The 213642-nt window shown below is 56.5% G+C and carries 173 protein-coding genes, 4 tRNA genes, 1 pseudogene and 1 riboswitch (1 of these 179 running past the window's edge); of the genes and pseudogenes, 106 read left to right on the forward strand and 72 right to left on the reverse strand.

The window, feature by feature from the left end:
- The 4 genes in view from phoU to pstC are tightly spaced (at most 28 nt apart) and all read right to left on the reverse strand, a layout consistent with a single transcriptional unit that may run on beyond the window.
- Positions 1-701: the 5' portion of a phosphate signaling complex protein PhoU gene (phoU, locus tag VO84_RS00920; protein WP_058185401.1), read on the reverse strand. Its footprint begins 25 nt before the window's first position; 701 of the gene's 726 nt are visible here — the first part of the coding sequence; its start codon is at positions 699-701; its stop codon lies off the left edge, out of view.
- On the reverse strand, positions 698-1456 hold the full coding sequence (gene pstB / locus VO84_RS00925; protein WP_058185402.1) for a phosphate ABC transporter ATP-binding protein PstB: 759 nt from the start codon (positions 1454-1456) through the stop codon (positions 698-700). The genes phoU and pstB overlap by 4 nt, the downstream gene beginning before the upstream one ends.
- A gap of 4 nt (positions 1457-1460) precedes the next feature.
- Positions 1461-2351: a phosphate ABC transporter permease PstA gene (gene pstA / locus VO84_RS00930; protein ID WP_058185403.1), complete on the reverse strand. Its 891-nt coding sequence runs from the start codon at positions 2349-2351 to the stop codon at positions 1461-1463.
- 28 nt (positions 2352-2379) lie between these two features.
- Positions 2380-3489, reverse strand: coding sequence for a phosphate ABC transporter permease subunit PstC (gene pstC, locus VO84_RS00935; RefSeq protein WP_331458377.1), 1110 nt, complete (start codon positions 3487-3489; stop codon positions 2380-2382).
- Between the two features lie 164 nt (positions 3490-3653).
- Between pstC and VO84_RS00940 the strand changes: the two genes are divergently transcribed.
- From VO84_RS00940 to VO84_RS00990, 10 genes are all read left to right on the forward strand, one after another.
- Positions 3654-6134, forward strand: a complete 2481-nt coding sequence (locus VO84_RS00940) for an alpha-L-rhamnosidase-related protein (protein WP_058185404.1) — start codon at positions 3654-3656, stop codon at positions 6132-6134.
- 124 nt (positions 6135-6258) lie between these two features.
- Complete coding sequence (locus VO84_RS00945) at positions 6259-7209, forward strand: phytanoyl-CoA dioxygenase family protein (RefSeq protein ID WP_058185405.1); 951 nt, start codon at positions 6259-6261, stop codon at positions 7207-7209.
- A 560-nt stretch (positions 7210-7769) separates the two neighbouring features.
- Positions 7770-10184 (forward strand): lytic transglycosylase domain-containing protein, encoded by a 2415-nt coding sequence (locus VO84_RS00950; RefSeq protein ID WP_082661581.1) that lies wholly within the window; start codon positions 7770-7772, stop codon positions 10182-10184.
- Positions 10185-10416: 232 nt separating this feature from the next.
- Positions 10417-10686, forward strand: a complete 270-nt coding sequence (locus tag VO84_RS00955; RefSeq protein WP_231737728.1) for a hypothetical protein — start codon at positions 10417-10419, stop codon at positions 10684-10686.
- Between the two features lie 90 nt (positions 10687-10776).
- Complete coding sequence (locus VO84_RS00960) at positions 10777-11367, forward strand: DNA polymerase ligase N-terminal domain-containing protein (RefSeq protein ID WP_157439646.1); 591 nt, start codon at positions 10777-10779, stop codon at positions 11365-11367.
- Between the two features lie 951 nt (positions 11368-12318).
- Positions 12319-13569 carry a hypothetical protein gene (locus tag VO84_RS00965; RefSeq protein ID WP_058185408.1) on the forward strand — a complete coding sequence of 417 codons (1251 nt, stop codon included), beginning with the start codon at positions 12319-12321 and terminating at the stop codon, positions 13567-13569.
- A 214-nt stretch (positions 13570-13783) separates the two neighbouring features.
- Entirely contained in the window at positions 13784-14134 is a 351-nt protein-coding gene (locus VO84_RS00970; RefSeq protein WP_058185409.1) for a hypothetical protein, read from the forward strand.
- Positions 14135-14151: 17 nt separating this feature from the next.
- The gene (locus tag VO84_RS00975; RefSeq protein WP_058185410.1) at positions 14152-16374 is read left to right on the forward strand and encodes a glycoside hydrolase family 3 C-terminal domain-containing protein; all 2223 of its coding nucleotides are present in this window, start codon (positions 14152-14154) and stop codon (positions 16372-16374) included.
- A gap of 444 nt (positions 16375-16818) precedes the next feature.
- Positions 16819-20112, forward strand: coding sequence for a TonB-dependent receptor (locus VO84_RS00985; protein ID WP_231737729.1), 3294 nt, complete (start codon positions 16819-16821; stop codon positions 20110-20112).
- A 533-nt stretch (positions 20113-20645) separates the two neighbouring features.
- Positions 20646-23897: a TonB-dependent receptor domain-containing protein gene (locus VO84_RS00990; RefSeq protein ID WP_197413843.1), complete on the forward strand. Its 3252-nt coding sequence runs from the start codon at positions 20646-20648 to the stop codon at positions 23895-23897.
- Positions 23898-24495: 598 nt separating this feature from the next.
- Here the strand turns inward: VO84_RS00990 and kdpC are convergent.
- The 5 genes from kdpC to VO84_RS01010 form a co-directional block, all read right to left on the reverse strand.
- Positions 24496-25131 (reverse strand): potassium-transporting ATPase subunit KdpC, encoded by a 636-nt coding sequence (gene kdpC / locus VO84_RS00995; protein ID WP_331458378.1) that lies wholly within the window; start codon positions 25129-25131, stop codon positions 24496-24498.
- Between the two features lie 15 nt (positions 25132-25146).
- Positions 25147-27180, reverse strand: coding sequence for a potassium-transporting ATPase subunit KdpB (kdpB, locus tag VO84_RS01000; RefSeq protein WP_197413844.1), 2034 nt, complete (start codon positions 27178-27180; stop codon positions 25147-25149).
- Positions 27181-27196: 16 nt separating this feature from the next.
- Positions 27197-28945 (reverse strand): potassium-transporting ATPase subunit KdpA, encoded by a 1749-nt coding sequence (gene kdpA / locus VO84_RS01005; protein WP_058185414.1) that lies wholly within the window; start codon positions 28943-28945, stop codon positions 27197-27199.
- A gap of 1 nt (position 28946) precedes the next feature.
- Positions 28947-29036, reverse strand: a complete 90-nt coding sequence (gene kdpF / locus VO84_RS23240) for a K(+)-transporting ATPase subunit F (protein ID WP_082661585.1) — start codon at positions 29034-29036, stop codon at positions 28947-28949.
- A 214-nt stretch (positions 29037-29250) separates the two neighbouring features.
- Positions 29251-29955, reverse strand: a complete 705-nt coding sequence (locus VO84_RS01010; protein WP_058185415.1) for a response regulator transcription factor — start codon at positions 29953-29955, stop codon at positions 29251-29253.
- A gap of 117 nt (positions 29956-30072) precedes the next feature.
- Between VO84_RS01010 and VO84_RS01015 the strand changes: the two genes are divergently transcribed.
- Positions 30073-31497, forward strand: a complete 1425-nt coding sequence (locus VO84_RS01015) for a sensor histidine kinase (RefSeq protein WP_058185416.1) — start codon at positions 30073-30075, stop codon at positions 31495-31497.
- A gap of 20 nt (positions 31498-31517) precedes the next feature.
- Positions 31518-32453: an ABC transporter permease gene (locus VO84_RS01020; RefSeq protein WP_058185569.1), complete on the forward strand. Its 936-nt coding sequence runs from the start codon at positions 31518-31520 to the stop codon at positions 32451-32453.
- Here VO84_RS01020 and VO84_RS01025 read toward each other — a convergent pair.
- Together VO84_RS01025 and VO84_RS01030 are read right to left on the reverse strand one after the other, a co-directional pair.
- The gene (locus tag VO84_RS01025; RefSeq protein WP_058185417.1) at positions 32450-32908 is read right to left on the reverse strand and encodes a metallophosphoesterase family protein; all 459 of its coding nucleotides are present in this window, start codon (positions 32906-32908) and stop codon (positions 32450-32452) included. The two genes, VO84_RS01020 and VO84_RS01025, sit on opposite strands and share 4 nt — an antisense overlap.
- Before the next feature lie 5 nt (positions 32909-32913).
- Positions 32914-33768 carry an ABC transporter permease gene (locus VO84_RS01030; RefSeq protein ID WP_058185418.1) on the reverse strand — a complete coding sequence of 285 codons (855 nt, stop codon included), beginning with the start codon at positions 33766-33768 and terminating at the stop codon, positions 32914-32916.
- Between the two features lie 58 nt (positions 33769-33826).
- On the opposite strand from VO84_RS01030, the gene VO84_RS01035 reads away from it, so the two are divergent.
- On the forward strand, positions 33827-34612 hold the full coding sequence (locus tag VO84_RS01035; RefSeq protein ID WP_058185419.1) for a CAP domain-containing protein: 786 nt from the start codon (positions 33827-33829) through the stop codon (positions 34610-34612).
- A gap of 405 nt (positions 34613-35017) precedes the next feature.
- Here the strand turns inward: VO84_RS01035 and VO84_RS01040 are convergent, their stop codons facing one another.
- From VO84_RS01040 to VO84_RS23115, 3 genes are all read right to left on the reverse strand, one after another.
- The gene (locus VO84_RS01040) at positions 35018-36541 is read right to left on the reverse strand and encodes a glycosyltransferase family 39 protein (RefSeq protein ID WP_082661587.1); all 1524 of its coding nucleotides are present in this window, start codon (positions 36539-36541) and stop codon (positions 35018-35020) included.
- Between the two features lie 151 nt (positions 36542-36692).
- Entirely contained in the window at positions 36693-39071 is a 2379-nt protein-coding gene (locus VO84_RS01045) for an APC family permease (RefSeq protein ID WP_082661588.1), read from the reverse strand.
- A 166-nt stretch (positions 39072-39237) separates the two neighbouring features.
- Complete coding sequence (locus VO84_RS23115; protein ID WP_269431398.1) at positions 39238-39363, reverse strand: hypothetical protein; 126 nt, start codon at positions 39361-39363, stop codon at positions 39238-39240.
- A gap of 59 nt (positions 39364-39422) precedes the next feature.
- On the opposite strand from VO84_RS23115, the gene lnt reads away from it, so the two are divergent.
- Together lnt and prfB are read left to right on the forward strand one after the other, a co-directional pair.
- The gene (gene lnt, locus VO84_RS01050) at positions 39423-41051 is read left to right on the forward strand and encodes an apolipoprotein N-acyltransferase (RefSeq protein ID WP_058185421.1); all 1629 of its coding nucleotides are present in this window, start codon (positions 39423-39425) and stop codon (positions 41049-41051) included.
- A 30-nt stretch (positions 41052-41081) separates the two neighbouring features.
- Positions 41082-42216 (forward strand): peptide chain release factor 2 gene (prfB, locus tag VO84_RS01055; RefSeq protein ID WP_197413845.1). Its coding sequence is split into 2 segments (ribosomal slippage): positions 41082-41153 and positions 41155-42216, totalling 1134 coding nucleotides; the frame shifts between segments, so codons are not numbered across the junction.
- A gap of 39 nt (positions 42217-42255) precedes the next feature.
- Here prfB and VO84_RS01060 read toward each other — a convergent pair.
- The 6 genes from VO84_RS01060 to hppD all read right to left on the reverse strand — a co-directional run bounded on the left by VO84_RS01060 (position 42256) and on the right by hppD (position 48961).
- A complete protein-coding gene (locus VO84_RS01060; RefSeq protein WP_058185422.1) occupies positions 42256-43491 on the reverse strand; it encodes an MFS transporter in 1236 nt (411 codons plus the stop codon).
- Positions 43492-43556: 65 nt separating this feature from the next.
- A complete protein-coding gene (gene fahA, locus VO84_RS01065; protein ID WP_058185423.1) occupies positions 43557-44849 on the reverse strand; it encodes a fumarylacetoacetase in 1293 nt (430 codons plus the stop codon).
- Entirely contained in the window at positions 44840-45706 is an 867-nt protein-coding gene (locus VO84_RS01070; RefSeq protein ID WP_157439650.1) for a hypothetical protein, read from the reverse strand. The genes fahA and VO84_RS01070 overlap by 10 nt, the downstream gene beginning before the upstream one ends.
- 4 nt (positions 45707-45710) lie before the next feature.
- On the reverse strand, positions 45711-47006 hold the full coding sequence (gene hmgA / locus VO84_RS01075) for a homogentisate 1,2-dioxygenase (protein ID WP_058185425.1): 1296 nt from the start codon (positions 47004-47006) through the stop codon (positions 45711-45713).
- 23 nt (positions 47007-47029) lie between these two features.
- The gene (locus VO84_RS01080; protein WP_058185426.1) at positions 47030-47782 is read right to left on the reverse strand and encodes a phenylalanine 4-monooxygenase; all 753 of its coding nucleotides are present in this window, start codon (positions 47780-47782) and stop codon (positions 47030-47032) included.
- Between the two features lie 18 nt (positions 47783-47800).
- Positions 47801-48961 (reverse strand): 4-hydroxyphenylpyruvate dioxygenase, encoded by a 1161-nt coding sequence (hppD, locus tag VO84_RS01085; RefSeq protein WP_082661590.1) that lies wholly within the window; start codon positions 48959-48961, stop codon positions 47801-47803.
- 167 nt (positions 48962-49128) lie between these two features.
- Between hppD and VO84_RS01090 the strand changes: the two genes are divergently transcribed.
- The 4 genes from VO84_RS01090 (at position 49129) to queD (ending at position 51422) form a co-directional block, all read left to right on the forward strand.
- On the forward strand, positions 49129-49629 hold the full coding sequence (locus VO84_RS01090) for an Lrp/AsnC family transcriptional regulator (RefSeq protein ID WP_058185427.1): 501 nt from the start codon (positions 49129-49131) through the stop codon (positions 49627-49629).
- Positions 49630-49692: 63 nt separating this feature from the next.
- Complete coding sequence (gene queC / locus VO84_RS01095; protein ID WP_058185428.1) at positions 49693-50421, forward strand: 7-cyano-7-deazaguanine synthase QueC; 729 nt, start codon at positions 49693-49695, stop codon at positions 50419-50421.
- Positions 50418-51056, forward strand: coding sequence for a 7-carboxy-7-deazaguanine synthase (queE, locus tag VO84_RS01100; protein ID WP_058185429.1), 639 nt, complete (start codon positions 50418-50420; stop codon positions 51054-51056). The genes queC and queE overlap by 4 nt, the downstream gene beginning before the upstream one ends.
- Before the next feature lie 9 nt (positions 51057-51065).
- Entirely contained in the window at positions 51066-51422 is a 357-nt protein-coding gene (gene queD, locus VO84_RS01105) for a 6-carboxytetrahydropterin synthase QueD (RefSeq protein ID WP_058185430.1), read from the forward strand.
- A 9-nt stretch (positions 51423-51431) separates the two neighbouring features.
- Here the strand turns inward: queD and VO84_RS01110 are convergent, their stop codons facing one another.
- The gene (locus VO84_RS01110) at positions 51432-52028 is read right to left on the reverse strand and encodes an HAD family hydrolase (RefSeq protein WP_058185431.1); all 597 of its coding nucleotides are present in this window, start codon (positions 52026-52028) and stop codon (positions 51432-51434) included.
- Between the two features lie 168 nt (positions 52029-52196).
- On the opposite strand from VO84_RS01110, the gene VO84_RS01115 reads away from it, so the two are divergent.
- Positions 52197-52271, forward strand: a tRNA-Asn gene (locus VO84_RS01115).
- Between the two features lie 304 nt (positions 52272-52575).
- Here VO84_RS01115 and VO84_RS01120 read toward each other — a convergent pair.
- On the reverse strand, positions 52576-54015 hold the full coding sequence (locus VO84_RS01120) for a hypothetical protein (RefSeq protein ID WP_058185432.1): 1440 nt from the start codon (positions 54013-54015) through the stop codon (positions 52576-52578).
- A gap of 391 nt (positions 54016-54406) precedes the next feature.
- On the opposite strand from VO84_RS01120, the gene VO84_RS01125 reads away from it, so the two are divergent.
- From VO84_RS01125 to VO84_RS01160, 10 genes are all read left to right on the forward strand, one after another.
- Positions 54407-56221 carry a hypothetical protein gene (locus VO84_RS01125; RefSeq protein ID WP_157439651.1) on the forward strand — a complete coding sequence of 605 codons (1815 nt, stop codon included), beginning with the start codon at positions 54407-54409 and terminating at the stop codon, positions 56219-56221.
- Entirely contained in the window at positions 56199-57731 is a 1533-nt protein-coding gene (locus tag VO84_RS01130; protein WP_082661591.1) for an amylo-alpha-1,6-glucosidase, read from the forward strand. Before VO84_RS01125 ends, VO84_RS01130 begins: the two co-directional genes overlap by 23 nt.
- A gap of 80 nt (positions 57732-57811) precedes the next feature.
- Positions 57812-60013, forward strand: coding sequence for an alpha-galactosidase (locus VO84_RS01135; protein ID WP_058185572.1), 2202 nt, complete (start codon positions 57812-57814; stop codon positions 60011-60013).
- Between the two features lie 128 nt (positions 60014-60141).
- Positions 60142-61260 carry a family 43 glycosylhydrolase gene (locus tag VO84_RS01140; protein WP_197413846.1) on the forward strand — a complete coding sequence of 373 codons (1119 nt, stop codon included), beginning with the start codon at positions 60142-60144 and terminating at the stop codon, positions 61258-61260.
- 92 nt (positions 61261-61352) lie between these two features.
- On the forward strand, positions 61353-62936 hold the full coding sequence (locus tag VO84_RS01145) for a family 43 glycosylhydrolase (RefSeq protein WP_082661593.1): 1584 nt from the start codon (positions 61353-61355) through the stop codon (positions 62934-62936).
- Between the two features lie 297 nt (positions 62937-63233).
- Positions 63234-64820, forward strand: a complete 1587-nt coding sequence (locus VO84_RS01150; RefSeq protein WP_197413848.1) for a GH39 family glycosyl hydrolase — start codon at positions 63234-63236, stop codon at positions 64818-64820.
- 579 nt (positions 64821-65399) lie between these two features.
- Positions 65400-65546: a CGNR zinc finger domain-containing protein gene (locus VO84_RS23245; RefSeq protein ID WP_082661594.1), complete on the forward strand. Its 147-nt coding sequence runs from the start codon at positions 65400-65402 to the stop codon at positions 65544-65546.
- A gap of 364 nt (positions 65547-65910) precedes the next feature.
- Positions 65911-66004, forward strand: a tRNA-Asn gene (locus VO84_RS22350).
- 484 nt (positions 66005-66488) lie between these two features.
- Entirely contained in the window at positions 66489-67481 is a 993-nt protein-coding gene (locus VO84_RS01155; RefSeq protein ID WP_058185437.1) for an NAD-dependent epimerase/dehydratase family protein, read from the forward strand.
- A 107-nt stretch (positions 67482-67588) separates the two neighbouring features.
- Entirely contained in the window at positions 67589-68296 is a 708-nt protein-coding gene (locus VO84_RS01160; RefSeq protein WP_231737730.1) for a WecB/TagA/CpsF family glycosyltransferase, read from the forward strand.
- A gap of 588 nt (positions 68297-68884) precedes the next feature.
- Here the strand turns inward: VO84_RS01160 and VO84_RS22975 are convergent.
- Entirely contained in the window at positions 68885-69136 is a 252-nt protein-coding gene (locus VO84_RS22975) for a hypothetical protein (RefSeq protein ID WP_058185438.1), read from the reverse strand.
- On the opposite strand from VO84_RS22975, the gene VO84_RS01170 reads away from it, so the two are divergent.
- The 6 genes from VO84_RS01170 to VO84_RS01195 all read left to right on the forward strand — a co-directional run bounded on the left by VO84_RS01170 (position 69042) and on the right by VO84_RS01195 (position 77141).
- Positions 69042-69872 (forward strand): polysaccharide biosynthesis/export family protein, encoded by an 831-nt coding sequence (locus tag VO84_RS01170; RefSeq protein WP_082661595.1) that lies wholly within the window; start codon positions 69042-69044, stop codon positions 69870-69872. The genes VO84_RS22975 and VO84_RS01170 overlap by 95 nt on opposite strands.
- Before the next feature lie 134 nt (positions 69873-70006).
- Positions 70007-70771, forward strand: a complete 765-nt coding sequence (locus VO84_RS01175; RefSeq protein WP_058185440.1) for a glycosyltransferase family 2 protein — start codon at positions 70007-70009, stop codon at positions 70769-70771.
- Positions 70772-70943: 172 nt separating this feature from the next.
- Positions 70944-71933 (forward strand): glycosyltransferase family 4 protein, encoded by a 990-nt coding sequence (locus tag VO84_RS01180; RefSeq protein WP_197413850.1) that lies wholly within the window; start codon positions 70944-70946, stop codon positions 71931-71933.
- 67 nt (positions 71934-72000) lie between these two features.
- Positions 72001-74229 (forward strand): GumC family protein, encoded by a 2229-nt coding sequence (locus VO84_RS01185; protein ID WP_157439654.1) that lies wholly within the window; start codon positions 72001-72003, stop codon positions 74227-74229.
- Positions 74230-74385: 156 nt separating this feature from the next.
- Entirely contained in the window at positions 74386-75771 is a 1386-nt protein-coding gene (locus tag VO84_RS01190; protein ID WP_058185443.1) for a hypothetical protein, read from the forward strand.
- 140 nt (positions 75772-75911) lie between these two features.
- Positions 75912-77141, forward strand: a complete 1230-nt coding sequence (locus VO84_RS01195) for a glycosyltransferase family 4 protein (protein WP_058185444.1) — start codon at positions 75912-75914, stop codon at positions 77139-77141.
- On the opposite strand, the gene VO84_RS21965 is transcribed toward VO84_RS01195, so the two are convergent.
- Positions 77138-77734, reverse strand: a complete 597-nt coding sequence (locus VO84_RS21965; RefSeq protein ID WP_082661596.1) for an LbetaH domain-containing protein — start codon at positions 77732-77734, stop codon at positions 77138-77140. The two genes, VO84_RS01195 and VO84_RS21965, sit on opposite strands and share 4 nt — an antisense overlap.
- A gap of 390 nt (positions 77735-78124) precedes the next feature.
- On the opposite strand from VO84_RS21965, the gene VO84_RS01200 reads away from it, so the two are divergent.
- The 6 genes from VO84_RS01200 (at position 78125) to VO84_RS01225 (ending at position 85528) form a co-directional block, all read left to right on the forward strand.
- Positions 78125-78361: an acyl carrier protein gene (locus VO84_RS01200; RefSeq protein ID WP_058185445.1), complete on the forward strand. Its 237-nt coding sequence runs from the start codon at positions 78125-78127 to the stop codon at positions 78359-78361.
- Positions 78362-78544: 183 nt separating this feature from the next.
- Positions 78545-80476 (forward strand): HAD-IIIC family phosphatase, encoded by a 1932-nt coding sequence (locus VO84_RS01205; RefSeq protein ID WP_058185446.1) that lies wholly within the window; start codon positions 78545-78547, stop codon positions 80474-80476.
- Positions 80473-81681 (forward strand): SGNH/GDSL hydrolase family protein, encoded by a 1209-nt coding sequence (locus VO84_RS01210; RefSeq protein ID WP_058185447.1) that lies wholly within the window; start codon positions 80473-80475, stop codon positions 81679-81681. Before VO84_RS01205 ends, VO84_RS01210 begins: the two co-directional genes overlap by 4 nt.
- Positions 81682-81884: 203 nt before the next feature.
- Positions 81885-83129 (forward strand): MBOAT family O-acyltransferase, encoded by a 1245-nt coding sequence (locus tag VO84_RS01215; protein WP_197413851.1) that lies wholly within the window; start codon positions 81885-81887, stop codon positions 83127-83129.
- Positions 83130-83209: 80 nt separating this feature from the next.
- Positions 83210-84643 (forward strand): SDR family NAD(P)-dependent oxidoreductase, encoded by a 1434-nt coding sequence (locus tag VO84_RS01220; RefSeq protein WP_058185449.1) that lies wholly within the window; start codon positions 83210-83212, stop codon positions 84641-84643.
- 138 nt (positions 84644-84781) lie between these two features.
- Positions 84782-85528, forward strand: coding sequence for a hypothetical protein (locus VO84_RS01225; RefSeq protein ID WP_058185450.1), 747 nt, complete (start codon positions 84782-84784; stop codon positions 85526-85528).
- Between the two features lie 32 nt (positions 85529-85560).
- Here VO84_RS01225 and VO84_RS01230 read toward each other — a convergent pair whose 3' ends face one another.
- Together VO84_RS01230 and VO84_RS01235 are read right to left on the reverse strand one after the other, a co-directional pair.
- Positions 85561-86445: a sugar phosphate isomerase/epimerase family protein gene (locus VO84_RS01230; protein ID WP_058185451.1), complete on the reverse strand. Its 885-nt coding sequence runs from the start codon at positions 86443-86445 to the stop codon at positions 85561-85563.
- Positions 86446-86512: 67 nt separating this feature from the next.
- Positions 86513-87835, reverse strand: coding sequence for a Gfo/Idh/MocA family protein (locus VO84_RS01235; RefSeq protein WP_058185452.1), 1323 nt, complete (start codon positions 87833-87835; stop codon positions 86513-86515).
- 230 nt (positions 87836-88065) lie between these two features.
- Here VO84_RS01235 and VO84_RS01240 point away from each other — a divergent pair, with 230 nt between their 5' ends.
- Complete coding sequence (locus VO84_RS01240) at positions 88066-88854, forward strand: tyrosine-protein phosphatase (protein ID WP_058185453.1); 789 nt, start codon at positions 88066-88068, stop codon at positions 88852-88854.
- 50 nt (positions 88855-88904) lie between these two features.
- Here VO84_RS01240 and tpiA read toward each other — a convergent pair whose 3' ends face one another.
- Entirely contained in the window at positions 88905-89657 is a 753-nt protein-coding gene (gene tpiA / locus VO84_RS01245; protein ID WP_058185454.1) for a triose-phosphate isomerase, read from the reverse strand.
- 137 nt (positions 89658-89794) lie between these two features.
- Here tpiA and VO84_RS01250 point away from each other — a divergent pair, with 137 nt between their 5' ends.
- The gene (locus tag VO84_RS01250) at positions 89795-90025 is read left to right on the forward strand and encodes a type II toxin-antitoxin system Phd/YefM family antitoxin (protein WP_058185455.1); all 231 of its coding nucleotides are present in this window, start codon (positions 89795-89797) and stop codon (positions 90023-90025) included.
- Positions 90007-90465, forward strand: a complete 459-nt coding sequence (locus VO84_RS01255; RefSeq protein ID WP_197413852.1) for a type II toxin-antitoxin system VapC family toxin — start codon at positions 90007-90009, stop codon at positions 90463-90465. Before VO84_RS01250 ends, VO84_RS01255 begins: the two co-directional genes overlap by 19 nt.
- 7 nt (positions 90466-90472) lie before the next feature.
- Here VO84_RS01255 and VO84_RS01260 read toward each other — a convergent pair whose 3' ends face one another.
- From VO84_RS01260 to gap, 6 genes are all read right to left on the reverse strand, one after another.
- The gene (locus VO84_RS01260; RefSeq protein ID WP_058185456.1) at positions 90473-91099 is read right to left on the reverse strand and encodes a hypothetical protein; all 627 of its coding nucleotides are present in this window, start codon (positions 91097-91099) and stop codon (positions 90473-90475) included.
- Between the two features lie 92 nt (positions 91100-91191).
- Entirely contained in the window at positions 91192-91626 is a 435-nt protein-coding gene (locus VO84_RS01265) for a putative toxin-antitoxin system toxin component, PIN family (RefSeq protein ID WP_157439655.1), read from the reverse strand.
- Positions 91623-91847 carry a hypothetical protein gene (locus VO84_RS01270; RefSeq protein WP_058185457.1) on the reverse strand — a complete coding sequence of 75 codons (225 nt, stop codon included), beginning with the start codon at positions 91845-91847 and terminating at the stop codon, positions 91623-91625. Before VO84_RS01270 ends, VO84_RS01265 begins: the two co-directional genes overlap by 4 nt.
- A 220-nt stretch (positions 91848-92067) precedes the next feature.
- On the reverse strand, positions 92068-93282 hold the full coding sequence (locus VO84_RS01275) for a phosphoglycerate kinase (protein WP_058185458.1): 1215 nt from the start codon (positions 93280-93282) through the stop codon (positions 92068-92070).
- A 22-nt stretch (positions 93283-93304) separates the two neighbouring features.
- Entirely contained in the window at positions 93305-93679 is a 375-nt protein-coding gene (locus VO84_RS01280) for a RidA family protein (protein WP_058185459.1), read from the reverse strand.
- Between the two features lie 101 nt (positions 93680-93780).
- A complete protein-coding gene (gene gap, locus VO84_RS01285) occupies positions 93781-94785 on the reverse strand; it encodes a type I glyceraldehyde-3-phosphate dehydrogenase (RefSeq protein WP_058185460.1) in 1005 nt (334 codons plus the stop codon).
- Between the two features lie 475 nt (positions 94786-95260).
- Here gap and VO84_RS01290 point away from each other — a divergent pair, with 475 nt between their 5' ends.
- The 5 genes from VO84_RS01290 (at position 95261) to VO84_RS01310 (ending at position 97980) form a co-directional block, all read left to right on the forward strand.
- Complete coding sequence (locus tag VO84_RS01290) at positions 95261-95992, forward strand: ATP-binding protein (protein WP_082661597.1); 732 nt, start codon at positions 95261-95263, stop codon at positions 95990-95992.
- A gap of 78 nt (positions 95993-96070) precedes the next feature.
- Positions 96071-96370, forward strand: coding sequence for a type II toxin-antitoxin system Phd/YefM family antitoxin (locus tag VO84_RS01295; protein ID WP_058185461.1), 300 nt, complete (start codon positions 96071-96073; stop codon positions 96368-96370).
- Complete coding sequence (locus VO84_RS01300; protein ID WP_058185462.1) at positions 96348-96803, forward strand: putative toxin-antitoxin system toxin component, PIN family; 456 nt, start codon at positions 96348-96350, stop codon at positions 96801-96803. Before VO84_RS01295 ends, VO84_RS01300 begins: the two co-directional genes overlap by 23 nt.
- Positions 96800-97327: a DinB family protein gene (locus VO84_RS01305; protein WP_058185463.1), complete on the forward strand. Its 528-nt coding sequence runs from the start codon at positions 96800-96802 to the stop codon at positions 97325-97327. The genes VO84_RS01300 and VO84_RS01305 overlap by 4 nt, the downstream gene beginning before the upstream one ends.
- 119 nt (positions 97328-97446) lie before the next feature.
- On the forward strand, positions 97447-97980 hold the full coding sequence (locus VO84_RS01310; RefSeq protein ID WP_058185464.1) for a hypothetical protein: 534 nt from the start codon (positions 97447-97449) through the stop codon (positions 97978-97980).
- An 18-nt stretch (positions 97981-97998) separates the two neighbouring features.
- Here the strand turns inward: VO84_RS01310 and ribA are convergent, their stop codons facing one another.
- Positions 97999-98643, reverse strand: a complete 645-nt coding sequence (gene ribA / locus VO84_RS01315) for a GTP cyclohydrolase II (RefSeq protein WP_058185465.1) — start codon at positions 98641-98643, stop codon at positions 97999-98001.
- Positions 98644-98729: 86 nt separating this feature from the next.
- Between ribA and VO84_RS01320 the strand changes: the two genes are divergently transcribed.
- Positions 98730-100025 carry a sensor histidine kinase gene (locus VO84_RS01320; RefSeq protein ID WP_058185466.1) on the forward strand — a complete coding sequence of 432 codons (1296 nt, stop codon included), beginning with the start codon at positions 98730-98732 and terminating at the stop codon, positions 100023-100025.
- A 201-nt stretch (positions 100026-100226) separates the two neighbouring features.
- On the opposite strand, the gene VO84_RS01325 is transcribed toward VO84_RS01320, so the two are convergent.
- The 3 genes from VO84_RS01325 to VO84_RS01335 form a co-directional block, all read right to left on the reverse strand.
- Entirely contained in the window at positions 100227-101369 is a 1143-nt protein-coding gene (locus VO84_RS01325; protein ID WP_157439656.1) for a hypothetical protein, read from the reverse strand.
- Positions 101370-101578: 209 nt separating this feature from the next.
- Complete coding sequence (locus tag VO84_RS01330; RefSeq protein WP_231737736.1) at positions 101579-102025, reverse strand: nuclear transport factor 2 family protein; 447 nt, start codon at positions 102023-102025, stop codon at positions 101579-101581.
- A 605-nt stretch (positions 102026-102630) separates the two neighbouring features.
- A complete protein-coding gene (locus VO84_RS01335; RefSeq protein ID WP_058185469.1) occupies positions 102631-102984 on the reverse strand; it encodes a nuclear transport factor 2 family protein in 354 nt (117 codons plus the stop codon).
- A gap of 273 nt (positions 102985-103257) precedes the next feature.
- Here VO84_RS01335 and VO84_RS01340 point away from each other — a divergent pair, with 273 nt between their 5' ends.
- The 3 genes from VO84_RS01340 to VO84_RS01350 all read left to right on the forward strand — a co-directional run bounded on the left by VO84_RS01340 (position 103258) and on the right by VO84_RS01350 (position 106168).
- Positions 103258-103842, forward strand: a complete 585-nt coding sequence (locus VO84_RS01340) for a hypothetical protein (RefSeq protein ID WP_197413853.1) — start codon at positions 103258-103260, stop codon at positions 103840-103842.
- A 150-nt stretch (positions 103843-103992) separates the two neighbouring features.
- On the forward strand, positions 103993-104928 hold the full coding sequence (locus VO84_RS01345; protein ID WP_058185471.1) for an MBL fold metallo-hydrolase: 936 nt from the start codon (positions 103993-103995) through the stop codon (positions 104926-104928).
- A gap of 778 nt (positions 104929-105706) precedes the next feature.
- Positions 105707-106168 (forward strand): hypothetical protein, encoded by a 462-nt coding sequence (locus tag VO84_RS01350; RefSeq protein WP_058185472.1) that lies wholly within the window; start codon positions 105707-105709, stop codon positions 106166-106168.
- 62 nt (positions 106169-106230) lie between these two features.
- On the opposite strand, the gene VO84_RS01355 is transcribed toward VO84_RS01350, so the two are convergent.
- Positions 106231-107259, reverse strand: a complete 1029-nt coding sequence (locus VO84_RS01355; protein ID WP_058185473.1) for a cyanophycinase — start codon at positions 107257-107259, stop codon at positions 106231-106233.
- A gap of 171 nt (positions 107260-107430) precedes the next feature.
- Here VO84_RS01355 and VO84_RS01360 point away from each other — a divergent pair, with 171 nt between their 5' ends.
- The 5 genes from VO84_RS01360 to VO84_RS01380 all read left to right on the forward strand — a co-directional run bounded on the left by VO84_RS01360 (position 107431) and on the right by VO84_RS01380 (position 114352).
- Positions 107431-108618 (forward strand): cell division protein FtsQ/DivIB, encoded by a 1188-nt coding sequence (locus VO84_RS01360; protein WP_058185474.1) that lies wholly within the window; start codon positions 107431-107433, stop codon positions 108616-108618.
- A gap of 7 nt (positions 108619-108625) precedes the next feature.
- The gene (gene ftsA, locus VO84_RS01365; protein WP_058185475.1) at positions 108626-109834 is read left to right on the forward strand and encodes a cell division protein FtsA; all 1209 of its coding nucleotides are present in this window, start codon (positions 108626-108628) and stop codon (positions 109832-109834) included.
- 35 nt (positions 109835-109869) lie between these two features.
- Positions 109870-111393, forward strand: coding sequence for a cell division protein FtsZ (gene ftsZ / locus VO84_RS01370; protein ID WP_058185476.1), 1524 nt, complete (start codon positions 109870-109872; stop codon positions 111391-111393).
- 496 nt (positions 111394-111889) lie between these two features.
- Complete coding sequence (locus tag VO84_RS01375) at positions 111890-113167, forward strand: penicillin-binding transpeptidase domain-containing protein (RefSeq protein ID WP_082661599.1); 1278 nt, start codon at positions 111890-111892, stop codon at positions 113165-113167.
- 186 nt (positions 113168-113353) lie between these two features.
- The gene (locus tag VO84_RS01380) at positions 113354-114352 is read left to right on the forward strand and encodes a VTT domain-containing protein (RefSeq protein WP_058185478.1); all 999 of its coding nucleotides are present in this window, start codon (positions 113354-113356) and stop codon (positions 114350-114352) included.
- 12 nt (positions 114353-114364) lie between these two features.
- On the opposite strand, the gene VO84_RS01385 is transcribed toward VO84_RS01380, so the two are convergent.
- The 5 genes from VO84_RS01385 to VO84_RS01405 form a co-directional block, all read right to left on the reverse strand.
- A complete protein-coding gene (locus VO84_RS01385) occupies positions 114365-115018 on the reverse strand; it encodes a hypothetical protein (protein ID WP_058185479.1) in 654 nt (217 codons plus the stop codon).
- The gene (gene ruvC, locus VO84_RS01390) at positions 115015-115518 is read right to left on the reverse strand and encodes a crossover junction endodeoxyribonuclease RuvC (protein WP_058185577.1); all 504 of its coding nucleotides are present in this window, start codon (positions 115516-115518) and stop codon (positions 115015-115017) included. The genes VO84_RS01385 and ruvC overlap by 4 nt, the downstream gene beginning before the upstream one ends.
- A 43-nt stretch (positions 115519-115561) precedes the next feature.
- On the reverse strand, positions 115562-115912 hold the full coding sequence (locus VO84_RS01395) for an ArsR/SmtB family transcription factor (RefSeq protein ID WP_058185480.1): 351 nt from the start codon (positions 115910-115912) through the stop codon (positions 115562-115564).
- A 2-nt stretch (positions 115913-115914) separates the two neighbouring features.
- A complete protein-coding gene (locus VO84_RS01400; RefSeq protein WP_058185481.1) occupies positions 115915-116397 on the reverse strand; it encodes an SRPBCC domain-containing protein in 483 nt (160 codons plus the stop codon).
- A 207-nt stretch (positions 116398-116604) separates the two neighbouring features.
- On the reverse strand, positions 116605-117669 hold the full coding sequence (locus tag VO84_RS01405; protein WP_058185482.1) for a G1 family glutamic endopeptidase: 1065 nt from the start codon (positions 117667-117669) through the stop codon (positions 116605-116607).
- A 460-nt stretch (positions 117670-118129) separates the two neighbouring features.
- On the opposite strand from VO84_RS01405, the gene rplM reads away from it, so the two are divergent.
- From rplM to VO84_RS01455, 10 genes are all read left to right on the forward strand, one after another.
- Positions 118130-118561 (forward strand): 50S ribosomal protein L13, encoded by a 432-nt coding sequence (rplM, locus tag VO84_RS01410; RefSeq protein WP_058185483.1) that lies wholly within the window; start codon positions 118130-118132, stop codon positions 118559-118561.
- A gap of 55 nt (positions 118562-118616) precedes the next feature.
- A complete protein-coding gene (gene rpsI / locus VO84_RS01415; RefSeq protein ID WP_058185484.1) occupies positions 118617-119012 on the forward strand; it encodes a 30S ribosomal protein S9 in 396 nt (131 codons plus the stop codon).
- A gap of 164 nt (positions 119013-119176) precedes the next feature.
- The gene (rpsB, locus tag VO84_RS01420) at positions 119177-120040 is read left to right on the forward strand and encodes a 30S ribosomal protein S2 (RefSeq protein WP_058185485.1); all 864 of its coding nucleotides are present in this window, start codon (positions 119177-119179) and stop codon (positions 120038-120040) included.
- Positions 120041-120173: 133 nt separating this feature from the next.
- On the forward strand, positions 120174-120830 hold the full coding sequence (locus VO84_RS01425) for a translation elongation factor Ts (RefSeq protein WP_058185486.1): 657 nt from the start codon (positions 120174-120176) through the stop codon (positions 120828-120830).
- Between the two features lie 154 nt (positions 120831-120984).
- The gene (locus tag VO84_RS01430) at positions 120985-121467 is read left to right on the forward strand and encodes a hypothetical protein (RefSeq protein WP_058185487.1); all 483 of its coding nucleotides are present in this window, start codon (positions 120985-120987) and stop codon (positions 121465-121467) included.
- Positions 121468-121548: 81 nt separating this feature from the next.
- Positions 121549-122253, forward strand: coding sequence for a UMP kinase (gene pyrH / locus VO84_RS01435; protein ID WP_058185488.1), 705 nt, complete (start codon positions 121549-121551; stop codon positions 122251-122253).
- 113 nt (positions 122254-122366) lie between these two features.
- Entirely contained in the window at positions 122367-123521 is a 1155-nt protein-coding gene (locus VO84_RS01440; protein WP_231737737.1) for an acyltransferase family protein, read from the forward strand.
- A 42-nt stretch (positions 123522-123563) separates the two neighbouring features.
- Positions 123564-125882 carry a GH92 family glycosyl hydrolase gene (locus tag VO84_RS01445; protein ID WP_058185490.1) on the forward strand — a complete coding sequence of 773 codons (2319 nt, stop codon included), beginning with the start codon at positions 123564-123566 and terminating at the stop codon, positions 125880-125882.
- 8 nt (positions 125883-125890) lie between these two features.
- A complete protein-coding gene (locus tag VO84_RS01450) occupies positions 125891-127345 on the forward strand; it encodes a glycoside hydrolase family 125 protein (RefSeq protein WP_058185491.1) in 1455 nt (484 codons plus the stop codon).
- 53 nt (positions 127346-127398) lie between these two features.
- A complete protein-coding gene (locus VO84_RS01455; RefSeq protein ID WP_058185492.1) occupies positions 127399-128118 on the forward strand; it encodes a DUF899 family protein in 720 nt (239 codons plus the stop codon).
- A gap of 144 nt (positions 128119-128262) precedes the next feature.
- On the opposite strand, the gene VO84_RS01460 is transcribed toward VO84_RS01455, so the two are convergent.
- The 4 genes from VO84_RS01460 to VO84_RS01480 form a co-directional block, all read right to left on the reverse strand.
- Positions 128263-128451, reverse strand: a complete 189-nt coding sequence (locus VO84_RS01460; protein ID WP_157439657.1) for a hypothetical protein — start codon at positions 128449-128451, stop codon at positions 128263-128265.
- A gap of 69 nt (positions 128452-128520) precedes the next feature.
- Complete coding sequence (locus VO84_RS01465; protein WP_058185494.1) at positions 128521-129411, reverse strand: hypothetical protein; 891 nt, start codon at positions 129409-129411, stop codon at positions 128521-128523.
- Positions 129412-130514: 1103 nt separating this feature from the next.
- Entirely contained in the window at positions 130515-130829 is a 315-nt protein-coding gene (locus tag VO84_RS23250; RefSeq protein ID WP_408033301.1) for an SOS response-associated peptidase family protein, read from the reverse strand.
- Positions 130830-131187: 358 nt separating this feature from the next.
- Positions 131188-131277, reverse strand: a tRNA-Ser gene (locus tag VO84_RS01480).
- A 186-nt stretch (positions 131278-131463) separates the two neighbouring features.
- Here VO84_RS01480 and galA point away from each other — a divergent pair.
- On the forward strand, positions 131464-133998 hold the full coding sequence (gene galA, locus VO84_RS01485; RefSeq protein WP_058185497.1) for a beta-galactosidase GalA: 2535 nt from the start codon (positions 131464-131466) through the stop codon (positions 133996-133998).
- Positions 133999-134153: 155 nt separating this feature from the next.
- Complete coding sequence (locus tag VO84_RS01490; RefSeq protein WP_157439658.1) at positions 134154-135425, forward strand: hypothetical protein; 1272 nt, start codon at positions 134154-134156, stop codon at positions 135423-135425.
- Here VO84_RS01490 and VO84_RS01495 read toward each other — a convergent pair.
- Positions 135422-137053, reverse strand: a complete 1632-nt coding sequence (locus tag VO84_RS01495) for an ankyrin repeat domain-containing protein (RefSeq protein ID WP_197413854.1) — start codon at positions 137051-137053, stop codon at positions 135422-135424. The two genes, VO84_RS01490 and VO84_RS01495, sit on opposite strands and share 4 nt — an antisense overlap.
- Positions 137054-137238: 185 nt before the next feature.
- Between VO84_RS01495 and VO84_RS01500 the strand changes: the two genes are divergently transcribed.
- The 4 genes and pseudogenes from VO84_RS01500 (at position 137239) to VO84_RS01515 (ending at position 143086) form a co-directional block, all read left to right on the forward strand.
- The gene (locus tag VO84_RS01500; protein WP_058185499.1) at positions 137239-138609 is read left to right on the forward strand and encodes an MATE family efflux transporter; all 1371 of its coding nucleotides are present in this window, start codon (positions 137239-137241) and stop codon (positions 138607-138609) included.
- Between the two features lie 185 nt (positions 138610-138794).
- Entirely contained in the window at positions 138795-140636 is a 1842-nt protein-coding gene (locus VO84_RS01505; protein ID WP_058185500.1) for a 2-oxoacid:acceptor oxidoreductase subunit alpha, read from the forward strand.
- A 106-nt stretch (positions 140637-140742) separates the two neighbouring features.
- The gene (locus VO84_RS01510; protein ID WP_058185501.1) at positions 140743-141780 is read left to right on the forward strand and encodes a 2-oxoacid:ferredoxin oxidoreductase subunit beta; all 1038 of its coding nucleotides are present in this window, start codon (positions 140743-140745) and stop codon (positions 141778-141780) included.
- A gap of 333 nt (positions 141781-142113) precedes the next feature.
- Positions 142114-143086 (forward strand): annotated as a pseudogene (locus VO84_RS01515) (IS110 family RNA-guided transposase).
- Between the two features lie 395 nt (positions 143087-143481).
- Here the strand turns inward: VO84_RS01515 and VO84_RS01520 are convergent.
- The 8 genes from VO84_RS01520 to VO84_RS01555 all read right to left on the reverse strand — a co-directional run bounded on the left by VO84_RS01520 (position 143482) and on the right by VO84_RS01555 (position 150774).
- Positions 143482-144273: a hypothetical protein gene (locus VO84_RS01520; RefSeq protein WP_058185502.1), complete on the reverse strand. Its 792-nt coding sequence runs from the start codon at positions 144271-144273 to the stop codon at positions 143482-143484.
- 310 nt (positions 144274-144583) lie between these two features.
- On the reverse strand, positions 144584-145015 hold the full coding sequence (locus VO84_RS01525) for a GlcG/HbpS family heme-binding protein (RefSeq protein ID WP_058185503.1): 432 nt from the start codon (positions 145013-145015) through the stop codon (positions 144584-144586).
- Between the two features lie 436 nt (positions 145016-145451).
- Positions 145452-146405: a tetratricopeptide repeat protein gene (locus VO84_RS01530; RefSeq protein WP_157439659.1), complete on the reverse strand. Its 954-nt coding sequence runs from the start codon at positions 146403-146405 to the stop codon at positions 145452-145454.
- 92 nt (positions 146406-146497) lie between these two features.
- Entirely contained in the window at positions 146498-147127 is a 630-nt protein-coding gene (gene pal / locus VO84_RS01535) for a peptidoglycan-associated lipoprotein Pal (RefSeq protein WP_082661610.1), read from the reverse strand.
- Positions 147128-147389: 262 nt separating this feature from the next.
- Complete coding sequence (gene tolB / locus VO84_RS01540) at positions 147390-148736, reverse strand: Tol-Pal system beta propeller repeat protein TolB (RefSeq protein WP_058185506.1); 1347 nt, start codon at positions 148734-148736, stop codon at positions 147390-147392.
- An 85-nt stretch (positions 148737-148821) separates the two neighbouring features.
- Positions 148822-149619: a cell envelope integrity protein TolA gene (locus tag VO84_RS01545; RefSeq protein ID WP_058185507.1), complete on the reverse strand. Its 798-nt coding sequence runs from the start codon at positions 149617-149619 to the stop codon at positions 148822-148824.
- Between the two features lie 4 nt (positions 149620-149623).
- Positions 149624-150049 carry an ExbD/TolR family protein gene (locus tag VO84_RS01550; RefSeq protein ID WP_058185508.1) on the reverse strand — a complete coding sequence of 142 codons (426 nt, stop codon included), beginning with the start codon at positions 150047-150049 and terminating at the stop codon, positions 149624-149626.
- Between the two features lie 5 nt (positions 150050-150054).
- A complete protein-coding gene (locus tag VO84_RS01555) occupies positions 150055-150774 on the reverse strand; it encodes a MotA/TolQ/ExbB proton channel family protein (RefSeq protein WP_082661600.1) in 720 nt (239 codons plus the stop codon).
- A gap of 245 nt (positions 150775-151019) precedes the next feature.
- Here VO84_RS01555 and recN point away from each other — a divergent pair, with 245 nt between their 5' ends.
- On the forward strand, positions 151020-152702 hold the full coding sequence (recN, locus tag VO84_RS01560; RefSeq protein ID WP_058185509.1) for a DNA repair protein RecN: 1683 nt from the start codon (positions 151020-151022) through the stop codon (positions 152700-152702).
- A gap of 5 nt (positions 152703-152707) precedes the next feature.
- On the opposite strand, the gene VO84_RS01565 is transcribed toward recN, so the two are convergent.
- The gene (locus VO84_RS01565; protein WP_058185579.1) at positions 152708-153073 is read right to left on the reverse strand and encodes a VOC family protein; all 366 of its coding nucleotides are present in this window, start codon (positions 153071-153073) and stop codon (positions 152708-152710) included.
- Positions 153074-153174: 101 nt separating this feature from the next.
- Here VO84_RS01565 and VO84_RS01570 point away from each other — a divergent pair, with 101 nt between their 5' ends.
- The 12 genes from VO84_RS01570 (at position 153175) to hpnE (ending at position 165665) form a co-directional block, all read left to right on the forward strand.
- Positions 153175-153471 carry a hypothetical protein gene (locus tag VO84_RS01570; RefSeq protein WP_058185510.1) on the forward strand — a complete coding sequence of 99 codons (297 nt, stop codon included), beginning with the start codon at positions 153175-153177 and terminating at the stop codon, positions 153469-153471.
- Between the two features lie 66 nt (positions 153472-153537).
- Positions 153538-154566 carry a 4-hydroxy-3-methylbut-2-enyl diphosphate reductase gene (locus tag VO84_RS01575; protein WP_058185511.1) on the forward strand — a complete coding sequence of 343 codons (1029 nt, stop codon included), beginning with the start codon at positions 153538-153540 and terminating at the stop codon, positions 154564-154566.
- 164 nt (positions 154567-154730) lie between these two features.
- Positions 154731-156734 (forward strand): squalene--hopene cyclase, encoded by a 2004-nt coding sequence (shc, locus tag VO84_RS01580; RefSeq protein ID WP_058185512.1) that lies wholly within the window; start codon positions 154731-154733, stop codon positions 156732-156734.
- Positions 156735-156833: 99 nt separating this feature from the next.
- Complete coding sequence (gene hpnH / locus VO84_RS01585; RefSeq protein WP_058185513.1) at positions 156834-157949, forward strand: adenosyl-hopene transferase HpnH; 1116 nt, start codon at positions 156834-156836, stop codon at positions 157947-157949.
- Positions 157946-158374 (forward strand): hypothetical protein, encoded by a 429-nt coding sequence (locus VO84_RS01590; protein ID WP_058185514.1) that lies wholly within the window; start codon positions 157946-157948, stop codon positions 158372-158374. Before hpnH ends, VO84_RS01590 begins: the two co-directional genes overlap by 4 nt.
- 9 nt (positions 158375-158383) lie before the next feature.
- On the forward strand, positions 158384-159400 hold the full coding sequence (hpnA, locus tag VO84_RS01595; RefSeq protein ID WP_058185515.1) for a hopanoid-associated sugar epimerase: 1017 nt from the start codon (positions 158384-158386) through the stop codon (positions 159398-159400).
- Positions 159397-160095, forward strand: a complete 699-nt coding sequence (locus VO84_RS01600) for a phosphorylase family protein (RefSeq protein WP_058185516.1) — start codon at positions 159397-159399, stop codon at positions 160093-160095. Before hpnA ends, VO84_RS01600 begins: the two co-directional genes overlap by 4 nt.
- The gene (locus tag VO84_RS01605) at positions 160095-161225 is read left to right on the forward strand and encodes a zinc-dependent dehydrogenase (RefSeq protein ID WP_058185517.1); all 1131 of its coding nucleotides are present in this window, start codon (positions 160095-160097) and stop codon (positions 161223-161225) included. Before VO84_RS01600 ends, VO84_RS01605 begins: the two co-directional genes overlap by 1 nt.
- A gap of 7 nt (positions 161226-161232) precedes the next feature.
- Positions 161233-162276: a zinc-dependent alcohol dehydrogenase gene (locus VO84_RS01610; protein WP_058185518.1), complete on the forward strand. Its 1044-nt coding sequence runs from the start codon at positions 161233-161235 to the stop codon at positions 162274-162276.
- A gap of 8 nt (positions 162277-162284) precedes the next feature.
- On the forward strand, positions 162285-163295 hold the full coding sequence (hpnC, locus tag VO84_RS01615; RefSeq protein WP_082661601.1) for a squalene synthase HpnC: 1011 nt from the start codon (positions 162285-162287) through the stop codon (positions 163293-163295).
- The gene (locus tag VO84_RS01620) at positions 163292-164218 is read left to right on the forward strand and encodes a phytoene/squalene synthase family protein (RefSeq protein ID WP_058185519.1); all 927 of its coding nucleotides are present in this window, start codon (positions 163292-163294) and stop codon (positions 164216-164218) included. Before hpnC ends, VO84_RS01620 begins: the two co-directional genes overlap by 4 nt.
- A 13-nt stretch (positions 164219-164231) precedes the next feature.
- The gene (gene hpnE / locus VO84_RS01625) at positions 164232-165665 is read left to right on the forward strand and encodes a hydroxysqualene dehydroxylase HpnE (protein ID WP_058185520.1); all 1434 of its coding nucleotides are present in this window, start codon (positions 164232-164234) and stop codon (positions 165663-165665) included.
- Positions 165666-165683: 18 nt separating this feature from the next.
- Here the strand turns inward: hpnE and VO84_RS01630 are convergent, their stop codons facing one another.
- The 6 genes from VO84_RS01630 to VO84_RS01655 all read right to left on the reverse strand — a co-directional run bounded on the left by VO84_RS01630 (position 165684) and on the right by VO84_RS01655 (position 171695).
- Positions 165684-166082 (reverse strand): EamA family transporter, encoded by a 399-nt coding sequence (locus tag VO84_RS01630; RefSeq protein ID WP_231737731.1) that lies wholly within the window; start codon positions 166080-166082, stop codon positions 165684-165686.
- Positions 166079-166519, reverse strand: a complete 441-nt coding sequence (locus VO84_RS01635) for a DMT family transporter (protein WP_058185521.1) — start codon at positions 166517-166519, stop codon at positions 166079-166081. The genes VO84_RS01630 and VO84_RS01635 overlap by 4 nt, the downstream gene beginning before the upstream one ends.
- 116 nt (positions 166520-166635) lie before the next feature.
- A complete protein-coding gene (hpnJ, locus tag VO84_RS01640) occupies positions 166636-168108 on the reverse strand; it encodes a hopanoid biosynthesis associated radical SAM protein HpnJ (RefSeq protein WP_058185522.1) in 1473 nt (490 codons plus the stop codon).
- A 73-nt stretch (positions 168109-168181) separates the two neighbouring features.
- Entirely contained in the window at positions 168182-169501 is a 1320-nt protein-coding gene (locus VO84_RS01645) for a TolC family protein (protein WP_058185523.1), read from the reverse strand.
- Between the two features lie 14 nt (positions 169502-169515).
- The gene (locus VO84_RS01650; RefSeq protein WP_157439660.1) at positions 169516-170481 is read right to left on the reverse strand and encodes a tetratricopeptide repeat protein; all 966 of its coding nucleotides are present in this window, start codon (positions 170479-170481) and stop codon (positions 169516-169518) included.
- Positions 170478-171695 carry an efflux RND transporter periplasmic adaptor subunit gene (locus tag VO84_RS01655; RefSeq protein ID WP_197413855.1) on the reverse strand — a complete coding sequence of 406 codons (1218 nt, stop codon included), beginning with the start codon at positions 171693-171695 and terminating at the stop codon, positions 170478-170480. The genes VO84_RS01650 and VO84_RS01655 overlap by 4 nt, the downstream gene beginning before the upstream one ends.
- Positions 171696-171962: 267 nt before the next feature.
- On the opposite strand from VO84_RS01655, the gene queF reads away from it, so the two are divergent.
- Complete coding sequence (gene queF, locus VO84_RS01660; protein ID WP_058185526.1) at positions 171963-172355, forward strand: preQ(1) synthase; 393 nt, start codon at positions 171963-171965, stop codon at positions 172353-172355.
- Between the two features lie 37 nt (positions 172356-172392).
- Here the strand turns inward: queF and VO84_RS01665 are convergent, their stop codons facing one another.
- Positions 172393-173109, reverse strand: coding sequence for a hypothetical protein (locus VO84_RS01665; protein WP_058185527.1), 717 nt, complete (start codon positions 173107-173109; stop codon positions 172393-172395).
- A gap of 191 nt (positions 173110-173300) precedes the next feature.
- On the opposite strand from VO84_RS01665, the gene VO84_RS01670 reads away from it, so the two are divergent.
- A complete protein-coding gene (locus tag VO84_RS01670) occupies positions 173301-174560 on the forward strand; it encodes a spinster family MFS transporter (RefSeq protein ID WP_231737732.1) in 1260 nt (419 codons plus the stop codon).
- 3 nt (positions 174561-174563) lie between these two features.
- On the opposite strand, the gene VO84_RS01675 is transcribed toward VO84_RS01670, so the two are convergent.
- Positions 174564-175106, reverse strand: a complete 543-nt coding sequence (locus VO84_RS01675) for a hypothetical protein (protein ID WP_058185528.1) — start codon at positions 175104-175106, stop codon at positions 174564-174566.
- Positions 175107-175181: 75 nt separating this feature from the next.
- On the reverse strand, positions 175182-176429 hold the full coding sequence (gene ispG, locus VO84_RS01680; protein WP_058185529.1) for a flavodoxin-dependent (E)-4-hydroxy-3-methylbut-2-enyl-diphosphate synthase: 1248 nt from the start codon (positions 176427-176429) through the stop codon (positions 175182-175184).
- Positions 176430-176490: 61 nt separating this feature from the next.
- Here ispG and VO84_RS01685 point away from each other — a divergent pair, with 61 nt between their 5' ends.
- The 6 genes from VO84_RS01685 to VO84_RS01710 all read left to right on the forward strand — a co-directional run bounded on the left by VO84_RS01685 (position 176491) and on the right by VO84_RS01710 (position 181991).
- A complete protein-coding gene (locus VO84_RS01685; RefSeq protein ID WP_058185530.1) occupies positions 176491-176766 on the forward strand; it encodes a MoaD/ThiS family protein in 276 nt (91 codons plus the stop codon).
- Positions 176767-176797: 31 nt separating this feature from the next.
- A tRNA-Arg gene (locus VO84_RS01690) sits at positions 176798-176874 on the forward strand.
- Positions 176875-177358: 484 nt separating this feature from the next.
- Positions 177359-179635 (forward strand): FAD-binding and (Fe-S)-binding domain-containing protein, encoded by a 2277-nt coding sequence (locus VO84_RS01695; protein WP_058185531.1) that lies wholly within the window; start codon positions 177359-177361, stop codon positions 179633-179635.
- A gap of 59 nt (positions 179636-179694) precedes the next feature.
- The gene (locus VO84_RS01700; RefSeq protein ID WP_058185532.1) at positions 179695-180237 is read left to right on the forward strand and encodes a (Fe-S)-binding protein; all 543 of its coding nucleotides are present in this window, start codon (positions 179695-179697) and stop codon (positions 180235-180237) included.
- An 11-nt stretch (positions 180238-180248) separates the two neighbouring features.
- A complete protein-coding gene (locus tag VO84_RS01705) occupies positions 180249-181100 on the forward strand; it encodes a fumarylacetoacetate hydrolase family protein (RefSeq protein WP_058185533.1) in 852 nt (283 codons plus the stop codon).
- A gap of 66 nt (positions 181101-181166) precedes the next feature.
- Complete coding sequence (locus tag VO84_RS01710; RefSeq protein WP_058185534.1) at positions 181167-181991, forward strand: enoyl-CoA hydratase/isomerase family protein; 825 nt, start codon at positions 181167-181169, stop codon at positions 181989-181991.
- A gap of 18 nt (positions 181992-182009) precedes the next feature.
- Here VO84_RS01710 and VO84_RS01715 read toward each other — a convergent pair whose 3' ends face one another.
- On the reverse strand, positions 182010-185435 hold the full coding sequence (locus tag VO84_RS01715) for a two-component regulator propeller domain-containing protein (protein ID WP_058185535.1): 3426 nt from the start codon (positions 185433-185435) through the stop codon (positions 182010-182012).
- A gap of 674 nt (positions 185436-186109) precedes the next feature.
- Positions 186110-190081, reverse strand: a complete 3972-nt coding sequence (locus VO84_RS01725) for an Ig-like domain-containing protein (protein ID WP_157439662.1) — start codon at positions 190079-190081, stop codon at positions 186110-186112.
- Positions 190082-190348: 267 nt separating this feature from the next.
- Positions 190349-190584, forward strand: a riboswitch (cobalamin riboswitch).
- A 32-nt stretch (positions 190585-190616) separates the two neighbouring features.
- Between VO84_RS01725 and VO84_RS01730 the strand changes: the two genes are divergently transcribed.
- The 4 genes from VO84_RS01730 (at position 190617) to VO84_RS01745 (ending at position 199235) form a co-directional block, all read left to right on the forward strand.
- Complete coding sequence (locus VO84_RS01730) at positions 190617-193112, forward strand: TonB-dependent receptor (RefSeq protein ID WP_058185537.1); 2496 nt, start codon at positions 190617-190619, stop codon at positions 193110-193112.
- 329 nt (positions 193113-193441) lie between these two features.
- Positions 193442-197635, forward strand: coding sequence for a TonB-dependent receptor (locus VO84_RS01735; protein WP_058185538.1), 4194 nt, complete (start codon positions 193442-193444; stop codon positions 197633-197635).
- 250 nt (positions 197636-197885) lie between these two features.
- Positions 197886-198164: a hypothetical protein gene (locus tag VO84_RS01740; RefSeq protein ID WP_157439663.1), complete on the forward strand. Its 279-nt coding sequence runs from the start codon at positions 197886-197888 to the stop codon at positions 198162-198164.
- A gap of 213 nt (positions 198165-198377) precedes the next feature.
- Positions 198378-199235: a hypothetical protein gene (locus tag VO84_RS01745; protein ID WP_157439664.1), complete on the forward strand. Its 858-nt coding sequence runs from the start codon at positions 198378-198380 to the stop codon at positions 199233-199235.
- Positions 199236-199366: 131 nt separating this feature from the next.
- Here the strand turns inward: VO84_RS01745 and groL are convergent, their stop codons facing one another.
- Complete coding sequence (groL, locus tag VO84_RS01750; RefSeq protein ID WP_058185541.1) at positions 199367-201040, reverse strand: chaperonin GroEL; 1674 nt, start codon at positions 201038-201040, stop codon at positions 199367-199369.
- 149 nt (positions 201041-201189) lie between these two features.
- Positions 201190-201501, reverse strand: a complete 312-nt coding sequence (locus tag VO84_RS01755) for a co-chaperone GroES (RefSeq protein WP_058185542.1) — start codon at positions 201499-201501, stop codon at positions 201190-201192.
- 492 nt (positions 201502-201993) lie between these two features.
- On the opposite strand from VO84_RS01755, the gene VO84_RS01760 reads away from it, so the two are divergent.
- The 5 genes from VO84_RS01760 (at position 201994) to VO84_RS22355 (ending at position 211089) form a co-directional block, all read left to right on the forward strand.
- Positions 201994-205014, forward strand: a complete 3021-nt coding sequence (locus VO84_RS01760) for an FG-GAP-like repeat-containing protein (protein WP_082661602.1) — start codon at positions 201994-201996, stop codon at positions 205012-205014.
- A 162-nt stretch (positions 205015-205176) separates the two neighbouring features.
- Positions 205177-209094: a beta strand repeat-containing protein gene (locus tag VO84_RS01765; protein WP_058185544.1), complete on the forward strand. Its 3918-nt coding sequence runs from the start codon at positions 205177-205179 to the stop codon at positions 209092-209094.
- 514 nt (positions 209095-209608) lie between these two features.
- Entirely contained in the window at positions 209609-210061 is a 453-nt protein-coding gene (locus VO84_RS01770; protein ID WP_058185545.1) for a carboxypeptidase-like regulatory domain-containing protein, read from the forward strand.
- Positions 210062-210171: 110 nt separating this feature from the next.
- Entirely contained in the window at positions 210172-210900 is a 729-nt protein-coding gene (locus tag VO84_RS01775) for an SDR family NAD(P)-dependent oxidoreductase (RefSeq protein WP_058185546.1), read from the forward strand.
- Positions 210901-210915: 15 nt separating this feature from the next.
- The gene (locus tag VO84_RS22355) at positions 210916-211089 is read left to right on the forward strand and encodes a hypothetical protein (RefSeq protein ID WP_157439666.1); all 174 of its coding nucleotides are present in this window, start codon (positions 210916-210918) and stop codon (positions 211087-211089) included.
- 299 nt (positions 211090-211388) lie between these two features.
- Here VO84_RS22355 and purQ read toward each other — a convergent pair whose 3' ends face one another.
- Positions 211389-212084, reverse strand: a complete 696-nt coding sequence (purQ, locus tag VO84_RS01780; RefSeq protein ID WP_058185547.1) for a phosphoribosylformylglycinamidine synthase subunit PurQ — start codon at positions 212082-212084, stop codon at positions 211389-211391.
- Positions 212085-212088: 4 nt separating this feature from the next.
- A complete protein-coding gene (locus VO84_RS22700) occupies positions 212089-212724 on the reverse strand; it encodes a DUF1990 domain-containing protein (protein ID WP_058185548.1) in 636 nt (211 codons plus the stop codon).
- 56 nt (positions 212725-212780) lie between these two features.
- Here VO84_RS22700 and VO84_RS01790 point away from each other — a divergent pair.
- Positions 212781-213642, forward strand: an 862-nt coding sequence (locus VO84_RS01790) for an amidohydrolase family protein (RefSeq protein WP_157439667.1), incomplete at its 3' end; no start/stop codon positions are given.

Consider the following 213642-nt stretch of genomic DNA (forward strand, 5'->3'; position numbering starts at 1 on the left):
GCGCTTGCTTCCTTGGCAGCCTGCTGTTTCAACATCTGCTGCACGCTCTTGTGGTGGCGCACGTCATCGCCCTGCACCCAGAAGATCACGTCTTCGGCAATATTCGTCGCGTGATCCGCCACGCGCTCCAGGCTTCGCGAAATCATCAGCGCATTCAAGGCCTGCGGGGCAATCGAGCCGTTGTCTTCCATGACCTGCGTCAGCGTCTTGTAGGCTGAGCGGTTCATCGCGTCCACCGCATCATCCATCGTCAGCACAGAGCGGGCCATCTCCGCATCGGCCTCAATAAACGACTGCAGGCTCTTGCGAACCATATCCGAGGACAGCGTTGCCATCCTTGGAATATCAACCGGCAGGTCCACAAACGGCATCTGGTCCATATTGCAGACGCGGTCGATGATCGACTTTGCGGCATCGCCCACGCGCTCCAGATCGGCATTGATCTTGATCACGGCGAGAATAAAGCGCAGATCCTTCGCCATCGGCTGTTCCATCGCCAGCAGGTCAAGCGCGGCCTGGTCAATGTCGCGTTCCATCCGGTTAATCGCCAGCTCGCTGCGCTTCACCAGGTCGCAGATGGAAAGGTCGCGCGCACGGTAGGCCTCAATCGCGCGCTGAATCGCCTGCTCCGCGAGGCCCGCCATCACCAGCAGGTTCTCTTTCAGATCTTCGAGGCTTTGTTGGAACCGTATCCGTGTCATCCGAACCTGCCTGTAATGTAATCCTCGGTGCGCTTATCGCTTGGGTTGGTAAAGATCTTATGTGTCGAGTCGAACTCCACCAGCCGCCCATTCAAAAAGAAGCCCGTCTTCTCTGCCACGCGCGCGGCCTGCTGCATATTGTGCGTCACAATCACAATCGTGTACTGCGACTTGAGCTCAAAGATCAGATCCTCAATCTTCGATGTCGAAACCGGGTCCAGCGCGGATGCCGGCTCATCCATCAGAAGCACTTCCGGGTCCACCGCCAGCGCCCGCGCAATGCACAATCTCTGCTGCTGGCCACCGGAAAGGCTCGCTCCCGACTTCTTCCGCAAGTCGTCTTTTACCTCGTCCCACAGGGCCGAGTTCCGCAGTGATTTCTCAACAATCTCATCCAGCACCCGCCGGTTCCTGTATCCGTTCAACTTCAATCCGCTGGCCACATTGTCATATATCGACATGGTAGGAAAAGGATTAGGCCGCTGAAACACCATTCCGATCCGCCGCCGGATTTCCACTGGCTTTGCATCGGCATAGATGTCCACATCGCCCACCTTCACCCCGCCCGTCACGCGCGCAATCGGATTGGTCTCATGCATCCGGTTCAAACAGCGCACAAAGGTACTCTTGCCGCAGCCGGATGGCCCAATGAGCGCAGTCGCGTGATTTGCCGGGATGTGCAGGTTAATGTCCTGCAGCGTATGGTTCGTCCCGTACCACGCATTCAGATTCGTAACTTCGATTCCAACGCCCATCGCCTTAACTTGCTCCTTTAAGCACACCGCGGCTGGTGACATACCGTACCAGTGAAACCGACAGCACAATCAGTACAATCAGCACCAGCGCTCCGGCCCATGCCAGCCTGTGCCACTCGTCATAAGGCGAAAGCGCGTATTTATAAATCTGCAGCGGCAGCGCAGCAATGGGTTGGTTTAAATCCAGGCTCCAGTACTCGTTGCCCAGCGCCGTAAAAATCAGCGGAGCCGTCTCGCCCGCCACACGCGCAAAGGCCAGCATGCAGCCAGTAATAATCCCCGGTGAAGCTGTCTTTACTGTAATCGACAGCACGCTGCGCCAATTCGGCACGCCCAGTCCCAACGCCGCTTCGCGCACTGCATGGGGAACCATCAGCAGCATCTCTTCCGTCGTCCGGCATACCGTGGGAATCATCATGATTCCCAGCGCCACTCCGCCCGCAAACGCCGAGAAGTGGCCTAGAAACGGCAGCCACGACACCTGCGGCCCTACCAGCAGCGCATACGCCGCCATGCCCATCACAATCGAAGGCACGCCATTCAGCACATCCGCCGTGAACCGAACCGCATTCGCCAGCTTCGTCCCGCGGCCAAACTCCGCCAGGTAAATTCCGCCGCCAATCCCCACCGGCACGCCAATAATCGTTCCCAGCGCCAGCAGCACGGCGGAGCCCACAATGGCGTTCGCCATGCCGCCGCCTTCTTCACCCACCGGCTTCGGAATCTTCGTAAAGAAATCCAGGTTCACGCTCGACGCGCCCTTGTAAATCAGGTAGCCAAAGATCGCCAGCAGCGGCGCAATCACCAGCAGCGTTGCCAGAATCGCCAGGCCCGTCACCGCGTTATCCGTCGCTGCGCGAATCTTCGATCGAATTGGATTGCCGCTTAGTGGCACGTTCCGGTCTCGTCCTTTCTGGAAATACCTAGTGGGCCTGCGCCGGTGCACCGCGTGTAACGGCCCACACCAGCAGGCGGGCCAGGGCATTCACAAGAATCGTCACAATAAACAGCGCCAGTCCCAATTCCGTCAGCGCGCTGCGATGCAGGTCGCTGGTAGCCTCGGCATATTCATTCGCAATTACGGAAGCCATCGAAGCGCCATTGGCCAGCAGGTTCCTGTGAATCTCAGCGGTGTTGCCAATCACCATTGCTACGGCCATCGTCTCGCCCAGCGCCCTGCCCAACCCCAGCATCACGCCGCCCACAATGCCGATCCGCGCATTCCTCAGCACGCCCATGCGGATCATCTCCCACCGCGTCGCGCCCAGCGCCAGCACCGCCTCGCGCTGCGAGTGCGGCACCGCTATCATTACCTCGCGCGTCAGTGAAGAGATAATCGGCAGAATCATGATGGCCAGAATAATTCCGGCAGAAACAAAGCCCAGTCCCGTTGGATTGTCATCCGTAAACAGTCCCGTCCATCCCAGTCCCTTTGACAGCAACGGGTTCACATGCTCCCGCAGCAGCGGCACCAGGATAAACACGGCCCACAACCCGTAGATCACCGAGGGAATTGCCGCCAGCAACTCCGTCAAAAATGCCAGCGGAGCACGCAGCATCTTGGGGCACATCTCCGTTAAAAAGATCGCTACGCCAATCGCCAGCGGAACCGCCAGCAGGAGCGCCAGGAACGACGAAACCAGCGTGCCGTAGAGAAACGGCACCGCGCTGAAATGCCCATTCACCGGATCCCAGTAAAGTGGCTGTCCAGTCGCCGGATCCTTATCGTACGTATAAAAGAACCGGAGCCCGAAGTTGTGCCACACCAGCCCGGAGCGGTATATCAGCACAATCGCAATCAGCGCCACAATCCCAAAGATCGAAAATCCGCATAGAACCATCAGGGCGCGGAATCCGCCGTCGGCGAGAGCCGAATTGCCCCGCGCGCGCAGGAATGCGCGGATCGCAGAATCAGACTGGTCACCCATCTGTCCGCCCGGCCCTGGCGCTCCACCCGGCTGTGGCGCATACGCCTGACCCTCAGAGGGCTTCTGCTGTTGAAACTGGGGTTGAAAAGTGCGTATTTCTGACACTGGAACGGTCACCTCACTCAGGCTACCCACGAAATGTGAATGTAAGGTTACAACCCGGCGAAATCAAACGCATAGAACCAGTTATTCATGCACTACGTCTGCAGCGATTGCGTTCCTGGGCAGGTTCTCCGTTAATCTTGATGACGAATTAAGCGGGGGTAAAGATGCGGGCTCCATGGTTGGTCGTGATCGTAACACTCTTGTCGGCAACGGCGGCAAACGGGCCGGCAAACGCGCAAGGTCCTGCTCAGCCTGACCCTCCAACCCGGCCTTGGCACGCGGCTTGGGTCACCCATCCCACCGCTCCGCTCCGCGAGCCGCTCGTCCTCCATTTCCGCCGCATGGTCGCCTTCACCGCCGTTCCTTCCAGCTACATCGTCCGCGTCAGCGCCGATAACCGCTTCATCCTTTATGTCAACGGCAAGCGGGTCGGCGACGGCCCTGCCCGCGGCGACCTGACCCACTGGCGTTATGAGACCTTCGACCTGGCTCCCTATCTAAAGACGGGCGACAACGCCATCACTGCCACCGTCTGGAACTATGGCGTCTATGCCCCCATTGCGCAATTTTCCGACCGGACAGCATTCCTGCTCGAAAGCGAAGCCACCGGAGAGCAGGGAATTAGTACCCCTGAGAATTGGCAAGTCGAAATCGAACCCGGCCACATTGCTCTCGATCGCTCTTCAGTTTCATTCAAGGAGTACATGGCCTCTGGCCCCGGCGAAGAGATCGACGCCTCTAAATATGATTGGACCTGGAATGGAGAGCATGTCTCCCGCGGCAGATGGGTAGATGTAGCCGATCCCATGCGCGACAGCATCTATCCCGGCACCGGCCACGCCCACTCCGCTGAAACTACGGGCGACAATACCTGGGGCCTCGTGCCGGATGGGCTGCCGCATATGGTCTACGAGGAAATCAGCGCGGGGAGCATTGCGCGTCTCGATGACATTGGAGCAGAGCAGCCTGGACTGAGTTCTTTTCCTTCTAGTGCTGCGGCTCTTCCTGCGAAGGTTCATGTTCACATCCTGCTGGACCGCAAAACCCTCACCACCGCCTACCCCGAACTCATCGTCTCCGGCGGCAAAGGCACAACAATCAAGCTGACGTATACCGAAGCTCTATACGGCAAAGACCAAAAAGGCGACCGCGACTCGCTGACCTACCGTGACGCAGATGGCAAAGAGCATCCCCGCGCAGCTCTCGGCCTGGTCGACATCTTTCTCCCTGACGGCGGCCAGCACCGCACCTTCGAGCCGCTCTGGTGGCGCACCTGGCGTTATCTCGATCTCGACATCACCACCGGCGACGAACCCCTCCAGCTCGAATCCCTCAAAGCCTTCTTCACCGCCTACCCCTTCGAAGAAAAAGCAAAGCTCATCGCTCCTGACCCCGACCTCGCCAAAATATGGGAGATAAGCTGGCGCACCGCCCGCCTTGACGCTCATGAAACCTACATGGACACGCCCTACTGGGAGCAGCTACAGTATGTCGGCGACACCCGCATCCAGGCCCTCATCTCCTACACGGTCGCCAATGACGACCGCCTCGGCCGGCAGGCGCTAGAAGCCTTCGACCACTCACGGCTCCCGGAAGGCATCACCCGCAGCCGCTATCCCAGCTCGCTCCCGCAGAACATTCCCACTTTTTCGCTCCTATATATAGGAATGCTCCACGACTTCTGGATCTACCGCGACGATCCTCACTTCGTTCGCAACCTGCTCCCCGGCACGCGCAGCGTTCTCGGCTGGTTCCAGCAGCACGAAACAAAGGACGGCCTCCTCAAGAAGCTACCTTGGTGGAGCTTCATCGACTGGGTTTCATCCGGCGAAATCCCTACGTACAGCGCAAGCAATGAATCCTGCGCCACCACGCTTGAATACCTAGGCGCATTGAAGGATGCAGCAGACCTCGAAGAGGCTTTGGGCGACCCAGTCTTCGCAAAGCGTGACAAAGACCAGGCCGAAAGCGTGCGGCGCAACATCTACTCGCAATGCTGGAGTTCCGATCATGGCCTCCTCGCCGACAACCCAGACAAAAAAGTCTTCTCCCAGCAGTCCAACATCCTCGCCGTCCTCTATGACGTCATCCCCAAAGCCGATCAGCAGACAGTGCTGAAGAAGCTCCTCGCCATCGAACCGGGCACCACGCCCAACGGCGTATTGAGCGCGTCCTACTACTTCCGCTTCTATCTCGCCCGCGCTCTGGATCACGCCGGCATGGCCGACGAATACCTGCAATCGCTGGACCCCTGGCGCAAGCTGCTGCCCCTCCACTTCAGCACCTGGCCTGAAGTCCCGGGCATCACCCGCTCGGACTCCCACGCCTGGACCTCGCATCCCATCTACGATCTCCTCACCCTCGTTGCCGGCATCGAACCCACAAGCCCCGGCTTCAAAACCGTCCGCATCGCCCCGCATCTTGGAGAATTGCACTCACTCCAAGCCACCTTTCCGCACCCGCAGGGCGAAATCACCGTCGACTACAACTGGACGCCCGCGAATCTCGATCCAAATAGGAAGGGCGGTAGGACCTTCCACGCTGACATCACCCTTCCCGGCAGCCTCAGCGGTACGTTCGTCTTCGGCAGCGAGCAAAAAACGCTCCACCCCGGCCTCAACCACCTCAGTGTCCCTATGCGCTAATGGATTGCCAAGCGAGGCTAATCGCCAACACGATTGAGACAATCTGGTGACATGGAAATGACGGATATTGAGCCCCTGGGAGGGTAAGCTAAGCGGCATCGAAACAGTTGTTCTCTGGAGATAGATGAAATCATTTCGCGCGATCTTGGCCGGAGATCTGGATTCCGTATCTCTCAAGAGTGAGATGGAAACTTACGGATACGTCTTCATCCGAGATCTGATGCCGAAAGAGGTCCTCGAACAGCTCCTCAACGATATGATCGGCATTGCCTCAGACGAGGGCTGGATGATCGAGGGGTCCGCACCATCGGACCGCCTCGCGAATTCCGCAATGGCGTGCTTCGATCCGGATCCGAAATACAAGCAGGCCGCAAATCGCGCGTTCTGTCTGGAGCGGCTCCACGCGTTGAAGCATCATCCCGTATTGACCGATGTGATGAAGCGACTTGTGGGGCCGCGCCTTTTGGTTCATCCCAAGCCCATTGCACGGATCATTTTTCCCAACTGCGAAGCGGCCCTTTTACATGCGCATCAGGACAACTCGGGAATTGCGGGAAGCTCCGAAAGCTATACAGCGTGGATGCCGATGCACGATTGCCTGCTGGGACAGGGGACGCTCGAGATCAAGGAAGCGTCGCATCTTTCTGGGCTTCAATGCACCGACGGATACATCAAGCCGGAAGCTGCCCCGGGAGGCGATTGGGTAGGCGGCCGGATCAATGCAGGCGATGTGGCAATCTTTCACAGCTTGACGGTGCATAGATCCACGCTGAGTACCTCCAATCAGCTCCGTTGTTCGGTGGATTGCCGGTTTCAAAGCTATGACGAAGCCGTCTCACCGCTCGAGATCGTGTTTCCCAACCGGGCTAAAGGCGGACGAACCTGGGAAACCACCTATGCGGACTGGAAGCATGACGATCTGAAGTACTATTGGCGCGATTTGCCTTTGCGTATAAAGCCCTCGTTGGCCGAGCTAGCCGAGAAGGCCGAGAACGCTGACAGCCCCGAAAAGCGGCTTCGTTATACGACGACCATGGAACTGATTGAGCGAGAGATTCCTATGCTGGTGCACTGAGTGCCTGCCTTGAGTTCGATCAAAGCAGGAGGTTCTCCGGCGCAGCACGCATCGCTCAGGATATGTCCGCCGGTAAGAGACAGACGCACCTGTAACCTGACGCATTACCAAAGTCCATTGTCCTTTCGTACCGTCTCAGCTCTTCAGATAGTTTGCATAGAATTAGGCCCGTTTGTGAAACACTCATAATCAGCAGAGAAAAAAGACGGCCCGAATCCATACGGATTCGGGCCGTCGTCATTAAGGGTGGGGGAGGGGACCCCTCCCCCACCCTTTTTCACTGGCACAGTGAAATTCTGGAAGTCTGGATTGCACAGTCTCGGAATGAAAATCGCATAAAGATTTCTGCAGAAGCTGTGCAATCGTCCGCAACAGGCACAAATCAAATCACTTCGGAAACTGTGCTGCACAGGATAACTCGCGAAATTCCGATCGAAATCAAAATTCAACCGCAGCAAATCAGCGCGCCAGTTTGAAACATTGGTTCCAAATCCACACTTTCTACTACTCCGCAGCCTCAAATCCGCAATCACCGCTTCCAATCCGCTTAGAGTGGATATATGAGAGTGCAGAACCCCCCAACCTCTCTTCCTATTCTGAGCCGTTTTGCCGGTGCGCTGATTCTGGCCGCGGCTCTGGTCGCCTCTGTGTCATCGGAGTTGTATGCGGCATCCAGCCAAAGCACGACCGACAGCAAAAGCAGCAGCTCAAGCAAGAATTCAACAGCCGCCAAAAAGAAGAAGAAGACATCCTCTACCGCAACACATAAATCCGGAAGCGCTACAACGCGGTCCAGCACAGGCCGCAAATCCACACGTAAGACCACCAGAACCGCCCGCTCCACCGCGCAGACGGCCCGCATCCATCAGGCATTTGTCGCTTCAAGCGAACTGCGGCCCATGGCGCAGCAGCTCATCACACTGCGCACGCCTTCTGCCTACTCCGGCGTTGCAAATTACGCCCACAGCCACACCGGCGACGCCGCCGGAGCCGCGTATCTCTCGCTCGGCTTTGCGTATCAGCAGGACAAACGTTACTCGGACGCTGCCGCCGCCCTGCGCCAGGCAAAGCAGGCCAGCGATGTATTGGCCGACTACTCGGATTACCTTGGCGCCATGAACGAGCACGTCTCCGGCAACGATTCTGCTGCTGAATCGCTCATTAAGGGCTTCGCCGGCCGTTATCCGGATTCGATCTTTGTCGCCGCATCGGCTGATCTTGAAGCTAACATTCTTCTCAATCTGGGTGACACCGCCGGTGCTCAGCTCGCGCTGCAGAATGCGGGAGATGCCGCCCACGAAAAGTCTTCTTTCGAGCTGACGCAGGCCAAAATCGACTCCGCACTGGGCAGGGAAGCAGACGCCATTGCCGTCTACAAGCACCTCCTGTTGCATCATCCGCTCAGCCAGGAAGCCGAAGCGGCGCGCGCCAAGCTCACCGCAGCAGGCGCAGAAACCAGCCTTACCACCGCTGAACTTCGCAGCCTTGGCGATGCATATTACAACGCAGGCAAGTACGCACTGGCAGGCGATCAGTACCGCGCGCTGGCTCGCAACGCCACGCTCGATGCCAACACGCGCAACGGCTTCTTGGTGGCAGCAGCGGGCTGCGATTGGAAGCTGAAGCGGCTGACCGACGCGCAGGCCCGCGCACTGCCCGACACCAATGATGACAATGGTGCGCGCAGGCTTTACCTCCTGATGGAGTTGGCCCGTGATCACCAGAATGAAACCGGCCAACAGCAGCTTGTCGAGGAATTGAAACAACGCTTTCCGCAGAGCCAATGGCTGGCTGAAGCTCTCTTTTCGAGCGGCAACATGTACCTGCTCAAAAAGGATTATGCGAGCGCCGCGAGCTACTACGGCTATCTTGCCGCACACTTCCCGGCCAGCAAAAACGCCTCTGCTGCCCACTGGCGAGCTGGATGGCTCAACTATCGTCAGGGTCTTTACGCTGATGCAGCAAAGATCTTCGACGATCAGATTCGACTCTTCCCCAGCTCACCCGATACCTCCGCGGCGCTTTATTGGCGCGGGCGCTTGTATGAGATGGAGGACCACAAGCCGGCTGTTGCTGTCGCCAATTACAAGGCTGTCGTTCGCACGTATCAGCACTTCTTTTACGCGCAGATGGCCCGGCAGCGTCTCGTCGCGCTCGGGCAGGTGCAGGCTGTTTCGCTTCCGCAGCTGGATGCCTTCCAGACACCTGTAATTCCGCACCTCGATGAGGCCGCTCCCCCTGACAGCCCGCATATCGCCAAGGCGCGCCTGTTGGCCAACGCCGGCCTGAATGAATTCGTCGGGCAGGAGATTGCTGCTGACCCTGATTCATCCGGCTGGAGCGCGCTGGCCGAAGCGCAGATCTACGCCTCCTTTGGTGAAACGTACCGCGCCATGCGTGCGTTGAAGCGTGCGATTCCTTACGCGGCTTCAGCACCCATCAAATCCATTCCGCTGGCCTACTGGAGGATTCTCTTTCCGGAAGCGTGGTGGGAGACTGTCAAAACCGAGTCGGCCAAAAACGGCCTCGACCCGTATCTTGTCGCGTCACTCATCCGCCAGGAATCGGAGTTCAATCCTTCCGTTGTCTCATACGCCAACGCCTGGGGACTGATGCAGATCGAGCCATACGAGGGCAAGAATCTTGCTCATCAGGAAGGAGTCTCCGGTTTCCAGACCTTCCAGCTTTTGAATCCAGAAATGAATATCCGTCTTGGATGCCGCTATCTCAAGCAGCTTCTCGATCGCTTTGGCGGCGTAGAGGAATATGCGCTGGCTGCCTACAATGCGGGAGAGTCGCGCGTGGTGGATTGGCAGGCTGCAGGCCCTTATCACGGTATGGATGAATTCGTGGAATCCATTCCTTTCACGCAGACCCGCGAGTATGTGCAGGCCATCGAGCGCAACAAGGAAATCTATCGTTCCATCGACACTGCTGCCACGGCAGGTACGCGAGGCGAGGCCGCAGCGCAATAGCCACTAAAGTGTTATTACCAGATTGGCACTCCGGTACCCCGCTAGCCAATGAATATGCGCGATTCTAATTGACTCGGTGTGCGTCCAACAGCAAGACTGTTTTCGGCTCAGAGCGTCTCAATCACTTTGAGCTGTAGCCTTCGTAACTGCTTCTGCAAGACAACAGAGCCATGTGCATAATTGCCCGGGCTCAGTTGCATCTCAACGCCGAATGGCAATATGGGAGGGCAGGATGTCAGTGTCAGCCGATTTGCAGTTTCTGGAGGAGTGGATTCCTGAGCGGATGGACCCCGGCACAGTATTCGTGCTGGAGAACCAGACCAAGCTCGGCAACGCACAGAATCCCTATGTAGCTGTTATGTCATGCCCCCGTTGTGGAACCATGGGCCTAATCACGCGTCGTCAGCTTTGCGGATTTGAGCCGATGATCTGTGGAGGCGATTTTTGCTCCGCTGAGTATCAGCTCGAGGGCGAGAATATCTGCTATCGAAGCCCGCAATAGTCCGAACACGGAACCCTATCCTGTCCCATTACCTGCGTCTGCCGGACGCGATGATGTTTTTATGGAAAATATGTGGAGGAGGAGATTCGGGTGCCCGATACTGCCACTCACTTCCAGCAATATGGCATGAAGAAACATGATGCCAGGCGTCTGCATTACGACTTGCGACTCGGATGGAATGGTGTGCTTAAGAGCTGGGCCATTCCGCTCGGTCCAAGCGAGCGCACCGGAGAGCGTCGCGAGGCCATTCAGGTCGAAGATCATCGTAGAGAGTATTTGAGCTTTGAAGGAGTGATTGCGAAAGGGAAGTACGGCGCAGGCACGATCATGTTCTGGGACATCGGTATGTGGAGGCCGCTATCTGAATGTGCCGATGTAGATGCAAGCCTACGAAATGGTTATCTTCGATTCACCTTACGCGGAGAAAAGCTTAAGGGTATCTGGATACTGAAGAGGCGGCCTGACAAACTTCAAAACGAGGAAAAAACCATCTGGGATCTGGTCAAGGAACCCGATTCATTCGCACGAAATGGACATCCCGGAGACATTCTCGAAGAAGCTCCCAATAGCGTCAGCTCTGGACGGTCCCTTGAGGAAATATACCGTCATTGGGACAAGCCTCCTCGCAAACCCAAATCAGATGGAACGCTCTTTGATATGCAAATCTCAGTGGCACGGTAAAATTGCCTCAGGTGCTCGGTCGTTGATTTCTGCTCGCGCATAAGTTGTTCCACATGATGCACGCCTCAGAGCCCGAATGGCAAAATTGGCAGACGCAGCGGACTTAAAACGGGGTGAGTGAGCAAGCTTGTTCTATGATCGGATTGTGTGGCCACTTTCTGCGGGCGTGGCGAAATGGCAGACGCAGCGGACTTAAGCAACGTTGAGTGCCCGTCGGGAAACCGACGGCGTAGAACTGCTCAAAGTCGGGGAAACCTGAAATGGCAATCCCGAGCCAAGCCCGGAAGCATATCCGGGACGGTGTAGAGACTAGACGGGCAGCACCTAAACCTCGTGTGAGGAATGGTGAAGGTATAGTCCAGACCACGAACCCGCACTTACGGGGCGGTGAAAGCCGAAGTGGTATGAAAATCCGCAGGCCGCAAGGCCGTGAGGGTTCAATTCCCTCCGCCCGCACCAAAGCCGTTTACAAGTGGGCCAGGATGGAACCATCCGGGCATGTTCTCTAAGCGCCGAACCAGGGCTGCTTCGGCCGCGCTCAAGGTGGCACAGTAAGGCGCTTCTGCAAACTGACTTATGTGATGCGCGGTGTGCCTTCTTTCCCCAGATGTCTCCAGTTAGAACAATGTGAATCGAGGATTGGTCTGGCCGAACTTGCGCTTCAGCCGTCCCAATGCCTGGTGGTGGAAGGCTTTCTGACCGGAGTCCTTTCTGTCAGGCATGCAGGATGCTGCATCTCGGCCCCGACTCGAACCTTTGCCGCCCATGAATTGCTTGGTATGCGGCGAATTTCATTTTCGAAGATTTTCAATTGCTAAAAAGATCTGCGGAGATCGAGAAGTGCTGCCGTTAGAATAGGAAGCTTGCGAGTTTAGTCTTATTGCTGCATACACTCAAAGTAAGCTCTATGCGCTCAACGCAAGCTCAATTTGAACCCGAGGAACACTCTGAATGCCCGGCCACAACGAGGTTACATCCAATGCCGCTCTGGTTCGCGAACAACTGAACCGCCTCCTCGGGCACCCCTTGTTCACAAATAGCAAGCGATACCCAGTCTTGCTGGCGTATACGGTAGAACAAGCCTTGCTGGGCAACTCCGGCGAATTAAAAGAGAGAACAATTGGCGTCGAGGCCTTCGGACGTGAACCAAACTACGATGTGAATCTCGACCCTGTAGTTCGCACGACCGCAGCTGAGGTTCGAAAGAGGCTTATTCAGTACTATTACAGCCCCGATCATGCGGGAGAGTTGATCATCGAGTTGCTGGCCGGCTCATATGTTCCGCTATTTCGTGAGCCTTCGCCCCATCCGGCCATTCGAACCGATACTCAGTTGGTCTACGAGTCACCTGAGGCAATCCCTCAAGGTCGGGTAGAGCCGGAAGCTCGCCTGGCAGTTTCCCGTAAAGGATCTGCAGGTCGTACTGTACATGCTTGGATACCAGTTGCGGTTGCTCTAGTTGTTGCGGGGCTCTTGGGGTTCGGTATAGGCCGTGTAAGATTCCCGGGACAGGCCGCACGCCCCAGCGGTCTTTCAAATATGGACCGCTTTTGGGAGCCACTCACCGCCACGTCCAGCCGCGTTACGTACTGCCTGGGCGTGCCTACTGACTCTGTCGATCTCCAAAGCAGAACGATCCCCGCGGTCCCCGCTGGAGAGAGTGGCAGTTTGAATGTTTACGATGTCATCACGCTTGCGCGTTCGATCGCACCCCTTGTACCGAAAAACGGCGAATTTCGTGTATTAGCAGCTTCGGAGACGGGCTTCGCTCAATTGCGTGAAGGCCCGTCCGTCATGATTGGCGCTTTTGACAATCCCTGGACGATGCGCATAACCCAGGATTTGCCGATTGGCTTCGAATATGACAATCACGTTCGCAAAGTGGTAGATCGCAAGAGTGTACCCAAGAGAATCTGGACGCTTCAATGGCAGGTTCCAATGAAAAGCCTTGCACGGGACTACGCCGTTGTCGCTCGAATTCATGACCAGGTATCCGGACAGCCGGTGATCATCCTGGCAGGTATTCTGGGCGAAGGAACTGAGGCGGCAAGCGAGGTAGTGTCGAATCCTGCGTATCTGGCCGCAATGTTACAGAAGGCTCCGAAGAACTGGGACCAGCTGAATCTGGAGGCAGTCATAGAAGCGAATGTGATTGAAGGCCACCCCGGACCGCCAACAGTTGTTGCTGTGGAGACGTGGTAAGACGTTTCTGTACCGCAATGGCTGTATCATACATCCCTCAAAACCGCGCTCCGTCCCTTCCGTATTGCATTGCAAATACGACACTTAAACGCGCTCCCGCACCGTCTGATGCACGATGCAGCTTATAAAAACAATCATCTCTCTTTAATCTGAGTGTGCTCTAGAGTTCTCTGAGGATCCGATAGGATCCCTCGACGAATTGGAGGGACTTTGAATGAGATGCATTCCAGGATTCGCCCTCTTGTCGATTCTGTTTTCGGCCACTCTGATGGCTGCCCAAAACTCTCAGACGTTCTATCTTGCCACCGCCGCCCGAGCAGGGAGCATTCAGCTTCCTCGGGGAATATACGAGGTCACCTGGAGCGCAACCTCGAAATCGCGAGTGACGTTGACCATCAAGACGGAAGACGAAAAGACATTCAAGATTCTATCGCGCGTGATTGAGGGAAAACAGGACCGAACCGGCGTGGTCACATCCGTCGTGGACGGAGTTTCGTACCTACAGGAGCTTCACACCAGCAATGCCAAATTCATACTTCAAAACGGAATAGAAGGGCACAAATGAGTCCCGTCGGGAGACAAATGCAGAATCGCAGGTTTGGTTTTTACCTCCTTTGCACCGTCATTGCAACCTCGATAGCCGCCGCTCAGGTCCCAGACGGGCCGTGGATGAATCCTAAACTCTCCCCGGAAAAACGTGCCGATATGGTTCTCAAGCAGCTCACTCTCGACGAGAAGCTGGCTTTACTGCACGGAAACGGGATGGCTCACGCGGCCCAGTGGCAGATGCCTCTGTCACACCTTACCGACGGAGGTGCGGGATACGTTGAGGGCGTCAAGCGCCTGGGAATTCCTCCCCTGGTAATTTCCGATGCTGGCTATGGCGTGAGAGACAGCGGGGCGAACGGAAGGTATTCAACAGCTATGCCTTCGAGCTTAGGCGCTTCGGCAAGTTGGGATCAAGACTCCGCTTGCGACTTCGGCACTCTAATTGGCCAGGAACTCCGAGCGCAAGGGTTCAACATGACGTTGGGAGGCGGGGTAGATTTAGTCCGCGAGCCACGAAACGGACGCAGCTTCGAGTATGCGGGTGAAGATCCACTCCTGGCGGGTACCGTCGTTGGCAAGCTCATGAGGTGCGAACAAGCACAGCATGTGGTCGGCGACATCAAGCACTACGTGATGAATGATCAGGAGACGGGGCGTTTCTTTGTGAACGCCGTCATCTCGAAGCGGGCGATGCAGGAATCTGATCTGCTCGCATTTCATATCGCCATTTCCATCGCGAATCCCGGTGCAGTGATGTGTTCCTACAACCGGATCAATGGCGACTTCGGTTGTGAAAACTCCTACACGTTGCGCGATGTGCTCGAGAATGAGTGGGGCTTCAAGGGATTTGTCATTTCCGACTGGGGTGGAACACACAGTACCGAAAAGGCATCCGCAGCGGGTCTTGATCAGGAACAGCCGATGGCCGACTTCTTTGGTCCAAAGCTGAAAGAAGCAGTTGAAGCCGGCAAAGTTCCGCTGTCTGAAATTGACGAACATGCGCGCAGGATCCTGTACGCAGAGTTTCTATCCGGGATTGTCGACGATCCGCCACAGAAGGGCGTGGTAGACGTTGAAAAAGGACTTGAAGTCTCAAAAGAGATTGAGGAGAAAAGCATTGTTCTCCTGAAGAACAGTCCAACGGTGCTTCCGATTAATGTCTCCAAGGTTCAGACCATTGCGATCATTGGCGGGCATGCTGACGTCGGGATGATCTCCGGTGGAGGATCTGCGCAAGTCGATCCTCCCGGCGGCAATGCCATCATGCCACCTGGTAAAGGCGCGACGATCTGGCAGAAGCCCGTTTGGTTCCCAACCTCTCCCTTAAAGGCGCTTCAGACGAAGCTGCCGAATGCAAAGATTGGTTTCGATCCGGGAACAGATCCGAAGTCGGCTGCGAATCTCGCCAAGTCTGCTGATCTTGCGATTGTTTTTGCATATCAGTGGCTGGCAGAAGACATGGATGTGCCGAGCCTTTCGCTTCCGAATAACCAGGATGCATTGATCGAACAGGTGGCTGCGGCGAATCCTCATACCATCGTCGTGCTCGAAACTGGCACCGTCGTCACGATGCCCTGGATCGACAAAGTAGCGGGCGTAGTCGAGGCTTGGTACGCCGGAAGTTCAGGACACAAAGCGCTGGCAAACGTGCTCGTTGGAGACGTCAATCCGGCGGGCAAGCTCCCGCTGTCTTTCCCGAAAAGCGAAGCGGATCTTCCGCATCCTGATGCGCCTAAGATTCCATCCGAGAGCCAGGTCCACGCTGGAGATGTTGCCGACAACGGTGCGCCTACAGCGAATGCTTCGGCTCGCGCCGGTTACGCTGTTCACTACGATGAGGGGCCTGAGGTTGGCTACAAGTGGTATGAAGCACAGAATAAGAAGCCACTGTTTTCCTTCGGCTTCGGTTTGTCTTACACCACCTACGCATATTCCGGCCTGTCTGTCGATTCAACTGCCAGGACTGCGCGCTTCACTGTTAAGAACACCGGCAAGCTAACCGGCACCGAGATTACTGAGGTCTATGGGCGGCTTCCGAAAGGCTCAGACGAATCCTTCAAGCGGCTTGTCGGGTGGAAGCGAATCACGCTTGCTCCTGGCGAATCTCAGACCGTTACGGTTACGATCGATGACCGGGTGTTGAAGACCTTTGATGAAGAGAAGAACGCTTGGAACCTGTCCCCGGGCGAATATCAAGTGCTGGCCGGGAGTTCCTCGGACGACACGCCTTTGACCGCAAGTCTTGTGATTCGCTGAAACATCCGTCGCTCAAAAACGCGCATAGAGAGATGCGCGAGCCCGAATTGTGGAGAATTGTCCGATGAATGTTGCCATTACTGTCGACCGTACGGGTAGTGATAAAGAACACTTGCTGGATGGACGAGGCATCCGAGCATGGACGTGAAGCTGATATGGATTTCTTGCATATTCCATTTGTGATCTTTGTGGCTTGGATTACTCTGAAGTACTTCGACGATCCCGTTTGCGCTTGGCTGACCCGTCGTTATGGCATCAAGCGGAGCCCCAGTATCAAGCCAGTAATAACTTAATCACAGGGCAGAGAGGCAATTGGAAGACACGATGGGTGGGACTTCTAAAAGAACTCGATGCTCTGCCGGGCGGATGCTGATGCTTGTATTGGCGTTAACAGTACCACTTTTCGCGCAGGAACAGAGCACCTCCGCGATATGGCGTGGTCTTGTGAAGAACAGTGTCGGAACTCCGATTGTCGGGGCCAAAGTGCGGCTGAAAGGAGCTTCCACCGCTGAATCAACCACGCCCGCCGATGGGAGCTTTTCTCTTGCTGCTTTGCCGGCCGGAAAGTACAAGCTCACGATCGTTGCGGATGGAACGGCCCTCACTTACGCGCAGACTATTACTTTGACCTCGGACTCGCCTGCCGTAGTGATCACAGTGTCGAATAGCAGTGAAATCACAGTGGCTACGCCGCAGCAGACGGATCAGAAGGGCGGCGAGAAACTCTCAAGTCAAAAGGTAAACGAGTTGCCGTTGAATGGACGCGACTTCAGCACGCTGCTCCTGCTGGCGGCAGGCACCATGACGGACGCGAATGGGGCTACGAACTTTACGCAGCAGTTTGCGATCAATGGACAGCGTGGTGTCGAAGCAGTGTTCGCGATGGATGGAGCGGATATCAGCGATCCGGAGATGGGCGGGAGCACATTCACGAATTTCAATGTGGATGCGATTCAGGATCTGCAATCAAGTTCGGGCTGGATGCCGGCCGAGATCGGACGGGGTGCGGCCGGTTTCACAAACATCGTGACACGGTCGGGTCAGAGTGGGTTTCACGGATCATTCTTCGAGTTCATAAGAAACTCCGCTCTTGATGCACGGAATTATTTCGATCACCCGTCAATTGCGGAACCGGGCCGCATCCCGCCATTCCGAAGGAATGAATTCGGATTCACCAACGGTGGATCAGTCGTGCTGCCCCACGTCTACGACGGGCGCGGCCGTACGTTTTATTTTGGGCAGTATCAAGGGTTCCGGCAGGTCCTTGGAACCACACAGGTGCTCGCCGTGCCGACAGCAGATGAGCGGGAAGGCCAGGACACGGTGACCTATCCGGACGGTAGCACGGACACTCTGCATGTGAATGTTAATCCTGAGATTGCAGCTGTACTGGCCCGTTACCCGCTTCCGAACAACCCGACCGGTGCATATGGGACTCGAACATACGCGGCACCGTCGAAGGTCGACACAGATGCAGATCAGTTCTCAATTCGCATCGATCAAAAGTTGGGAGAGAAGGGGCAGTTTCTTGGTCGATTCAACTACGATAACCTGACGGGACCTACGACCAATCCCGACCAGACATTGCTCGATCCGACCTTCGGTGTGCAGTATGTAGATAGACAACGAAACGTAGTATTCACCTATACGCGCACAGTATCGCCGCGATTACTCTGGTCGTCATCACTGAGCATTACGCGAACGACTCCATCATTTCCGACACAGAACTACACCGACCCGGCACTGAAGTTCACGGATGGCCTCTACGAGGCATTTAATTCAGCGGCGGGATCGGTAATGTCCGCATTCGGCAACCTGTTCCACGGACAGCTGAATTTCGTTTGGACGACACATCAGCATGCGGTGAAGTGGGGTATAGAGGCACGCCTCAATCGAGACACGACCTATTTCGGTATCAGTCCGAACGGGGAATACGACTTCGGCGGTGGAACGGTCTATTCGCCGGTGTTTATTCCTTCTGGGTCCGGAGAGCACAACGTGCAGGTGGGCGATCCCTTGCCGGATACGCTGAGCAGTTTGCTGATCGGGTACCCGTATGGATACACAATCGCGGTCGCTCCGCCCTATTTGTCGAACGGAGCACACATTGGGCCGGCGGCAATCAACAGGAACGACGTGAATGTCTATGTGCAGGACACTTGGAAAATCAACCAGCAATGGGCGCTCGATTACGGGCTGCGGTATGAGTTATACACACCGATAACTGAACGAGCAAAGCGGACAGCGGGTTTTCTAGACGCGTCTCCTCCGACCGGAGTTGGACAGGAGTATCTGATCAACCCTCAACCTGGCTATCAGACGGGTTGGAATGGCTGGGGGCCCCGTGTGCAGGTGAATTGGAATGCGCCACGAGCGGTGCATGTGCATGTAGGTGGAGCGATCACTGTGATTCCACCGAACATCTGGCAGGACAACTTTCTCACAGGATCAACACCGTTCGTGATCTATCCGCGCGTCAATGCGACGAAGAACGGCGAAATTGCGTACGGATTCCAGATCACACCCAACGAACTACCGCAGGTCTATACGCCGGATGGCGGGAACGTGTTAGCCAGTGGCGATACGAAGAAAGTTCCAGCGAACACGGTGATGGACGTGAATCGATACCAGGAAGATCTCGCGGCACTGTCACCGAGCAATCAGCTGTCTCTGCTGAATCTGAGTGGGATTGATCGCCGCTTCAATAATGCGTATCTCCGGACCTGGACGCTGGGACTGGAGCGGGCATTCGGCGGGTTGACAGCCGATGCAGCATATGTCGGAACATCGGCGTTTCGCCTTCCCCGGGTTTCATACCCAAACGCATATCAAGGAGCGGGTCCGGGATTCGCGAAGTTTACGAACTTCGACAGTGGTGGCGTCGCAATCGGAGGCTTTGGGTTCGAGTCCGTGGTTACCAATACGGCGCACTCGTCCTATAACGCATTGCAAACTTCATTGGCAGGGCAGGTCGGACACGGCGGTCCGGGATTGCAGGCGGGATACACCTGGGGCAAATCGTTAGATGACGTTAGCGGCCTGCAAGGAGGAACAGGTTCGACGGGCGCAGTATCTCTGTTCAGTCCGCAGAACCCATTCGACACACATACAGAGAAAGGTCCGTCAAACTTCGACGTGACGCACGCCTTCACTTTGAGCGCGGCGCAGGATCTGCATTTGCAGGGCCTGGGGGATCAGCCCGCTGGGATCCGAGTGTTAACTCAGGGTTGGCAGATGCTGAGCATCTCGACGATCACCAGTGGAGCGCCGTTCACCATTTACTCAGGGATTCAGCAGACGGGCGCAGGGACAATTGGGGCGGACCGGCCAGACCAAATTGGCATACCGAGCCTCTCGACGGCTCACAGCTCAACTCGACGACGGGAAGACTATTTTGGGCTCGGCGCAGCCAACGCAACATTCTTTTCGATTCCCATCGGGATACAGGATGGAACCGGACCTAACTCGGGGCGATTCGGAATGCTCGGTCGAAATAGCTTCCGCGGACCGGCTTATTACGACTTCGATTTTGCGGTCATCAAGACAACGCCAATTGCCCATCGAAGCAGTGGCCTGGAGCGTGCGGATCTTCAGTTCCGCGGGGAGTTCTTCAACGTGTTCAACGTAGTGAACATGGGCCTGCCGGCGAACACGATCAAAGGCTCGGGGTTTGGGGTGATCAGCAAAACGGCTGGGACCTCTCGGCAAATTCAGTTTTCTCTGAAACTCATCTATTAAGTAAGAGATGGTGATAACGAAGGGCAAAGCGGGGACCAGATATCTTTTCTTTATAGGTATAAGTTTTTCTCATATAAAGGCGCGAGTTTCGTCTGGCAAGCCCAGCAATATGTTTCCTTTGATATCCGTGCAGGTTATCTGAGTTGAACGTATTGATTTGCGGAAAGCTTGTGCTACTATCTTTAACAACTCATGAATATAGAGACCATCAGTCCGCGCATACGTTGTTGTTTCTGTAGATCGCTGCGCGCATGAGCGTAAGTCGCCAGATTCTTTGGTCGTCTTTTTAGATTTCCCGCAAGTTTTAACGCGCGAACGCGCAATTCGAATGCAATCGGTAGCGAAGTTGTACCTGCAACTGCTACGGGACGCAGCCGGCGGGTCCATTTAGCTACATAGAACAACCACCGATGGTCCTGCTGCAGCTCGATCGACATCACGGGCCTAACCACCTGTATCACTTGACGGAGGTTCTTATGCAAAGAAACTGGAGATGGCTTCAGGTATTTCCTATCCTGATTGCTCTGTTGTTGGTGTCATCTGTGTCATCACTGGCGCAGACCTTCCGCGGAAGTATTAACGGCACGATCACTGATCCCTCGGGCGCGGTCATTACCGGCGCAAAAGTGACAGCTACCGAAGTGGCCACTGCTGTCGTACGACAGACGGTCGCTTCCGGCGCCGGCGAGTTCTCGTTCAATGACCTTCCGGCCAACACTTATACAGTCAAGGTTGACGCTCCCGGCTTCCAGAGCACTGAGATCACGGGCGTGCAGGTGCTTGCAGGCAAGATTTATACGCTACCTGTCAAGCTGACTCTCGCGCAGGCGGCCACAACGGTTGAGGTTTCAGCCGATAGCCTTTCGCTCGATACCACCACCGTCACGCAGACCACGACCCTCTCGGGCCAGGCGTTGCAAAGTGTGCCGCTCAACGGCCGCGACTTCACGCAACTTCTTGGCACCTCGCCGTCCTTCGCTGGCTATAACAACCAGGGCTCAGTCAACGGCACGCGCAGCAACCAGATTAACTACACCATCAACGGCACAGACAACAATGATCTGTACCTGAACGTGGATGCTGTAAACCAAGGCGGCATCAGCGGCATCGCTGGCGTCGTCTATCCCATTGACGCGCTCGACGAATACTCGCTGCAGACGACGGGCAACAGCGAATCCGGCCGCAGCCCTGGTGGCAACCTGAACGTCACGACCAAGTCCGGTACCAATCAGTTCCACGGCAATGCTTATTACTACAACCGCAACGAGGCGCTGGCCGTAGCCTCGCCCTTTACGGCTCCCGGATCACCTTCACTGCCGCTGCGCAACGAGAACTACGGCGGTTCGGTCGGTGGCCCCCTCTGGCGTGACCATACATTCCTGTTCCTTCTCTTTGAGGAACAGAAGTTCGTCATCGGAGAGGCCAGTTCTACCACCGAGCCCTCGCCAGCCTACCAGGCGCTGGCGCTCGCGGAGCTGAGCAAATACAACGTCCAGCCCAGCCCGGTCTCGCAGGCCATCCTCAGCACGCTGTGGGATCCAAGCGTCATCGCCAATCTGCCCGGCACTCCGCTCAACTACTCCAGCAGCGCACCGCAAAGCGGCTATAGCCACAATGTTGTGGCCCATCTCGACCACAACTTCAGCGACCGCAGCCACCTTTCAGCCATCTGGTACTTCGGCCAGGGCTACGCTGCGGCTCCGGACTGCGTGTTCGTCTGCGGAGCTCTGCCCGAGTACTTCCAGGAAGTTCCTTCGCACATCCAGAACTTCAACACAGTGTGGAACTACAGCATCCGGCCCAACCTGACCAACCAGCTGGCCGCAGGCGCCAACTTCTTCACGCAGGCATTCTCCGATGCGAACCACAGCCAGGATACTCTGACATTGGCAGGCCTCAATTCAGGCGCTGCTCTCACTGGCGCTCCGCAGCTCACTATCGCCGGTTTTGACTCAATCGGGATCACGCCGACCTCTGGCCGCAACGACATATCCGGCCAGATTGCGGACACACTTTCCTGGACAGTCGGCAAGCACCAGGTTCGCTTCGGTCTTGAGTATCGCCGCGCCTACATCGACCTCTATTACAACTGGGGCGGCCGTGGCGCCTTCAACTTCGGCACAGGTCCCGCTCCGCTGGGGCCCTGGGCTAACGATACCTCTGTCACCGACCCCAACGTCCTGAATCTGGCCGACTACCTTGCCGGCTACGCGTACACGTCCAACATTACTCTCGGCACCCAGGAACGTTTCATCTACACCCACACCGGCAGCGCCTTTGCGCAGGACTCCTGGCAGGCCACGCCGAAGCTGAATATCAACATTGGTCTGCGGTATGACTATCAGCAGCCCTTCTTCACCAACGATCCGAACCTCTCTGTCTTCGACCCCAGCAACGGCGGACTCGTCGTGGCCGGTGGTGGCAGCAAAACACCGGATTACATCTACAACAGCAACAAACTCAACCTCTCACCGCGCCTTGGAATCTCTTACCAGGCGACTGAGCGCACGGTCATCCGCGCCAACTATGGCCTTTACTTTGACCAGCCCGCTGGTCAGGCCTTCTTTGGCAATATCGGCATTCCGAACGGCGGCGCAGGCGGCGCAAATAACAACCCGGCCGGCAGTGAGCCAAACTATTCGATCGTCGACGGTGCCAGCGTCAACAGCGAGGGCGCACCGATTCCGGTGTGGACCTACAACCAGCCAACGCCGATCTTTACGCCTGCGGATGGTGAGCCTACGGGCAGCAATGTGGTCTCCATCTATTCGGTCAGCCGCAACTTCAAAACTCCCTACGCCCAGCTCTTCGGTCTCAACGTTGAGCAGAGCCTGAACAAGGCGTGGATATTGAATGTCGGCTATGTGGGTACCGTCAGCCGTCACAATCTCGTCTTGCAGGACATTAACCAGAATGCGCTGGGAGGCGATCAGAACCCCGCTACAGTTGTCGGCCCGAACGGCGCGACGTTCAGCTACCAGCAGTCCACGCGTCCCTACTTCAACCAGTACCCCAACTTTGGCATCATCAACCAGATCAACTCCGCCGCCACGTCCAGCTACAACGCACTCCAGGTTACGCTGAAAAACAACGCGTGGCACGGTCTTACCAGCCAGTTCTCCTATGCCTGGAGCCACAATCTGGACGACTCCAGCGTCTTTAACACCATTCCGCAGAACTCGCTCAATCTATCGGGTGACTATGGCAATGCGAACAATGACATCCGAAATCACTTCTCCGCATATCTCAACTACGCAATTCCCACCTTCGCGTCCGGACCGAAGATTTTGACACGCGGCTGGGAGGTCAACGGCATCCTCAAGTTCCAGAACGGCCAACCGGTCAACGTCCTCACCGGCTCAGATAACAGCGGTACGGCTGAGGGTGAAGATCGTGCCAATATCACGGGTCCGGCTCTCAACAGCGATCGCTCGGTGCAGAACCACTCTTTTGCGCAGTACCTCAACCAGAGCAGCTTTGCTGTGCCAGCGAATGCCACCTACGGCAATCTGGGGCGCAACCAGGTCATTGGACCCGGTTTCGGCGACGTGGATCTGTCGCTGATTAAGAACACGCCCATCTACAAGGAGCGGGTAACGGCGCAGTTCCGCGTAGAGATGTTCAATGTCTTAAACCGCGTCAACCTGGCGCAGCCTCTGAACAACCTTGGCTACGGCCCCGCGTTCGGCACAAGCACCACGACCATCGGCGTCTCCTATGGCGCGCCTGGCATCGGCTCTGGCGAACCGTACAACACTCAGCTTGCTTTGAAGATTATTTTCTAAGCACGTTTCAGGCATGCTCTGCGCCGGCTCGCAACTGCCGGCGCAGAATTTGACAAAATCCAATTCAACTGCACAATCACTTTATTGCGGCGCGGTCCCAACGCTGCGCCGCGATACAAACAGAACCGGACAGATACAGTGGCCATTAAAGATTGCTCGAATTCGGCCCTACCCATGCAGGCTCTCTGCCGCATGTTCCGCTTCTGTTGTTGCTCCCGCTAAATTCCTGTCGCTCGTGCTGAGCGGCATGCACAATCAGCGCGCATAGCCATCGGCAATTTCTTTCATTTGATTCATTCGCGTATTCATCCCGTGTCTTCTTTTGATTCGGTGCATGGGTCGTCAATCTGCCGCGAGCCAAGGGTTACGAAATGCAATCTTAACGGAGGAAAATGCCGTTCATGCATACAAGATGGACAATTGCAGGAGTTGTTTTCGCCGCTCTCGCAACGAGAGCGACTTGGAGAACAGCTTCCGAGTATGGCGCTGTAAGCCGCAGAGACATAGACTTCTCTTAGGAGGGGACGTACAGAGAATCTATTGGCCGCGGCCACACAGGGAAATATGTTACGCGTATAAAATCGCAACGGAGAAATTTCTATTTGCCCGATATGCGGTCGAGGTCGAGATTCAGCAAAAGCACATTCACGCGCGGTTCGCCCAACAGGCCAAACTGCCGCCCCGTGATATGCTGCCCAATCAGCGTACGAATCTGCTCTGCATTCACCCCGCGCGCCTTCGCCACGCGCGCTGCCTGAAAATACGCGGCATCTGGCGTAATGTCTGGATCGAGGCCCGATCCGGACGTCGTTACCAGATCAATCGGCACCGGCTTGCCACCAGATTCCTTACTCAGCTTGTCAATATCGCCTTGAATCCGCTGTATCAGCTTTGTATTTGACTGCGCCAGGTTCGATCCACCCGAAGAAGTCGCGTCGTAGCCATTGCCCGCCGCCGAAGGCCGCGGATGAAAGTATTTGTCTGAAGTGAAGCTCTGAGCCAGCAACTCCGATCCCACAACCTGCCCGTTCTTCAGAATCAGGCTTCCTTCCGCCTGGTGCTGAAACAATACATGCGCGGCAAGCGTAATCGCCAGTGGATAGCCCAGCCCGAACAGCACCGTCACAATCAATGTGAACCGGACCGCCGTTCCCCACACAGAATGTTTGTGCACCGGCGCACTGGTCGTGGCCACAGCTGAAGTCGTTTGAGGCAATGTGGAAGCAGTATGCACAATTATTCTCCTTGCTTAGGCCAGGTGCAGAAACGCAAGCGCCATGTCAATCGCCTTGATCCCGATGAACGGCACAACCATGCCGCCCACACCATAAATCAACAGATTCCGTCGTAGCAGCACATCCGCCGGCTTCGGCTCATACTTCACGCCCTTCAGCGCCAGCGGAATCAGCGCAATGATGATAATCGCGTTGAATATCACCGCTGAGAGAATCGCCGACTGCGGAGAACGCAAATACATAATGTTCAGCGCATTCAGCACTGGAAACACGCCCGCAAACATCGCCGGAATAATTGCAAAGTACTTCGCCACATCGTTCGCAATCGAGAACGTCGTCAGCGCGCCTCGCGTCATCAGTAACTGTTTGCCGATCTCCACAATTTCGATCAGCTTTGTTGGGTTCGAATCGAGATCCACCATATTGCCGGCTTCTTTCGCCGCCTGTGTGCCGGAGTTCATCGCCACGCCCACGTCCGCTTGCGCCAACGCAGGCGCGTCGTTTGTACCGTCGCCTGTCATCGCCACCAGCTTGCCGCGTCCCTGCTCGCGCTTGATCAGGTCCATTTTGTCCTTCGGCTTGGCCTCGGCAAGAAAGTCGTCCACGCCGGCTTCGCGCGCAATCACAGCGGCCGTCAGCGGATTGTCGCCCGTAATCATGATCGTGCGAATCCCCATTGCGCGCAGCCGTGCCAGCCGCTCTTTCAAACCACCCTTCACAATGTCTTTCAGATAAATCACGCCCAGCGCCGTAGCATTCTCCGCTACCACCAGCGGAGTTCCGCCCGCGCGCGCAATCTCTTCCACGCTCTCCCGCACCTTCTGCGGAAGGGAAGATCCCTGCTCTTCCAGAAAACGTGTAATTGCATCCACGCTTCCTTTACGAATCCGCGTCCCCGGAATATTCACGCCGCTCATCCGTGTCTGTGCCGTAAATGGTACAAACTCCGCATGAATGCTGCCCAGGTCGCGCCCGCGCAGGTTGTACTGCGTCTTCGCCAGCACCACAATCGACCGGCCCTCCGGAGTCTCATCGGAAAGGGAAGCGAGCTGCGCCGCATCTGCCATTCGCTCCGCGCTTATGCTTGGTGCGGGCATAAACTCCACCGCCTGCCGATTGCCCAGCGTAATGGTGCCCGTCTTATCCAGCAGCAGAGTGTTCACGTCGCCTGCCGCTTCCACCGCGCGACCGCTCATGGCCAGCACGTTGTACTGCACCAGCCGGTCCATGCCCGCAATGCCAATTGCCGAAAGCAGTCCGCCGATCGTCGTCGGAATCAGGCACACCAGGAGTGACACCAGAACAAACACCGTCTGCGGAGCCTTCGAGTAAATCGCAAACGGCTGAAGCGTCACCACTGCAAGCAGAAACACAATCGTCAACCCGCTCAGCAGAATGCTCAGCGCAATCTCATTTGGCGTCTTCTGCCGCGACGCGCCTTCCACCAGCGCAATCATGCGATCCAGAAATGTTTCGCCCGGATTCGATGTGATCTTCACCTTGATCCAGTCGGAAAGCACTTTCGTGCCTCCTGTCACTGCGGAGCGGTCACCGCCTGCTTCGCGGATCACCGGTGCGGACTCGCCCGTAATCGCCGACTCATCCACACTCGCCACGCCTTCAATTACTTCGCCGTCGCCGGCGATGTACTGCCCAGCTGGGATGTAGATCACGTTTCCGGCGCGCAGCGCGCTGCTCGCTACCTCTTCCAGTTCGCCGCTCGCTGCATAACGCTGCGCAATCGTTTCTCCGCGCGCCTTCCGCAGGGTGTCGGCCTGCGCTTTGCCGCGTCCTTCCGCCATCGCCTCGGCAAAATTCGCAAACACCACCGTGAACCATAGCCATAGCGTGATCTGCAGATTGAAGCCGAACCCCGCTCTGTGATGGACCGTGTTGTCAATCAACAGCAATGTTGTCAGCACGCTGCCCACTTCAACAACAAACATCACCGGGTTCTTTATCATCTTGCGCGGGTCCAGCTTTTTTACCGAATCCAGTAAAGCCGCGGCAGCAATCTTCGAATTCCAGAGATTCTTCTTTTCAATCATCGCAATATCTCTTCCGTTAGAACGTCTGCCCGGCATGGAGCAGAAGGTGTTCCAGAATTGGTCCCAGGCTCAGTGCAGGGAAGAACGTCAGCGCTCCCAAAATCAACACCACGCCTACAAGCAACACCGTAAATAGCCATCCATTGACAGGAAACGTTCCCGGCGAAGGAGGTACGCTCTTCTTTTGCGCCATGTTTCCCGCCAGCGCCAGCACCGGAATCAACATCAGGAACCGTCCCGCCAGCATCGCCCAACCCAGCGCTACGTTGTACCACCAAGTGTTTGCGCTCAGCCCCGCAAACGCCGAACCATTGTTGCCTGTTGCTGATGTGAAGGCATACAGAATTTCGCTCAGTCCATGCGGCCCGTTATTCGTCAGTGCGGGGAGCCCAATCGTCGGCGAAAGCACAAATACTGCCGTCAACGTCAAAATGATCAGCGGAAAGATCAACACATACAGCATCGACATCTTCACGTCGTATGCATCAATCTTCTTGCCCAGATACTCTGGCGTGCGTCCCACCATGAGCCCGGCAATAAACACCGCCAGCACCACAAAGATCAGCATTCCGTACAGTCCTGATCCCACGCCGCCAAAGATCACCTCGCCCAGTAGAATGTTGGTCAGCACCACCATTCCGCCGAGTGGCGTATAGCTGTCATGAACGCTGTTCACCGCGCCGCAGCTTGCCGCCGTCGTAATCTCCGCAAACAAGGATGACTGCGAGATGCCGAACCGCACTTCCTTGCCTTCGTAGTTGCCGGTTTCGCCGCTCGCCACCGTGGTTTGTGACGCTCCGTGCAACAGCGGATGCGGCTGCGACTCCGCCCAGTACAGCGTCGTGAACCCTGCGGCAAACAATACAAACATTGCCGCAAACACAGCCCATCCATGTCCCTGCGATCCCGTCATCCGTCCCAGTGCATACGTCAGCCCCGCCGGAATGATGAAGATCGAAAGCATCTGGAGAAAGTTTGTAAACGGTGTTGGGTTCTCATACGGATGAGCGCTGTTTGCATTAAAGAATCCGCCGCCGTTCGTGCCAAGCATCTTGATCGCTTCCTGGCTTGCAACGGGTCCCTGTGCAATGGTCTGCGTCTGGTTTGCTTGAGCCTGACTCGATTGCTCCAGCGTATGCGCTGCCGTATATTTCGCCAGGTTTTGCGGTACGCCCTGTGTCACCAGTAGCAGCGCGTAAATCACACATGCCGGAAGCAGCACATACAGTAGCGCCCGCGTGGTATCCACCCAGAAATTGCCAATTGTCTTTGAAGACGTGCGCTGGATTCCGCGAACCAAGGCCACAGCTACCACAATGCCAACTGCGCCGGAGAAGAAGTTATGTGTCGCCAGAGCGGCCATCTGAGTCAGATAGCTCATCGTCGTCTCCGGCGTATAGCTTTGCCAGTTCGTATTCGTCGTAAAGCTTGCTGCCGTGTTCCACGCCAGGTCCGGTCCCACCGCGCTCAGCTTCTGCGGATTCCATACTGGCAGGGCGGCCTGCAGGCGCTCAATCGCATACGTTATGACCATGCTCACGGCGGAGAAGCCCAGCACCGCATACGCATACTGCCGCCAGTGCATCTCATGCTCTGCGTTCACGCCCGACAGCTTATAGATCAGCCGCTCTACAGGGCCCAGCACGGGATCAAGCCACGTCCGCTTACCTTCCAGCACGCGAGCCAGATACAATCCCACCGGCTTTACGGTAAGCAGCAGAACAATCGAATAGACAAAAAACTGTAGCCAGCCATTTGCCGACATTTCAGAATTTCTCCGGGTAAAGAAGGGAAAAGACGAGATACCCCAGCAGAAGAATGCAGACAACCAGGGCCGCGGCGGTTATGAGGTCCATTTGCACGTATCTACCTCAACTTCTCGCACGCTTTGACATACAGAAAGGCAACGGCAAAGAAGATTGCCGTAAAGAGCACCATTAAGGCATCGTCCAGCATGGCATCCTCACTGCGAACAGTGCGTTGCGCGCCTGTCCGCTGCTAATTAGAATCACAGTTTTAGTCTATAAAGCGCCAAAGTGAATTCTAAGGAATGCATAAAGGCTGGCACCTTCACTGTGTTCCCGATTCCTCTTCGTTCCAGCCTTCAGGGACAAAGCGATATCCAATCCAAGGCTCGGTGTGAATGTATTGCCGGCCCGTTTCGCCTTCCAGCTTCTTCCTTAGCTGTCCCACAAACACCCGTAGATACTCCGGCTGGTGCGCCGCCTGACCGCCCCACACCGCTGTTAGCAGCGCGCGGTGCGTCAGCACCTTTCCGGGATGCCGCGCCAAATGCGCGAGAAGGTCAAATTCCTTCGGCGTCAGGTGAACCTCTTTGCCTTGCACGGTCACGCTATGTGCGGTCACGTCCACGACAAAATCGCCCGTCGCAATCGCGGTTTCCGTCCGCTCCGGAGCACGCCGCAGATGCGCCCGCACCCGCGCCAGCAGCTCCTGAATGCTGAAAGGCTTGGTTACATAATCGTCCGCGCCCGCATCCAGCGCCTCCACCTTGGATCGCTCATGATCGCGCACGGAAAGCACGATGATCGGGGTGGTTGCAGTGCGTCGAATAGCCTGGCATACCTCCACGCCACTCATCCCAGGCATCATCAGGTCCGTAATCACCAGGTCCGGCGGCCACTCCTGAAAGACCTGCAGACCCTCTTCCGGATCGTTTGACGTGCGAATATCAAAGCCCTGCGCCGTCAGCGCCGCACGCAGCGCCCGCGTAATCTGCGATTCATCATCAATAACCAGGATTCTTCCGGACATACAGTCTCTTCCTTGCAAACGATAACACTTCCGTTTCAGACGGTATCATGCTCTGAGGGAAAGGCGGTCGCTCGAGTGGTACTGTCACTACGAATCAAAGCGTTGAGCCGTGTAGTTTTGCATGTCATTATAGCCACGCTTTGTGTGGCTGCCGCCACTGCGTTCTTTGATCTGGAGAGGATTGACGACTCTATTGTCGGGCTCATCTTCCTTACTGCGGTAGTCGTAGCAGCCTCCGTGGTCGGGGTGCGGCTTTCGCTGTATGTCGGAGTGATCTGCGCCCTCAGCTTCTGGTATTACTTCGTGCCGCCCCTCTACTCCTTTCAGCTGACTAGCGTCCAGGAATGGATGGAGCTGTTGTCATTCATTGCCAGCGCCCTGATCGTGAGCCGCATTGCCGATCGTGCTCGCAGGCAAGCCCAGCAGGCGGATATTCGGCGCGCCGATGTGGAGCGCCTTTACACGCTGAGCCAGGAGATGATGCTCCATGATGACGCCGGCCTGCTTATGCGCGATCTTCCGCTGATGATTGGCAAGACCTTCGGAGTTAGCGATGTTGTGCTCTATGTGCGGGAACAGGACCACTTTTACGGTCCTGCCGCGGAACTGCCTCCTGGCATAGATGAAGAGATGCGCGGGCGCGTCTCATGGTCTGGTGCGGCCACGCCCGATGAGTTTTCATTTATTGCGCTGATGCTGGGAATGAAGAACCTGGGCACAATGGCATGGAGGCCGGATACGCTTTCGCGCGAAGCAGCCACGGCAATCGCCGCGCAGGTCTCCGTCGCCCTTACACGTGCTGCGGCCATTGAAATCTACACCCGCATTGAGGCCTCCCGCGAAGGTGAGCGCCTCCGCACCGCGCTTATCGACTCACTCACTCACGAACTCCGCACCCCCCTCACCGGCATCCGCGCCGCAGCGACTACGCTGGTGCAGGATGAGGGCATCGATGAGGCCACGCACCGCGATCTCATCGCGCTGGTGGACGAGGAATCCGCTCGGCTGGACAAGCTCATTGGAGAAGCCATCGAAATGGCTGAGGTCGATGCACGCGTTCTCACCGTCCACGCCATTCCGCAATATGCACGCTCCATCTTCGAGCATGCCGTCGAGGAGTCTCACTCCGCTCTCACTGGCCATCCCGTCACCATCGATATCGACGAATCCGATACTCCCGTCTGGTTCGATCCACATCTCATCAGCCGAGTACTACGCCACCTTATTGAAAACGCCGCGCGCTACTCTTCTCACGGCAGCCCCATCGTTCTCCGCAGCCGCAACGCCGACTCCCGCCTTCACTTCTCCGTTGAAGACCATGGTCCCGGCATTGACGCCACCGACCTGCCGCTCATCTTTGAAAAGTTTTATCGCGGCCGCCAGGGCCAGGCTGCGGGCAAGGGAACCGGCATGGGCCTTGCCATCGTTCGCGCTATCCTTGAGGCCCACGGCGGCGGCATCGAGGTCGAAACCGTCCCCGGGAAGGGAACAAAATTCCGCTTCTGGGTTCCTCTCGTCGAAAAACAACCTGAAACGGCCTGATGTATGGTGAAAACACAGGCATGAAGCAGATCCTCATTCGTCTCCTTCTCACCATTCCCGTCCTCTGGCTGGTCGTATCCCTCGTCTTTCTGCTCATTCATCTCGTGCCTGGTGACCCGATCCAAACCATGCTGGGAGACGGCGCGACTGCGGCCGACATCACCTCTCTGCGTCATCAGTACCACCTCGATCTCCCACTTCATCTGCAATATTTCGAGTATTGGAAGGGTGTTCTTCGCGGAGACCTCGGTGAATCTATCCGTCTGCATGATTCCGTCGCGCACCTCATCGTTCAGCGCTACCCATACACCCTCGTGCTTACCCTTTGCGCCCTTGCCGTCGGCCTGCTTCTCGCGCTCCCCGCAGGTATCGCTGCAGCCGTCCGCCGTGGCCACCTCACAGATCAGGCGCTCTCCGTCGTCAGCCTCTTCGGCCTCTCCGTTCCCGGCCTCGCGCTCGGCCCGGTTCTCATCCTTGTCTTTTCCATCCTGCTCGGCTGGCTCCCCGTCTCCGGCGCAAATAACGGCGGCAGCAAGGCGATTGACTGGCACTACCTAATCCTGCCCGCCATTGCGATGGGCGCTTCGCTTGCAGCGATCCTTACCCGCATGGTCCGGACCGCTATGTTGGAAGAGCTGGGGCAGGACTACATCCGCACCGCCCGCGCCAAAGGCCTTACTGAATCTGCTGTCGTCTGGCGTCACGCCCTACCTAACGCCCTCGTGCCCATCGTCACGGTCGTCGGCCTGCAATTCGGCGCGCTTCTCGCCGGCGCAATCGTCACCGAGAAGATCTTCTCCTGGCCCGGCCTGGGCCGCCTGGTGGTCGACGCCATCTCCAACCGCGACTATGCGCTGGTTCAGGGCTGCCTGTTGTCCATTGGATTGACCTATATCCTCGTGAACCTGCTTACCGACGTCGTCTACCGTTGGATCAATCCCCGGATGAGAGCCTAGCCAAGCTCAAGGATCTCGGGTTCCAAAGTTCCGTCGGTCCACAGGTTCAGAAATCCCATCGTCACCGGAAGTTGAAACCGCCTGGGTCCGCATGAGCCTGGATTGAAATAGAGCACGTCTTTATGGCGTCGAATTCCCGCCTTGTGGGAGTGCCCGAACAGCACCGCGGAAAATCCCGCAGCCTTTGGATCAAGATCAAGTTTTTCAATGACATGTAGTAAATAGATAGAAATTTCTTGAACTTCCAGAATCTCTGTTTCCGGAAGTTGAGCGCACTCACCATCGAGGTCGATATTTCCCCGCACGGCCGTGACCGGAGCGATCTTTTTGAGCTCCTGAAGAATCCATGGGTCGCCTACATCGCCCAGATGCAGAATCCGTTCCACGCCGATCAGCGCCGCCGTCACCTCTGGCCGCAGCAGCCCATGCGTATCGCTCACAACCCCAATCTTCATCCGGATTACAGCCCCATCTCGAGTCTTGTCCGCGGGTCCAGCCGGTCCCGCAGCGCATCGCCCAGAAAGTTAAAACCCAGCACCGCGCCCGCTACCGCCGCCGCTGGAAACAGCACCAGGTGCGGGGAATCGAACAGATGCGACCTCGCGTCATTCAACATCGCGCCCCAGCTTGGCGTCGGCGCCGGAAGTCCCAGGCCCAGAAATGACAGCGTCGCCTCCGCCAGAATCACCCCGGCCATGCCAATCGCCGCCTGAACGAGAATCGGCTGCAGAATATTGGGCAGAATGTGCCGGAAAAAGATCCGCATCCCGCTCGCGCCCAGCGCCCGCGCCGCATCCACATACTCGCGGTCGCGGACCGCCATCACCTGCGCCCGCACCAGCCTTGCGTAGCCGGCCCATCCGCCCACCGCCAGCGCCAGCACCAGGTTCAGGAAGCCCGGCCCAAGAAACGCTGCAAAGGCAATTGCCAGCAGAATTCCCGGCAGCGCCAAGAAGGTATTCATCGCAAAGGTCGTCAGTGCTGTATCTACCCATCCGCCCCGGTACCCGGCCAGCCCACCAATCGCAATTCCCAACGCGAGCGATGCGCCCACTACGGTCACACTTACTGCCAGCGAAAGTCGCGCTCCCCACAGCAGCCGAGCCAGCGTATCGCGCCCCAGTTCATCTGTCCCTGCCCAGTGCGCCGGGCTTGGACCCTGCAGCCGGTGCGCCAGGTCAATCGCTGCCGGGTTGTAGTGCGAAAGCCACGGAGCAAGCAGTCCGCCCAGCACGAATAGCGCCAGCAGCGTAACTCCCACCGCCGCCAGCGGCTGCTTGCGAACTCGCTCCCACGCCTGCCCGGCAAATCCCATAGTTAATCTTGAGCATATCGTGACAAACCCATCCTGCTCTCGCTCATCCAATAGAAGTATGACTTTGCTTCGGCGCACTTTCCTTGCCTTCGCCCTGCTGCTCGCCTCTCTCTCCGTCCTGCGCGCTCAATCCGACTCCGGCCATCAGCCTGAAATGGCCGAGAAGCTTCTGGCGCTCACCAACCAGGCCCGTACGGAGGCAGGGCTGCAGCCTCTCACCGTGGATCCCGCTCTGGCGGCAGCCGCGATGAAGCACTGCGAACGCATGTCCGTCGAAGGCGCGCTTGAACACATCTATCCCGGCGAGCTCGACCTTGGCGGACGCGCCTCACTCGCCGGAGTGCACTTCAGCCTTATTGAAGAAAACATCGCCTTTGGCCATAGTCCCGGGCAGATTCACGATGAATGGATGCACTCAGAGGGGCATCGTCAAAACCTGCTCAGCTCTGAAGTCAATCACGTCGGCATCGCCGTCATAGCCCACCACGGCAATCTCTACGCTGTTGCCGATTTCACTCGTTCCACCAGCTCCTACACGCCGGAACAGGCCGAAGCTCAGATCGCCTCGCTCATCCGATCCGCCAGCGCCGGTATTCGCTTTCGCACCGATCCCGCCGATGCGCGCAATGCCTGCGCTCTCGATCACGGCATTCCCAATAAACTTAGCGGCGGCGATCCTGGCTACGTCATGCGCTGGCAAAACGCGGACCTTAGCCAGCTTCCGCCTCAGCTGGCTGCCCAGCTCAGCTCCGGCCATTATCAGCAGGCGGCCGTGGGCGCGTGTCCTGCTCGGGGCGTCGAAGGCGGATTCACCCAATACCGCATGGCGGTCCTGTTGTATTGAATGGCCGGGCGGAGGTGCAGATTCCAGAGACTCACAGAATCTGTGGGGAAGAGTCACCCTGCGGAAATGTTATCTTATTGATTTTAATATGTTTAGTGTTCGCCCGGGCTCACAGATTTACAGAAGTACAGATTCTGTACCGAGCGAAAAAGTATGATTTTCTCTCTCTTGTATCTCATAAGATATGTACTATCAATAATTTACGGGGTAATTCTTACTAAAATAAGGGTGCGAAAATGCGGTCGAAACCCGGCGAAAATGCAACTTTACGCTCGAAAATGCGAAGGCCCGATCGTTGAAGACCGGGCCTTTTTTCACTTCAAAATGAGTATGGCATAGCTGGCGGTAATTTTGTGCAAACTATCTTTTTGAGGAGTTGACAGCGCTTCGCGCGCGTCAGCCTATTTATCCGAAATCCTCCGTCGCCGCCCAGAACTCTGCCCATGGTTTCTTCAGCGGCCCGCACACGTAAATGTCTGGATGGTCGTCGCTCTCCTCGTTCTTTACTCCCTGCGAGTTTCCGTTGTGGGCGGCCCAGCGGCAACCGGTGAAGATCTCGTCGAGCCTGTTCTTGCTGTTTCCGAGGACAATGATCGTGGTCGGCTGCGGCGTCGGATAGCCTCTCAGCCACGCTGAATTGGTTGTGCTGATGGGCGGCGGCAGATGATATTGCGGCCCCAGTATTTCGATCGCTCCAGCCTCGCCATAGTTGCCCACTGCAATTCCCAGATGCGCCTGTTGCTCCTGGGGCAGGGAATCACGCACTGCAGCTACGGTCTTCACCATCTCGTCCCAGCCGATTTCCTCGCGGAGATCACCGCTGTGGTTTAACGCATACTGTTTCAGCGGGCCATCCTGCGCAATGGGCACGAGCCGCGCCCAGACAACCGCACCGATGAATGCCACACCAGCAAAGCCCACGGTCGCGACTGTCACCTGTGCCCACTTCGGCCTGTGCGCAAGCCACTGCTCCCAGGCCGCTGCGCCCATGGCCAGCACCATAGGGTATACACCGGACACGTAGTAAAACCGCCCCTTGCTTGTCCAGAAGATTGCTACCGGAACGAGGTACATCCAGCCGAGCATCCGGTAGCGCTTGCTCAGGAAAAACGCAACCACTCCTGCGACCCATACCGGCGCGGCAAAAAGATTTGCGTTGGCCATGAACTGGCCAAGCAGAAATCCCTCGGCACGCCCCTCTCCCACGTCCCGCTTATGGATGTACTGCAGAAACGTATACGAGATGAAATGATGCCGCGTGAGCCAGATCAGGTTTGGCGCAAAGATTACCAGCGCCACTGTGATCCCCGCCCAGAACCAAATGCTTAGCAGATACTTTCGCGCGTTTGTGAGGACGACGCCGACCAGAATCCCCGCGATATAAAACACGATCGAATACTTCGTTTCGAGACCCAAGCCCACAGCCGCGCCAATCGCCAGCCACCACCGAGGGTTTTCATCCTTCAGCAGCCGGATGATGAACCATGCAATCAGTACCCACCACATCAGGTCGAAGCTGGAATACTGGAACTCCGTGGCCTGAAAAACCGGCACCGGCGAGAGGCCCACCGCAAGTGCTGTAAATACCTGAGCTACCCGTCCGCCGCCAAGGTCTCGCGCCATCAGCCCGCTTACTGTGATCACGACTGCCTGCGCCAGTACCGAAAAAACACGCAGCCCGATCAGCGAAAGCCCGAAAAGGGTCAGCCCGATATGTTCGACGAACGCTGTAAACGGCGGATACGGCACGAAGCCCCAGTCCAGGTGGCTTGCATCGGTCAGGAACTGCAGTTCATCGCGATGAAAGCCATATCGTCCATTGGTCAACACATGCGCAATGGCAAAGGCGACGGCAATGGCAACTAAAATCCACACCCCATCTCTCCGCTCCGCTCTCGGAGCCTCTACGGACGCTTCCACTTTAGACACAGCTATGTATCTCCTTCGCGGGGGTTCTAAGCAGAGTACGTCAAACTGCTGCCAACAGTTCGCTTCGGTCTGGTATCAGGCATTCCGAAGCGCAAAAAACCGGAGGCCACAGCCCCCGGTTTTCCCGTACTTCGTTTCTTGTCCTTTGTCTCTAGCGCAGCGCCTTCTGCGCTTCCCGCTCGCGGTCCGTGTGCGCTCCCAGTTCTTTACTGCCCATATCCAGGGGTGTCAACGGAGACGGCGGACAAGCCTGGCAGTTTCGCAGATCGGTCAGAATTTCGCCCTTGTCTCGCGCATACTGCCCCGCCAGCCGCGTCAGCGCGAAGGTAATAATGTCGGAGTGATGCAGATGCGCAAATGCGGGATCGCGCCGCATATTCAACCATAGCCGGTGCACCAGCTGCACATCCTCCGGGCTCAGGTTCGGCGCATGCGGCCCGATGTAAAAGACCTTGAACTGCCCCGTCTCTTCCACCACGTAGAAGTTGAACTGCCGCTTGGGTTGCGGCAGCGCCTCCCACGCCTGGCCCAGATGGAAAGCCTGCTCCTCAGCCGGCATCTTGCTGGAGATTCCCGAAACCACCGAGTCAATCTCGAGCGACGTCGCGCTCTGCGCCAGGGCTGCAAAGATATCGCCCGCCGGAACCACCAGCAGAGAAACGGTCTTTCCGAAGCTTTCCGCAACGGAGATTGCCTTGGTAAAGAGCATCTGCTCGTATTCGGTAAAGCTATGCTCTTCGGGAGTAATAAAATCCGGTCCGCCCACGGCCATGATGCGCGCGTTCAGCACCACCACGTCCTGGTTATCGTCGTGCGCGTTCCGAGACAGCGCCCACTTCAGGGCAAACGGGTTTGCGGCATCCCGCATCGTCACCATCATGCCGCCCGGCCGAATGCCGACCGAATCACGGCTTACCTTGTCCTGGTGCTCCAGCTGGAAGTGGTCCTTCATCTGGCGCTCAGCCAGCGCATGTTTCTTCCGATTGATGCGCTCGGAGATGGTGAAGACCAGGAAGAATACCGCTGCAAAGGCAATACCGCTCACCGTCGCCACGGACTTCGTGAAGAGGTTTACAATCGCGGTCGCAAGCAGCACGAAGAACACGGAAATCAGCCCCAAAGGCACTTCCGTCTTACCGATCTTGATATTTGGCGGAACCTTCCAGCCACGCTCGCCGTGGTATTTCCATCGGAGGACCAGCATTGCCAGGCTGTTGAAGGTGAACGACCAGATCACGCCAAAGGCATACGCCTCACCCAGCGTATCCACGCTGCCCATGCTCACAATAATGGTGAACATCTGCAGGGCAAAGACCAGGTTCACAATCCGGTGGCTGGTGCCGAACCGCGCATGAGGCTTACGGAACCAATCCGTGAGCACCCCATCTTCGGCCACGCGCATCAGCACGCCGGTTGACCCGATCATTGACGTGTTGATGGCGCCTGAAAGAATCAGGAAGCCCACCACCACCACGAAGATGCGGAACCCGATTCGCAGGATCTCCGGCCCGGACATGAACATTGCCAGGCCAGCAATCAGGTTGTCCTGGTAGATATGCGTCCGCTCATACGTGGGGATCAGAATCGAAGCCAGCAGCGTTGCGCCGCCTGTAAAAATCAGGCTGTAGATCGCAATCACAATCGCCGCGCGTTTGAGGTTCTTCAGCTTGGGGTGCTCGATCTCGCGATTGACCTGCGCCAGGCTTTCTTCGCCGCTCATGGCCAGGATCGAGTGCCCGAAGGCCATCAGAATTCCGAACATTCCCAGGTACTTCAGCAGGCTGGTGCCCTTCAGGAAGCCCAATGCGTCGTCGCTGAAGCTGAGGTGGGCCGGAGTCGGCGGCGGCGGAAGCTGAATGCTGGCCGGGTTTACCGAGTATTTCTGCAGAATCGAGTACGCGCCCCACGCCAGCAAAATCACCACCATCACGGTGGTAATCTGCATTACCCGTAGAGCCTTGTTGCTCGACTCCTCAATGCCTTTGGTGTTCTGCCACCAGTAGTAAATTGTGACAATCGCCGCAAAGACTGCCGACGTGTGGTTCACATGGAACTGAAATGCCGCGCCGTTGACGCCAATGAGCGCCGAAGGCAGCCAGTGATGGTTCTGGCCCACCACCAGCAGTTCGTTCATCAGGCCGACGATATATTGACCTGCGGAAACGCCCGAGATGGGTCCCGTCAGGATGTAATCGAACATGAGCGCCGAGACGCTCAGCTTGGCGAAGGTTCCGCCCAGCGCCTCTTTGACCACGCGGTAGACGCCACCGCGCGTAAACATGGAGCAGCTCTCGACGTACACCGCGCGTACGGCAAAGCTGAACAGCATAATTCCGAGGATGAACCAGGGCGCGGCCGCGCCCACGGCATGCTCGGCAATGCCGCCTGCATAGAACGCGGAAGACCCAAGATCATTGAGGACAATGGCAGCGGCGCGCCAAAAGGAAATGAACGTCAGCATCACGCTGGATGCTACGATCAGCCGCACCCGGTCGGGCGGAGGAGCTACGGTCGTTCGAGTGGAGGCCATCACAAAGGGCCGGCTTAACTTCTCCGGCGCATTACAGTCCCGTGGGCGCGCACGATTTCTTTTACGATTGCTTGCGCCCTAGGAGAGTCTAGGGCTGTTTGGGGCGGGTGTCAATGGCCCAAGCGAAAGGGTTTAGACGCTGATAGTTGCAAAATGGCGCCGCGCGTCAGTCTTTCCCAAAAAGCTCTTTGCCGTCCTCAACGAAGCTGATCAGGATGACAATCGTCGACCCCGCCAGCCCCACAAAGAACATGACTTCAAGCACCCGCATCGCAAATAGAGCAATTGCCATAACGTCATTCTACCTCCGAATTCAATTTCTCAACCACACTCCGCTAAACTCATCCCTGTATGCCAGTTCCCAAATGGATGCCGTGGGCGGCCGCTGTTCTCTCTGCGGCGCTGCTCGAACTGCCGTTTCCGCTTGCCGGGCCGATGCCGCCCTGGCGCGGAATGATTGCCTTTGTCGCCCTTGTGCCGCTGCTCTGGGCTATTCTTGCGCCGTCCGGCTCCCCACGCCCGCTGCGTCATTCGTTCTTGATCGGGTATCTCTGCGGCGTCCTCTGGTATGCGGGCAACTGCTACTGGATTTATGACACCATGCAGATCCATGGGGGTATTCCGCCCGTTGGGTCTGTGGGGTTGCTGCTGATTTACAGCCTTGTTCTCGGGCTTTATTTCGGCGTGTTTGCGCTGGCTCTCAAATTCATCGCTGGCAGACTGGGCATTGGACGCGCTCTCGTTGCGGCGCCCTTTCTCTGGACCGCTCTCGAGCTTGCTGCTGCCCGGATTACTTCCGTGCCGTGGGATCAGCTTGGGTATTCGCAGGTGGATAATCGCTTTTTTGCCAACCTTGCGCCATGGGCTGGAGTCTATGGAATCACATTTGTTCTTTTAGCAATCAATGCCTTCTACGCTTGGACATGGTTGAGAGCTGTAGGTTCAGGAGAGGCTCGATACAAGACACAAGCATGGATATCTTGCGCGGGGCTCGGCCTTCTGCTGATTGCAAGTGGGCACTCGCTGTTGCCTGTGAATGTGCCGACAACAGCTACTGCTGTGCTCCTCCAACCCAACCTCGACGTTGACACCGCCAGCGCGTGGCCCGGACCCATCTGGGATCAGAACATCGCCCAAATCACGCATCTCGCCACCCAACCGTGCAGCAGCTATTTCGCAGGAATTCCTGAGACCGGCGCCAGCACTGCCAGTGGCTGCGGACAGCCGTCGCTCATTGCGTGGCCCGAATCTCCCGCGCCTTTCTTTGAAGACGAAGACCGCTTTCGCTCCGCCATGAAACAGCTTGCTCTCACCACCCACTCGCCGCTCATCATCGGCGGCGTCGGCATGGAGCAGACTCCCGACGAACTCCACTACTTCAACTCCGGCATGGTCTTTGATCAGAACGGAACCCCGCAGGGCCGCTACGACAAGATCCACCTCGTCCCCTACGGCGAGTTCATTCCTTTCCGCAACCTGTTCTTCTTTGCTAAAAAGCTGACCCGCAAAGTTGAAGATATCTCTCGCGGAACGGACCGCAAGACCTTCCTGCTTACCGACCGCAATGGTCAAAACCATCGCTACGGCATCTTCATCTGCTACGAATCGGTCTTTGCCGATGAGATCCGGCAGTTCGCGAAAAACGGTGCTGAGGTGTTCGTCAACATCTCTGACGACGGCTGGTACGGCGACACCTCCGCCCCGTGGCAGCACCTCAATATGGCCCGCATGAGGGCGATCGAGAATCGCCGCTGGATTCTCCGCGACACCAACAACGGCGTCACCGCCGTCATTGATCCCTACGGCCGCGTCCGCCAGTCCATTCCGCGCCATACAGTCGGCGCGCTCGTCGCACAGTACGGCTTCAACTCCGAGGTCACCTTCTACACGCGCCACGGCGATGTCTTCGCATGGTTGTGTGCCATACTGAGTCTTGGGTTCGTCCTCCGGGCTTTTACTTCTCGGAGCAGTTCCCAGTAATCCAACTAAGTCAGGTCCAGAGCAGATTCCATGAATTTGAACGATCTCGAGTTCGCTTATGCTCCCGTGCGCGACCAGGTGCGCGACCTGCGGGAGTATCTTTGACCCCGCACGCATCCGCCGCGAGCTCTCTGAAATAGAAACCAAACTGGCCGATCCTTCCCTGTGGAGCAATTCGCAGGCCTCACAGCCGCTCATGCGCGACCGCAAGCGCCTTGAAGGCCTCGTCGCCCATGACGAAGAGCTTGTCCGCCGCTCCGGCGATATCGAGGCTTACTTCGAGCTTGCAGGCGAAGGCGAAGATGTTCTCGCCGACCTCGAGCGCGACATCAAATCTCTCGCTACATTCGCTGAGGATCTCGAAGCCAAAACCATGCTTTCGGGCGAGGCCGACCCGCTCAACGCCATCGTCACCGTTCACCCCGGAGCAGGCGGCACGGAGTCGCAGGACTGGGCCGAGATGCTTCTGCGCATGTATTTGCGCTGGGCCGAGCAGCAGGGCTTCAAAACCGAAATGAACGACTACCAGGATGGCGAAGAGGCCGGCATCAAATCCGCCACCTTCACCATCACCGGCGATTACGTCTTCGGTCAGCTTGCAGGAGAGAGCGGCGTTCACCGCCTCGTGCGCATCTCGCCCTTCGACTCCGCCAAGCGCCGTCACACGTCTTTCGCCTCTGTCTACGTTTCGCCTGAAATCGACGACACCATCCACGTCGATGTCAAGTCTGAAGACCTCCGCATTGATACCTACCGCTCCGGCGGCAAAGGCGGCCAGCACGTTAACACTACCGACTCTGCCGTGCGTATCACGCACTTGCCCACCAACATCGTGGTGCAATGTCAGAACGAGCGCTCTCAGCATAAAAACCGCGAGAAGGCTATGAAAATGCTTCGCTCGCGCCTCTACGAGTTCGAACTCGAAAAGAAGCGGGCTGAGTCCAAGAAGCTTGAAGACTCGAAGCTCGAGATCAACTTCGGATCTCAGATTCGCTCGTATGTTCTGCAGCCCTATCGCATTGCCAAGGACCACCGCACCAAGGTCGAAGTGGGCGATGTGGATAAGGTCCTCGACGGCTACCTCGAACCTTTCCTGCGCGGCTATCTGCTCGCCAAGCGTCGCGGCACTGCCAATGGCGGTCCCGACGACGACCTCGACGTGTAATCGGTTATCCCGTGGCCTTTCAGGCCGCGGAATAACTCGCTACTGTCCAAACTCGGTTCCACGCTTTTCTTTACCCACAGCCGCCATCACGCCCGCCAGCACAAACACGCTTACCGCGGTGAGCGCCATTGCTGTCGGATAGTTGGTGCGCGCCGCATATAGCGCCTCGATCGCCCCGATGCCGCTGGCCAGCACTCCGCCGCACTGATAGGCAAATCCCGGCAGGGTCGCTCGCATCTTATCCGGAGTCAGTTCCGCCAGGTGCGCCGGAATCACTCCCCACGCTCCCTGCACTGCAAACTGCATCAGAAATGCCCCAGTCACCAGTAGCAAGGGGTTCGGCGCATAGGCCCATAGCGGAATCACCACGATCCCCAGCACAAACGCTCCCACAATTGCCACTCTCCGCCCCAGCCTGTCGGAGAAATGTCCTACCACAATTCCGCCGAGGATCGCTCCCAGGCCGCCGATGGCCGTAATCATGGACCGCTGCGATGCTCCCATGTGCCAGGCACGCTGCAGAAATGTCGGATACATATCCTGCGTACCGTGGCTGGCGAACATCATCATCGTCATAAATGCCAGCAGATACGCGAACAGCTTCCAGCTTCGCGCAAACTCACGAAACTGCTCTGCCCATCCGGCGCGAACCGCCCCCGCGACCACGGAGTTCGTTCGCTGCCAGACCGCACTTTCCTTAACCTTCCATCCGATGTAAAAAACCAGCGGAATCGATGGCAGGCTCGTGAGGATAAACAGCCAGCGCCACCCTAGCCCATGCAGAAAGAAGAACAGGAGTGCCGCCAGCACCTGCCCTGCCGCGTAACCCTCCTGCAGCACACCGCTCAGCAGACCTCTTCGCTTCGTGGGCGCGCCTTCCATCGCCATGCTGGTGCCCACGCCCCACGTTCCGCCCATCACCACGCCAAAGACGCCACGAATCACTAACAGGGCAGTGAAATTTGGCGCGAGTCCCGTCAAAATCCCAGCCAGCGCATAGGCGCTCATGTTGACCATCAGCGGCTTTTTGCGTCCATACCGGTCCGCCAGCAGGCCGAAGATAAACCCGCCCACCGGCCGGCACAGCAGCGTCATCGTGATCACGAGCGCCATCTGGGCGTCGGACTTGTGAAACTCCCTCGCCATGCCGGTCAGCGTGAAGGTGACCAGGAAATAGTCGAGCGCGTCCAGCAGCCAGCTTGAGAAGCCTGCAAACACCGCGGGCGGGTGCGAGGTTGTGATCGGTTCGTAGGAAGAATTCGGCCCAGTCGGCATCGGTTTCCCCACCCTACCAGACTGTCTATTGAAAAGGGAATTGTAGCCTGTCTCAGGCCGCAGCTTTACCGCGTCAACGGCGCAGCTTCTATCACAAGGCCCGCGCACTCTCCGAATCCAATTCGTGGCAGGCCTGGCCGCTGCGCATGCGCGCGCAAAATTACGCGGTCCCCGTCTTCCAGGAACGTACGCTGCTCACCCGTGGCCAGCTGCACCGCGCCTGAGCGATGCTTCATCTCCAGCAGGCATCCTTCTGATCCCTCATCCGGCCCCGATATAGTTCCCGTCGCTAGCAGGTCGCCCGCGCGCAGATTGCATCCGTTGCTCGTGTGGTGCGTAAGCATCTGTGCAAGGCTCCAGTACAGGTCGCGGAGATTTCCACGGCTGATGCGCTCCGGCTTTATGCCCGCTTCTCGTATCGCGCGTGTCTCAAGGTACGCTTCCACCGTGAGGTCAATGCCATCGCGATCATGCTTCGTGCTTTGCAAATACTCAAGCGGCGCAGGATCTCCCTCCGCACGCTTGCGAACCGGAACGCGATAGGGAGCCAGCGCCTCCAGCGGCACAATCCACGGCGATATCGTTGTCGCAAAACTCTTTGCCAGAAACGGCCCCAGCGGCTGGTACTCCCACGACTGCATATCGCGCGCCGACCAGTCATTTACCAGGCAAAGCCCAAAAATATGCCGCTCTGCCTCGTTGATAGAGATCGATTCTCCGAGCCGATTTCCTGGCCCGACAAACATTCCTACTTCCAGCTCGTAATCCAGTGACTTCGCAGGACCAAAAACAGGAGCGCTATCGCCTGCCTTCGTCTGTCCGCAAGGTCGGCGAACCGCGGTCTCGCTCAAGACAATTGAAGAAGCGCGTCCGTGATAGCCAATCGGCACATATTTGTAATTGGGCAGCAGGGGATTGTCGGGCCGGAAGAGTTTTCCCACACGGGTGGCATGGTCGATTGATGCATAGAAGTCCGTGTAATCGCCAATCCGTGCCGGCATCTGCATCTCGGCTGCCTGCATCGGTACGAGCGTTACCTCGACCTTTTTGCGCGTCTCATCTTTTGTATATTCTGCATCCAGCAAATCCGTTACGTGCGCCCGCAGTCGCTGCCACGCTTCCGGCCCCAACTCCATCAGCGCATTCAGCGTCTCCATCCGGCACGCATATTCAATCTCTTCGGGTAACTGCGCAAGCAGACCATTGGCCGTGCACGCGAATAAATCAAGAATCCGATCGCCGATGGCAATACCGATATGCGTCTGCTCCCGGTAGCGAAAGGCTCCATACGGCAAATTTTGAATAGGGAAATCCGAAACGGGATCATTCGCTGAGGCAAGCCAACTCTTCAAAGCCATCCCAGCGCCTCCATATCCCGTACCGGTTCAATAAAGGAGCAGGTCCCAATGCTGCGCAAGAAGCCTGTGCGAACTTCGCGCAACTCGTCGGCGCTCCAGTCAAAGTCGCGCCAGCGAATCGAATGCTCAGTTACCCGAAACGCCAGCAAGCCTTCTTCTTCCAGCAGTTCCGTCACGTCATCCTCTTCGCCGCCAAACCATACCAGAGCCGCGGCGCACAGCAGATTCATAAACCCATGCATCATTCCGCGTTCGCTGTCCTTGCTATAGGTAAACGGTTGCCGCGATCGTACGGCATGATGCAATCCAGCTGTCGCCTTGAACGCCAGTCCGCGTTTGAAAAGCTCGTTCAGCATCGCAGCCATATGCGCCGTTGTCGGAAACGCCTCCGCAACCACGCCTCCCAATCTCAGCTTGGCGTGCAGGCCGGCCTCTGCAACTGCATCGGCCACGTCCAGATTTCGCAAGTCCATAGGCAGCTCGACATAGATATCAATTCCTGCAGGGAGCTTATTCTTTAAACTCTTCACCTGGCTTCCATCCGCAGGTTTCATCTCGATCATCTTGATCGGCATCCCTTCATCCAGATGCTTCTGAATGGTTTCCAGATCTTCATCCGTAGCGACCACGCTGAGTCGCAGATCGCGTATGTCTTCCTGCAGCGTTTCTTTCAGTGCATTCAGATCCTTCGCGCTCACCACCATGCAACCCAGTGCGTACGCATGATTGCTTTGCCGGTACTCGCGGTAGGCGCGCACAGCCGCTTCGAGCCTTAACCCCGCCGGCGGAAACATTCCAGCGTAATCAAAAAGGCCCTTCAGCGCGCAATCCATTGCGACAGGCTCGGTTTTACTCACCGCATTACCTCGCCTTGAATTGCTTCTTCAGCCCCTGCCAGCATTCAAAGTACTCATGCTGCAGCAGGCTTGTCTGCATGGCAAACTCCGTTGGCCGCACCACAAGCTGCGTCTCGAACATGAACGCCAACGTGTTCGCCAGGTACTGTGGCTTCAACTCCGCATTGCTGGCGCGCTCAAAGGTCTCCGCATCGGGCCCATGCCCAGCCATGCAGGCATGCAGACTTGCACCGCCTGGCACAAATCCCTCCGCCTTTGCATCGTAAGCACCGGTAACAAGTCCCATAAACTCATTCATCATGTTGCGATGAAACCACGGCGGCCGGAATGTATGCTCTGCCACCATCCAGCGCGGCGGAAAAATCACGAAATCGCAATTCGCGGTTCCGGGAATCGCAGACGGTGCGCTCAGTACCGTGTAAATCGACGGATCGGGATGATCAAACGTCACCGTGTTGATGCAGTTGAATCGCGCAAGGTCGTACTTGTACGGCACATAGTTCCCATGCCATGCCACCACATCCAGGGGCGAGTGATCGATCGGCGCAGACCACAACCGTCCGAGAAATTTCGCCGTGATGTGAAACTCGCCATCGCGATCTTCGTATGCCGCTACCGGAGCCTGAAAGTCGCGCGCATTCGCCAGTCCATTGGCGCCAATCGGCCCCAGGTCCGGCAGCCGAAAGGGCAATCCATAGTTCTCGCAGATATATCCGCGCGCTTCTTTCTCCAACAGCACAACGCGATACTTCACGCCACGCGGAATCACGCAAATCTCACCGGACGCTACATCCAGAATTCCCAGTTCCGTGTGAATCCGCAGCTTGCCCATCTGTGGCACAATCAGAAATTCGCCATCCGCGCTGTAGAAAAACCGATCCGTCATTGACGCATTCGCGGCGTATACGTGAATCGCCAAACCGGTCTGCATGGCCGGATCGCCATTGCCGCCCAGCGTCACAATGCCATCCACAAAGCCTGTCGCTTTTTCCGGCATTGGCAGCGGGTTCCACCGCAGCTGATTCGGCGTTGTCGGTACTTCATGGAACGGCCCGCTGCGAATCATTCCCACGGCAATCTCTTCATACGGCCTGTGCGTTACAGAAGGCCGTATGCGATAGGTCCATGTCCTGCGATTCGTCGCGCGCGGCGCGGTAAACGGCGTTCCACTGAATTGCTCCGTGTAGAGTCCCAGCGCATGCTTCTGAGGAGCATTCTGCCCAACCGGCAAACCTCCGGCTACTGCCTCGGTCGCAAACTCATTCCCGAATCCCGATTGATACTGAATTTCTTCTGCCATTACCAGCCCTCTCGCGCCATTTTTTACAACGTGCCGTTCATCGCGCGTTGTTCCGCTTCGTTCATCGCGTCATAAATCTGGTCAAAGCTTTCCACGGCAAACAGGAGCTTGTGCAACTCATCCACCTTCACCGGAGTTCGCAACACTTCATCCAGTGTGAAATCGCGAATTGCACAGCCTCCGCTCATCACATTCCTGCATTCGCCCTGCGAACTGATGATGCCGCTGCCATACGCCTTGATCTCGCCGTGTTGCCGAATGACGCCAAACTCCACCGTGTACCAAAAAATTCTTCCCAGCTTTTCCAGCACTGCGTCATCCTGCATCGCGGCGCAAACGCGTCCATAGCGTTCCAGAAAGCCCGCAAATACCGCATGCGCATGCATCGGCACATGACCGAAGACATCGTGAAAGATGTCCGGCTCCGGAGTATATTCCAATGAATCCTTGCTGCGCAGCCATGTCGTTGTGGGAAATCGCCGGGTCGCCAGCATCTCAAAGAACGCAGGCGCAGGCAGAAACCCGCTCACCGGCGTCGAGTTCCACCCCGTTCGCGGCTCCAGCCGCGCGCTGATCGATCCGAGATGCGGCAGGCAATCCCGTTGCAGCCCGATAATCTCGAAGCCCTCAAGGTACTCGCGTGCCGCATGTTTCTCAAGCTCCGGATACACGCGCTCGACAAGCTCAGCCCATACCGCATGCTGCTCTTGTGTATAGGCCGTATAGTCCTGCCGAATCAGATAAGGCTCCGCTGCAGAAAGCGTTTCCGTGCGCATCGCACTCCTTTTTCATTACTACAGGTTCCCGCGGTCCTGCTGCTCGCGCTCAATGGACTCAAACAGCGCCTTGAAGTTGCCCTTGCCGAAACTCCGGCTTCCGCGCCGCTGAATAATCTCGAAGAACAACGTTGGCCTGTCTTCCACCGGACGCGTAAAGATCTGCAGCATGTATCCTTCATCGTCACGATCGACAAGAATCCCCAGCTCTTCCAGCTTGTCCACCGGCTCATCGATTTTGCCCACGCGATTCTGCAGTTCCGTATAGTAGGTATGCGGCACGCGCAGAAATTCCACTCCCTGATCGTGCAGCAGAGTCACCGTGCGCAGAATGTCATCGGTTGCCAGTGCGATGTGCTGCACGCCCGGTCCCGGAAAGAAGTCAAGATACTCTTCTATCTGCGATTTCTTCTTTCCCTCCGCCGGCTCATTGATCGGAAACTTGATGTACCCGTTATCGTTCGCCATCACCTTCGACATCAGCGCCGAGTACTCGGTGGAAATATCTGAATCGTCAAAATGCTGGTACAGCGAGAAACCCATCACACGCCCGTAAAACTCCACCCACTTGTCCATCTCGTGCCAGCCCACGTTGCCCACCATGTGGTCAATGTGCAGCAGGCCCGTGGGCCTCGCCACCGGATCGCTCTCAATCGCGCGGTATCCCGGCAAGAACGGCCCGTTGTAATTCTTCCGCTCCACAAAGGTATGAATCGTATCGCCATAGGTACGAATGCTCGACATGACAACCGAGCCATGCTCGTCCGTCAGCACGCTTGGCTCCTCTGCGTTAATCGCTCCGCGAAGCACCGTCTCATGCCACGCCTGTCGCGCATCATCCACCCACAATGCAACCACCTTGACCGCATCTCCATGCCGATGGATATGCTGTGCAATCGGATGGCTGCAGTTCAGCGGGGTGGTAAACACAAACCGGATCTTGCCCTGCTGCACCACGTAGGAGGCGCGGTCGCGCTGCCCCGTTTCAGGCCCCGCATACGCCACCAGGGACATGCCGAACGCCGTGCGGTAGAAGTATGCGGCCTGGCGCGCATTGCCTACATAAAACTCAACATGATCCGTTCCCTTAAGCGGAAGAAAATCTTTCTTCGCCGCTACCTGGGTTGAAGCAAGATGCCCAGGAAAATCCGTCCACACCGGACGCTGCGCAGTACCCATGCCAAACCTCCGCGCCGGGCCACATGGGGAAATGTGGCAATTTCAATAGCGCCGCACAAAGCCTAGCCCTGCCGCATAGCCACAGAGAATGGAGATTCGAAGAAAAAGCGCCTTCGCGACTTTGCAATCGTAGGCATAAGTGGTAGGTTGCTTAAGGAACCTTCCCCATGACCAATCGAGCCGTTCCAACCGCCGTCGACCTTGATCCCATCGCCTGGAAAATCCTCGAAGCCCTCCAGCACAATGCCCGCCTTTCCTTCGCTGAACTCGGCCGCAAAGCGGGCTTATCCGCGCCCGCAGCCGCTGAACGGGTGCACCGTCTGGAAGAAGCCGGCGTCATTACCGGCTATCATGCCTCGCTCAATATGGCCAGGCTGGGCATGCCAATTCACGTCATCGTGCGCCTCACCATCAACGGCGGAGACGTGCAGGTCACCCGCACCGTTGCCGCCATTAAAGAGCTCACAGAGGTCAGCCGCTGCCATCGCATCACCGGCGCGGAGTCCTTCGTCATTGAAGCCGATGTCGTCTCCATCAGCCATCTTGAGGCCCTCATCGACAAGCTCAACGCCCTTGGCGCAACATCCACTTCCACGGTGCTCTCCACGCCCGTCAAACGCCGCGAGTACCGCGCCGCGCAAATCGAGGCTTTCAACCGCTACGGCTGACCCAGCGGCGGTTGCGCCGCATCGTTCCCTCGATCGAAAATCCAGTGGATTACCATAGAACTTATGAGCCAGACAGCACAAAAGCCAGCCGTGGTTCTCCTCAGCGGGGGTCTGGATTCAGCCACCGTTCTCGCCATCGCCCTCAGCCAGGGTTTTGCGCCCTATGCGCTGTCTTTTTCGTACGGCCAGCGCCACAGCATTGAGCTGGAGGCCGCCCGCCGCGTGGCTCAATCGCTCGGCGCGGTTGAGCACCGCACCGCCCAGATCGACTTACGCGCCTTCGGTGGCTCCGCTCTTACCGCCGAGATCGACGTGCCCAAAAATCGTGCCGCCGACGAGATGGAACACGGCATCCCCATTACGTACGTCCCGGCCCGCAACACCATATTTCTCTCCTTCGCGCTCGCCTGGGCTGAGGTGCTCGGTTCCTCTGATGTCTTTCTCGGGGTAAACGCGCTCGATTACAGCGGTTATCCGGACTGTCGCCCCGAATACATCGCCGCCTTTGAGGCCATGGCCAACCTGGCCACCCGAGCCGGTGTCGAAGGAGCGCAGAGACTCAAAATCCACGCCCCGCTCCTGGAGATGACCAAGGCGGAAATCATTCGCACTGGCCTCTCGCTCGGCGTAAACTACGCGCTCACCAGCAGTTGCTACGATCCCGCGCCCGATGGCGCCCCCTGCGGCTCCTGTGACTCCTGCATCCTGCGTCAGAAAGGCTTCCGCGAGAACGGAATCGAAGACCCGCTTCATTACACCGCGGCGGAAGCAAAGGTACAGGCAGTTCGATGAGCTATGCGGTCAAGGAAATCTTCTACACCCTCCAGGGTGAGGGCGCGCAGGCCGGCCGTGCCGCCGTATTCTGCCGATTTTCCGGCTGCAATCTCTGGTCCGGCCGCGAAAGCGACCGCTCCACGGCAGTTTGCCAGTTCTGTGACACCGACTTCTTCGGCATCGACGGCACTGGCGGCGGAAAATTTGACTCCGCTGGTGCGTTGGCCGACGCCATTGCCCGCGAATGGACCACCAAAGATGCCAGCGGCAAGCCTTTCGTCGTCTGCACCGGCGGCGAGCCGCTACTACAACTCGATGAGCCGCTGATTGCCGCGCTTCACGACCACGGCTTCGAGATCGCCGTCGAAACCAACGGCACCATCGCCGCTCCTGCAGGCCTTGACTGGATCTGCGTCAGCCCCAAGGCCGGGGCGGAGCTGGTGCAGACAAGCGGCCATGAGATCAAGCTCGTCTACCCGCAGGCTGCCGCGCAGCCCGAGGCATTTGAAGGCATGACCTTCCGGCACTTCTTTCTGCAACCTATGGACGGCCCCGTTCGCGACGCAAATGTCGCTGCGGCCATCCGTTATTGCATGGAGCACCCGCGCTGGCGGCTCAGTCTACAAACGCACAAAATGGTAGGGATACGTTAGGGAAGGGAAATGGAGATTTTCAAGCACTTTTCGATTGAGGCGGCGCACTGGCTGCCGAACGTGCCTGAGGGCCACAAGTGCCGCCGGTTGCACGGGCATAGCTTTCACATTGAAATCCATGTTGCAGGTCCGGTGGATACGAAACTTGGCTGGGTGATGGATTTCGCCGATCTGAAGACCGCATTTCAGCCCATCGAAGACCAGCTCGATCACCGCTGCCTGAACGACATCGCTGGCCTGGAAAATCCGACCAGCGAAAATCTGGCTCGCTGGATATGGCAGCATCTCAAGCCGGAGCTTGCCGCGCTGAGCCAGATCGTCGTCCGCGAAACCTGTACCAGTGGCTGCATCTATCGCGGAGATTGAGCCTGGAGACTAGGTGACGCGCTCAAACGGCTGCGGCACTTTGACGGCGGCCATACCCGCCGCCGTGGCCGCTTCAATGCCTAGCTCGGTATCTTCAAAGACCAGGCAATCCTCCGGCGCTATGCCAAGCCGCTCGGCCGCCAGCAGAAAGCAATCCGGCGCAGGTTTCCCACGCTTGTAGTCGTCGGCGCAGACCAGCGTTTCAAATTTATCGATCAGTCCCGTAATCTTCAGCGAGCTCTCAACGGAGTCACGCCGGCTTCCGGAAGCTACGGCAAAGGGAATCTTCCCGTACATGGCATCAATATGCTCCACCACTTCGGGAATAGCCTTGAGCTGAGGCAACAGATCGAAGTAAAGATTTTCCTTGCGGATAGCCACCTCTTCGACAGGCATCTTTAGGCCCTGCTGCTCATTCAACAGGCTGATAATTTCGCGTATCGGTCTTCCGCCCCACGAGTAGAACAGCTCTTCCTCATAAGTGCAGCCCCATTCCTCCAGGGCTTGCTTCCAGGCAATGTAGTGCAGGGGCATAGAATCGACGACAGTGCCGTCGCAATCAAAGAGATAAGCGCGAAAGGCGCCATCAGGGATTTTCAGCTTCAAAATCAGAGCTCCTGGCCTCTATCGTAGCAGTCAATGAGTCCGAAATTGAGCAGCCGGATTTCCGGGATTGGAACGAGCCTTCGCCGTCCTCCGCGAGAACGAAAGCAGGTTTTGACGAGCCGCATCGTGTCTGCTACCTTGGAGATGGGACAATTCAAAGTTCGTCACTCCTCAGTAGCTCAATGGCAGAGCATTCGGCTGTTAACCGAAGGGTTGTAGGTTCGAGTCCTACCTGAGGAGCCAATAAATCACAACTTACAGCCCCCTCCCTTCAAAACTTGCTCCAGTGCTGTACAACCCCTGAAGCCAACTTCCTCGCTTTCGGCACTAGAGCTTTCCCTACTGGCATCTTCGACCCTGTCGTGACCGTCTTTTTCCTACCTGTGAGGATCTGCATCGTTCTGGAATTCATCGCGCTCAGCACGCTTCTCTCGATGGTCTGCCTATAGACATCGCCCGTCGTCTAGTCCCAATGAGAATCCGGTCAATTGGCAACCGAGTTCCTGTATTTTCTTCGGCTCACTCTGCCCTTGAGATGTAAGGCGCATCACCAAAAATATGAGGCGACGACGTGTGGTGGACCCGGAATACCATCTATGACATTGGTTTTCAAAACAAGCTGAAAATTCTTTGTGCGCCAATCGCGTGGAGCTGACCTTAGACCCTGTTCGAGGAGCTCTGAACTGGAGACAAATTCGCCCGCAGTTTGTGTTCCGGCAAAGCTGGGCCCGGCAACGGAAACGACGAACTGACCGGTCTTTGAGTTTACGAGTCTGGTTACGAGCCCATAATCGACAAAGCTCTTTTGGGTTGGCTCCCCTTCGAAATTCCAAGCTCGCCCAGATGGACCCTGCTCCTGGATACCGACTCCCCAAACGAAAGCGAAATGGAGGCCTGAATTCATCTCCAAAGTCCACCGATTGTTGAAAGCCCCGACGATGACCGAAGGAGACGTGCGTAAATCCTGGAAGGAGTAGTCGTTGCCAATTCTGAGTTGGTGAGACTTTTTCATTGCAGTGAAAAGGTCCGAGATTGACACCGCAGCTTCTACATCGCCACCTGCCACTCCATAGCCTGAATAGACCTCCATGTCCTTCCAGGCAATCATCTCATTCGGATTGAGGGGAAGTTGTTGGTTGTCCCGTTGATCCTCGGTAGTGAACGTACCCGGATGCGTTCGAGAAAACTTCTCGTAAAGATCGATCTTCGGACGGTAAACCACGGGCCTGGCCAGGCAGATGAGGATCGGATGCTGTGAGTTCAAGGCGGGAGCCCAAAAATCGTGCAACACATCCTGTGTGCCCCAGGATGTTTGATGCTCGATTACCCAAGCCGTAGTAAAGGTCGCACCCACCGCGAGTAGTAGCCCTGTCAACACACTCCACATTTTCAAGCCGCTCTTGCTGCGGCGATGCGGAGTGGTTACTTCCATATCCGGCGAATCTGTCTCCTGTGCACCGGGAACTGCCAAACTTAAACTCTCGGCGACCGGAATGGGAAGTGAGGCCCAGTGGTACTCCGGTGTATACGAACCCAGCGGGATCTCGATCCGAACCGGGGTGTCAAGAGGCGCAGTGTAGTAGTACTGTTCGAGGCGCTTGCGTACCTCTCCGGCGCTAACGCGCACGACTGGGTCATCTCCTGTCGCGTAGTCCACGACGCGCTGGTAGACATCTATGCCGATCGTTCGCTCTTTCAGCTTCTCTGATTGACCGTTGACGCTATGCAAAACTACGTATCGAAGAAACAGCCTACTCCGAGAGCTGGTTCGGAACGGCTTGCTTTCCAGAAGCTTCTCCAGTTCAGCCAGGATCACGTCGCGTTTGCCACCTTCAGTGACGAGCCCTCCCTTCTCGTGTTCCTCGGTCTTGTGTAGATCTGTTGAGCTTCCCATCTCGCCAAAGTGCCTCGCACCACAATCATACATAGCAATTTGGAAGAATCCATAGGCCTGATTGAGTATCGCGCACACAAAATCGTATGACATAATTCATTGTAAATAAACTAGTTACGAGACGGTACTTTGTGCGATACGTTTGAAACGCACCGTTCTTTACTTGCTTGTTTTCAGGTTTGAGACGTATGAGGTTAGTCGAGGTCGAGAAGGCCGTTTGCAGCAGCATAGCTGGTTGCTGGATATGGAACTCTCGTTAAGGCTTTCAGGTTGTTTGGCGAAGGGCATGCCAGCCTGGCCTTAAGCGACCACCCAGTGTCGCCATCCAGACAATCATCGGGGACGGAGATACGGAATGGATTGGTCTACATATTGGCAGGGAACGGAGAAGCTCTATGGGGAATAGCTCGTTGTTAAGTCGGACTTGCCTTCACCAGGATGTGAATTCAATGTTGATACGACGCAGATTCGCTGCGGAGCCATCATGCCAGCATTGAATTTGATTTTCTGGTCGGGCAGCAATCGAGTCTCTGGACGCGCTTGCTCGCTTCTTCTGGCGGTTGCGATTGCCAGTTGCGACGGACTTTCGGGTCAGACGTCGACCAATTTGCCGCCGCCTTCTCCGCCTCCTGCGACCCAGTCTGCGTGCGCTACGCCGGCGGCGAGCAATCCTGTTGGAGGCGGAGGGATTTATACGCAGATCGCGATCGATCCGAGAGTCTATGGGAAGCGCGATCCTTCCGGGCTTACGGTCTTTGGCTTCAGCCAGGAAGACCAGAACCTCCCCGCCGATCCGCAGGTTCTTGCGATGTCGCCCAATATCGTCTCGCGCGCGTGGCAGCGGTGGGATCGAGGCGGAGTTCGGCCATCCGATTACAACTGGAGCTATCCGATGCAGGCACGTGCCGCAGGCATTGTGTTTATTGGCGGAACAACAGCCACTGCTCTCTTCAGGGAAGAGTTCCCGGCAACGTCGGCATTCAATGCAGTAGTCTCATGCGATGCGACAGGCCAGCCGGTGTTTCATTCTGCGATGAAATTCTACCGCGGTAGCTTGGCATCCCCGGCTTACCGCCAATACCTCATCGGCATCGGGGAGATGCAGATCGACGGCGGCGTGGACGGACTGTTCTTCGATGAGGTCGATTTTAGCTATGATGGCGCGGCTTCCGGGGATGAAAACAATGGAGACGAGGGATTTGACGACGCAAGTGTTGCCGATTTCGGTGGATTTTTGTGCGGGAAGTATCCCAACTACAGCCCGGCTGACTGGCAGTCGAAATATGGCATAACGACGACCGACAATCTCAATTGTTCGAAATCTGCCGCCACGCGCGGCCGAACGTTCAACTATCGCGGTTACCTGGCCCGCAACGGATGGCAAGCATCGCCTCTCAGTCGATTGAATCCGCTGGCTGCAGAGTGGGGAACTATGGTGGAAGCCCATCCGGAGCCACAGAACGGGACGTTTACCGGAACCTATACCAGCCTGGTCTATTGGCAGGATATTGTGCTGACGCTGCGTACCTATGCGCGGCAAAAGTACAACAAGGAGATCTACATTACCGCCAACGGCGTATTTCCATTCGTCGACTTCCAGATGATTGGTCTTTGGGGCGGCAATCCCGATGGGCCGGGCGGGGCTTCAGTGAATTATTGTCCGCATACAGCGGACGGTCATCTGGATGGGACGCAGTCGTTGCTGGCGGCATTTATGGCGCTCAAGCAACGATCCGCGAGGATCGACGGACGCGTGGTCCCGGTGTCTGCGTTCATCGATTGGCCGACCGATGTGATGACCGACTATCTATCGCTGCCTGCTTCGGAGAAATCGGACTACTGGCGGATGTATGTGCCGGAGGCGCTGGCGGCAACTGTGTATCTGAATATGCATCTGGCTGATACGGTCGGCGATCCGACGGCGACACAACTGGGGCTGATGCCGCTCTTCGAAAAGACGACGGCGTTCTACAAGATGCCGGCTCATGCCGCTCTCTACCACAACACCACAGACCTGCCGGGGAGGGTGACGGCATCCGCAGCGAATATCGGCACCAACCTGACGCAGTTGAGCGATGGGCGCACGGTGGCGCACCTGATCAATCACAACTATTCACGGGGATTTCAGGAGCAGGATGAAGTGAGTGTCAGGTTTCCCGTTGCCAAGACTCCCAGGAGTGTGACGCTTGTCTCACCCGACTACGGAGCGGATACGCCGGTGGCATTTACCTACTCCGGAGGGCAGGTGCAGGTTACCGTGCCCAAACTTGTGGCCTATGTCGCCGTCGTTTCAAACTGAATTACTCGGTCAATTCGAGAAATCAGTTTGTAATTGTGCAGTTTCCTCATTTTCAGGAGATAGTCCTATAACTCGTGACATCATAGCGCTCACCTTGTTAATGCTGGCGGCCGTACCCGCACAGCCGCAACAAGCGGTTTCTCCCACGGCAACAAGGAACCTGGAGACCCTCGTTGGGAAGGACGATTGGGTAAGACTCCCCGTGCGCCTGCAGGAACTCAATAGCGATATCCGGAACCAGGGCCTCCATGACTTTCCAGGGGCAACAGGCGAGATGCTCACAGGATATAAGTACGGTGAATATTATGATTGGGACCTTTACTTTGAAAATCTTTATCTTTCTTACTATGGCGTGAGTGACTACGATCTAACGAATCTCAAAGTCTTTCTCGATCGCCAACAGCCTGACGGCTTTATCTCTCGTACTCTCGGTATCACCTATCCCAAGCCGACTCAAATGTTCAAACCGTTCATGGCCCAGTTGGTGGTGCTGTCGGCGAAACAAAACGGCAATAGTTATGATTGGCTCCGCGGAAACTACTACACCCGGTTGCAGAAGTACGTAGACCGCTGGTTTGAATATGATGCGGACCATAATGGTCTGCCTGTGTGGGACAGCGCCGATGCCAGCGGCATGGACAATCAAGTCTCCCGGTCCGGCGAAATCGGTGCCTTGCAGGATGAGGGGGTCGATTTGGCCTGTTATCTCGTTCGAGAGCTGCAAGCAATGTCGATGATTGCCAGAACTCTCGGAGATACGACAAACGAAAAGAAGTATACCCAACACGCAAAACGCTTGTCGGCGTTGATCAATATGCTGTTCTGGGATGATAAAGATGGCTTTTACTATGACCGCAACGAGAAGACTGGTAGGCAGATCCACGTCAAGTCCGTGGCAGGATTCATACCGCTTTGGATCGGCATCGCGAGCCCTCGGCAAGCGCGCCGCCTCGTGCATGAACACCTTTTGAATAAAGAGGAATTTTGGCTTCCCTATGCGGTCGCCACTTATGCGAAGACCGAGCCGGACTACTATCAGGGAGTTCGTGCAGGAGAATGCAATTGGCGTGGCACCTCATGGGTTCCCACCAACTACATGATCTTCCATGGGCTGCTCAGATATGGCTTCCGAGATGAGGCACGTGGGCTCGCCCTCAAAACGTTTGACATGGCACTCGACCGGAACAAGGTCACGCGAGAGTTTTATGACGCCGACTCTGGCAAAGGCAATGGGATGAATCCGTTTTGGGGTTGGTCGTCCCTGGCGTATGTGATGATTTTCGACCTGGAAGAAAACTACGACCCAACAAACCTTGCAGGCCCGGTACGGCCCCTACTTCGAGATGTGCTCGGCATACGCTTCAACATCGATGACTCTTTTCTCGAGCCGGCAGCGCTGGGTGGACTCGTGGCAACGCCAACTCGCGAGCTTGCGGTGAGGGATCAGTTGCTGGCTCAGAAGGACGAGGGGATGATCCACGTAAAGCTTTTACAGACATCGAAGCTATGAATGGAGATGACCTCATGAATGCTGTCATTTTGAGAACCTTTCAAAGATTTCTTTTTGCTTTATTCGTTTGCCCTTGTGTGATGGGCGTTGCTTTTGCGTCGCTCCTGGGTTCGGGCGCGGCCGCCGCAGCGTACGGTCAGACTCCGAATGCGGGGTCACATGTCGGCTCTCAACCCGTCTTCCGCCTCGATGGCGGCAACACGACCTACGCCTTTGGCGTAAATGAGCGCGGTGAGTTACAGCAACTCTACTGGGGCGGCCGGCTTGGAGAGCATGATGTCATCGATCCGGCCAAATCAGAAGATGTTCTATCCGGCTTCGACTCCTCATACAACAACACGCCTCAGGAGTATGCAGGTTGGGGTGCCGAGCTATATCTAGAACCCGCTCTGAAGGTTACCTTTGCAGACGGCAATCGCGACCTGGTCCTGCACTACGCTTCAAGCAGCAAGCACGATGATAATTCCATCGACGTTGTCGTGAAGGACATCAGCCGCGCGGTGATCGTGACGTTGCACTATAACATCGATCCCGAGTCGGGTATCGTCGCACGCTCGGCGACAATCGAAAACCATGAACCGAACCCAATCATGATCGAGCAGGCTGCGGCTGCGGCTTTCTCACTTCCTGCCGCGCATTACACACTGAGCTATTTGAGCGGACGCTGGGCGGGCGAATGGACGCTGAATGAGGAGGCGATTCACCAAGGGCAGCGGGTGCTGGAAAGCCGGCGCGGATCGACTGGGGTTCAGCTCAATCCATGGTTCGCTATCGGTAAGGGTAACGCGGGTGAAGAGCAAGGCGAGACATGGTTTGGTGCGCTTGCGTGGAGCGGTTCATGGCGCATCACCGTTGAACAGGATTCTCTGGACAAGGTGCGCGTGACAGGCGGCTTCAATCCCTTCGACTTCGGCTATCTTCTCGAGCCAGGCGAGAAGTTGGAGTCGCCGGTCTTCTACGCGGGCTACACCGATCATGGCATGGGCGGCGCTTCGAGACTGCTGAACCGTTTTACGCTGACGCATATCCTGCCACAGGCGCCGAGTCCCAAACTTCGGCCGGTGATCTACAACTCTTGGGAAGCAACCCAGTGGAATGTGTCTGAGGCCGTAGAGGGGGCTCTGGCGGAGAAGGCAGCGGCCCTCGGTGTCGATCGTTTCGTGATGGATGATGGCTGGTTTGGCCAGCGCAAGAGCGATCACGCGGGATTGGGCGACTGGTATGTGAACAAGGAAAAGTTTCCCAACGGACTCAAGCCTCTGATCGACAAGGTGCATTCCTTGAATATGGATTTCGGCTTGTGGGTCGAGCCGGAGATGGTCAATCCCGACTCGGATCTCTATCGCAATCATCCGGACTGGGTGCTGAATTTTCCGGGGCGCCCGCGCAGTGAAGACCGCAACCAGTTAGTTCTGAATCTGGCCCGGCCTGATGTGCGTAAATACGTTTTCGATGCGATGGACAAGCTGTTGACTGAGAATGATATTGCCTTCCTCAAGTGGGACTACAACCGAAATTGGAGCGAGCCGGGGTGGGATCAGCTTCCCGCAAACGAGCAAAAGAAAGTCTATGTCGAGTTTACGCGGAATCTGTATTCGATCCTGGCCGAGCTGCGCGCTAAGCATCCGGGAGTAGAGATCGAGAGTTGCTCGGGTGGCGGCGGTCGCGTCGATCTCGGCATTCTGCACTACACCGACGAGGTGTGGCCCTCAGACAATACGGACCCGCTGGATCGGCTGACGCAGCAGGATGGCTTTACACATGCTTATCCGGTCCAGACGATGGCGGCCTGGGTAACAGACTCGCCGCACTGGCTCAATAGCCGCACGAGCTTGATGACCTATCGGATGCTGGTTTCGATGCAGGGCGTTCTAGGCATCGGCGGCAACCTTAACAACTGGACCAACGAAGATATGGCAATTGCCAGGCGTTTGGTCGCGGCCTATCACCAAGTGCAGAAGACTGTCACGCAGGGAGATTTGTACCGCCTTATTTCTCCAACCAATGGCAGCGAATTCTCCGCTACAGAGACTGTCTCGCCGGACAAATCACAGGCTGTGTTTTTTGCCTTTGTGCATTCGACACAGGAGGGGCGCAGTTTTCCGCGCTCTCAGTTGCTGGGGCTCGATCCCAAGGCGATCTACGCACTCGGCAGCATCGAAGGCAAGGCAGCGGAGGGAACACCGACAGAAGCTTCTGGCGCATGGTGGATGAATCACGGAATCGAGGTTGCACTGCAAGGTGACTTCCAGGGCGCGGCCTTCCGCCTGGATCGCAAGTAGCGCGAGAGGGCAAGGAGGCTGTCGTCTCTATTGAGAGGCTGCGCGGGGGCGAGAAAGATGGCCGGAATTTCGTCTCCGAGTGTAAGCAGGACCTGATCTGGTAGACCGAAATCATCGGGGGGACTTGAATGAATCGCAAAATGCCAACCAATTTGTCTGAAGGTGCGAGGCCCAATCAAGGTAGCTTTGGGACACTCGTTCGGAATACGTTCCGAGGGCCAGCGTTCTACGGGTATGGCTTTTCGTTGGGTGAAGGACACGCCCGCAGGCCGCGTGCGAGACGCTTAGCGCGCTGGTTGCTTCTTATATTGATTTCTGGTTCAGTCTCGATGGCACAAACAAATAGTGCTCTGCGAAAGCCCGATTCTGGCCCACTAGAGGCGAATCATCAGATTCTTCCCGATTTTGAAGCAGATCCTTCGGCGCGTGTGTTTCATGGGCGGCTATATGTTTATCCGTCACACGACATCGCCGGTAGCAAAGACTGGGACATGACTGACTGGCACGTGTTCTCAACCGATGACATGGTTCATTGGAAAGATCATGGAGTGATATTCAGCCTGAAAGATATCCGGTGGGCCAATAAACACGCATGGGCACCTGACTGCATCGAGCGTAATGGGAAGTATTATTTCTACTTTCCTGCGGACGATCAGATCGGCGTCGCCGTGTCGGATTCACCCACGGGCCCCTTCAAGGACGCATTGGGGAAACCTCTTGTCGACAGTATGGAAGCCGGAGCCGATGTTCGTTCTATCGACCCAAATGTTTTCATCGACGATGATGGACAAGCCTACCTCTATTTCGGCAACAGCCATGATCACGTTGCGGTAGTAAAGCTGAAGCAGGACATGATCACGCGAGACGGGCCAATTCAGGTCATGGACTTGAAAAATTACCACGAAGGTATTTGGGTCCATAAGCGAAACGGTTTGTACTATTTCAGTTACCCGTCATACCGGGGCGATATGGTGGCTAACCTGATGGAATATAGCGTGGCGAAGAGTCCGCTGGGCCCGTTTCAGTACAAGGGGGTGATCCTGGATAACCACTCTCGAAATATTCATGGGTCTATCACCGAATTCAAAGGAAGATGGTGGCTCTTTTATCATGTGGCCGGGCCAAGTCCATATGAGCGCCGCGTCTGTGTCGCCCCGCTTCATTACGACAAGGGCGGCAACATCTTACCTGTACCGGAATTTGATTTGTGTCGAAACCCATCACCGATATCTAGATCGGCTCCATAGGATGAAGCCGCTCCCGGCGATTCCCAACGCGAGGGTTGAGCTACGCGCGTATTGGCTATGTACGGTCAGCGCAATTAGAAAGCAGGCGAACGATGAAAATGCCGGTTAGTAACAATGCTGTGTTGCATCTGAGCTTAATGGTTGCGGCACTCTGGGCTGCCGGTCGCTGTGATCTCGCGTGGTGCCAGAAGGTCGTGACGCCGGGTTATCTGTTCAACGACGATCCGACATGCAGAGAGTTAAATGGACAGTTCTACCTGATCACGACGCAGGATCCTTTCACCGTGCAGTTCGAGAGGCCGAACAAGTTCTACAAAGGCATGTATGCATATCATGTGTTGACGACAACGGACTTTGACAATTGGACAGATCACGGTTCAGTGCTCACAGGTCGTGATGTGACTTGGAATACTGGCGAAGCGCTCTGGGATGGAGACGCCGCGCTTCCGGCAAACGGCAAGTACTATGCGTTTGCACCGTTTCGTGTGAACCCGCCCAGTGAACTCAACTACGGAGTATTCGAGATCGGTGTTCTGACCGCTGAAAATCCGCTCGGCCCCTACAAGGATGTCCTCGGAGGTCCAATGAAGACTCCGGATGGAAAGCCGCTTGTTGGACTGAGTCCATGGGTTGTTTATGGCGACGACAAGCAGCCTTATCTCATTTGGGGAGCGGGCGACACCTCCCAGCACTGGGTTAAGATCGCACGATTGAAGCCGGGTCTTACTGAACTCGCGGAGTCTCCGAGAGATGTTGAAGTACCGAAAGACGCATGCGGCCAGCAAGACTACTTAGAAAGTCCGCTACCGGTAAAGATTGGCGCAAAGTGGTATCTAACCTACGTGGCATATAACGATTCGCCAGATATCTCGGTCACTAATTCAAAGAAGTCCGGAACTGGGCAGTCATGCTCCACCAATGAAAGGTATCTCAACTACGTCACGTCCGATAGTTTGTTCGGTCCTTACAACGGACCGATTCGGCACTTGATATTGTCCGCGGGAGACGCAGACGAGTCAACGCAACAAGGGATTTGCGAGTACAAAGGTCAACGGTATCTCGCTTACCACATCCCTTACGACAGCGGCCTCTCAGACAGAGAGGGCGTGAAAATGACCGAATCGGACATGTCCACTACGCAGGACCACCACAGAATGGTGGCTGTCACCAAATTAGACGTGCTCTCGGATGGCACGCTCCGGCAGATTGACCCAGGGCGGGATGAAGGTGTCGGCACTCCAGGTGTGACGCATCTGGTGCTGGATGCATTTGCGCCACGGCGCGAGGCTGCGGAATTTCACGTGCGAGTCAACGTTTCGGAAGAAAAGGGGTTGTTGGGCGAGTATCAGATGCAAATGGGCGACGGCGGCTATCTTCTTTTTCGCAACGTCGATTTTGGAGGTGGCGCCGCGACATTTCATGTCGAAGTCAGCTCGGAATACGCTGGTGCTCAGGATGACTCACTCGAAATCCGCTTAGATAATCCTGCCGGAGCGCTTATCGGTAAGGTGAAGATTGAGCTCACGGAAGGGAGGACTAACTATCGGACGTTGACAGTGCCAGTCAGTGCAAATGCAAAGGGTATCCATGATCTATGTCTGATAGCGAGGGGTCGTGGAGCGGACGGACAGCGAAGGCTTTTCAATATCACATCGTTTGGCTTTACCAAACGCTGACTTCGCGTTTGATAGGCGCTGGGAATTCTGGACGCTTACGATACATCAACTCGACGATAACCTAATCCATTAACCATCATGCTGATGGCTTCTTCTTAATTTCGAATGGTAGAAATGGTTACCTTTGTGGAGGCAAAATCCATCTTGCGCCTGCTTACAAACTTTACTGACAGGAAACCGACTGCTCGGGCTGCCCACAAACCGATGCCCCCAGGCGCCAATCAGCTGAGATTGCTACGAAAGGTATCATGTCCCCTCTATTTCTAGGCTGTCTGTCCCAATCCTCCGGAGGCTAACTTGCATATTCCTTCAGTTCGCGGCCCTAAGTGGGCGCTTCTTCCAAATGTTCTGGCGGTGCTGATCGCAGCTTCCGCTTCGTCGCAGCAGACACGTGTGATTCATGCGGATATGGCGAAGGTGACCGGGCCTCACAGCGAGGTTCCGTTACGCGTCGTCGGCGCTGGTCGTGCCGAGGAAGGGCTGCGCGCAGACTGGCAGGAGCAGCTGGCTGTGGTTCAGAACGAGATCGGCTTCAAGTACCTGCGGATGCATGGGCTGTTATGCGATGAGATGGGTGTCTACACCGAGGACAAGCAGGGGAATCCGCGGTTCAACTTCCAGTATGTCGATACGCTGTATGATGCGTTGCTGAAGCAGCACATACGACCGTTCGTCGAGTTAAGTTTTATGCCAAGCAAGCTGGCGAGCGGCACGAAGACGGTGTTCTGGTGGAAGGGGAATGTGACGCCGCCGAAGGACCCGGCGAAGTGGGCGATGCTGATTCGCGCGCTGCTGGCGCACTGGAAAGAGCGCTATGGCGAGGCTGAGATAACGCAGTGGTACTTCGAGGTGTGGAACGAGCCGGATCTCAAGATGTTCTGGTCGGGCTCGATGAACGAGTACTTCAAACTCTACAAAACGACCTCGGAGGCCGTGAAGGAGGAGTGCCCGAAGTGCCGGGTCGGCGGTCCTGCTGCTGCGGCTCAGTATACAGCAGAGGCGTTTGAGAAGTGGGTGGCCATCAGTCACGAGCCAGTCGACTTTATTTCGGAGCACACATATGCAATCAAGCGTGGATTCGTTGACCCGGACGGAACGGAGGGCACGATTCTCGACCCTGACCCCGACGCCGTCAGCGGCAGGATGCAGCACGCACGGGAGCTTGTGAAGGCTTCGGCGCTGCCGAATCTTGAGATTCACATTACGGAGTGGAGTTCGTCCTACACGCCGACTGACTACATGCACGACCAGTACCACCAGGCTAGCTTCATTCTGGATAAGGTGCGGCGGGGAACGCCCTATGTGGACTCGATGTCGTATTGGACGTTCACGGACATCTTTGAAGAGCAAGGGCCGCGGTTTACGCCGTTTCATGGTGGTTTTGGGATGATCAACCTTGAGGGAATCAAAAAGCCTTCGTTCTATGCCTTTAAGTTTCTGAGCCAGCTGGGTAAGGACGATGTGCAGACGGACGACGCGCGGTCGTGGGTGACGAAGTCTCCAGACGGGTCGATGCAGGTGCTGCTGTGGGACTACTTGCCGGTGGCGCCGCCAACGGGACAGACAGACCAGACGTTTTACAAGCTGGAGCAGCCGGCGACGGACTTGGGCTCGGTTGAACTTGACCTGACGCATGTGCCGAATGGGCGCTATCACGTGGCTCTCTATCAGACCGGGTACAAGCGCAACGACGCATATACAGCGTATGTGGAGATGCATGCTCCGAATCAACTGACACGGGCGCAGGTTGAGGCTCTGAAGAAGACCAGCGACGGATCGCCTATTTCTGAGACCGATGTTGCGGTCACGGACGGACACCTGATGCAGCAGATGGCTCTGCGTACCAATGACGTGTTCTTCCTGAAAATCACATCACTAAACTAGTTCAGTGGTTAGTCCATGACGACGATGGCGTTCATGCCGATGCGCCTACCTTCGGCGAGACATGTCCACTCAAGATGGAAACGCCGCCGTCATTTGAGGCTTTGAGCAGCAGGTTCAGAAGGTTAGTAATCGGTCCTTCTATACAAAGCCGCTTCCTTGCCACCCGGCCGCGCCCCTGAAGTTGCAAGTTACCCATCTCGCGTCGAATACCGCTTACCGCGTGGAAGTCTATCGAACCGGATATCATGCGAATGATGCTTATTCCGCATACATGGAGATGGGATCTCCCAAAGACCTGACCCGGCGCAGATCGCGCACCTGGCCAAGCTCGCACGCGATCTGCCGGAGAGCGACAAGGCAATGCAAAGCAACTCAGCAGGCTCAGTTGAGTAGACTCTGCCGATGAACAGCAATGACGTCATCCTCGTCAAGTTGCACCGCACACGGAGAAACAATTGAGACTCCGAGAACTTCTTCTGCGCACGAAAGCGTTCGCGAGCGATACCGCGAGCAACTGAAAGACGGTTGCTCATCTTCGACTGTGCCGCGGACCTGCTGAGGGAACCGGAGATCGACTGAATTCGCCAATGCGCAGTGTGTGTCGTGCACTTTTTTGACACGAGCAAGAAAGGGTCCCGTCGCTGGTGCAGCATGAACATCTGCGGCAACAAACTTAAAGTCGCCGCCTATCAGCGCAGAAAGCGCGAGGGCGAGTCAGAGCGCTGAGTGATTTATGCTGCAAAGTCGGCTTGTGTTTGCTTACACGCGTCCCCAAGTTTGCTCTCCAAGGGGACTGGACGGAGGTCAAGTGGACAGAGGTCATGGGTTTGATAAGGGTTCGACGACTGCTACTCTGGGTGCCTTTGGGCGCTTCAAGGAGCCATCCGCTACGCCTGGTTTCAATGAGTTACGCGTTTCCGCTTTGCTGTCACGGGAGAGGTCGACAACAATTACCCCACCGCCTCATTTCTCGACTTCTCCGACTTCTAACTGTTCTGTCCACGACCAGGTTTCCAGAAGCGGTTAGGCCAAGCGTGCCTTATCAATGGCCGAATTGTGTGCCGAAGAGGCTCCGATGATTCCTTTTGGCTCTTCTGTACTCCGTTGAAAGCATGTATAATTCAAACACGAGCATTCGGCTGTTAACCGAAGGATTGTTGGTTTGAGTCCTACCGGAGGAGCCAGAGTTTCTCGGGCATCAAATTCTCCTGGTAACGCAAAACATACATACTTGCAGCGACCTGGGAATAAGTGCCCGATCCTTTTGTTTGTTACGATACTTCATAGTTTTTTCGTCTACACGATTGTTAAGTTTCGATATCTTTCACACGATATACATCGGATCAAGATGGAAATTTTTGTAACAGACACAGTTACTTCTGCAGTCAACATAATCATACGAACTTCAAACGAACTATTGCATATTTTCATAGCTGCATGAAGATACTTCACCAAGCTTCTCAGGCCTTAAGTATCGCTCGATAACAGCGACGCTGATGTTATACTTTGTGCAGTGTTGATATTGATTTGATTGCGTAATTTTGATCTTAATTTGATCCTTATTTTCGGATGATGTTCTTTCATTTTCTATCGTATTCATTGCTGAGTATCTAGTAGTAGAGCAATTAGTAGTAGCGCAAGAGAACCCAACTACAAGGAGCGGAGCCGATGCAGATACGCGGGGCACACGTGTTGGTATGCGGAGCGGGCGGATTTATTGGCGGTCATTTGGTGAACAAGCTGTATGCCGATGGCGCGGCCAGTGTTCGTGCCGTGGACATCAAGCCTATCGATGAGTGGTATCAGAAGAACTCGTCTGCGGATAACCGGGTGCTGGATCTGAAGAAGATCGAAGCCAGCCACGAGGCAGTCGAAGGCATCGACGGAGTCTTTCAGCTGGCCGCCGACATGGGCGGCATGGGCTTCATCGAGCACAACAAGGCTCTGTGCATGCTGAGCGTGCTGACCAATACGCACATGCTCCTGGCGGCGCGCGAGGCGGGCGTGAAGGGCTTCTTCTACTCTTCTTCGGCCTGCGTTTACAACGGCGACAAGCAGAAGGACGCCAACCTGACTCCCCTCAAGGAAGAAGATGCTTATCCCGCGCTGCCGGAAGATGGCTACGGCTGGGAGAAGCTCTTCAGCGAGCGCATGTGCCGCCACTTCCGTGAGGACTTTGGTCTCGAGACCCGCGTGGCGCGCTTCCACAACGTCTACGGCCCGCAGGGCACCTGGACCGGCGGCCGCGAGAAGGCGCCTGCGGCGGTGAGCCGCAAGGTGCTTGAAGCTAAGCACTCGGGCAAGCATGAGATCGAGATCTGGGGCGACGGCCACCAGACGCGCAGCTTCATGTATGTGGATGACTGCACGCAGGGCGTGGCATCGATCTATGAGAGCGACATCCTGGAGCCGATCAACCTTGGCTCGAGCGAAATGGTCACCATCAACCAGCTTGTGGATATGGCTGAGGAGATCGCCGGCGTGAAGCTGAAGCGCAACTACAAGCTCGACGCGCCTAAGGGCGTCAACGGGCGCAACAGCGACAACACGCTGATCCAGAAGTATCTCGGCTGGGAGCCTTCCATCCGCCTGCGCGACGGCATGGCCAAGACCATGTCGTGGATCGAAGAGCAGATGCTGGCCGGCGTGGCCGTCAAGTAAGCACGGCGCCGGTTCTCCGGCGCCACACTTCTGAACACCTTGCCGAAGGAGAACAGGCCATCAACCGACCTGTCCATTTCCAGCGCATCCTTGGAATACGCTTCATCGTGGCCGATGCCCAGGAGGCGATCGACCAGGTTCGCCAGAGCGGCGGCCTGGTGGTGGTTCCCGCGGCTCCGGCGCTGAAGAACCTGGCCCATGATCTTCGCTATCGCGATGCCCTGCTGGGCGCCGACTTCGCCATCGCCGACAGCACCCTCATGGTGCTCTTGTGGAACCTGATCCAGCGCGACCACATCCCCAAGCTCTCCGGCCTGAAGTACCTGCGCGTGCTGCTTGAGCAGCCGGAGTTTCATCAGCCCGGCAGCAGCTTCTGGATCATGCCGACCCCGGCCGCGGCTCAGCGCAATCTCAGCTGGCTGCAGGCCAACGGCACCGCCGTCACGGAAGACGACGTCTACCTGGCACCGATGTACGACAGGATCATCGACGACCCGGAGCTGCTGCGCCGGCTCAACGAGCGCCGCCCGCAGCACATCCTCCTCGGCATCGGTGGAGGAACCCAGGAGCCGCTCGGCTTCTACCTCAAGCAGAAGCTCAGCTACCAGCCCGCCATCCACGGCATCGGCGCCGCCATCTCTTTCCTCTCCGGCGACCAGGTCCGCATACCCGCATGGGCAGACGACCTCGGCCTCGGATGGCTCTGGAGAAGCCTCTCCAGCCCCTCAAAATACGGCGCTAGATACTGGGACGCCAGAAGACTCGTTCCACTCCTCATCCGGTACAAAGACAAACTGCCAAATGCCGTCGGATGAGGTTTAAGATACTGAAAAATAGGAAATTATTTCAGCGTTTGAACTTTGCAAGTATCAATGCTAGATGGTAAAATCACTATGAAGATTCTTAGTGCTATCGCAAGCCTATCTCGATCAGCGTAACTGAGCAGAGCTGGTCAAGTCACTATCGAAATTGTCAGGCAATTGAACGAATCGTAGTTGCGCCTTTAGCCAACTGGACTATATGGAAACTGCAACCAAAATCTAAGACTTAATTAAGAAACAAGCGTTCGTGCTGTATCGTTCGGGGCGCACTATATAAGTTGCTGAAATTAGGCGGCCTCATTGCTTTGAATTTAAGACAGCTAGGGATGCGTGAGGGCTTTCTTGAATATTGAAATATGCGGAGAAGTGCTTGCGAAGCGCAAGATGCAGGTGCAGATGCACTTGTGTCACCTGGAAACCAAATTGACCATCCGGGCATGTGCAAGGCTTTCGCTAAAAAATTCTGTGTCCAAAGCCTCTATCTCAATTTGCAAATGATGATCCCATACAGATTTTTGAAAGCCGACTGTTGGATGAGTGTGTGAAGGGAGTCCGTTAAGCTGTGATACTTGGAAATTCATTTCATTTCTTCTGTAATCGCCTTACAGGCGGTGCCGCGGCTTTGCGGGTTTTATTCATAGTTACTGTAATCGCCTGCCAGAGATCTTCTTTCGCGCAGTTATCAGGTGCGGCTTCTTCATTTGCGCAGGCGCGCTCCGGAAGTGCCCCGTCGTCGACGATGGGTGTGACGGACGAGCCGATATTTTCCGGCGAAACGGTAGCCATTACAGTATCCAACGCGCCTGACTTCTCCACGGTTGCGCGAGTTTCCATGAGCGGCGATGTTCCTGTCCCTTATCTAGGTATTGTGCATTTCGCGGGATTGAATAGTGCCAGCGCGTCAGCCCTCATTGAAAAAATGCTAATGGATAGCAACCTTGTAGTCCATCCACATGTTCTGGTCACTGTTGATGGAGCCTCGACTGGCATCACTGTCCTGGGTGAGGTTAAGAGTCCAGGGATTTACGCACCAACAGGAAAGCATATGCTCTCCGATATCCTGGCTATGGCTGGTGGTTTAGCAACCGGTGCCGGCAGAATTATCGAAATATCAAGTGACTCTGCGCCGGATCAAAAAACCCTGATTCCCTGGGATCCAACTCTGCATAATACGGCTGTATTCGACCGAGTGCTGCAAGCAGGATCTCGAGTTGTCGTGAAGCCTTGCGGAGTCGCATATATTGGCGGGAATGTCTTAAGACCTGGAGCTTATCCTGTATGTGCCTCACAGGTTACTACTGCATCGCAACTTGTTGCCTTGGCGTCAGGTGCGCTGATCACTGCGAACCGGGGGCATACCATGCTTATTCACACGCTTCCGGATGGATCAAGAGTCGTGCAGCAGATCGATATGGGCAAAATATTAAATGCGAAAGCAGCGGATCCTGTTATTCGGGAAGATGACATTATTTACGTCCCTCTAAGCGGCGCGAAATACGCTCTCGTGAACATGTTTGGGTACGTAGCTCAAATAGGCAACACAACGCTAAATGTATATGCAGGTCGATGAAGTTGGATTGCGTCTAAAGCCGGCAAGACGTGCTTCGAAAAGGTCGAATACTGCGGCCGTGGCTGGTTTGATCAGTCAGGTTAGTTTTCAGGCGCTGCGCTTGTTCAATCGAGACGCCACAAGGTGGAGACCAAATGAAGATCAGTATCGTAACACTGTCATTTAATCAGTGCGCTTTTCTGCGAGAGGCGCTTGAGTCGGTGTTACTCCAGGGATATCCGGATCTGGAATACATTGTGATTGATCCAGGATCCACTGACGGAAGCCGCGAGCTGATTCAGAGTTACGCGTCTGGGATTCAGCACATGGTTTTTGAGCCTGATAAGGGTGCTTCAGATGGTTTAAGAAAAGGCTTTGCGCTGGCCACTGGAGATATCTGCGGGTTTCTTAACTCGGACGACCTTCTTGAACCAGGTTCCTTACAGCATATTGCCGACTTCTTTCAATCGCATCCCGACTATGACATTGTCATGGGAAATGGCTACATCGTGGACGTCGAGAACAAGCCGGTCCGTCATGTGAGATCGCGGAAATTCACCGTAGATCGTTATCTCTATGGCGGCACACAATTTCTTCAACAGTCCACTTTCTTTCGCCGGAAGGCGTATTTAAACTCGCCCGGATTCAATCCGATAACCCGAACCTGCTGGGATGGCGAATTATTCGTTACCATGGCGCATCGCGGCGCTAAGGTCGGATATATTGACGCCGATCTGAGCAGATTCCGCGTTCATAGCCAATCGATTACTGGATCACAGAGGCTTCAGAAGCTATATTTCCAGGACAAAAAACGCGTCTTCCGGGATATTCGGGGACGAGATTGGCGTGCCACGGATAAACTTCGACAGTTGCTCTATCGGGGTGAGGCAGCACTGCGGCGTGTCGGTATTGTTCGATAACGGAAATGGGAAGGCAGGTGAGCGCGTGAGGATCGGCATTCTCTGGACAGGACTTTCCGGATATCTGAACGCGTGTCTCCAGGAACTCGCCAGCCGCGAGGGAGTCCAGCTTTTTGTTTCGCATAAAGCGCCGGCACTTGATGCTCCGTTCGATGAGAGTCAGTTCGCGTGGATGCAGAATCGCTTCATGTGGCGCGAGAATGGCGAACTCGACGCGCTCGAACCAAAACTTCGAGAATTCAATCCTGAAGTTTTGATCTTCGCTGGATGGGCCGTTCCGGCGTACCGCCGTATGGCGAAAGCGTTTGCTGGAAAATGTCTGCGAATCATGACGATGGACAACTGCTGGTTAGGAACCGCGAAGCAGCGTTTGGCCACGTGGATTGCACCATTTTATATACGGCCGCTAGCGGATGCAGTATGGCTGCCGGGAGAACGACAGGCGGTTTTTGCTCGGAAGCTTGGGTTTGAACAGCGAGAAATTCTTCGCGGCCTCTATTGCTGCGATCAACGCTACCTCGAAGCAATCCACTCTGACAGGCTTTTGGCAGGATCGTCAGTCTCCCACGCATTTTTATTTGTGGGCAGATTTGTTCGAGACAAGGGAATTGACACACTGGTCAAAGCGTATGAGATGTATCGTGCGCATACTTCCAATCCCTGGCCTCTGATTTGCTGCGGTGCTGGCCCCTTACGAACTCTCCTGGAGAATAAGCCCGGCATTCAGATTGAAGGTTTTTTACAGCCCGAACAATTGCGCTCTCGATTTGGACATGCAGGATGCCTTGTCCTGCCAAGTGACTTTGAGCCGTGGGCAGTTGTAGTACATGAGGCTGCGTCTGCCGGTCTACTGATCCTGGCCTCAGAAAATGTGGGAGCAGCTGTCCATTTGGTCCAGGATAACTACAACGGCTATATCTTCGGCGGAAAAGATGCGTCTGGTTTAGCGGCTCTTTTGGAGCGAGTAAGCGCTATGGCGGATGAGCGCCTTGGCGAGATGTCTCGTGCAAGTCATTCTCTCTCTCTCCAATTTTCCCCGCGCCGCTGGGCGGAGACTCTATTGGATGTAGCCGAACAATGGGCCAAGGGAGCGAAAGCTGCTGTGCCAGGCACCGTTGCTAACAATACCAAGCAAGCAGTTCATGTAAAATTTCCAGTATAATCTGGAATTTTCAATTCAATTTCTTCGCTAAGTTCTAACTTCATCAAGACAACATGAGGCATCTACATTGATCAACGAGAAACCCAGTATCACCGAAATTGAACCACCTTCTCAACGGTTCAGGCAAGGCAATGGAGCTTCTGAAGAAGTTTCGATGGATCGCCTGATACAGCTGGTTAAAAAGCGTGGATGGATTGTCTTGGTTGCAGGGGCTATCGGCTTGGTCATTGCCATTGCGGCAAACTTCGTGATGACGCGCATGTATACGGCAAGGGCCAAGATAGAGGTTACAGGCGATATTTCGGGCGAATTCCGTCTTGAGCAGATCGCAGGCGCTGCTGCCGGCGGCGACATGGACGCTCAGAAGATCGATACAGAGATTGAAAAAATGCGCAGCAGGACGCTGGCGCTGGATACGATTCAATCGCTGCATTTAGACAAGGATCCAGATTTTCTTAAATGGAAAGAGCGCCCTTGGGATTTATCGAAACCGGCTGACCGCTTATTTCTGATCGACGCTTTTTTGGGTTCTTTGAAAATAACCCGGCTGACCCAAACAAGCCTCATTGAGATATATGTAACAACCCGGCGTCCTGATTTATCCGCTTTAATTGCACATACTCTTGTTGATAAATACATCGAATATTCATTTAAGGAAAGTTATGGTTCTACACAGAAAATATCAACGTGGTTGAATGGGCAGCTCGACACGCTGAAAGCCAATCTGCAGACAAGTCAAGAGCGCATGGTTGCCCTTCAAAAAGACGTCGGTATTGTAGGAATAGGGCAGCAGGAGCAGAGCGTTACTGTATCGCATTTGGCAGAGTTGAATAAAATCCTGGCAGATGCGCAGGCTGATCGAATGCTCAAAGAGGCTGCATATAGATCATTGTTGGGTTCTGCCCCGGGAGTTGTAGATGCTTTTTCGCCCCAGGATGCGGCATTGCAGATTTCCAGAGAGAATCTGGCTCAGCTCAGAACTCAGTATGCAGCTATGACTCAAACCTATGGACCTGCATACCAGGGTGTGCAGGCACTGAAGGGGCAAATAGAGACTCTTCAAGCGGAAATCATCAAAGCAGAAGCCGCTCAAGTTGCAAAGGCGCAGACCGCATTCAATTCAGCGCAATCAAACGAAGGTCAGCTGCGTGCAGCCTTGGATCAGGAAGAGCAGAACGCTTATAAGGACAGCTCGAAAGCCATCCAGTTTGAACTTGCACGCGAAGAATACCAGGCAAATCGATTGTTGTACGACGGTATCCAGGAGCGCTTGCAAGAGGCCGGAATTTTGGCAGGTCTGCATTCCACGTCGGTTCATATTGTCGAAGATGCAGATACTCCGACCTTTCCAAGTGAGCCTCATAAACTCCTGAATATGGGTGGTGGTCTGGCAGTAGGCTTGATTTTAGGCGGTATTCTTGCCCTGATTATGGAGGCAATGGACACGAACCTTCGTACGATTGAGGATGTCGAAACTTCGTTGAACCTTCCACTTCTTGCAGTACTTCCCAAGGTAGAAGGGCCTGAGATACGTGCAGTTAATTTCATTAAGCATGCAGCCTCCGGACAAAGTGGATCCTGGTCTAAGATAGGCGAAGCATTGCGGGGCCTCAGAACATCGATTCTGCTTTCCACAGCAGGTGCGCCCCCGCAGGTTCTGATGATATCCAGTACGCGCCCCGCGGAAGGAAAAACTTCTATTGCTATCCTTGAGGCAATCATCTTTGCTCTCAACGGAGCGAAAGTTTTACTGATCGACGCTGACTTGCGTCGGCCCGCGGTTCACCTTCGCGTCAAAGGCGAATATATCGACGCGAACTCTTCCCGCAATGCAGGGCTTTCTTCGGTGCTTTCGGGCAAGACAACATGGAAAGAAGCCGTCCAGGTGTGGCCTGAGCTTCCCAATCTGCACCTCTTGCTTGCTGGCCCGCTGCCGCCACTGCCCTCCGAACTGCTTGGATCCAAGCAGATGGAGAACCTCATCGCCGACCTTCGTCCGGAGTACGATTTCATCTTCATCGATACCCCTCCCGTGCTCACGGTAACTGATGCTTCGGTACTCGGCCGCCTCGTCGATGGCGCGGTGCTCATAGTTCGTTATGGAGAGGCGCGACGCCAGGTAATCTCTCGCAGCGTTGAGTTATTGCAGCGCTCCGGCGCGAACCTGCTGGGAGTCGCACTCAATATGGTTGATTTCGGCGCACCAGAATACTCCGAGTATTACGGACGTCAATACTACAACTACTATGGGCCGCGCGAATCGGAGGGAGAGAAAGAGGCAGAACGCGAGTCGTAAATATTCAATGCTATCCAAAAACTGCTCAGCACTTGAATCATCGCGTGAGAGGTAAACTTCGAATGTCGATCTCAACTATTCCAGCTAAACGTCAGTAGTGCTTACAAGACGGCTCTCGGGGATATCTGTTACGGATATATTTGCTGAATGAGGCTTATGGCAACTGGAACTCTAACTGGCCCTCAAGTCACTCGACGCCGTCAGCGGCAAAACGAGTGGGCTAGGTCTCTGATTGGCGATATCCTGGCTCTTCTCGTCGGCCTTGGATCCTGTTACTCGTTTACACTGATCGGTGACATTCATCTTAGTGAGATAATTCTCATCCCGTCACTTGCACTTCTGTTAGCAGTACATTCCAATCGCCTGCAGTTGCGCAAGCGAAGATTGGGCATAATAGTTGTCTTACTGCTGGCCTGGCTGTTTAGCCAGGTTATCACCGATATTTATAGATTGACCCCTTTGAAGGATTGGATAAGGGGGCAGGCAAATATCCTCTTCTTTTTGATGGATTTAATAGGACTTGCGATTCTGCTTAAAGGAAACATGCGCCGCCAGATGGTCTTTCTTTTTGGTCTGGCGATCGGAGTGACGCTATCGGCCAAATTGCAGCCCGGTCTATATCAAGGAGAGGCAGACGCTCTTAAATTTGCATATTGCTGGTCTATTTTGTATCTCGTCGCCGTTGCCAGCAGCTATTTCTACGGGCAGGGCCGGTATGCAATTGTGGGATTGCTAATGATCGGCGACATCGGTTTCAACATTCTGTTTAATTTTCGTACGATCGTGCTCACGATGTTTGTTTCTGCTTGTTTGGTTTTGCCGATTATTCCCGAACGAATAGGTCGAGTTAGAATTCTTCCCCCGGCCCGAACACGAGCCAGGGTCCTTGTTACAGTAGGAATCACTTTGATTGCGGGAACCATGATAGGAAAGACCATGACCTTGCTTGCTGCTTCAGGAGCACTTGGCCATGAAGCCCAGCAGAAAAATGAAGTCCAGACTACAGCAGGATGGGGAATTCTAATAGGCGGAAGACCGGAGATCCTTGTATCTTCGCGGGCTGTGATAGATAGCCCTATACTTGGGCACGGATCCTGGGCCAAAGATCCAAAGTATCATAAGATGCTTGTCGACATAGAAACTGAATATGGCATAAAAGTGCCGCAAGGATCAGAATCGAGATATGGTGGTCTGATTCCAGCCCACTCTCATCTCATGAGTGCATGGGTTGATGCAGGAATACTCGGAGGCATATTCTGGATATATATTCTCGTGTCGACCGTTAAGTCACTTCTCAAAGCCTCAATGTCACAGCTTCCATTAAAGCCAGCCTATATTTCGCTTCTGGTGTTATTCCTGTGGGATATTATGTTTTCCCCATTTGGTGGCTTACGTAGAGTTACGGTGGGCTTTATGATTGTGCTTATCTGCGACGTTCTAGACCCGGATTCGCCTGGCCGCCAGATCATCGCGCAGACGCTTTCACGCGCGCAGATTCCTCTGCACCCCCGCAATCTCGGAAGGGTTTCTCCACGTTATTGACACGCTTTCTGATGCTTGCAATGTCAGATTGCAGGCAAAGTACACTATGTCGGAAGTCTAGCCATATCGCAGCCTACTTGCGAGTTCCTGCCAATGGATTTCAAAACTATAAGCGCGTGCATTATTCAACGAGGGGTTAAGTGAAAGTAATTATTACTTCAGGCGGAGGTAAGCTCCACTTTCATGAAACCGTCCGGGCTGTTGCATCGACGGGATCGAAGGTAGATTTCATCACGGGTTGGGTGCCAGGACCTGACGCGGACGCCCTGGTTGATCACCTGGGACGTTTGATTGGTGAACGTGGGTTGGCCGGCCGCATGCGGGCTCGTCGCGTGGAAGCGCCCGGCGTGACGATTCGGCCACTGGCATTCGCTGAATTTCTCGGTCGCGGCCTTATCTATCTAAGTAAAACCAGACTGGTCAAGCCATACATAACTTCCGCGTGGGCTTTTCAAGTTATGGGGATGGCAAGTCGTAAATATTTGCATAATGGAAATATCTTCCATGTACGCAGCGGTGCCGGCCAGGGGGGAGCTATCCGCACGGCACGTGGAAACGGCATGAAGATAATTACGGATCATTCCATCGCGCATCCAGCCTATATGCATGCAGTGCTTAGAGACGAATATGCGCAAGCTGGACTGAAGTATGACGGAACCGTTCAAAAAGGATTATGGCGCGTCGTGCTCGACGATTGCGAGCAGGCGGATCGCTTGCTTGTGAATTCTGATTTTGTTAAGCGAACCTTTATAGATGAAGGATACTCTTCCGAGAAAATTGACGTGGGTTATCTGGGCGTGGCGCCACGCTACTTTCATCTTAAACAGCGTTATGATTGCGATGGTCCAATCAAGCTATTGTTTACAGGAAACTTTGACCTTCGCAAAGGCGTACGCGTTTTATTGGAGGCAATTCGTAAGGTTCGACAAGGCGGAGTAGATGTTCGCTTACGATTAATCGGTAACATAACAAACGGACATATTTGGATAAAAGATTCGGACAAAGAGTTTCTAACACACACACCATTTGTTCCACCCGAAGCTATTCTTCCAGCACTTTCAGAGGCGGATTTATTTGTCTTTCCAACCTTGATTGAAGGTTGCTCCCGCTCCGCAATGGAGGCGGCCGCGGCAGGTTTACCAGTGATCACTACGGAGAGCTCCGGTTTGCCTCTCGTCGATCGAAAATCAGTTTTCTACGTGCCGCTAAATAATGTGGAACGTTTGGCTGAAACCATCGCGGAAGCTGCGAAAGATCAAGCGTTGCGGGAGTCGATCGGTAGAGAGGCCGCTAATACAATTGCCCGCTCCTACACCTGGCCTCAGTATGGACAACAGCTTCAGAGTTTGTATCAGAAGCTTTTAAGTTAATGCTGGCTCGGGAATTCTCTGGTCTTTACTTTAACCGCCGGTACGCCTGCATAAACTCCCCATGGCTCAAGGTCGCGAGTTGCAACTGATCCAAGCCCCAGAACAGCATATTCTCCAACATGGACGCCAGGGCAAACCGATGCACGTGCACATATCCAGGCATAGGGCCCAATGGTCATGGAATAAGCCAGCAGTGGAAATGCGGGGTCGTCGAAATCGTGGGTGGCGCCGCATATATATGCGCCCTGAGAGACTATGGCGTGCGATCCAAATTGCATCGGGGCAGGGTTATAGATTTCAGCAGCATCTCCAGCGGTAACCTGGTCAGCGCAGGTCAGGTTCCAGGGAGCCCATATTTTTGATCCAGGATAGAAGTGGCAATTCGGACCCATCTTCGCGCCGAATGATCTGAGAAGAAAAGATCGCCAGGAATGTAATGGACGCGGCGAAGTTCGATAAAAAAAGAGCCAGCAAAAGTTCCAGATGAATCTGCGTAATTTGTTCGCAGTTGAAAATGATGCTCGCCGGTATGGATCACCGGCTGTGTTTGGAGCGATATGATCTGCCGCGTTGTAATGAAGATGTTTGGCCATATCTGTATCCTGGGTCTCCGTCTGTTCTACTTAGATAACTATTCTGGAAGATGCGGAAAGAAAGGTTTTCGCATCGATTTCAAGGGCAGTGACGGCTAAGTAAAAGCATAACAAAGTGGATCAGTAATCGCATGCGCAAAGGAAAATGATCCCGACTCATCGCGCACACATGAATACATAGATGCAGTTCAATTCACAGCGAGTGGGGAGGGGCGTTTGTTCCTTGAATCAGTGAGGCTGAATGTGCTAACCTTCAGCTTAGAGAGGCGTTTGCTTCTTATCAAATCAAGCTAATGCAATGAGATAGGTTCGCACTGGAAAGCGCGAATCCTCCCAAAAATCTTAGAGAAGCTTTTAATTGCCATCATAAAAATGAAACGGGAGCCTTGAATGGACGAACAGCAAATATATGCTCGGCTGACAGAAATATTCAGCGACGTTTTTGATGACGATATTCAAGTGAATCCTGAACTTTCGGCCAAGGACGTGGACGGTTGGGACAGTCTCTCGCACATTCGGCTGATTCTTACGATTGAAAGAGCATTCAAGATCAAGTTTTCGACCTCGGAAATTGGCAAGCTGGAAAATGTAGGCCAACTTGTTGCGCTGATTAAAGCGCGCGCCTGAAGGTCTATTGCTTATTTTTTAGAGACGTTTGGATCGGTATCGCGAGAGAGTGATACCTGCGGCAGCTGGGAAGTTCCAGAAAGTACTGTCCTGAAAAACATTCGACCTGGCTTATATGAGAGCCGGTGCTAAGCCTGCCGGGAATCTCCTTCAGGCAGTCATCACTTCTACGGAGACGTGCTGATGAACTCACTATATTCAGAGTTGCAATGGCTTCCACGCGCACAAGAAGGGTTCTCAGAAAAGCTCAAGGGAATAGATAGCGCAACAGAGCCCCTGGGCAATCTGCTTCAGGCGCTTGCATTGCCCGCTCTCGACATCAATCAGTTGACCAAGCTGGCCAAGGCGCTCAATCGGCTGCGTTCCGGACCGAAATCGCTTAGCCCACTGGTGCCGTTCAAGCTTGCAATTTTGAGCAACTCGACAGTCGAAATGATTGTGCCTGCTCTCGTGGCTTCGGCGTTGAGATATGGAATTGCGCTCGAGGTAATTCAGCCTTCTTACGATCAGGTCGCGCAAGAAGCGCTTACGCCTGACTCCAAGGTGAATATCTCTAAGCCGGATGCGGTGCTTTTCGCGCTTGACTATCGTGCGCTGCCCTTAAAGCTCTCTCTCGGAGACCCGGATGCTGCTTCTGGCACGGTGCAGGGAACAATCGGCTACCTGCAGGCGCTGAGCAATGGCATTAAGACAAATTCGAATGCGCTTTGTATCTTTCAGTCCTTTGCTCCTCCGGTAGAGGCGCTCTTCGGTAGTCTCGATCGCACGTTGCCCGGTACGCTTCGAAATCTGGTCGAAAACATTAATCGAGAGCTTGGGGATTACGTCCTTGCTTCTGGAGACGTGCTGTTAGATATTGCAGGGCTTGCGGAAACAGTAGGTCTGGCTGATTGGCATAACCCCCAGTTATGGAATATGGCTAAGTTCGCCTTTTCGGATGAATTGATACCGCTCTATGCGGATCATGTTGCTCGCACCATCGCATCCATTCGTGGCAAAAGCAGGAAGGTTCTCATTCTGGACCTGGACAACACAGTCTGGGGAGGAGTGATCGGCGATGACGGACTTGAAGGCATCAAGGTGGCGCAGGGTGATGCGCAGGGAGAAGCCCATCTTGCGGTTCAACGCATGGCGCTGGATCTGCGCCAGCGCGGAATCGTTCTTGCCGTTTCATCGAAGAATACAGACGAAGTAGCGCGTCAACCGTTTGAGAAGCATCCAGAAATGCTTCTTAAGCTCGATCATATTGCTGTTTTCCAGGCCAACTGGAACGATAAAGCAACAAATATTCAAGCCATTGCCAACGAGCTTTCACTCGGTCTCGACTCGATGGTGTTTCTGGATGATAACCCGGTTGAGCGTGGCCTCGTGCGTCAGTTGCTGCCGCAGGTGGCTGTTCCTGAGCTGCCCGAGGATCCAGCCTTTTATGCGAGAACGCTTGCTGCTGGCGGCTACTTTGAAGCAGTTGCCTTTGCGGCAGAAGATTTGAAGCGTGCCGGCTTTTACCAGGACAATGCCAGGCGCGTGACGCTGCAAAAGCAGGCAGGCGGCGTCGATGCCTATCTGGCCTCGCTGGATATGGCAATTCAGTTTCAGCCCTTTGATGTAACTGGCAGAGCGCGCATCGTGCAGCTCATCAATAAATCGAATCAGTACAACCTGACTACGCGCCGCTATACCGATCCTGAAGCAGCTCAGGCTGAGGTCGATCCGGAAGTCTTTACGCTTCAGGTGCGGCTCACCGATGTTTTTGGCGACAACGGCATGATCAGCGTTGTGATTTGTCGGCCAGGCGAACCCGAAGTGTGGGAGATCGATACATGGCTGATGAGTTGCCGCGTGCTTGGACGCAAGGTTGAGCACATGGTGCTTCGTGAGATTCTGGAACACGCCCGCGCTGCCGGCATCAAAAAGCTCCTTGGCGTTTACAAGCCTACGGATCGCAATAAGCTTGTCATTGATCACTATGCCAAACTCGGATTCACCAAGACTGCAGAAGAAGAATCCGGACTGACGCGCTGGGAATTGATAGTTGAAGGAGCTACTCCTGACGTCGCCCCGATGAGGGTCGTATCGAGCGGCTTCGGGACGGTAAAGGAGACGACGCTGGTATGACGGTTCCAGGCCAGGGCTCTGACGGCGCCGCCTCCAATGTTCAGGGAAATCGCAAAGTCTCGTCAAAGGATTGGATTATTCTGCCGCTGATCGGCCTTCTGACGATAAGCGGCCTCGTGATTGCTACCGAACTCGCCGCGCGGCGCATCTATTACAGGGCGCCGTCAAAGAGCAGCAGATGTCTGGTGTATAAAGATCCAGCAACGGGCCTCGGTGTGATGCCGAATACCGTCTGCAGAAACTCCGATACAGGGCAATTGATTGAATACCGTTTCAATGGCTGTGGGTTCCGCACAGATCTCTCCTGCACTCAGAAAGCGCCCGGAACTTACAGGATCGTCATGCTCGGTTCGTCGACTGCGATGGGCCTCGGCGTTACTCAGGAAAAAACCTTCGCTTCATTACTGCCCATCGAACTCTCTCAACTAACAGGACGCAACGTAGAACTTTATGACGAAGGCCTTACGGCAAACCATCCTGAGCTGATCGCACGCTGGTTTAACCAGGCACTTGAGCCGAAACCTGATCTTTTGCTCTGGGTCGTTACTCCCTACGACGTCCAGGTCAGCGGGGAAGCGCCGGAAGCGGAACCAGAGGCACAAGCAGGCGCAGTGTCAAAAGCGCTGTTTTTTTTGAAGAACCGCCCTAAAGACGAATCCTTGCTGGATGCAATGCGATCCGTGTGGACGGATTATTCGAGAACCGCGATACTTCTCCGGCATACTCTGTACAAAAGCCAGAGCCAATTTCTCAGGTCCTACCTGGTAGGGGATGGCGTGTCGGGTTATATGAAGACGGAGCCCACTGAGCTATGGCAGAAACGCCTGAAACTATTCGATAGTTATGCCGCAAGCATAAGTGCCCAGGCAAAGGCTGCCGGGGTTCCATTAGTAGTTGTGCAGCTTCCATCGCGCGCGCAGGTAATCATGGCTGCTTCTGGAGACCAGACGGCAGGATATGACGCCTATGCACTGAATCGCGAATTAAAAGCTATCGTAACCAGTCACGGCGCAGTGTATATGGATGGCTTGCCCGGATATCGCGCCACCTATGACATCGATCAGGTCTTCCAGCTCGCGGATGAGCATCCGAGTGACGGAGGCCACGCTCTGATCGCAAGAGAATTGTCAGAGCTACTCACGGATGGCACGATTCCGGAACTCAAGGCTGTCTCAAGCACTCAACCGCCGGTAGCGCGGAAGTAGATCGCATAACTATGGATACAGCCTCATTTCAATTCGTGTTCTTTGGTTTGGCGGTCGCGGTCCTGTCGAATTTTAGCCGCTCGCGTGTCTGGCGCTCGGTGGTGCTCTTTGTTGCCAGTCTCGTTTTTATCGGTCTCTTGACGCATGACCCTGTGTCTCTTTTGCCGCTGGCGGGCTTCTTACTGCTGGGCTATGGATGCCTCATGGCACTTGAGCACGGATGGGCCAGGCTGATGGTATGGAGCATTCTGGCAATCGTCTTTGCGTATGTGTGGCTCAAGAAGTATACGTTTTTGCCTGAACAGAGCTTTCTTCACTTTCCGTATTTCACGCTTGGCCTCTCTTACATCTTTTTTCGTGTACTCCACTTGTTGATCGAATCAGGAGACGGAGTCGAGAAGAGGCATGTCGGATTCGGCGTCTATCTTCTCTACACGCTGAACTTCACAACCTTCGTTTCCGGTCCCATCCAGCGCTACGATGACTTCGTCCGCGACCAGTTGACCAATGAACCTCCTCCGCTCAATGCTGCCATTGTCGGTCTGCAGTTAGAACGCCTCGTGCGTGGCTTCTTCAAGGTCAACGTGCTTGCCATGTTTTTGCAGGCATATCAGCAGGATGCAATCTTGCAGATGGGCGAAATGATGCCGCTTAATCTGAAGTTGTATGCCGCCGCTCGACTCTTCGCTCTATATCCTCTATTCCTGTATTGCAATTTTTCGGGTTACATTGATCTCGTCATTGCCATCGCGAGATTGATGCGAATCACTCTGCCGGAGAACTTCAATCGTTCGTTCAGCGCTGCCTGCGTCATCGATTTCTGGAGTCAATGGCACATGACGCTGTCGTCATGGTTTAAGTCTTACGTCTATAACCCTCTGCTGCTTGCGCTGATGCGTCGAATTTCGTCGCTGACGATCGAGCCTTTCCTCGGTGTCTTTTGTTTCTTTGTGACGTTTTTCCTGGTGGGTATCTGGCATGGGCGTACATCGCAGTTTGTGATCTACGGCCTCTTAACCGGCCTTGGAGTTTCAGTAAACAAGCTTTGGCAGGTAGCCTTGACTCAGGCAATGGGCCGCAAGAGCTATAAGAATCTGGCAAAGAATCCTGCCTATCGCGCATTTGGCCGGGGCCTTAACTTCTCCTGGTTTGCATTCACGCTTATCTGGTTTTGGGGAGACTCGAAAGAGATTCACGGCATTTTTGCGGCGCTCAGTCCAGCGCTGTGGCTTGGCGTCTGGGCCGCAATATGGCTATCTGCTACCATCCTGCTGGCTCTTTGGGAGATTACGCGCGCGGCGTTGCTGTCGCTCAAAACAAGCGATGGTCCCATGCTCACCAGTCGCTATGCTCGTGTGGTCTACGCATCAGCGCTGGGTCTTGCTGCTCTCTTCTTCACAGCGTTATTGAGCCAACCTGCGCCGGGTATCGTCTATAAGGCTTTTTAGCCTATTCCCTGCGGTCAAGGTTTCAAATCAGTTTGCTAGCTGTAATCTTCATTCATCGCTATTAGGGGAAAAAAGATAACGTGAAAAGCCTGGCGCAGCGAGCGTTTACTCTCGACGATCAACTACGATTTGCATCCATCTCGGGCGACTCAAACCCAATGCATATGGATGCTCTGCAGGCGCGTCGTACTCAGGCCGGCGCACCGGTGGTCCACGGTATACATCTACTCCTGTGGGCACTTGATTCACTCGCCCATGCGCTTCCGGAACGGCCCCAACTCCGCAATCTGCGTGTCCACTTCAATAAGTTTGTATACCTGGATGAGCCGGTCGAAGTGATTTTGGCCGAGTACAGTCCCAAAGGCGCGCGGTTACACGTAGCCGTTGATGGCATTCCGCGGTCAAAGTTCAACGTAACATTCGGCGACGTTGCTGCCGAATGTCCATCCATCTCCGACGCACTATTACCGCTGATCGTAATTCCAAATTCCGCATCCGATCTGAAGTTCGAAGAGATGGCCGGCCTCTCTGGCCGTCTTCCATTCCGCATGAAGCCTGAAGACGCGCAGGCATCCTTTCCCTCCGCTACGCAATGGCTGGGAGCGCAACGCATTGCGTCTCTCGCGGCCAGTACATGCCTCGTCGGCATGGTTTGTCCCGGACTGCATTCCATTTACAGTGAGTTGTCAGTCAAGGCCTGCACAGAATCCAGCGCGCAAAACTTCCTCGACTTCCACGTTTCGCAGGCAGACGAGCGTTTCCGTTCGCTCGAACTGGAGATCGCCGGAGGCGGACTGACCGGTACTGCGTATTGCACCGCGCGTCTGCCACCAGTAGAACAGGCCTCAATGCAATCGCTTGCGGGCCTGGTTTCGCCGGGAGAATTCGCCGGGAGCACCGCACTTGTTATCGGCGGCTCTCGCGGACTCGGTGAGCTGACAGCAAAGTTGATCGCTGCCGGCGGTGGTCATGTTCTGATCACCTGGAAAAATGGAAAAGATGATGCAGAAAGAGTGGCTCATCAAATTCGATCTGCCGGCGGCACGTGCGATACGCTTCCTTACAACGCCGGCAAACCAGCTTCAGAGCAATTGACGTCGCTTGCTCACATACCTTCTCATGTCTATTACTTTGCCACGCCTTCTATCTTCCGCCCACAATCGGAGATGTTTACCGCAAATCGCCTCAGGGAATTTGAAGAGATCTATGTGAACGGATTCTGGCAGTTGATCCGCACGTTGCGCCCTCTGCAGCCCGGACTCTCACTCTTTTATCCTTCTTCGGTTGCCGTGGAGGAACGCCCTCGCGGCATGACGGAATACACCATGGCCAAGGTCGCCGGTGAGGTCTTATGCGCTGATGTGAATGAGTCGATGGCGCCATTACACGTAACCATCAGCCGCTTGCCGCGGCTTCTCACGGATCAGACAGCAAGTGTCGCCGCCACGGAAACTGAAAATCCAGTGGATGTCATGCTGCCAATAATCCGGGAAGTGCAGTCCTGGCCGCGGTAGTGAAAAGGCCGTACTGTTAGCTCCTGCTCATTCGCGCTTACGGAAAACTTTCGCGGCAAACAGAGTTCGTGTAAGCTTTTTTCTACCTGAAAGCTCGGACAAAAACCCTCATCGAATCTAGCGGGAGAACGACGCACTATGAGCAAAGTTGTGTACCTGATCGGACATGGCCGGGTCTCCAATAACAAGTCCATTGAAGTGCCTGATCGTATGACAATGCACTGGCTCGGGCACCTGGGCGATGTCTCCAACGGATTGAGCTATGCTTTCCTGGCTGGAGAGCTCACCGCGGAACTAAACGCTTCCGTTCCCAAGGACCAGATCCCGGAGCACTTTCTTTGCGGAGAGCGCGCCGATATCGATCCCGTAGTTGACACAAAGATCAAGGCCTTCTTCGACAGGCAAACGGCGCACCCGCTTGGATGCACCAATCCTTACGTCATCTACCCAAGGGGAAGAACAAACGTATCACTCTCGTCGATCTTTAAATTTCTCGAGATGCTGTCACCGTCAGCGGAGTGGCACATGTATTGGACATGCTGCCGGGGATATCTCGGTAAGAATAATCCGCTGACAAGCACATATGTGAAAGAAAGTGGCACCGTGGAGAGGCTCAAAAGAGTAGACCCGGAGGCAACGCCGGCTCTGGCTTCAGGCGGCCACAAGACGCTCACTCCGGACTTCGACAGCATCAGGCTCGTTGCGAAAAGCGATCACAATGTGGTTTCGGATACGAAGGACATTGAGCAGGTCCTGGGCCAGGCGCCTCTCGCGCACCAGTTGATCAATCCAAAAGACATGGGGCGCAAGAAGACTGCCAGCGAATGGGATGGGGCGGCCACGGGGAAGACCAAGCTTGAGAAGGCCTTCGCCACGGACTGGTAGTGTGCAGCAGCGTCTGCGCCGCCGTTACCGGCTCACGCGCTCCGGGGCATATATCCCATCCCGGTCAGCACCCCGCGCATGTAAGAAAAGCTGGCTATGACTCCTGGCATGGGATCGTCCCCGTGCACTTCATACTCCAGATCGACAAAGCCCGGATAGCGAATAGCAATCAAAGCCTCAAAGATCTCGCGGAAGGGCAGTTTGCCGTCGCCCACGGCCACCTGGCTGTCTTTATCCGTAAAGTTCGTCAGGTCCTTCGTGTGCATATTGAACAGGCGCGGACCGGCAGCATGAATCGCCTCCACCACATCGGTGCCCGCGCGTACGCAGTGCCCTATATCAATGCAGCATCCCATGCGCGGATCCATGCCCTTCACGGCTTTCAGCACATCCAGTGGGGAGGGCCAAACCTTATCTTCCGGGCCATGATTGTGAATGGCGATGCGGATGTCATACTCGCGCACAAACTTCTCAATGCGTGGCAGTGTTTCGGGCGTCGGGTCTCCGGCAACAATCACGCTGATCCCCGCGCGCTTGGCATACTCAAACTGCGCGCGAACGTCGTCATCTTCATCTTTCCGGAAATAAATCGCGCCGGCCGCATGCAGCTTGATGCCGTTCGCCGCGTAATCTGTAAGCGCCGCAGCCTCTCCCGCAGGGTCGACTGGCAGATGATCCTTCACATCCTTCGCATTCAGCTCCGTAACATTGAGCTGTTTCATAAACGCAATCATCTGCGCCCGGGTAAAGTTGCGAAACGTATAGCTGGCCAGTCCCAGCTTGATGGGTGCAGGCTTGCCAGAGGCTACCCGTGGCTCGGCCGCTATCGTCTTCGCGCTGGAAACAGCAAAGCTTGCAGCCGTCAGCGCTCCTGCCTGAACAAATCTCCGGCGGCTAAATCCTGATGTGCTTTTCATATTCTCCCGTTGGGCTAAAAAAAATCACTTCGGTTGTGGTTCAAGCAAGCAGGGAAGCCGCGTGTGTTCAGACGCGCGGCTCCCAGCCAGGCTCGTAGGTACGGGTCCAGCTCTTCATTGCCTCCGGGTCATGGCGCACCTTGCCGTCAGCCGGATCCAGCTCCAGCACGCGGTTCAGCTCCCACGCCACATTCGAAAGCTGCAGCATCGTCACCGCAACGTTGCCTTCAGCCACAGGCGAATGCAGCTTTTCACTCTTGCGAATTCCCGCAATAAAGTTGGCAAAATGCGCGTCCGTCATGGAGTCGCGCCCCACGGTATCGGTGGACGCGGTCCGGTCCTTAGCTACGCGGAACTCCCCGGTCTTATTGCCCTTCAGGTCATAAACCTCGTAGCCATCGCGGTCCACAATCACACTGCCAGTGGTTCCCATAATCACGGATCCGCGGTCGCGGCTGTAAATTCTCATTCCGTTACAGCAGGCACCCTCCCACGTAATCATCTTTCCGGGATAGTTAAAGCTCGTCACCAGCGTGTCGTAGAACTGCCAGTCGTCCTTGAAGTGATATCGCCCGCCAGACGCGCTGATGCTCTCTGGAAGATCCACATCCAGCGCCCAGCGGCACACGTCCACCTCGTGCGTGCCATTGTTCAGCGTTTCACCCGTCCCCCATGTCCTGAACCAGTGCCAGTTATATGGCTGAACATTATCGCGGTATGCCTGGCGCGGCGCCGGCCCCTGCCATAGATCCCAATCAAGCTGCGCCGGGACAGGCGCAGCCTTACCCACGCCAATGGATTTACGAGTATTCACATACCAGGCGCGCGCAAGGTATGTCTTTCCAATCAGGCCGTTGTGTATCTTGTCCACAATCTCAATCGTGTGTGGGGATGAGCGCTGTTGATTGCCCATCTGCGCCACCTTGCCGTACTTCTTCTGCGCTGCCACCAGCATCACTCCCTCGGCGGGATTATGGCTGCACGGCTTTTCCACATACACGTTCTTGCCGGCCTTCAGGCCCAGAATCGCCATCGGCGTGTGCCAGTGGTCCGGTGCGGCAATCGTGATGGCATCCACTTCCTTGAGCGCAAGTATGTTGCGGAAGTCGCGCTCCGTCTTCGGCGTCTCGCCCATTTCGCGCGTCGTATCCGCGGAAAATTTCGCCAGGGTATTTGAGTCCACATCGCAAACATAGGCAATGCGAGCGGCGTTTTTATTCGCCTTCAGCGAGGAAAGATGCGCGCCGGCTCGTCCGTTTAATCCAATAACCGCAAAGTTTAGCCGGTCGTTCGCTCCAAGAATCTGACTGTAGCTCCGGGCCGTCGAGCTGACGGCAAGTCCTGCAGCGCCTGTTGCGAGGGTATCGAGAAATTCACGCCGGGTAACCAAAATGGTCCTCCTATGTGGTTGTTATTTTCAGTTTTGGAGCGTCCAACGACCGGAAGCAGCACCGGAAGTTATCATAATCCTGCCAGTTGCCGAACCCTGCCGTAGAGATCAAACTTTTTCATGTTGTAAAGTTCCCGGCGTCAATGCTACGATCTGAAGTTTTTAAGGGCCCATATCAGTGCGTGGCATCGCCGGCTGGCAGTAAATTCTGAGCGGAAAGCAGTCTTGACGTGTTTGATATTCATTACCATCTTTTGTTTGACATTGACGACGGCCCCAAAACAATTGAAGACTCCATCGCACTTGCAGAGGCATCCATTGCGGAAGGCGTAACGCACATCGTCTGCACGCCTCACTCCAACGACAAATACAAATTCAATCCCGATCTGAACCGCGAGAGAAGGGAAATACTCAATGAGCGCCTGGGCGGTCGCATCACGCTCGGTCTCGGCTGTGACTTCCATCTCTCCTACGACAACATTGATAATCTTTACAAGGATCGCTCGCGCTTTACCATCAACGGCAACCAGTACCTTCTTGTAGAGTTTCCTGATTTCGGTATCGCAGCGAATATGGCCGCAACCTTTTACGAGATGACGGCCTCGGGCGTCGTGCCCATCATTACGCATCCGGAGCGCAATCCTACCCTGCAGAAAGATCCGCATCGAATCGCCGAGTGGATTCGTCTCGGCTGTCTGGTGCAGATCACCGGGTCTTCGCTTCTGGGCCGTTTTGGCCAGCGCGCACAGGCAATGTCTCATGAGCTTCTGAAGAAGAACTGGGTTCACATCATCGCCAGCGATGCCCACAGCGCCGAACGGCGCTCACCCTCCATGTCCAGGGCCTATCAGGCGCTGCAGTCGCAATACGGGCAGCAGACAGCCGACCGGCTCTGCATGGAAAATCCGCGCGCCATATATTTTGGTGAGACGCTGGCTGAGCAGCCTGAGCCCGAAGGCGTCTACGACACATACAAGTCAGCAAATCGCGGATTCTTCAGCAGACTCTTCGGAAAATAACTCGGCGGCAGGAGAATCTGCTCCTGCCGCCGCTCAAACCTCCAGACAAATCAATACTTCACAATCGCCGCAAACGATTCCGCCTTCAGGCTTGCGCCTCCCACCAGCGCGCCGTCAATCTCTTCCTGCCCAATCAGACTGTTGCAGTTGTCCACCTTCACGCTGCCGCCATAGAGAATCCGCATATTGGCCGCAATCTCCGCGTTCAGCAGCCTTGCTGCCTCGGCACGAATGATTTTGTGTGCCTCTACAGCCATCTCCGGCGTCGCCGTCCTGCCTGTGCCAATGGCCCACACCGGCTCGTATGCAATCACAATCGGAGCGGCAGCCTCCGCCGTGATGCCCGCCAATGCGCCTGCCAACTGTCTCTTAAGTACATCGGCCGTCTCGCCTACTTCGCGTTCTTCCAGCACTTCGCCAATGCACACCACCGGAACAATCCCGTGCTTCAGCGCCGTGTGCAGCTTCTTGTTCACAATCTCGTCTGTTTCGCCAAAATACTGCCGCCGCTCGGAGTGCCCAATCAGCGTATGCGTACCGCCAACGGCCTTGAGTTGCAACACGGAAGTCTCGCCGGTGAACGCGCCCTCCTCCGCAAAATAAATATTTTGTGCTCCAACTGCCACAGCAGATCCCTTGAGAGATTCAACCACGCCGGGCAGCAGCACCGGAGAAGGGAATACCGCAATCTCATCGCGGTCATGAGCGGCAACAAGCGGCAAAAATGCCTCAATAAACGCCTTGGCCTCAGCAGGCGTTTTATACATCTTCCAATTTGCGGCAATCAGAGCTTTGCGTGACATGTTTCAGCGGTCCTCAGCTTCAATTTTAGGCGATCGAATTGCTGCATTGTGTGATGGGCGGTGCCGTCCGCCAACCGTCTAAAAATCGCAATTGTGCTAGAATTTGACCATAGTCAGAGACCATGGGAGGATTTGCCATGTCTATTACAATCGCGGCCGGAGAATTCAAAGCTAAATGTCTCAAACTATTGGACGAAGTGGCCGAAAAGCGTGAGACGCTTGTTATCACGAAGCATGGCAAGCCAGTCGCGGAAGTGAATCCGATAAAGCCGGAGAAAACTGAACTGTTTGGCTCCATGAAGGGGAGTGTGCTTTGGGAAGGCGACATCATTTCTCCACTTGATATCGAATGGGACGCGATGAAATGACGGCAGCTGATGAAGCGCGAGTGGAATTAATGCTTCTCGATACTCATACATTGGTGTGGTATGTGGAAGGCAGTCAGAAAATCGGCACCGCTACTAGAGAAGCAGTGCGTCTGGGATCGCTCGATAATCAGGTGCTCGTTTCGGCTATCACCCCATGGGAAATCGCATTGCTGGTGAGCAAAAAGCGGCTTTTGCTAAGCTCCGATGTGATGGATTGGGTCAATGAGGTACTTGCAAAGCCCGGTGTAAGTCTAGTTCCGTTGGAGCCGAAGATCGCCGTAGCCAGCACGCGCTTACCATTTGACATGCACCTTGATCCTGCTGACCGCATTCTCGTCGCCACAGCCCGCAGATTCGGCGCAACTCTGGTGACCGCAGACCGTGCCCTGCTAGACCTTGCCGTGCAGGGCTACTTCAAAGTACAAGATGCAATGGAGTAAACGGGGTTCAACCCCGTGGCCCAGCAGGTCGAATGACCGATAGATCAGCCGGCATTTCGCCATCCAGAAATGCAGCGCGGTGAGCCGGATCGCCCAAATCCATTCTGAAGTGATACCAGGTATCGTCCTGAAGGATACCCATGTTCCAGGGCCCGGAGACGGAGTCAGAAAACTGCCACAGAATGTGAAATCCCTCTTCATTGGTGAAGCCCTCCAGGTCAGCCTGGATGATGGCATCTCCACGTTCCCAGATAGCGGCCCGCAGCGCATGGAGAGCATTGCCGCCTTCCTCCGTATCCGCAGCTTGCAAATGCTGGAAGGAATAGACTGTTTTGACTGAGGACAAGTAGTCTTTGAGCCACTCGGCGCCGCTTTCGGGTTTGGCGCCTTCGATATCTTCAAGAAAATCGGCAATCTCATCTTGTCCAACGGAGCCATCAAAGACTGGATTCCGTTCGATCAGCGCTACTTCAGAGCCGTCGCTCCCGGAGAGCAAAAGACTCTCCCATTCTTCCTCGCCTCCCTCCTCAACGGTCAGTCTGTACGTAGGATGGTGCTCGCCAAGCTGCTGTACCAGTTCCTCTAGCGAGGGAAATTCTTCGTCTTTCGATAAGACCCGCGTGTGGTAGTCCATTTTGCTTCTCCGGCTGAGGATATAGAGCGTTTGGGTTCGGAAGTATCTTAGAGCAAAACCAGTGAAGCGGAAATGCTTTCAGGCAACGGATGCTATGGTTTGATTCCGGAGATTCGCTGTCGGAAGCTCTCAGGCGATTCGATGACGAAACTCGTTTTTCCGGCAAGTGCCAGCAGATCCTTGTCTCCGGTGACGAGCACATGTGCCCGGCCGCTGTGAGCGAGATTGAGGAAAGGCTGATCGTTTTTGTCCCGGCAGTTCACGGGGCAGGCTTTCGCAATGATGACGGTCTGGCAGAAGGGCAGGTAATCGCTGAGCAACTCTATGCAGTCGTCAGTTGAGAGACCGAACTTGGGATAGGCGAGCACGCGCGTTAGCTCAGAGGCCGTGGCACTTGAAATCAGTGGGATGGAACGCCCTTCGCGCCAGAAGGCTCGGAGCCAGGCGATTTTGCCTTGCGAAAAGAGCAGGGCCGATAGGACTGTGTTGGTATCGAAAACTACACGCAGGTGCCTGGGAGCCTTCACCGCGGCTTCCGCGCCCAGGCGATTGAATTCGCAATGTCCTGCTCGCCGATGCCGAGTTTGTCGAGCCGCGCTCGAACCTCATCGGCGCGGCTGAGGCGCAGGGGACGCAAGGTGATGCTCGTGCCGTCCGTCGCGATCTCAAAATACTCGATTCCCTCAAAGCGGCTGGTGACTGCTTTCGGCAGCGTGAGCTGGTTTTTGACGGTGAGCTTGGCGAGCATGGTTAGGCTCCAAAGTAAGGAAGTAAGGAAATCTTACATTAGCTTGTAGCAAAAAACAAGCTTGGCCTTTAATGGCGAGGGTGCAAAATGAGAGCGCTACAAGGCCGAAAATAATCAACGGCAAATACATGACGGGGAGAAATCGCCGCCATGTATTTGCCGCATTGTTCTGGAGAAACTGTGCCGGACCCAACGGATTGTGAGGTCCAGCACAGCATAGCTACTTATTCGTCAGCGCTTCCACACCCGGCAGCTTCTTGCCTTCAAGAAACTCCAGGCTCGCGCCGCCGCCAGTGGAGATATGCGTGATCCTGTCCGCCACTCCCGCCTGGTTAATCGCGCTCACGGAGTCGCCCCCGCCGATAATCGACGTCGCATCGCTGTTCGCAGCCACAGCGTAAGCAATCGCATTCGTTCCCACCGCAAATTGCGGAAACTCAAATACGCCAGCCGGGCCATTCCACACAATCGTCCTCGCGGTATCGACAACATTCTCGATCTCGGCAATCGACTTCGGCCCAACATCCAGCCCCTGCCAGCCAGCAGGAAAGTTCTTGCTCGTATCCCACTCCTGCGTCTTCGCATCCGGAGAAAAGCTATCAGCCAGAATGTTATCCACCGGCAGCAGTAGCTTCACGCCCTTTGCCTTGGCCTTCTCAATCGCTTCCTTCGCCACGCTGATCTTGTCCTCTTCCACAAGCGAGTCGCCGGTCGTAACGCCCAGCGCGCGCTGGAAGGTGTAGGCCATTCCGCCCACAATCACCAGCGTGTCCACCTTGTCGAGCAGGTTGTTAATCACGTCAATCTTGCCTGAGATCTTCGATCCGCCAATAATCGCCACAAACGGCTTCTCCGGCGACTCCAGAGCCTTGCCCAAATACGTGATTTCCTTTTCCATCAGCAGCCCCGCAACCGCGGGCTTCAGGAAGTGTGTAATCCCCTCCGTAGAAGCGTGCGCACGATGCGCCGATCCAAAGGCGTCATTCACATACACCTCAGCCAGCGCTGCAAGCTGCTTTGAGAACCCCGCATCGTTCGCCTCTTCTTCCGCGTGGAAACGCAGGTTTTCAAGCAACAGCACCTGCCCAGACTCAAGCTGCCGCGCCAGCTCTTCGGCAATCTCGCCCACGCAATCCGGCGCAAACGCAACATTCATGCCCAATCCAATTTCCTTGTCCAGCAGCTCGCGCAGCCGGTCCACCACCGGGCGCAGCGAATACTTCGGATTCGGCTTGCCCTTCGGCCTTCCCAGATGCGAGGCAAGAATGACCTTTGCATGATGCCGCAGCGCATAGACAATCGTCGGCAGCGTGGCCACAATGCGTGTGTCGTCCGTAATCGCGGAGCCGTCCTCGGTAAGCGGCACATTAAAATCCACGCGGATAAACACATGCTTATTCTTCAAATCGAGATCGCGAATCGAGAGCTTGGACATGAGAAGGAACCTTTCAAAAAAGCTAGGAATCGGAGACAACTGCATCGAACTCAATTTCGATGCGCCACGCGGGATTAATAAACCCGGACACGATCACCATCGTAGCCGCAGGACGCGTTTCGGCAAAGAATTCACCATGAATACGGCCAACAACTTCCCAGTCTTCCGCACGCGTGAGATACATGCGGGTGCGAACAACGTCGCGGAATGAAGCGCCGGCATCGGAGAGAGCCTTTTCAGCAATAGCGAAAACGCGTCGCGTCTGGCCGGCAGCATCTTCATGATCCGCGCCGACCGGACCAGTTCCGGCAACATGAATCGTATTGCCCACGCGCACAGCGCGGGAAAAGCCGATGATCGGCTCAAACGGAGAACTGCCGCTGATATTTTTGCGCATAAGATCAGATGTCGGATTTCAGAGATCGAAAAAGGGATCAGCGGTCATATCAGAAAATCAGCATTGCTGATCCCTGATCTCTGACCACTGATCCCTATCTTTTACAGCCCCTTCGAGGCCAGGAAGCCGATTAGATCAACAACGCGGTTCGAGTAGCCCCACTCGTTGTCATACCAGCTCAGCACCTTCACGCTCTGCCCAACCACCTTGGTCAGCGGTGCGTCCACAATCGACGACAGCTTGTTGCCCTTGAAGTCCGAGCTCACAAGCTCATGCTCTTCATAACCAAGAATGCCCTTGAGCTCACCCTCGCTCGCAGCCTTCAGCGCGGCGTTCACAGCCTTCGCATCGGTAGTCTTCTCGCTGATAAAGGTCAGATCGACGATCGACACATTCGGAGTTGGGACGCGGATCGCAAAGCCGTCCAGCTTGCCGGAAGTCTCAGGAATGACCAGCTTCAGCGCCTTGGCAGCGCCGGTCGAGCTGGGAATCATGCTCAGAGCAGCAGCGCGCGCGCGGCGCAGGTCCTTGTGCGGAGTGTCCAGGATCACCTGGTCGTTCGTATAGCTGTGAATCGTGGTCATAATGCCGCTCACAAGGCCGAATTCCTTGATCAGCACCTTCACCACAGGCGCCAGGCAGTTCGTCGTGCAGCTCGCATTTGAAATCACGTTGTGCTTCGCCGGATCGTACTTATCGTGGTTCACACCCAGAACCACGGTAATGTCTTCGTTGGAGGCCGGTGCGGAGATGATGACCTTCTTCACCGTCTCGCCCAGGTGCGCCTTGGCCTTCACGGCGTCGGTAAAGAAGCCGGTCGACTCAACCACGACCTGTGCGCCGGTCTCAGCCCAGGGCAGCTTCGCGGGGTCCCGCTCAGAAAACACCTTGATCTTTTTACCGTCGACCGTGATAAAGTCCTCGCCGGCGGTGATTTCGTGCGGCAGGTTGCCCAGGATGGAGTCGTACTTGAGCAGGTGAGCCAGCGTCGCCGGGCTAGTCAAATCGTTGACGGCGACGAATTCAATTTCGGGGTTTCCAAGCGCGGCGCGCAAAACGTTGCGGCCAATACGGCCAAAGCCGTTAATGCCAACCTTCACTGCCATGTGCAATATCTCCTCGGGTAGCGTGTTAAAAACGGAATGGATGAAGCAGCTTTGTTCGGCAGACACAAAATTCAGATAAAGACCAGCTGAATGTGCTCCCAGCAGGCAATTCCACCAAACCCTTGATGCTACCATCCGGGACATTGCCGTCCCAAATGCGCGGCGCATAGCAAGGCCGCAAATTCATGCAAAGTACATCCTTCCTGAGGCACCTCATCTGAATGGGATGCCATGTATACCATCCGCAATTTGCAGCACCCAAGGCAGTTATGGTATCTCCAAAGGTATTACAGCGGAACTGGAAATGCTGTATTCCAATAGTTACAATGTTCGAGTCGACACGGCCCCGGCGGTCTCCAGCGAGCGATTCAGCTTGATGGGATGGAACCAACAGGGAAGCGGCGACCCTTGATAAAGATTCAGCAGAAGGACACATCCTCTCTGATTCTGCTCGAAAATAGGGATTGAAACCCGCATGAGAAGACGCACCAGACGCGCACCCAACCTTTCCGAATCCACAGGCAAGATCGGCCAGGAAGTTCCCTCCAACCAGCTGGCTCCGCTCGTGCCCCATTACCCGGACGAAGCTGCCGCCGCTCCGCGCTCCGCTGCTCCTGCCCCATCGCAGCGCCACAGCCAGCCCCGCCCACCGCAGGATTGGGGATCTCCCGCTCCCGGCCGGCTAGAAGTCGAAACCCAGCCCGAGATTACGCCCCTGGCCGCGCCCGAGGCGCAGGCTTCGGCGCTGGCGCCTAAAGGCTACGTCGTGCTCGCCATCGGCCTGCCCGGCTCCGGAAAGACCACCTGGTTCAACCGCCGCGGCGTCACACCTCTCTCCAGTGACCTGCTCCGCAACATCCTCTTTGATGATGTGGAAGAGCAGCGCTTTCAGGGCCTCGTGTTTTCCACGCTCCGTTCCATGCTGCGCGCCCGCCTCATCGCAAAAATGCCGTGGAACTACGTTGACGCCACCAACCTCTCCATCCACGAGCGCCGCCAGTGGATCAAGATGGCCAAGAGCTTCGGTTACGAAGTTCAGGCCGTCTTCTTCGACGTTCCATTCGAGGTCTGCCTTGAGCGCAACCGCCAGCGCGACCGCTCCGTCAGCGACGACATGATGAGCAAAATGGCAGAAAAGCTCAAGCCACCCGCGTTCGAAGAAGGCTTTGCCAAAATCACCGTCGTCCGCGTCAAAAACGCGGTCTAGCTGCCGAGAATAGTTCGCAAGCCGATATTAGCCAAATTAGCTAACTTTGCTAAAATAGCTAATATCGGAGGGCGCGCCATGATCACCCTTACATCCGCGGAAGCTCAGAACAACTTCGGCAAGCTGCTCGATACGGCCCAGCGCGAGCCTGTCGCCATTACCCGTCATGGCCGTCCGGCGGCATATGTCGTCTCGCCGGAGGATATGAAGATTCTCGATGCGGCATCCAAGAGAAATCGCACCAAGGCAGCCGCCGCCCTGGAAGCGTGGCGGATTCTGTATGGGGACCAGATTTCCCCGGAAGCCGCGAACCTGACAGATGAAGACATTGTGAGAATGGTGCATGAGGCACGCGATGAAGCGGCGCGTACTGTTTGATACCAGCACGCTTGTAGGTGCGGCTTTACGAAAGGATTCGGTGCCGTACCTGGCACTATATAAAGCGTTTGCTCTCGATGAGCTTTACATTAGCAAGGGAATTCTTGAAGAACTGAATGTGACGCTCCATCAAAAGCGCTTTGATCGCTATGTGTCCATTGAGTCTCGCGATAACTTCCTCAGCACTGTTAGCCACGAGGGCCACTTGTTCCCAGTTACCGCATCGGATATCGCCGGTATCTATCCACGCTGCCGCGATGTAAATGATAATCACATTCTCGCGCTGGCGCAGGTTGCCGAAGTTGCAGTGATTGTCAGCAGCGACAGCGACCTGCCGGTCCTTAATCCCTGGAATGGCATTCCCATCTTGACTCCCGCCGAGTTCCTGGCCCAAGCTGAAAATTCTGAGCCCTTAGAAAGCGAACATTCATGAGCACACCAGCAGCCCCTGCCCCCTATGTCGAGCCTTGGCTCAGCGGCACCTACTCGGATGTTCCCGCAGTCGGTCGCGCCGTCCTCCACGCGCTCGATCTCGCTCTCGACGACATCACCAAGTGGACCGAAAGCCTCACCGACAGCGAAGTCCACACCCTCCCGCTCGGACTGCCCCCGGTCGCCTTTCATCTGCGCCACATCGCCCGCTCGGTCGATCGTCTTCTCACCTATGCCGAAGGCAATCAGCTAACACCGGATCAACTTACGCAACTGAAATCCGAACAGGGCAGCGACGAACGCGAAACCCTCGCCGCCCTCATTGCTGAAGTCGAAGTCTCTTTCTCAAACGCCACCGAGCGCATCCGCACTCTCTCCACCGCCGACTTCAACACCTTCCGCGGTGTGGGCCGCAAGCAGCTTCCTACCAGCATCGGCGGAGCGCTCATCCACGTCGCCGACCATACCCAGCGCCACGTAGGCCAGGTCGTCACCACCGCCAAGGTGCTCAAAGCTTTGCGATAGCAGTAATAGTCCACAAATCAGATCCAAAAAACGGAACCATCCCCGCGTAACCGGCGTATCATCCGGATAATCCGGCATCCATGCGCCCCCTCGCTGGCCGGTACCAAAGGGGGAACCTCATGCAAGATCGCCAGCCGGGCTTCCTGTCTCTCGCCGCAAAGACTGCTGTCTGCCACGCCCTCACATACTTCATGATGGGCGCGCTCGCCTTCCATTTCCTGCATTATGCGGACTCGATCAATAAGCCGGACTCAGGCATGAGGCCTATGACAAGCGCGTGGGTGCTCTTCGGTCCCGCCCTGCAGGTCGTGCGCGGCGTTCTCTTCGCCTCAGTCTTTTATCCGTTACGCAGCCTGCTCTTCAACCGCAAAAACGGCTGGCTACTGATGAGCTGGATTTTGATCGCCATAGGAATCCTCGGCACCTTTGCCGCGCCGGGAGGATCGCTCGAAGGATTCATCTACACAACGACTCCCGCAGCAAAACAGTTTCTTGGCTACCTGGAAGTCGTGCCGCAGGCATTGCTGCTCTCCGCGCTGCTCTGCTATTGGGTCAACCATCCGGGAAAGAAGTGGCTAAGCTGGACGCTGACGATTCTCTTCCTGATAGTCGTCGCGCTGCCAGCGCTTTCACTGCTGGCTCCAAAGAAGTAGCTCGCTGCCTGGCGCCAGCTATTCGTCGCTCACCAGCGTATCCACAATGTGCCCCATCTTTTCCTGCTTCGTCTTCAGGTAGCGCTCGAAGGTCTCCTCCGGCGCTACCTCAGCCGAAACCCGCTCCACCACCGCAATCCCCGCCGTCTCCAGCGCCGCCACCTTGTCAGGATTGTTCGTAATCAGCCGAACCTTATTCACATCCAGCAGCTTCAGCACAGCGCCCGGAAGCTCATAAGCCCTGCAATCCGCTTCGAATCCCAGCTCCTCGTTGGCCTCCACCGTATCCAGCCCCTGGTCCTGCAGCTCATAGGCCTTCAGCTTCGCCATCAGCCCAATCCCGCGTCCCTCCTGCTGCTCGTACAGCAGAATCCCCGCGCCGGCATCCACAATCTTGCTCAGAGCCAGCTCCAGCTGCAGCCGGCAATCGCACCGCAGCGAGTGAAACACATCCCCCGTCAGACACTGCGAGTGAATCCGCACCAGCGGCGCAGTGGAATGGACATCGCCCATCACCAGCGCGACCAGCCCCTCCACCTCAGGCAGAGCATTTTCCCCACACTTGGCCTCAGGCTTCACGCCTTCAAATCCCAGAATCCTGAAATGTCCCCACCGCGTAGGGAAATCCGCTTCGGCAACCTTCTTTACACTCGCAAACGCCATAGTTTTCATTGTAGTTCCGCTCATTAGATGTTCCCGCCCCCATCCCAGATACAAGCGATCCAGACACAAGCGATACATTAAGACCAGTGACGAACACCCTCCTGCTCATCACGCTGCTCGTCAAGCTCGGCGTCGCCGCCGCCGTAGCCTCGGCTCTCGCCCGCTCGCGCACCTTCCAGCAGCTTCTCTTCGCCGATCGCCGCCGCCGCAGCCAAACCGTTGCGCTGATGGCATTTTTTCTCATCCCCCTCACCCTCGGCGTCTGGATCCGCGCCACCGTCCCCAACTTCCTCGCCGCTGACATCTCCTTTGAAACCGTCATCCTCCTCGGCCTGCTTCTCGGTCCCGTCGAAGCCATTATCGGCGGCATCGTCCTCTCCGCGCCCGCCGTTTACCACCATGAATTCCTGGCGCTGCCATTCAATGCGGTCCTCGGTCTCGCAGCCGGCCTCCTCGGCCTTTCCGTCGAAAAAGAAGAAGTCTGGGACTTCACCCCCTTCGTCGATCTCAGCCTCTACCGCTGGGTCCGCCGCAATATCCGTCAGCCTCGCATTGACCGCCAGATCCTCATGCTCTTCCTCATCGTGCTCTTTGAGATCGCGCATGAGTGGATCGCCCGCATCTACCCCAGGCGCCTCTTCGCGCTCAACACCGGCCTCTGGGAGCTCCAGCCCCTCGTCTGGCTCTGCGCTCCCATGGTCGTCGGCATCGCGCTCAAGGTCTGGAACGCCCTCCGCATCGAGCTCAAGCTAGAAGAGCAAAAACGCCTCCTCCTCGAAGCCCGCCTCGACGCCCTTCAGCGCCAGATCAATCCGCACTTCCTCTTCAACACCCTCAACTCCATCGCCTCGCTCGTCCGCATCAAGCCCGAGCTCGCTCGCGAGATGACCGTTAAGCTCGCCAACATCCTCCGCGCCCTGCTCAAAGACCACGACAGCTTCGTCCCGCTCTCAGACGAGCTCAAATTCACAGACGATTACCTTGACATTGAAGTCGTCCGCTTCGGCGCAGAAAAGCTTCGCGTTGAAAAGGAGATCGACCCGCGCACGCTCCACCTCCCCGTGCCCAGCATCCTCCTCCAGCCGCTCGTTGAAAACTCCATCAAACACGGCCTCGAACCGCGCATCCACGGCGGCATCATCACCATTCGCAGCCGCCTCGTCGGAGATCGCGTCTTGATTGAAGTCGCGGACGATGGCGTCGGCATCACAGCCGGCACGTCCACATCCGTAAGCCGCAAGGGCGCAGGCATCGGCATGAAAAATGTCCAGGAACGCCTCGAAGTCCTCTACGGCCCCCAGGCGCGCTTCACCGTCGTCAGCAATCCCGGCCGCGGCACACTCGTAGCCATCGAAATCCCCGCCGGCGCGTTGTCCGACTAGTATCTACCAAAAAATAAAGTTGTCATCCTGAGCGAAGTTTCTTGCGTGAGCATGAAACGAGTCGAAGGACCTGCGGTTGTTCTTGCTTTTGCTTTTTGCGAGCCCCACCACAACGGGTGCCCTATTCATGGCGCGTTCTTTGCGCCATGGGTGGGACAGCACTCCCGCCCGTTCTCCCACCACCAAGCTAGAAGCTAAAAGCTAGCGGCTAGCACCCGCCTTTGCCTCTTCCAGCGCCGCCACCGCATATCCCGTAGCCGCATCACTCATAAACAAGCTCACCGGATTCTTAGGATCACGATTCTTATTCAGCGACCACGCCGGCCAAGCCCCCGTCTCAGGATTCTGATTTCCAGCCAACCAATCCAGCCCCCGCGCCTTGATCGCCCCGCAACTGCAATTGCAGTGCGTCTCCTCCAGCGCCAGCACCGTCAACCCCGTCGCATACCCATCCGGCCGCGTCTCAATCGGCGTCCCATCCCGCCGCACCCACGTCCCCAGGTCCGCCATGCTCCATCCGCCATCCGCGCGCTGCTTCGCCGTCAACTCCGCAATCAGCTTCTGGCATTGCGCCTTCGTCATCACCTCAGGAAACCACTCAGAAGCCCACAACGCCGCAACCTTATTCACCAGCGGCTGCTCCTCATAATGGCTCTTCAAATACGCAGCCAGCAGCTTCAGATTCTCCTGAACCTTCGCGTCTTTCCGATACCCATCCGGAGCCTTGCCAATCGTCACCGCCAGCACCGCCGCCCAGTGATACGCGCTCTCCTTCGACTCCCACGGCGTGTAATCAAAGTTCTGCCACACCCACGCCCCCGCATCCGGTCCCGTCTTCGCCTGCAACGCCCAAGCATGGTCGTAGGCCGTCCGCGTCAGCTCGCTCATGTGCTTTTTCGGCATGTCGTAATTCGTGAGAATGATCGCGTTCAGCACACTCTCCGCATTGCGCGACTCAATCTCCTTGCCCTTGCCATACGTCGCGTCATCGTAAAAGGGAAGCATCTGGTCCCACGCCTGCACGCGCTTCGTCACATCGGCCAGCATCGCTGTCTCACCCGCAGTCATCCCGGTCTCACCCAGCGCCCCACGCAGCATAGGCCGCGCCATCGCCATCGGCGCCTGCGTATGGCAGCTTACGCACTTCGTCCCATGATCGCGATTCGAGTGATCCCACTCCCGCCACCAGCTCTCGCGCCCATCCAGAAACTTAGCCGCCGCCTGCGGACTCCACGTAGAAGTCGCCGCCTGAACCGTGCCTATTGCCGCCCGGTGCAGGGAAGCAGCAGCAAACAATACAACGGCGCATCCAGTCACAGCAGCAAGTGCAGACGCTTTCCCCATGCAGAGCAAACCCTCCCAGTGGCTTGTCAGCAGAATAATGCGGAACCCGCTGCCAAGCCAGCACGGATTTACATCCATATGGATTTCTAATTTTTCACTTGCTGTGAGGAGCAGTCCCGAAACTTACCCTTTGTGGGAAATAATTTCGTGACGTTGCGACGCAATCTGTACAGCTATGCAGGACCACCCGATCAAGCAGAATGGAAAGCCTACTTCGCGAGCAGTCCCTCATTATGCTCGTAGCTGATTACTCGTGTAACTCTCCAGACGCCATTGTCGTTGTGCCAGATCGTCACGAACTTGGCATCTCCCACGTTGTCAGGATCATTCGGATGATGGAATCGATGAATTCCGATTTCGACCGCTCCGTAGCCTTTCAGTGGATAGACCTCAAGCGTCTTTTCGATCAACGTCCGCTGCACCTTGCCGCAAATATTCTGTTTGATTGCCGCGATGAATGGTGCTCTTCCAACCATTAACCCTGTTTGGTCGTGATAGAACTCAAGATCGTCGGAAACCATGGAACCGAGTATTCCAAGGTCACACTTGTTGTAGGCGTCGAACAGTTTAGCGTCGAGCGACTTGACCGTCTCATAGAGAGCGTCAGGATGCTCACTGGTCTGCCCAAAGCTCAAATGACTCGAACAAAGAAACACAGGCAAGAACAAGAACAACCATTTTCTGCTAATCATGGGTTCCCCTTCGTCACCCAATTACGCAATTTGAATGTCAAAAGTTCACAGCTCACCGCCGAACGGTTAGACACGCACAGCTCGGTTCTGCTGAGTGACTTCTCGACCATCGTAATATCACCCGCTGCCCCAGCGTCTCTCCTCGAAAAGTCGGGTTTTCGGAAACTTCGCGCCAGTCCCGTAAAGGGCCCTTTGTGCGACGATACGGGAGATCATGAATTGCCCGAATGGGCTATAGTTGTCCATGCCCAACAACACATGTGAACACTGCGGCAGCTCACAACTCATCAGCGGTCTTACTCTCTCAGCCTCCGGTGGTGGTGGTGACGTATATCCCGGCCTCCTCTGCAACGAGAAAAAGAAGCGCTTTTTCGGGTGGACCGCAAGGGAGAAAAGGGAGACTCTTTTCGCTGACCTGTGCACCTCTTGCGGCACCGTAAAACGTTTATACGTGAAAGACCCGAAACGTGATTGGGTAGTATAACTTTCGCGGTTTCAACCGAGACTGTCCCCGGCCCAATGGGCGCAAAGGACCCTTTTCGGGACATCGCGAAAGCCAGATGCACGTGCTAACTAGTTTGCCCCACGGGTATCTCCTCTGGGTAATAGAACGCCTGTATCGCCTTAATCTGTCCGTCTACGATGTGAATTCGGTCGCAAACGTGATCCACTCCGTTGACTGTCTCCATATCGAAGACGGTCGCGACGTAATCTCCTTCGACGATGTGCTGCTTTAACTGAATACCCTTCACCATGGGAAGAATATGCGTGAGAAATCCAAATACAGTTGGCCGCCCCGTCAACTTTGGCATGCGTGGGCCTTCAAACGTTACGTCTTCGGCAAAGGGCACCTTCGACAAGTCCTTTGTGACAAAGCAATCCAGATAAGCTTCAACCGCAGCGACTTTCTGTTCTCGTGACATGAATTCTCCCCGTTAACACATGTTCTCAGACGCAATAAAGTTAGTGCCAATAAGCTAGGTTTCGGACAAGTGACCGTATGGACGCGTGTCCAGAAACTTACTCTTTATGAAATAGCCGGGACGTTGATCGGTATCGAGAGTGAAGGACGGTGAGGCTAAACATCCGTTTGGATTTGTACAACCGCGCTCCTTTGGGTTGTGCTACTCTGCCCCCCAAGGTAATTAATGCCAACGCAAACGGACCTCCATGTCGCCAACATCTATACCTCAATCATGGAGGAAGCGAAGTTTCGTGCCCTCAGTATCAATACGCTCACAAACTCTGGCTGCGCGTTACCCGTGCCGCTGCAACGGGAATACTGTTTTCTACAGCTTCGTATGCTTTGTGAGCTGATCGCTCTCGGCTGTCTAGTCGCGCACGGCGACATAAAGGAAACGAAGTCGGCGTCGCTTCAAAGGGCTTACCACGCCGGAGAAATTGTTAAACGTCTGGAAAAGCTACATCCAAATTTCTATCCGTCGCCACGAAAACTTGTCTTCAATCCGGGGCATGTTCATCTGGGCGATTATGACCGCGAGTTCCTGACCAAGAGCGAGTTGATAACTCTTTACGGGAAATGCGGCGATGCGTTGCATAAGGGCAGCGTGCGACAACTGCTCGACCCGAAGAACCAACCTCCCGCCGACTTTCGTGACATTCAGGAATGGGGGCAAAAAATTCTCAACCTACTTAGCGTTCATCTCATCAGTCGCAGGGAAGGCAGGTTCCATTTAATTGTCGTGCTTGAGGCAACGCAAACTGGTGGCAACGTGCTCGTGTCGGTCGCTGAAAGCCCCATTCAAACCTCCGCATCATAGACGGAGAAGTAGCAGATAAACGGCGGGGTGGGAAGGATCTGAAACTTACCCTGTATAAGACGCCCTAGAATCAAAAATTCCGGACCATGTTCCCGCTTCGTCACCCCACCTGTGCATTTCACCCAGCCCAAATCGCGCTATCCTCAAACAATGGTCCGCTTCACCGTGCTCTCCTCCGGCTCCAAGGGCAACGCATCCGTTGTCACCGGCGGCAGCACACGCATCCTCGTCGATGCCGGCGTAAGTTGCCGTGAGCTCTTCAAGCGCATGAAGGCCGCCGGAGAAGACCCCTGCACCCTCGACGCCATCCTTATCACCCACGAGCATCAGGACCACATCAACGGCCTCGCCGTCACCGCCCGCAAGCTCGGCATCCCCGTCTACTTCACGGAGATGACCCACCGCGCCTGGGTCCGCGACCTCACGCCCAAGCGCACCATGACCTACGCCCAATGGCTAGAGCAGCGCGCAGCGCAACAAGCCCAATCCGCCCAGCAGGACCAGTCCGAGACCGAATCCACAGAAGCCGTCGCCATAGCAGCCTGCGCCGAAGAAGACCCAAAGCCGAAGAAAGACTCCACATGGCTCCCGTCAGTCCAGTTCTTTGCCGCCGGTCAGCCCTTCCAGATAGGCGACATCGCCATCAGCCCTTTCACCATTCCGCATGACGCATCCGACCCCGTCGGCTTCGTCTTCCAGGCGGAAGGCATCCGCATGGCCCTCGCCACCGACCTCGGCTACATCCCGCCCAACGTCAAAGCCCAGCTCCAGAATCTCGATCTCCTCATGATCGAGTCCAACCACGACCTCGAAATGCTCCGTGACGGCCCCTATCCCTGGCAGATCAAGCAGCGCGTCCTCTCCCGTGTCGGCCATCTCTCCAATGACGCAACAGCCGAGTTCCTCGAGTCCGGCTACGACGGCGGCGCAACCTGGGTCATCCTCGGCCACCTCTCGGAGTCCAACAACCTCCCCGAACTCGCCCGCATCTGCGCCGAACGCGCCCTCAGCTCACGCGGCACCCTTCTCGGCAACCGCCTCCTGCTTGCCCACCAGCACGAGTGCATGACCCCCATCGAGTTCTGAGTCTACCCCCTCACAAAGCCCGTCATCCTGACCATAGCCGTTTTTCAGGCGGAGGGAAGGACCTGCTTTTGTTTTTTCTGGCCACGACCCACGAGACACTGTCATTCATTACCAAAGTCCATTGTCCTTTCGTACCGTGCTTATGCCTCAGATAATTTGCATGCAATTAACCCCAAATATGCTTTACTCATAATCAGCAGAAGAAATGTCACGGCCCGAACCTCAAAAGGTTCGGGCCGTGGCCGTTTGAGAGGACACCCACCCACCCCCTCCCCCATCCCCACTGCACCGGAATCGGTGCAAAGCCAATTCATCATCGAGGGCATATATGACTTCTAGGCTTTTTATACAAATCGAGTTCCTCAGTTCCCATGCCCCTTAGGCCCCTCGAAACTGGGCAGCAAAGCTGCACAGTTCCGGAATAAAGATCGCATAAAGATTTTTCCAGAAACTGCGGAATATCCCGCAACCCACACAAAAAAAGCCACTTCAAAATCTGTGCAGCACAGGATAACTCGCAGTCAACTCGGAAATCGGCGAAAAATTTCTCCCCTCCTTTACCGAATAGTTACGTTACAATCGTAAGGAACGGTCACCTCAATGCAGATAGCTTTGGCTCGGTAAAAGCCAAAGCGCCTCGTTTTGCCTTGTGATTTGAATCACTTGCAGGAAGAATCCTGTTGCCGAAAATTGAGTCTAATGGATGTACTGTTCAGGTTCCGCCGAAGGGACTGAATCATTGCATTCGTTGAATTTCTTGTTAAAGTGAGTGATAACGATGGCACGTACCCGATGCAGCGATCCCGTGGTTGGCGCAATTCTGGCCAGCTGGCGCTATGACATCTCGGGAATCTCGCCCGAAATGCGTCGCGACTATGAGCAGCACTTTGTCGAGTGCAGCCACTGCCGCGCGCGTCTCAAGTTTCATCGCGGGCTCGATGTTTCGCTCGCCGTGCTTACCTCGCTGGCCGTAATATTCTTCCTCTTCGCACTCGCGACCATCCTGCACATAAAGCCGCTCGAACATGTGGCTTTCAACATCCTCGGCCTCGATATCGTCTCCATGTATCAAATGCTCGTCTCGGCAGGTATAGCTGGCGTCTGCTTTTCGTTTATCGCGTTTCTTTTGGTCCTTACAGCTACACCGCTCCCGACTTATCTCACGGGCATCGCCGCCAGGCGCAGCAAGCTCATCGAAGAGCACCTTCCGGAAACCGTCCGTTCTCCCCGCTCACGATAAAGCTCAGATTTCAAAACAGCAAAAAAGGCCTCCCGTGACGGGAGGCCTTTAACGTTGTGCTTTTAGTAAATAGCCCCATCCGCCTGCGTAGAACTGACCACGCCATTCTTTACGGATAACGAATACCGCGTCGCATCGCCGGTCCACGTCTTCAGATTGAACGCATGTCCGGACGTTACCTTTTGCACGGCATACAGGCCAAACGTAAGCTGAGCGTTTCGGCGAATCAGACCGGCGCTCTCAGGCAAACCAATAAAGTACGCGCAGCCTTTGCCAACAACAGATGCCTGTCCGTCAGGCTCTAGCAGCACCGATACTCCTTGCTCTACACCAACACCGCGAAGTGCTGTTGCTTTAGGAGAGACAGGCTTACCATCCGGCTCATCCAGCCGCGCAAGAAACACCAGCAGTCGCCCCATCCGGTCACGCTTCGCAAAATGCGTATCCGTAATGACGCCTTTCAGTATTGGAATATCCAGGAATCCCCGGGCCAGTGTCACTCGCTGCGAGTATGGATCATGCAACGCAGTCTTCGCGTCCAGGTTCGGGTCGTTCGGTTTGTCTCCCTGCGCGGAGTAGACGTACTCGCCCAACACCGCCAGCCCCGCGCTCGTTCCGCCCAGCGGCACACCGCGCGCAATCGCATCGTTCAGCGCTGTCTGCACCGGCGTACGCTCCCAGAAGTTGAGATAGTTCGCCTGATCCCCGCCGGCAATAAAGATCGCGCTGGCACTGCGAATCGTCTTCGCTACAAACGGATCATTCGCCGCCTCGCGATTCGGAATCACTACCGTCGCCTCCGAATTCAGATGGCAGAGTTTCTGTATGTAGTCGTTGTACGCATCCGTCCCCGTCGCCCGCAGCACCAGCAGATCGCCGCCATTGGCCCTCGCACAGAGCCACTGGAAAGCCTCATCCAGATCCTCTCCGCCGCCCATCAGCGCGTACCCGGCTTGCGGTTTCACTTGAGCGTCCGCCGCATTGCCAACACGAAAATACTTGTATGCCGGCGCAGTTTGCGCAGAACAGGGAATCACCACAGCCAACAGCAAAACCAACGCTGCCGCCCACTTGCAAATGACCTTTGTCATGCCCTCAGCTTAACCTGTCGCGGCGCACCCAGCCCCTTTGTCTCCTGGTTCCTGAGTCCCTGTCTTATTTTCATTAACCGCACAGGTTCCTTTAGCATCCTCTGCTACGGTTCCGCGCTCGAATCCGCCCCATAATGAGGTCTGGCGAATCTCACGTGCCGTGCCAGAGGCGTGACTATAGAACGGACAAACCAAAACGGCACCCTTCCATGGGAGGACGACGCGCCCAACGAATCGCGCTTCCGGCGCACTCGGCAGACCGCGTCTCCTGCAGCCCGTTCGCGCCGCGATCCTGACGCTTCAGAAGGCGACGAGTACGATCTTCCGCGTCCACGCCAGCGCTTCAAAGGCCAGTCGCGTCCCTGGTGGCGTCCAGCGAGCAAAACTGGCCGCGTCTTTCTCGCTCTCGGCGCATTAGCCATCGTGGTTGTGGGCATCGCCTGCTGGCTCACGGCGAAACGGTACCTTGAGCGCGATGCCCGCTTCCGCATCGAGGGATCTTCCAACATTGAAGCCGCTGGTCTTAGTCAGGTCTCCCGTTCCGACCTGCTTCCCGTCTTCGGCGAGGACATCGGCCGGAACATCTTCTTCGTCAATCTCAGCGATCGCCGCAAACAGCTCGAGCAGATCCCCTGGATCCAGCGCGCCTCCGTGATGCGCATCCTGCCCGACCGCATTCGCATCAGCGTTGTCGAGCGCACGCCCATCGCCATGGTTCGCCAGGGCCAGCAGATCGGTCTCGTCGATGCAGACGGCGTCCTGCTCACCATGCGTGCGGCCACCATGACGCAGCATCACTATTCCTTTCCCGTCATCACCGGCATCGATGAAGGAGACACGCAGCCATCGCGCAAGGCGCGCATGGCTGTCTATCAGCACCTCATGCGCGATCTCGATTCCAGCGGGCAGCATTTCTCGAATCAGATCTCCGAGATCGATCTCACGGATCCTGAGGATGCCCGGGTCCTTATGACCGAGCCGGGCCACGACATTCTCGCGCACTTCGGCAACGATCATTTCCTTGACCGCTACCAGCGTTACAAGGAGTACATCGCAGAGTGGCGCCAGCAGTACCCGCACCTTGCCGGCGTAGATCTACGTTACGACCACCAGGTAGTCGTGCAAATGGCTTCCGGCGCAACAGCCGACACACCGGCCTCCACCAGCACCGCTGACGGCCAAGTTGCTGCAGCGGCTAACCCCGCCCCTGCAACCGCCCAGGCAAAGAAGCCTCAGCCCAAGCCTGCCAATCCAGCTTCCCATAAAGACACAAAGAAGCATCCGCAGACCCGCCGGGTAGCCAGCAATACACCGGCATCCAAGACCGCAAACCACACCGCGCGTACGTGGGACGAGTGAGCCAACGATGAGCCAGACAGAAGAAAACCTGATCGTAGTGCTCGACGTAGGCAGCGCGGAGACGCGCGTTCTCGCTGGTGATCTCAATGAGGGAGCATTACGCTATCGCGGTCACGCCACGCTTCCGTCTGCGGGAATGCGTAAAGGCATGATCTCCGATCTCGGCCCCGCCGCCAAAGTCGTCAAGTCTGCCGTCGAAAAGGCCGAAATCTCCGCTCGGGTCAATATCGACTCGTGCGTCGTCGGTATCGGCGGTCCGCATATCCGCGGCGTCAACTCAAACGGCGGCTTCGATCTCGCCGGACGTATGCGTGAGATCACCCGCGAAGATGTCCGCACTGCCGTCGAGCGCGCCGGCGCCGTGGAGCGTCCGCCCGACCGCGAAATTCTTCACCTTCTGCCGCGTCAATTCATCGTGGACGAGCAACCCGGCATCTTCGATCCCATCGGCATGATCGGTGCGCGCCTCGAAGTCGATCTCCATATCGCCACCTGCTCCGGCTCCGCGCTGCAAAGCACCGTCACCTGTGCCAATCGTGCCGGCCTTGAAGTTACTGAAGCGGTGCTTGAGTCCATCGCCGCCGCCGAGTCCACGCTCTCCGTCGATGAGCGCGAGCTTGGCATCTGCCTCATCGACGTCGGCGCGCACTCCACCGATCTCATTGTCTTCTTTGAAGGGGCAGTCGCTCACACCGGCTCCGTTCCTGTCGGCGGCGCGCACTTCACCAACGACCTCGCCGTCGGCCTGCAGATGCCACTCTCGCAAGCGGAGGAACTCAAGCGTCAGTACGGCCACGCCGTCGTCACTGCTGTGCCGCAGACCGCCGAAATCGAAATCGCAAATCCTCAGCCGCAGTTGCTGCGCCTCCGCACCATTGCAGAAATCCTGGAGCCGCGCGCCCGCGAGCTGTTGTATTTCGTCAAGGAAAGCCTGCGTCAGGGAGGCGTCTTCGATGCTCTCGGAGCCGGCTGCGTCCTCACCGGTGGCGGCGCAAAGCTCCCCGGAATGCTCGATGTCACCGAGAGCCAACTTCGCGTGCCTGCTCGCACCGGTATGCCTGTCCGGCTCTCCAACATGCCCGGCGATCTGGCCAGCCCCACATACGCCACCGCCATCGGGCTGCTCTTGTACGCTCACCGAACGCGCGTCTCGCGCGCGGCGGAGAAAAACGGTTTACGCGCCAGGCTGCGATCGATCTTTGCAGCCAGCTATTAGGGAAGGGAAATACCTCACCAGGGAGGCACAGCGCTATGGATCAATTAAAAAACGAAGCAGGCGAAATGCGAATTCAGTATCACGATGAGGCGCCGCGCGGCGCTCGCATTAAGGTCATCGGTGTCGGTGGCGGTGGCGGCAATGCCGTCAACCGCATGATCCAGGCCAAAATGGAAGGCGTCGAGTTTATCGCCGCCAACACGGACGTTCAGGCTCTCAAGCTCTGCCAGGCCCCCGTCAAGCTCCAACTCGGCGTCCGCCTCACCGCCGGTCTAGGCGCAGGTGCAAATCCCGACGTGGGGCGTCGCGCTGCCCTGGAAGACTCCGAAAAGATCATCGAAGCCCTCGAAGGCGCGGACATGGTCTTCGTTACCGCTGGCCTCGGCGGCGGCACCGGCACCGGTGCGGCTCCCGTCATCGCCTCGCTTGCCAGTGAGATGGGTATCCTCACAGTCGCTGTCATCACCCAGCCCTTTGGCTTTGAAGGTAAGCGCCGTCTCCAGCAAGCTGAGCGTGGCCTCAAGGAACTGCTCGAGAGTGTCGACACCATGATCGTCATCCCCAACGAGAAGCTCCTCGCAGTCGCCAAAGACGCCGGCTTCTTCGAGAGCTTCCGCATCGCCGATGACGTCCTCCGTCAGGGTGTACAGGGCATCTCGGACATCATCACTATCCCCGGCATTATCAACCGCGACTTCGCCGACGTAAAAACCACCATGGCCGGCATGGGACACGCCGTCATGGGTACCGCGGTTCGCTCCGGTGAAAATCGTGCCGTCGAAGCCGCACAGGCAGCCATGGCATCGCCGATGCTTGAACAGGGCGCCATCGACGGCGCACGCGGCATTCTCATCAACATCACGGGATCGAGTGCTTTAAAGCTCTCGGAAGTCAACGCTGCATCATCGTTGATCGAATCCTCCGCGCATGAAGACGCAAACATCATCTTCGGTGCAGTGCTCGACGAACGTATGGGCGACGAGGTGAAAATCACCGTGATCGCCACCGGTTTCAAGGACCAGATGCCCGAGCGCCGTGCCCGCATGTTGAGCGTCGATGAAACTCCCATTCTCTCTGTGCCCGTCGTTGCGCCCGATAACTGGCTCCGGGAGTCTGCGCAGGCCAGTGCACCCGCGCGCATCGAAAAGGCGGCGTCCAGCACCGAGCCCGTTCTGGTTCCTGAACCAGAGCCGGAGCTCGTTATGGCTCACGCTCACATTGCCGAGCCGTCCCGCCCGCGCTTCATGAGCGAGGATGAGGAAGAAGATCTGGTCCCCGCAATGCATATGCCGGCAATAGTCCACGCGATCCATGAATCCGAACCGGAAATCTCCATGCACATGGAAGAGGCGTCATTTCTGGAGTCGGTCGCAGCAGCACCCAAATTCGCCGAAATGGCCGAACCTCACATCTCGCAACCCAACGGCAACGGCCTGAACCATACCTCAGCCCTCGAAGAACGCCGGCCATTGCCGACTGGCGGCCTTTTTGAAGAAAACGCGGACCGCGATCGAGATCTCGAGGTCCCCACCTTTATGCGCCGCTCGCCACTTTTTTAGGTGCAGCGCAAACAGCTTTTTGTGACCGCAACATGTGGCAAAAAATCGGTTTATATCCGATAATGAGAAGAACGCCTGAATAATCTTCCGATCACGGATTGCTCGACTGGCACCGAACGCGCAGGTCATACTTTTTAAGGAACTTCGGCGCGTTTTAGTCAATTTTCAGGCTTGCATAGAAGCCCGCGCACTGTATAGTGCTTCTATCCAGCCAATTGATTCGCTTTTGAGTGCCAAAGCAAGAAAAACGCAAGGAAACTGAAAGCCTTTACACCAGCTAAGTGTTTTGTTTGGCATTTCAGATAACTTGCTACCCGCTGAATGTGTCGTTTTGGGAACGTTTTGGGCTGCCGGCGCACTATCTGGCAGTAGAGCTGAAAGGTTTTGCGGTTCGGCTATGAAAATAGTCCGCTGCAAGCCGATAACTGGAACAAGCCGGCGCATGTGAGCAGCGCGGGATGGTTCGGAACTCGATTTTTTACAGAGGTTGCTCCGGATGAGGATTTCTCACACCACGTTGTTTCTGGGTTTTGCCGCATGCAGCGCCGCTGCCGCGCTTGCGCTCAACACCCCGCATACGCTACACCACAGCAAAACTCCTCATCTCCAGGAGCCTCATAGTACGGCTCTTCACGGCACAGCGCATCGCGCCGAATCTCATGCTCCGGCCGTTGCCGCACATCCTGCCGCCAGAGCCTCTGCTCATGTTACCGTCCGTTCTGCACATGGCAGTGTTGCTCTTCGCGCCGCCAGCCTGCATTCCACCCATCGCGTCTACGAGCGTTTTACTGGCAACTCCTTCGCCACCTCCGATATTTTTGCGGCTGATGTTACTACCGGCGAAGATCCCGTTGTTCGCCAGGCAGCCATTGACGCCCTCGGAGGCATGAATGGCACGGCCGTAGTTATCAATCCCGCCAGCGGCCGCGTCCTCGCCATGGTCAATCAGAAGCTCGCTCTTTCCCCCGGAGCCGAGCCCTGTTCCACCATCAAGATCACCGTCGGCATGGCTGCCCTCTCTGAGGGCATCGTCACCCGCGATACCATGGTCCAGCTCGCTGGCTTCCGCATGAACATGACCCAGGCGCTGGCCAAGAGCAACAATCTCTACTTTGAGGCACTTGGCCGCCAACTGGGATTTGAGCGCGTCGAGCACTATGCCCGCGAATTCGGCCTCGGCGAACTGGCCGGCTTCAACATCCCTGGCGAGCAGCTCGGCGTTTATCCCGATGAGCCGCTCCGTGAATCCGAAGGTGGCGTCGGCCGTATGTGCAGCTTCGGTCAGGGCGTTTCGCTCACCCCACTTCAGCTCGGCGCATATGTCGCCGCTCTTGCAAACGGCGGCACGCTCTACTATCTCCAGCATCCCACCACGCCGGAAGATGTCGCCGCGTTTGCTCCTAGAATCAAGCGCCAGCTCGACATCGCGAAGTTCATTCCGGAGCTCGAAGAAGGCATGTCCGGAGCCGTCGAGTACGGAACCGCCCGGCGCCTCCGCACCAGCTTCACGGAATTACCGGTCTTCGGCAAAACCGGCACCTGCTCTAACCTGGGCACGCGTCTCGGCTGGTTTGCATCCTTTTCGCAGTCTCCCCAGGGTGGCCTTGTCACAGTCTTCCTTCTCGAAGGCGGACGACCCACCTTCGGTCCTCGCGCCGCGGAGTTGACCGGGGCGTTCTATCGCGCTCTCTGGGATCACAACTACTTCGTCAACAAGGGCATTCAGGCAACTGTCACCGCTACTCCGTCGGTACTGGAAACTACCAACAAGTAGGGAATTCGCACTTCTTAACAGAGGCCACCCGCGCGGTGGCCTTATTCTTTGTGCCGAACCACGAGTGAACCCAATTCACTCATTGCTCATCGAATAGCAAGCGACTTCATCTAAGCTGGTGAGAGAGCTATTGCTTTTACAGTTTAGGTTGTAGTCCAATTCTTGGTGAGGTCTTGTAACCGGTTCATGGAGCTACCCCTTCACATTCTGCACGTCTACGGTTATGCGGTGCTGTTCGCGTGGGTCCTCACCGAACAGATTGGCATCCCATTGCCCGCCGCGCCGGTGCTCCTCGCAGCCGGGGCACTCTCTGCACAGCATGAGCTCAATTTCTGGCTCGTCCTCCTCGCCGCTCTCTTCGCCTGCGCCATCGCAGACAGCTCCTGGTTCTTCATTGGGCGTCGCTACGGAAGCCGCGTTGTCCGCCTCCTCTGCAAGTTTTCGCTCGAACCGATGGTCTGCGTACGCAAAACTGAAAACTCCCTCGGCGGCCGGCGCCAGCTTACGATCGTCTTCGCCAAGTTCGTTCCGGGTGTGGCCACAGTGATGCCGCCTCTTGCCGGCCGCAGCAGTATGCGCTATGCCGAGTTCATCGCTCTTGACGGGCTGGGTGCGACGATGTGGATTACGACGCTCCTAGTTCTCGGCAGGCTCTTCGGCGACGCCCTCAAACGCGATCCAAGCCTTCTTGATACCGCAGGACGTTTCTCCGGCGCGCTACTCGTCACCGGCGTCGTTGGTTTCTTCCTTTTTCGTCTCTGGCGCCGCCATCGCACGCTGCGCCGCCTTGCCGCCTCGCGTCTTGATCCCGAAGAACTCAAGCGTCACATCGATTCCGGCGAGCCCGTTTACATCATTGATCTGCGCCACCCGCTTGAACTTGCCGAAGACCCCTTCACGCTGCCCGGTGCGCGCTCCGTCGCCGCCGAAGCCATTCGCAAATGGGCGGGCGACGTCCCCCACGATACGGATGTTGTGATCTTCTGCGCCTGCCCCGGTGAAATCTCAGCCGCCAAAGCAGCTCTCGAACTCCAGAAGTACGGCATCGAACGCGTCCGCCCGCTCAAAGGCGGCTACGACGGATGGAAAAGCCTTGGTTATCCGGTCGATGCCATCCCCGGCATTGCTCCCGTTCAGCTCGTCCAGCTCGGTATAGCCCCACGCGCTGATTCTGCGCTCTCGTAGGGAATCAGGGCGTTATTGCGCTGCTTTCGCCAGCAGCTCCCGTGCTTTCCGCCGAACCCTGTCCATCAGCGCCTCATCTTCTGCAATGCGCTCCAGTTCCTCGCGGATCACGCCCACCTCGGTCGCACGTCCATCAGCCGTCATCTCGGTTAAGTTCTGCATCTCCTGGTCTAGCCCCAATCGATCGTGCTGGCGCAGCCTCTCCAACCGCGCGCCTTCGATGATCGTTGTCGCCACGGCTTCCAGCGAATCAGCCAGTTCCTGCACGGTCTTTTCCTTTGCGTAATTAAAGCTGCATGTGCCGCTGCCATCCGGCCCTGCATAGCTCAATTGCTTCTTCCCCTGGAAAGCCACTTTCGCATGGCTCTCGCAATCCATCTGGAAATAGTGCTCAGCCGCCGCAGTATCAAAAACATGCGACGCAAATGCCGCGCTCAGACGCACGTCCGTATTCAGATCCGGCGGCTCCATCCATCCCATCGAACTTTGGGTCGCACTCCCGCGCTCAGAATGAAAGTGCCCACTCCCATCCGGATGCAGTTCCAGCACCCATGTCGCCGGAATCAGTCCCGGATTGGAATACTCAATCCGCACAGAGCGTTCGGCTTGTCCCCACGCAACAGCTGCGCCTGCCAGCGCCACAGCCACCCACGCCAGCCTCTTCATCGCACCATCCCCGCAAGTGTCTGGGCCGTGTGAATGTGGCAGATCGCAATAGCCAGCGCATCGGCGGCATCTGCCGGCTCAGGCAATTCCTTCAGCCCCAGCAGCCGAGCCACCATGAACTGTACCTGTTCCTTCTTCGCCAGCCCGTAGCCCACCACGCTGGATTTGATCTTCAGCGGCGCATATTCTGCTACTGGAACTCCCGCGCACGCCGCCGCCAGTAGCGCCACGCCTCGCACCTGCCCCAGCTTCAGTGCGCTCTTCGCATTCACGGAATAGAAGACCTCTTCCACAGCCACCACGTCTGGCCGGCATCGCTCAATCTCGTTCGTCAGCTCGCGGTAAACCTGTGCCAGCCGCTCCGGCAAAGGCTTGTTCTTCGACAGCCGAATTCCGCCCATTCCCTGGCAGACTAGACGCGCCACGCGTCCGCTATCGTCGCTGTCCACCACACCAAACCCGGTAATTTCCGTACCACAGTCAATACCAAAGACCCGCATGGGGGCCAGTGTATCGCAGTGCATTACCTTCGCACTTTACACATCAACCGTCTGTCGAAGGAGCATCTTTTCCTGTATTCCCCAACATCTCGCTCAGGCTGTCCAGACGCAGCTCCCACAACGTGTGGTGATTCCGGATCCACCTTTCGAGGGCATCAAAACCACGGCGGTCAATTTGGCATGTCCTCACACGCCCAACTTTTTCTGTAGCTGCCAGTCCCGTCTCCTGCAAAATATCCAGGTGCTGAACCGCCGCCGCTACAGAGATATCCGCTGCCCGCGCCAGCTCGGTTACAGTCATTGGACGCAGCGCCAGCTGCCCCAGCAGCAAACGCCGCGTCTTGTCGCTCAGTGCAAAGAACAGCCGGTCTGTGTCGATTGGCGTCTCCGCCATCTTTATGCCTCGCCCGCTGTAACCACCGCTGTCAGCCGATCCAGCAGCGTATTCCAACCATCCTCCCGCATCTTGGGCCCGTCTGAGCCCGGCAGAAAAGCCCCCTGGTGCGTGAAGATTAACTCTGTCCCCTCCGCCGTTGGCAGCAGCTCGAAGGTCGACTGCGTCACTGAAATCCGGTGCCCGCCAATCTTCATCGTTGAAGCGATCACAACGCGCTCATTTGGCACGATTTCCTGAAACCGTCCCTCGTTCTCAAGCGGGGTTCCAGGGAAGGGCGTTTGCGGACCCATCTTGTAAACCATCCGCTGCAGGCCGCCCTCGCTAAAGTCTTGCGCGAACTCCGTCACTTCGTTCGACCTGTCCGCCGCGTACCACCGCAGCGCCTTCTCCGGATCTGAAAATGCCTCGAAGACTACCTTCGCCGGCTGCTCGAACTTCCTCTCCAGCACAAACGTGTTGTGCACTACCTTTGGCTCTGCCATGACATTTTCCCTCCTAATTTGATTTGAAAATACTTAAGCAACTGCTTAACTATTAAACTATGCGAAGAAATAGTCAATGCAAAAGTTAAGTTTTCTGTGGAAATCTTCCAAGCACACGTTCCAGCCACTGGATAGAGCTGACAGAAAAGAAAAATGGCGACGGCTGGTTGGCCGTCGCCATTTGGTTTCGTGCGTGTGTTGGATGTTTTATTCCCAGTGAGCGACGAAGGCCTCGGGGCCGACATACTCGGGATAGGAGAGGACAGTGGTACCGGGTTCCATGTCAATCGCGGTGCCGGTGGCGATGTCATAGAAGACACTGCCTTCTGTGTAGGCATAGGAATCCCAGAAGGGAACCTCTGTGTAATCCACGATCGTCGCCAGGCTGCCGCCGACGGTGGGAGCTTCCACTACCCACTCGGCTGAGTTGCCCTTTAGAGTCGTGCCCGCAGGAGCCGTGAAGCCGATTTCGACATACTGGTTTGTGCTCTCATTCACGATGTATGCGTAACCCTGAGTGGCCGAGGTGTGCCAGACTTCAACGAACATGTCGTCGCCGGGAGTTATGGGTAAGCTGGAAATGCGAACTTCTCCCAGGGGATACCACTCATACCACGCCGAGTAATAGGTCGACTTGGTCGTACCAGAGCAGTAGGCATCGAACTCGAAGCCGGCCTGCAGCACGTCGCTCGAATTGAAGCCGTCAATTCCATTCCACGCCGAGCCATAAGCCCAGCCGCCGGAGCAGCCGCTCTGTTTGGCAATCGGAACAACCATGTCGTTCACCGTGTAGTAGAACGAAGTGCTTCCGTAGGCGGTCGCGCCGCTCAGGTCAACATAGCCGCTCCAGTTCGATGAGTAGTAGGTATTGCTCGGCTGCTGCGCGAGCATGGCATTGCTCTCGGTTGCCGAGGGATTGGCCTTTGCCTTGAGCTGAGCCGGCCCATGCATAAGTGTGGTTTGCTCCAGCACAGGTGTAACGCGTGTCTGGGAGTGGGTCATGGCCTTCGCCCACGTGGCATAAGCCTTGGGCTGGAGGCTCTGATCGGGGCGCGGTGCATAGCCGTGATAGGCAAGCTCCGAGTCCGATGCCAGGAGGGGGTTAAATCCGGCCGGTGGCGCTTCAATCGTGGTAGCGCCGGGCAGGTTGGTGGTGTGCTCATTCATTTGCAGAGGGCGTTTCGGCTGGACCTGCTGGAGTGCGCTTTGTGCTATGGCCAGAGGCGCAGCGAGGGCTAGGACCGCCACCAGGGTGGACGACAGATTTTTCATGACTTTTGCTTCCTTTCGGGGAGGTATTTCGGAGGGAAGCGCTTTGAACGGGATGGCGAAGCGTTTCTACGCGAATAGTGAAAGCGCCGGCGAGAACGTTTCAATGTCCCTTAACGACAGAGAGTTGTCTCCGGAGCTTCCGTAGCCTTGAATTTCTTGACTCCAGATTCAAAATCTCGTATTCTGGAGTCCTTGTGCGGTGTTGTGCCCGGTCTGCCCAAAGCAGCGGTTTTTTCCGGGCCGCCTTCTGCCAAGTCCGTTTTTCTGACGTAGTTTAGGTGAGCGGACAGGACAGAGTCAGGAGCCCTTGCGAGGGCAAACCCCGCAGTCTCACCCCAACAGCGATGTTTGGCAGTGGGTGGAATCTTTCCCATGCGATTTGCATGGGTAACACGCTTTGCGCAATGTTTTTGACGGCCGGCGGGAGTTTCGGCCAGAAGTGTTTGAGGGAAGAAAAGAAATGTCGACCTTTGTTCCAAGCGGCAAAAATATTGACCGCAAGTGGTATGTGATTGATGCCGACGGGCAGACCTTGGGCCGCCTGGCCACCAAGGCCGCCAGCGTGCTGAGCGGCAAGCTCAACCCGAAGTACGTGCCCTACATCGATATGGGCGATCACGTCATCGTGATCAACGCCGAAAAGGTGCGCCTTACCGGCCTCAAGACCCAGACCAAGGTCTATCGCCGCTACACCGGTTTCCCCGGTGGTCTGCGCGAAGAGTCCTTCACGCGTCTGCTTGCCCGCAAGCCTGAAAAGATCCTTGAAGAAGCCATCAAGGGCATGTTGCCCAAGTCCAAGCTCGGCCGTGCCATGGGCTCCAAGCTCAAGGTCTACCGTGGCGATACGCACCCCCACCAGTCGCAGACTCCGGTCGCGATGCCGGTGGCATAACGACTAAGTGAAGGCCGTCCTGCGGAAGGTCGGCAGAGAGAGATAAGAGAAAAGAATGGCAGATCTGGTTCAGTATTACGGCACAGGCCGCCGCAAGTCGGCGATCGCCCGCGTCTTTCTGCGTCCTGGAACGGGCGAGTGGAAAGTGAACGGCAAGGCGTTCGATGTGTACTTCGTCACTGAGCAGCAGCGCGTCGCAGCCAAGCGTACCCTGGTTGTGGCCGATGTTGCTTCGAGCTTCGATGTCCTCGTGACCGTGAAATCGGGAGGCGTCGCTGCCCAGGCCGATGCGGTCAAGATGGGCTGCGCTCGCGCGCTGATCGAGTTCAATGCTGAGCTCCGCAAGACCCTCAAGGCTGAAGGTCTGCTCACCCGCGACGCTCGCGTTAAGGAACGCAAGAAGTACGGCCAGAAGGGTGCCCGTAAGCGGTTCCAGTTCAGCAAGCGCTAACGCGCTGCGGTGGTTAGTGCTTCGTTCCTCGTGGCTAGCAAGGTAGGCCCGAAAACGAATCACTAACCAAGAACCACGAATCACTGTTTTTCAATCCCCCGCGACAGCGGGTTAAATCCGGGTAACAGAAATGTAAGCCCGGATGCAATTCACAGAGGAGATCAATGGCCACGATCACAATGAAGGAGCTGCTCGAAGCGGGTGTTCACTTCGGGCATCAGACCAAGCGCTGGAACCCCAAGATGAAGGAATACATCTTCGGTGAGCGCAATGGGATCTACATCATCGACCTGCAGAAGACGCTTAAGCTCTTCAAGGATGCATCCAGGTTCGTCACGGACCTTTGCGCGGGCGGCAAGACGATTCTCTTCGTCGGCACCAAGCGCCAGGCCCAGGACGCCGTTGCGGAAGAAGCGACGCGTGCCAGCATGCCTTACATCAACCAGCGTTGGCTGGGCGGCTTGCTCACCAACTGGGTGACTGTGCAGAAATCGGTGAAGCGCCTTCAGGAACTCGATGATATGGCTACCGATGGCCGTTATGACCTCCTCACCAAGAAGGAAGTCATTCGCCTCGAGCGCGAGCGCAAGCACCTTCAGGCGAACCTCGCCGGCATCAAGAACATGAAGCGTCTGCCGGACGCCCTCTTTGTCGTCGACTCCAACAACGAGGCCATTGCCGTCAAGGAAGCCCGCAAGCTCGGCATCCCCGTTGTCGCCGTCGTGGATACCAACTGCGACCCGACCGTGGTCGACTACGTGATTCCCGGCAACGATGACGCCTTGCGCGCCATCCGCCTCTTCACCTCGAAGATTGCCGACTCCGCCGCTGAGGGCGTCAACCTCGTAGGCGATAAGGCCTTCGCCGATGAGACCGCAGACGTGATCCCGGTCGAAGAAAGCCCCGTTGAGACCGCATCCACTGAGGACTTCAACCTTGAAGCGGCCCTGGGCGGCGGTATCCGCAAGGCTCCGGCGGCCGTTGCGGCGCTGCTCGAAGAAGCAGAGGCAGCTGAAGGCGGCGTTTAATCTTTCTTGCGCGCTTCAGCGCGCATACTGAAGAGCGTGGCCGCGAGTAACAGGTGCCACGCTCTTCGTTTCTCCGCGCTTCATGCGCGGCCCACGCACACAAGATCGGAATGAGAAACGAGAAGGAAGCGAGATGACGACGGTGAGTGAGAAGATCGATGCAAAACTGGTAAAGGAACTTCGCGATAAGTCCGGCGCGCCCATGGGCGACTGCCTCAAGGCTCTTCAGGAGTCCAAGGGCGACATCGAGGAAGGATTCGTCGTGCTCCGCAAGCGTGGAATGGCTTCGGCGCAGAAGAAGGCCGCCCGCTCTACGAATGAGGGCTCCATCGGCACCTATATCCACGCTGGCGGCAAGATCGGCGTACTCCTGGAAATCAACTGCGAGAGCGATTTCGTCGCCCGCACCGAAGACTTCCAGGACCTGATGAGAGACATCTCCATGCATATCGCGGCCACCGATCCCCGCTATATCAAGCCGGAAGACGTGACCATCGAAGACCTCGAGCGCGAGAAGGAAATCTATCGCGCCCAGGCCGCCGCAACCGGCAAGCCTGCTCCAGTCGTCGAAAAAATTGTCGATGGCAAAATGGCCAAGTTCTATGAAGAGGTCTGCCTCCTTGAGCAGCCCTTCATCAAGGAACAGTCCGTCAGCATCAAGGAACTGATCGCGCAGAAGGTCGGTAAGCTCGGTGAAAACATCACTGTCCGCCGCTTCGCCCGCTTCAAGGTCGGCGCTCCTGACTGGACCGTCTCCCAGACCAAGGCCGTCGAAACCGCCGCTGAGTAAGCGGAAACCACATCCAGCCAAAAGCCCGGAGCATTGCTCCGGGCTTTTCTATTTGCATTGCGCGCAATCTTTCGCACGAAACAGCGCCATACTCTCTCGAAATTGGCTACAATTGACCCCTCCCCAAAGTCATTCTTTTTTCGGAGGTGGGCCCTTGCCGCGTTTCCGAGTTCTGGTCCTCACATTATGTACGCTCCTGTCGTGCCTGGCTGTGATCGCGGCAATCTCTGGTTGCGACACTATCCGTAACGAATGGTACAAGCAGCCGCTTCAAAGGGTGCTGCTCGAAAACAGTTTTATTGGTGACATCCCTGCACGCGCGCGTGCGACTGCCATGCACAAGGTGAATCTCTCCGGATGTCCCGGCGACTTTATCTCTGCCTATAACCAGTACATTCATGCGTGGGAAGAAGTGGCCTCCGCCGAGGATGAGAGCATAAGGTTGCAGGGCCAGACGGGGGCTGTAATCGGCGCCAGCATCGAGGCATGGCTATCGAACTCGGCCCAAACCCCTCTGAAAGATCATTCCGACGCAATGTCACAGGCGAGCAGTCACGTCAACGACGCTCATACAGATGTCGCAAAGGCCCGGCAATCTTTCGAGGATGTGACCCGAAAATATGGCCTTCAGCCTTAACCCGAGGCGCGCTCCCGTTGCACTTGTTCGCTGATCGCTTTCCGGCACGACCGCGCGGCGCTATGTCATACTCAGAGCAGCATGTATAAGCGGATCGTTCTGAAGCTCTCAGGAGAAGCCCTCGCCGGCGAGCGCGGCTTTGGCCTTAACGCCGAAAAAGTCATCGAAACCACTGCCGAAATTGCCGAGCTTCATGCACTCGGCGTCGAAGTCGCTGTAGTTGTCGGCGGCGGCAATATCTTTCGCGGGGTAGCCGAGCACGCCAAAGGCATGGATCGCGTCAGTGCGGACAATATGGGCATGCTAGCCACCATCATCAACGCAATTGCTCTGCAGGACGCTCTTGAGCAGCACGACGTCCAGTGCCGCGTTATGACTGCCGTTTTCATGAACCAGATTGCAGAGCCGTATATTCGCCGCCGCGCTGTCCGCCATCTCGAAAAGGGAAGGGTAGTCGTCTTCGCCGCCGGCATCGGCAATCCCTTCTTCTCCACAGACACAGCAGCCAGCCTGCGCGCCATGGAGATCAAGGCCGACGTCCTGCTGAAAGGCACCAAGGTCGACGGCGTTTACTCCGCCGACCCTAACCTCGATGCCACCGCCGTCAAGTACGACCAGATCACCTATATGGAAATCCTCGGCAAAGGCCTCAAGGTCATGGACCTCACCGCCGTCAGCCTCTGCAAAGACAATAATCTTCCCATGGTCATCTTCAACATGAACCAGCCGGGCAACATCAAGCGTGTCGTCATGGGGGAGAAAGTCGGCTCGCTCGTCACCGCGTAGCCGAACCAGTTGCACGGCCTGTAACCCCCCAGGCCGCGCAAAATCATTGAGCTAACTCTCTTTTCCTCCTTGCGTTTTGTATCGTGGCATCCGTCGGAGCCGTCTAATTGCTAGTGGAGATGCGTAAGCCAGACCGGCTGAATGCGTTGACCGGCCTGCGCGCCTTCGCGGCCATCAACATTGTTCTCTTTCATTTCTCCAATCCCCAGTGGTTCGGCATCTTCGCGCCCATCGTCAATGCCGGTTATGCCTCCGTCAGTTTTTTTATCCTGCTCTCCGGTTACGTCCTCGCCTACAACTATGCCTCTCGCGCTCGTAGCGGCAAACTCGACAACGTTCGCTTCTGGAAAGCCCGCTTTACCCGCATCTATCCCATCTACCTGCTCAGCCTCATCCTCGCCTGGCGCAACCTGCCCGTCGAATACGGCCAGCACACGCATCCCATGTTCTGGCTTGCAATGATCCTTGCGCCTCTGCTCCTGCAGGGCTGGGTTCCAGAGATCGCCACCTTCCTCAACACGCCCGCCTGGACCATGTCCGCCGAGTGGTTCTTCTACCTCATCTTTCCCTGGCTGGCTAAATGGAAGCTCCCCAACCGCGCGCTACCCATCGTGGGCCGCTTGCTCCTCATCTGGCTCCTGGGCCTCATCCCCGGTACGCTCTACATCATCTTCAATCCTGACCATCTCGCGCACGTCGATCGGTACAGCGAAGGCCCGTGGTTGCAGGCGCTCAAAGACACGCCCATCCCTCACCTCGCAAGCTTTGTCTTCGGCGTCATTATCGCTGGCCTCGATGAACTCATTCCCCGCGACGCCCGCAAGCGAATCCTCCTCGGCCTCTTCGGCTTCGCCGCCATATTCTTCCTGCTCTGGCTTGGCCCCGGAATCCCATACGCCATCATTCATGATGGCCTGCTCATGCCCTTCTTCGGCTGCATCGTCCTCGGTCTCTCCGGCCAGAACATCCTCTCTCGCATCCTCGGCTGGCGGCCTTTCGTCTTCGTCGGCGAATCAAGCTACTGCCTCTACCTCCTCCACTTCAACTTCTGGAATCTGATTCACGACACACATATCCTCGACCACCTCGGCATCGCATGGCTCGATCCCTGGATCAGCTACGTAACCCTCATCGCACTCGCGCTCGCAGCGCTGCATTTCGTTGAAAAGCCCGCGCAAAAGATACTGCGCCGCTGGCTCAATGCATCAGGCGAATCGGGTGAAAAGCCTGTGCAGGAGAGCGTCGAGCTTCGCATTCCACCCCCCTGATCCTGTATATAAATCTCATTGCATATTCGGAAGTTGGTTTCGATGTCCCCTATCTCTCGTCGTAGCTTTCTGCAGTCCACTGGAGCACTCTGCGCCTCCGCTGCTCTTCCACTACCCGCTTTCTCAATTCCTCAAGGAGCCGACGCAGCTGATCCACTTCGCTGGGTCGATGTCCGCATTGGAACCGGCGGCCACGGCCACTGTTTCCCTGGCGCAAGCATGCCTTTCGGAGCCGTGCAGCTAAGCCCAGACACCTACAACTCGGACTGGGACTGGTGCTCGGGCTACCACATCTCTGATGAATCCATCATGGGCTTCAGCCACACGCATCTGAGTGGCACCGGCTGCGGCGATCTCCTCGATTTCCTCGTCATGGCCGGCACTGGCCCGGTAAAGCTCATTCCCGGCCCGCGCTCCAATCCCGAACAAGGCTATCGCTCGCGCTTCTCACACTCCGATGAAGTCTCCGAGCCCGGCTACTACTCCGTGCTCCTCAAAGACCCCAACGTTCGCGCCGAGCTCACAGCAACCGAGCGTACCGGACTGCACAAATACACTTTCCCTGAGAGCAACGACGCATGGCTCATCCTCGATCTCACACATAGCTATCTCAATAACAACAGCTCCGCCGTCTACATCGCTGAGCTGAGCAAACCCGCGCCCGACACCCTCTCCGGAGGCCACGTCACCAAGGCGTGGGGAGACGGCCGTCACTGTTACTTCACGTTGCAACTTTCGCGGCAGCCAGAGAAGATCGTTTTTTACTCCAACGACAAGCCCGTCAGCACGACCTCAAAACTACAGGGCGACAATCTCAAAGCCGTTCTTCACTTCAAAACTCACGCCAACGAAGTCATCTACGTTCGCACCGGCATTTCGGGCGTAAGCGCCGAGGGCGCAGCAAACAATCTTCGCGTTGAACAGCCGGGCTGGGACTTTGACAAAACCCGCGCAGCCGCACAACGAGCCTGGCGTCAGCAACTCTCGCGCATACAGGCTGACTTCGCCACGCCCACGCAGAAGCGCATCTTCTACAGCTCGCTTTATCACATGTCGCTCGGCCCGCAGCTCTTTGACGATGCCGACGGCCAGTATCGCGGCATGGACAATAAAATCCATCAGCTCCCCGCAGGCAAGCACAATTACACTGCTTTCTCGCTCTGGGATACCTTCCGCGCCGCGCATCCCGCTTACACGCTCATCCAGATCGATCGCGTTCCCGATTTCGCCAACACGCTCATCCGCATGGCAGAGCAAAGCCCCGCAGGCATGCCCGTATGGCCTTTGCAGGGATGTGAAACCGGCACCATGACCGGCTATCACTCGGCCAGCGTCATCAGTGAAGCCATCGCCAAAGGTTTTCCCGGCATCGATACCGAAGCGGCTTACCGCGTCATGATGCGCCGCGCCATGGTCGAAAATTATCGTGGGCTCGGCTACTATCGCCAGCTTGGCTATATCCCCGCGGACTGCGAGGAAGAGTCCGTCTCAAAGACCTTTGAATACTGCTATAACGACTGGGCCATCTCGCACGTAGCAGAAAATCTCGGTCACGCGGAAGACGCTGCTCTCCTGCGTAAGCGCTCTACAAACTATCGCCGCTATTTCAACCCAGCGAGCAGCTTCATGGAGCCCAAACTCGAAAACGGCGCATGGGCCCGTCCCTTCGATCCCATCGAGATGGGCCACAGCAAGCAGTGGCACGATTACACCGAATCGAACGCCTGGCAAACCACCTTCGGTGTCATGCACGATCCTGCAGGCCTCATCGCGCTCTTCGGCGGCCGCGAGCCTTTCCTGACCAAGCTTGACGCGCTCTTCACCGTTCCCTCCACGCTGCCGCCTGACGCGCCGCCGGACATTGCCGGTATGGTCGGCCAATATGCTCACGGCAATGAGCCATCGCATCACATCGCATATCTCTTTACCTACGCCGGCGCACCATGGAAGACACAGGCCCGCGTGCGTTCGCTGCTCGACACCATGTACCACGACGATCCTGATGGAATGGCTGGCAATGAAGACGTAGGGCAGATGTCCGCATGGTTCCTCCTTTCCGCGCTCGGTTTCTACGCTGTAGATCCCGTAAGCGGCAACTACGTCGTCGGCTCGCCGCTTGTTAATCATGCCGTCGTCGAACTCGGCGCAGGCAAGCGTCTCACCATCGAAGTCAAGCGCAGCGACCCGTCGCATGCCTACGTGCAATCCTTCACGCTTAACGGCAAGCCGCAGCAGCGAGTGTGGTTCCATCACTCCGATATCGCACAAGGCGGCAGCATCGTCTTTGAGCTCGGCCCCAATCCCAATACCAGCTTCGGCGCAGCCGAAGAACTCGCCCCGCCATCACTGAAACTTGGATAAATTCCGTAATGAATAACTCCCCCCGCAATCTTTCCCGAAGAGATCTTCTTGAGCGCGGCAGCCTCGCCGCGCTCGCACCCTGTCTTCCCGGCATCGCACACGCCGCCGCTTCGCAATCAACAGCCCCGCAGTCAACAGGCGAGCGGCCATCAGCAGCCGATCGCCGTTTCCACTCGGAAGCAGTTGAGCAAACGATCAAGGAAGTCCGCGCCCGCATTGCCGATCCTGAGCTGGCGCGTCTCTTCACCAACTGCTTTCCCAACACGCTCGACACCACCGTCACCCCCGGAACCTTTGACGGCAAGCCCGACACTGTCGTTATTACGGGCGACATTGCGGCCATGTGGCAGCGCGACTCCTCCGCCCAAGTATGGCCGTACCTTCCGCTCGCCAAGCGCGATGAGCCTCTGCGCTCTCTCATCGAAGGCGTCATCCGCCGCCAGGGCCGCCACATTCTCATCGATCCCTATGCCAACGCCTTCATGGCTGACCTTAACGCGCCGCCGCTCGAATGGAGCCGTGCAGACAAGACCGACATGAAGCCCGGTGTCGGCGAGCGCAAATACGAGCTCGATTCGCTCTGCTACCCCATTCGCCTCGCACACGGCTACTGGACGCAGACCGGCGATACGAAGCCTTTTGACGCGCAGTGGCAAAAGGCCATGCAGATCGCCGTTCGTACCATGCGCGAGCAGCAGCGCAAAGGCTCGCTCGGTCCGTACCACTTCCAACGTTCCGCGCCTTCGCCCACAGAAACTCTCGGCGAAAACGGCCACGGCAATCCCGTCAATCCCGTTGGTCTCATCGTTTCCGGTTTCCGCCCATCAGACGATGCCTGCATCTTCCCATTTCTTGTACCGTCAAACCTCTTTGCAGTAACCTCGCTACGACAGCTTGCGGAAATGTCCAGCGCCATCCTGCATGACAGCGCCCTTGCGCAGAGCGCCTCATCGCTTGCCGATGAAGTGGAAACCGCTCTTCGCCAGCACGCTATGGTCTCCACGTCGCAGGGCACGATCTGGGCCTATGAAGTGGATGGCTTCGGCGGCCAGGTCCTCATGGATGACGCCAACGTCCCCAGCCTTCTCGCGCTTCCATACCTCAACAGCTCTCCCGATGCGGCACTCTACGCGCGCACTCGCGCCTTCGTCTGGTCTTCGCGCAACCCCTGGTTCTTCCGCGGCACAGCAGGTGAGGGAATTGGCGGCCCTCATGAAGGCGCAAACATGATCTGGCCCATGTCTCAGACCATCTATGCACTCACCAGCAACTCCGCTGCCGAAATTCGTTCCGCACTCCGCATGATCAAGCTCTCCTCAGCCGGCACCGGCTTCATCCACGAGAGCTACTTTAAAGACGATCCCAAAAACTTCACGCGTACATGGTTTGCCTGGGCCAACACACTCTTCGGCGAGCTCGTCATCACCCTGGCTCGCACGCATCCTGAGTTATTGAACACTTGAACGGCGCTAACGTCGATCTTAAGCGTCGTCTATTAAGAAGTCGGGAGAATCGAATGGCCGAAAACTCCACCCTCATTCCGGCAGCAGAACTCGCGGCGAAGAATAAAGCGCAGCTTCCCAACGAGAGTCCCGAATATCGCTTGGCCCGCAACGCGCTCCTCGCTGAGGAAATCGAGCTCCGGCGACACATTGAGCGCGTCGCCGCTCTCCGGCGCACCCTCCCTCCGGGGGGTAAAGTTCTCGAAGACTATGCCTTTCAAGGCCCCAATGGCGTAGTCCATCTCTCCCAGCTCTTCGGCGATAAAGACACTCTCGTTATCTACAGCATGATGTTTGGCCCGCAACGCGAGCGAGCATGTCCCATGTGCACCGCCATGCTCACCTCATGGGATGGAACTGCCAGAAACCTGCGTGAACGTGTCGCTCTTGCTATCACCGCACGCTCTCCGATTGAGCGCCTTCTCGACTTCAAACAGGAACGTGGCTGGCAAAACCTGCAACTTTACTCAGATACCCAGGGCGACTACACCCGAGCGTATGTCGACTCCGGCGACGGCGACATGCCGGGCCTCAGCATCTTCACTCGCCGTGATGGTATCGTTCACCACTTCTGGAGCGGAGAGATGAGCGGTGAGATGGCAGATCCCGGCCAGGACCCACGCGGAGCACCCGATCTAGATCCCTTATGGACGATCCTCGACCTGACACCTGCAGGCCGAGGATCCACCTGGTACCCAAAGCTTGAATACACCAGCCTCACAACAATTAAGTAGTCTAGAAGCTGTGATGGAAGAGTTCCATGCGGCGGACGGATCGATCTTGGGTCTGGAGATGTATCCGACGAAGTGAGCGGTTGGGATTGAGGAGCGACGTTCTCCTCAATCCCAACTTGATTCCGTTACCGTAAGACACACGGGTTATGGAAGCTTTTCAATTTCATCCCGTAATGGCTTGTAATTGGACGCGATTGTTTGTTTGGCTACACTCATGGCGTCTGCTGCTTGGTAGGGGCTAAGACCGGGTACTCGGTTAGACATTACAATCTGAGCCGCTCGTAGTTCTTCTAACTCATCGACAATTTTAAGCAAAACGTCTTTGGTAGGCATGTTGATTCCTTTCACTCTCCGAGGTGTTATGCGCAGGATACACCCGTCAGTCATGATTGAATTTTGCGATCAAGTTTCGAGGTTGGCATCCGGTGGGCCGCTCTTGTCCCAATGATCCCATCCAATAGTCGGACCAGGTGGCCTAGGTTTCCACGTGTAACAGAAACTGGTGACATGAATCCTATCCATGAAGTCCTTGTATTCGATGTATCCATAAAAGTGTATGAACGACTGGCTGTGACCAATGCGATCAATCTCATATTGGTCAAACTTTCTATAGAGCCGGGTTGAGCAATTAAAGGTATCTGAGTTGGCCGGAATTACTGAGGGGATATTAAACATCGCTTTAGTCTTCAGCCAGGACGGAGCTTTGAAAGCAGGCGGCTCTGCCGAATCCGTGAGCATAAAATCTGCTGTGCTGCTTTCGTGAAATGAAACAGTTGCACCATGATAGATAACCTTGAACTCAACAACTTGAGTCATGACTTCTACTTTCTTGATGTCAAATGGCAAGACTTCAACGAACATCCTGCCACGTTCCTTGTTGATGAGTAGATCAACGTTTTCCTTGGCAGCGTCTGCGCTCTTCTTTGCTACTGCAACAGAATCGCTCAGTGTTTTTGTCTGAAGTCTCATTGTGTTGAGGGTGCGCCGCATGATGATTCGCTGGTGTCGCATCTCGCTCGCCTGTTTTCGCAGGAATACAAGAGTGCAGACTCCGACAGAAACACCCCCAATGCCGACGACACCAAGAACGATGCTGATTACGAACGCAGTAATATCGTAAGCATCCCTAGTGGGAGCATGGATAACTGTCACATCGGCCTGAATGTGTTGCTGGTCGTTGGATTTAAGGGGTGCGCCTGGCTGCTGTTGAGCTTCGGCCTGTAATTTGTCGGAACAGTAATAGGCGCAGACTATCGTCAGCACAATCCCGAACTTCATTAAACCTTTGAGCATGATGGCGAAAATGTATCACAGGTACATCGACATGACGCTAGTCAAAAAGTGAACCTTGCGCTACAGGTTCAACCACATTCGTCTCTGTCTTTTCCGGGAAAACTCACAACAGATAACACTAAAAGTGCATCCACGTTTCATTTCGTCCCTGCTAATGTGGCTTGGGGGAGTCATGGAACTACGGGCCATTCTTAAGGAAATAGACAAAGAAATCGCACTCTTACAACACGCTCGCGCCTTGCTCACTGAGAGCGCGAAGCCATCACTCAAAGCTGCCAAACGAAAGAGGAGAAGTCCAGAGGTCCGTAAGCGCATGGCGGACGCACAGCGTAAGCGATGGGCAGGCACGAAGTACAGCCAAAAAGCATAGAAAGCCCCGACATCTTTTTATATCCGGCTGGCGACCTCTACTGACGCCGGGATTGTGGCCCTTGAACGAGATTGCTCAGAAACGTTTTGGCTGCGCGACTAAGATTCCGCTATAAGGCAAGATCAAACGGCGGAAGGGTGTAAATGAGCAAATATGCAGAGTTGCAGGTTTCGACTGATGGCGAATACGTCAGCCTATTGATGAAATCCTTTGTTGTTTTCGAGAGCCTACAACTGGCTTGGGAGGTAAAGACTAAACATAACCTCGAAGGCCCGGACACGGGGGAGGCGGTCATACTTAGGGGAGAGCCTATGCGGATCACAGGTATTTGGGAGAAGGATGTAGCACATGACCCCTCACACCTAAATATCTGCCTAACCGCATTCCTCGAACGCGCGCGTCCAGCGAATACATAGATAAGACTTTTTAGGGATAAAGCACGGCTGCTAGTCGAACAACCCCGGCGAATCATGTGGACGTTGCGGACAGTGAGCAAAATTGCTCAGAAGCATTGGTGCAACGCGGTTACGATTCTGCTGCAAGCCCAAAAATCTAGCAGCGGAGGGACACGCGATGTCATCTGACGTGAAGTTCCATCACAGACAGAACAACTTTGGAGGCCATGATTCTATTTGTACTGCGTGCCTTGTGACGGTGGCATGTGTAGAGGATGAATCGGAGTTTGCTTACCGTGAATCCCAGCACGTCTGTGATTCGATCAATTTGTACTGGGCTAGTCAAGACCGTCTGTCTGTACTTGTGGCGGATGAAGAAGCCGCGGCCCATTCCCTTTCAGCGGTGAAACTCTCCAGGCCTTCATAGTCTCTGCATCTGGAGTTCTCAAGAGGTCAACCGGCAACTGCACAGGGTCCGACGGCGCTAACCATCGATCGTGATCCTTGCGCTCTATGATGTGCGGACTGCGATTGTGAAATGGCTCGAGCACTTCGTTAAGATTCGACCGTAACGATTGCAAAGCTATCAATGATTGTCTGCTCGTCTCTACTCTTCCACCGATCCATAGGGCACCAAAGGGGAACAGGCGCAAATTCTTCCAGACGAGTCAACCTGTGAAGCGGTACTCTCTCGAATCGCCGACACGGAAACCGCGCGGAATAGCGGTGGATTTATAGAGTCCTACAAAGCATTCATGTCGATAGCGTCCCACCATATATCCCACCATATAACTGTGTTTGCTGCACTGCTACCGGCACTGACGCAGTTGCTTTCGGGCAACTGACTCCAGCCATTGTCATGCATTCTCATGCGCCCTGCATTGTGTCATGCAAAACACGCCAAACACGCTAAATTCGCGGGATTCCATAGCCTATTAGGCAATACGGTATTTCTGTATGTTCAATGATTTCAATAATTTGTCAATGGAATGAATGAGATAGAGAGCGTTATGGCGGAGAGACTGGGATTCGAACCCAGGTTAGAGTTTCCCCTAAACACGCTTTCCAAGCGTGCGCCTTCAGCCACTCGGCCATCTCTCCAGGAAACAATTCGTCTATATGAATTTAACACAATCTGACATCCCTCATGCTGCCCCGAAAACTCTTGGCTGAAACCGTTTACTCGCACTCGCCCACTCGTTTATAGTTGCCCCTTGCTTGCAATCTCGCCTTATCTGCACGCTTTGTATGCGTACTTATCTCAGACCTGAACTTGTGAGGGAATCTATGGCTGGCATCTCGCGTCGAGACATGCTCTCTGGCGGAATCGCTCTATCCGCATCTTCTATCCTCGCCCGCAATGCCTGGGCACGCACCGCCGCCGCACTGGGCCAGCTCGACGACCCCTCCGCCGCCACTCCCGCCATCGCACCCCGCGAGAAGCTTCTCTTCGACTTCGACTGGAAGTTCATCTTCGGTCATGGGTCTGACCCCGCCAAAGACCAGGGCTTCGGCACCGGTCAGGGCGACTTCTCCAAAACCGGCGAATTCGAATTCTCCAAAGTAAAACCCGACCCCAAACATTGGAAATTCGATGAATCCAAATGGCGCACCGTCAACCTGCCGCATGACTGGGCCGTCGAGCTGCCCTTTGTTCGTGACGACGAGCAAAATTCTCACGGCTTTAAGCCCCTCGGCCGCCGCTATCCTGAAACCTCCATCGGCTGGTACCGCCGCCTCTTCGACATCCCCGCATCCGACCAGGGCAAGCGCGTCGTCATCGAGTTCGACGGCGCCTTCCGCAGCGTTCTCGTCTTCGTCAACGGCTGCTTCATCGGCCGCAATGACAACGGCTACGCGCCCTTCCGCTTTGACCTCACTGACTTCCTCCACTTCGGCCAGAAGAACGCCATCGTCCTCCGCGTCGATGCCTCCTTCGGCGACGGCTGGTTCTACGAAGGCGCAGGCATCTATCGCCATATCTGGCTCACCAAGACCAGTTCCATCCACCTCGGCCAGTGGGAAAGCTACGTCCGCACCGATCTCAAAGACTCCGCGGCATCGCTCTCACTCGGCGCCATCGTTGAAAACCAATCCAAAGATTCCGCGTCGGCTCGCGTCACCTGGAAAATCCTCGACGCCAAAGGCGCAACCGTAGCGACAGCAGAATCGCCAGCACAAACCATCGCCGCCGATGGCTCCGCAACCTATACCGCCACGGCCAAGCTAACGAATCCCGCTCTCTGGTCGCCGGACTCGCCAAACCTTTACTCGGCAGTTGTTACGGTGGAGCAATCTGGTAAACCCATCGATGCCGAGCGCATTCAATTCGGCGTCCGTCACGCACTCTTCACCGCAGACAAGGGTTTCTTCCTCAACGGCCAGCCAGTCAAAATCATGGGCACCTGCAACCACCAGGACCACGCCGGCGTCGGTGCTGCTCTTCCGGATCGCCTTCAGTGGTTCCGCCTCGCCGCGCTCAAGGAAATGGGCGGAAACGCCGTCCGCACTTCGCACAACGCTCCCACGCCTGAGTGGGTCAACGCCTGTGACCACATGGGCATGATGATGATGTGCGAAACCCGCATGATGAGCTCCAATCCCGAAGGCCTCGCGCAGCTCGCCATCATGATCAAGCGCTATCGCAACTCGCCCTCCATCATCCTCTGGTCCGTCGGCAATGAGGAATGGGTTCTCCAGAGCCAGCAGCCTGACATCGGCGCAAAAATTGCCGGCACTATGGTCCGCCTCTGCCATGAGCTCGATCCCACCCGCGTAGTCTCCGCCGCCGTCAACGGCGATAACAAAGCCGGCGTCTCAGAAGCCTTCGACATCATCGGCTTCAACTACAACCTCAAGTACCCCGACGAATACCACAAGAACAATCCGAAGATGGCCGTTTACGGCTCCGAAACATCCTCCGCCATCTGCACACGCGGCGAGTACTCCACAAACAAACTCCGCAACACTGTCAACTCCTACGACGGCGTCGTCTCCTGGGGCGAAACCCCCGAAGAATGGTGGAAGTTCTACGGCACACGCGAATGGCTCGCTGGCGGCTTCGCATGGACCGGCTTCGACTATCGCGGTGAGCCCACGCCCTACGGCTGGCCTTCCGTCAACTCGCAGTTCGGCATCCTCGACATGTGCGGCTTTCCCAAGGACTACAACTTCTACTACAAGGCCTGGTGGGGAACTCAACCCTCGCTGCATATCTTTCCGCATTGGAACTGGCACGGCCGCGAAGGTGATGAGATCCCCGTCTGGGCCTACTCCAACGCCGATGAAGTCGAGTTGCTCGTCAACGGCAAGAGCCTCGGCAGCCAGAAAGTTCCGCACCTCGGGCACGTCGAATGGAAGGTTCGTTACGAGCCTGGCGTCATCGAAGCCCGCGCCAGCAAAGACGGCAAAGTTATCCTCACAGAAAAGCGCGAAACCACCGGCGATCCCGTCTCCATTCGTCTCACGGCAGACCGTACCGAGATCGACGCCGACGGCGAAGACCTAGCCATCCTCAAGGTCGAAGCTCTCGACGCTGAGGGCCGCCACGTTCCCACTGCAGATAAGAAGCTCTTCTTCAAAGTCTCGGGCGCGGGCGCGCTCATCGGCGTAGGCAATGGCGATCCCAACTGCCAGGAGAGCGACAAAGGCCCCGAGCGCTCGCTCTTCAATGGCCTCGCGCAAGTCATCCTGCAAAGCACCAAGACACCCGGCACAATCGAGATCGAAGCCGTTCAAGACGGTTGGGACGGCGGCACCCTCAAATCAGCAAAGCTCACTATCACCACAAAGCAGGTCACCCTTCGCCCGTCGGTAGCGTAGCCTCTTCGCACTACTACACAATGGGTGCCCCAGGTCCCTCGCATTTGGGGACCTGGGATGAATGCGGAGCGAAGGAGTTGCTTTAGTATTCCGAGAATTACGGATTGCAACTCCTACGTAGTTGCAGACATTTGATCCTGCGTTATAATCGCGCCGTGAAATCTGTCGCAATGCTCGCTCTGTTGACCTTCGCAGCGACCTGCGCTGCGCAGAATCCCTGCGTGCCCGGTGCCGTCCCACAAGCAGCGCAACAAGCCACATTCGCCCAGGCCGAGTTGCGTAAGGCTTCGTACGAGGAGATGGACACGAAAATTCCCGCTGCAACAAGTACACATACGCGGGAACTGAAGGACGCCTTAACTCGCACAGCAGACGCAGCTTTCGCCTGTGCTGGATCAGACGCAAATCCCGCCACCCTGCAAGACACACTCGCAAAAGCCCTTCACGCTAATCCGCCACAGCCGCCAGGCAACACTGCGATTCAGAACAACGATCCCCGCTACACAGAAGTCCTCGGCTCCTACGGCCACAATCTGTTAGTGCAAGTGAGTCGCCCTACCAATGTTTCCGGACTTATCGCCGTCCAGTTCTCCATCAACATCGAGTGCGGCAACGACAACATGCTCCTGGTCTACGCTCTGCGTGATGGGTCGTGGAAGCGTCAACTTCGCTGGCAGGCAAACAAACTCGATCAAATATCAGACGCCTTCGGAGACTTTTTCCTCACTGCATTTCTTCCAGGTCAAAACGGCTCATGGCGCCTAGCGGTCGCACACGGAACTCCCTGGTGTACATCTCGATTCAGCGTCTTCGATATCGATGTCCTCGCGCCTGGTAGTAGTGCAGATGTTCCTCGCATCGTGTGGCATATGAGAAGAGATTATTCGCTCGGGGATGCTGAGATTACATTGAAAGCTAATGGCAACACGTTCGATCTACGCCTGAATGCCGACGAGATGGAATTTGTTGAAACCAGTTCCGAGCGGCGTGTCATCTATCGCTACCAGGTAACGGACAACGGCGTCCAACGGATCGGTCCCATCGCCAATCACGCGCGTGGCTTCGTCGAAGAGTGGATTTCAGCGCCGTGGGAGGAGTCACGCAACCTCACGGCATCGGAAAATATCTCCGATCTGGAAAAGGTTCACGACGAATTGAATCCGCCCATTAAGCCAGACGATAAGCAATTTCTCTCACACGGTTCCGGCCCCGTCCGGGCCTGCACCACTCCAGGAGTCTTTCAGGTAGAGATGAGTTCAGTACTGGAAACCAGCGTCCCCGGCAAAAGCGCGATGGATTCAAAGGGTCTGCCAAGCCGTTACTTCCACATCCGCGAAGGAAAAGACGGCTACACCATGCTCTCCGCACCCATCCAACCGGACCCGACTTGCACCGGGCCCGATCTAATGCATTCAGCAGGGAACTAGGATTTACTTTTCGCATACTCCTTCAGCAACTCATCCACCTCTGCATACCCACACGGAATCTCAACGCCATCCAGACTCGTCCCAGCCCTCAGCAGCGGTTCAACCCACTCCGGCGTCCGCCGCCGCTTCCAGTACGAATCCACGCAAGCCCGCACCGCAAGCTGCAGCGCAGTTCGCCCGTCGCCATCCAGCGCATTCACCGGAGTTCTGTGCTCAATCAGCAACTTCATCGCCTCCTGCTGCCCGCGCCATGCCGCCACATGCAGCGCCGTCGAATCCTTCGCAATCTCAAAGTACCCATCACCCTCATACAACGCATCTGATCGCACACCCAACTCCAACAGCCGCTTCATCCCTTCTGTATTTCCATTGCCCGCGAATTGCGCTAGCAGCGTTCCGCCTGCCTTCACTAACTCTGTCTGCAATCCCGGCTCCTCCGCAAGCAAACCCCGAATCGCATCATCGTCTGCCAGCGCACACACGGCTTCCAGCCGATGCACGCCCTCCAGCTTTGTATCGATTCCGCGCTCTGCAAACAGCTTCAACACATCTCCGCGCCCGCGCCGCGCAGCCAGCATTGCCGCTGTAAAGCCAAACTTGTTTTTCAACGTCACATCGCCGCCATGGTCCAGCAGCACCGCAATCGCCTCGGTCCAGTTGTCGCGCTTTACCGCATGGTGCGTTGCGGAAAATCCCCAGTGATTCATGCCGTTCGGATCGGCTCCGTAGCTCAATGCCAGCTTCAAACCCTCAAAGTCATGCCAGTCTGCCTTACGTATCAGAATCGTAGCCATCGCTGTCGCGTTAAACTTCCCGCTCTTCAGCAGAATGTCCAGCACCGTGTTGTCGTACCCCTCCGATACGTGATAAGCCGTCTCGCCGTCATTCACATCTGCACCAAACTCCAACAACAGCTTCGTCAGCTCCGCATTCCGTGCCAGAGCCGACGCGCCATACATCACAGCCTCAAACTCATCCTTAGGCCCAATGTCATACACGTAGTGTTGGAACCATCCAGTATTCGCATCCGCGCCCGCCTCTAGCAGCGCCCGCGCCGTCTTCACAAAGGCATCACTCTTCGTTTCATCCAGCCGCAGATACCGCGAGAAGCACAAATACGTCAGCGCATCCCATCCATGATGCCCACCTTTAGCAGTCGCCAGGCCGTCATCCGCAGCCAGAAACCGCCGCACAGTTGCTTCATCTCCTAGCACTGCAGCCGTATAGATACTCGCAGTCGCGGTCCCCGGCTCCCGCACCAGAATTGCATTCGCCTCATCCAGCGTTCCATCTGTATGACTGCTGCCATCCGTCGGCACAGTCGCGGAAACCAAGAACGCAGCCACGGGATCATCCATCTCAGCCACAACCCGCGCCACTCTCAATCGCTCAATCTCCGCAGCAAACTTCTGCCAGCTTGGAAAGCCATGCTCGCGCGCAATCACCAGTTGCGCATTCGTTAAGGAAGCCATACTCTCGCGCGAAGCAGATTGCCCCGCACGCGTCAAAGCTTCGCCCTCACCATCGCGCCACGCGCGCAGCAGTTCTTTGGCTTGTTTCTTGTATTGTTCAAGGTTTGGACGAGCAGGAAGACTCTTAATAGGCAATGCGCCAGACGAATCAGACATACGAAGCTCCTTTCGGTATGCGCCCGGAATCCGCACTGATCAGGCAGGAAAGAAGTTTCGTTTCAATTGTCTTGCTCTAAGGTGGGCACGGCCCTTTCCGCGGACTGGATGCGCCCTTCGCGCTGCCATCAAATTACCGCAGCCACGCCGCTGCGTCAACCGTCCTCACCCTATACATTGGAATCATGTCGCAAGCCATCCAGCCCGACCAGGTCTCTTCAGATTGGAGAAGGGAACTGCGCGCCATGATCGTGCTCGCCCTCCCTGTCGTCCTCAGTGAAATCGGCTGGATGCTCCAGTCCATCGTCGACACCATCATGGTCGGTGGTCTCGGTCCCTCCGCCATCGGAGCCGTCGCTCTCGGCAATGCCGTCTACTACACCCCGTCCATGTTCGGTTTCGGCCTTCTTCTCGGCCTCGATACCCTCGTCTCGCAAGCCTACGGCCGGGGCGATCACGAAGCCTGCCATCACTGGCTCGCCCAGAGTGTCTATCTCGCCTGTATCATCACCCCGCCGCTCATGCTCTTCGGCATCGCTTTCAGCTTAGGTTTTGCCCACATCGGCATCGCGCCATCCGTCGCCATTCCCGCCGGTGCTTACCTCCGCATTCTCACGCTGGGAACCCTCCCGCTGCTCCTCTACGCCGCCGCCCGCCGCTATCTTCAGGGCGTAGGCCAGGTCCGGGTCATCACCGTCGCCTTCGTCTTCGCCAATATCCTCAACTGGTTCGGCAACTGGGCCCTCATCTACGGCAAATTCGGCTTTCCCCGTCTCGGCGTTCCCGGCTCCGCCATCTCCACCTGCGTTGCGCGCGTTTCCATGGCTGCCATCCTCTTCTTCTACGCCTGGCGCTACGAGGCACGGCGTGGCCATCCGCTCTTCCGCCACTGGGCGCGCATCAGTCTGCTTAAAATCTGTCAGCTCGCGCGCCTCGGCGCACCCGCCGCCGGCCAGATTGTCCTCGAAGTCGGCGCATGGAACCTCGCCACTCTCGCCGCCGGATGGCTCACCCCCGTCCAGCTCGCCACCCACCAGATCGCACTTAATTACGCATCTTTCACCTACATGGTGCCCCTCGGCTTGTCCTCAGCCGCAGCCGTCTCTGTCGGCCACGCCATCGGAGCGGGAGACGTAGCAAAAGCCCGCCGCGCCGGCTGGCTCGCCATTGCCCTCGGTGTTGGCTTCATGCTTCTCGCCGCCATCGCTTTTTTCGTTGCCCCCGGCCCGCTCATCGCCCTCTACACCCGCGACGCCGCCGTCATGGCCGTCGGCCCCAGCCTTCTCGGCCTCGCCGCCATCTTCCAGGTCTTCGATGGCATCCAGGCCGTCTCCACCGGCGCTCTCCGCGGTCTCGGAGAAACCCGTGTCGCCATGTGGGCCAACTTCTTCGGCTACTGGCTCCTCGGCCTGCCCCTCGGCATCGCCTCCTGCTTCCTGCTCCATTGGGGCATTTACGGCCTCTGGATCGGCCTCACCGTCGCTCTAATCGTCATCTCCGTCATCCTCATCTACCGCTGGAACCGCGACTCCAACCGAAGTCTCTCAGTCTCATAGTCTTCAGCCCCTGTTTTCCCCACTCATCCCTCGTCCCCATTTCGGGACTCACCCTCGCCAACACCCCTCCATAAATGGCCCTCATCGCGGGACATCGCACCATTTACGCGGATATAATCGGTATACAGCTAGCGCGGCGGACATTTTTGCTTGCGTAGACTTCTTTTTTAAGGGGATCCCGCCAAATGGCGACAGGAGACCTGGTCCTGGGTCAAGAACAGGGCCAATCTAGCGCACAGCAGCGCGTTGTAAACGACTTCAGCATCAACGTAGCAACGGTGAACGGGTCCGGCTCGCAATCCGCCAATAGCGTTCTGTTGAAAAGCATCTTCGGAATGGGAGTTCCCGTCAGTGGAAAAAATCTCTTCCCGTCGAACATCGCCGGACTGCCCACTTGGTACACCATTCGCGCCAGCAAAGACGGCTACGTAGCCCGCAAGCGCGTTTCGGAAGTACTGGTGGCAATGAACCCAGAAACAGCCAAGAGCGATATCCTTGCTCTTCCCGCCGGTGCAGTCGCCATCTACGATGAGAGTCTCAACCTCAAGCAGTATCGCGATGATGTCGTCTGTTACCCCGTTCCTTTCGACAAGATCACCGCAGCCGTATGCCCTGAGGCCAAGCTCCGCAAGCTCGTCAGGAACATGGTCTATGTGGGCGTCGTCGCGCAGCTTCTCTCGCTTGATCTCACCGTCATCGAGCAATCGGTCAAGAAGCAGTTTGCCAAGAAGCAAAAAGTTTTCGACCTGAACTATGGCGCCGTCAAGGCCGGCTTCGATTTCGCGCAGGAAAAGCTCGTCAAGCAGGACCCCTACGCCATCGAGCACATGAACCAGACCGCCGGCAAAATCATCATCGATGGCAACGCGGCCTGCGGCATGGGCGCGGTCTTCGCGGGTGTCACGGTTGTCGCGTGGTATCCCATCACGCCCTCCACTTCACTCATTGAAGCCACCTCGGACCTGCTTAAGAAGTTCCGCGTCACTCCGGAAGGCAAAGCCACCTTCGCCGTCATCCAGGCAGAAGATGAGCTCGCCGCCGTCGGCATGGTCCTCGGCGCAGGCTGGGCAGGCGCTCGCTCCATGACCTCCACCTCCGGCCCCGGCATCTCGCTCATGGCAGAGTTCGCCGGCCTCGGCTACTTTGCTGAGATCCCCGGCGTCATCTTCGACGTGCAGCGCACCGGCCCCTCCACGGGCATGCCCACGCGCACCTCGCAGGCGGATCTGCTTTCCACTGCTTTCCTCTCGCACGGTGACACCAAGCACATTATCCTGCTCCCCGGCTCCGTCAAGGAGTGCTTCGAGTTGAGCCACGATGCCTTCGATCTCGCCGAGCGCATTCAGACTCCGATCTTCGTCCTCACCGATCTCGACCTCGGCATGAACAACTGGATGTCCGAGCAGTTCGATTACCCGGAGACTCCACTCGATCGCGGCAAGATTCTTACTGCGGAAGATCTCAATAAGCTCGGCAGCTTCGCCCGCTACAAAGACGTCGACGGCGACGCCATCGGCTGGCGCACCCTGCCCGGCACTCGCCATAACAAGGCCGCCTACTTCACTCGCGGCTCCGGCCACAATGAATCCGCCGGCTACACAGAGAAGCCTGAAGAATACCTCGCCGTAATGGATCGCCTCTCGCGCAAGTTCGAGAACGCGCGCAAGCTCGTCCCCGCTCCCATCCTTGAAAGGAACGTCGGTTCAAAGGTTGGCGTCATCGCCTTCGGCACCACCGACTTCGCCCTTAAGGAAAGCCTCGACGAGATCAAGAAGCGTTACAACGTGGATGTCGATTACCTCCGCATCCGCGCCTATCCTTTCGCACATGAGATTCACGACTTCGTCGCCTCGCACGAGCGCGTCTACATCGTGGAGCAGAATCGAGACGCACAGCTCCTGAGCCTGCTCAAGCTCGACCTGCCCGCCGAACAGGCCGTCAAGCTCCGCTCCATTCTCCATTACAACGGTCTGCCGATCGATGCCCTCAGCATCACGGAAGAGTTTGCAACCCGGGAAGGTCTGTAACAGGGCACGGCTGGTAGGCCGGGGATTTATCCCCGGCCTACCAGCCACAAGAAAAGTTTTGGGGCTTTAGCCCCTGAGGGAATCAACCCTCAAAAGGAATTAGAAAATGGCGACATCAACGCCCGCACCTAAAGTCAACCACATCGGCTTGCCCGTCCTGGAATATCGCGGAGGCAAGTCCACGCTCTGCGCCGGATGCGGCCACAACGCCATCTCCGAGCGCATCATCGACGCCATGTATGAGATGGGTGTCGAGCCGGAGCGCGTCATGAAGATGAGCGGCATCGGCTGCTCCTCCAAGTCGCCGGCTTACTTCATGTCCCGCTCGCACAGCTTCAACTCCGTGCACGGCCGCATGCCTTCAGTCTCCACAGGCGCAATTCTCGCCAACCACACCATGACCATGCTCGGCGTCTCCGGCGACGGCGACACCGCATCCATCGGCATGGGACAGTTTGTGCATCTTCTTCGCCGCAATCTCCCGATGATCTACATCATCGAAGACAACGGCGTCTACGGCCTCACCAAGGGACAGTTCTCCGCCACCGCCGACATCGGCTCCAAGCTCAAGACCGGCATCGTCAACGACCTCCCGGCTATCGATACCTGCTCGCTCGCCATCCAGCTTGGCGCAACCTTCGTCGGTCGTTCTTTCTCCGGCGACAAGAAGCAGCTTCTCGCCATGCTCAAGGCGGCCATCGCGCACAAGGGCACGGTCATGCTCGATGTCATCAGCCCCTGCGTCACCTTCAATGATCACGAAGGCTCCACCAAGAGCTACAAGTTCATGCAGGAACACGACGAGCCCATCAATGAGCTCGGCTTCGTCGCCAGCTTTGAAGACATCCACGTCGACTACGACCCCGGCACCACCTATGACGTCGAGATGCACGATGGCTCCAGCCTTCGCCTACGCAAGCTCCGCGAAGACTACGACCCAACGGACAAGATCAAGGCCGTGCAGCTCCTCATGGACTCGCACGCCAAAGGCGAAGTCCTCACCGGCGTCTTCTACATCGACACGCAGAAGTCCTCGTTCACAGACCTGCTCAATCTGGTCGACGAACCCCTCGGCCAGCAGCCCGAATCGGTGACGCGTCCCTCCAAGGCCGTCCTCGACCAGCTAATGACCAGCCTGCAATAAGTACTTGCTTTGAAAGGGCACGGCTTTAGCCGTGCCAAAGCCAGGGATTATTTCCTTGTACTTTCCAACAAAAGCCCCGCTTCGGCGGGGCTTTTCTATTCTTCAAGTTTTCCCACAAAATCAGACATTGTCATCCTTGTATCTCTGAGTAAGCGGCAGTTTTGATAGAAACTGTTGCGTTGGGGGAGCCGAGGCATCGGCTCCCCCGCGGGCGGACGGCACCCGTTCATCCTGTGGTCTTTTGGACCGACGTTCAGCACAGGGACCGCTGCCCAAGTCACGTACGACCGAACAGTCGCAGGACACTCAGTCGCACTTACAAGGAAGGTTACCGTGACAGGGATCATCTGTGGAGTGGATATCGCCTCTTCGTCTCTGGAGGCGTGCATCGGGCGCTTCGGTCCATCCGAGCGTTTTGCCAATAACCCCGCCGGCATCGCCGCACTGGCCGCCTTCTGTGGCGCGCACCAGGTCGAACTGGTAGCCATGGAAGCCACTGGCGGCTACGAACAGCAGGCCTTCGCGCAGCTATCCGAGCACGGCCTGCCCACCGCCATCCTCAACCCGCGCGCGGTGCGCCAGTTTGCTCAAAGCATGGGCCGGCTGGAAAAGACCGACGCGATCGACGCCGCCATGATCGCCTTTTTACGCCGAAGTCAAAAAGTGCCCGCCCATGTGTCTTGCGCCGCGCGCCCAGCGGCATCTGCGCGCCCTGGCTACACGCCTGCGCCAGCTCACCGAAGTGCGCACCGCGCAGCTGAATCAGCAGCGGCTCATCGCCGAGCCTCTTGTACAAGCTTCTTTCGACGATCTGTTGGCGCTCATCGCCCTCCAGATCCGCGATCTGGAACAGAAGATCGCCGCCCTGATCGAAGCCGACCCGCTGTGGCGCGAACTCAACCAGGCTTTTCGCTCCATCAAGGGCGTGGCCAGCCGCACCGTCGCGCGTCTCATGGCGGAGATGCCCGAGATCGGCGCCTTATCGAACAAGACCATCTCGAAGCTGGCTGGAGTAGCGCCTCTGGCCGCGGACTCGGGCAAGCATCAGGGCAAGCGCCGTGTGCGCGGCGGCCGTAGTTCAGTGCGCGAAATCCTCTTCATCGTGGCCAGCGTGGTGGGTCGCTACGAACCCGACTTCGTCGCTTTTCAGCAACGCCTGCGAGCAGCCGTCAAGCCTCCAAAAGTCGTTCGCATCGCGCTGGCTCACAAGCTGCTGGTCCGCCTCAACGCCAAGGCCCGCGAAGTCCGCCAGCGCACGTCGCAAGTATCGCCATACCGTCAGCTGGAAGCCGTAACGGCAGGTTAATCTCAGCCCGCCGCCGCAGCCGAGGATGTGGGAAAGCGGGAAAACAGCACCACCGTTTTTCCGCTTTTCCATATCCTGCCTTGACAAACCCAGACAGTCGCTGAATGGAGCCGCTTTCTTCAGGCGAAGTGAAGGATCTGCGGTTGCTACTAGGTTCGGACTGAGCCTTTGGGACAGAAATAGTCTTGTGAACAATGGCGAGAGTTGTTTAAAACCTTCCAGCTTGATTTCTAAAAGTAAGCCGACTTAAGGGGGTTGATCGGGAGCATCGCGAACGGACTCTGGGTTGAGGTTTGTGGCATCTCCCGGTCCCCAAGAGCGAGGGACCGAGGCCATCCGCCAATCGAGGATACGCCAAGTCCGTTCGATATCCAACCAAATCTTTATCCTGTCGGTCATTCTAACTTTGGAGATCGTGGATGACGCGCCTTCAGACGGTCCGATGCGGTGACGTGGATGGCCAGTCCGTAGCGCTGCAGCATAGGGACCAGGACCTGCTCGAACATTTCCTGTTCATGGGGACCGATGATGATCTCGGTCACCAGCTTTTCAGGGTCGCAGGAAACTTCAATTCCCCGCGGCCAGTGTCTGATGTATTCTCCACCTGGGCTAAGAGAGTACGGCGCTATGGGTAATTCACATACTTCTCCGAGACCCGAAAGGACTCCTCGCAGTTCCTGCTCATGCTCGTACGACAGGTCTTTGCGCATGACCATTGGTAGCGCATTCAGGTGCCACGCGACTGTGCTCCATTCCACATATTTCACTCGGCCGATGAAGACCTTGCGCGGGTGGGCTCTGAGTGTCTCTTTGAACCGCCCGACGGTAGACTTGATTGCCACCACACCGCTGCCCTTCCCGTAGATGTCCCACATGGCAATCGACTCCGTTATCGCAGCTCGCCAGCAGATGACGTACATAGTCTCGCGGTACTTATGCGTCATGTCCACGTACTGCTCTACGAGAGTGGGTCCGCTTAGCGGCGAAGATGGAGGCGGAAGAGCGCGAAGGTACTTGACTTCCGCGTCGGTGTGCGTTCCCTCCAGCGGATCTTCAAAGGTGTTGACGCGGGCAAACCACAGTCGACGGTGCTCGATCAGATCGACCAGCTTCACAAAGTCCAGGTAGCGCCACAGAATCGTGTCATCGGGTGGCGTTTCGAACTCCGGGTGGGCTTCGTAAGGCATGGCTTCTCCGGTTCAGAATACTGCCCGGCACGTGCCCGAGTCGCATTCAATGCCGCGGCGGACCGACCGTTCTTGAAGCTAGAACAGATAGTTTGCACAAAATTAGCCCCATTTATGCTTTACTCATAATCAGCAGAAAAAGACGGCCCGAATCCATGTGGATTCGGGCCGTTTACTTTTTCTTATTCCGAATTTCTTGTTACCAGCTGCTCACTTTACGCCGCCGCCTTGATCAAAATCCCTCTAGCCTTGTGGCGCGTCCTGCAGGCTCACCACTGCGGTGTTCACGATCATCGCAATCGGCAGCCTGTCAGCTTGCAAATCGAGCCGCAGCAGCTTCCGCCACAGCCTGATCCTCTTTTCCCAAGCCACCGCTCACGCCCACCGCGCCCACAACCTCGCCATCGCGCTTGAGAGGCACGCCTCCGGCAAAGATCATGATCCGGCCATGATTCGATGCATGGATGCCGAAAAACTGACCGCCGCTCTGCGAATGTTCGGCCAAAGCTCCGGTCTCAATGTTAAAAGCCCGCGACGTGAATGCTTTGTTCTGGGCAATATCAATGCTGCCGATCCACGCACCATCCATGCGCGCAAAAGCCACCAGGTTCGCGCCCGCATCTACCACCGCAATATTCATCGGCACACCAATCTCATGTGCCTTCTGCTCACCGGCCAGAATGATCTCCCTGGCTTCTTCCAAAGAAACTCCGAGCGCCTTTGCCGCTGCCTGCTTAGCCATTTTTCCTCCTGAAACTAATAGTAGAATCCTATCCACAGTGCCATACAGGTCCACCGCCGGAACACCGCTCTGATGCGCTGTGCGCGAGGTGAGTAGCTTGGAACACGATCGTATTTCATAGTTACCAAAGTCCATTGGACCTTCGTGCAAATCCCTCCAAATAGTTTGCGTAGAATTAACCCCATTTGTGCTTTACTCATAATTAGCAGAAGAAAAACGGCCCGAATCCATCATGGATTCGGGCCGTTGTCTTTAGGGGAGGGTAGGGTACCCCTCCCCCATCCCCTCTGCACCGGAAATTGTGCAAAAAGACTTGCTTCACCTGTGCAGCCTGCACAGTTTCAGAATGAAGATCGCATAAAGATTTTCGCAAGAACTGTGGGACCGTCGGCAACCGCAACAAACCAAACTACTTCAGAAGCACAGTCGCACAGGATTACTCAGTCGGTCTTGTCGAAGCGGTGGGCGTGATCTTCACGCCCATCCCATTCAGCTTGCTTCGCGCCTGCATCGCCTCCGGTTTATCCGGATGCTTCTGAATCAGCGCTCGCAGCTCATGCACCCCCGCATCTTTCTTGTTCATCAACAGCAGCGCATAGCCCTTATGCAATTGCGCCGCCGGAGCCTTTGAGCTGTTCGGAAAGGTCTCGAGCACCACGTTGTAAGCTTTCACCGCACCAGTATAATCCTGACCCTTGTACGAAATCTCGCCCAGGTAGAACTGCGCCCCGCCGGCCATATCATCCTGCGGATAGTAGTTCACTACATCCTGAAACTCGCTCTGCGAAACCTGGTACTTGCCGCTGTTGTAATCTCGCACACCCGCCTGATATGTCTCCTGCAGCGGCGGAGCCGGATTCGCCGCGGGTCCCGCAGCAGGTGCACCACCGCCATTGTTCGCCGTTCCACCACCAGCGCCCGGGCCCGGCGCTGGCGTACCACCACCTGAAGGAGCAGGCTGCTGCTGTTGCTGCTGGGTATTCTGAATCTGCGTCTGCAATTCCTGAACAGACCGATCCAGCTTCGCCAGTCGCGCCTTCACCTCATCAATCGAATCATTCACCGACTGCATCTGACCGGAAGCCGTATCCACCTTGCCGCTCAAAGCCTCATTCTGCGTGGCCAGCTTCCGTTGCAAATCGTCCATCGCCGCGGAAACGCGGTTTGAGTTGTCCGCAGTTTGCTCCGCAAGATGCTGCAGCACGCCCATCTTTGAGTCCACAGTAGACTGAAGCCGCTGCACCGAATCCACAAGCTGATCCACGCGATCCTTCAGCGCCTGTATATCTTCTTTGGTGCCTGCATGGCTGGGCACAGGTGCAAAGACAAACAGAGCCGTGGTAATCAGCGCGGCAGTAAAGTAGGGACGGATTGTATTAAATCTCTTCATATATTCACCCGCTTCAAACGTTGTGGCCCACATCTTGTTTTAAAGACGTGGACCACAACATTTCATTTCATTTTAGATTTTAATCAAGTGATTTACTTATCAATCGCAAATCCTGCACGGCGATTCTGCTGCCAGCAGTCCTCAGTGGATTGTGTGCAGAACGGTTTTTCCTTGCCATAGCTGATCACTCGGATGCGCGAAGCCGACACGCCCGCGTTCACCAGCGCATTCTTTGCTGCCTCGGCGCGATTCTGACCCAGGCCAAGGTTGTACTCATTCGAGCCGCGCTCATCGCAATAGCCGCCGATGATGAATCGAATATCTGGATGGCTGTTCAGATACGCAGCATCCCTGGACAGTGTCGATTGCGCGTCCGAGCGAATATCCGCAGAGTCATAGTCGTAGAAGATGTCCTGCACATTCGCATGGAATGCCTGATCGTCGCTCATCCCGCTCGTGGGAGCCGAAACAGCCGGCGCACCGCTGACGGTCACGCGCGCCGTCGACTCTGCCACGCCGCCCGGGCCGCGTGCCACCAGGTGATAGCTGGTAGAGCTGGTCGGCTGCACGTTCTTCACTCCGCCGGAAGGTACCTGCCCGATGCCGTCAATCGTGACGCTGTCAGCATCCGTCGTACGCCAGGAAAGCACAATCTGATCACCTGCGGAGATTGATGTCGGCGTCGCGGTGATCTGTGCGGTTGGAGCCGGCGCTGTAGCCATAGGCGCAGTTTCCGCCTGCGGCGGGGCTGGCTTTTCTTTCTTCTTGCATCCAGATACAGCTGCAAGGGATGCCAACAGTAAGACAGGAACGAGCAGACGATTAAAATATTTCAAAGTGCATCTCCTTCTACGGGTTAAAGGAATCGTTGTAAATCCGTCCAATGAAATTTTAGACCTTTTCAGCACGACAGATTCCCATAATGCGGCTCAAATCGTTGCACTTAACCGTTAGGATGCCGCATCCTCGGGTTGGTTTGCACATTTATTTCCAGCTCCAGTTCGGCATAAAGTTGTTGCCGGAGCGTGTCAGGGGATGCTGCTCCGTCCCGTCGGCGAGCATCGTCCAGATCTCGCTGTGTCCGCCTGCCGCCCGCTCAAAGACAATATGCCGTCCATCCGGCGCCCAGAAGGGAAAATCATTATTTCCAGATTCATGAGTGAGCTGCATCCAGCGCTTGCTGGCAATATCGATTACGTAAATGTCCTGTCCGCCCGGATCTCCCGGCCCATATTTACGGTTCCATGCGAAGGTCAGAAACTGCCCGTTCGGTGACCACGAGGGCGAAATCGCATATCCGCCATCCGTCAGCCGTTGCACATTGGAGCCATCCTGATCCATGGTGTAAATCTGCGGCAGCCCGGTGCGTCCGCTCACAAAAGCCAGCTGCGCGTTCGTCCGCGGGTTCCACGTCGGAGAAACATCTGCCTTCCGGAAAGCCGTAATCTGTTTCGGCCCTCCGCCATTGGCATCCGAAATCCATATCTCCGATGCGCCGGAGCGTGCCGAGGAGAACGCAATCTTGTTTCCGTCCGCAGACCATGCCGGGCTGAAATTACTTCCGCCCGCCGTTCCACCAGTAAAACTCACCATCCGGCCCAGATCGAGCGAGAACATGCGAATCGACCAACCATCCTTGCCGAGAGAAGCAAAGGCCAGTCTGCTGTTATCCGGCGAAATGCGCGGCGAAAGCGAAATCGCTCCAAGGCGCGTAATCGGGTGTTGATTCTGCCCGTCGTAGTCCATGGCCCAGATTTCTTTAGACCCTGAGCGCGAGCTGACGAAATAAATCTTTGTTTCGGCAATGCCGTTAATGCCGCCGCCCAGCCGCAGAATAATCTCATCCGCAAAGCGATGAGCGATCGTCCGCGCCATCTCCTGGCTTGCCGTTTCGTTGTATTGGCGCGTCAGAATCTGCGAGTTCGCTGTGTTCGCGGTATCGAAGAGCCAGCCATTGACCATCACCTTTCCGCCGGAGACAGAAAGCGCGCCGAAAGCCACCATCTGCGCACTTGCCGGCGCAGCAGCCCAATCCTGCAGGTGAATTTCCTGCGGGGATCCGGCCACGGCCTGCGGAATCATGCTCTTCGAAACCAGGTCGAAGATACCCGCGGTTGACAGGTCGTTATAGAGCGTCGTGTCAAACGTCGCTTTCAGCGAGGGCGTTTGCGGATCCTCATTCGCGGACTTGAAATCCGCCGCAGCAATGCGGATGCGGGCGTTGCCCAGGTTCGATCCGGTATGAATCCAGTCCTGTGCATGGAGTGCCTGCGTAAACATGCCGACATACGCAAGTAAAGCGGGGAAGATAAATCGGAAATAAGGCTTCATTCTGCTAGCTATCCCTCCTCGTCATCGTGCCGGGCAAATAATCTATACGCTCGGCTGTTGCCGGTGAGCCGGTTATGCATCTTGTTTAAAACTCACAATAATACGATGTAATCACTGTGCTCCCGTTGTACGCCGGTGGTAAAGGACCAAAGGAATCGACGCGCTGCGCCGCGCGAAGGCACTCTCGATCGAGCGATGGACTGCCGCTCGACTTATCCATTTGAACATCACTCAGCGTTCCATCCTTATGAATGGTGAAGAGAATGAAAGCCTTGGTTCCCTTCGGAGTTCGTGAATCCACAAGCTGCATGCTGGAATTAGCCGCCATCTTCCGTTGGATGCCCTGGATGTAATACGGAAACATGCTGCCAAAGTCGCTGCCTTTTACATTCACAGGCCCGTTCACTGTCTGCTGTCCCTGCACGGCGCGGGGAAGATTGTTCGCTGCCTGCTCGCCATACTGCGCTCGGTTTGTGGGTGGCGGAGGCGGCTGTTTGCTGGGAGTCGCCTTTGGAGCGGGTTTCTGCTGCTTAAGCTTCTCCGGCTTGCCCTGGATCGGAATCGCTTTATCGTCGATCTGCGGCGCAGCTTTTGGTGCGGGAGGAGCAGGCGCCGGGCTGGGCTTTTCAGTAGCCAGAACATTCTCGTTCGGCGGCTGTGTGCTCGGCAGCGGAATCGTGTTCGTGACATTCACCTGGATCGCGCCGCCAACAGTAGCGCCACCCCAGTTGTTGGAGTGGAAGAAACCTCCGGCCACCGCATACACAACCGCCAGAGCAGCAAGGCCCAGATGCAGCAACAAAGAACCCGTTGCAGGGGCCGCAAACGGCTCTCCCGCGAGCTCTTGCTCCAGGTGTTCCTCGCCTTCCAGAAGATTGCTCATCGTTCTATCGGCCTGCCGTCTTGCCTTCCAGCGGCTGCGTAACAATCGAGATATTCGTAATCCCTGCCTGCTTCACCGCATCCATCGCACTGGCAAAGACTCCAAATTCCACGCGCTCGTCGGCGCGCAGATAAATTACCTGGTGCGACGGATCGACGCCGGAGCGCAGCATCGCGGGTAGTGCATGGATGTTTACTGGCTTGTCGCCCAGAAACAGGGAGCCATCGCGGTCAATCGTCAGCACAATGCGCTGTTCGGTAATCTCTTTCACCGTGCGCGTCTTGGGAACTACTACCTCAATGCCCGATTGCAGCACCGGCGCGGTAATCATAAAGATCACCAGCAGCACCAGTACCACATCCACCAGCGGAGTGATATTGATCTCCGCCAGTGAAGTCTGTGTCCGTCCGTTCGCAGTAGTAAATGCCACAGCAGTTAACCTCGCGTTGGCAGCTCTCGTCCGCCCTCGGGAATGGTGCGTGGCATGGAGCCAGGCATTGCGCTCGGAACGGATCCGGCAGAGCGCACAGGAATTTCCTCCATCGAATTCAACAGCTCACGGCTGAAGTCGTCGATGGTTGCTGCAAAGACACGGAGCCGCGCGGCAAACTGGTTATACGCCACAAGTGCAGGCACGGCCACAAACAGGCCAGCCGCTGTGGTCACAAGCGCCTCGCTGATGCCCGGCGCCACCGCGCGCAGTGTTGCCGCCCCGGCAGTTCCAAGACCATGGAATGCATCCACCACGCCCATCACCGTGCCAAACAGTCCCACGAACGGACTCACTGCTGCAATCGTCGCAAGCCACGTCAGCCGCCGCTCCAGGTTCGTCACGGCCTCGCTGGCCGCTGTCTGCGCTGAGCGCTCCAGCGGCGCCATATTGCGCGGCGGCCCGCTGCCTCCGGTCTGGCGCTTGTAGGTCTCGTAAACATCCTCAAAGACCTGCGCCAGCGGGCTCGACTTGAAGTCTGCTGCCAATGTGGAAATCTCCTGCAGCCGCGATGCCTTGCGGAAGGAGCGGATAAATCTGCGGCTCTGGTCCGTCACCCGCTTGAAAGTGCCAAGCTTGCCCAGGATAATCGTCCATGAATAAAGACTCGCAATGAGCAATATGATCAGTACGCCCATCGCAATGGGGCCCATATTACTTGCCATCTCGGTCAGCGCGCCTGCGCCGTGGGAAAGACCGCCTGCCGCCGGGGCAGCGGTCGTATCGCTCTCAGCCTGGAAAATAAGGAGAAACGCTGCTATAAAAATCGGCTTTCACCTCTGGATTTCACGGTATCAGACGCAGACAGGTACTCCAAGTTATCGAGATGGTGCCACCTGCGCTATTCGTTGCTTCTGAAACAGCGATAGGCTCGCCGCACATGCTATGCTGCGCACGGATTCGATCAAAAATGCTCATTGAGCTGCGCGCGGAAAACTACGCTGTCATCGATCACGCTATCGCTGTCTTCGGGCCTGGGCTCAACCTGCTCACCGGCGAGACCGGCGCAGGCAAATCCATTCTCGTCGACGCGCTCGCGCTGCTTATGGGCGGCAAGTCTTCGGCAGAAATCGTGCGCCATGGCGCAGAGAAAGCTGTCGTCGCCTGTGTCTTTGAGTCCACACCCGTAGCCGAATCGGTCCTCGAAGAAAACGGCATAGACTCTGAAGGCGCCGAGATCATCCTTCGCCGTGAAGTTCTCGCCAATGGCAAAGGCCGTGTCTTCGTAAACAACCAGCCCGCCACAGTCAGCGTGCTCAAGCAACTCGCGCCGGAACTGGCGCTTGTGCACGCGCAGAGTGAGACACTTTCCAGCTTCGATCAGGCCCAGCAGAAACATCTTCTCGACCGTTTCGGTGGAATCTCCACATACGCTGTCGAAGCCTCTTATTCAACCTGGAAGGAAGCATCCGAAAGGCTCACCGACCTGCTGCAGGGCGAAGCTGATCGGCTCAAAATGGTCGATCTCTGGAGCTATCAAGTTAAAGAAATCGAGACCGCGCATCTCGAAGCTGGCGAAGACGAAGCTCTTGAAACCGAAAAGCGTGTCCTGGCCAACGCCGAAAAGCTCTACGCCGCCGCTATGGGAGCCTTCGATCAGCTTTATGAAGGCGGGGACTCAGCCGAAGTAGGTCTCCGCGCCGCCATCCGCAACGTCGAAGAGCTCGCCCGTTACGACAGCAAATTTACAGAAGCTGTACAACAGCTTCAATCCGCCCGCGCCATAGTCGGCGACGTCGCCGCTACACTCCGCGACTACGCAGAGGGGATTAACGCAAGCCCGGAGCGCCTCTCTGAAATCGAAGATCGTCTCGCCGCCCTCGACCGCCTCAAGCGTAAATACGGCAAGTCCGTCGCCGAAGTTATTGCCTATGGGGAAGAGGTCAGCCGCAAGCTAGCCGAAGTCGAGAACCGCGACGAAGCCCTCAAGACGTTGCGCGCAGCGGTGCAGCAATCTTCCGACGAGTACAAAAAAGCTGCCTCCACACTCACAGCCGCCCGCAAGTCCGCCGCCGAAAAGCTCACAAAGCAGGCCGAAGCACAAATCAACTCGCTCGCCATGAAAGTCAAGTTTGAAATCGCCGTCCTCGATCTGCAGGATGATGCGCAGTGGACAGCCAACGGCTGGGATGAGGTCGAGTACCGCATCGCCACCAACACCGGCGAACCCCTCAAGCCTCTGCATGAGATCGCCTCCGGCGGCGAGATGAGCCGCGTTATGCTCGCGCTTAAAGTCGCTGTTGAAGAGCACTCTTCGAAAGTTGACAGAAAAATCCCAACCCCACGCACGCTTGTCTTTGACGAAATCGACATCGGCATCGGAGGCCGTGCCGCCGATGCCGTCGGCCACAAGCTCAAGGCTCTCAGCCGTGGCCAGCAGGTCCTCTGCGTCACTCACTTGCCGCAGATTGCCGCCTTCGCCGACCAGCATTTTCTTATCGAAAAGAAGGAAGCCGACGGCCGCACCAAGACCAATGTCCGCCTGCTTGATCAACGCGCCAGCACCCACGAAGTCGCCCGCATGTTAAGCGGCGCCAAGGTGACCGACACCAGCCTCCAGCACGCCGCTCAGATGATCGCCGCAAGCAAGTAGTCCTATTACCTGCTCGAAAATACAAATACATTTCCATCTGGATCTTTGAACTTCGCCATCGTGCCCCACACTTCTTTACGCGGTTCTTCTTCCAGCTCCACGTCGTTGTTCTTCAGCATTGCCGCCGTTGCAAACACATCGTCGCACCAGAACGTCATTGGCTGAAACCCGCCAATGCGGCTCTCGTGCCCCGGCGGCGTAAAGAGCGCTAGGCTCGTCGCTGACCCAGGAATCGAAAGCTCAATCCACCGCTGCCCCGGTCCCATCGGCTGATCGGTCGCCACCTTGAACCCGAGCTTTTCTGTGTAAAACTTTAGCGCCACATCCTGATCGCTCACCGGAATACTCACAATCTTGACTCCGCGAATCATTTCGTTCTCCTCCTGATTCCTCGGACCATAACCCGCAACTTCCGCAAATGCAATCGGGTAGATATTGCTATAGTTTTGGTTGATAGAGTCAGGCATTGCCCATGATTCAGCTCGATGATTACGTGACAGATGTGCTCATGCGCGACCTCATCGGGCATGACAAGCGCCCCGTCGCGTTCCTCGTCTATCTCTGGCTCGCTGCCGAGCAGCAGCAGCGCAATGCACCCGTCCAGATCAGCTATCAGGAACTCGCCGAATCCATCGGCGTATCGCGCAGCTCCGCGCAAACTTCCGTTGGCTGGCTTCTTCGCCGCAAGTTACTTGAGGCAACACGCACCAGCGTCACGGCAACACCCTCCTACAGCGCGCTGACCCCGTGGCGAAGAGGAAATGAATAGTTCAAGCAGATCGCCGGAACCCCGCTTCCAACTCCCCAATTATCCGAAGGTTGATATACTAGTAACGTGACTTCTATCGCTTTCGACCCTATCTCGACAGACGCCTACACGGGCGCTCCTGCAACTGAGAAACGCGTGCTGCTGCTCAAGCCTCGCGGCTTCTGCGCAGGCGTCGTTCGCGCAATCGACATCGTCAAAATCGCTCTCGAAACCTTTGGCGCACCTATTTACGTCCGTCGCGAGATTGTCCATAACCGCTACGTTGTCAATGAGCTGGCGGAAAAGGGTGCGATCTTCGTTCATGAAATCGACGACGTTCCGGACGGCCAGCGCGTGATTTACTCTGCGCACGGCGTCTCGCCGGCGGTTCGTGAGCGCAGCAAGGGCCGCAACCTCAGGGTCATTGATGCCACCTGCCCGCTCGTCACCAAGGTCCACATCGAAGCCGTCAAATTTGCCAAGCAAGGCTATTCACTGGTCCTGGTCGGCCATCGCGACCACGATGAGATCGAAGGCACCTTCGGCGAGGCGCCGGATGTAACCCAAATTGTCTCAAGCCCCGAGGAAGTTGCCACTCTCGAGGTTCCTGATCCCAACCGTGTCGCATACCTCACGCAAACCACGCTTTCGCTCGACGAAGCACGCGACATCATCCAGGCCCTCAAGATCAAATTTCCGAACATAGCCGGACCTCATTCGCAAGACATCTGCTACGCCACCGAGAATCGCCAGACAGCCGTGCGCAACGTCGCTCATCAGGCAGACCTGGTTCTTGTCGTCGGCTCTACCAACAGTTCCAATTCCAACCGTCTCGTTGAGGTATCGCGAAATCTCGGAACCATCGGTTACCTGATCGATAACTCCACAGCCATCGACCCTAAATGGTTGGAAAACGTCCAGAATGTTGCCGTTACAGCAGGCGCTTCAGCACCTGAGATTCTCGTCGAGGACGTTGTGAATTATTTGCGTCAAAACGGTTTCGGGAGCGTCGAAGAAATAGAGGTAATGCCGGAAAATGTTCGCTTCGGCTTGCCTCCGGAGATCGTACAAGCCATCGGCGGAGCGGGCGGGGGCCAGCCTGTTCCGGTTCACTAGCAAAAGCCGCAGCAGAGGCTAGGGAAACCCTCGGGTTCCTGTGCAGGTGAAACTTTGAGCAGAGTTGAGGCGCGCTTATGATTTCTTTGCGTGTTTTTCAGTTAAATTAACGGCTAAGCTGTATGGCTGGACCGCATCTTCCCCAGAGAGGGTTCCATAGACGTATGAGCATACAACAGGGGAAACAGCAATCATCCGTGCCAAAGTTCGGGCGCTTGGATGCGGACCTCGCGGATGTCGATGCGGCAATCGGTCGCTCCACAGACTATCTTCTCGGCAAGCAGCATCCGGATGGTTACTGGTGTGGCGAACTCGAAGCAGATTCCATGCTCGAAGCCGATTACATCTTCCTTCACGTGTTGCTCGAATCCGGAGATCCCGGCCGTCTCAAGCGTGCATTTACGGAAATGATGCGCTACCAGAACGAGGACGGAAGCTGGAGCATCTATCCCGGCGGTCCCGGCAACATCTCCCTTGCGGTTAAGTGTTATTTCTCGGCCAAGCTCATGGGCATGAGCGCAGACGCTCCAGAGCTCGCGAAGGCTCGCGAGTGGATTCTCGCTCACGGCGGCGTCACCGAGTGCAACACCTTCACCAAGATGTATCTCTGCGCTCTTGGCCAGTACGACTACGACGCCGTGCCTGCCATCCCGCCCGAGATCGTACTTTTTCCCAATTGGTTTTACTTCAACATCTACGAAATCTCATCTTGGTCACGGTCCATCCTGGTTCCGCTGGCCATCATCTACGCCAAAAAGCCCTTTAAAAAGGTTCCAGCGGAACAGGGAATCGATGAGCTCTTCGTCGGCGGACGTGTCAATGCCACACTGCGCCTTCGCATAGATCGCAAGCGCATTATCTCCTGGCGCAATTTTTTCCTTGTTCTTGACAGACTTATGCATCTCGCGGAAGCCGTCCATATTCGCCCATTGCGTTCGCTTGCTATCAAGCGTGCGGAGAAGTGGATGCTTGAGCGCCTCGAAATGACAGACGGCCTTGGCGCCATCTATCCAGCCATGATGAACGCCATCATCGCGCTGCGCTGCCTCGGCTATTCCGAAGATGATCCGCAGGTCATCCGCGCCCGCGATGAATTCGAGAAGCTCGGAATCGAAGAGCCGGCTAACGAAGCCCTGCCGGAAACTTTCCGTATGCAGCCCTGCATGTCGCCCGTCTGGGATACAGCGCAGACTCTCTTTGCACTCGGCGAAGCGGGTGTCTCGCGCACCGATCCCCGCCTGCTCAAAGCTGCTGACTGGCTGCTTTCAAAGGAAGTTCGCCACAAAGGTGACTGGGCAGTCAAAGTCCGCAACGCAGAACCCGGCGGCTGGTACTTCGAGTTCAATAACGAGTTCTATCCCGACACCGACGATACCGCGCAGGTGCTACTCGGCCTCAGCAAGGTCGATAATCCGCGCGAGCGTTATCAGATTCAGGTCGCTGAGCGTGCCATTGCCTGGGAGTTCGCCATGCAGTGCAAAAACGGCGGCTGGGGCAGCTTCGACAAAGACAATACGAAGATGATCTTCCAGTACATTCCTTTCGCGGATCACAATGCCATGCTCGATCCGCCAACGGCTGACATCACCGGACGCATGCTGGAGATGCTCGCCGCCTACGGCTACACTCGGGCCGATAAGCGCGTGCAGAAGGCTATTGATTTCATCTTCAAGGAGCAGGAATCGGACGGAAGCTGGTTCGGTCGCTGGGGCGTCAACTACCTCTATGGCACCTTCCTCGTCCTGCGCGGTCTTGAAGCCATCGGCATCGATCAGCACGAGCCGCAGATTCAGCAGGCCGCCGAGTGGATTCGTATGGTGCAGAATCCTGATGGTGGCTGGGGCGAAACCTGCGGTAGCTATGATGACCCCAACCTGCGTGGTTCCGGCGTCAGCACTCCTTCGCAGACGGCATGGGCGATTCTTGGCTTGCTCGCTGCAGGCGACGACCGCTCCGACTCCATCGCCAAAGGTGTCCGCTGGCTGTTAACTCGTCAGGAACAGGGCGGCGGCTGGGACGAATCGATGGGTGAGGGAAAACTTCGGCAGGCTATCATTACCGGAACAGGCTTCCCGCGCGTCTTTTATTTGGCTTATCACATGTATCGCCAGTACTTCCCGCTCATGGCGCTAACCACTTACAAGCGGGCTATGGAACGTGCTGCATAGCACCGGTTTGATCGCAGCGTAGTTTTGAAAGGGCACGGATTCAGCCGTGCCGAAAAGGCAAAAGTTAAGCGGGGCTTCAGCCCCTGAGGGAAACGAACAATGGCTGTACCGATCTCCCAGATGTGGACGGTTGCAAGTTACGTGCTCAAGCAGCGCTTTAAGGGGAACAAGCGTTACCCGCTCGTGCTCATGCTGGAGCCGCTCTTCCGTTGCAACCTGGCCTGCGCCGGCTGCGGCAAGGTCCAGTATCCGCCGCACATCCTCAAAAAGCAGCTCACCCCGGAAGAGTGCTTCGCCGCTGTCGACGAATGTGGCGCGCCCATGGTCTCCCTTCCCGGCGGCGAGCCGCTGCTCCATCCGCAGATCGTCGAGATCGTCAACGGCCTCATCGCCCGCAAGAAGTACATCTATCTCTGCACCAACGCGCTTGAGCTTAAAAAGCGCTTGCCTGAGTTCACGCCATCGAAGTACCTCACCTTCTCCGTGCACCTCGACGGCCAGCGTGAGCACCACGATTTCTCCGTCTGCCGCGAAGGCGGATGGGACCTCGCCGTTGAAGGCATTAAAGAAGCTGTCCAACGCGGTTTCCGCGTCACCACCAACGCCACCTTCTTTGATGGAACCGACCCCAACTCCGTCCGATCCTTCTTCGATGAAGTCATGGACATGGGCGTCGAAGGCATCGTCCTCTCGCCGGGCTACAGCTATGAGATGGCGCCTGATCAACACCGCTTCCTCGGCCGTGCCCGCGTGCGCCGCCTCTTCCGGGCCATTCTTTCCAACCGCAAAAAGTCGTGGAAGTTCAACATGTCGCCCTTGTTCCTCGAATTCCTCATGGGCGATCGCAAGTACGAGTGCACGCCATGGGGCTCGCCCGCCTACAACATCTTCGGCTGGCAAAAGCCCTGCTATCTCCTGCAGGACGGCTACGCTGACTCCTTCAAAGAGATGATGGAAACCACAAAGTTTGAAGAGTACGGCGTCGCCTCGGGAAATCCCAAGTGCGCCAACTGCATGGTCAGCTGTGGTTATGAGCCCACTGCGGTCATGGAAGGCTTCGGTTCTTTCAAAGGCTTCCTTGGCATGGTCCGCGGAACCTTCTCATCCTACAAAGACCCGCATGCCGCCAAGCTTCTCAGTGAATTCAAATCTGAAAGCCATGCGCCGCTCGTGCAGATTGAAACCGTCAAAGCATTCGAGGAGACCAACGCATGAGCGCAGAAGTCCTCAAATACAGCATGGACCAGATCGAGTCCATGGAAGTCGCTCCCGGCACAGAGCACGAAAAACTCGAAGGCTGGATTCCTGAGCTGGTCTCGGACGATGATCTCCGCAACGCGCTGGAAAAAGCCTTCGACTACCGTGGCGATGTCGCCATCACGCTCAAATCCGGCGAGCGCATTGACGCATTCATCTTCAATCGCCAAACTGGCGCCACGCTGTCCGACTCATACGTTCAGTATTTCACGCCCTCCGCACCCGACAAGCGCAAACTCAGCTACGCCCAAATTGCGCGCCTCGAGTTCTCCGGCCGCGACACCGCAGTCGGCAAGCGCTGGGAAGACTGGGTAGGCGCTTACAATGAGCGCAAAGCCGCCGGCGAAAAAAACATCGCACTGCACCCGGAGAAGCTCGACTAACTCCGCTCTATGAAAGTATTCATCACCGGCGCCACCGGCTTCGTAGGCCATCATGTAGCGAAGGCCCTCGCAGCCCAGGGCGCCGAACTTCTGTTTCTCGTCCGCAAATCAAGCAATCTCTCGAACCTCGAAGGTATCCCCGGCGAAACCATCGTAGGCGACCTGCTGAATCCAACCTCCTACGCCCCCGCGCTCGCCAACTGTGAAGCCGTCCTCCACGTCGCCGCGGACTACCGCCTCTGGATTCGCGATCCCGAAACCATGTACCGCGCCAACGTTGACGGTACCCGTGATCTCCTCCGTGCCGTCCATAAAGCAGGCGTCCGCCGCGTCGTCTACACCTCCTCCGTCGCCACCATGCACTTCCGCACAGACGGTGTAGTCGTCAACGAGGACACTCCCGTCTCCCTCGCCGACATGGTCGGCCACTACAAGCGTTCCAAGTTCCTTGCCGAGCAGCAGGCCATCGCAGCCGCGCAGGACGGCCAGCAAGTCATCATCCTCAATCCCACCACTCCCATTGGTCCCAACGATTCCAAGCCCACACCCACCGGACGCATCTTCGTCGACTTCCTCAACCGCAAATTTCCCGCCTACATGGACACTGGCCTCAATCTCGTCGATGTAGCCGAAGTCGCCAAAACCCACGTTGACGCGCTCACCCTCGGCACGTCCGGCCGCCGATATATCCTCGGTGGGGAAAATCTCACCCTCAAGCAGATCCTCGACAAGATGTCCGCCATCACTGGCATCCCATCACCGACGGTCAAAATACCCTTCGCAGTCGCTGCTACATATGCTTTCTTCGAGGAAACCATCACGGGCCGCATCCGCGGCAAAGACCCCCGCGCCACACTCGAAGAAGTCCGCATGGGCCGCAAAAAAATGTTCGCCTCCTCCGCCCGCGCCCAACAGGAACTCGGCTTCCGCATCGCACCCGTCTATCCCGCCATGCGCGCCGCAATCGATTGGTTCCAAACCCATGGTTTCGCTCCAAGGGTGCCCACTACGAAGGACACACAATGACCCGGGTCGCTATCCTCGCCGCCTTCCCCGGCGAACTCAAGCCCCTCGTCCGCGGCTGGCCGCATAGCGTCCGCGCCGGTGTCCACTTCTGGGCACAGCGCAATGAGGAAGAGGAATGGATTGCCGCCTGCGCCGGAGCCGGCCAGCCCGCAGTGACCCGCGCCTTCGCCGCCCTTGAAGACGGCGGCCCCATCGACCTCGTCTTTTCCATCGGCTGGGCGGGCGCGCTTCGCGACAATCTGCCCACTGGTTCGGCCCACAACGTCGCCGGCGTCATCGACATCCGCACCGGCGAGCGCTTCCGATGCGATGCGGAAGCTGGCAGTCTTTGGCTCGCCACCAGCCCCCGCGTCGCCGACGAAAAGGAAAAGCTCCGCCTCGCCTCTACTTACAATGCCGCTCTCGTCGATATGGAAGCTGCCGCCATCGCGCGTCTCGCCGCCATGCGGGGCGTCCCCTTTTACGCCATCAAGGGTGTCAGCGACTCGCTGCACGCAAAACTCCCTGATTTCAACCAATTCATCGCCGCCGACGGCCGTATGCTCACGGGCAAATTGATTATTCATGTTCTTCCGCGCCCCTGGCACTGGCCTGCACTCATCCAAATGGGCGAAAATAGTAAAAAGGCTGCGAGAAGCATCGCCGAAACATTGCACAGCTTTCTCGCCAAGCAGAACAACAGCGAAGTCACCTAATGCCCACTCAAGTCGCTAACTCCGAATCTCTCGTCACCGCGGCGCTATCCAGCACCATGCGCGCCGCCGTCTATCACAACATCAATGATGTCCGCCTCGAAACCGTCCCCGTGCCTTCCATTGGCCCCGGCGAGCTGCTCGTTCGCATCGCCACCTGCGGCGTCTGCGGAACTGATCTCAAGAAGATTCATCTCGGCTCCCACTCCGCGCCGCGTATCTTTGGGCACGAGATGGCAGGAACCATCGTCGCCGCCGGGAAAGGCGTTACAAAGTTCGCTCTCGGTCAGCGCGTCATGGTCTATCACCATGTCCCCTGCGGCCAGTGCTACTACTGCCGCAAGAACACCCCCGCGCAGTGCCCGCTGTACAAGAAAACCGGAGCCACTGCGGGCTTCGAGGCCTCCGGCGGCGGCTTCGCCGAGTACATCCGCGTCATGGACTGGATCGTCGCCGGTGGTGGTGTTGTCGCCATCCCTGACGGCGTCCCCTTCGAGCAGGCCGCTTTCATTGAGCCCGTCAACACTGTCCTCAAAGGCGTCAAGCTGCTCAATCTTCGGCCGGACGATACCGTTCTCGTCATCGGCCAGGGCCCCATCGGCCTCATGCACGCCGTTCTTGCGCATCGTCTTGGCGCGCGCGTACTCACCTCGGACCTATATCCTGAACGCCATGCCATCGCCGCAGGCTTCGGTCTCACCAATCCCATCCACGCCGGTGAGGAGAACGTCGCCGATCGTGTCAAATCTGAGACTGAAGGCCGCGGAGCCGACGCTGTCGTCCTTGCCGTCGGCGGTAATGCACTGATCAAAACCGCCATGGACGCCTGCCGCATGGGGGGCCGCGTCATGCTCTTCGCACAGACCCAGCACGGGGAAGCTACCTTCGATCCCGGCGCAGTTTGCGTCGACGAAAAGACTCTTCTCGGCTCCTATTCATCCTCATTCGACATTGCCAATGAAGTCTCCGATCTCGTCTTCAATGGCTACCGCAATGGCTTCGATCTCACCCGGCTCATCTCCCATCGCTTCTCGCTCGAAGACGCCATCCAGGCTATCGATGTAGCCTCGCACCCCAAAGCTGATTCGATGAAGATTATGATTGAACCGGTACCGGGCAGAGGAGGAGAGTAGTCGCATCATGGCCTCCACCATGCAAGCCGCGGTTCTTCACGGGCGCGAAGACATTCGCATCGAGCAGGTTCCTGTGCCCAGCGCAGCCCCGGGCGAGCTCATCGTCCGTGTTGGCGCAGCGCTCACCTGCGGAACCGATCTCAAGGTCTTCCGCCGCGGCTATCATGCGCGCATGATCGTGCCGCCAGCACTCTTCGGTCATGAGCTTGCAGGAACCGTTGTCGAAGCCGGCCCCGGCATATCGGAGTTCAAGGCCGGCGACCGCGTAGTAGCGCTCAACTCCGCCCCCTGCGGCCAGTGCTACTTCTGTCTCCGCAGCCAGGAAAATCTCTGCGACGATCTTCTCTTCAACAACGGCGCTTACGCTGAATTCATCCGCATTCCCGCCCGCATCGTTGAAAAGAACACGCTGCATATCCCGGACCATGTCCCGTTCGAACACGCCGCACTCACGGAGCCTCTAGCCTGCGCCGTACACGGCTTCGTCGATTCGCAGGCCCGCGCCGGAGACACTGTTGCCGTCATCGGCGGCGGTCCGCTCGGCCTCATGATTCTCCACGTCGCCGCCCTCTCCGGTTGTGAAGCCATCGCTCTTGTCCGCCATCCCGGCCAGGCAGAGGCTGCAAAGCAGCTCGGCGCGGCGCACGTCGTACAGACTCGTACCATCCGCCAAGCCATCAAGCAGACTCGCACCCTCACGCCCAACAATCGCGGCGTGGATATCGCCATTGAGGCCGTCGGCGTCCCTGAGGCCTGGGAGGAAGCCATTGAGCTCGTCCGCAAAGGCGGCATCGTCAACTTCTTCGGCGGTCCGCCCGCAGATTCCCGCGTCTCGCTCGATACCAACCGCATCCATTACAACGACATCACCATGCGCGCCACCTTCCACCACACTCCCGCCATCTGCCGTCGCTCGCTCGAACTCATCGCCAGCGGCCGCTTCCAGGCCGGAGCCTTCATCACAGGCCACGCGCATCTCTACGAGCTCAACCGCGTCTTTGAAAAGCTCATGAACCGCAACGGCGAAATCAAAACCGTCATTGTTCCATGAGGCCACAAATGCCCACCGCCACCCACGTCACAGATAACAGCGCTCTCTCCAACGATGAGCTGATCGAGCAAGGCTGGGCCGCACTTCCGCCTTCGTATCGAATTCCCGACACTGCGCCCACTCTGCCCGAAGCACAGGCATACTGCAAGGAACTCGCCGAGTCGCACTACGAAAACTTCCACGTCGCCTCATGGTTCCTGCCCAAAGCCCTGCGCCCGCACTTCCATTCCATCTACGCGTATTGCCGCATCTCAGATGATCTCGGTGATGAAGTTCCCAACGCAGCGCAGGCCCTCGCGCTCCTTGATCTCTGGGGCCGCGAGCTTGATGCTTGTTATGAAGGCCACGCGCGGCATCCTGTCTTCGTCGCGCTCGCGGAAACCATCCGTATCTGCTCCATTCCCAAAGAACCCTTCGCGGATCTTCTCGTCGCCTTCCGTCAGGATCAGACCGTCAAACGCTTCGTCACCATCGACGACGTGCACGCCTACTGCCGCTTTTCTGCTAACCCCGTCGGCCGGCTCGTCCTTTACGCCTCCGGTGAAGTTACGCCCGCAACGCAGGAAGAATTCTTCCGTCTCTCTGACGCCACCTGCACCGCCCTCCAGCTCGCCAATTTCTGGCAGGACGTAAGCGTCGACTGGCTCAAAGGGCGCGTTTACTTCCCGCAGGCTGACATGCAGAAATTCGGCGTTACGGATGCAGCGATTGAGGAGGGAATTGCCACGCCCGAATTCCGTGCTCTTCTCAAGTACGAAGTTGATTCCGCGCGCAGCCTTTTTGAGCAAGGCATGCGGCTTATCGACAAGGTCAACCGCGATCTCGCGCTCGATCTCGATCTTTTCAACCGCGGCGGTCTCGAAATCCTTCGCGTCATCGAGCAGCGCAACTACGATGTGCTCAGCGCCCGTCCCGCCATCAGCAAAGCCACCAAGCTGCAGCTTGCGCTACGCGCCGTCAGCGGCAAGCTCCTGCCATTTCTGCGTCGCAGCCCCGCCCGGGCAGGGAAGGCTGCTTGACCTCTTCAGACTCGACGCAGGCGCTCACACTTGAGAGCGCCTATGCCATCTGCTGTGCTATCGCAAAGCGCGAGGCCAAGAATTTCTATTACTCTTTCGTCGCCCTGCCTGCTCCGCGCCGCAACGCCATCTGCGCCATCTACGCCTTCATGCGCAAGGCCGATGATCTGTCTGACGATGAATCCCTCCCGCGTGACGAGCGTCGCCACAATCTCGACACGTGGCTCGCTGGCTGGCGCACTGCCGCAAGCGGCCAACCTACAGCCGACCCCGTCTTCTTTGCCGTTCGCGATGCCGTGCAGCGCTTCAACATCCCACTCGCACTCCTCGACGAACTCGTTGCCGGCACCACCATGGATCTCGAAAATGCGCACAGCGATGCGCCCGACACCTATGCCACCTTCAGCGATCTCTATCGCTACTGCTATCTCGTCGCCTCGGTCGTAGGTCTCGTCTGCATCCGCATCTTCGGTTACACCGATCCGCGCGCCGAAAAGCTCGCCGAAGAAACCGGCATTGCATTCCAGCTCACCAACATTCTCCGCGACGTTCAGGAAGACGCCGAGCGCAACCGCGTCTATCTTCCCATTGAAGATCTCACTCGTCACGGTGTCCCGCTCGACTCGCTTTTACAGCGCTCTCCCTCCACGCCGCTAACGACAAACGAGCGTGCCCTTCTTGCTGAAATCGCACAGCGCGCCGAAAATTACTACAAGTCCGCGCAACAGCTTCTGCCGCTCATCGACCGTGAAAGCCGCCCCGCACTCTGGGTTCTCGTCAGTATTTATCACTCGCTGCTGAGGCGCATCGAATCCGCCAACTACGATGTCTTTTCGCATCGCGCCAGTGTGCCCACCGCGCAAAAGCTCGGCATTCTCGGCCTTGGCATGGCCCGTATGGGCGCCGCAAGGCTCGGTCTGTAATCCTATCTCGTAGATGACTCCCACTCCGCCCGCAAATCCGAAGACAGTAGCCGTCATCGGCGGCGGTGTTGCCGGCATGAGCGCAGCCTGCGCTCTCGCTGAAGGCGGACTCAAGGTCATTCTCGTCGAGAGAAGAAACTATCTCGGCGGCCGCGCCTCATCCTATCTGCATCCCGGCGTCAATGAAGTCATCGACAACTGCGAGCACGCGCTGATCGGTGCCTACACCAATCTGCGCGGCTTCTATCGCCGGATCGGCGTCGAAGACAAGATTCATTGGTCACCGAATATCACTATGATTGAGCCCGATGGTCATCGCACGATCTTGGGACCCTCGCCTTTGCCTGCGCCTCTGCATGGCCTGCCCCGGCTGCTGGCCGCACATGCATTTTCATTCGCAGACAAGCTAGCCTTGGCGCGCGCATTCACAGCAATGCTGCGGCCTGTTCCGGCGGACTCAAAGGAAAATCTCGCCGAGTGGCTCAAGCGTCATGGGCAGACGAAAGGCGCAATCGAGCGCTTCTGGAAGCTCGTCATCGCAAGCGCACTCAATTCCGATCTCGACAGGATTTCCGTTCAGTACGCGACAATGGTCATTCGCGGCCTGTTCATGGATTCACCAGAAGCAGGCATGATGGGCGCAAGCACGGTGCCACTCAGCGATCTTCACAAAAGCGCCGAGCAGTTTCTCAACGCACACGGCTCCAGTGTCCTATACAACACCAACGTCGAATCGCTTGAATGGGACGAAGAAACATCGACCTGGACAATCCACACCCGCAATAGCCCGCTTATAGCCGACCACGTCATCCTCGCACTCCCATTCGAGGCACTCAGCACGCTCCTGCCCAACATGCCTCCGGCAAAAGGTGTGGAAACGCTTGCAGATCAAATCGCGCAGCATGAACACTGGCCTATCTGTAGCGTGCATCTCTGGTTTGACCGCGAGATCACCGAGCTTGAAAGCGCGGTACTTCTAGATCGTGAGATTCACTGGCTCTATAACAAAGGCCTCATGCAGCCATGGAGCAAAGTGAAAGGAAGTTACATCGAGCTAGTCATCAGCGCCTCGCACTCTTTCGCTGCGCTTGAGCGCAAAGAAGCCATCGACCTCGCAGTAAGCGAACTCAAGGAATTCTTTCCCGCCGCTCGCGAAGCCAAACTCGAAAAAGCCGCCCTCATCAAGGAAGTCCGCGCCACCTTCGGCGTACCACCCGGGATCGACCAAGCGCGCCCGAATGAAATCTCGCCATGGCCAAACTGCTACCTCGCCGGCGACTGGATCGCCACCGGCTGGCCCTCCACCATGGAAAGCGCCGCCCGCGCCGGCCATCAAGCAGCCGAAACTCTCAGCAATACAATGGGAAATCGATCGAAGTATCTGGAAGCAGATATTAAGCCCCGAGGCCTGATGTCCGTACTGAACAAGCTAGTAGCTAAGAGCTAAAAGCTATCAGCTGCTCTTTCAGTGCGCCAGAAAATACATTCCGATGCACACCAGCACCGCTGCGGTCCATCTGCGCTTATCCACGTTCTCATGCAGAAAGAACTTCCCGGCAATCGCATTCGTGACCAGCGTCAGCGAGGCCGAAGCCGGCGCTACCAAACTCAGGTTCAGATGGTTCAGCGCAAAGAGCAGAGAGAAAAACGCCAGCGCCAGAAAACCTACGCCCGCAAAGAATAGCGGGCAAGTCACCACGGCGCGAATCGCACCCGCCATTCCCGACTTCGCGCGAATCTCATCCAGGTCGCCAATTGACTTCATCGCCGCCGCAGTCAGCACTTCGCCGGCAGTCGATGCCAGCACGATAGCTGAAATCATCCCTGTGGCCGTCCACGGCCCGGTCGTTGAGGCAAGCATCATCGCACTGCCTCCTCTTCTTCTATCGCCGCATCTTTCGCCGCAGGCCGCTCCGTCACCGCCGGCCCCTGCGCCACAAATCCCACGCCCACCGTAATTAAAGCAATTCCAGCCCATCGTTGCCATGAAATAGCTTCATGCAGCCAGAACTTCGATAGCACAGCCACAATCACATTCCCAAACGCAGTAGCCGGCAGCACAAACGTCAAATCCGCCCATGACAATGCCGTCAGATAACTCGCAAAAAATCCAATCAACAGCGCAATCCCCGCCGCCACCCATGGCGTAAACACAGCGGTAATCAGCGTCCCAGGATGCTCCAGCGAAATCGCCGGCATCTTGCTCATCCCGCGCGACAGGCAAGCGTCCCCAAGTGGTGCGCACAGCGCCACCAGTCCCAGAATTGACCATTGGTGCGGAGTAAGTTTGGCCTGAGTCATCAACGAAATTAACAGTCCTGATTCATTGGATTCATCGGAAGGGAATTGGAATCAGTACAAAATGCAACGGAAGGAAGCGCTTCTGCGCCGCCCTCCGTTGAGGTTTCCGAGTCTGTTTACGCTCCGGCGCCAGCCGTGGCTGGAGGCTTCGTCTGCCCTGCACGCGCTTCCTTCACAGCCTTGTTGCGCTGCGCACGCAACTTCAGGAACGCCTTTGCCTCCACATACAGGCGGGGCACGTCACGGTTGATAACCGCCTTCCAGATCACCCGGAAGGCCGCCCTCGGACGGAAGTAGTACTCGTCGTAGAAGCGGTGAACCATCTCCATCACGTAGTCGACGGGCAGGCCGGGATATTCGATGTGCGCCATCTGGTGGCCGCCGCCGTCTTCCATACGTTCATTGGTGATAAAACCGTTGGTCTTGGCGAAATCGTAAAACTCCGTGCCTGGATACGCGTGCGCAACGGACACCTGAATCGTCTCGCAGTCCAGCGTCTTGGCAAAGTTGATCGTGTTGCGGATCGACTCCTTCGTCTCGCCCGGCAGGCCAAGAATAAAGTCGCCGTGGACCACCAGGCCCAGGTCGTTGCAGTCCTTCGCAAACGCCCGTGCCCGCTCCACAGTCGCGCCCTTTTTAATGTTCTTCAGAATCTGCGGATCGCCGGACTCAAAGCCCACAATCAGCAGCCGGCAGCCCGCGTCCTTCATCGCCTTCAGCGTCTCACGATCCGTCGTCACGCGGCTCGTGCAGCTCCACGTCAGCCCCAGCGGCTTCAGCTTCGCGCAAAGCTCAACCGTGCGCTGCTTCTGAATGTTGAACGTGTCATCGTCAAAGAAGAACTCCTTCACTTCAGGAAAATTCTCCTTCGCCCACTTCATCTCGGCAGCCACGTCGTCGCTGGAGCGCTTGCGCCACGCATGTCCGCTCAGTGTCTGCGGCCACAGGCAGAAGGTGCACTGCGCCGGGCAGCCGCGCGTCGAGTACAGCGAAATATACGGATGCAGCAGGAACGGCACGTTGTAGCGCGTCACATCCATATCGCGCTTGTAGATCTTCGTTGCCCACGGCATCGCGTCCAGGTCTTCCACCTGCGGACGGTCGGGGTTATGCACCACCTTGCCGTTCAGCTTGTAGCTGATGCCCAGGATCTCATTCAGCGGCTTGCCGTTCGCGTACTCCACAACGGAGTAGTCGAACTCGCGCCGGCAGATAAAGTCCAGTGCCGAGCACTCATTCAAAGCCCTGTCCGGGTCAGTCGTCACCGGCGGTCCCACAAACGCCACGCGGATCGAGGGATTCGCCGCCTTGATTGTCTCGGCCAGCCGCTGATCGCCCTCCCATCCCACGGTCGAAGTAAAGAGCACAAGGAACTCATAGCCCTTGGCAATCTCGATCGTCTCGTCTGCGGAGATGTGATGCGGCGGCGCGTCCAGCAGGCGCGAGCCTTCCAGCATTCCAGCGGGGTACGCCAGCCAAACCGGGTACCAGTACGACTCAATCTCACGCGTCGCCGGCCAACGCGAGCTCGCGCCGCCATCGAAATTCTCGAAGGACGGCGGATTCAAAAGCAGTGTCTTCAAAGGCATAGACATTCCTTCATTTTACCATTTAGTCACTTATTGGCAGCACGGAGTGGCACCCAAATGGACATATTCCGGGTTACTTCGCATGCACCTCATTGAGCCAGTCTTCCATATGTCCAAGAGCCCGCAGCAGTTCCAGCCGCGCCTTGGCCAATTCGAACTCCGATTCCAGCGAATCCAGATATTTTTGCCGTTCATCAATCCGCGCCTGTTGCCCAGCCTTAGGCGAAAGCTGCGGCTGCCCGCTGCCACCGTTGCCGTTCTCCAGTTGCGTCTCAACCGTCTTCAACTGGTCAGCAGCAATCTGCTGTTTGAGACCAGCAATCTCCGCCTGCGCATCCAGCTCCCGCAACGTTCCGGTAAGCTGCGTAATCTGCAAATCATTCTGGTGCTCAGCCTGATCCGCCTCCACCCGCGCTCGCAGAGCCTCTGCAGCGGTTTCACGAGACTTCGCACGATGAACCATATCCAGCAGCGGTACAGACACATTGATTCCTGAAGCAAAATTGTTTGCCGGCAAGTCTTGAGCGAAATATGCGTTGACATCGTTCAGGAGCGAAGTATTGCGGTTGTACTGAGCAAAAAAGCTCAACTGCGGATAGTAATTGGATTCTTTGTCACCTTTGGCTTGTCGTTCGCGTGAGAGCGCGAGCTGCCGGGCCGATTCGATTCCAGGCAGCGTACGCACAGGCATATTGCCACGGACCGCAGGAATCTCCGGAATGCTCGCATGATCGGGTGAAATTGATCCATCCGGCAGCCCTGTCAGCGTAGCAAGCTGCTTGGCAAGCGTTGCCGCACGTGTCTCCAAGTGCAGCCTTGCCAATTTCAAAGTGGCAGCTGTCAGCTTAGCCTGCAGCGACTCGCTCAGCGGATCTACGCCCGCCTCCGCGCGTTGCTGTTCAATTTCAACCAACCGCTCCGCAAGCGTCTGTTGTTGCCGCGCCGCCTCTAACTCATGGTTTACCGAGTCCAGCTCAAGATAAGCGCTGGAAGCCTCCAATGCTGCCTCTTCGCGAGTGTCCTTAAGCCGCGCTATTGCTGCATTCAAACCCGAGCGCGCTGAATCGATGTAGTGTTTCTGCGGAAAACTGAAAATGAGCGATTGGATCGTAAAGCTGTAAATAGATGGTGGCTGCCCTGTGAATCCAACCTCTGGAAACACCGGAATGCCGGTACCGAATTGAATCGTCGGAATGACAGCATCCTTAGTTTCTGACAATGCCGCGCGGCCCTTATCCACATCAGCCGCGGCAATCTTTACGGCGCTCGAGTTCTTTTGCGCCAGGTCCACCACTGTCCTCAGTGAAACCTGCGCCGCGCCGTGCACCGGCGAAAACAATCCCGCCGCCATCAGCAGACAAGCAGCCAGCGCCGTATAGTTCGTACTCTTCACTCGTTGTCTTCCCGTCAAAATTTCAAATCCAGCGCCGGCTTGTACTCTTTCGCCAGCGCCAGCGCGGCATCGCGCTCCCGTTTCGCCGTCGCCGTATCACCCATCTTCGCGGCAACACGCGCCCGCTGCACATGCGCCGTAAACGCCGGAGCCTCCTCAGTCTTCATCGGGCTCGCAAGGTACGCATCCAGCATCTTCGCTGCCAACGCCAGGTTGCGGTTCGCTTTGATCAGCACAGATGCTCCGTTATTCAGCGCCACCGCAGCATGTTTCTCCTGCTGTGCCAGGCTCCAGCCCTTCTGTACCGCCGCATCCATCTCATCCAATCGCTGCCGCCGCCGCAGATAGCTTGCCAGCGTGATCCACTGAAAGGCCGGCTGCGCGCTCGCCGCAATCGCCGCATGAAACTCACGCTCCGCAGTCGCGTAATCCTTGTTTCCTTCCGCAATCCGCGCCCGCAGCTCATGCGCCCGTGCCGGGTCCACCTTATCCAGTTGCGCCGCCACACCCTGCGCCTTGTCCATGCCGCCGCCCACCACGCCCGGAGCCGAGCTGTAAAACTCGCCCAGGTCCGCCAGCGCCTCCGCATTGCGCGGATTCAGTTGCGTCGCCTGCTCAAACTCCTCCCGCGTGCGCTTTGCCAATCCGTAAGCGCTCACAAAAGATGCTCGACTCGCCTTCTCGCCCAATGCCCGTCCCAGCCACATGTGATAGTCGGAGTTCTGTCCCTCCGCCTCCACGGCCTGCTGGCACTCTCTCACTGCGGTATCAAAATTTTCCAATATAAAGTAAACGCGGCAGCGCAGATTATGCGCCTCAGCACTCGCAGATTCATCCGCTGGCAGCCCCGCCAGAAGCGACAACGCCTGATCCGCCTCGCCTTGCTGCAGGGCGGTATTTATCCCATCCAGAGGGCCATGCTGTGCCTGCGTCCGCGCGCCTAGCAGGAGGGCCAGCGCCATTGCTGCCAGCACCCTCACTGCGCTTCCTTCACAGGAACGCCTTCCTGCAGCGGCTGTCCGTTAATCGTTCCCGTTGCCACAGTATCTCCAGCATTCAGGCCGGAGAGAACCGCCACCTGCGTCTGCGTAATCGTGCCTGTTACCACAGGCGTGCGCTTCAGTTCATCGTTCACCACGCGATACACAAACTCTTGGCCCTGCTCCATCCGCAGCGCCTCTCGCGGAATACTCAGAATATTTGCCTGGCTCGACGTCGTCACCGTCACCGTCACATTCGTATCCGGCAGTAACTCGCCATCAGAGTTATCCAGGGCCACCAGCACTTCGCCCACATTGCGCGTCCCAGAGCTTGTCACCGTTGAGGGTACACGCTCAATGTGTCCGGTCCATGTATGTCCCAGCCGCGCTTCCCACTTCACTACCACCTTTTGGCTTTCAGCCAGGCGTCCCAGGTCCGGCTCGTCAAAGAACGCCCGTACCCGCATCTGCCGCGGATTGGCAATCTGCATCATCAGCTTGCCGGCTTCCACAAACGATGTGGGTTGCACATCCAGGCTGTAAACCGTTCCAGCTACCGGAGCGCGCACCGTCATCTTGTCTTCGGTGTCTCGAGCCGCAGCAAGGTTGGCTTGCGCGTCTGCAAGCGCCGTCCGCGCTCGCTCCACCTCCGCAGCCGAATACCGGCTCCGCGAGCTCGACTCCGCCGCATCCAGCGTGGCTGCGGCACTTGCTAACCTCTGCTTCGCTCCAGAAACCTCGCTAGCGCTAGCCGCGCCCGTAGCCTGCAGCTTCACTAGCGCATTCAGGTCGCGCTCTGCCTGGTCGTGGTCCAGTTTGGCTCGTGCAATATCCGCCGCTGAGGCCTGCTGCTGTTCCTGGGTTCCGTTGTGAGTCGCCGCTTCCAGTGTCGCCTGTGCCGCCCCCACGCCGCTTTCAGCAGTGGCCACCCGTGCCCGCGTGTCCACATCGTTCAGCACTGCCAACACTTTGCCGGCTTCCACCGTGTCGCCAGCCCGCACATAGACGGCCCGCACAGTCGTTGTCACCGGAGCGTGAATCTCGTGATTATCCTCCGGCTCAACGCGCCCATTCGTGCTCAGCACGCTCACCAGCTCCTGCCGGCTCACCTGCATCACGCGAACCTGCAGCCGTTCCCGTGTCAGCGAGCGAACGGCAAAGAAAACCACTACCACCAAGATGGCCGCGCCCACCCAAATCCAGGGCCAGCTCAATTGCTTTCTTTCCTGTGCCATGCACCTAACCTGAGTCAGTATATCTGAGTAGCCAATGCGCCTTTAGGTCGCACAAAAATGTGGACTTGTTCCCAGATGAGGCTCTTTTTCTCCTCGGTTGCCGGGCTGGGAGATAAGGGAAAAATAAGGAAAGGACTTGGCATTGCCTTGGGACCGAAAATTTCGAGACTGCCAAGGGAAGCCCACAGATATAAAAGACGGCCAGAGCGGATATTCGCTGCGTGCAATGGCAAATACAATGGAACTATGTCCGCAGAACCTCGCTATACCGACGATCACGCCAAAGCCGGCCTCGACTTCCAGTTTCCAGCCATCGAAACCTGGCGCAACCAGTTTCCCGGCTACGAGATCGAAATCGACGACCCCGAACTGACCAGCGTCTGCCCCAAAACCGGCCTGCCCGACTTCGGCATCCTCACCATCCGCTACATGCCCCGCGAGCGCTGCCTGGAGCTCAAGTCTCTCAAGGAATACCTCTACAGCTACCGCAACCTCGGCATCTTCCAGGAAAACATCGTCAATCAGGTCTTGAACGACATCGTCAAAGCCACCGACCCCGTCTGGGCTGTAGTCAAAGGCGTCTTCCGCCCCCGCGGCGGTATCGCCACCACCGTAGAAGCCCGCTGGCCCCGCCCGTAATCCCTATCACAATTTATTCTCAAAAATGCGGAGGGTTTCATGGCGCAACGCTGCCGTCCGCCGTGGAACTATCTACCAGCGGCTCCTGCGCCTTCACCTTGTCCAGCGACACAATCGCAAGCGCGATAAAGAGCAGCAATAATGGCGCATTGCCTGCAATAGTTGCAATCATCCCAACAGCAGCTCTTTCAAAATTAGAGTCAACCTTGATGTTGTGTCGGAATGTTTCGTAGAGAAAACCGAGGATCGTGCTCGTCGCAGCAGCAAGCATTCCCATCCATCTTGCCGTCGCCTTCTGCATCGACGAAATCCCCGTGTTCTCTGGAGGCAGCAAAAGTCGTACTGCTACAGGGGCAATAATCCATGCAGCTGCAATAACACCCACCATGCCCAAGCCCCAGGTCAGATACCAAATGCTGATGTGCAGATAGTTGCAAAGACCCATGACAGGTGGAATGGTCGTCAGTAATCCAAGAGAAGCCCCTGCAGCCATGCAAACGCTGAACTTCACTCCAAACCAGAGAATCCGCCGCCACTGGTGCAGACTCACGATGGCCACCTGACCAGTATTCGGAGTTTGACCTTCAAGAATCATCCATGTAAGCCGCACTGTAATCACGAAGGCAAATGTGACTAGGCAAACATTCGTGAGTCGCGTGGCGGATTCAATCGGTGCCGTGAACAATAACGCTTTGTGCATTGCAGCCGGGTTATAAGTCTGCGATTCGCCGCCGAGCACGGAATGGGTGGTCATAGCCCAAGTAGCAATTCTTCGGGCTGCCGACGACTCAAGCCGCTCAGCACAAACATGCAGATATCAGCGCACAAATAAGGCATCCACAATATAGGGTAATCCCGGAAAAGCTCCGCGGTCTTGCGCCATAACTCTTTCATTTGGTGCTAATGGTACTACGCCACGCATTGCTATCCGCTATCCTGTTCCCGGTGTCCACCACCCTTCAGCCCACGCGCCGTATCAGCCCCGCATTCTGGACGCTGCTTCTCCTCATTGCCCTTAACCTGCTCAATTACATCGACCGTTACATTCTCCCCGGCGCGCAATCGCTCATCCAGAAGGAATACAACTGGAGCGACCAGCAGATGGGCGCGCTCACTACTGGCTTCTTCCTCACCTACATGCTCGTCGCCCCGCTCACCGGCTGGCTCGGTGACCGCTTCCCCCGCAAGCCCCTCATCATTACCGGCGCAGTCCTATGGAGCATCGCCACCCTGGCCACCGCCTGGGTCAGCCATGACAAATACTGGGGCTACTGGACCCTCTATCTCCGCCACGCCCTCGTCGGCGTCGGAGAAGCCACCTTCTCCATCTACGCTCCCGCGGTCCTGGCAGATTTCTATCCCGAGCGCGACCGCAACCGCATTCTCTCTGTCTTCTATATCGCTATCCCCGTCGGCGCGGCCGTCGGTTATCTAGCAGGCGGCACACTCGGCACTCTCTACGGCTGGCGCACTCCATTCTTCCTCTGTGCCTTCCCCGGCCTGCTCGTCGCCGCGCTCTACTGGTGGATCGGCCGCGAGCCCCAGCGCGGCGCACAGGACCACATCCACGTCGATCGCTCCCGCTCCAGCTTCCTCGGTCTCTTCACCAACGGAGCCTTCCTCACCGCCACCCTCGGCCTCGCCGCCCTCACCTTCGCCATGGGCGGAATCTCCACCTGGGTGCCCACATTTCTGCATCGCACGCTCGGTTATCCAGTCTCCAAAGCGAGCTTCATCGTCTCCGCCATCACCGCATTCGACGGCATCGCCGCAACAGCTCTCGGCGGCTGGCTCGCCCAGCGCTGGCTCCGCACAAATTACCGCGCCCTCTACCTCTTCTCCGCTGTCAGCGTAGTTCTGACACTCCCCTTCGGCGCTATCGTCTTCTTCGGACCCCACGCCACCGCCATCCCCGCGCTTTTTCTCGCCGAATTCTTCCTCTTCCTCAACACCGGCCCGCTCAACGCCGCAATCGTCAATTCCGTCTCCGCTCCGGTCCGCGCCACCGCCATCTCAGTGAATCTCTTCTGCATTCACGCCTTTGGCGATACCTTTTCTCCCCAGGTCATCGGTGCCGTCTCCGATCGCACGGGAAACCTTTCTCTTGCCCTCGGTTTAACTCTTGTCTCTCTCGCTATTTCAGCCATAATTCTTAAAGTCGGTTCTCGCTTCGCCCCGCCACTCGATAACCAGCCAGTCCCATAGTCCCTATTTTTTCGCCACATCCTTCGTACTCATCCACGCCCGTCCTCCCCCCTGCGGGCGTAGATTCGGATCCTTAATCGCCGGTTTCTCTTGTTCTCCAGTAAATCCATGTGCCAGCGCCGGATTCGGCCTGAACCTCGGCGGCCCACCATAAAACTGCCGCACATGGCTCAATACCATCCCGCTCCTGCCATGCATCGATGCCACAATCCCCCGGACTTCGATATTCGTATCCCGCATCTTCTCGAGATCCCCAACCGTATCGCGATCCTGGCGCAGGCTCACAATCGTAAACCGGCACTTATCATCGGGCGTTTCAGGCGTGCACACATCCAGAAACCGCGTCCCGTCCGGCAACTCCACCACGTTATACACATGGGCCTGGACGCAAACATCTTTGTTGAGGTTTTTCGTGGCATCGTCCGGAGATACACAGGCTTTCTGCCTGCCGGCAAAAACAGTCATCGGCAGCATCAGCGCATAAATCGACGCAAGAATAGACCAGCGGGGGAGCATGGCAGCCTCAAAGAAGGGAATTGCAGCCATCCTACCGCGACGCCCCAAAAAACGAAAGAGCCGCTGAAAGATCAGCAGCTCCTCGGCAACGGAACGAAAGAAGTTCTATCGCGCCCCCACCAACTCCTCGCTCTTAGCCATCCCGTAGTGGCTCTCCACGTACTTATCCAGAATCTCCTTGAACTCCGCCACAATCGTATCTCCACGCAGCGTCGTATAGAGCTTCCCATCCACATACACCGGCGCCTTCGGTTCTTCAAACGTGCCCGGCAGGCTGATTCCCAGGTTCGCGTGCTTCGATTCACCCGGCCCGTTCACCACGCAGCCCATCACAGCCAGCTTCAGCTCCTCAACGCCCGGATATTTCTTCCGCCACTCCGGCATCGAGGTCCGTAGATAGCCTTGAATCTGTTCCGCCAGCTCCTGGAAGTATGTGCTCGTCGTGCGCCCGCATCCAGGGCAACTCGTCACCTGCGGCATAAAGCTACGAATCGAAAGCGACTGTAGAATCTGCTGCGCGGCCTGCACCTCTTCCGTGCGATCCCCATTCGGCTTCGGCGTCAAGCTCACGCGAATCGTATCGCCAATCCCAGCCAGCAGCAGCGGAGCCAGCCCCGCAGCTGAAGCAATCAACCCCTTCGCGCCCATGCCGGCCTCAGTCAGCCCCAGGTGCAGCGCATAATTGCACCGCGCGGCAAGATTCGTATAAACATCAATCAAATCCCGAACGCCTGAAACCTTCGCCGACAAAATAATCTGGTCGTTGCGTAGCCCATATTGCTCAGCAGCCTTCGCTGAATCCAGCGCACTCACCACCATCGCTTCCATCATCACGTCGCGTGCAGGCAGTGGATTGGCCGACTTCGAATTCGCATCCATCATCCGCGTCAGCAGCGCCTGGTCCAGCGATCCCCAGTTCACGCCAATGCGCACCGGCTTCTGGTTCTCAACAGCGCACTCCACCATCACTTGAAAATTGTCGTTATCTTTCTTGCCGATTGACGCGTTCCCCGGATTAATGCGGTACTTCGCCAGCGCCTTCGCCGTCTCGGGAAACTTCTTCAGCAGCAGATGCCCGTTGTAGTGAAAATCACCCACAATCGGCACACGGATTCCGCGCTTATCCAACCCTTCCACAATCGCCGGAACAGCCGCGGCCGCCTCATCGTTGTTCACCGTCACGCGGACAAGTTCTGACCCTGCAACGGCAAGCGCTGCGACCTGCTCAATCGTGCCCGCCACATCTGCCGTATCGGTGTTGGTCATCGACTGCACAACAACCGGAACCTCCCAGCCCACGCGGACATTGCCAATCCGGACCGTCGGAGTCTTTCTGCGCTGAATCTCTGGCATAGAAACCTCACCTCTAGTTTACAAGAGTGTGCAATATCATGGGGTAGAGGACGCACTCAACATGACCATCTTCATCCCCACGCCGCTCCGTCAGTTCACCGGCGGCAAAGACACCGTGGAAACCTCTGCAGCCACCGTTTCCGAGGCTCTGGACGCCCTCACCGCCGCCCACCCCGAGCTCCGCAAGCACCTCTTCACTGCGGAGGGAAAAATCCGCGCCTTCGTCAACCTTTACCTCAACGACGAAGACATCCGCTATCTCCCTGAAAAGGAAGCCACCGCCATCAAGCCCACCGACACCCTTTCCATCATTCCCTCCATCGCCGGCGGCTGTTAAAGAAGTCGCAACAAGGTAAAATAAGTTAAATGGCCCTGTAGCTCAGATGGATAGAGCGACGGTTTCCTAAACCGCAGGTCGGAAGTTCGAATCTTCCCAGGGTCACCATAGAATCAATAATTTATAGAAATAACGATGGCTCTCAAAAAAGACAGGTGACGGTTTTCTAAGCCTGACATCGGAAGGAGCCCATCTGTGCCAACAGAACCGCTGCCAGGGTGCGTGCTGCCTTGAAAGGGAAGCCGATACCGGCATTTAGGGATTCGCTACCGAATCGACGGCAGGGCCAAACGAGAGAAAGTGGGTAGGCGTTCGGATGAGATCGCGCTCTATCAAAAGCGCAAAGCTGATACGCGGGCGAGACTTAGTGATTGAGCGCGAATCAAGAATCAGTCGCAAGCATCCACCAGGCACTCTGTTGACGTCATGCGAAGAACGCTATACCAGCTTTATGTAGTTGCTGCGGTTGCGCCCCGTATCTAGGATCACGGCAAGCTGGTACTGAAGATCTGAAAGATCTGAGGGCGCTCTTGTGTTTAGAAAGCTATTATCCGTAGACCCTGCGCTCATAGGGCGCTTCGACGCGCCATCCATGAGCGATGCAGTCCCCGCCTCTCTGGTCAACGGGACACCAGATGATCTGAAGGCCGATCTCATCGCCCTCCTGGGGAAAGAGAACGTCTTTCACAGAGCAATCGATCTTGTACGATATGCCTCCGATGCAAGCCCGTATCGGCTTGTACCTCAGGTTGTCGTGCTGCCTCGAACGACTGATGACATCGTCAAGCTCTTCCGTTATTGCCATGAGACCGGGCGGCACGCGACGTTTCGGGCGGCGGGCACGAGTCTCAACGGTCAATCGCTATCCGACGACATTTTGATAGATGTGCGCCGTCACTGGAATGGCGGCAAAGTAGAGAATGATGGCGTGCGCGTGCGTGCGCGCCCCGGGATGATCCTCAGCCATGTCAACTTGATGCTGGAAAAGCATGGGCGTCGGTTGGGACCGGATCCCGCCAGCTCCGCAGCTTGCACGATCGGAGGCGTGATCGCGAACAACGCCGGCGGCATGCGGTGCACCGTGCAGAAAGATGCCTACCATACCGTTTCCGCGCTCACGTTCGTAACGCCATCCGGCGCTGTCATTGACACATCGAAACCCGATGCCGAAAAAAGGTTTGCGCAGGCAGAGCCGCAGCTTGCGGAAGGCTTGCTGGAACTGCGAAGAGAGCTGCTGGCGGATCCGGCGCTGGCGGATCGTGTGCGTCGCAAGTACACGATCAGGAATACTCATGGATTGCGGCTTTGCGCACTTCTCGATGGTGAAACGCCACTCGAGATTTTTCGACGCCTGCTTGTCGGCTCGGAGGGTACGCTCGCGTTCATTGCTGAAGCGGTACTAGAGACGATTCCAACATCCCGCGTGACGAGCGTGGCATGGATTCCAGTTCCCACAATCGATGAAGCGATCGCTCTTGTTCCTGGCCTCGTCGGCCTTGGCGCCTCCGCCGTCGAGCTGATGATTGCACCAGCGCTCACCGCCGCCGGTCAGGCCTTTGAGGAAACGCCCGCCTACTGGAAAACCCTCGACCCCAAGGCCGCTGCTCTGCTCGTTGAGATTGGCGCCGAGAACTCTGACTCTCTTGAAGCAACACAACGCAAAGTCCTTGAACTCGTGAGCACCGTCCAGCTGATCAAGCCGGTAGACTTCACGAGTGTCGACGAAGCCATCGAGCTCGCCTGGCATGTCCGCGAGGGACTTCTGGGTTTGGTCGGCAAGAATCGCCCGGAAGGCTCGACGCTCATTACGGAGGACGTCTGTTTTCTGCCGGAGCGTTTGGCTGAGGGTGCGCGCGACGTGCAGAACCTGCTTTCCAAGCATGGATTCATCCCCGGTGTCGCAGGGCACGCTGCTCACGGGAACCTTCATTTCACTCTCGTCGCAAATCTCGGCGAGGCCGAAGGACTCTCCCGATACTCGGCTTTCATGACCGAGCTTGTGGAGCTCGTCGTCGGGAAACATGACGGCTCTTTGAAGGCCGAGCACGGAACCGGCCTGAACATGGCGCCGTTCGTCGCATCGGAATGGGGTGAGAAAGCCACTGCCATGATGTGGCGCATAAAACAGCTCGCCGACCCTCACGGGATTCTGGCGCCGGACGTGATTCTGACGCGGAATCCCAGGCTTCACCTGGAGAATCTGAAGTCCTTCCCTCAGATCGAAGGGGTTACGGGTTCCTCGCAATGCATCGAGTGCGGGTTCTGTGAACCTGTCTGTCCGAGCCGCAATGTCACCATGACTCCACGTCAACGAATCGTGGTGCGGCGGGAGATGGTGCGCCAGAAGGCTGACTCCGCGATGCTCGCGCAACTCCAACAGGAGTATCAGTACGATGGCATCGAAACATGCGCAGGCGACGGCATGTGTTCCATTCCCTGTCCGATAGGAATCAACACCGGGACGTTGATCAAACAGTTTCGCGGGCGCGAAAACAGCCCCGCCGCGGAAGCCGTGGCGCTGAGCCTCGCAAAGCACTGGAAAGCGGTCGAACCCATGGCGCGGGTAAGCCTATGGGGAGCACACGTGTTCTCCTCCGTGTTTGGTGTGAAGCCGCTCACGGCTCTTACCGCTGTCGTGCGAAGTGTTGTCAGCCCTGACCTCATGCCCGCCGTGCCCGGGCCAATGCCACGTGCGCTTCCGGCTTGCCGAAAACCGACAGGAACGGCGCCGCGGCAGTGTACTTCTGCGCATGTATCAACCGCATGTTTGGCCGCGATCCCGCCGGGCCTGCCGCTCCCTCGCTTGCGGAAACCTTTGTCACCTTGTCCAAACGCGCTGGTAAGCCGCTGTGGATTCCGCCGGATGTAGCCGGCCTTTGCTGCTCGACGCCGTGGAGATCGAAAGGCTATCACCGGGGGCATAAGTACATGGCGCACGCAGTGGCCGATGCGCTGTGGCGCTGGAGCGATGGAGGAGCTCTTCCTATCGTCGTCGACGCCGCTTCCTGCACCCTTGGACTCAAAGAAGATATCGTGACACAGCTCGAAGGACAGCAAAAAGAGCAGTACGAGAGCCTCAAGATCATCGACTCGATCGCGTGGTGTCATGATCTTCTGTCGAACCTGGATATCTCGCACAAGCTGCAGCGCGTCGCTGTGCATCCGACATGCTCGATAACCGACCTCAAGCTGGTTGGCGCGCTCAAACAGATTGCGGCCCGCCTGGCCGACGAGGTGGAAGTTCCAATCGGCACAACCTGTTGCGGGACCGCCGGAGACCGAGGGCTATTACATCCCGAGTTAGTTCTTTCAGCGACACGGGAAGTTCAATTGGTATTGATTGATCGTCCCTGCGACGCCTATGTCTCGGCAAACCGAACCTGTGAGATGGGCCTGCGGCATGCGACCGGGAAGAAGTATGAATCATTTCTTTACTTGCTCGAGGAACTGAGTCGTCCGCAGGCGAACTAAAGGAGCGCCCTATGCGCATCATTCATTTTGAAACAGGTGGAGTCCTCGGAATTGCCGCAGATGCAGGCTCAGGCTGGCATGGCCTCACGCAACGGGAGAGCGGCTTTCCGGGCACGCTACCAGAACTGATCGCACAAGGTGCAGACTTATTGCACATCGGCAGAAGCCTCGAGCAATCGCCGGCAATCGACCTGAACGCTGTCCGTCTGCTACCGCCAGTGCCCGTACCGCCGAAAATTCTGTGCGTCGGTCTCAACTACGATGACCACCTGGAGGAAAGTGGTCTGAAGAAGCCGGTCTACCCTGAAATTTTCGCCCGCTTTGCGACAAGTCTGATCCCTCATCAAGAGCCGATCCGGCGGCCCCGCGAATCCATTGCGCTCGACTATGAAGCCGAACTGGCCGTCGTGATCGGCAAGCCGGGGCGCCGCATCTCCCAGGACCAGGCCCTTGATCACGTGGCAGGCTACTCCCTTTTCAACGATGCGACCGTGCGTGATTTTCAGCTCCGTACACCGCAATGGACGATGGGCAAGAATTTCGATGGCACCGGATCGTTCGGCCCTTGGTTGGTGACGCCCGATGCCGTACCGCCGGGAGCCAGCGGATTGCGCATCCAGGGCCGTTTAAATGGCCGCGTGATGCAGGATGCGCGCACAGACCAGCTCATCTTCAGTGTCCCGGCGTTGATTGCAATGATCAGTGTCGCAATGACTCTGGAGCGAGGGGATGTGATCATCACCGGCACACCGGGCGGTGTAGGAGCCGCACGTAAGCCACCCGTCTACATGCAGCCCGGCGATGTCTTCGAAGTGGAGATCGAGGGGCTCGGTGTCCTGACCAATCCCGTGCAGGAAGACTGAGAAGGCGTGCAGGGCATGAACTGCAGTGTCAGTGCATGAAACGATCATCGAAAAGGAGCCAGACCTTTGCCATATTCTGACTACAAATGTTTCCGGTTCAAGTTTGATTCTGGAGTCGCATTCGTCAGCATCGATCACCCGCCAATCAATCTTCTGGATGAAGTTCTGTCGCAGGAATTCGACAAACTAGGCAGGCAGCTCGAGAACGATGAGAGTATCCGGGTTGTGGTCTTGCAGAGCGCGCTTCCTGATTTCTTCATAGCCCACTCAGGTTTGGGCAGGGTGGGAGCCGCTTCCAAAACCGTATCCCATACACGCAGCTTTCGTCTGACGCAGATCATCGGCGAGCGGTTCAGGAATATCCCGAAGGTAGCCATTGCCAAGATTGAAGGACGAGCCCGGGGCGGAGGGAGTGAGATCGCGCTGGCCATGGACATGTGTTTTGCTGCCCTTGGCAAAGCGATCTTCAGCCAGCCGGAGGTGGCGGTTGGGCTTGTTCCGGGTGGCGGCTCTACGCAAAGATTACCCCGGCTCATAGGACGGGGACGCGCCCTGGAGGTGCTCCTGGGCTGCAATGATTTCTCAGCGGAGCTGGCAGAACGTTACGGCTATATCAATCGAGCATTGCCAGCCGACGAATTGACGCCTTTCGTCGAGAACCTTGCTCACCGCATCGCCTCTTTTCCCGCACATACCATTGCTCACGTCAAGGCGGCCGTGGATATGGGAGCATTTAGTTCCATGACAGAGGGGCTACTGGTGGAAGCCCACGAGTCCGATCTGAGTGTCGCCAGTGAGGTGACCCAGGCGCGCGTGAGGGAAGCATTAAAGGTTGGCGCTGAAACTTATGAAGGCGAGTTGGAGATGGGTTTTCTATCGAGGCTCTCCTAACGCAACATCCGCAGGAGATTATGTTTCCGCAGGAACCGTCGGCAAGGTGAAATGGAACGTCGCGCCACGCTCGCTGTTGCCGTTGGCCCAGATCCTTCCGCCATGCGATTCGACAATCGACTTGCTGATTGCCAGGCCCATGCCGCTGCCTTGCGGCTTCGTCGTAAAAAATGCGTCGAATATCTGGTTGGTCCCGCCCGTAGGCAGCCCCGGCCCTGTGTCTTGAATGGAGATTTCGATCTGACCGTCCTCGCCCATTTGCGACTTCACTGTAAGCACGCCGCCCTCATCTTTCATCGCCTCGATGCCATTCAGCATCAGGTTCATGAGCACCTGCTGAAGTTGGACTCTATCCGTCACAGTCATGGGAAGATCGTCTTTGAGGTCGGTGTCGATCGACGCACCCTGTCTTCTGGCTTCGGTTCCCAGCATCCTGGCCATTTCCTGGATGACCTCATTGATGGCGACCAGCTCTCGGTTCGGAGGAGCCTTTTTGTACAACAATCGCAGACGGTTGATGATTTCCGAAGCAAGCGTGCCCGCTTCCATGATTCTTTCCGTCCCTTTGCGCACCTCGGTCAGTTCAGGCGGGTCGCATTGTAGCCATCGCAAAGATGCCCTGGCATGAGCCGTTGTGACTGTGATGGGCTGTGCGAGTTCGTGCGAGATAGAGGCAACCAGTTCGCCCATCGTGCTGACCCGGCTCGCATGGGTAAGATTCTCCCGGAGCTGTTCAGCATCTTTGCGATCTTCAATGTCCGTCGCCGCGCCACACCATTTCACAATCTTTCCGTGCTTGTCCCTCACAGGCACGGCGCGGATCAGAAACCAGCGATGGGTTCCGTCCAATCCGCGGCGCAACCGCGTTTCACAATCCAGAGGTTCGCCAGTTGTTTGGGATGCGCGCCACTGCTCAGTGATGCGGTTGAGATCATCAGGGTGAATCGTCTTCTCCCATCCTGACGCGGACGGTTCATTCGGGCTGACTCCTGTGTATTCGAGCCACCCCTTGTTCATAAAAGTGAGATTGCCTTTGGGATCGGCCACGAAAGCCAGGGCCGGCATGGTTTCTACCGCCTCGCGGAATATTTTCTCCTGCTCCTGTAACTGGTGAACACGCATTCGATAACCGGCCCAGAGCAGTGTGCAGAAAGCAAGCACGCAAAGCCCTCGGAACCAAATCGTCTGGTACCAGGCGGGCGCAATGGTGAAGTCCAGGTGCGCTCCCTCGTCATTCCAGATTCCGTCGTTATTGCAGGCGATTACTCGGAAATGGTACTTTCCCGGACCAAGCCCGTTATAAAAGGCTTCGCGACGAGTGCCCGCGTCCTGCCATTCTTTATCCACTCCTTCCAGCCTGTAGCGAAAACGCACCTTCTCCGGCACAGACAGGCTCAGAGCTGTATAGCTAATTTGCAGATTGGTCGTTCGTGGGGGGAGGGTCAGATTCATCAGCGAACGGAATTGTTTGCCATTCGCCTTTATAGGGCGAATCAAGACCGTGGGAGGAAGTGCATTTGTGGAGATGTTGGCAGGATCGACCCGCACGATTCCCTTTGACGCCATGAACCATAGTTTGCCGTCGGTTGCCTGGATCTCTTTTGAGGGAATGCCTGGAAGGCCGTCGAAAGAGTCGAAGACACGATATTTCACGCGATAGGAAGGATCGCGAAGGACTTGTTGGATTTCTGTTGCCGGGATCTCGATTACGCCCCTCTGCTCAGCCAGCCACAAACTGCCGTTGGAAGCCTCTTCAACTCCCCAAATGGTTCCGAAAGAGGCCCCGAACGGCTCATCCGCAGGGACGACTCGCCGGAAGCGGTTCCCGTCAAAGAAAGCCAGCCCTCTTCCCGCCAGCCATACATGACGCCCCCGCCCGCTAATTACTTGTACTCCTCCGAGCGGAGACTCGTTCGCGGAAAATACTCTCTGGATCCTTCCCTGGTCCAGGAGGATGATTGTGCCTTCCAGGTATCCGAACCACGCGCGGCCCATCCAATCCGTGAAGGCAGTCGTAGGGAATAACTTTGCGGATTCTGGGGCGGATTCAAGTCGATGCCATACTCCGTCTTTCAGATAGAACAGACCTTGTCTCTCTGCACTCAGCCAGAGCGCGCCAGAGCCGTCTTCGGTTGCCTGGGGCGGAAACCCTAGATTGGGCTTCGGGAACGAATCCGGTAGCGCAATCCTGGTATAGTTTCCCGCATGGTAGCGATAGATGGCATCAAGGCAAACCCACCAAATCGTCCCAGAGGCGTCACGATATGCAGAAGTGGGGTTATCAGCGGCATAGTTGTGGCTGTGAAGCGGATGACCACGATCAGCGCGTCCCCCGTGAACCCTGACCATGACACTTCGATTTCCTGCCAGCTCGTATACCCAGACGTCGCCGTCGTCCCCGGCAGCCCAAATCGACTGATTGAGCTTGAAGGGGAGAGCGACCGGCACCATGTTCGTTTTATGGAAGCGATCCAGACCGCTGTTGGTTCCGACCCAGATATTTCCTTCACGGTCTTGAAGAATGGCGCGGACATAATCGTCGCTCAGTCCATCCTTCGCTGAGAACGACTCAACTGCAGAGCTGAATTCTTGAATTCGACCTTTCAGCAAATCTGGAGCCGGAGAACGGCGAAGCCCGTCTCCAATGCTGGTGATCCACAAGGCGCCGTCGTTGTCAAAAAGAATTCCCATGGAACCGACCTGGACCTCAGTTTCGTCAGGAGACTGCCGCCTATCGGATAGGGGGATGGTCCGGACAGATCTCGTCGTTTCCGCCATCCACAATTTCCCGCTTGCCGCTTGTCCGAATTGCATCACCTGGCCGACTCGAATATTGGCCGGTTGAAACTGCCTGGCGCCGGGGGGAAGAGAAACTACGGTGTCCTCGGTAGAAACCCAAAGTGTTCCTTGACGATCAAGAAAAACTGCGTAAGCAGACTTCCCCGGGAAATTCCAATCCTTCCCTACTACCTTCCATTGGTTGCCCTGCAGCCGCGCAAGCCCGTTGTCGGTCGCAGCCCAAATCGTCCCATCCCGATCCTGCGCTAAGCTCCATACCACTCCGTTTGGGACTCCGTCGCGGGTGGTATAGTTCGTGGCGTTTCCATTCCGCAGAAGGCTGATCGCTCCTGAAAAGCCGATCCAAAGGTCTCCATTGGGTAGAGCCAACAGTGAATTCACACCGCCCGGGAAAGGGCCGCCCGACTGAGGCCGGAAGTACTCGAAGGCGACACCGTCGAATCGATACAGACCAGCGGGATTTCCTAGCCAGAGATACCCATCCGGGGTTTGTGCCAACGCTGTAATGGGGCTCGGCGCGCCCTCTTTCGTGCCCCACGCGGTATGCGCGAATTGCGCAATCGTGTCCGATCGCTCTCCAGCGCAGCAAAGCGCGAGCAGCATGCAAACGCGAGGAAAAGGCAGACCGCCAGCGTTCGCACGCACGAACCGGCCCTCCTGAATCGTTCTCCAAGAAAAGCCGCTCGCACGCTTGCGTCTCCGATCTACTAAAGAAAGCGAGGTCAATCCCCAGATCTGTTGGAGTTTACTCCTGCTTTATCCTAGCTGTTCTGAAGCAGTTACTGGGCGATTTCAGCCGGAACAGCTTGGGGACGACAGCTCAAGCGGAGCAAGCTCCTTTCTCGACCAACGGATGCACGCGCTGAATCGCTTCGGTGAGACTTTTGGCGCTGATATCCATGCCACAGTACACCGTTTTCTGGACTTCCGTGGACTGTGCTCATGAACGGCCTCCGGCAAATCGGCTTGAGCTAGCGAGGAAGCGTTCTCACTGGATAAATAAATGCGCGTTGGGTGCTATCGGTTGCTGGTTATAAGCTGACCTGACAAGACTCACATCACTTCGCGGAATTTGCCCGGTGTCCATAAATTTGGTGTCGGGTATGGTGTCGGTTTAGCTTGGAATCCGGTGCGGTCAGATGCATTGTCCTGCAACACTGCACTGTGCGAGGCGGGGCTGATCGGTTTCCTGAACCGCAGGTCGGAAGTTCGAATCTTCTCAGGGGCACCATATTCTTTCCAGCAAATAAAAATGCGCAGAAAAAGGTCCGGCTATAGGCCGGACCTTTTCATTGGAATGCCAACATACTCACGGCGGACTACTGCACGTTCACCGTCATTGGAATGCTCCTGGTCATTCCGCCACTCGTCGCGCTGACAAGCACAGTCGTCGTGCCTGACGGATGCTTGGAACCAGAGCCGCCGCAGCCCGAAAGTACCGCTACCGAGCTCAAGCCAACCAGAGCCAGCATACAGACAAACCCTCTTATGTGCTTCCGGCCTCTTGCAATCCGGAACTGCAGCACAACAGAAAGCAAAAACAATCCAATGCCGGCATAACCTTTCCATAAGCCAATCGAGCTCACTGCCTGGGCAGTCGCCGTCTCGCTTACGGTAAAGCTGGTTGTCGCCGTGCCATTGGACGGAAGCGACGTCTGTGCAGGGGTAAAGTTGCACGCCAATCCCAGCGGCAGCCCGCTGCACACAAAGCTCACCTGCCCTGTCATTCCCGAGACGGAAGTTACTGTGAGCGTCATCGGCGAGGATGCTGTGCCAGCAGACACTGACAAGCCGCCGCTTGAAAGCGAAAGCGACATATCCGGAACAGGAACATTCACAGTCACAGTGAGCGCCTGTGAAGTCGATGGCAGGAAGTTAGATCCATCCTGACCATCCGAGTAGTAAGCCGCGATCGAATGCGTCCCGGCAGCAAGCGTGCTGATCGTCACGCTCGCGTTTCCAGTAGCATCCAGCGTACCCGTGCCCAGAATCGTGTTACCTTCGCGGAAATCCACCGATCCCGTAGCGGTACCACTGTTAGCCTTCACCGTGGCCTGCAGCACAACGTTCTGTCCGGCTGTTGTCGCGCTGGGTGTTGCCGTCATCGTGGTCGACGTATACAGCGGGTTGCCAGACAAATCGAGCGTATTTCCGCCGCAGATGGCGAGCCACGTTTCGTTGTAATTGTCGAATTTACTGACTGTGGCATCCAGGAACACCGATCCCAGCGGCCCCGTCCTGCCAAACACCTGATCGATTGGCAGATTCAGCTGATTCCCGTCGAACAGAGTGTTTGCCAACTGCTGGTCAATCACCTGGAAGGACTGGTCCGACTTTCCCGCATGCTGCGCCGTCGGTGAAGCCAGAACATAGATATCGATTGGAAACACAGGAGAGTTAATCTGCCACACGTACCAGGGAATTCCAACTCCCACGTACGAAGGATAATGAACATAGGTGGCAGAGTTGATATCGCTCGCGGCATACCACCGGTTGCAGCTGCTGGATGATTCTGCGATGCCCATATCCGGGTAAGGATCGCCCCAGGCCTTGTAGTACTGAATCGAATACGCCTGCGGTAGAAGCGCCAGGTAGAACGCGCGTTGCGATGCCTGCCCCAGCAAAGTCACAGAAACATTCTGCGCCACCTGGTTGGGTGAGCTGTAAAGCGGTTGGTTTGAATCAGTAATCTTCGGCCCAAGCTGGGAAAGCTTATTCCAATCGCCCAGGACAGTATCCAGCTCCGTATCGAACCCAATCGAGAATTGTTGCTGCAATTGTGCGTTCGCCAGGTTGCCAATCGTAGTGGAGAGGTTGTATTGCGGGCTTGGCAAATATGTCTGGCCCGAATTCTGGAAGCCGCCTGCGTAAGCTCCCGCGCCTCCAAAGATCGCGCTGATCATGTTCCCTGAAGAGGAAACAATGCCCGCTAGATCCGGAGGAACAAGTCCGCCGGTTGCAATCGTAGCTCCCAGGTTCACTACATTTCCAACCATGCTCAGAATGTTCGAGACGTTTGTCGTCACCGGAGTCGATGGAGGCGGTTGAAGGGTGCTTCCAAGCACAGTGGCTGCCGAACCAATCAGCGCTGTAGCCGCGCTGCTGTTGCCTGAGGCCACAATGTCCTTCATGTTGGTCGAGCCATTCACCATGAACTGCATCACGTTGACCAGATCCACCAGTTCTGTCTTCAATTGCGTCGCCACTGCTTGCATATCTTCTTGCTTAAAGCATGACAGCGGAGAATTCGTCACCGGATCGGTCCACGTATAGCACGTGCCTGCCGCGCCAGGGAAGGTCAGGGTCGTCGGATCAAAGATGTGGTAATCCAGGAACGTGTTGTTGCTTCCCGCAAAGTAGTAATGAATGTCGTCCAGGTAATTACCCTGCGCGCCAATAATGTAGTGCTGCGTCACCAGCATGTAGCTCAGGTAGTGATAGGCAGCCATCTGTCCGGTTACCGTAGAAGCACCAGACATCAGGTTCCCGCTCAGCTCAGGCCATTCGCTTGGCTGCGAAGCAAGAATTTTGTTCAGAGAATAATCCACTGTGCTGCCGCCCGGAGAGATCTGGTCTGTGCGAACCGGCCAGTACATTCCGTGCATATCGGGTTGCAGTAGCCCATGCACGAAGCCCGTCTGGCCCTGCTGCGAGTTTTTCGTCGCGGAGTACACGGCATTCCCCGTGACGGCATTACCGCACATCGTGCAGCTCACCAGGCTCATCGCATCCGTGGAGCCGTAAAGATACAGCGTGCTCACCGCAGGCGCGCCGAACGCCTCAAACGCCGGCGCAAAATTTTGATAGTAAGCCGCTGTAGTGCCCCAGGAGATCCAGGCCGCAGACTGCTCGCTCGTCCCGATCACGGGAGTTCCAATCGTGGTCAGCATGACGAGCTGGTCGCGAGTTGTGCTGTTTAGATCGTTTGCCAGATCTGTAAATGCCTGCGTTGAGGCCTGCGTATTTGAGTTTGCAGTCGGATAAAAGTTTCCGACGCCGGTGAACGTTGCAGTTCCCGAACCGGCTGTAACTCCGGCAAATTTGGCCGGAACCAGGGATTCGCGGTCCAGCTTGATGAGCCAGTAACCTCCACTGCCGCCCGTAGCTGGCGCCTCAAGCACCCCCTGGTTACCGGCGTAGGTTGATCCGAACAGCTGCGACACCGTCGCACTCGCGGTCCCGCCACCGGACTGCGGTGCAGGGCTCACGGTGTACTCCACCGCTCCCGCAGGCTGATAGTTGTAATTGCCCCAGGGATCTTCCTCCAGCATGCCGCTTAGGTTCGGCACTGTCACAGTCGCGTCCTTGCCAGTGTAGTAATTCTCAAATGCGGTGCCCGGAGTAGCGCCGCCCGCACCGATCGCAACATAACCAAGCGGAATGTCGGCGGTTGCCCCGGCAACCGTTTTGCAAGCGGTGGTCGTCGGGTCGCAGTTATAAACACGTCCGCCGATTGGCGTAGTGTCGAGCTGCTTCGGCTGCGAGCCTGCATCGGAATTGCTAAAGAGATTCGTCCCGACAATCACCAGGTCCTGTGCAGTAAGCTTCTGCAGATATGTCTTCAGCGTCGGCCCATCTCCAATGCACTGCGGAGAAGACTCAGGAGCAGTCGTTACCTGCTGAAGTGTCTGCCGGTCGAGAACGATAACGCTGTAAATGCTGGAGCATCCGCTCGCAGTCGGAATCTGCACTTGGTCTCCGAGCTGGATCCACGGCTGGCCGGCGCTTACGCCGCCACTCCCCAGCGTGCTGAAGGCAACCGTCGGGGGCAGAAAGTTGCTGCCCGTCGGCAGTGGGTTAGCATTGCTGCTCGCGTTCAGCATTCCTCGCGCCTTCACAGCCTGCGCTCCGAGGGCTTTCGATGACTCCACGCCGGCAAAGCGCATGCGCGAGCTTACAACACCCGTCTCCTGGCTCTTTCCCGCCGCATACAGCACGTTCTTGCCATCATGCATCCCTTGCGCTGCCGTTAAGGTCGCAGTCTCGCAGTGGCCGCTGCCGCTGCTGCACGCCGTCGGCGTAAATTCAGATGCCACATCCTTGCCGTTGAGCGAAATCATCAATGAAGACGCGTCGATCGACGATGGCATTTCGATCACGACCCTCCGCGATTCGAGAGAACTAGCAGGCACCATCGTAATCGTCATCGTCGGATGCTGCGCTTCGGGCACACCCGCCATGGAAGTCTGCGCCACTGAAGTCTGGCTATAGGCAAGCCCCATAGATATGAACGTCGCCGCAACCACCGCGTGACAGACCAACGTGCGAAATCCCAGATGAAACGTGAGCATCTCAACCTCTTTTTTGCCTTTGAAGTGATACAGCGTTAGGGCATTCAACTGGAGCGAACCCGTTTCCAGGCGCGAGTCATCGTCAACCTGCACAAAGCCTGCAGATAGCCGCTGACGTTATACTGTCCAGTTATGCTGCGTTGAATCGAACATCAACGCTTGGAAGATCTACCGTGTTTTTATGGTAGGTTTGCGACCTTGCAGAAACAATGAGTATCACTACACAAGCCTCCGTGTGGTTCCACATGAACACTCTTGCGTGAGCTTCCCATCTCAGGTGTTGAAGATGTGGATTCATGCACAACCCACAACGCAATCGCCAGGATGTTCGGGAAGGCGGTGAAACTCCGCCACTGCCCCGCAACTGTGAGCGTCACTCGCCCCCGCGCCGTCCATCGCGCAAAGGCAGTCAGCCAGTCGTAATCCACTGAGGCCATCTCGGCCTTGGGAAGGGAACTGGCAAGGCGCAAAGTCAGGAGACCGGTCTTAGGCGAATTCCATTACTTCTGCCCCGTGGGAGGGCAAGAGGAGATAAATGTCTATTTCATTTTTGCGTGGTCCATTCTTCCACCGCGCTTTGCCAGTTCTCGCAATCCTTCTCGCGGCCGTTTCGGCCCGCGCAGCCTCCGTCCGTGGCCGAGTCACAGACTCTTCGGGCGCGCGCGTCTCCAATGCAGCCGTTGCGCTTCTTCAGGGCGGTAAGATCGTCACCAACACACTCACCGGTGCAGACGGCAGCTTCACCCTTACCACCGGCAAAAGCGGCCGCTTCTTCCTTGTCGTCTCCGCAAAGAGCTTCCGTCAACTTGAAACCCCCACCTTCTACGCCGGCAGCCTCGATTCCATCGAGCGCTCCATCGTCCTGGAACCCCAGTGGGTCCGTCAGTCCATCGTCGTCACTGCCACCGGCACGCCGACGCCGCAGCCGCAAACCAGCTCCGCCACCAACGTGCTCGGCCAAACCGAAATCGGCCAGAGCAGCGACTTCACCAGCCTCCTGCGACTCATGCCCGGCACCGCCTCCGTCCAAATCGGCCAGCGCGGAGCACAATCCGCCCTCTTCATCCGCGGCGGCGACTCCGACAACAATAAGGTACTCATCGACGGCATCAGCGCCGGCGATCTCGGTGGCCGCTTCGACTTCGGTCCACTCTCCACCACCGGCATTGAGCGCAGCGAAATCTATCGCGGCCCCAACTCTGATCTCTATGGAGCCGGAGCCGAATCCGGCGTCGTCAGCTTCATCACGCCGCGCGGAACCACCAGCTTCCCCTCCATCTTCGTCTCCGCCGATGCCGGCAACTTCTACACCTCGCGTGAAGAAGCCCAGCTCGCTGGCGCGCATGACAAGGTCGATTACTTTGCCGCCTACAGCTGGCTTCAGACCGCCAACGACCTGCCCAACGACGAGCATCATCTCGGCTCAGCCGCTGGCAACTTCGGCTATCAGTTCAACGACACCACGCAACTCCGCGGCACCGTCCACTACAACGTCGCTTCCACCGGAGTCCCCAACGCCTGGGACTTCTACCACGTCACGGATGTCGCCACACAGAAGGATCAGGACCTCTACATCAGCGCTACATTCGACAACCAGACAACCGAGAGCTTCCACAACACCATCCGCTATGGCGCCACCCGTAAGCGCGAGCAGTTCTCCCTCTGGCAGAACTCCGGTGAGCTCATCGAAGACTACGATGGCTTCGGCGACGACGCCTATTTCGGCCAGACCGTCACCATCAATGGCGCAAACGGCTCCTCCGCCACGGGCCGCGCCATCATCGATTACCCCGGAACCTATTCCGAGCAGCTCGTCTCCAATCGCGACCAGCTTCTCTATCAGGGCGACTTCCGCTTCACTCCGCACCTCGTCGCCTTGATCGGTTTCCATTATGAGGACGAGCGCGGCTCAGAAGTCCTTGCCGCCTATGGCACAAACGATCATCTCGCGCCCACCAACTACGATTACCTCGCCAGCGTCCACGGCGATTTCAAGAATCGCTTCTTTTACAACCTCGGCGGCTCGCTCGAGCACTACGCGCTCTTCGGAACCTACACCACACCACGCGCCGGTTTCACGTTTTACGCTCTCAAGCCACGTCGCGGTGCCTTCTCCGGCACCCGCATCCTTTTCAATTACGGGGACGGCATCCGCGAGCCGGCACTCACAGACGAGTTCAGTTCGCTTTATACCGCTCTTGTCGGGAACGGATACGCATCCGTCGCAAAGCAGCTCAACATCGGCCCGCTTGCCCCACCCACCCAGCGCATGTATGAAGGCGGTGTCGAGCAAACCTTCTTCTCGCAACACATTCTCTTTCGCGCCAGCTACTTTCACAACGAGTTCGGTCGTCAGATTGAATCCGTCAGCGCTGTGTCTCTTCCTGACATTCTTGGCTTTACCGGGCAGGCTCGTCAGGACTTCATCAATGCGCTCGGCTTCTATTACACCCTCGACTATGGCCTCAACGTAAACACCCAGGCCTTCCATGCCCAGGGCATCGAGTCCACGGTCGAAGGCGGAATCGGCCGCAGCATCTTTCTTCGCGCGGGCTATACCTGGATGCAGGCTCAGGTGCAGCGCTCCTTTGATAGCGATAATCTAGCCCTCGTCAGCGGATTCGAACCCACCTACAACGGTATCCCCATCGGAGCCTACTCTCCGCTCGTCGGCGCGCGTCCCTTCCGTCGTCCGCCGAACTCCGCCTTCGCCACCGCAACTTACTCAAACAAGAGGCTCTCCGCCATCCTCACCTCGGCCTTCGCCAGCCGCAGTGACGATTCCACCTACCTCGCGTACGCTGACCAGACCGGCGGAAACAGCCTTCTGCTCCCAAATCGCAATCTTGATCACGGCTACGCCAAGCTCGATCTGGGAGGCATCTATCAGCTCATCAACTGGCTCAGCGTCTACGCACAGGCGGAAAACCTGGCCAACAGCCAGCACATCGCCCCCCTCGGCTATCCCAGCCTGCCCTTCAACCTCCGCGCCGGTCTGCGCTTCCAGTGGGGCAAGGACTCAGCTAAATAGCTGCAAGTGCTCCGGGGGCATTCCCAGCCTCCGGAGCTCCACCGTAAGCCCTTGTATCCCATTGGCCTCCAGAACCCCGCAGATGAAGATCGCATAAGGAATCTATTGTTTGCCCCCAATTTTCCACAAATCTGTGCGGGATTTTAGCTCCCTCCAGGTTTTTTCTCTTTCCGTTTTCCCGCGCCTGTAACAAACTATTCATAATCTGGGTTTAGTTTTTAACTAACTTGTCCCGCTTGAACGTTCACCCTAAAAGACAAGTGCATAAAAGCACTGGGGAACGATTCCGGCACGTTGCAGGACAACTTTCAATCTTCCAAGAGGCCATCATGATGCGTTGGTTTACAAGGCGTTTCGCCTGTACCCTTCTGTTGTTTCTACCCATCCTCCTTTGTGCGTCGCTCGTTCAGGCACAGCAAACCCTCGGCTCCATCAACGGCACGGTGCTCGATCCTTCCGGCGCAGCCGTCCCCGGCGTAAAAATCACCGTCACGGCCGCCGAAATCGGCGTTACCCGCACCACCACCACGCAGGGTAGTGGGTTCTTTCAGATCTTCAACCTACCCATCGGCCACTACGTCGTCCGGGCCGAGCAGAACGGTTTTGAAATCACTGAAGTAAAGGGCATCGGAGTTCGCGAGGCGGAAGCAACAACTGTCAGCGTCGCTCTCAAGGTCGGCCAGACCTCGGAATCCGTTGAAGTCACCGCCAATCCGCTGCTCAATGCCACGGACGCTACCAACGGCTACACGCTCGACTCCCAGCAGATCTCCATTACCCCGCTCGCTACAGACAGTTTCACGCAGCTCGCCGTGCTTTCTCCCGGCGTCAACGCGGAACTGATCAGCGGCATCGACTCCAACGCGGGTCTCGGCAACCAGAACATTAACGCCAACGGAATGCGCACCACCTCCAACACCATGCAGGTCAATGGCGCAGACGTTTCCAACCTCTTCAACGGCATGACTGCCTCGGGTCTCACCTCGCAGCGCTACAACTTCAACATCGGCGGCGGCAGTACTTCGGCCACCTCCTCTGCGGGCGGAGCCACCACTGCCGGCGCCAACGGCACCAGCACCTCCGTCTACGGTTCCATCGGCAACGCTCTCCCGACGCCTCCAACGGCATTCATTGATGAAATCCGTGTCAACACCTCCATGTACGACGCGCAGCAGGGAGCCACCTCCGGCGCGCAGATCGATGTCAGCACCAAGTCCGGCACCAACAACTGGCACGGCGGCGTCTACGGCACCTTCGCCAACAACTCGCTCAACGCTTCGCCTTACTTCTTCAACCAGCAATATGTGCTCGGCCAGAACGGCGTAGGCTACTTCCCTCAGTCCATGCAGAACCCATATCTGCAGCGCTGGACCGCGGGCGCAACACTCGGCGGCGCAATCAAGAAGAACAAGCTCTACTTCTTCCTCGCCTATCAGCGTCTTGACTCCTCCGATGCCGCCACGGCGTTTTCTCAGATGACCGTTCCCAGCGGACTTAGCGATGATCGCAGCGCCGATGGCCTGATGACCGCGCTCACCAGTTGGAATGACGGCAAGCCTGTTGCCACCACCGGAAAAAGCGCATTCACAGGCATCGATCCCATCGCCTCCGCGATGATGAACGCCAAGCTGCCGGACGGAAGCTACCTCATTCCCTCCGCGCAAACCAGCGGAACTTACCAGTACGGCATCCCCAACGTTGGTCTCACCGGCCGCTCCCTCATGACCGGCGACCAGGCCACCATCTCGGTCGATTACCAGATCAACGACAGGGACCGTCTCGGCGCAAAGTACTACTATCAGAACGATCCCATTACCTCTCCCTATCGCTTCTCCTCCACCGGCGGTTTTCCCGTCACACAGCTCAACGGCGGACAGGTGGGGACGATCGACAACACCATCATCGTCAATTCACACCTCAACTGGGAGCAGCGCCTCGGCTTCGTTCGCATGTCGGCCTACAGCGGCTACAATCAAACCCTCTCCAACGGCAGCGGCCCGGCAAACTTCGGCATTGGCGCAGGCATGACCGGCAACACCGGCACGCTCGTAGATGGCATGCCCGGCCTGCTTCTCAAGGAATTTCCCTATTCGCAGAATGATTCGCCGGGAGTTAAGGTCGGGCCCTACAGCTCCTTTGCCAATACCGGTTTCTACCAGAACCGCCTCAATCCTTCCACCAACCTCATCTGGGTCAAGGGGCCGCATACCATCGTTGCCGGTGGCGGATACAGCTACACCCAGCTCAATATCACCAACAACCGTCAGGGTGTCGCACAGGTTGCAACCAAGAACTTTGAGACCTTCCTCGAAGGCCAGGTATCAAGCTCCAATGTCCTCGAGACCACCGACTCTCAGAGCGGACGCAACACTGCAGACCGCTACTATCGCAACAATGAGATCGACGGTTATGTCCAGGACAAGTGGCAGATCAAGTCCAATCTCAGCCTGACCATCGGCGTCCGCTATGACTACCACGGCGGCCTCACCGAAAAGTACGGCGACATGTTCAACTTCGAGCCGTCTCGTTACAATGTCACCGGCACCACCGACACCGGTTTCAACGTCAGTAATGCCGGCTTCATCGTCGCTGGAAACAACAAGTACAACCCCACCTCCGGCGTCAGTGAGTCCACCCTCACGGGACGCCAGTGGGGCGTTTCGCCGCGCCTCGGATTTGCCTGGACTCCGGCCAATACCGGCAACAAAGTTGTCTTCCGCGGAGCCTGGGGCATTTATTATGACCGTGGCGAAAACTTCCAGTACCTTTCGCAGCCCGCGGGCAGCGGCAACGGCGGCCCCTTCGGAGTCACTGAATCGGCCCCGCTCGCAAGCTACGTCGTCGGCAATGGCAAGACCCTCGCGAACCCGTTGGGCACGGCTCTCAATCTTCCCTCCGGCACACCGGCGGGAAACTACATTCCGCCCAGCTCTGATCCCAGCACCATCACGGCGTCCCTGCAGCAGACACTCAACGGCTACACGGGATCACAGGCCGAAAACGGCAAGAACTGCTCCGGCGTTCAGAACCAGGAAGACTACACTGCCTGCCCCGATGCTCTGAACTTCGCCTCATACGCCCGCAACAACGTGCTGCCCTACACCATGAACTATTCGTTAGACATGCAATGGCAGCCCACCAGCGACATGGTCTTCACCCTCGGATATGTTGGTAATCGCGGACGCCACTCCGTCATCCCCATCCCCTTTAACGCCCCCGGGATTGCCACTGCCCAGAACCCCATCTGGGGCGAAACATCGAGCTATGGCTTTGAGGTCTTGAACCAGAACTCCACGTCCGACGGCTACGACTACGACCCCATTCCCGGCGAGCCCTGGAACACCGAAGACGGCGGCAACACCGACTTCCGTACTCCCTACATCGGCTTCAGCCCCAACGCGGCGTCCTTCAAGACCGTCGGTAACTCAGCTTACGACGCGCTCCAGACGCAATTCCAGAAGCGCCTCTCGCACAACTTCCAGGTCGGTGCGGCTTATACCTGGAGTCACGCCCTCGACGAACAGAGCGATCTCGGCCTCTTCTTCACCGGCAACGATCCGTCCAACCTCCGCAATTCATGGGCCTCAGCCGACTTCGATCGCAAGCACGTCTTCTCCTCCAACTTCAACTTCAAGATTCCAAGCCACGCGCGTAACAGCTCGCTGCTCGGCTACGTCGCAAACGGTTGGGAGCTCACAGGCATCGCCATCGTGCAGAGCGGCGAACCCTACTCGCTCTATGAGTTCTACGGCGCCGTCGGCAGCATCAAGTTTGGCGATTTCCCAACCCTCATGAACCCCGTCATCGGCATTAAGAGCCCCGGCAATCCCGGGTCCGCCAGAACCGGTAACAAGGGCGATATCCGCACTCAGGGCGGCGCTTACATCCCTGCCATCGATCCCAGCCAGCTGGCCATCAACTACCTGCAGCCTGGCGCGATGGGCATTCCCACCCAGTCCGGCTCCAACCCGGCGGATATCTACCAGACCGACTTCGCTCCGCCGCAGCGCAACATCTTTCGGCAGACCGCACAGGATCGCCTCGATCTATCGGCCCGCAAGAACTTCCATATCCACGACAAGTATGATCTGCGGTACGACTTCAACGTCTATAACATCACCAACACGCCAAGCCTAGACGTGCCCATGAACCAGGGGCAGATTCGCCAGAACTCAGCCTGCTCCACATCCGCCATTAAAGCCGGCGGCAACTGCGATCCCTCCTTCTACTACGTCAACTATGGACAGATCGTATCGAGCAATAATCCCGCCGATCAGCAGTCCTCTCTTCAGAACCTCGACGAGCTTCCCTATCGAACCGGCAGCGGCAGAAACACACAGGTCCAGACCACCATTCCGATCAATACGCCAGGAACAAACTGCCTCACCGGCGGTTCCAACGTAATTCCTGGATCTAACGGTGGCGGCAGCTACTGCCCCAACAACGCGGCCAACTTCGGATCGGTCTATAACACCATTGGAAGCAACCGCATCATCACCATGGCGCTGCACGTCACCTTCTAACTCCGCAGTCCATCTGCAAAATCAAACGGGGACCCACAAGGGTCCCCGTTTTTACCTGCGCTCAATACTAAAATCGCCGGACTGTCTCTCAATCAATCAAGACAGGCCCTGATCCTTTTAGATTCAGCAAATTTTCATCTTCTTTCTCAAGTTTCTCCCTTGTCTGCCGACGAGTAAGAAATTAGTGTGGAAATTTCCACATGAGTTTTCCGCTATTGCGAGCGGAAACATGTTGTCCGAGGTGTCTACAGTGAACTGTCCAAAGTGCAATTCCGAATCCTGCGCCACCGTGCCCGCCGAGATTCGCCTTTACCGCAACGCGCCGCGCACGCAGAGCCATCCACCCGTCTCGCCGTCGCCCGACATCCAGATCTGCATGGAGTGCGGCTGGAGCGAGTTCGTCATCCCGCCCACATGGATCTCCGCATGGCTCAAGCCCCAGTTGCAGAACCAGGCCCGCCGCTCCGAGCCACAGCCGCTCGCCAAGCCCACGCTGCTTCCCATCCCGGTAGCCGCGCTCTCGGTCTAGCAGCTCACCGCGCATCCGGCGTCACCGCAGGTCAAGCAAACTCGCGCCCATGCGCGTTTTGAAACACCCTGAAAATAACCATTAGCAAAACAAAAAAGGCCCCGGTTCTCCGGAGGCCTTTCGTTGTCACTGACCCTTACATTCAGGATAGAGGGGCCGCCTTGCGAGGGATCTTTTGTTATGGCATCCTTCCCCTGTATTCCTTAAAGGAAAATGATGAAACCGAAACAAAGGCTCACAACTGCAGGCATGTCATTTGGCTTCTTTCTTGTCTTGGCCGTAGCTTCTCCATTGTCTGGACAACAACCTGCGGCATCGACAGATTCTCCGGTGGTGCAAACGCCGAGCGATCCGCTTGCCAGTCTGAATTCTGAGAATCGCGCTCTCTTCGATGCGCTGCGCAAATCGGCTCAACAGAACGACGATGCTGCCACGCTCACATCCGGCAAGCAACTCCTGCCTGCATTGAAATCGGGTACAAAACTATGCGATTTTGTCACCCAACTGACAGCGGGAGCGGCGGTTGAAACCGGAGATATAGCCTACGCGTTGACTCTCCTCAAGCCATTGACCGACTCACACCCCGACGACTGGCATACGACTTCGCTTCTGGCGCGAGCTTACGCCGAGAGAGGGGACAAATCACTTCGCGATCTGCAGGTCGCTCACATGATTGACCTGCACAAAAAGACCTCTGATCCAGCCTTCTCGAAGCTACACGTTTTTCCGATACAGAAGGTGGCACTACATTCGGGTTATGCTGTCTTTCTCTACCCCTTCGACCCTCTCGGTAGGGAAAACACGTACTTGATTGCTCTCATCTACACGAACGCTGGCAAAGAGGACTACAGGATCGAACTTGAGAGCGCCGATGTCGATCAGGCCTTTTTCAAGGCAAAGCACCCGGGTGAAAGACGATTCTCGATAGACTCCTACCGCGAGTCAGATGTCAACGGAAAATTTGCTGAGTCACAGGCTCTGCACGGCTTTGTCGATGGCGTATTCAACTATGACACTATGCGGGATCGCATGGTAGAAACCGCAAATGATGGGAAATCGTCGGCAAAATAAAAAGGCCCCCGGTTTCCCGGAGGCCTTCATTCTTGCTGGTAACCAGAACTCAAGTCCAAAGGGTCTTTCCAGTCCCTTAGTCCCTATGTCCCTCAGTCCCAGAATCAATCCGGCGTTGCCGGATTGATTCCTTAGTACATTCCGTCCATACCGCCGCCGCCGTGGCCGCCTGCAGGAGCAGCAGACTTCGGCTCAGGCAGCTCGACAACCAGAGCTTCGGTCGTCAGCAGCAATCCGGCAATCGAAGCCGCGTTCTGCAGAGCCGTCCGAGTCACCTTGGTCGGGTCGATGACGCCGGCCTTCACCAGGTCCTCGAACTCGCCCGTCGCAGCGTTGTAGCCAAAGTGCTGGTCCTTGGACTCAAGAACCTTCGCCACCACCACAGCGCCCTCTTCGCCCGCATTGGCAACAATCTGCCGAAGCGGCTCTTCGAGCGACCGCAGAACGATCTGAGCGCCGATCTTCTCGTCGCCTTCGAGCGTCTTGATCAGGGCCTGAACGGCCGGAACCGCGCGTACCAGAGCCACGCCGCCGCCGGGGACAATGCCTTCTTCCACAGCCGCGCGCGTTGCATGAAGCGCATCTTCTACGCGAGCCTTCTTCTCCTTCAGCTCGGTCTCCGTCGCAGCGCCCACCTTGATGATCGCCACGCCGCCGACAAGCTTCGCCAACCGCTCCTGCAGCTTCTCGCGGTCGTAGTCGCTGGTCGTCTTGTCAATCTGCCCGCGAATTTCCTTCACACGGCCGTCAATCTCGGTAGCCTTGCCTGCGCCGTCCACAATCGTCGTGTTGTCCTTGTCGATCGTGATGCGCTTGGCGCGGCCCAGATCCTCGAGCTTCACGCCTTCCAGCTTGATGCCCAGGTCCTCGGTAATCGCCTGGCCGCCCGTCAGAACAGCAATGTCGCCGAGGATCGCCTTGCGACGATCGCCAAAGCCCGGAGCCTTCACAGCAGCCACATTCAGCGTGCCGCGCAGCTTGTTCACTACCAGGGTCGCGAGCGCTTCGCCCTCAACATCCTCGGCAATGATCAGGAGCGGCTTGCCGCCACGAGCAACCTGCTCCAGAAGGGGCAGAAGGTCCTTCATCGCGCTGATCTTCTTCTCGTAGATCAGAATGTACGGATCGTCCAGAACAACTTCCAGGCGCTCTGCGTCGGTCACGAAGTACGGGCTCAGGTAGCCGCGGTCAAACTGCATGCCATCCACGGTCTCAAGTCCGGTGTGCATCGTCTTCGACTCTTCAATCGTGATCACGCCGTCCTTGCCCACAACCTTCACGGCCTCGGCAATGATGCCGCCGATCTCCGCGTCGCCGTTGGCAGAAATCGTGCCCACCTGCGCCACCGAGCCCTCATCCACGGGCTTCGACAACGTGCCAAGTGCGCCGCCTTCTGTCCATACGCCGTTCTGATCGCGCTTGCCGATCACGGCAATCACGGCCTTGTCGATGCCGCGCTTCAGAGCCGTCGGGTTCGCGCCCGCCGCCACAGTCTTCACGCCTTCGCGGAAGATCGCCTGCGCCAGAACCGTCGCCGTCGTCGTGCCGTCGCCGGCCACGTCGCTCGTCTTCGAGGCAACTTCCTTCACCAGCTGCGCGCCCACATTCTCTAGCGGGTCCCTGAGTTCGATCTCCTTCGCAACCGTCACACCGTCCTTGGTGATCGTGGGCGAACCGAACTTCTTCTCAATCACAACATTGCGACCCTTGGGTCCCAGTGTCGCCTTCACCGCGTCCGCCAGCGTGTTTACGCCGCGCAGGATCGCTTGACGGGACTCTTCACCGTGCAGAATCTGCTTTGCCATTTTTCTTCTCCAGCGATCAGTGATCAGTGATCAAAGATCAGTTTGTGTCGTTCGTTCAATCCTGTTTCAGTAGAGGCAAGTCAGTCAGGCCAGTAAGCGAGGTGTGCCGTTTTGCTGATCTCTGATCCCTGACCCCTGATCTCTGCCGCTTACTTCTTCACAATTCCCAGGACTTCTTCTTCGCGCATGATCAGGAACTCTTCGCCCTCGATCTTGATCTCGTTGCCGGAGTACTTGCCGAAGAGCACGCGGTCGCCCGCCTTGACATCGAGCGGGAAGACCTTGCCTTCGTCGTTCGACTTGCCCTTGCCCACAGCGATCACTTCGCCTTCCTGGGGCTTTTCCTTCGCGCTGTCAGGAATGATGATTCCGCCACGCACCGTCTCCGTGTCTTCAACACGGCGAACCAGAATGCGGTCGTGGAGCGGAGTGAAGGTCGTCGTTACAGATGTAGCTGCCATTGCTTCCTTCTCCTTCGCGCGCGGAGCGGGGGACTCCCTTCCGCGCGATTGTTTGGGTTTGAAAACAGATACTGCAGAAATCTCAATTGGCGATCCCGCACACCGGATACAAGCAATCACTCCTACACGGTGCTAGCACTCTCGCCTACTGATTGCTAAATGTAGGTAACTACACCAACGGTTGTCAAGTTACCCTAGCTGAATATGAGCGCAATTCACTCACATTTAACCATCGCTCCGCATAAAATCCCTCGGGTTTACGGTGGCCGCTGAATCAGCTCGGCTGCGTTTGGAGTAAGGCCAACAAATTCATAACGCGCAACAAGGCTCTATATCTAAGGCTTGAATTTGATTGCGAAATAATGAAATCCGGCTTTTTCATCCCGCCTTTGCCAATCTCATGCTACTATTACCCCGCTTTTGAAACACCTCTCTTCTTCGTACCCCGCCTACCGCCCCCCCAAAGCCGTAGGCCAGAATTGTGAGGTTCCTATGTCCACCTGTTCAATGGGCCCCATAAATCAGCTTCTTCGGCGTTTTCTCCCACACGCTTCCGTTGTCGCCACTTTCGCATGGAGCATTTTTTTCTGCTACCCAGCCTTCGGCCAATCTGCCACAACGACAACGCTCAGCGTCACTAGCGGCGGCAGCGCGGTCACCTCTGTTTCAGCCGGAACGGTGGTTACCTTAACGGCGACCGTTGTGGCCGGATCGACGCCGGTAACGCAAGGCCAGGTGGCATTCTGCGATGCATCCGTCAACTCTTGTAGCGACATTCATCGGCTTGTGGTAGTGCAACTGACGGCAACCGGGACCGCAGTGTACAAGTTCAGGCCCGGCGGCGGGAGCCATAGCTACAAGGCTGTCTTCTTCGGCACCGGGGTCATAGGTTTATTTCCTCCAGGCACCGTGACTTATGCAGCAAGCTCCTCCGGCACATCATCGCTCACAGTAACCGGGCCATTCCCATCTACCACCCAGGTTACGCAAACCTACCAGCCAAACAATGCTTCATGGAACATGAACGCGATTGTCGCCGGCGGCCTCACAATGCCATCTCTCGTTGCTCCTTCCGGTATTGTGTCCTTTGTTGACACGAGCAATGCAAATAATGTCCTGGGCACTATCGATCTTTCCGCGAGCGAATCCGGCATCGGTCTTGCGTATCGCGGCGACCTGCCGCCTCTGGAAGCTCCTCCATCCGGATTGAATGGTATACATGTTGCTGCTATAGCAGATTTTAACGGGGATGGAATTCCGGATGTCGCTGCCTTTTCACAGGAATCACAAGACGCCAATTATTCATCTATTTTGCTCATCTATCTGGGAAAAGGAGATGGTACATTTGCTGCCGCAGTGCCCACAAATCTGAACATCTACGCGGGCATTCTGCGAGTAGCCGATTTTAATGGAGATGGAATTCCGGACGTGCTCATCGCGAATCCGACAGGATTTCCGCAGGGTGTTTTTTGTTGTGGGCAGTACGGAGAAATAATTGATGTTCTGTACGGCAAGGGAGATGGCACCTTTATCCCTGACTATAATGCCGACCCAATATACAATTCGAATCCCGTGAACGCCTCTGTCGACGTAGGAGACTTCAATGGCGACGGGATTCCTGATATTTCCGCCACATATGACGCTACCTGCCTCGGAGTATCGTTTGGAAGCGGAGATGGTACGTTTTCTGCGTCCTCAATATGCCCCAGCGATACACCAACCATCATGCAGGCAGCGGACTTAAATGGAAACGGTAGGAATTCGTATCTAATCGTTATAACGAACGAAGCCATCAACATTTATTTCAATGATCTTAGCCTGCAATCGAGTATCCCATTAAGTTCGTTAGGCTATCAGACCGTGCAGTCAGTAACGGACGCCGATTTCACCGGTGACGGAATCCCGGATCTGGCTGTATTAGGCACGGGTAGCCTTCCAGGTTCGCCGTCCATTTCAATATTGAAAGGAAAGGGGGACGGTACCTTTACCACGCTGTCCAGCTTTGATGCCAATATGCAGGATGATACTCTCGCGTTCGGCGATTTCAACGGCGATGGCATCGTGGATCTTATTTCTTTCGGCTCGAAAGCAAGCGATTCTTTCAATCTCTATTTGGGCAAAGGAGATGGAACCTTTACGACAGTAAATCTGACCGTTCCTGGTTTTTCATTCAGTGGAGGGATTACTGGCGATCTGAACGGCGACGGTCTCACGGATCTGGTCATGAGCGGCACTACCGCCAACCCGACTCCGTCATCCTTGTTGGCACAGTCCGGTTGGATGGCATCCGCTATCCTGCCGAATTTTATCCCCAGCGCGGGCACCCATCTGATCACAGCCACTTACTCCGGGGACAGCAATTATATTGGGAGCACGTCGGGCAGTACCGCGGTCACTACAGTGGCGGCCGTTCTCAGTTCTCCCGTGCCGGGAGGTTTTATCCCCGGCGGGAACGTTACGTTCTCATGGACGGCCGGATCAGGAGTCTCGCAGTACAAACTCTTACTGGGAACCACTGGAGCAGGTTCTTCCGATCTATATGTGGGCTCACCCACAAGCGCTACTTCCGCCATCGTGCCGAATGTGCCTCTTAATGGAACTCCAATTTATGCCACACTCTTTTCCGACATTGACGGAACGTGGCAATCTGCCCAGTACATCTACACTGAATCGCAGGTTGCAGTGGTCATAACTCCAACTCCGGGATCCCTACTCTCGGGCTCGAGTGCCACCTTTCAGTGGACGCCGGGCGCCGGCGTCGCAAAGTACTCATTTGCGGTTGGAATCAAATGGCCTGGTTCGGAGGACATATTTGCAGCTTCGAACACCAAGTCGACTTCAGCCATTGTGCCTAATCTACCTACAGATGGCGTACCCGTTTACGTGATGCTACGGTCAGAGATTGGCAACACTGTATATACGAACTTCTACACCTACACAGCATCCGGTTCACCGACTGCACCTGTTTTGATAACGCCTACGCCTGGCAGCCATCTAACAAGCTCCGCAGCTACCTTCCAGTGGTCACCGGGCAGTGGACCTAGCGCATATCTGTTGAACGTAGGCACCAAGTGGCCGGGCGCGGATGACATTTACGGATCAGGCGTCACAACAGCGACCTCAGCCACCGCTTCCGGCATGCCCACGAATGGCGTGAATGTCTACGTTCTGCTGCGCTATGAGTTCAATGGCGTCTGGACCGACCTCAACTACACCTACACGGCAGAGGGTTCAACCGCTCCGCCGGTCATGACAACTCCCGCACCGGGCAGCCAGCTTTCCGGTTCCAACGTCACATTCCAGTGGACACCGGGCAGTGGCGTTACGGCGTACTCGCTCTACGCGGGTACCTACGGCCCGGGCTACTTCAATATTGGTGGTTCGCCAACCCTCACAATCACTTCGTTCACGGTGCCCGGCATTCCCACAAACGGCAAGCCCGTTTATGTCACACTTCGGTATCAAATCAATGGAGTCTGGCAAACCACGGGCTACACGTACACGGCGCAATGAGGTTCGCGGATGTGCCCGGGTCCTTATTGCTGAGGGCCCGGAGACCACAACACCTTTTCATCACCGTGCTATAGTTTGTCTGCCGCCGGATATCCGGCTTCTCATTCCATCCAGAAAACGGCTTTACCTATGCAAGTCGGAAGCCGGAAACAAGAGGCTCCCATGTTCACTCGTTCGACGGGTCCCCGAATTCGCCTTCCGCGTTCGTTTTCCCTCCTGCGCTGGTTTGTCATCGCAGCTTTTGCGTTACTCGCTTCCAGCCGACAAGCTTCCGCTCAGACTGCGACGACCACGACGCTCGCCATCACCAGCGGCAGTAGTGCAGTTACAACAGTCAACTCCGGCTCTGTGGTTACGCTCACGGCCACGGTGCTCGCAGGATCGACTCCAGTCACTCCTGGCCAAGTCAAATTCTGCGATGCGGCAGCCACCTATTGCGAAGACCTTCACATCCTCGGCACCTCACAGCTAACCTCATCCGGCACTGCCGTCTTCAAATTCCGCCCTACCGTCGGCAGCCACAGTTATAAGGCCGTCTTCCTCGGCACCAAGACCAATGCAACAAGCAGCTCCGCTGCATCTTCTCTGTCCGTTACCGGACTCAATCCCACTACAACATTCCTTGGCTATTCCCCAATCACAGGCGGCCAGCAGCTTACAGCCTCAGTCGTCGGTACGGGCCTCCTCAGCACATCTCCTACGGGAACAGTCTCATTTGTCGATACAACCAACGGCAATGCATCGCTCGGAAGCGCCACTCTCGCAAGTCAAGGGGCAGGAATGTGGGCTTCTACTCTTCCTTCCGCAGCTTCCGACTGGAGCCCCGCGGTTGCCGACTTCAATAGAGATGGCGTTCCCGATATTGCCATATTTAGCGCAAGCCAATTGACAGTCTTTTTAGGAAGTGCAGCCGGCACGTATACAGAAATTACCACTCCGTATACTCCGATTACGGGGTTGCAAAACGCTGAGTTGATCGTCGGCGACTTCAACCAGGACGGGATTCCGGATCTTGCAGTCAGCACAAGCACAGCAGACTACAGCTCTCCGTTAGAAATATTTCTCGGCAATGGGGATGGAACCTTTACAGTAGGCGCCACATACTCATTAAACGTCTATAGCGACGCACAAGACGGCTACTATTCCCCAATCGTGATTGCAGACTTCAACCACGATGGCATCTCCGACCTGGCTGTTCTTACTGTGCCGCTTGAGAATGGACCCATCAATGTAACCACCCTGCTTGGTAAGGGCGACGGAACTTTTACGGCTGTAACTTCACCAACTATGACGGTCACAAACGTCTTCTCTGGGGTCGGCTACGCCCTTGCAGTCGGCGATTTCAATGGGGATGGTATTCCGGATCTTGCTTTGGCAAACGGCCCTTCAGGTGAAGAAGGGTATGGCTGTTACAAAACGGCTGAGTGCGATCTGGACATGTACGCTGGCAAGGGCGACGGAACGTTTAACCCCACACCATATAACATCTCTGATGACATCCATTCCAACCCAACAAACATCCTCGTAGCGGATTTTAATGGAGATGGAATACCGGATATAGCCCTCAACGTCCAGCCCGGGACCAACGACGATCTCGGTGTTCCGGCTACAAGTTCCGTTTCGTTATATCTGGGCACCAGGAGTGGAACATTCACTGGAGGTCCGGACCCAAATCAGCAGGTCGCAATATCTTACGTCTACCTCGGCAATTTCACTGGAGGCGGGAACCCCGAACTGTGGGGAGAACGATCCGATCGGAGTGGAAGTTCCGTCTTTGTGTATGACTCAACCACAGGCACTTTTGATCAGAATAACGGCCTTCCTACATTAAGCAGCTATGCTCCCATTCCAGGGGGAGTTGCAGCAGATCTCAATGGAGATGGAATCACAGATTTTGCCTCGTCTAGTTTCACAAGCGTAATAGGGTCCATCAGCAGCGGCTCGGTTCCCACATCCGGCTTCCCGTCCGGCAGTTATAACATCCAGGCAGATTACTCAGGTGATAGTAACTATGCTCCGAGCTCCGCAACTGTCGGCAATTATCAATCAACGACGCTTACTCTGAGCTCGTCCCCCAACTCCGGCCTCACAGCAGGGGAAATAGTCACACTTACGGCTGTACTCGCTCCTTATTCCTACCCGGGTGGCAGCACAAACGGCGAATCAGTCAACTTTTACACAAGTGGCGCACTAATAGGCACAGGCACGCTGTCTAACGGAGTTGCTACATTTAAGGTTCAAAATAGCAGCATAGGCACATTTACTCTTTCTGCGGGTTATCTTGGAGATTCAACCTTTGCTAGCAGCACTTCCAACACAATCACGGCCACATTTTCTGGAAATCAGCCTACGCTCATTTTGAGTGCTAGCCCCTCCGCAAGCACATATGGACAGCCCGTAACCCTGACCGCAACTCTGAGTGGCTACTATGGGTCAACGGACGGTCAGAAGATCACGTTTATGAGCAGCGGTCAGCTTCTGGGAACTGGCACTCTGTCCAGCGGCGTAGCGTCTCTAAGCACATCCATGTTGCAACAAGGGACTGACTCACTCACCGCAGTGTATTCAAATGATGGCTATAACCTGAATACAACGTCGAATACTGTCACGTACACAGTCGGCGTGGTGCCCCCGGTTTTAACGAGCCCTGACCCCGGCAGTCAGCTCTCTGGTTCAACTGCCACCTTTACATGGACACCGGGCAGCGGCGTGTCGGATTATCAGCTTTATGTGGGCACGAACGGGCCCGGCGGCTATAACGTTTATGCTTCGCCGATCGGTACAGCCACCTCAGCCACTGCAACTGGCCTGCCTACCAATGGCGTCACTCTGTACGTCTCGATTCGTTATCTATTGAACGGCGTCTGGAATGTCGCTCCTTACACCTACACAGCCGCCGGTTCGCCAACTCCTCCTGCGCTTGTATCTCCAACTCCGGGCAGCAAACTTGGTAGTTCTGTGGCCACATTCCAGTGGTCACCGGGCAATGGGCCCAGTATGTATCTACTGAACGTTGGCACCAAATGGCCGGGCGCGGACGACATCTATGGATCGGGCGTTACGACGGCAACCTCAGCCACCGTTTCCGGCCTGCCCCCCAGCGGTGTCAATGTCTATGTTCTGCTGCGCTATAAGTTCAACGGTGTCTGGACAGACCTGAATTACACCTACACAGCAGCCGGATCGCCGACTCCTCCTGCGCTGATATCGCCTGCGCCGGGCAGCCATCTTTCCAGCTCCACGGCGACCTTCCAGTGGTCATCGGGCAGCGGACCTAGCGCATATCTGATCAACGTAGGAACCAAATGGCCGGGTGCGGATGACATCTATGGATCGGGCGTCACAACAGCGACCTCAGCTAATGTTCCAGGTCTACCCACCAACGGCGTCAACGTCTATGTCCTGCTTCGTTATGAAGTCAATGGTGTCTGGACCAACCTCAACTACACCTACACTGCAGATGGTTCCACCACTCCGCCGGTAATGACCACTCCCGCGCCGGAAAGCGTGCTTTCGGGCTCCAATGTCACTTTCAACTGGACACCGGGCACCGGTGCGACCGCATACGCACTCTCCGTGGGAACATACGGTCCCGGCTACTTCAACATCTACAGTTCGCCGCAGCTCTCGACTACTTCCGGAACTGTGCCCGGCATTCCCACAAACGGCAAGCCTGTTTATGTCACGCTTCGGTATCTAGTCAATGGTGTTTGGCAAACCACCAATTACACCTACACCGCAGCGAGTTCTGCCCAACAACCGCCGTTCCTGTCCCCTGCATCGGGCAGCATGATTACTGGTCCCAGCATCGCCTTCAGCTGGGATCTTGGCAATCTCGACGTCTACATGGTTACACTTCAAGTCACAGATACGAACGTCGACCAACTCTACGAACAAACTTTTTACGGTGGAAGCGGTATTAACGGTGTTACCGTTGGTGGTATTCCGACCAACGGTGAGACTGTCTATGCATATCTTACGTGGGCGACTGTGGATGGTGCGGGGAGTGGCGGTATCGATGCTACCTACAGCACCGCAAACTTGTCTCAGTTGAAACGGAAAGTAACTCGAATCCAGTAGTCAAATCGCTTCTTATCTGCCAGGAAGACGCGACTTTATGGCATGCTCACACACCAGCGCAAAGATTCCGCTGAGCGGCGGCTCTGTTACTTTCGTCCATTGAACTTTCGTACCGTAGTCCACTCTTAGAAACTTTGCGTGCAATTAACCCTGTTTGTGCTTTACTCATAATCAGAGAGAAAAGCGACGGCCCGAATCCTCATGGATTCGGGCCGTCGCCGTTATGGGAGGGGAGGGGACCCCTCCCCCATCCCCTCTGCACAAGAATCGGTGCAAATTGTGTATTTTCATCTTTTCTTCGCCTTAAAAGATGCAGCCAGTTACAGCCGCACAGTTCTAAAATAAAGACCGCATAAAGATTTCTATTAGGAGTGTGGAGCCTCCCGCAAAGTCAACAAAATAAATAGTTTAAAAATCAGCCTTGCACAGGATAACTCCTGAAATCGGGAACCGACGCCGTCAAAAACGTCTTCCCGGCATCATCGCCGTCCAAACCGATACAATGAAAGCCAATATGTTTCGCATGCCAGTTCGCATTCTTGCAGTCCTTGCTCTCGCCGCCGTCTGTCTTCACGCCCAGGACTCTGACAGCAAGCGTGGCCGCAAGTACAAGTCACCGCCCGCCACCTCGAAGATAGAGGTCACCGTTCTCCGCAGCACCACCGGAAAGCCCATCGAGAATGCCTCGGTCATCTTTCATGAGCTCGACGAGAACGGCAAGGACGCCGGTAACATGGAACTGAAGACCAACGAAGACGGCAAGACCGTTATCGACGTCATCGAAACCGGAAAAACCATGCGTCTGCAGATCATCGCCAAAGGCTTCCAGACCTATGGCAACGACTACAAGATAGATAAGTCCCAAATGGCCTTTGAGATACGCATGAAGCGCCCCGGCGAGCAGTACTCGACCTACAAGCCGCACCCCGACGATCCAAAGCCTGACGACCAGAAGCCTCCGCAGTAGTAGATTTTGCTTTTGGGAAGCAAATCAACCACAAGCGCCGGGTGCCCCATCCTTACGGCGTCTTTGTTTTTGCCGCAAGGGTGGGATACCACAAAGGCTGACCCACCAACGTGCGATCCCTGAACGGACAATCCGCCCTAGTCACCGGCGCAGCCAAACGCCTCGGTCGAGCCATCGCGATCAAGCTCGCGGAAGCCGGCGCCGACATCACCATCACCTTCAACGCCAGCGAAAAAGAAGCCGAAGAAACCGTCGCTGCAATCGAAAATCTCGGCCGCAAAGCCCACGCCATCCGCTGTAACGTCCGCAGCGAGACCGAAGTAAAACAAGCCGTAGACGAAACCCTGAAGCAGCACAGCAAGCTCAACATCCTCGTCAACAACGCCGCAATCTTTGAAACCGTAGATTTAGAAAAAATCACCATCGAGCAGTGGGACGCAGTCTTTGAAACCAACGTCCGCGGCCCATTCCTCTTCGCTCGCGAGTGCCTGCCCGCACTCCGAGCCACAAAAGGTCGCATCATTCAGCTAGGGTCGCTAGGCGGCCTCCATCCCTGGGCCACGCACGCTCACTACTGCTCTTCAAAAGCCGCCGTGCACATGCTTACCAAGACCATGGCCAAAGCCTTCGGCCCTGAAGTAGCAGTCAACGCAGTAGCCCCCGGCTGGATCGACATGGACCCCGAACCAACTGAACAGACGAAGCGCATCATCTGCAAGACACCCATGAGACGCAGCGGCAGCCCGGAAGACATAGCCGAAGCCGCCCTCTACTTCGCGACAAGCGCCAGCTTCATCACCGGCCAAATCCTTCCCATCGACGGCGGGTTAGGGTTGTAAGTTCGGAGGGCCGGCATGGGGATAACGATTCACTATAAAGGCAGGATAAAGGGAGCGGAAGCCTTTCAGCATCTCCACGCAAAAGCTGCAGAATTTGCTGCTAAGCATGAATGGAATTTTCATGACTCAGTTGACGGAAGTGAACAGAACTACACAGGATTTACTGTCATTCCACATCCGGATTGCTAATCACTTGAGTTTGATTTCAACGAGTAATGGGAAGTTTCAAGTTGTGTAAAGACGCAATTTGCAGGTCCTGATATTCATGCCGAAGTCGTCGAATTCTTACGCCAGTTGGTTCCATTGTTTACGTCGATTGGAATCGAAGACGAAGGAGAATACTGGGAAACCAACGATGAACAGCTACTCATATCGCATATAGACCGAATTAACAAATTGATTCTGGAATACCAACAGAACAACCCAAAAATCCAAACGAAGGTCAGAGCTCCTGGCGGATGAATTATCGACATTATCGAATAACTGTTTTACTTCGCCGCCAACGCCCCAATCATCGACTCAAACACCTTCCATCCATCGACCGAGCCCAGCAGCTTTTCGCTCGACCGGTCCGGATGCGGCATCATCCCCAGCACATTGCGCCCTTCATTCAGAACCCCCGCAATGTTCGACAACGAACCATTCGGATTCGCCTCTGCTGTCACTGCGCCATCAGCCGTCGCATACCGGAACGCAATCCGGTCCTCAGCCTCAAGCCGCTTCAGTTCCTCCGGCGTGCAGAAGTAGTTGCCCTCCGCATGACCAATCGGAATCTGCAGCACCTCGCCCTTCTCAAGCGAGTTAGTAAACGCCGAATCCGCCGTCTCCGTTCGCAGATGCACCTGTTTGCAGATGTACTTCAGCCCAGCATTCCGCATCAGCGCACCCGGCAGCAAACCTGATTCAGTCAGAATCTGAAACCCATTGCAGATGCCCAGCACTAACCCGCCACCGGCGGCAAACTTCTTCACCGCGTCCATCACCGGCGAGAACCGCGCAATCGCACCCGTCCGCAGGTAATCACCATACGCAAACCCGCCCGGAACCAGCACCGCATCCACGCTCTTCAGGTCCTCGGAGTCATGCCACAGAAACTGCACCGGCTGATGCGCGATCTCCGCAATCACGTTGTAGGTGTCATGGTCACAGTTGGAGCCAGGAAAGACGATTACGCCGAATTTCATTCCATTAGGGTATCAGCTTCTGGATTTCGTTGGCAGCATTCCCCCCCTGAATCACATTAAACATGTGCGTCAAAGACTCTCGCGCAAACCGATGCTGCATTGCGCGCGTAAACGGGTAGCCCAGTTTCGCAAAGATATTCCGCGGCCTCGAAATGGCTTCCAGAAGATAGGTCACCGATCCTGTCTGAGGATTAAAGTCAAGCAGAAAGCGTTCTTCGCAGTGCTCCACATGCAGCGGAGTGGTCGCATACACAAATCCGAATTGCGTAGGGGTATCGATCATCTGCACAATTTGGCTAAGATTCAGAGACCATAGCCCTAACGTATGAACCTCAACTGCAACAATCTGACCGAGAGCAAGCGCTGCCTCAGAATCTGTTACGCGAACCCAACCCAGATCGAATTGTTTCCATCGCGCAAATGCACTTCGAGCCGCAGCAAATACGGTTTCACCAGAACCAATCCGCAAGCTAGCGAAGTCGTGAGCATAGCCGAAAGGAATCCGCCGTTCCCTCAATCTGCCCGTTGATTCAAACCACCCAGAACTCTTTGAGGGCAGAGAAGCAGCTTCTCTGATAGTGGCTTCAATCTGAGCGGCAGTCGGTTTGCTGAATCGGAACACTCGTTCAGTATCGCGCACTCTGCCTTTCCCTAGGCGTACCGCGCCCGATACTATCCAGATAGTCAGAACCAACCATGAAACAGACCCTCTATCTGCCGGATCTTCTCTACGCAGGCATCGCCCGCGAAGGCACAGGCATTCTTGTCAGTGAGGAAGGCAACGTAGCCGCGTACGCTACGCCCGAGTCCGCACCGCAGGCCGACGTCGTTCGACTCGCCGGTAAAGCGCTATTTCCCGGTCTCGCCAACGCTCATTCCCACGCTTTCCAGCGCCTCTTCCGCGCCCGGGCCGAAGGCAGGACCGCGTTAGGCAAAGCCGCCGGCGCAGACACTTTCTGGACCTGGCGCGAGCAGATGTACCGTGCCGCAGCCTTCGTCTCGCCGGATGCCATGTACGACGTCGCCCGCGCCGTCTACCTCGAAATGCTCGCCTCCGGCATCACCGTCGTCGGCGAGTTCCATTACCTCCACAACGCACCTGACGGCACACCCTACGCCGACCCCAACGAATTCGCCTTCACCCTCATCCGTGCCGCGCAGTCCGTCGGCATCCGCATAGTTCTCCTGCGCTCCGCCTATCTCCGGGCCGGCTTCAATCTCCCACCACACCCCGGGCAGCGCCGCTTCTACGAGACCGAAGACGCATATCTCCGCAACCTCGATGCTCTCCTCTCAGCAGCCGCCAACCAGCCTCAAGTCACCGTCGGTGCCGCACCGCACTCCATCCGTGCTGTCCCGCTGGAAACACTCAAGCGGATCTACGCAGTCGCCCGCGAGCATAATCTACCCGTACACATCCATCTCTCCGAGCAACTAGCTGAAAACGAAGCCTGCCTCACTGAGTACGGTTTCACGCCACCCACGCTCCTCGCAGAAAACGGCATACTGCATCACACCACTCTCATCCACGCCATCCATATGACGGAGGCCGAGTTCG

The organism is Occallatibacter gabretensis (assembly GCF_001449115.1).
Classification (GTDB): Bacteria; Acidobacteriota; Terriglobia; order Terriglobales; family Acidobacteriaceae; genus Telmatobacter; species Telmatobacter gabretensis.

Excerpts from the sequence above, each read along its gene's own strand:
- pstB (WP_058185402.1), bottom strand. The coding sequence starts at position 1,456 with ATGGGCGTTGGAATCGAAGTTACGAATCTGAATGCGTGGTACGGGACG.
- VO84_RS00940 (WP_058185404.1), top strand. The coding sequence starts at position 3,654 with ATGCGGGCTCCATGGTTGGTCGTGATCGTAACACTCTTGTCGGCAACG.
- VO84_RS00945 (WP_058185405.1), top strand. The coding sequence starts at position 6,259 with ATGAAATCATTTCGCGCGATCTTGGCCGGAGATCTGGATTCCGTATCT.
- VO84_RS00950 (WP_082661581.1), top strand. The coding sequence starts at position 7,770 with ATGAGAGTGCAGAACCCCCCAACCTCTCTTCCTATTCTGAGCCGTTTT.
- VO84_RS00955 (WP_231737728.1), top strand. The coding sequence starts at position 10,417 with ATGTCAGTGTCAGCCGATTTGCAGTTTCTGGAGGAGTGGATTCCTGAG.
- VO84_RS00965 (WP_058185408.1), top strand. The coding sequence starts at position 12,319 with ATGCCCGGCCACAACGAGGTTACATCCAATGCCGCTCTGGTTCGCGAA.
- VO84_RS00970 (WP_058185409.1), top strand. The coding sequence starts at position 13,784 with ATGAGATGCATTCCAGGATTCGCCCTCTTGTCGATTCTGTTTTCGGCC.
- VO84_RS00975 (WP_058185410.1), top strand. The coding sequence starts at position 14,152 with ATGCAGAATCGCAGGTTTGGTTTTTACCTCCTTTGCACCGTCATTGCA.
- kdpB (WP_197413844.1), bottom strand. The coding sequence starts at position 27,180 with ATGATTGAAAAGAAGAATCTCTGGAATTCGAAGATTGCTGCCGCGGCT.
- kdpA (WP_058185414.1), bottom strand. The coding sequence starts at position 28,945 with ATGTCGGCAAATGGCTGGCTACAGTTTTTTGTCTATTCGATTGTTCTG.
- kdpF (WP_082661585.1), bottom strand. The coding sequence starts at position 29,036 with ATGGACCTCATAACCGCCGCGGCCCTGGTTGTCTGCATTCTTCTGCTG.
- VO84_RS01010 (WP_058185415.1), bottom strand. The coding sequence starts at position 29,955 with ATGTCCGGAAGAATCCTGGTTATTGATGATGAATCGCAGATTACGCGG.
- VO84_RS01020 (WP_058185569.1), top strand. The coding sequence starts at position 31,518 with ATGAAGCAGATCCTCATTCGTCTCCTTCTCACCATTCCCGTCCTCTGG.
- VO84_RS01025 (WP_058185417.1), bottom strand. The coding sequence starts at position 32,908 with ATGAAGATTGGGGTTGTGAGCGATACGCATGGGCTGCTGCGGCCAGAG.
- VO84_RS01030 (WP_058185418.1), bottom strand. The coding sequence starts at position 33,768 with ATGGGATTTGCCGGGCAGGCGTGGGAGCGAGTTCGCAAGCAGCCGCTG.
- VO84_RS01035 (WP_058185419.1), top strand. The coding sequence starts at position 33,827 with ATGACTTTGCTTCGGCGCACTTTCCTTGCCTTCGCCCTGCTGCTCGCC.
- VO84_RS01045 (WP_082661588.1), bottom strand. The coding sequence starts at position 39,071 with ATGGCCTCCACTCGAACGACCGTAGCTCCTCCGCCCGACCGGGTGCGG.
- VO84_RS23115 (WP_269431398.1), bottom strand. The coding sequence starts at position 39,363 with ATGGCAATTGCTCTATTTGCGATGCGGGTGCTTGAAGTCATGTTCTTT.
- lnt (WP_058185421.1), top strand. The coding sequence starts at position 39,423 with ATGCCAGTTCCCAAATGGATGCCGTGGGCGGCCGCTGTTCTCTCTGCG.
- VO84_RS01060 (WP_058185422.1), bottom strand. The coding sequence starts at position 43,491 with ATGCCGACTGGGCCGAATTCTTCCTACGAACCGATCACAACCTCGCAC.
- fahA (WP_058185423.1), bottom strand. The coding sequence starts at position 44,849 with ATGGCTTTGAAGAGTTGGCTTGCCTCAGCGAATGATCCCGTTTCGGAT.
- hmgA (WP_058185425.1), bottom strand. The coding sequence starts at position 47,006 with ATGGCAGAAGAAATTCAGTATCAATCGGGATTCGGGAATGAGTTTGCG.
- VO84_RS01080 (WP_058185426.1), bottom strand. The coding sequence starts at position 47,782 with ATGCGCACGGAAACGCTTTCTGCAGCGGAGCCTTATCTGATTCGGCAG.
- hppD (WP_082661590.1), bottom strand. The coding sequence starts at position 48,961 with ATGGGTACTGCGCAGCGTCCGGTGTGGACGGATTTTCCTGGGCATCTT.
- VO84_RS01090 (WP_058185427.1), top strand. The coding sequence starts at position 49,129 with ATGACCAATCGAGCCGTTCCAACCGCCGTCGACCTTGATCCCATCGCC.
- queC (WP_058185428.1), top strand. The coding sequence starts at position 49,693 with ATGAGCCAGACAGCACAAAAGCCAGCCGTGGTTCTCCTCAGCGGGGGT.
- queE (WP_058185429.1), top strand. The coding sequence starts at position 50,418 with ATGAGCTATGCGGTCAAGGAAATCTTCTACACCCTCCAGGGTGAGGGC.
- queD (WP_058185430.1), top strand. The coding sequence starts at position 51,066 with ATGGAGATTTTCAAGCACTTTTCGATTGAGGCGGCGCACTGGCTGCCG.
- VO84_RS01120 (WP_058185432.1), bottom strand. The coding sequence starts at position 54,015 with ATGTCATACGATTTTGTGTGCGCGATACTCAATCAGGCCTATGGATTC.
- VO84_RS01125 (WP_157439651.1), top strand. The coding sequence starts at position 54,407 with ATGCCAGCATTGAATTTGATTTTCTGGTCGGGCAGCAATCGAGTCTCT.
- VO84_RS01130 (WP_082661591.1), top strand. The coding sequence starts at position 56,199 with ATGTCGCCGTCGTTTCAAACTGAATTACTCGGTCAATTCGAGAAATCA.
- VO84_RS01135 (WP_058185572.1), top strand. The coding sequence starts at position 57,812 with ATGGGCGTTGCTTTTGCGTCGCTCCTGGGTTCGGGCGCGGCCGCCGCA.
- VO84_RS01140 (WP_197413846.1), top strand. The coding sequence starts at position 60,142 with ATGAATCGCAAAATGCCAACCAATTTGTCTGAAGGTGCGAGGCCCAAT.
- VO84_RS01145 (WP_082661593.1), top strand. The coding sequence starts at position 61,353 with ATGAAAATGCCGGTTAGTAACAATGCTGTGTTGCATCTGAGCTTAATG.
- VO84_RS01155 (WP_058185437.1), top strand. The coding sequence starts at position 66,489 with ATGCAGATACGCGGGGCACACGTGTTGGTATGCGGAGCGGGCGGATTT.
- VO84_RS01170 (WP_082661595.1), top strand. The coding sequence starts at position 69,042 with ATGGGTGTGACGGACGAGCCGATATTTTCCGGCGAAACGGTAGCCATT.
- VO84_RS22975 (WP_058185438.1), bottom strand. The coding sequence starts at position 69,136 with ATGGAAACTCGCGCAACCGTGGAGAAGTCAGGCGCGTTGGATACTGTA.
- VO84_RS01175 (WP_058185440.1), top strand. The coding sequence starts at position 70,007 with ATGAAGATCAGTATCGTAACACTGTCATTTAATCAGTGCGCTTTTCTG.
- VO84_RS01180 (WP_197413850.1), top strand. The coding sequence starts at position 70,944 with ATGCAGAATCGCTTCATGTGGCGCGAGAATGGCGAACTCGACGCGCTC.
- VO84_RS01190 (WP_058185443.1), top strand. The coding sequence starts at position 74,386 with ATGGCAACTGGAACTCTAACTGGCCCTCAAGTCACTCGACGCCGTCAG.
- VO84_RS21965 (WP_082661596.1), bottom strand. The coding sequence starts at position 77,734 with ATGGCCAAACATCTTCATTACAACGCGGCAGATCATATCGCTCCAAAC.
- VO84_RS01200 (WP_058185445.1), top strand. The coding sequence starts at position 78,125 with ATGGACGAACAGCAAATATATGCTCGGCTGACAGAAATATTCAGCGAC.
- VO84_RS01205 (WP_058185446.1), top strand. The coding sequence starts at position 78,545 with ATGAACTCACTATATTCAGAGTTGCAATGGCTTCCACGCGCACAAGAA.
- VO84_RS01210 (WP_058185447.1), top strand. The coding sequence starts at position 80,473 with ATGACGGTTCCAGGCCAGGGCTCTGACGGCGCCGCCTCCAATGTTCAG.
- VO84_RS01215 (WP_197413851.1), top strand. The coding sequence starts at position 81,885 with ATGGCACTTGAGCACGGATGGGCCAGGCTGATGGTATGGAGCATTCTG.
- VO84_RS01225 (WP_058185450.1), top strand. The coding sequence starts at position 84,782 with ATGAGCAAAGTTGTGTACCTGATCGGACATGGCCGGGTCTCCAATAAC.
- VO84_RS01230 (WP_058185451.1), bottom strand. The coding sequence starts at position 86,445 with ATGAAAAGCACATCAGGATTTAGCCGCCGGAGATTTGTTCAGGCAGGA.
- tpiA (WP_058185454.1), bottom strand. The coding sequence starts at position 89,657 with ATGTCACGCAAAGCTCTGATTGCCGCAAATTGGAAGATGTATAAAACG.
- VO84_RS01250 (WP_058185455.1), top strand. The coding sequence starts at position 89,795 with ATGTCTATTACAATCGCGGCCGGAGAATTCAAAGCTAAATGTCTCAAA.
- VO84_RS01255 (WP_197413852.1), top strand. The coding sequence starts at position 90,007 with ATGGGACGCGATGAAATGACGGCAGCTGATGAAGCGCGAGTGGAATTA.
- VO84_RS01260 (WP_058185456.1), bottom strand. The coding sequence starts at position 91,099 with ATGGACTACCACACGCGGGTCTTATCGAAAGACGAAGAATTTCCCTCG.
- VO84_RS01270 (WP_058185457.1), bottom strand. The coding sequence starts at position 91,847 with ATGCTCGCCAAGCTCACCGTCAAAAACCAGCTCACGCTGCCGAAAGCA.
- VO84_RS01275 (WP_058185458.1), bottom strand. The coding sequence starts at position 93,282 with ATGTCCAAGCTCTCGATTCGCGATCTCGATTTGAAGAATAAGCATGTG.
- VO84_RS01280 (WP_058185459.1), bottom strand. The coding sequence starts at position 93,679 with ATGCGCAAAAATATCAGCGGCAGTTCTCCGTTTGAGCCGATCATCGGC.
- gap (WP_058185460.1), bottom strand. The coding sequence starts at position 94,785 with ATGGCAGTGAAGGTTGGCATTAACGGCTTTGGCCGTATTGGCCGCAAC.
- VO84_RS01290 (WP_082661597.1), top strand. The coding sequence starts at position 95,261 with ATGAGAAGACGCACCAGACGCGCACCCAACCTTTCCGAATCCACAGGC.
- VO84_RS01295 (WP_058185461.1), top strand. The coding sequence starts at position 96,071 with ATGATCACCCTTACATCCGCGGAAGCTCAGAACAACTTCGGCAAGCTG.
- VO84_RS01300 (WP_058185462.1), top strand. The coding sequence starts at position 96,348 with ATGAAGCGGCGCGTACTGTTTGATACCAGCACGCTTGTAGGTGCGGCT.
- VO84_RS01305 (WP_058185463.1), top strand. The coding sequence starts at position 96,800 with ATGAGCACACCAGCAGCCCCTGCCCCCTATGTCGAGCCTTGGCTCAGC.
- VO84_RS01310 (WP_058185464.1), top strand. The coding sequence starts at position 97,447 with ATGCAAGATCGCCAGCCGGGCTTCCTGTCTCTCGCCGCAAAGACTGCT.
- ribA (WP_058185465.1), bottom strand. The coding sequence starts at position 98,643 with ATGGCGTTTGCGAGTGTAAAGAAGGTTGCCGAAGCGGATTTCCCTACG.
- VO84_RS01325 (WP_157439656.1), bottom strand. The coding sequence starts at position 101,369 with ATGGGGAAAGCGTCTGCACTTGCTGCTGTGACTGGATGCGCCGTTGTA.
- VO84_RS01335 (WP_058185469.1), bottom strand. The coding sequence starts at position 102,984 with ATGTCACGAGAACAGAAAGTCGCTGCGGTTGAAGCTTATCTGGATTGC.
- VO84_RS01340 (WP_197413853.1), top strand. The coding sequence starts at position 103,258 with ATGGAGGAAGCGAAGTTTCGTGCCCTCAGTATCAATACGCTCACAAAC.
- VO84_RS01345 (WP_058185471.1), top strand. The coding sequence starts at position 103,993 with ATGGTCCGCTTCACCGTGCTCTCCTCCGGCTCCAAGGGCAACGCATCC.
- VO84_RS01350 (WP_058185472.1), top strand. The coding sequence starts at position 105,707 with ATGGCACGTACCCGATGCAGCGATCCCGTGGTTGGCGCAATTCTGGCC.
- VO84_RS01355 (WP_058185473.1), bottom strand. The coding sequence starts at position 107,259 with ATGACAAAGGTCATTTGCAAGTGGGCGGCAGCGTTGGTTTTGCTGTTG.
- ftsA (WP_058185475.1), top strand. The coding sequence starts at position 108,626 with ATGAGCCAGACAGAAGAAAACCTGATCGTAGTGCTCGACGTAGGCAGC.
- ftsZ (WP_058185476.1), top strand. The coding sequence starts at position 109,870 with ATGGATCAATTAAAAAACGAAGCAGGCGAAATGCGAATTCAGTATCAC.
- VO84_RS01375 (WP_082661599.1), top strand. The coding sequence starts at position 111,890 with ATGAGGATTTCTCACACCACGTTGTTTCTGGGTTTTGCCGCATGCAGC.
- VO84_RS01380 (WP_058185478.1), top strand. The coding sequence starts at position 113,354 with ATGGAGCTACCCCTTCACATTCTGCACGTCTACGGTTATGCGGTGCTG.
- VO84_RS01385 (WP_058185479.1), bottom strand. The coding sequence starts at position 115,018 with ATGAAGAGGCTGGCGTGGGTGGCTGTGGCGCTGGCAGGCGCAGCTGTT.
- ruvC (WP_058185577.1), bottom strand. The coding sequence starts at position 115,518 with ATGCGGGTCTTTGGTATTGACTGTGGTACGGAAATTACCGGGTTTGGT.
- VO84_RS01395 (WP_058185480.1), bottom strand. The coding sequence starts at position 115,912 with ATGGCGGAGACGCCAATCGACACAGACCGGCTGTTCTTTGCACTGAGC.
- VO84_RS01400 (WP_058185481.1), bottom strand. The coding sequence starts at position 116,397 with ATGGCAGAGCCAAAGGTAGTGCACAACACGTTTGTGCTGGAGAGGAAG.
- VO84_RS01405 (WP_058185482.1), bottom strand. The coding sequence starts at position 117,669 with ATGAAAAATCTGTCGTCCACCCTGGTGGCGGTCCTAGCCCTCGCTGCG.
- rplM (WP_058185483.1), top strand. The coding sequence starts at position 118,130 with ATGTCGACCTTTGTTCCAAGCGGCAAAAATATTGACCGCAAGTGGTAT.
- rpsI (WP_058185484.1), top strand. The coding sequence starts at position 118,617 with ATGGCAGATCTGGTTCAGTATTACGGCACAGGCCGCCGCAAGTCGGCG.
- rpsB (WP_058185485.1), top strand. The coding sequence starts at position 119,177 with ATGGCCACGATCACAATGAAGGAGCTGCTCGAAGCGGGTGTTCACTTC.
- VO84_RS01425 (WP_058185486.1), top strand. The coding sequence starts at position 120,174 with ATGACGACGGTGAGTGAGAAGATCGATGCAAAACTGGTAAAGGAACTT.
- pyrH (WP_058185488.1), top strand. The coding sequence starts at position 121,549 with ATGTATAAGCGGATCGTTCTGAAGCTCTCAGGAGAAGCCCTCGCCGGC.
- VO84_RS01445 (WP_058185490.1), top strand. The coding sequence starts at position 123,564 with ATGTCCCCTATCTCTCGTCGTAGCTTTCTGCAGTCCACTGGAGCACTC.
- VO84_RS01450 (WP_058185491.1), top strand. The coding sequence starts at position 125,891 with ATGAATAACTCCCCCCGCAATCTTTCCCGAAGAGATCTTCTTGAGCGC.
- VO84_RS01455 (WP_058185492.1), top strand. The coding sequence starts at position 127,399 with ATGGCCGAAAACTCCACCCTCATTCCGGCAGCAGAACTCGCGGCGAAG.
- VO84_RS01460 (WP_157439657.1), bottom strand. The coding sequence starts at position 128,451 with ATGCCTACCAAAGACGTTTTGCTTAAAATTGTCGATGAGTTAGAAGAA.
- VO84_RS01465 (WP_058185494.1), bottom strand. The coding sequence starts at position 129,411 with ATGCTCAAAGGTTTAATGAAGTTCGGGATTGTGCTGACGATAGTCTGC.
- galA (WP_058185497.1), top strand. The coding sequence starts at position 131,464 with ATGGCTGGCATCTCGCGTCGAGACATGCTCTCTGGCGGAATCGCTCTA.
- VO84_RS01495 (WP_197413854.1), bottom strand. The coding sequence starts at position 137,053 with ATGTCTGATTCGTCTGGCGCATTGCCTATTAAGAGTCTTCCTGCTCGT.
- VO84_RS01500 (WP_058185499.1), top strand. The coding sequence starts at position 137,239 with ATGTCGCAAGCCATCCAGCCCGACCAGGTCTCTTCAGATTGGAGAAGG.
- VO84_RS01505 (WP_058185500.1), top strand. The coding sequence starts at position 138,795 with ATGGCGACAGGAGACCTGGTCCTGGGTCAAGAACAGGGCCAATCTAGC.
- VO84_RS01510 (WP_058185501.1), top strand. The coding sequence starts at position 140,743 with ATGGCGACATCAACGCCCGCACCTAAAGTCAACCACATCGGCTTGCCC.
- VO84_RS01520 (WP_058185502.1), bottom strand. The coding sequence starts at position 144,273 with ATGCCTTACGAAGCCCACCCGGAGTTCGAAACGCCACCCGATGACACG.
- VO84_RS01525 (WP_058185503.1), bottom strand. The coding sequence starts at position 145,015 with ATGGCTAAGCAGGCAGCGGCAAAGGCGCTCGGAGTTTCTTTGGAAGAA.
- VO84_RS01530 (WP_157439659.1), bottom strand. The coding sequence starts at position 146,405 with ATGAAGAGATTTAATACAATCCGTCCCTACTTTACTGCCGCGCTGATT.
- pal (WP_082661610.1), bottom strand. The coding sequence starts at position 147,127 with ATGGCTACAGCGCCGGCTCCAACCGCACAGATCACCGCGACGCCGACA.
- tolB (WP_058185506.1), bottom strand. The coding sequence starts at position 148,736 with ATGAAGCCTTATTTCCGATTTATCTTCCCCGCTTTACTTGCGTATGTC.
- VO84_RS01545 (WP_058185507.1), bottom strand. The coding sequence starts at position 149,619 with ATGAGCAATCTTCTGGAAGGCGAGGAACACCTGGAGCAAGAGCTCGCG.
- VO84_RS01555 (WP_082661600.1), bottom strand. The coding sequence starts at position 150,774 with ATGGCAAGTAATATGGGCCCCATTGCGATGGGCGTACTGATCATATTG.
- recN (WP_058185509.1), top strand. The coding sequence starts at position 151,020 with ATGCTCATTGAGCTGCGCGCGGAAAACTACGCTGTCATCGATCACGCT.
- VO84_RS01565 (WP_058185579.1), bottom strand. The coding sequence starts at position 153,073 with ATGATTCGCGGAGTCAAGATTGTGAGTATTCCGGTGAGCGATCAGGAT.
- VO84_RS01570 (WP_058185510.1), top strand. The coding sequence starts at position 153,175 with ATGATTCAGCTCGATGATTACGTGACAGATGTGCTCATGCGCGACCTC.
- shc (WP_058185512.1), top strand. The coding sequence starts at position 154,731 with ATGAGCATACAACAGGGGAAACAGCAATCATCCGTGCCAAAGTTCGGG.
- hpnH (WP_058185513.1), top strand. The coding sequence starts at position 156,834 with ATGGCTGTACCGATCTCCCAGATGTGGACGGTTGCAAGTTACGTGCTC.
- VO84_RS01590 (WP_058185514.1), top strand. The coding sequence starts at position 157,946 with ATGAGCGCAGAAGTCCTCAAATACAGCATGGACCAGATCGAGTCCATG.
- hpnA (WP_058185515.1), top strand. The coding sequence starts at position 158,384 with ATGAAAGTATTCATCACCGGCGCCACCGGCTTCGTAGGCCATCATGTA.
- VO84_RS01600 (WP_058185516.1), top strand. The coding sequence starts at position 159,397 with ATGACCCGGGTCGCTATCCTCGCCGCCTTCCCCGGCGAACTCAAGCCC.
- VO84_RS01605 (WP_058185517.1), top strand. The coding sequence starts at position 160,095 with ATGCCCACTCAAGTCGCTAACTCCGAATCTCTCGTCACCGCGGCGCTA.
- VO84_RS01610 (WP_058185518.1), top strand. The coding sequence starts at position 161,233 with ATGGCCTCCACCATGCAAGCCGCGGTTCTTCACGGGCGCGAAGACATT.
- hpnC (WP_082661601.1), top strand. The coding sequence starts at position 162,285 with ATGCCCACCGCCACCCACGTCACAGATAACAGCGCTCTCTCCAACGAT.
- hpnE (WP_058185520.1), top strand. The coding sequence starts at position 164,232 with ATGACTCCCACTCCGCCCGCAAATCCGAAGACAGTAGCCGTCATCGGC.
- VO84_RS01630 (WP_231737731.1), bottom strand. The coding sequence starts at position 166,082 with ATGATGCTTGCCTCAACGACCGGGCCGTGGACGGCCACAGGGATGATT.
- VO84_RS01635 (WP_058185521.1), bottom strand. The coding sequence starts at position 166,519 with ATGACTCAGGCCAAACTTACTCCGCACCAATGGTCAATTCTGGGACTG.
- hpnJ (WP_058185522.1), bottom strand. The coding sequence starts at position 168,108 with ATGCCTTTGAAGACACTGCTTTTGAATCCGCCGTCCTTCGAGAATTTC.
- queF (WP_058185526.1), top strand. The coding sequence starts at position 171,963 with ATGTCCGCAGAACCTCGCTATACCGACGATCACGCCAAAGCCGGCCTC.
- VO84_RS01665 (WP_058185527.1), bottom strand. The coding sequence starts at position 173,109 with ATGACCACCCATTCCGTGCTCGGCGGCGAATCGCAGACTTATAACCCG.
- VO84_RS01675 (WP_058185528.1), bottom strand. The coding sequence starts at position 175,106 with ATGGCTGCAATTCCCTTCTTTGAGGCTGCCATGCTCCCCCGCTGGTCT.
- ispG (WP_058185529.1), bottom strand. The coding sequence starts at position 176,429 with ATGCCAGAGATTCAGCGCAGAAAGACTCCGACGGTCCGGATTGGCAAT.
- VO84_RS01685 (WP_058185530.1), top strand. The coding sequence starts at position 176,491 with ATGACCATCTTCATCCCCACGCCGCTCCGTCAGTTCACCGGCGGCAAA.
- VO84_RS01695 (WP_058185531.1), top strand. The coding sequence starts at position 177,359 with ATGAGCGATGCAGTCCCCGCCTCTCTGGTCAACGGGACACCAGATGAT.
- VO84_RS01700 (WP_058185532.1), top strand. The coding sequence starts at position 179,695 with ATGGCGCACGCAGTGGCCGATGCGCTGTGGCGCTGGAGCGATGGAGGA.
- VO84_RS01705 (WP_058185533.1), top strand. The coding sequence starts at position 180,249 with ATGCGCATCATTCATTTTGAAACAGGTGGAGTCCTCGGAATTGCCGCA.
- VO84_RS01725 (WP_157439662.1), bottom strand. The coding sequence starts at position 190,081 with ATGCTCACGTTTCATCTGGGATTTCGCACGTTGGTCTGTCACGCGGTG.
- VO84_RS01730 (WP_058185537.1), top strand. The coding sequence starts at position 190,617 with ATGTCTATTTCATTTTTGCGTGGTCCATTCTTCCACCGCGCTTTGCCA.
- VO84_RS01735 (WP_058185538.1), top strand. The coding sequence starts at position 193,442 with ATGATGCGTTGGTTTACAAGGCGTTTCGCCTGTACCCTTCTGTTGTTT.
- VO84_RS01745 (WP_157439664.1), top strand. The coding sequence starts at position 198,378 with ATGATGAAACCGAAACAAAGGCTCACAACTGCAGGCATGTCATTTGGC.
- groL (WP_058185541.1), bottom strand. The coding sequence starts at position 201,040 with ATGGCAAAGCAGATTCTGCACGGTGAAGAGTCCCGTCAAGCGATCCTG.
- VO84_RS01755 (WP_058185542.1), bottom strand. The coding sequence starts at position 201,501 with ATGGCAGCTACATCTGTAACGACGACCTTCACTCCGCTCCACGACCGC.
- VO84_RS01760 (WP_082661602.1), top strand. The coding sequence starts at position 201,994 with ATGTCCACCTGTTCAATGGGCCCCATAAATCAGCTTCTTCGGCGTTTT.
- VO84_RS01765 (WP_058185544.1), top strand. The coding sequence starts at position 205,177 with ATGTTCACTCGTTCGACGGGTCCCCGAATTCGCCTTCCGCGTTCGTTT.
- VO84_RS01770 (WP_058185545.1), top strand. The coding sequence starts at position 209,609 with ATGTTTCGCATGCCAGTTCGCATTCTTGCAGTCCTTGCTCTCGCCGCC.
- VO84_RS22355 (WP_157439666.1), top strand. The coding sequence starts at position 210,916 with ATGGGGATAACGATTCACTATAAAGGCAGGATAAAGGGAGCGGAAGCC.
- purQ (WP_058185547.1), bottom strand. The coding sequence starts at position 212,084 with ATGAAATTCGGCGTAATCGTCTTTCCTGGCTCCAACTGTGACCATGAC.